The organism is Streptomyces lienomycini, from assembly GCF_027947595.1.
Classification (GTDB): domain Bacteria; phylum Actinomycetota; class Actinomycetes; order Streptomycetales; family Streptomycetaceae; genus Streptomyces; species Streptomyces lienomycini.
The window spans coordinates 2,623,041-2,853,726 of sequence record NZ_CP116257.1 but is presented as its reverse complement, the minus strand read 5'-3'; the positions used below and the strand labels follow the sequence as shown (position 1 = coordinate 2,853,726).

Genomic DNA, 230,686 nt, shown 5'->3' with positions numbered 1-230,686 from the left:
CTGGAGTGGACACTTGCGTAGCTCTCTCGGGGGACAGCTCGTGCGACGACAACGTACGGCGACGATCCCGGCGTAGAGGCTCCGGCCTCGTCCGGGGAACTGCCTCGCGTTCAACCGGGCCGCCGGGATGGACGGAACAGGGTCCGGCCCCCTTGGCGCCCCCTGCTGTCGGAGGCGGCTCCGGACGCTCAGCCCCGTTCGCCGTTTCCATGGCCTCCTGAGCCTCGCCCCACCGGGCCGGGCGACTCGGTGAGGTACTGAGCCCCTGCGACCTCACCACCGTCGCGGACAGGTAGCGACGCACAACCTCCTGCGCCCACTGCCTGCGGATGGACGCGCCCACGCCCATCCCGTCAAGGCCCTCATCTGTCCTTGGACATGTCCGTGCCTTCCGGGGCACGGTAACAACGTGAGTTCACGTCCACGGAGATGATCTGCTTCAGGTTCCCTGATCGGTTCTTCGCCCACTCGATCGTCGCCGTGTGATGACTCTTCTCGTTGACCGCGACGATCTCCGGGTTGCGGGCGGCCGAATCCGTGTGGCCGTCCCTGGTGATCTTCCATCCATGCTTGGGAAGCTCCCGCCTGATGTTCTCCATCGCCTGCTGGAAGGAGCCGTCCTTCACGTCGTACACGGACCACGGATGATGAATCAGGTAGTACTTCTTGAAGTCGGGATCAACGGCTTCGCAAATGCCGGCTGCAGCGCTGGCCTCTGTGGTCTTGCCTGTCACGCCCATCCAGTCCAGTATCCGACTCGAGATGTCGTTCACCTGGTTCTTCGAAGTCTGAATCTCCTGCACCTTCGGAGTGTAGCCGAGCTTCTCTTCGCTGCTCTTGTTTCCCACAGACCCACAACCCGTCAATACTAGAGAGATGGCCACGGTCGCGGAAACCCCCAGCATCGACCGGCCTCTTTGCTTCGCAGTCACCACATCAACGTTCAACGGTTACACCCTGATAGTCACCTACGATTACACGAGCCTGATTCTTCAGGGCTTCGGACGGATTCCCCGAACCGTCCACGTCCCAGTACGCCCCGTGATTGCCACCGTCCGTTTTCATGACCGTCGACCCGAAACTGTCGTCGGTAGGAATGGTGGCGTTGTCCCCAAGCCCGACGAGTCTGCCACCGATCGTCACGAAGTCGTCGTCTCCGGATCCGTCCATGGCCCACATGTGGCCCTTTCTGATTCCGAGATCGCCTGCGTGATCCGCCTGCATTCCCGGACTCCCTGCCACGACAACGTCATCGGCGGCCAGCGGTCCGTCGAGAAGGCCTCCCGACTTGGCCGCGTCCCCGATCACGGTCGACCCGTAACTGTGACCGATCACCGTTGAATGTCCGAAATTGTTGGGCCCGGACTCGGCCTGGTGCGCCATGCGATTTCCATACAGGAATTCACGCAGCGTGGGACCACCTTTCTCCGCATACGAGTCGCTTATGGCTTCCGGGATGGCGTCGCCCTTGTCACCAGGGTATGCGGACCGTGGGGCGTCGTAGTCGAACCAGGTGATCGTCGAGATGTTCTGCCCCGGGGCTTGTGCCGTGCTGGCCGCCCAGAGTCGCTCGCCACGGACGATGTCCTTGTCGATACCGCCCAGATGGGTGCCCGTGCCAGGGACGTAGACGGCGGTGTGGTCGGCGGTGTCCGGGTTGCCGTTGGCCAGGATCACCTTGCCGTCTCCCTTGCCGACGGGGTCGAACCCGAGCAGGTAGGCCTCAGGCGTTCCGTCCACGCCGGTCCGGTCGAAGCGGTTCTCGATCGCCTTCATTCCGTCGACTGAACTCTGCAGATCGTTCTTGCGGCCCTCGTACTTGTCCCTCCATGCCAGCCACTCGTCGGAGTGCACCTTCATGGGCCCGTTGATGGTGTTGATCGTCGTGTACTTCTTCTCCGGCTCCGGTGGGATGGAGTCGAGTTCCATCTGGTACTTGGCATGCGACTCGGCGAGCACCGTGCGGTTGGCGTCGTCGCGCGTCACGGCGGGAAGCCCGTCGAGCGCCCCGACGACTTCGGGGTGGAGCGAGAGGTACGCCGCGCGCTCCTCCGGGCTGAGGTCCTTCCACCACAGGGCGTTGTCCTCGGCGTCGCCCTCCTTCGGCGGAGGCTTGATGCTGTCGAGGTAGCTGTCGGCGGCCTGGGCGACGCCCTTCGTGTCCGCCTTCACGTCCGTCCAGTCCCGGTCGGAGACGGTGAGGTCGTCGTCGGCCTTCAGGGCCCGAATCTTCGGCTCCCACTTGTTGTCCGCCTCGGTTGCCTCCTGCAGAGCGGCAGCAATCCGGTCCGCGATGGCCAGCGCCTCGCCGTGGTACGGGTTGGGATCGAAGTTGGCCGACTGACGGCCCACCGCCTGGGCCGTCGGATCGGTGGCACCGCTGACTGAACCTCCCGTGTGCGGTTCCTTGGCACCGGCGGCCGGCGGTGCCGCCGGGTAGGACACGCTGCCGTCGGGGTTGACCGTGAACCCCCGTGCCTCCGCGTCGTCCAGCGCGGACAGGAGCTTCTTCCGTGCGGAGTCCATATCGTGGGCGAAGCCGTTGAGGGCCGTGCTGACCAGGGCGCACTCGGTCTGGGTGTAGTGGAAGTTGGCTGCGAGCTTCCCGAGTTCCCCTATGGCCGCTTCCAGGGCCTCGCCCTGCAGTGCCTTGTTCATCCCGGAGACGATGACCCGTTCTATCTCCTCCTTGGCGGCGTCGGCCATGTCCCCGGTCGCACGGTAGCCGTCGGCGGCCTGCTCGAATTCCGACGGCTTGAGGTTCTTGAGTGTGGTGACGTCCATGGCCGCCGTCACCGCCCCGCGTTCTTGCCACCGACGGCGGTCGTGTCGGCGTACTTGAGGTCGATGTTGCCCAGCGCGGCCCGGACGCCCTCGTCGGTCAACAGCAGGTCGTGCCCGACCTGTTCGAGGACTTCCTTCAGGTCGCCGCACCGCCCCTTCACGGACTTCACGTAGCGGGCCCAGGAACGGTAGACCTCCTGCTGTGCACCTGCGGTCACACAGCCGGCGTCGCCACCCAGCCCTTTCTGCCCGTCGGACAGCTTGGTCAGTGCGGTGTCGATCTCGTCACGCAGACCACCGACTCCCCCGCCGGCCTTGTTCCACGCGGTCCTGCTCGTCTTGAGACCGCCCGTCACACTGCTGGTACTGCTCCCGCCGGGATCGGCGACTTGATTGATCTGCGTATGCACCGAACCGCCATGCTCGGCAGCTTCAGCTTTGAGCTGTTCCCACTCGTCCCAAGCCATGCTCGTTCTCTCCCCGTGCCCTGATCCCCTGTCGAGGGACCCTTCGGTCCCCTCCATGAGCGTCGGCAACATTACTGGCTCACATGCCATGAGCCAGTGGCTCTGCGCTGCTTCCTCGCACACGCGTCCCGCGTACGAGGAAATGAGTCACCGGGGGACGGCCGCCAGGGCGACGGGCTTCACGAGCAGTGTCGCGAAAGCCACGAGGTGGTCCGGGCAGCCGGACATGCGCAGGGGTGAGCGTGCGGTGCACGCGTCTCAGGGTGAGCGGAGCCAGGCCAGTCTCTCCTCGGCGGTTCGCAGGCGGGGGTGTCCGGGGCCGTGCAGTCGCTGGTAGTCGCGTACGCAGCGGTCGAGCAGTTCGGCGGCCTCCTCGTGGTGGCCCGCGTCGATCAGCACGTTGGCGAGGTTGTCCCGGGTGACGACCGTGATCGGGTGACCGTCCCCATGGAGTGCGACGCGCCCGCCGAGGATCGCGCGCAGGATGGGTACGGCGTCCGCGTAGCGCCCCTGGGCGTGCAGGACGGCCGCGAGGTTGTTGCGGGCGGTGAACGTGGACTCGTGGTCCGGCCCCGACGTAGCCTCGGTCGAGCGTACGACGGCACGGATCTGCTCTTCCGCCTCGGCGTGGCGGTCGAGTCGGACCAGGACGGCGCCGAGGTTGCTCCGGGCGGCGATCGTCTTCTCGTGGTCGGGTCCGTAGCGGTGGTCCAGTTGGGGCACGAGGGTGCGCAAGGCACGCTCGGCCTCCGCGTGGCGGCCGCACTTGATCAGGGACCCCGCATGGGTGTTGGTGGCGGACAGGACGTCGGGGTGGTCGCGGCCGAGGTGCCGGATCCGGCGTTCCAGTACGTCCCGCAGCAGCGGCTCCGCTTCGGGCGCGCGACCGAGGTCCTCCAGGACCGCGGCGAGCCCGCAGGCGCTGCGCAGCGCGTCCGGGTGGTCGCGGCCGAGCGTCTCGGCCTGGGCCCCGAAGGTGTCACGCCACGCTGTTTCGGCCAGGCGCAGCTGGCCCGTGGTGTGGAGGGCGCCGGCCAACTCGGCCGAGATGCTCAGGGTGTCCTCGTGGCGGTCGCCGAGCGTGGTCCACCGGGTGCGCGCCACATGCTGGTAGAGCTCGATCGCCTCCTCGCCCCGTCCGGGGATCGTCACGAGGACCTGGGCGAGTTCACGGATGGCGGTGAGGGCGTCCGGGTGGTCGGCACCCAGGGTGTCGATGGCGGACCGGGCACGCATGGTGTGGAGTTCTTCGGCGGAGATCTCCACACGGGCGATCTCCCGCTCCGGTCGGCCCTCGGTCACCTCCGTGACGGTGAGGTGTCCGCCGACCGGCCGTCGCCCGATTCCGGGCCCTCTTGCCTGCTCCTGCTCGTTCGGGCCCGGCGGCGGCTGTACGCCGGTGCCCTCGTCGTCCGACTCGGCTCGTCGCCGCCACCATCGGGTCATCGTGACCGCCTCCTCGTTACTGCGGACTTCTCGTTACTACCGGACTCCTCGTTAGTGCCTGTCTCTTCGTCAGTGCCGGTCTCCTCGTTGCTGCCGGTGCCGTCAGGCGCCCGCGTGCACGTGTGCCGCCCACAGACTGGGGCTGGCCGCGAAGGTGGTACGGCATCGCAGGATCGCCTGATGCAGCGCGTGGGCCGTCCTCGTGTCGTCCAGCCCCGGTGCACCGTCGGCTCCTTCGGTGCGTAGCTCCCCGTAGAGGAGGCGGGTGACGCGGACGGCCACCGCGTCGTGCACCGGCCAGAGCGTTCCGACGGCGTGGGCATAGCCCGCGAGTTGGAAGGCGGAGGTGATGTGGATGGACTCGTCGGCCAGTTCTCCGCCGCCCCGCGCCGTCTCGCACGCGGACATCACCGCGAGGCGGGCCGCCGGCAGTTCCAGGTGGGAGATGGCCCGGACCGTCAGCGGACGGGTCGCGTGGTCGTGTACCAGGAGCCGACCGTTCGAGGGGTCGGCGGGCTCGCTGACCCCGTGGCAGGCGAAGTGGACGCAGGGGTGGCGGGGCAGGGCGTCCATCACCTGTTGGAAGGTGGCGTGCTCCTCGTACAGCACGTGGGTGGGCAGGAGGCCGCGGAGTACCTCCACCTCGCGCCGCGCGCCACCGAGGGGCCGGGCACCGGGTGTTTCGGGGAGCGCCACGGCGAGCAGTGGGCCGTGCGGGCGGGGGGCGGCGGCCCGGGTGCGGGCGTACCGGAGAGCTCCGACGGTCGGTGTGTAGGAGGAGACCACGCGGTCCAGTACCGTCCGTGGTTCCGGCGCGACCGCCGACGGAGTGGGTTCGGGGCCGTCGTCCGGTGCTGCCCCGGGTGCCGCGTCCGGGGCCTCCTCGTGGTGCCCGGCGGCGTGCAGCGGCAGCGAGGCCAGTGCGCCTCCCGGTGACCACCACAACCGGGACGGCCCGCCGCCCGGCGCGGCTCCGCGCATCCCGAGCCGATCGAGCACGGGCCCGGTGACGTGGTCCCAGGTCCAGGCCAGTACCTCGCTGACGGTCTGCTGGGCCGCCCGGTCGCGGGCGGGGTCGGCCGCGTCGGCGAGCGCCCGCTCCAACCGGTCCGCCTGTTGGCCGACGGCCTGAGGGGTGGCGTACGGCAGGGGGACGAGGAGGACTTCGCCGTCCCGCAGCACCAGCGCGTCACTGCGGAACTCGCTGCAGTAGGCCAGTACCACCGGTCCCTGGTCGGCGCAGGCGAGCAGCGCCCGCAGGTCCGGCACGCCGAGGAAGTCGGAGAAGCCGGGCCGGGCGCGGATCTCGGCGACCAGGTGCTCCAGTTCGGCCGCGAGGCTGTGCCGCAGGTCGGTGGTGTCGGCCGGCAGCCGGCCCTGGGCGGTGTCCGCGGCGTCGGTGGCCTCGAGCGCGTCCAGCCGTTCCCGCAGGCCGGCGAAGCGGTGGGCGAGGGCGGGGTGGGCGGCGCGCAGCCGTCCGAGCCCGTCGCGGGTGGCCATGGCCCGGCCCAGCAGGACACCCCGGCCCTGTTCGAGCAGGAGCACCGCGTGCTCCTGCCTCCCGGCGTTGACCGCGCACGCGGCGGCTTCGGCGGCCAGGCCGCGGACCCGGGACAGACCGCGTTCCTGGTCGCTGCGGACCAGGCGGCCCGAGGCGGCGAACGGCAGGAGTTCCAGTGCCAGTTCGTACCCCGGCAGCGCCTCGTCCCAGCGGTGGCCGTCCGCGGCGGCGGCGCCCCATTCCCAGGCCGCGAGGACCCGCTCGTAGGCGGGCAGGGAACTGGTTTTGGCGGCCTGCCGGTAGGCGTCCTCGGCGGCACGGAGCACCCCTGGGTCACCGTCCCGGTGGTGCAGGGCGCGCAGTGCGTCGCCGTACCACTTCAGGTAGCTGCCCTGGGTCGAGGTGTGCTCGATGACGGCCCACACCGCGCGGCCCAGTTCGCTGACCGCTTGCTCCAACTGGCCGGGTTCGCCGGTGGTGTGGTGCTTGGTGAGTCGGGCGGAGCCGAGGTTGGAGAGGGTCAGCGCGAGCATCGGATCGCCGTAGGGGACCTGTTGGACGGCTTGTTCCAGCAGGTCGACGGCCTCGTCGAGGTCTGCCACGTCGGCGGTGGAACCGAAGCGGGCGCGCAGGGCGTTGGCGAGGCCGTTCAGCCGGTCGGCGCGGGGCTGTCCGGTCGCGGGTGTCAGAGCGAGCGCCTGCCGGGCCACGTCGATCGCCTCGTCGATCGCCGTGGTGTCACCGGTCACGGTGTGCCAGCTCTGCAGGACCACTCCCAGGTTGGCGAGCCGGGCTGCTTGGTGGGGTGGCTGGTCCTGTGCCGCGTGGAGCGCCTCCCTGGCCAGTCGGGAGGCCTCTCGCAGGGAGGCCAGATCGTCGGTCTGGAGGGCGCGCTCGCGCAGGGTGACGGCGAGGTTGGCGAGGGTCCCGGCGTACGAGTCCGTGCCGCGCTTCTCCTCGGCGACGGCTGTGCGCAGGGTGGTGACGGCTTCGTCCAGCAGCACCGCGTCCCCGGTGCGCTGCGCCAGCCTGTGCAGCGTGTTGCCGAGGCTGTTCAGTCTCCTGGCGTGTTCCGGGGTGCCGGGGCGGAACAGCGGCAGGACCGCGCGCAGTACGGCTGCGGACTCCTCGAGCAACGCCTGCGCGTCGGTGGCCTCGCCGGCCAGGCGCAGCGCGGCACCGAGACCGGCGAGCAGTTCGGCGCGGTCCGGGTGGCTGGGCGGGCACTCGGCCAGGGCCATGCGGTGGATCCGCAGCATCTCCGAGCGGTGAGCCTCCTCCGGGACGTGCTCGTGCCACTCTCGCAGGGCCTGGGTGAGATTGCGCAGGACGAGCAGGCGGGCGGACTCGCCCCTGGGAAAGGCTTCCGCTACGGAACGCCACAGGTCGAGCGCCTCGCGCAGGGCGCCGAGATCCCCGTCGAACTGGTATGCGCCGTGGCGCATGCCGGCCAGGTTGCTCAGGTAGCCGGGGCGCTCGTCCGATTCGTCCGGGAGTACGTGGAGCGCGCGCCGTTGGACGTCCGTCGCGCGCAGGAGATCCGTGGGGAGGGGCGCGGCGGGGCTCCCGGGCCGAGGCCCCGTGGCTTGGGGTCCCGTGGCCTGAGGTCCCGTGGCCTGAGGTCCCGTGGCCTGAGGTCCCGGGGCTTGGAGTCCCGGGGCTCGGGGCCCCATGGCTTCGAGTCCGGGTTCCGCGGGGGCGGTTCCCAGGCCGACGGCGATCCGGTGCCGTTCGTGCAGCGCCTCCGCGAGTGCGCCGAACGACTGCGCCGCGGTCTCGGCCTTCTGGGGCAGGCGGGATGCCCGGTCGAACGTCTCCACCGCTCGGTCGAGGTCGTCGGGCCGCCCGAACAGCGCGAACCGCTGCCGGTACGCGAGTCCCAGAAGCCGTACGTCCTGTGGTTGAACCGGTTCGCGCGCCGCCCGTCCCCGGCCCAGGTCGACCAGGGCGTCCACGTCGTCCGGACGGCGCAGCAGTTGATAGCGCAGTTGGAGGGCCACCATGAGGTTGGTGGCCCGGGCGCCGGTCCGCGCGGTGTCCGGCGCCGCGGAGGCGGACAACTGCTGGTAGAGAGCGATCGCCTGGTCGAGGGCTTGGCGGTCGCCTGTTTGGAGATGGCGGGACAGCAGTGCGTCCGCGTGCGCTTCCTCGTCCGGTCCGTCCGCCGCTCGAGCGCGACTCGCGTTGATCACGCGCACCCCCGGTGTCACACGGCCGGACCGAGGTCTCTCGGCGCTGCGCGGCCCCTCCTCACGATAGCGAACGGGCCGACGGAGCAACGGCGTACAGCGAACCGCGCCGCCCGGGGGAGGCGGGCTGCGGAACCTCGGCATACACCTGACGACGCCGACGACGTCCGACAGCCGATTCCCGCCAGCCAACAGCCAACAGCTCCCAGCCCCCAGCCTCCAGCCCTCAGCCCTCAGCCCTCAGCCGACGTACAATCGCGGCCGACCGACATCCGGCGTCCGAGGGGGACCGGTGGGGATCGAGACCGACGGACGAAGTGGGCCCGGGCCGCGAGGCGGACACGCCCGGCTGGGGGAACTCTGCCGACGGCTGACGGACGCGCCGGGATCGCTGGTGCTCGGTGAGCGAGGGCTGCGGCTCGTCGAGTCCATCACCGCGGAACTGCGTGCCGGTCGGGCGGCCGAGGAACTCGACGACATCTTCGACGAGTTGGAGGAGGAGTTGCTCGCGGCCGGGCACAGCGCCGGCCTGGGTTCCTACCGCACCACCCCACCGCCGGGCACGCCCGCCTACCAACGGCTCCCGGTCTCCGGGCCGGTACACCCGGCGCTGCACGTACTGGCCTGCCCGCGGGGGCACTGCGGGCGCGTGGAGGCGCCCGGCGACGACGCCCCGCACCCCGACTGCCGGGTCTTCGGCCAGCCGCTGCGTACGGTCCCCCTCCGGTGACCAGCGCGTTCCTCAGCGCGCTGGGCGGCCGTATCGCCGAACGATGGCTCGCCGCGCTGGCCCTGCCCGGGCTGCTCTTCCTCACCGCCGCCACCGCGGCCACGCTGCTCGGCCACGAGCACTGGTCCGACCTCGAGCGGCTGCGGGACTGGGTCGACACGCTGTCCGACTCCCCCGCGGCCCGCAGCGCCGGCACCGTCGTCCTGGTGGCGCTGGGGGTGCTGGCCGGTGCCGCGGCGACCGGCGCGGCCGCCCAGGCCTTGGGCACGGGTGTGGAACTTCTCTGGTGTGCGGAGCCGCACGGGCCTGTACTGCGGTATCTCGCCGACCGTCGCTCGCGCCGCTGGCGCGTGGCGGATGCGGCCTTCCGCACCGCGTTGGTGGCGGCGGGTCGGGCCCGCATCGAGGGAGCGGCCGAGGCCGACCGGCTGGCCGACGTCGCCGAGCGGCGCTACGCGGACCGTGCCCGCATCGCCTCGGCGCCGCCCCGCCACCCCTTCAGGATGGGCGACCGTCTCTCCGGACCCGCACAACGGCTGTGGCAGGCCTACCGGTTGGACCTGACGGCCGCCTGGCCGCACCTGTGGCTCCTGGCCGCCGACGGCACCCGTGCCGAACTGCAGGCCGCCCGACTCAGGTTGACCGCGTCGGCACGTCTGTGCGCCTGGGGTCTGGGATATCTGGTACTGGCGGTGTGGTGGTGGCCCGCGGCACTGGCCGGGGGCGTCGCCGTCACCTCGGGAGTACTCCGCGGCCGCGCGGCCGCGGATGCCTTCGCCGAACTCACCGAGGCCCTGGCCGACCTGCACGTACGTGACCTGGCCGCCGCACTGAACGTCGAGTACGAGGGGAGGGACGACCGAGTGCTCGGCGAACGTCTCACACGGCTGCTGCGCAAGGAGTCGGGGGACCCGTAGGAGCGGTCGTGGCGCCGTGGGCGTGCCGAGCGGCGCACTGTGCCCCAGCCCGGCGAGGAGAACGACAAGGTGTGTCGCTCTGCTCCCCCGCCGACGTCCCCTCCAGGGGGATTTGACCGGCGAACGCCTGACGCACCGTCGCTTCGAGCGTCATGATGTGGCGCTGGTGTCACACGCCGCGGCCGTCGGAGGGCATATGGGAGTCAGCAGCGCACGGCGCGAAGCCGCCACAGCCGCGCGAACTCCCGGCCAGCGGCCGGTCACTGGGGGAACGCTCATCACCCTGGGACGGACACTGCGGGCTCTCGGGTTCGCCCTGGGCGCCGGTGGAGGGGGAGGACTGGGGAGCAACTTCTTCTCCGATCCCAGTCCCCAGGTCGCGGGGATCCACTGGTCCGTGCGCGTGCTGATCATCGTGGTCGTCGTCTCCATCGGCTGGCTCCTGTTCGACGTCGGGCGGAAACTCCTCGTACGCGGACAGCGGCACCGGGTCAGCACCATCACGTCCTTCGACCATCTGAAGGGCGAGCGGTACCTGCTCTACCTACGGCCGTTCGCCCTTGACCAGCCGATGGCGAGAGCCCCCTCGGGGACGCCCGGCTGGGGATCCCGGTCGCCGTTCGACGTGCCGGGTCTCACCGCGGAGCAGTTCCTGCTCGGCCAGTTCTCGGAGCACGGGCGGGTCGTGGCGGTCGGACGGCCCGGCGAGCAACTGCCGCTGCTCGGCGCCCAGCGGGGATATCTCCCGCTCCAGGGGTGGGAGTACACGGTGAGTGAACTGATCCAGGGGGCCCACGTCGTCCTCATGTCCGTCGCACAGGGCCCGGGCACCGCATGGGAGTTCACCGAGGTGCTTCGCACCACCACCCCCGAGCGACTGATCCTCGTGATCAGCTGCGACGAGCGGGAGTACAACGCGTTCCGCACAGCGGTGGCCGGGTTGTACGAGGCGAGGAAGAAACGGGAGGGCGGCAGTCCGTGGGCTCCTCTGCCCGTTCTGCCCGACTGTCCGGTGGTACCTCGTGCCACCGGACGAGAGTGGGACGCGCCTCTCAGAGCCTTCGTCACCTTCGACCAGGAGTGGCACCCGACCCTGTTCCCCTTCGTCGTCACCGTGCCGCGACTGCGTCACTACCGCACGGTCCGGAAGCTGGTGGGCCAACAGATGGCACCGGCATTGAGCCCGCTCCGTGCCTTGCCCCGGAGGACGGCGGCGGGCACGGTCCCTCCGCCCCTGCCGGCCGACTCGCAGTCCTCCGCCGCCCCCTCGACTCCCGCTCCCTCTCCACGTCCACATCCGAACGAGCCGCTGATCGGCAGTGTCCTCGTCCATCACCAGGCCGCCACCCGGCGGAGACGCGGATTCCCGTGGCGCAAGCCGATGTGAAGTGCTCTGGTGCGGCGTACCGGACCTGTGATCCCGGGCTGCGTATCGCAGGCGTCTTCCCCTGGTCCGCACGCAATCCGAACGAGAGTGCCGAGGGGTCGCTTTACGGCCATCGTTGACGCATGTGTCATACTCAGCGCCGCTCGTAGCACTATCGGACCGGGGGGCCGCAGCCGCATGCACGCCGTATCTCTGCAAGCCCCTTACCTGGATACGGCCGCGGATCAGCTCTGCTTCTCCCTGGACCTGACCGAACGGCCCGCGCTTGCCGAACGTGAGGTGTCCGTGGGAGGGCTCGCCGTGCGTCTGAGGCTGCTCGGCGCGTCCCATCAGGTCTTCGCGGGTCCGGTGCGGGAGACCGTGGCGTGCCTGCCGGAGGCGGTCAGGGGACTGCCGGCGACGCACACCCGGTGGTTGGCGGGGTGGACGTACGACTTCAGCGCGGCCACGGAATGCCTCGGGCCCGAGGAGTTCAGCGCCCGGGTCGCGGACGCCCTGAGCCGCGCCAACGAGGCGGAGCACAGCCTGTGCGGGGTCTTCCCCGGGTCTCCGGAAGCGGTGACGGCGGTGGTCGTCGAGGCGTGCGGCAAGCGGTCCGGCGCGGGGCTGGCCTGGCGAACCTGGCACAGCTATCCGCAGGACGGGCACATCGTATCGACGTACAGCCGGCTGGAGGCTCGATGAACAGCACCCGACTCTTTCGCGGGGCGGTGGCGGCCGCGCTGGTCACGGTCCTGCTCTCCGCCTGCTCCAGCGACGGCGAGGACGGCGTCCCGCGCAGCTGGATCGGCAAGACGTACTCGGCCGGCGGGAGCGGGTGGCTCGACAAGAACAGTTCGCCGGCCAAGGTCGCCGACGCGATCGACCACCACCGCGACGCCCTCGACCGGGCGTCCGGCGGCGGCATGGAGTTCCTGCGCTACGGCGACGACATGGTGACCGTCTCGCCGTACCAACGGGGCAGCACGATCGAGATCGAGGACTACCGCAACGGCTACCGCCGGCATCAGCAGCACCTCACCTACTGGCCCAACCCGAGCAGCTTCCGCGGCGGCGGCCCCGGTTCCGGCAAGTGACGCCCGGCGTCCCCCGACCCCGACGACGACGCCCTCCACAGACGCCCTCCAGAAAGGCAACGCAGTGACCGAGATCTTCGAGTCGGCCGGGCAGGCCCTGCTCTACGGGGTCGTGGGCCTCGCCGTGATGGCCGTCGGCTTCGTCGCCCTCGACCTCGTCACCCCCGGCAAGCTCTTCCACGTGGTGTGGCGGGACCGCAACCGCGGCGCGGCCGTGCTCCTCGGCAGCCAGTCCGTCGCGGTCGGCCTGGTCATCATGTCGGCCATCCGGGCCAGCGAGTCCGAAGAGGGCCTGGGATACGGCCTGTTCAGCACGCTGCTCTACGGGCTGGCCGGGGTGCTGGTGATGACGCTGGTCGGCATCGTCATCGGCATGCTGACGCCCGGCCAGATGGGCGCGGTGGCCCTCGACGACGGCGACGACCGCCGCCCGCACCCCGCCGCCTGGGTCCAGGCCGGCATGTACCTGGGCACCGCCGTCATGGTCGGCGCGGCCCTCTCCTAGAACCACCCCGAGGACCACCCCGAGGACCACCCCATGAGCTCCACCCTGGACGACCGCGCCACCGCGACGCCCCCGCGCCCTCCGGCCGACCGCCACACCCGGGGGGCGCGGTTCCTGCTGCTGCTCGCCGTCTTCCTCTGCGCCGCCTGCGGCCTCGTCTACGAGCTGGCCCTGACCGCCCTGGGCAGCTACCTCATCGGCAACTCGGTGCTCCAGACCTCCGTGGTCATCTCCGTGATGGTCTTCGCGATGGGCGTGGGATCACTGGCCGCCAAACCGCTGCGCAGCCGTCCCATCGTGGCCTTCGCCGTGGTGGAGGGGGTGCTCGCGCTGGTCGGCGGCCTGTCCGTCCTGATGCTGTACGCGGCCTTCGCCTGGCTCCAGCTCTACATGCCCGCGATGATCGTGGTGTCCCTGGTGGTGGGCCTGCTCATCGGCGCCGAGATCCCGCTGCTGATGACGCTGCTCCAGCGCATCCGCAAGCAGGAGGCGAGCAGCGCCGTCGCCGACATGTTCGCCGTCGACTACATCGGCGCCCTCGTCGGCGGCCTGTGCTTCCCGCTGTTCCTGCTGCCGACGTTCGGCCAGTTGAAGGGCGCGCTGGTGGTCGGCGTGGTCAACGCGGTCGCCGGAGTCATCGTCGTGGTGTTCATCTTCCGCCGCCAGACCGGCCGACTGGTCAAGGCCGGACTGCTGGCCGGCGTCACCGTGGTGCTCGCCGCGCTCGGTACGACGTACGTGCTGGCGGACGACCTGGAGGTGACCGCGCGGCAGCACATGTACGCGGACCCGATCATCCACTCCGAGACCACGCAGTACCAGGACATCGTGGTCACCCGCTCCACCGCCTTCACCGGGGAACCCGACGTACGGCTCTTCCTCAACGGCGACCTCCAGTTCAGCTCGGTCGACGAGTACCGCTACCACGAGTCGCTGGTCCACCCCGCGTTGTCCGGCCGCCGCTCCAACGTGCTGATCCTGGGCGGCGGTGACGGGCTCGCGCTGCGCGAGGTGCTGCGCTACGACGACGTCCGCCATGCCACCCTGGTCGAACTGGACCCGGCGATGACCCGGTTGGCGCGGACCTACGAGCCGCTGCGGAAGCTCAATCACGGTTCGCTGGACGATCCGCGGGCCAAGGTCGTCAACGCGGACGCCTTCACCTGGCTGCGCGCGGCCCGGCAGCGGTACGACGCGGTGATCATCGACTTCCCCGACCCGGACTCGGCGTCGCTGGCGAAGCTGTACTCGGTGGAGTTCTACCATCTGCTCGGCCGGGTGCTGGCGCCGCACGGCCAGGTCATGGTGCAGAGCGGGTCGCCGTTCTTCGCCCCCAAGACCTACTGGTCGATCGCGAAGACCATCGAGACCGCCGGGTACGCGACGACGGAGTTCCAGGTCGACGTGCCGAGCTTCGGCAACTGGGGTTTCGTCCTCGCCACCCCCGGCACCGAGGCCCCGCCGCTGCGGCTCGCCCCGGACCGGCCGAAGCTCCGCTACCTGGACGCGGCGGTGCTGAAGGCGGCCACCGTGTTCCCCGTCGACCGCCGCCGCACCGACGTACGGCCGAGCACCCTGATGGATCCCGCGGTGCTCGAGTACGTGCAGGACGAGTGGCGCGACTACTGAGTCAGGACGGGGTGCCCGCCGCAAGGGGCAGTGACCTTCCGTGATCTCCCGCGGCGGTCCCCCAGGCGGCCCGCTGCTCCTGGGTCAGCCCGTGGCATCGCCGCAGTCGCGCAGGACGTTCAGAGCCCTGTCGAAGGCCGAGTCCGCGTCCCTCTTCTGGTCGGACTCCTCCGCTTCACGCCTCGCCATGAACAAGTGTCTTGCCCAGCAGTTCCACCAGTTGACGCAGCTCGTCGTGCGACAGCCGGGCGAAGGGGGTCAGCGCGAGGGTCGCCTCGATGACGGCCGACCGGACCCGGCGTCCCTCCTCCGTCAGGGCCACGACGCGTGAGCGGCGGTCGGCGGGGTCGGGTGAGCGTTCGACGAGGCCCCGGTCGGTGAGTTGGTTCATGACGAAGCTGAGGTTGGGCGCGTTGCAGTACAGGCGGCCGGCCAGTGCCTTCATCGAGGGCGGCGCCTGGGCCGGGTCGATGGCCCAGAGGGCCTGAGCGGTCACGTGGGTCAGGCCGTGTTCCGCCAGGACGGCCTCGATCCGGTCGCTGGTCCGCATGAACAGCTCGTGGTTCGCCGCCACCGCCGCCTCGAGGGTGCTTCGCGTCATGGACTCATCCTACGCCTGTTTACTTCGAGGCTCGAAGTGTATGTTGGCATCAATTCCTTCGAGCCTCGAAGTATCTGCGGGCCCTTCCCTGCCCGCATCCAGTCGGACAGAAAGCACTCACCCATGCACGACTACACGGACACCACCGCCCTGGTCACCGGCGCGTCGAAGGGTCTCGGCGAGGCCTACGCACGCGAACTGGCCCGCCGGGGAGCACATGTGATCCTGGTCGCCCGTTCGGCCGACGCACTCCACGCCCTTGCCGGAGAGATCCGGACGAAGCACTCCGTACGCGTCGACGTGATCGCCGCGGACCTCGCGGACCGCCGGTCGCCGCAGAGGATCGTCGACGCCGTCGACGGCCTCGGCCTGGACGTGGATCTTCTGGTCAACAACGCCGGGATGGGCTCCGTGGGGCCCTTCCTCGGCCGTCCCCTCGAGCCCAATCTCCAGTCCGTCGACCTGAACGTCACCGCGTTGGTCGGCCTGGTCCACCTCCTGGGCGCCCGCATGGTCGAGCGCGGTCGCGGCGGCATCGTCAACATCGGCTCCACCGCCGCCTTCCAGCCCATGCCGTACCAGTCGAGCTACGCCGCCACCAAGGCGTTCGTGCTCTCCTTCACCGAGGCGCTCGCGGAGGAGGTCCGCGGCACCGGCGTACGCGTGATCGCGGCGCACCCTGGAGCCACCGCCACGGGATTCTTCGACCGGACGACCGCGTCCATGGACCCGAAGTTCACGGATGCCCCCGCCGACGTGGCCGCCAGGACGCTCGACGACTACGCCCGCGGCCGGTCCGTCTCCTTTCCCGGGCGAGTGTCCCAGCGCGCCGGGGTCTGGGCCTCGCGGGTGCTCCCCCGCACCACGGTCACGCGTCTCACGGGCGCCCTCAACCGCCGGCTCGGCCTCCACGACGTCAGCGATCTCGACCCCGCCACCGCCCGTGGGCAGTGAGGGCCGAGGGCGGGTGGTTCACCTGGGCGGGCGGGGTGGGGAGCCGGCGCGAGCGGGCGGCACCGCGGGGCTGCTCCCCGCCGACGCCTCGTCGCCGCGCCGGTTGGCGCGGTCCACCTCGGCCATGTGCGCCTCCGCCCACTCACGGAGCGCGGCCAGTGGTTCCTCCAGGGACCGGCCGAGCGGGGTGAGCCGGTAGTGGACGCGGGGCGGGACGGTCGCCTCGACCCGGCGGGCGACGAGGCCGTCGCGGGTGAGGCCCTGCAGCGTGGCCGACAGCATCTTCTGCGAGATGCCGGTCATCCTGCGCTGCAGTTCCGCGAACCGCACCTCCTCCGGGGACGCCTCCGCCAGCACCTTGACGGCCATGGACGTCCACTTGGTGCCGATCCGGTCGAGCAGGCGGCGGGTGGGGCACCCCGGGTCGAACAGGTCTCCCCGGGCGCTGTTCGGGGAGCGTGATGTCGAGGAGGGGGTCACCTGCGGCTCACCACCTGTCGCAAAAGTGCGGTCTTGGACCGCCCACCCTAGTTACCTATCGTTCTGTTGTCACCATTGGTAACTGACTCACTGCCCCTCTGCCTCACTGCTGCCACCGACCCGAGGGATTCCTGTGCTCGTGCCCGCCGCCTCGCCCCACCCCTCCGATTCCCGCCCGTCAGACGTCGAGCTCCGGCGCGTCGCGGTGAACGGCGTCGAACTCAACGTGGCCCTCCAGGGCGAGGGCCCCGCTGTGCTCCTGCTGCACGGCTTTCCGCACACCTGGCACCTGTGGACCCGTGTCATGGGCCCCCTCGCCGAACGTCATCGAGTGATCGCGCCGGACATGCGAGGGGCGGGGGCCAGTACGCGCGCGGCGGACGGATACGACGCCGGCACGCTCGCGTGCGACGCCGAAGCGCTGCTGGGCGCCCTCGGAGTGGGCTCGGCGGCCGTCGTGGGCATCGACGCCGGTACCCCACCGGCGTTCCTTCTCGCCATGCGTCGCCCCGACCTCGTGGGACGACTCGTGGTCATGGAGTCACTGCTGGGCGGGCTGCCGGGGGCCGAGGAGTTCCTCGCGCAGGGGGCGCCCTGGTGGTTCGGCTTCCACGGGGTGCCCGGTCTCGCGGAAACCGTGCTGACCGGGCACGAGGCCCAGTACGTCGACTGGTTCCTGGGCACCGGTTCCCTCGGGGAGGGCGTGGACCCCGCCGTCCGGGACGCCTTCGTACGGGCGTACACCGGGACCGATGCCCTGCGCTGCGCGTTCTCGTACTACCGGGCGCTGCCCACGAGCAGTGAGCAGATCGCGGAGTCCGTCGCCGGGGGCCGGTTGACCGTCCCCACCATGGCCGTCGGCGCCCATCCGGTGGGCCGGGCCCTCGAACGGCAGCTGCGGCCGGTCGCCGATCACCTCGTCGGGCACGTGATCGAGGACTGCGGGCACATCATCCCGCTGCATCGTCCCGAAGGGCTGCTCGGCCTTCTCGAACCCTTCCTCGGGAACCGCCGGCCGGCCCACCGATGATTTCCGGGCCGCCCGGCGGTCGTTACGGAGGAGACGCATGAGAGAGCGATGAGACGGATGAGAGAACCAGGAGTCCGCCATGTCCGTACGACGACCTACCGCGAAGCAGCCCTCGACCGAACTCGACGCCCGCTACAGCTCCGCACTCCAACCTCGTCCGGGCACCGCGGACGTCACCGCCACCGACTGGGACGAGGCCCGGCGGCGTCTGGAGGCCGCCGAGATCTTCTGGGTGGCCACGGTGCGGCCCGGTGGCGGACCGCACGTCACACCGGTGATCGCGGCGTGGCACGACGGGGTGCTGTACTTCTCCACCGGTCCCGGTGAGCAGAAGGCCCGGAACCTGGCGCACGATGCGCGCTGCGCGCTGATCACGGGCGGGAACTCGCTCACCGAGGGGTTCGACCTCGTGGTCGAGGGCGAGGCGGAACCGGTCGCCGATCCGGCGGTGCTGGAGGAGGTGGTCGCGGCCTACGAGAGGAAGTACGGGGCGCACATCACGTCGGCCGAAGGCACCTTCCACGGCATCGGGGACGCCATGCGGCGCGGAGACGCGGTGCTGTTCGCGGTGGCCCCCGTCACCGCGTACGGGTTCGGCCGGGACGAGGGGGTCTACAGCCATACGCGGTGGGGGTTCTGAGCCACCGGGCGTGCAGGGTTGAGGATCAGCCGCCGTCGATGCCCAACGCGCCCAGCAGCATCGGCAGCGACGCGTGCAACTCCCTTTCCCAGTACGCCCAGCCGTGGGTCCCCGGACCGTAGAAGTTGGTCGTCAGGTGCCTCGCGCCCACCCGGTTCAGCTCGGCCGCGAGCGCGTGGTTCTGGCGGTTGAAGTCGGCCTCCAGGGCGCTGGTGGCACCTGGCTGGTCCAGGGGGCCGGTGGTGCCGTCGCCGCAGGAGAGGTAGACCGGGATGGACCTCAGCCGCTTGGCGAGGTGGAAGGGGTCGTGGGCCTGCCAGATCCGGCGTTGGGCCGTCGGGTCGCCCCAGACGCGGAGCGGATCGTCGCCCTGGCCGGCGAAGAAGCCCATGATGCGGTCGATCGACTCGTCGTTCAGGAGCGGGTGGGCGGATCCGGAGTACGCCGCCGTCGCCCTGAACATGCCCGGGTGCCGGGCGGCGTAGAGGAGGGCTCCCTGGCCGCCCATCGAAAGGCCGGCGACCACACGGTCCGAGCCCGCGCCCCAGTCGCGTTCCAGGAGCCGGCGCAGCTCCTTCGTGTGGAAGGTCTCCCACGCCGGGTCGCCGCCCTGCCCGTGGTTCCACCAGTCGCTGTACCAGCCGTTCCAGCCCGCCTCGGGCATGACGACGAGGACGTCGCGCAGGCTGGCGGTGTCCGCCACGTCCGTCATGCTCGTCCAGGACGTGTAGTCGCCGCAGCAGCCGTGCAGCAGCCAGAGGGTGGGCCAGTGCTGTCGGCGGTGCCGGTCGTGCGGGTTCCAGCCGTCGGGGGTGAGGAGGCGGACGTTGACCGTGCGGCCGCCCAGGGCGGTCGACCGCACGGACAGGTCGACCTGCCGGTCCGCGACCCGGGTGACGTCGACGACTTCCGCGCCGGGGCGTGCGGCCGCGTCCGGCTTCCCCGCGGCCAGCGCCCCGGGCGCGGTCGGCGCCAGGACGGCCAGCAGTACGGCGAGGATCAGGAGGACCCTGGCCCGCGCGGGGCTCAGGACGGTGTGGGGCACGTTCGCGAACACGGCGGCTCCCTGGGTGGGTTGCTGGCTCTCGCGCGGTGGTGCGGGTGCGTACTCAGTTGGTCGGCGATCGGCGTTCGGCGTTCGGCGTTCGGCGTTCGGCGCATGGCACGGGCGGGTCAGATCACATCAGGTCAGGTCAGGTCAGGTCAGGTCAGGTCAGGTCAGGTCAGGGTCCGTGTCGGCGCGGCAGGATCAACAGCGCGTCGCCGACGGGGCGTTCGCCCGTGGCGTCCGAAGGGGTGTTGAGTACGGAACCGTCGGCCACCATGGTCGTCGAGCCGCCGCCGTCCAGGTTGACCGCGTCGCGCAGGCCCAGTGACTTCGCCACCCGGGCGCTCTCGGTGATGCTGAGTCCGAGGGAGCCGGTGTCGCGTCCGTCGGCGGTGACCAGGACGGTGCGGCCCGCGCCGTCGACTCCGGCCAGGGTGCGCGGGTTGCGCTTGTGGACCCAGCCGTAGTACCAGCTCGGATCGTCGGGGCGCACCATGCCGTCGGTGGCGGGGGTGACGTGGATCCGACCGTCGCGGAGCAGTTCGGGGCCCGCGTTCACGATGTCCGTGCGGAAGGAGGGGGAGATCCTCCGGCCGCGTTCGTCCAGCAGGGTCGTGCTCGGACGCAGTCGCTCGCCCACCCGGGCCAGGGCGGTCAGGTCGGCGACGCGTTCACCGGTCGCCTGGACGGAGCTGCCGCCCGCGGGGAGCGTTCCGCCTCGTGGCGAGCGCAGTTGGACGACCCGGTCGTCGGCGTCGAGCACGGCTTCCAGTCCGTCGCCCCCGGGTGTGTGTCCGCCGTACTCCGGGGTGAAGGCGACCAACTCGTCGGGGTTGGTGCAGGTCACGTCGTGCAGGGGCAGCGAGGTCGGGGTGTCGCCGGCGCTGCCGCCGCAGTTCCTGATCAGGCCCGGTACGCGGTTGATGCCGTTCAGGCGGAGGGCCGAGGCCCGGCTGGTGATCCGGCCCTGCCAGGTGAGGCGGGTGATCTCCGTGCGGCGGGCGTTGTCGTGGAGGACGAGGGCGGGGCGTCCGGCCACCGGTTCGCTCAGCAGGCGTCCGTCGTACACGCCCACTCCGGCCGGGTCTCCCGGCGCGCCCGCCCTGGGGTCCAGGACGAAGAACCCCGCGTTGACCGCGGCGGTCGCGGCGGCCGAGGCCGAGAGTTCACTGGTCGTCTCGCGGTTCTCCAGGTCCGGGCCGTACGAGGCGTCCAGGGTGCCGCGGAATCGGCGCGGGTCGACGGTGAGCACGTCGACGTGCCAGGGACCGCGGTCCGTGGCCTCGCCGTCCCAGCCCGTGTAGACGGCCGATCCCGCGTGACCGGCCGCTCTCAGGCGGGTGCGTTCGGCCGTCGCGGTGGACTGCGAGTCGAACGTGCCGACGCGGACCCTCCAGCCGAGGGTGCCGCCCGTGTAGTCGGCCGTCCGGGGCGTCCTCACCTCCTCGGCCCGGGCGTCGAAGCCGTCCTGCCGCAGATCGGCGACCAGTTCGTCGGCGCTCGGCCGGTCCTTGAGGGCCGTGGGCGGTGCGTCGGGGTCCGGGGAGGTGTCGCCGCCGGGGATGGAGACCTCGACGGTCCAGTGGAGAGCGGGGTCGTCGGCGTTCCCGCGCACGATGCGGGTGAGGGTGACACCGGGCTGCAGGGTGGTCGTGGTGCGCCGCTCGGGGAGGTCGGCGGGGCCCAGCGGGAGCACCTGCCGGGTGGACGCCGGGTACCCGCGAGGATGCGGGGACGCCTCGGCGGCCGGTGGAAGTGCGGCCGACGTGGTGAGGACGCCGAGCACGGCACCCGTGGCACACAGTCTCTTCTTCATCTGTCCCGCCTCGCGCCGACCACGGACTCCACGGACACCGACCGACCCATGCTGCGCACAAGTATCGGCCGGTTCCGGCTCACGTCAAGGCGGCGTGGCAGGCGTCGGCGGCCCGTCCGGCCCTCGCTCCCGACCGGCTCAGGGGATCCGTGCGACGCCCACGTAGAAGCCGCTGCGTTCCCGTGCCGGCGCGGGCTCCTGCTGGTACCAGTCCGTGGCGAACACCAGGCCGGGCGGGGCGAGTTCCAGTCCCGCGAAGAAGGGCTCGACCTCGCTCCTGGTGCGCATCCGCAGGGGGATCGCGCCCTTGCGGTACGCGGCCTCGGTCTCCTGTTTCAGCTCCGGGTGCTGGTCGGCGGTGCCGTGCGACAGGAGCAGGTGGCTGCCGGAGGGGAGCGCCGCCACCAGGGTGCGCACGACGGCGTAGGGGTCCTCGTCGTCGGGCAGGAAGTGCAGGAGTGCGATGAGGGAGAGGGCGATCGGCCGGTCGAAGTCCAGTACCTCGGCGGCGCGGGTGAGGATCGTCGCGGGCTGCCGTACGTCGGCGTGGAGGAAGGCGGTGACGCCCTCCGGGCTGCTGGTCAGCAGTGCTTCCGCGTGCCGGAGGACGATGGGGTCGTTGTCCGCGTAGACGACGCGGGCCTCCGGCCGGACCTTCTGCACGATCTGGTGCAGGTTGGGTTCCGTGGGGATGCCGGTGCCTATGTCGAGGAACTGGTCGACGCCGCTCTGCGCCAGCCAGGCCGCCGCGCGGTGCATGAACGCCCGGTTCCGGGCCGCGTTGCCCCGGGCCTCCTCGGGAAGCGTCTCGCCGACCTTCTGGTCCACGGGGTAGTTGTCCTTGCCGCCCAGCAGCCAGTCGTAGACGCGTGCGGGGTGCGGCTTGCTCGTGTCGATGCGGGGCTGGGGCATACCGGCGGTCACAGGACACTCCTCCGTACACGGAACGGCATCGGCAGGTCGTCAGCCTATCCGGATCGGGCCCGGGTCACGGGGGTGCCGACGGGGCCGGTCGACGGGCTCGGCCCCGCCGCGCCGAGGTGCCGTGCCAAGATGACGTTCCGACAGTCGCCCGTCACGGTTTTCCCTGCGTGGCACCCGAGTTGAGGACGGAGTCAGGCTGCATGACCTCCCCGAGCGGTGACGACAACGCCGCCCACCCCGACTGGATCGACACCGGCAAGCCCCATCCTGCCCGGATGTACGACTACTTCCTCGGTGGGAAGGACAACTACGAGGTCGATCAGCGGGCCGCCGAGCAGTTCATGAAGGCGGCGCCCGAGGTGCGGGAGGGGGTACTCGCCAACCGGCGCTTCATGCACCGGGCGGTGCGGCACGTGGTGGCCGAGGGCGGCGTCCGCCAGATACTCGACGTGGGGACGGGCCTGCCCACCGAGCCCAACGTGCACCAGATCGCACGGTCGCTGGCCCCCGGCACCCGTGTCGCCTATGTCGACAACGACCCCGTCGTCGGTGCTCATTCGAGGGCCCTCGCGGACGATCCGGGCACGGCCGTCGTCCTGGCCGACCTGCGCGATCCGCGGGCGATCCTCGACCATCCCGAGGTGCGCGAGGTCATCGACTTCGACCAGCCGGTGGCCCTGCTGCTGGTGGCGGTCGTGCACTTCGTCACCGAAGCGGAGGATCCCGCGGGCATCGTCGCCACGCTGCGCGACGCGCTGCCGGCCGGTTCCTACCTCGTGCTGTCGCACGCGACGGGTGACGTCCACGAGGACCGGCGTGCGGACGCGGCGGCCGTCTACGACAACGCTTCGGCGTCCCTGAGTCTGCGGTCGCACGCGGCGGTCCTCGACCTGTTCGGCGACTTCGCGATGGTCGAACCGGGGCTGGTCCGGGTCACCGACTGGCGTGCCGACGAGGCGCCGCGCCCCGACGCCCCGCCGATCGGTATCTACGGCGGAGTGGCGAGGAAGGGCGCCTGAGGACACACGCGGACCGTGGTGGGCGCGGACTCCCGCGTCCGCGCCCACCGCGGGTTCTCAGGCGGCCCTGCGCTCCCTCCCCCGCGCCCGGCCGATGATGTCCGCGTAGTGGTGCCCGCTGCCCTTGACGGTGCGTGCCTGCGTCTCGTAGTCGACGTGGACCAGGCCGAAGCGCTTGTCGTAGCCGTACGCCCACTCGAAGTTGTCCAGCAGCGACCAGGCGAAGTAGCCGGCCAGCGGGGCCCCCCTGCGGGCGGCGGAGGCGCAGGCGGCGAGGTGGGCCGTCAGGTACTCCTGGCGCTCGGGGTCGTCGATGGTGCCGTCCGGGCGGATCACGTCGGGGAAGGAGGAGCCGTTCTCGGTGACGTACAGCTTGCGCGGCCCGTACTCGTCGGTGAGGCGCAGCAGCAGGTCCTCGATGCCACCCGCGTCGATCTCCCAGTCCATGCCGGTGCGCGGGACGCCGGCGCGGCGGACGGCGCGGACGTACGGGGCGGGCTCCGCGGGGTCGGCGGCGACGGTCTGGGGGAAGTAGTAGTTCAGGCCCAGCCAGTCCAGTGGGGCGCCGATGAGCTTCATGTCCCCCGGCTGTTCCGGGAGTTCGACGCCGTAGACCTCGCGCATGTCCTGGGGGAAGCCGCGGCCGTGGATCGGGTCCAGCCACCAGCGGTTGGTGTGGCCGTCCATGCGGCGGGCGGCGGCCAGGTCCTCCTCGCGGTCGGTGGCCGCGTGGATGGTGGAGAGGTTGTTGACGATGCCGACCTGGGCGTTCGGGGCCGCCGCGCGGATGGCCCGCATCGCCAGGCCGTGGCCCAGGAGCAGGTGGTAGGAGGCGCGGACGGCGGCCGTCAGGTCGGTCCAGCCGGGGGCCATCTTGCCCTCCAGGTGGCCGATCCAGGCGGAGCACAGGGGCTCGTTGAGGGTGGCCCAGTGCTGGACGCGGTCGCCGAGGCGTTCGGCGACGACGGAGGCGTATGCCGCGAAGTGTTCGGCGGTGGCGCGCTCGGGCCAGCCGCCGCGGTCCTGGAGCACCTGGGGCAGGTCCCAGTGGTAGAGGGTGACGGACGGGGTGATGCCGGCCGCCAGCAGGTCGTCGACGAGCCGGTCGTAGAAGGCGAGGCCCTTCGCGTTGACGGGTCCGTCGCCGCCGGGCAGGACGCGCGGCCAGGCGACCGAGAGGCGGTAGGCGTTGGTGCCCAGTCTCCGCATCAGCTCGATGTCCTCGCCGGTGCGGTGGTAGTGGTCGCAGGCGACGTCGCCGTGGTCGTTGTTGTCGATCTTCCCGGGGGTGTGCGAGAAGGTGTCCCAGATCGACGGCGAACGTCCGTCCTCCGCCACGGCTCCCTCGATCTGGTACGCCGATGTGGCCGTGCCCCACAGGAAGTCGTCCGGGAGTGCGGCGAAGTCGATGGTCACGAAGGTCCTTTCGGGTTGGGGGTGATCGTGCCGGGGTGCGTCGGTCACTTGACGGCTCCGGCCGTGAGGCCCGCCACCAGGTAGCGCTGCAGCAGCAGGAAGCCCGCCACCACGGGGACGCTCACGACGAGCGAGGCGGCCATGATCTGGTTCCAGTACACGTCGTTCTGCGTGGAGTAGCCCTGGAGTCCGACGGCCAGCGTACGGGTGGCGTCGTTGGTCATGACGGAGGCGAACAGGACCTCGCCCCAGGCGGTCATGAAGGCGTAGACGGCGACCGCGACGATGCCGGGGACGGCCGCGGGCACGACGACCTTGAAGAGGGCGCGCAGCGGTCCGCAGCCGTCCACGAGCGCCGCCTCGTCCAGGTCGCGGGGCACCGAGTCGAAGTACCCGATCAGCATCCAGATGGAGAAGGGCAGGGAGAAGGTCAGGTACGTGAGGATGAGGCCGCCGCGGGAGCCGAACAGGGCGATGCCGGTGGTGTTGCCGATGTTCACGTAGATCAGGAACAGGGGCAGCAGGAAGAGGATGCCCGGGAACATCTGCGTGGACAGGACGGTCACCGAGAAGACGCGCTTGCCGCGGAACTCGTAGCGGCTGACGGCGTAGGCGGCGAAGACGGCGATCACGACGGAGCAGACGGTCGCGGCGCCCGCCACGATGAGCGAGTTGAGGAAGTACTTCGCCAGCGGGACCGTCGACCAGATGTCGATGTACGGACGGATGGTGAGGTTGCTCGGCAGCCAGTGGAACTGGCTGGAGACGTCCTCGAGCGGCTTCAGCGAACTGGACACCATGACGTACACCGGCAGCAGCACGAATCCGGTGAGCAGGGTGAGGAAGACGCGGCGGGTCCAGGTGAAGGAGCGCGGCGCCGCCATCGGGGACCTAGACATCGGCCGTCCGCCTTTCCTCGTGCTTCCGCGGCGCCCGCGGGGTCCTGGTGACCCGGGAGGTCAGGAACAGGTACACGCCCGTCACCAGCAGCAGGAAGAGCAGCAGCAGGACCGACATCGCGGAGCCGGTGCCGAAGTTCCAGGTGACGAACGACGACTGGTAGATGTGGATGGAGATCAGGTCGGCGGCCTCCGGAGCGGCCTTGCCGAACAGGACGAACGGCGTGTTGAAGTCGTTGAACGTCCACAGGAACAGCACCAGGACGAGGACCTGGTTGACGGGGCGCAGCGACGGCAGGGTGATGCGGCGGATCTGCTGCCAGACGCCGGCGCCGTCGAGGGCTGCGGCCTCGTACAGCTCCTTGGGGATGTTCTGCAGCCCGGCCATGACGATGAGGAAGGCGAACGGCCAGCCCTTCCAGACGGACACCACGAGCAGGGCGACGAAGCTGTTGTCTCCGATCAGCCAGAAGGAGGGCTTGTCGGTGAGGCCGAGCTGGTCGTGCAGGACGTGGTTCACCAGGCCGTTGTCGTGCTGGAACATGAAGGCCCAGGTGATGACGGCCGCGTAGACGGGCAGCGCGTACGGCACCAGGAAGAGCGCGCGGAGCAGGCCGCGGCCGCGGAAGGCGTCCTGCATGCAGATCGCGGCGGCGGTGCCGATGAACCAGCACAGGCCGACGGAGAGGACGGTGAACGCGCAGGTGACGAGGAAGGAGTGGAGCAGCGCCTCGCCGACGGGGGCGTCGAAGTCCACGGACATGGTGAAGTTGTCGAGGCCGGTCCACGGAGCGGTGGTCCAGTCGCGGATGTAGAACTGGGTGAGTTCCTTGAAGCTCATCGCGATGCCGATGACCATCGGCACCAGGTGGACGAGGAGTTCGAGCAGCAGGGCCGGCAGGAGCAGCAGGTAGGGCAGGCCGATGCGGCGGATCCGCCCGGGACGGCGGCGGGGCCCGCGCGCCGTCCCGGGGGAGCTCTTGCCGACCGTCCGCTCGCCGGGCTGCGCCGAGGCGGTGGTGGTGGTCATGGCTGGGTCCGTGTCCGTGTCGGAGTCGGTGGGGCTGGGACGGGAGTCAAGGCGCTCACTTGTTGGGCATCTGCTGCTGTGCCTTGGCGAGCTTCTCCTTGACGGACTCGGTGGTCACCTCGTGTCCGTTGGCGGCGTCGGCGAAGAGTTCCTTGACGGCGGTGCCGACCGCGGTCTCGAACTGCGACTCGTCGGCCACCTGGGGCAGCGGGGCGGCGCTGGTGGCGAGGGTCTCGCGCAGGACGGCGGTGGCCTGGGTGTTGAACGCCGGGTCGGTCTGGGCGGCCTTGACCGGCGGGATGGAGCCGTACGCCTTGTTGAGGATCTTCTGCTCGGCGTCGCCGGTCATGAAGTTCACGAACTCGGTGGCGCCGTCGATGTTGTCGGTGTTCTTGAAGACGGCCATGTTGATGCCGGCGACCATGGAGTTGGTGGCGGTGCCCGCGCCGGGGGTGCCGGACGGGACGGGGGCGGGGGCAACGCCCCACTCGTCGTCCTCCATGCCCATGGTCTTGAAGGTGGCGGAGGCGGTCTGCCACAGCACCATGGCCGTCTTGCCCTTGGCGAAGTCGCTGAGGGACTGGTTCTGCGCGTACTCGGCGTTGCCGGGCGCGATGACCTTGTCCTGGGCCATCAGGTCGACGTACTGCTTGACGGCGGCGACGGCGCCCTCGGAGGTGAAGTCGGGCTTGCCGTCGGCGGTGAAGAAGTCGGCGCCGTGCTGCTTGGCGAGGACGAAGACCTGGTGGATGTTGTTGGACAGGTTGGAGCCCTCGGCGCCCAGGCCCCACTTGCCGCCCTTGGAGATCTTCTTGCCGGTCTCGACGAGTTCGTCCCAGGTGGCCGGGGGCCTGGTGATGCCGGCGTCGGCGAACATCTGCTTGTTGTAGTAGAGCGCGTAGGCCATCGAGTACAGCGGGACGGCGGCCGGGTCCTGGCCCTTGACGCCGGTCGAGCCGAGCGCGGAGTCGACGAAGCGGTCCCTGCCGCCGATCTTCTCGAAGTTCTTCGCGTCCCAGGGCAGCAGGGCGCCGGTGGCCTGGAGCGAGGCGCTCCAGGTGTTGCCGATGTTGAGGACGTCGGGGCCCTGGCCGGAGGTGGTGGCCGTGAGGATCCGGTTCAGCAGGTCGGACCAGGGCACGACCTCCAGCTTGACCTTGATGCCGGTCTCCTTCTCGAACTTGTCGAGTTCGGGCTGGAGGACCTTCTTGTCCACCTCGACGCTGGCGCCCTGGTTGGACGCCCAGTAGGTGAGTTCCTTCGGCGAGTCGTTTGATCCGCCGCCCGAGGAGGAGCCCCCTCCGCAGGCCGTGGCGGCGAGTGCGAGAGACATGGTGACGGCGCCTACGGCCGCGGCTCGGATGCTGCGCATGGCTCCTGGGTTCCTTCCGGGAGTCGGTCGGGAAGTCCCGACGGCGGCTTCGGCTGCTTCCCGTCCGAAGCCCCTCATGGCTTAATTTAGGACGTGAGTTAAACCCCGAGAGAAAGACTCGTCAAGGTCTCGCGCAGGTTCTGCGGTCGCGGGAGGACGGGAGAGGAAGGGTCCTGATGGCGAGGCACGGCGGGCGAACGGTCCGTGACCTGCGGCGGGAGAGCCGCGGCGCCGTTCTGCAACGGTTGTATTTCGACGGGCCGATGAGCAGGCTCGCACTGGGCTCGGCGGCGGGTCTGAGTTCGGGTTCCGTCAGCAACGTGGTCGCCGAGTTGCTCGCCGACGGACTGGTGGAGGAGGCGGGCAGCCTCGGCACGGACGGCGGCCGGCCGCGCACCCTCGTCCGCGTCGCGGCGGCCCGGGGCCGCCTCGTCGGGGTGGACGTCGGCGAGACCCGCGTACGCGTCGAGCTGTTCGACCTGTCGATGTCCGAACTGGCCCGGACCGAGCGTGTGTTGCCCGGTCACGGGTCGCGCTCGTACGACGTCGGGGTCGTCGCCGGGCACATCCTCGACGGCGTCGCGGAGGTGCTCGCCGCCGACGGCCCCGCACCGGGCCCCGGTGAGCTGCTGGGCGTCGGCATCGGTGTCCCCGGCATCGTCGAGCGCACCGCCGACGGCGCCCTGGTGCACGGCCAGACCATCGGCTGGGACGCGGTACCGCTGGAGGCGCTGCTGCGCGGCTCGGGTCGACTGCCCCCGCACGTACCGCTGTTCATCGAGAACGGCGCCAGGACGCTGGGGCAGGCCGAGATGTGGTTCGGCGGCGGACGCGGCGCGCACAACGCCGTGGTGGTGCTCTTCGGCTCCGGGGTCGGCGCGTGCGTCGTCACCGACGAGGTGGAGCAGGGGCGTGCGGTGGAGTGGGGGCACCTGACGGTACGGGTGCGGGGGCGCCGCTGCCGTTGCGGAGCGCGGGGGTGCCTGGAGGCGTACGCCGGTGCGGAGGCGCTGCTCGCGCGGTGGCGGGAGGCGGGCGGGGAGCCGCCGCCCGGCGCCGACGAGGAGGCCGCGCTGACCGCCATGCTGTCCGCCGCCCGACCCGGCGACGGGGGCGCACCGGACCCGGTGGCGGCCCAGGTGCTCGCGGAGACCGCCGAGTACCTGGGCGCGGGCCTGGCCGACCTGGTCAACCTCTTCCAGCCCGAGCGGGTCCTGGTGGGCGGCTGGGCCGGGCTCCAACTCGGCCCGGCGTTCCTGGCGTCGGTGCGGGCCCACACGCTGGCCCACGCCCTGCGCCACCCGGCCGGACGGGTGGGCATCGCGCTGGGCCGCCTCGGCTCCGACGCGGTGACGGTGGGCGCCGCGATCCTGCCCCTGGCGGCGTTCTTCGCCCGCGGCGGTCAGCGCGTGCCGGTCGACTCGCCCGCGCCGGTGCCCGCGTGGCGGGCGGCACTCGGGGGGAGGCTGGCGGGGCAGCGGGGCGGGGAGTGAGGGCGTGCGCGCGGCGCGTGCGGCGGCAGGTGCGTGGACTAGGCTGAGCCGAGCGGGAGGGGTGAGAGCGACAGGGAGAACGACGAGATGGCAGGCCGAAGGCGTTGGTCGACCGAGCAGATCCTGGACGCGGCGGCGGAGCTGCTGCTGACGGGCGACGCCGAGACGTTCAGCGTGCGCAGGCTCGCCGCCGCGCTGGGGACCGACTCCTCCAGCCTCTACCGGCACTTCCGCAACAAGACCGAGCTGCTGCGCGCGGTCGCCGACCGCATCCTGCTGTCCGCCATGGACGGCTACCGGCCCGAGGGCGACTGGAAGCAGCGCCTCACGGCGGTTGCCCTGCGCCTGCGCGAGGCCTTCGGGCAGCAGCCCCAGCTCGCCGCGGTCTGGGGGCGCCACGGTTCGGGAGGCGACGGTTCCCGGCTGATGATGGAAGAAGTGCTGCAGGCCCTGCGCGCTTCGGGACTGCCCGACGACGAGGTCCCGGCGCGCTACCACCGGCTGGTGATCCTGATCGCCTCGCTGATCACCGCCGAGGGCGGGTTCGGCGCCGTCGGCGCACAGGAGCACGAGCAGGGCATGGAGCAGTTCCGGGTCGCGGTGCTGGGCGCCGACCCCGAGCGCTTCCCCGCGCTGGCCCACTTCGCCCGGGAGATCCGCCCGCTCGGTGCGGACCGCCGCGCCGCCTTCGACGAGATCCTCGCCGTCCACCTCGCGCACATCGAGGCCGCGCTCCCCTGACGCGCGTACCAGCCGCTACGTCGAGTCCCGCACCACGAGTTCCGGGTCGAAGACCGCCGACGCGGGTTCGGTGCGCGTGCCCGTGATGTGTTCGTCGAGGAGGCGTGCCATCGTCGCCGCCATCTCCTCCACCGGCTGCCGGACGGTGGTGAGCCGGGGACGGCAGGTGACGGCCACGCTGGAGTCGTCGAAGCCGACGACCGCGACGTCCTGCGGCACCCGGCGGCCGTGGTCGCGCAGCACCTGGACCGCGCCCTGGGCCATCAGGTCGTTGGCGGTGAAGACGCCGTCGGTGTCGGGGTGTTCGGCGAGCAGCGACGTCATGGCGGCCATGCCGCTGTCCACCGTGAAGCCGCCCTCGGCCACCGGTACGTAGGGGTGCCCGTGCCGGGCCAGCGTGTCGCGGAAGCCGGCCAGGCGCTCCTGGCTGGCCGCGACCGCGAGCGGACCCGCGACGGTGGCCATCCGCCGGCAGCCCCGCTCCAGCAGGTGTTCGGCCGCGAGCCGGCCGCCGGCACGGTGGTCCAGGTCGACGTGGCTGAGCGGCACCGGACGGCCCGGCCGGGCGAACAGCACCGCCGGCAGCCCCGCCCCGGCGAGCAGCGCGGGCAGCGGGTCGTCGGGGTGGGTGGACACCACGAGCGCACCGTCCGCCCCGCCCTGTCTGAGGTAGGCCACGACCTCCTGCCGGGCTTCGGGCGTCTCGGCGAACATCAGCACCGGGTGCATTCCGCGCGGCCGCAGATGCCCGACCACGCCGCCGACGACACGGCCGAAGAAGGGGTCGGCGAACACCCGTGTCGCGAAGGCGTTCTGCTCCGAGTCCGAGGCGTCGCCCGCCCCCGAGACGACCAGGGCCACGGTCGTGGTGCGCCGGGTGACCAGTTGCCTGGCGGCCTGGTTGGGTGCGTACCCGGTCCGTTCGATGGCCCGGCGGACCAGGTCCTGGATGGCCGGGTCCACGTTGCGGACGCCGTTGACCACCCGCGAGACGGTGGCCCGGGAGACGCCGGCCTCCCGGGCCACGTCCTCCAGGGTCGGGGCCTGTCTGCTCATGCCCGCACCCTAACCGGCGGGGTCCGGCACGTGGTAGAGCGCTCTCCTCGCCCTCACGCGCCCCTACGCGGACGACGCGTCGACCACCTCCAGGTCCGCGACCAGCGGCACCTCCCCCGCGGACCGCCCGGCCAGCGCCCGCCAGTGCCCGGCCTCCGTGCGCCAGGCGTGCTCCTCCACCGACCAGTGCCGCAGGGCCCGCGCGGGGACCCTCACCGTCGCCGTCACCGTCTCCCCCGGGTCCGCCCGCACGGCCGCGTACCCGGCGAGCCAGCGCGTGGGCCGGTCGAGCGCCGACGCGGGCCGGGCCAGGTACACCTGCACGACCTCCCGTCCCCTCCGCGCGCCCGTGTTGCGCACCCGTACCCGCACGGTGAGGTCGTCGCCCGCCCGGGTCCACGGCGGCACGGTCAGTTCCTCGTAGGCCCAGGTGGTGTAGCCGAGCCCGTGGCCGAACCAGTAGGCGGGCGTGCGCTGGTGGCGCAGCCAGCCCCGGTAGCCGATGTGCAGGCCCTCGGCGTAGTCGAGGCGGCCACCGTCCGGGCGGGTGCGGGTGACCGGGGCGTCGGCGAGGGCGGCCGGCCAGGTGGTGGGCAGCCGCCCGCCGGGCTCGGCGCGGCCGAGGAGTACGTCGGCGATTCCCCCTCCGCCCTCCTGTCCGGGGAACCAGGCCAGCAGCACCGCGCCCGTCTCCTCGCGCCAGGGCAGTTCCACCGGGCCGCCGCTGTTGACGACGGCGACGGTGCGCGGGTTGGCGGCCGTGACGGCGCGGACGAGCGCGTCCTGGGTGGCACCGAGCGCGAGGCCCGTACGGTCGTGGCCCTCCGACTCCCCGTGCTCGGTGGTGCCGACGACCACGATCGCCGCGTCCGCGGCACGCGCCGCGCGGGCGGCCTCGGCCAGCGACGCGGTGACGTCCGGGGCGGGCGGTGCGGCGACGACGACGGTCGCCCGGCCGGTGCCGGGTGCCAACTCTCGGCGGGCCACCAGCAGGACGTCCCTGCCTTCGGCGAGGTCGGCGGTGGCGCACCGCGCGGGCGGGTTGACGTGCACCACCGCCGGATCGTCGGTGGACGGTGCGAACTCGCCCTCCAGCAGGGTGCGTCCGTCCAGGGTCAGGCTCATCCGGCCGAAGCCGGCCACGCCCAGCGTCCAGTGGCCCGCGGTACGGGGGCGCAGCCGGGCGCCGATCTCGACGGTGTGCGCCCCCGGCACCAGGCGGGGTTCCAGCTGACGTCCGCCGCGCCGCCGTTCGGCGTACAGTTCGCGGCCGTCCGCGTCGAGCATCCGCAGCAGGACGCCGGGCCGTCCGGAGCGCGGGTCGGTGCAGTCGTCCGGGTCCAGCGGAGGTGCCGGGCCGTCCGGCCGGGGGCCCGGCACGTGGACGACGTGGGCCCGGCCGCGCAGGGCGTCCCGGATGCCGTCCAGGAGGGACACCTCGTCCTGGGGGAAGACGCCCGCGCTGCCGCCGCCCTGGGTGCGGGTCCGCGCGGCGTGCGCGCCGATCACGGCGACCGTCCCGAGGCGCTCGGGGTCGAGCGGCAGTAGGTCCCTGTTGGCCAGCAGGACGGCCCCGGCGGCGACCGCGCGGCGGGCCAGGGCCCGGACACCTGCCGGAGACGCGACCGCGGAGGTCTCCACCGGAGCCGCAATCGCGGAGGTCTCCGGGGAGCCGGAGCCGCGCGGCTGCCCGTCGGCGCCGGCGCCGGGGCCGCAGGGCGTCCCGCCCCTCGCCGCTCGTCCGGCGCGGGCGCGGTGGTGGACGCCGTGGGTGCCGTGGGCGCGGTGGACGCCGCGGGCGCGGTGGGCGCGGTGGACGCCGCGGGCGCGGTGGGCGCGGTGGGCGCGGTGGGCGGCGCGGGCGCCGTCAGCACCGTGGGCGCGGTGGACGCCGTGGGCCCGGTGGGCGGCCGCGGCGACGGAAGTGGCGGAGGCGGCGGGGGCTCCGGCGGCGAGTCACGCCCGCCCAGCGCGTCCAGCCACGCCGCGAGCCTCAGCAACCGCCGTGCCTTGTCGTCGACGGCCGCCGCGGGTGCGCCGCCGTCGGCCGCCGCCCGGGCCAGCGCCTCGCCCCAGGGGCCGTCGGGTCCCGGCATGGCCAGGTCGAGACCGGCGAGGGCGGCGCCGACCGTCGCGCGCACCGCGCCCCAGTCGGAGACGACGACGCCGTCGAATCCCCACTCGCTCTTCAACGGGTCGGTGAGCAGGGTGCTCGCGGTCATGGTGGCGCCGTTGACGGCGTTGTACCCCGCCATGACGAGCCGCACCCCCGCGGCCACCGCCGCCTCGAAGGGCGCGAGGTAGACCTCCCGCAGTGCCCGCTCCCCCACCCGCACGTCGACGGTGAGCCGGTCGGTCTCGGAGTCGTTGGCCACGTAGTGCTTGGCGGTCGCGGCCACCCCGTGCGCCTGGACCCCGCGGATGAACGCGGCGCCGATCCGGCCGGTCAGTTCGGGGTCCTCGGAGAAGCACTCGAAGTGCCGGCCGCCCAGCGGGCTGCGGTGCAGGTTGAGGGTCGGGGCGAGCAGGACGTCCACGTCCTTGCCCCGGGCCTCGGCGGCGAGCAGGCCGCCGAGGTCTTCGACCAGTGCTTCGTCCCAGGTGGCGGCGAGCGCCGAGGCCGAGGGAAGCAGGACCGAGGTGTTCCGTTCGTCCCAGGTCTCGCCCCGTACGCCCGCCGGGCCGTCCGACATCACCAACCCCCTCAGCCCGACGGCGGGTTCCGCCTTCGTGCGCCAGGTCGTGGCGCCGCTGAGCAGCAGCGCGCGGGCGCGTGGTGTCAGTTTGCCGAGCAGCCGTTCGAGCTCTGCGTCACTCGTCCCCACCCGGGTCTCTCCCTTCCTGCTCGCCCGTCGGACGTCAGCCGTAGATGCCGAACTCGTACAGCGAGTAGCCGTAACCCGTGCCGCGTGCGGTGCCGTTGACGCGGACGTAGCGGCCGGTGCCGGACACGTCGAGGGTGTCGACGCCGCCGTTGCCGTCCGTCACCGTGGACACGGTCCGCCAGTTCTGGCCGTCGTCGGAGGTCTGGACGGTGTACGCCTTGGCGTAGGAAGCCTCCCAGTACAACTGGACGTGCCGGAAGGTGGTGCGGGTGCCGAGGTCGACGCGGAGCCACTGCGGGTCGTTCCAGTCGCTGGCCCACCGTGTGTTCGGGTTGCCGTCCACGGCGTTGGCGGCGGTGCAGGGGCAGTCGCCGTAACTCGGCTGGAAGGAGGAGGCGGTGACCGGCCTGCCCAGGGCCACGTTGGTGCCGTCGACCGCGGGTGGCACGACCCGCGCCGAGAGGCTCTCGACGCCGACGTTGCCCCTGCCGTCGGTGGCCTTGACGTACAGCTTCCAGACGCCGGGCCGGTCGGGGGCGGTGACCTCGAGGCGTCCGCCGCCGAGGTCGGTGACGGGCAGCGGGGTGAGTTGCTTGCTCTGGTCGATGTAGTTGCTGTTCGCGAGCACCTCGTACGCGATCGGGTCGCCGTCGGGGTCGGTGGCGCGGGTGGTGAGGACCAGGTCCTTGCCGGCCTGCACCTTGCCCGCGTCGCCCTCGACGTCGAAGGCGGAGACGACGGGCGGGGTGTTGTCCCGCGAGGTGTCGCCGCCGTAGGCCCGCTTCACGGCGTAGTACGACAACCGCTTCTGTCCGGCGGGCAGCAGGTTGAACCAGATGCCGCCGAAGTCGTACTCGGTGCCGTAGTGGAACAGGGTCGCGCCCAGGGCGACCCCTCGGTGCCCGGTGACGCAGTTCCAGGCGTCGGTGTACCCCTGCGCCTTGGCCTGGTCGCCGGGTTCCTCCGGTACGCCGTTGGCGTCGTCCGGCACCTCCCACTCGCCGGCCGGGCCGGACTCGGTGACGATGTACGGCTTGGTGTAGCCGCCCTGCTCCCAGGCGGAGCGCACGTCGCAGACGGCGTCGTAGGAGTTGACGGCGTACAGGTCCAGGTCGGGGGCGTTCCTCTTGTAGTACGGCCAGGCGCCGACCCAGGCGTCGGTGGAGGTGACCGGGTGGTTCGGGTCGACGGCGTGGATCTTCTTGGTGACGTCGTTGACGAAGGTGGTGTACGCGTCGCGCTGGCGCTCCAGCTCGTCACCGCTGTAGCAGTTCTGGAGGCCGAGCACCGACTCGTTGCCGACGTTCCACATCAGGACGCCGGGGTGGTCCCTGTACTCCTGGACCCAGCGCGGGAACTCGGCCAGCATCTGGTCCTTGTACGCGGTGTCGGTCAGGTAGTCGACGCAGCCGCCGCTGCCCGGTCCGCCACCGGGCTGGAGCCAGAATCCGGCGATGACCTTGACTCCGTGTGCGGCGGCGGAGTCGAGGAGCGGGCGGCTGCTCGCGTCGGTGCCCCAGGTGCGGATGGTGTTGACGCCCATGGACGCCAGGTCGGGCATGTAGCGGTCGGCGTCGGCGGGTGACGGGCCCCAGGTGAGGCCCTTGACCGTGTACGGGCTGCCGTCGACGGTCAGTTGCCAGTCGCCCTGGCTTCCGGTGACCTTCACGACGCTGCCGGCGGCGTGCGCCTGTGCCGCGGGGAGGGCGGTGAGGGCGCCGACGGTGAGCAGGCCGGCGGTCAGGGGGGCGGTGAGTCTGCGGGTGGGGCTGAGTCTGCGGGTGGGCGTGCGGGGTCGGCTCATGGGGGTGCGTCTCCGGTCTGCCGCTCGTGCGGGGAGGGGGCCCGGCCGTGGCGGGGCGTGGACGGCCGGGCCGGTTCGGTGGGATGGGGCGCGGGTGGGTGGGGAGTCGGGGGAAGTGGCGCGGTGGGGTCAGGGCAGTTCGTAGTGCTCGTTCAGTGCCGCTCCGGCCTCCGGGTGGGTCTGGTCGTAGCCGCGCGCGTCGCACTGCAGTCCGCCGACGATGCAGTGGCCGACCATGGCGTCGAGGGTGGGCGCGTCCCAGGCGTTGAAGAAGTCGTAGTGGAACGAGTAGCTCGCGCCACTGGCCAGCCGCACCTGGGAGAGATCGCCGTTGACCGGGAAGGCCATCTTGAACTCGATCATCGGCAGGGCGACCGGGTGGTCGGCCGGGCAGATGTTGTTGTTGGTCCCCGGGTTGACCACCGGATACGCCATGTGGCTCTTGTGGTCCGGCGTGTCCAGGTTCCTGCCGTCCCAGCAACTGGGGGCCTGGAAGCGGATGTTGACCTGGACGTCCTGGCGTTCGGGGCAGTCTGCCGGGAAGTCGACGTTGAAGAAGCTGTCGCCGCACTCCCAGCCCTCGACGAAGCCCGGGTGGTCGCGGAAGTCCTGGGCGCTCTGCATGGGGCTTGCGACGACGTAGCGCAGCCCCTTCGGGAAGGGCCGCACGCTGGTGTAGTCGGTGACGCCGGCCTTGTAGTAGATGGTCTGGGGGCCCACGGGAAGCACCGGACGGTCGCCGTCGTACATGGTCGGCATCCAGTACCCGGACCGGTCGCCGGGCGCGAGGCAGGTGGTGGCCCCGGCGTCGAGCGAGGCCGTGGTGCTGTTCGCGTCGGTCGTCGTGTTGCCCATGAACGTGTGGTCGTGCGACTTGCCGGGCTGCTGCGGGAAGACGATCGGGTCGTCGGGCGCCGTGTGACTGACCGCGCAGTTGGCCTGGAACTCGTGGAAGTAGCGGTGGGGCGGTTCCGCGGTCGACGGGGTGACACCGGTGACCGGCGGGTTCGCGGGGATGTAGCCGTCGCCGTCCGGGTCTTCGGGCGAAGCGGCGTTCGAGACGGCCATGGTGTGCCCCACTCGGGCCGCCTGCACGGCGTGCGCGGGATGCGCGGCACCGGCCGAGGAAGCGGGCGCCGGGGTGTCCGCGCCGGCGGCGACCGTGCCGATGCCGACCGAGGCCAGCAGTAACGCGCTCGCGACGAGGGTGCCGGACAGAACTTTCGATCTCCGTGACATGGAGACCTCCTGGAAAGGGGTCGGGGGGACATTCTCGGAGAGCGCTCTCCCGAGTCGGAGTGTTGGGGCCCGGCGGGAAGGTGTCAAGGGATTCGACAGAAGGAACGGCGGGCCGATCAACCTGCCCCGCGCCCCCACTTGTTGAACACAGCGCACCCGAAGCGGTCGCAACTCTTGACGTGTCCGTGCCGACAGATGAAGCATGCACATCCAGAGAGCGCTCCCCCCACCCCCACATCGTTCACTTTCCGAACAAGGAGAGCTGCCCCCCATGCCCTCTTCCCCCACGCCCTCCTCCGCCTCCGAGCCTGCCGGAGTACGGCGCCGCAGCCTGCTCGGTGCGGCCGCCGCGGCACCCGTGCTGGCGTCGCTGGCCGGCGCCACGTCCGCGTCCGCGGCCGTTGCTTCCGGCTCCGGCTCCGGCTCCGGTTCGGCCGACTCCCCCCACGGCCCGCGTGCCCTGCCCGGCGGCGGCGACCTGGGTCCGAGTGTCATCGTCTTCGACCCGTCCACGGCGAACATCCAGGGCCGACTGGACGAGATCTTCAAGCAGCAGGAGTCGGCCCAGTTCGGCACCGGCCGCTACGCGCTGCTGTTCAAGCCCGGCACGTACAGCGGCCTCAACGCCCAACTCGGCTTCTACACCTCGATCGCGGGCCTCGGCCTGTCCCCCGACGACACCACCATCAACGGCGACGTCACGGTCGACGCCGGATGGTTCGACGGCAACGCCACGCAGAACTTCTGGCGTTCGGCGGAGAACCTCGCCCTGGTCCCGGTCAGCGGCACCAACCGCTGGGCGGTCTCCCAGGCGGCGCCCTTCCGGCGCATGCACGTGCGCGGCGGCCTCAACCTCGCCCCCGACGGCTACGGTTGGGCCAGCGGCGGCTACATCGCCGACAGCAGGATCGACGGCGAGGTCGGCCCGTACTCGCAGCAGCAGTGGTACACCCGGGACAGTTCGGTCGGCGGCTGGCTCAACGCCGTGTGGAACATGGTCTTCTCCGGCGTGGAGGGAGCGCCCGCGCAGAGTTTCCCCGAGCCGCCGTACACCACGCTGGAGACGACGCCCGTCTCCCGGGAGAAGCCGTTCCTGTACGTCGACGGCGACGAGTACCGGGTGTTCCTGCCGGAGAAGCGCACCGACGCCCGCGGCGTCTCCTGGGGCAACGGCACCCCGCGCGGCACCTCGCTGCCACTCTCCCAGTTCTACGTGGCCGGGCCAGGGGACTCTGCGGCCACCCTCAACCAGGCCCTGGAAGAGGGCCTGCACCTGCTGCTGACACCCGGGATCTACCACCTGGACCGCACGCTCGACGTGAACCGCGCGGGCACGGTCGTCCTGGGTCTCGGCTACGCCACGCTCATCCCCGACGACGGCGTGACCGCTCTGAGGGTCGCGGACGTGGACGGCGTACGCCTGGCCGGGTTCCTGGTCGACGCGGGCCCGGTCAACTCGGCGACGCTGCTGGAGGTCGGGCCGGAGGGCGCGTCCGCGGACCACTCGGCCAATCCGACCACGGTCCAGGACGTGTTCGTCCGGATCGGCGGGGCGGGCCCCGGCAGGGCGACGACCAGCCTGGTCGTCAACAGTCGGCACACCGTGGTCGACCACACCTGGGTGTGGCGTGCCGACCACGGTGACGGCGTCGGCTGGGAGACCAACCGGGCCGACTACGGCGTGGTCGTGAACGGCGACGACGTGCTGATCACCGGCCTGTTCGTGGAGCACTTCAACAAGTACGACGTGCAGTGGAACGGTGAGCGCGGCCGCACGGTCTTCTTCCAGAACGAGAAGGCGTACGACGCCCCCGACCAGGCGGCCGTCCAGAACGGCTCGGTCAAGGGGTACGCGGCCTACAAGGTCGGGGACGGCGTCACCGAGCACGAGGGCTGGGGTCTGGGCAGCTACTGCTACTACAACGTGAACCCGTCCATCGTGCAGCACCACGGCTTCGCGGCGCCGAACCGGCCCGGCGTGCGCTTCCACGGGCTGCTCGTGGTGTCGCTGGGCGGCCAGGGGCAGTACGAGTGCGTCATCAACGACACGGGGTCGCCCACGTCGGGGACGGACACGGTGCCGTCGAAGGTGGTGCAGTACCCCTGAGCCGTGCTGCCCCGGGCGCCCCTGAGCGGGGGTGCCCGGGGCAGGCGGGGGCGGCCGTCTCCCGCGGCGCTCGCAGGTCTCAGCGGCGGCAGGTCATCCGGCGTCGCCCGGGGTCGCGTTCGGCATGCCCGGTGACTGGGCGATCTCTCGTTCGGCGGCTTCGATCAGGGCCAGTGCGGCCTCGGCCGCGGCCTCGGGGTCGCGGGCCTCGACGGCCCGGACGATGGCGCGGTGCCCCGGCAACGAGGCTTCCACCGCTCCCGGGGTCTGCGTGCTGATGAGAAAGCTGTGCTCCAGGGCGATCTCGACGGCCCGGCCGAGTGAGCCTATGAGACGGTTGCCGCTGGCGGCGAGCAGGGCCCGGTGGAAGGCGAGGTCGGCCTCGACGTAGCCACTGCGGCCGGGTGCCGCCGCCGCGGCCTCCATGGCGGCCAGCGACTCGTGCAGGACTCGCAGGTCGTCGGCTCCGGCCCGGTGGGCGGCGAGCCGGGCCGCCTTCGGCTCGACGATCAGGCGCAGTTCGCCCGTGTCGCGCAGCAGGGACGCGGCGTCCCCGTCCTGCTTCCAGCGCAGGACGTCCCGGTCGAGATGGTTCCAGTGCTCCGGAGGCAGCACCCGGGTGCCGGTGCGCGGTCGTACGCGCAGCATCCCCTTGGCCATCAGTGCCTTGACCGCTTCTCGCACCACCCCGCGGCTGACGCCGAGTTCGGCCGCGAGCGCGTCCTCGACGGGCAGCGGGTCCCCCGGGTTCCAGACGCCGCCCACGACGCGCCGCCCCAGCTCGTCGACCACACGCTGGTGCGTGGTGGGGAAGTGTTCCACGATCTCTGCCCGCCCCCTGGACGCCATTCATCGAATCATTTAATGATTGTGGCACAGGGTACGGCCCGCGGACCTTCACCCGAGAACGCCCCTTCGTGAGACGCACGACGCCACAGCCGACGGGAGTGACCGCATGACCGACGGGCAGAGGACGAGCCGACGCAGCCAGGCATGGTTCGGCGCACAGGGCCGCAGCGGGATGATCTACCGCTCCTGGATGCGCAACCAGGGGTTCGGGCACGAGGTGTTCGACGGGCGCCCCGTCATCGGCATCGCGACCAGTGCCTCCGAACTCGCCCCGTGCAACGCCCATCTGACCCACGTCGCCGAAGCCGTCAAACGCGGCGTGTGGCAGGCGGGCGGGCTGCCGCTGCAGTTCCCCACCATGGCCACCGGCGAGACCCTGATGCGCCCCACCGCCATGCTGTACCGCAATTTGATGGCGATGGAGGTCGAGGAGCTGATCCGGGCCAACCCGCTCGACGGGGTCGTGCTGCTGTCCGGCTGTGACAAGACGACCCCCGCCATGCTCATGGGCGCCGCCAGCGTCGACCTGCCCGCCGTGATGGTCACCGGCGGGCCGATGCTCAACGGCAAGTACCGGGGTCAGGACGTGGGGTCCGGCACCCACGTGTGGAAGTTCGAGGAGGATCTCAAGGCCGGACGGATGACGGAGGAGGAATGCTTCTTCGCGGAAGGCTGCATGGCCCGCTCGAACGGGCACTGCATGACGATGGGGACCGCCTCGACGATGGCCTGCGTGGCGGAGGCGCTCGGCATGCAGCTGCCCGGTTCCGCGGCCTGGCCCGCGGTCGACTCCCGCCGGATGGAGACCGCGCAGGCGGCCGGGCGACGCATCGTGGAAATGGTGGAGGAGGAGCTGCGCCCCTCGCGGATCCTGACCCGGGAGGCCTTCGAGAACGCCGTCCGGGTCAACGCGGCCGTCGGAGGCTCCACGAACGCCGTCATCCACCTCACCGCCCTCGCCGGGCGCGTCGGCGTCGAGTTGAGCCTGTCGGACTTCGACGACCTGGTCCGCGCGGTGCCGACGCTGGTCAACCTGATGCCCAGCGGCAAGTACCTCATGGAGGACTTCTGCTACGCGGGCGGCCTGCCGGCCGTCCTGGCCGAGCTGCTCAGGGGCGAGTTGCTGCACGGCGACCAGATCACGGTCACCGGACGCACCGTCGCCGACAACACCGAGCACGCCGAACGCGTCGGCTCCGACGTCATCACCCCTCTCGACGCCCCCTTCCAGCCGGCCGGCACCGGCATCGCCGTGCTCCGCGGCAACCTGTGCCCCGACGGGGCCGTGATCAAGCAGTCCGCCGCGTCGCCCCACCTGCTCACCCACCGCGGCCCCGCGCGCGTCTTCGACTCCCCGGAGGCCTACCACGAGGTCGTCGACGACCCGGAGCTCGACGTCGACGAGAACACCGTCGTCATCATCCGCAACGCCGGTCCCAAGGGGTACCCCGGTATGCCCGAGGTCTCCAACGTCCCGCTCCCCGCGAAGCTGCTGAAGGCCGGCGTCAAGGACCTGGTGCGTGTCTGCGACGGCCGGATGAGCGGCACGGGCTACGGGACGGTGGTCCTGCACGTGGCGCCGGAGGCCGCCGTCGGCGGACCCCTCGCCCTGGTGCGCGACGGCGACCCCGTCGTCCTCGACGTTCCGAACCGCACCCTGCACCTGGACGTGGACGACGCCGAGCTCGGTCGGCGCCGGCAGCTGTGGAGGGCAGCCGCCGAGCAGTACGCCGGCGGCTACACCTGGCTCTACACGCAGCACGTGGAACAGGCCGACCGGGGAGCCGACTTCGGTTTCCTGCGCGGACGCCGTGGACACGGCGTCCCCCGCGACTCCCACTGAGGCCGGCCCCGGGAACCGTACTCCCCGAACCCAGGAGAGCATCGATCGTGGAATCGGCAGCAGTACACCCTCGTCCGGTCCTCACCGGCTCCTGCGTCCTGCCGGAGGACGCGGACCGCGCGGCCCTCGTGGCACGCGTCCACGCCCCGGAATGGGACGGGCCGTGTGTGGCCGCGGTGCGCGGAGAGCGTGTCGTCGACCTGACGGCCGTCGTTCCCACCGTCTCCGACCTCCTGGAACGCGACGACGCGGCGGCCGTCGTCCGCGAGGCCGACGGAGGACGCGTCTGGCACCTGGACGAACTGCTCGAAGCACCCCACGGCCGTCGTGACGTTCCCCATCTGCTCGCGCCCGTCGACCTTCAGGTGATCAAGGCCGCCGGTGTGACCTTCGCCGGGAGCCTGCTGGAACGCGTCATCGAGGAGCGCACGGGCGGCGATCCGTCGCAGGCCGCCCGGGTACGGGCCCGTGTCGAGCGGGCGGTGGGCGGCGCGCTCGACGGTGTCCGTCCCGGATCGCCCGAGGCGGACCGGGTGAAGGAACTGCTCGTCGCCGAGGGTCTGTGGTCGCCGTACCTGGAGGTCGGCATCGGGCCGGACCCGGAGGTGTTCACCAAGGCGCCGGTCCTGTCCGCGGTCGGCATCGGCGCCGACATCGGAGTGCTCGGCGCCTCGGTGTGGAACAACCCCGAGCCCGAGGTCGTCCTCGTCGTGGACTCGCGCGGCCGCGTACGCGGCGCGACGCTCGGCAACGACGTCAATCTCCGTGACGTCGAGGGACGCAGCGCGCTGCTGCTGGCCCGTGCCAAGGACAACAACGCCTCGTGCGCCATCGGCCCGTTCATCCGCCTGTTCGACGACGGCTTCGACCTCGACACCGTCCGCGGGCTCGACGTCGGCCTGCGGGTCGACGGCCCGGAGGGCTACGCACTGCACGGCAGCAGCTCCATGCGCGAGATCAGCCGCGACGTCACGGACCTGGTGGCCGCCACGCACGGTCCGCACCACCAGTACCCCGACGGCTTCGTGCTGTTCACCGGGACGCTGTTCGCCCCCACCGAGGACCGGACGGCACCGGGGTCGGGTTTCACCCACGAGCACGGCGACGTCGTACGCATCTCCAGCCCGCGACTCGGCACCCTGGTCAACACCGTCGTCACCAGCGAGCAGGCCGCGCCGTGGACGTTCGGCATACGTGCGCTGACGCGCAGTCTCGCCCGGCGCGGCGTGCTGTGAGCCACCGGGGCGTCAGGCGGCTCCCGGCGGGCGGCCCGGCTCCCGGCCGAACATCGACCGCAGGCGTCGCGTGTGGTCCGGGTACCGTGGGGACCCGGTCAGCGTGACCCCGGCGACGAGGCGGTGATCCGCGCTGGAGGCGGCCAACCGCAGTTCCAGCGCTCCCGGTTCGACCACGCGCCGGCCGTCGCGTCCGGTGAAGGAAGCGAGGTCGGCCGGGACCGTGGCACGCAGACGTACGGCCTCGCCCGGCTCCAGGTCGACCCGGGCATGGCCGACGAGACGCTGCACCGGCTGGACGACGGAGGCGACGGGGTCGTGCAGATACAGCTGCACGACCTCGGTTCCGGACCGTTCGCCCGTGTTGCGGACGGTGAAGGCGAGACGGAACTCGCCGTCCGTCGGCGCCTCCTGCACGTCGACCCTCAGGTCCGTCCAGTCGAAGCGTGTATAGGACAGGCCGTGGCCGAAGGCGAACGCGGGCGTCGGGTCGACGTTCGACACTGCTCCGGCGTGGGCGAGCCGCGCGCCGAGGTAGGTGGTCGGCTGCGAACCCGGCCCGCTCGGCACGCTGACCGGAAGCCTCCCGGAGGGATTGACGCGGCCACTGAGCACACCGGCGATCGCGTGCGTGCCCTCCTCCCCCGGGAAGAAGGACTGCACGATCGCGGCGCCCTCCCCCACGGCACGCCCGAGTGCGTACGGCCGCCCAGCGAGCAGCACGGTGACCACGGGGGTCTGCTGGTCGAGCAGGGCGTCGAGCAGCTGTTGCTGCGCCCCCGGCAGTGCCAGCGTCTCGGCGTCGCACCCCTCCCCGCTGGTGCCCCTCCCGAAGAGCCCGGCGCGGTCCCCGAGCACCACGACGGCGATGTCGGCCTCGCGTGCCACGCATGCGGCCTCCGGGATGCCGGTGAGCTCCCCGTCGTCGATCCCGGTGCCCCGGGAGAACGTGATCTCGGCCTCGGGGAACTCTGCGGCGAGGGTGTCGTGCAGCGTCGGCAACTCGATGCCGTGCGGGGTCCCGGGGTGGCGGACGCCGATGTGCTGGGGGAAGGAGTAGCAGCCGAGTACGGCGGTGGGCTCGTCGGCGTTGGGACCGAGCAGGGCGATGCGGCGAGGCCGGTCCAGCGGCAGGGTGCCGTCATTGCTCAGCAGCACCACCGCCTCCTGAGCGATCGTGCGGGCCAGTTGCCGGTTCTCCGGCCCGTCCAGGTCGATCCGGCCCCTCAGGGCTTCCGGATGGTCGAGATCCGCCCCCTCCAGTGCGGCCGGCACCGGGTTCCAGTCCGGATCGAGCATACCGAGCCGCGCCTTCTGCGTGAGTGTCCGGCAAAGGGCGCGGTCCACCAGTGCCTCCGGGACGCGCCCGTCCGCGACGGCCTCGGCCAGGGGAGCGCCGTATGTCTTGACGTTGGGCAGCTCGACGTCGACGCCCGCCCCCAGCGCCAGTCCGGCCGCGCCGGCCCAGTCGGCCGCCACCCCGTGCAGGGTCCTGAGGAAGGCGATGGCGAAGTAGTCGGCGACGACGGTGCCGTCGAAGCCCCAGGTGTCGCGCAGCAGCCCGGTGAGCAGGTCCTCGTCGGCCGCGGAGGGGATGCCGTCGGTGTCCGTGTACGCGTTCATCACCGACCGGGCGCCGCCTTCGCGTATCGCCATCTCGAACGGGGGCAGCAGGACGTCCGCCCGCTCGCGGGGCCCCACGGAGCAGGGAGCGAGGTTGCGGCCGGCGCGTGAGGCCGAGTAGCCGGCGAAGTGCTTGAGGGTGGCGACGATCCCGGCCGACTCCAGCCCGCGCACGTAGGCCGTTCCGACGGTGCCGACGAGGTACGGGTCCTCCCCGATGGTCTCCTCGACCCGGCCCCAGCGGGCGTCCCGCACCACGTCCAGGACGGGAGCGAGTCCCTGGTGGACGCCGACGGCGCGCATGTCGCGTCCGATGGCGGCGGCCATGCGCTCGACCAGGTCCGGGTCGAACGTGGCGCCCCAGGACAGCGGGACCGGGTAGGCGGTCGCGCCCCAGGCGGAGAAGCCGGCCAGGCACTCGTCGTGGGCGAGCGCGGGAATGCCGAAGCGGTTCCCGGAGGCGATCCGGGTCTGCGTGCGGGCCAGGGAGAGCGCCCCCAGCGCCGGGTCGACCGGGACCGTCCCGAAGGGCCGGGTCAGCTGGCCCAGCCCGGTGGGCACAAGCGCGTCGAGATCCACGGCCTCCTCCATGTCGTGCTGGTGCGGGGCCACTTCGTCCCCTTCGTCGGAGGCGCCCACCCAGACTCCGTAAAGCTGGGCGGTCTTCTCACCGAGCGTCATCGCGGCGACGAGCGCGTCGACGCGCGCGGTGACGGAGGCGGTGGTGTCGTTCCAGAGCGGGGCGGTGGTGGTGTTCTCGTTCTCTTCGGCCACGTTGGCGTTCACTTTCCTCCCACGTCGGCGTCGGTCAGCGACTGAATCCGGCGGTCAGACCGCTCAGCAACTGGCGGCGGCCGAAGGCGTACAGGATCAGGACGGGCAGGGTGGTGAGGACGACGGCGGCCAGGACGGCGGGGACGTTGACCCCGTACTGGCCCTGGAACGTCCACAGCGCGAGCGGCAGGGTCCGGCGCTGCGGGCTCTGGGTGAGCACCAGTGGCAGCAGGAATCCGTTCCAGATGGTCAGTGCGTTGAAGATGGTCACGGTGAGGATGGCCGGTCGGGTGAGCGGTGCCGCCAGCCGCCACATCGTCGTCCATTCGGTAGCGCCGTCGACCCGCATCGAGTCGAACAGTTCGTTGGGCACGTCCCGGACGAAGTTGGCCAGCACCAGCACCGACAGCGGGATGGCGAAGGCGATGGACGGCAGGATCAACGCCAGCAGGCTGTCGTACAGCTGGAGCTTGATGATGATCAGGTAGACGGGGATCACGGTCGCCTGCAGCGGGATGGCGAGGCCCATGAGGAACAGGCCGTTCATCGCGCGCAGTACCCGCATGCGCCGGCCTCGGACGATCGCGTAGGCCGCCATGAAGGAGATCACGACCGCCGGCACCACGGCGCCGACCGTAACCACGACGCTGTTCGCGAAGTAGCGGAGGAAGTCGGACTCGATGACCAGCCGGTAGTTGTCCAGCGTCGGGTCGGCCGGAGGCACCAGCGGGTTCTCGGCGTAGTAGCGGCTCTGGGCCTTGAGGCTGGTGATGAGGGTCCAGTACAGAGGCACGGCGACGACGAGCAGCCAGAGCCATCCCGCCAGACCGCCGGCCCAGTTGCGCCGGCCGGTCACCCGGGACGAGCGCTGTGGCCGGTCGCGGCCGGCGGCCTCGGGCGGCCGTCGTGCCTCGGACAGTGTGGTGGTCACCTCAGACTCCCTCGAGTTGGCTCGCGCCGGCGTCCCGGCCGCCGAGCCGGCGCAGCAGCAGCGCGAGGGCCAGACCCACCAGGACCAGGATGACCGCGATGACGCTGGCCGGTCCCATCAGACTGGCCTGGAATCCCCGCTTGTACATGTCCAGTGCGAGCACCCGGGTGGCGTCCCCGGGACCGCCCTCGGTCAGCACGAAGATGAGATCGAAGAAGGTCAGCGACCCCACCACCATCAGCGTGGACGAGGTGATGACGGTGTACTTCAGCTGGGGCAGGGTGATGCTGAAGAACTGCCGGACGCGTCCGGCCCCGTCCAGCTGTGCCGCCTCGTAGAGTGACGTGGGAATCTGCTGGACGCCACCTTGGTAGATCAGGGTGTGGAACGGGACGAACTGCCAGGAGACGACGAAGACGACGACACCGAACGCGAGCCCCGGCCGCCCCAGCCAGTCCTGGACCAGCAGCGGCAGGTTCAGTCCCGCCCCGAGCCCGAAGTTGGGGTCCAGCAGCGCCTTGTACGCGATCGCGATGGCGGCGGAGCTGAGCATCAAGGGGATGAAGTAGACCACGCCCAGCACCGCGCGGTACCGCTGGCGGCCCGCCAGGAACGTGCCGAGCAGAATGCTCAGCGGTGTCTGAACGGCCCAGGACACGGCCATCACCAGGAACGTCACCCACAGGGCGTGCGGCAGCCCGGGGTCGGCGAGCACCGCGCGCCAACTGTCCAGCCCCGAGCCGTGGATGGTGCCGATGCCGTCCCAGGTGGTGAAGCTCAGCGCGAAGACACCGACGAGCGGAACCACCGCGAAGCCGACGTAGACCACCAGCGCCGGCGTCGCCAGCCACGGCAGGATGCTGCGCGGTGGGCGACCGGGCGAGTGGGCCGTGTGCGGGCTCATGTGCCGATGACCGCGTTGAGGTTGGCGGCGAACTGCTGCGGCGAGACGGACAGCTGGAACAACTTGGCGACGTTGTCCAGCAGCGTCTCGGCGGCCGTCGGGCTGAGGGCCTGGTCCCAGGACTGCACGAACGTCTTGGCCTTGCTGGCGATGCCGTAGTTGAGCTGGAGGAAGTCGGCGCTCTTGGAGGCGGCCAGGAGCTTCTCCGTGCCGACCCGGACCGGAACGGACCCGTTGTCGATCCACGCCTTCACCTCGGCGTCCTGGAGGACACCGGTCGCGAAGAACTCCTTGGCGATCTTCTTCTCCTCCTCGGTGGCCTTGGCGGAGAGGGAGAGGTACTGGGCGGGGTTGCCGACCGCGTTGCTCGGATCGCCCTTGCCGCCGTCGACGGGCGGGAAGTTCATGTAGCCGAGGCCGCCGCTGGAGACGAAGTCGCCGCCGTCGGCCTGCTGGATGCCGTACGACCACGCGCCGTGCAGCATCATGGCGGCCTTGTCGGTGTAGAGCAGCGCCTGGTCCGCGTTGGAGTCCGCGGTGATGGACGAGAAGCCCTTGATGAACCCGTCGGCCTCGACCAGCTCCTGCACCCTGGTCAGCGCGGTGATGGCGTCCGGGTGCGACCAGGCGTCCTTCTGGCCGTCGATGACGGCCTGGAACACCTCTGGACCGCCGATGCGGTCGAACAGGAACTCCAGCCACATCATGTTCGTCCACCGGGACTGCCCACCGAGGGAGAACGGCGCTATGCCCTTCGCGTTGAACCGGGGCACCAGCGCCATGATGTCTTCCCAGGACTCCGGCGGCTCCGCGCCGACCTTCTCGAAGACCCTCTTGTTGTAGTAGAGGACGATCGGCTGCACGGCGTCGCACGGCACCGCGTAGATCTTGCCGTCCACGGTCGCCGCGCCGAAGGACGACGGGAACCGCGCCTTCTTGACCTCGGGATGCTGGTCGAACCACGAGGTGAGGTCGTCGACCTGGCCGGCTTCCGCGTAGGTGCGCAGCGTCCCGCCGCCCCAGCCCCAGATGACGGTGGGCGCCTGCCCCGCGCCGATGGCCGTCTTGATCTTGGTCTTGTAGGCGTCGTTCTGGAACGTGGTGTCCTTGATCCGGCCGTCCGGGTGGGCCTTGTTGAAGGCGTCCACCGCACCGGCTCGGACGCCTTCCTGCGGCTGGCCGTTCAGGTACCAGTACGTGGCTCCGCCACCGCTCTTGCCGGGTCCGGACGAGCCACAGGCCGCCAGCGCCGCGGAGACCGGCACACCGGCGGCCATGCCTAGGAGAGTACGTCGGGAGAGCGCCATGTCTTTTCTCCGCACCCGAGAGCCGTCGGCTTCTCGTGACTCGTGGTGAAAGGTTTTCGAAATCGCCTTCTCCGAGCTCTGGTCATGCAAGTTAGGGAGCAGACTGACCGGGTGTCAAGGCATGTGCGGGAGCGTTCTTCTGCTTCGGAAACCGTTGCCACTACTGGGGTTTGACGGCCGGAAGGCAGTCCCGACAGCTCCGAAACAGTTTCGAAAGGCATGGCTGCGGGGCAGAGAAGATGAGGTGACACGAGTCGCGTTGCCGTACTGTTGACCGGTTCCACCCGCGTTGCCGGCCCGAGCGGCGACTCACCACACGGTGGACGTACCCGTGGGAGGGAACCGATGCGACCGGACGCGAGGCGCACCACGTTGGCGGACATCGCACGAGCGGCCGGGGTGTCCGTGGCGACGGTGTCCAAGGTGGTCAACGACCGTGGTGACGTGGCTCCGCAGACCCGCACTCGGGTGCAGGAACTGCTGCACCAGCACCACTACCTCGCCCCCGTTTTCCGGCACACGGAGGCGGTGGAAAGCCCCACCATCGAGGTGCAGTTCAGGGGTGGACTGAAGTCGTACGTGGCCGAGACCCTGGAAGGGATCATCGATTCGGCCTCCGAGTCCGGGGCCTCGGTGGTGATCAGCAAGGCATCCGGTGCCCCGCACTGGGCCCGGGACCTGGTCTCGGCCGGGCGTCGTGCCGTCATCGCGGTCACCAGCGTGTACACCACGGCGCACCTGAACGAACTGGCCCGGTCCGGGCTGCCGCTGGTGGTACTGGACCCGTTGCACCTGCCGGACAGCCGGATCCACAGTGTCGGGGCCACCAACTTCGCGGGCGGCCTGGCCGCGACCCAGCACCTGCTCTCCCTCGGCCACCGCCGAGTCGCCTATCTCGGCGGACCCGCCATGGCCGTGTGCAACCAGGCACGCCTGCACGGCTACCGCGCCGCCATGGAGGCGGGCGGCCTCCCCGTACCCGATGCCTACACCCGGCCGGGAGAGTTCACCTACGAGACCGGACTGCTCGGAGCCGCGGCGCTGCTGGACCTGGACGAGCCACCCACCGCGGTCTTCGCGGGCAACGACGAGATCGCCGTCGGTGCCGTCGAGGCCGCCCGTGCCCGAGGCCTGCGCGTCCCGGAGGACCTGAGTGTGGTCGGCTTCGACGACACGAGCCTCGCCCAGATGGCGTCGCCGCCCCTCACCACCGTCCGCCAGCCCTTGCGCGAAATGGGCGGTGCCGCCCTGCGCACCGCCCTCCGGCTCGCCAACGGTGAGCGGGTCGATTCCCACCACATCGAGCTCGCCACCGAACTCGTGGTACGCGCCTCCACGGCGCCGCCCCGCGCGGTGTCTCCGGAGCGCGGGTAGCCGGAGAGGAAGGGGCCGGGTCTCGAAGACCGACGCCACACGGGAGTGCACGGTTCGGCACCCTCATGCCCGGGGCGTGAGGGTGCCGCGCCTCGCCTACCGCGTGGTCGTGACGGTCGTCACGGCCGGCGCCGGTGCGTAGCCGGTGGGCCGGGCGGTGAAGGTGCCGCGGCCCTGGGTGCGGCTGCGCAGCCGGGTCGCGTAGCCGAACAGCTCGGCCAGCGGCACGGTGGCGGTGACCACCGCCGCGCCGCCGCGCGTGCCGGAGCCGGTGACCCGGCCGCGGCGCGCGGCGAGGTCACCGAGCACGCCGCCGACCGCGTCCTCGGGCACGGTGACCGTGACCTCCACGACCGGTTCCAGCAGGACCATCTCCGAGGCGCGCAGGGCGTCACGGAGACCGAACCGGCCGGCGGTGCGGAAGGCCGTGTCCGAGGAGTCCTTCACATGGGTCCGGCCGTCGGTGAGCGTGACCCTCAGGCCGGTCACCGGGTGCCCGCCGAGCGGACCCTCGGCGAGGGCGTCCCGGCAGCCCGCCTCGACGGCCCGGACGTACTCCTGCGGCACGCGTCCACCGACGACCGTCGAACGGAACACGAACCCTCCCGTTCCTTCCGTGCTGTCGTCGTCCTCCTGCCACGGCTCGACGTCGAGCACGATGTGCGCGAACTGCCCGGCGCCGCCGTCCTGTTTGACGTGCCGGTGGACGAAGCCAGTCACACCCGCGCCGACCGTCTCGCGGTGGGCCACGCCGGGACGGCCGACGGCGACGTCGAGTCCGTGCTCGCGCCGGACGCGCTCCATCGCGACCTCCAGATGCAGTTCGCCCATGCCCGACAGCACGGTCTGCCCGGTCTCCGGGTCGGTCCGCACGGCCAGTGAGGGGTCCTCCTCGGTCAGCCGGGCGAGCGCGGCGGCCAGCCGTTCGGTGTCGGTGGAGCGCCGGGCCTCCACGGCCACGTGCACGACCGGTTCGGCCACGCCGGGCGGTTCCAGGAGCAGCGGAGCACCCGGTGCGCACAGGGTCGAGCCGGCGCGGGCCGACTTCAGTCCGACGACGGCGACGATGTCCCCGGCGACCGCGCGTTCCAGCGGGTCGTGCCGGTCGGCCCGTACCCGCAGGATGCGGCCGATGCGCTCGGTGCGGCGCGTTCCCGCGTCCCACACGGTGTCTCCCTTCTCGATCGTGCCCGAGTAGACCCGCACGTACGTCAGCCGTCCGGTCGGGGTGGCGTTCACCTTGAACGCCAGTGCCGCCATCGGTGCCGCCGGGTCGGCGGGCCGTTCCTGCTCCGTGCCGTCGTGCGTGCCGCGCACCGGCGGTACGTCGAGCGGCGAGGGCAGGTACGTCACCACGGCGTCGAGCAGCGGTTCGACACCGCGGTTGCGGTAGGCCGAGCCGCACAGCACGACCACGCCGTCCCCGGTGCGCGTCAGGTCGCGCAGGGCGGTGGCGAGGGTGGCCGCGGTGAGCGTCTCCCGGTCGCAGAACTCCTCCAGCGCGGCCGGGTGCCGTTCCGCCACCGCCTCCTCCAGCAGCCGGCGCCTGTGTGCCGCCTCCTCGCGCAGGGCGTCGGGCACCGGCCCCTCCTCGGCCGCGTCCGCGCCGGCGGCCCAGACGAGGGAGCACATGCGCACCAGGTCGACGACGCCGGTGAAGCCCTCCTCCGTGCCGATGGGCAGCTGCACGGCCAGCGGCACGGGGTGCAGCCGTTCGCGGATGGAGGCGACGGCGGTGTCGAGGTCGGCGCCCGCCCGGTCCATCTTGTTGACGAACGCGATCCTGGGCACACCGTGCCGGTCGGCCTGCCGCCACACCGACTCGCTCTGCGGCTCCACTCCCGCCACCGCGTCGAACACGGCGACCGCGCCGTCGAGTACGCGCAGCGAGCGCTCGACCTCGTCGGCGAAGTCGACGTGCCCCGGGGTGTCGATGAGGTTGATCCGGTGACCGTCCCACGAGCAGGAGACCGCCGCGGCGAAGATGGTGATGCCGCGGTCGCGTTCCTGCGGGTCGAAGTCGGTGACGGTGGTGCCGTCGTGGACCTCGCCGCGCTTGTGGGTGGTGCCGGTGGCGAAGAGGATCCGCTCGGTGACGGTGGTCTTGCCGGCGTCGACGTGGGCGAGGATGCCCAGGTTGCGGACTCCGGCGAGCGGGTCGGTGCGGGTGTTGACGTGGGTGCGCACGGCCTGTGGCCTTTCGCTGCTCGGTCGAGCTCATCTGTGAACAGGGCGGCGCGATTCCCGTGACCGGACGTGCGGGGACAGGGCCAGGGGCCCCACGAGGGCGGGGCGGGAGTGGCGTCGTGTCAGATGCCGGTCGCGGGCATCCGGTGCCGGCCGCGCAGCGGACACCGGACGGCCGAAGACACCAGGATCACCTCGTACCGGGACGGGGGAACGACGGCGGCGGTGCGGATACGCACGGTCCTGCTCCCCTCACTCGATCCGATCTCGGTGTGGTGAGTGTAGGGAGGCCGGGTCCGGCGCCGCACCGGGTTTTTCGTCCGGGAACGCGAAATGCCGGCCGGGATCTCTCCCGACCGGCATCATGCTCTGCCTGTCTTGTGTCCGAGGGGGGACTTGAACCCCCACGCCCGATAAAGGGCACTAGCACCTCAAGCTAGCGCGTCTGCCATTCCGCCACCCGGACCAGGTGTCTGTCGCCGTGCGGGGGGTGTTCCCCGCGGCGACATGGACAACCATACCAAGGTTTCGCGGCGCCTTTCACCTGCGTTTCTTTCCCCTGGGCGGCGGTCCGGGACCGCCGGCTCCGCTGCACCCGGGGTCGCACCATGGGTGACCGGACGGTCACCCAGTGCCCGCTTCCGCGTCGTCGGCCGTGGGCGCCGCTCGTGCCGCCGGAGCGGCGCGCGCCGCTGCTGGGCCACCGCGAGCTGCCGCGGCAGACCGTCGAGCGGAACGCGCCTCCTCCGGCGGACCGGGCCTTCGCCCTGCTGCCGGACCGGCGGGGCGTCGGCTGACCGGCGGCCCGGAGGGTCCCGCCGCCCCCGCCCGTTATGGCATGAGGTGGTGGTCCGGGAAGTTCCCCGGCAGCCGCTCCCCCGCCGGGCCGCGTGTGACGGCGCGCACCAGCAGTTCACCGCCCACGAAGGCACCGCGCCAGGATCCGCCGTGCCCGCCGAACAGCTCGTCGCGGTCACCGCGGGACCGCGGGACGCCGTGGCCGACCTTGAACGCGCGGATCTGCGGCGCGAGCCTGTCGTACGTCGCCGGGTCGTCCGTGGACAGCGTGGCCACCAGCGCGCCGTTGGAGGCGTTCATCGCGGCGAGCAGCTCCGCCTCGGTGTCGACCAGGACGACGGTGTCCACCGGTCCGAACGGCTCCGCGTGGTGCAGCGGTGAGGACCGGGGCGGGTTCAGCAGCGTGACGGGCTGTACGTAGGCGGAGGTGTCCTGGCCGGGCAGGAACCGGGCGTCGGCCGCGCTGCCGCGGTGCAGCGGGACGGCGCCCCGGTCGACGGCTTCGGCGACCTGGTCGTGCAGCTCCTTGGCCTTGGCGGCGTTGATCACCGGTCCGAAGTCCAGCGCCGGGTACGGGTCGTCCGGTGCCGCGACGGCGAGCGGGTGACCGACGCGCAGGGTGCGGACCGCCGGGAGGTACGCCGCGAGGAACGCGTCGAACAGCTGCCGCTGGACGACGAAGCGCGGGTAGGCGGTGCAGCGCTGCTTGCCGTAGTCGAAGAGCTTCGGGACCGTCTGCGTGAGCGTGTCCCAGCCCGTGAAGTTCCAGATGCCCCAGGTGTTGAGTCCTTCCTGTTCGAGGATGTGCCGCTTGCCGAGGTCGGCGACGGCGGTGGCGACTGCCGCGCCCGTGTCCCGGCCGCCGACGAAGGAGACGCAACCGATCTCGGGTGCCCGCACCAGCGCCTGGGACAGCTCGCCTCCGCTGCCGCTGACGAGGGTGACGGGAAGCCCCTCGCGGGCGGCGAGCGCGCAGGCCAGGGTCAGGCAGGCGACGCCGCCGTCGGTCGGGGTCTTGGCGATGACCGCGTTGCCCGCCAGTACTTGGACCAGCAATGCGTGAACGAGCACGCTCATCGGGTAGTTCCAGCTCGCGATGTTGGAGACCGGGCCGTCCAGCGGGGCCCGGCCGTCGGTCATCGCGTCGATGCCGTCCACGTACCAGCGGACACCGTCGACGGCCCGGTCGACGTCGGCCTGCGCCGACCGCCAGGGCTTGCCGATCTCCCAGACCAGCAGCAGCGCGAGCAGTTCGCGGTGCTGGGCGAGGGCGTCGAGGGTGGCGGCGACGCGGGCGCGGCGTTCGGGCAGGGGGACGTGGCGCCAGGCGCGGTGCTGGTCGAGGGAGGCGCGGACGGCGCGGTGGGCCGTCGTCGCGTCCAGTCGGGGTGGTCCGGTGATCGGGGTGCCGTCGACCGGGCTGGCGGCCGGCAGGACCCGGCCGTCCGCCCGCCAGCCCGCGTCCCAGAGGTTGAGGACGCGGTCCTCGCGGAACGCCTCGGGGGCGACGGTGCGGCAACGCTGCCAGCAGGCGGTCCAGGAGGTGCCGGACTTCAGGGTGAGCGGCCCGGTGTCCGGAGCGCCGACGGCCGTCATGCGCGGGCTCCGTCGCGGGCCGCGCCGTCCTGTGCGGCACCTGCCCTTGGGCCGAGTGCCTCGAGTACCTGTCGCGCCGTCTCGGTCGGCGTACTCCCGACCCGTACGCCGGCCGCCTCCAGCGCCTCCTTCTTGGCCCGCGCCGTGCCCGACGAGCCGGAGACGATCGCCCCGGCGTGGCCCATGGTCCGGCCCTCGGGCGCGGTGAACCCGGCGATGTAGCCGACGACGGGCTTGGTGACGTGCTCGCGGATGTAGGCCGCCGCGCGCTCTTCCGCGTCGCCGCCGATCTCGCCGATGAGCACGATCAGCTCGGTGTCGGGATCGTCCTCGAAGGCGGCGAGGCAGTCGATGTGGCTGGTGCCGACGACCGGGTCGCCGCCGATGCCGACACAGGTGGAGAAGCCGATGTCGCGCAGTTCGTACATGAGTTGGTAGGTGAGCGTGCCCGACTTGGAGACCAGGCCGATGCGGCCGGGCTTGGTGATGTTGGGCGGGATGATGCCCGCGTTGGACTGGCCGGGGCTGATCAGGCCGGGGCAGTTGGGTCCGACGACGCGGGTGCCCTTGGCCCGGGCGTGGGCGGTGAGGGCGACGGAGTCGTGGACCGGGATGCCCTCGGTGATGACGACCGCGAGGCCGATACCGGCGTCGGCGGCCTCGACGACCGCGGCCTTGGCGAAGGCGGGCGGTACGAAGACGACCGTGACGTCGGCGCCCGTGCGTTCGATGCCCTCGCGGACCGATCCGAAGACCGGGACGGTGCGGTGGTCGAAGTCCACGGTGCGGCCGGCCTTGCGCGGGTTGACGCCGCCGACGACGTCGGTGCCCGCGGCCAGCATGCGGCGGGTGTGCTTCATGCCCTCGGATCCGGTCATGCCCTGGACGAGGACCTTGCTCTCCTTGGTGAGGTAGATCGCCATGTCGTCCTGTCTCCTTATCCGGCTTGTCCGGCGGTGGCCGCCGCGGTGGCGAGCCGGGCGGCACGGCGGGCGGCGCCGTCCATGGTGGTGGCCTGTTCGACGAGGGGGTGCGCGCGGGCGTCGAGCAGGGCGCGGCCCCGGGCGGCGTTGTTGCCGTCGAGGCGTACGACGAGCGGTTTGGTGAGCCGGACCTCGTCGAGGGCGCGGACGATGCCGTCGGCGACCGCGTCGCAGGCGGTGATGCCGCCGAAGACGTTGACGAGGACGGACCTCACGTCGGGGTCGGAGAGCACGACGGACAGCCCGTCGGCCATGACCCGGGCGGAGGCGCCCCCGCCGATGTCGAGGAAGTTGGCGGGGCGGGCACCGCAGCCGGCGACCACGTCGAGTGTCGACATGACCAGCCCGGCGCCGTTGCCGATGACGCCGACCGCGCCGTCCAGCTTGACGTAGTTGAGGCCCTTGGCGCCGGCCCGCGCCTCCAGCGGGTCGGCGGACATCGACTGCTCGTCTCCCCAGCGGGACTGGCGGAAGCGGGCGTTGTCGTCGAGGGTGACCTTGCCGTCGAGGGCCACGATCCTGCCGTCAACGGTCCTGACCAGCGGGTTCACCTCGACGAGGAGGGCGTCCTCGCGGACCAGCACCTTCCACAGCCGCACCAGGGTGTCGACGGTCTGCGGGGGCAGTCCCGCGGCGTCGGCGATGCGTACCGCGGTGGCCGTGTGCACGCCCACGGCGGGGTCGACGGGAATCCGGGCGACGGCTTCGGGGCGCTGGGCGGCGACCTCCTCGATGTCCATGCCCCCTTCCGCGGAGGCGATCGCGAGGAAGCGGCCGGCCGCGCGGTCGAGGACGTAGGAGACGTAGAACTCCCGCTCGATGTCGCAGGGTTCGGCCAGCATGACGGTGCCGACCGTGTGCCCCTTGATGTCCATGCCGAGGATGTGCCGCGCCGCCTCCTCGGCCTCGGCGGGGTCCGCGGCGAGCCGCACTCCGCCCGCCTTGCCCCGCCCGCCGGTCTTGACCTGCGCCTTCACGACGGCGCGTCCGCCGAGCGCGCGGGCGATGTCGCGGGCCCGTGCGGGCGAGTCGGTGACCTCGGCCCTCGGCACCACGATGCCGTGTTCTTCGAAGAGTTCCCTTGCCTGGTGTTCGTACAGGTCCATTTCGGCTCCTGACTGAAAGTGCCGCACGCCCCCTGGACACCACCCACCGGATGCGGGATAACAAGCTTCATACAGTATTCGTCGACTGTATGCAATGTACCGCGAGAGCGACCCAACCCCTCGTGAAGGGACAGGACTTCGTCATGCCCGACGACACCCAGGACGTCATTTCCGGCGGTCACCTCGTCGCCAAGGCACTCAAGGCCGAGGGGGTCGACCGCATCTACACACTGTGCGGCGGCCACATCATCGACATCTACGACGGCTGCGTCGACGAGGGCATCGAGGTCGTCGACGTACGCCACGAGCAGGTCGCCGCGCACGCCGCCGACGGCTACGCCCGCATCACCGGCAAACCCGGCTGCGCGGTGGTCACCGCGGGTCCGGGGACCACCGACGCCGTCACCGGGGTCGCCAACGCCTTCCGCGCCGAGTCGCCCATGCTGCTGATAGGCGGCCAGGGCGCCCACACCCAGCACAAGATGGGTTCGCTCCAGGACCTGCCGCACGTCGACATGATGACGCCGATCACCAAGTTCGCGGCGAGCGTGCCCGACACGGCGCGGGCGGCGGACATGGTGTCGATGGCGTTCCGCGAGTGCTACCACGGCGCCCCCGGGCCGTCCTTCCTGGAGATCCCGCGTGACGTCCTGGACGCCAAGGTGCCGGCGGAGAAGGCACGGGTGCCGCAGGCCGGGGCCTACCGTGCCTCCACCCGGTCGGCCGGTGACCCGGAGGCGGTCGAGAAGCTCGCCGACCTGCTGGTGCACGCCGAGAAGCCTGCCATCCTGCTCGGCAGCCAGGTGTGGACGACCCGGGCGACCGAGGCCGCCGTCGAACTGGTGCGCACGCTCAACGTACCGGCGTACATGAACGGCGCCGGCCGCGGCACCCTGCCGCCGGGCGACCCGCACCACTTCCAGCTCTCGCGGCGCTACGCCTTCTCCAACGCCGACGTGATCGTCATCGTCGGCACGCCCTTCGACTTCCGCATGGGCTACGGCAAGCGGCTCTCCCCCGAGGCGACCGTCGTGCAGATCGACCTCGACTACCGCACCGTCGGCAAGAACCGCGACATCGACCTCGGCATCGTCGGCGACGCGGGGCTGGTGCTGAAGTCGGTGACCGAGGCCGCGTCCGGTCGGCTCAACGGGGGCGCGTCGAAGCGCAAGGAGTGGCTGGACGAACTGCGCGCGGCCGAGCAGACGGCGCTGGACAAGCGGCTGCCGCAGCTCCGGTCGGACGCCTCGCCCATCCACCCGTACCGGCTGGTCAGCGAGATCAACGACTTCCTCACCGAGGACTCGGTCTACATCGGCGACGGCGGCGACATCGTCACCTTCTCCGGTCAGGTCGTGCAGCCCAAGTCACCGGGCCACTGGATGGACCCGGGACCGCTCGGCACGCTCGGCGTCGGCGTCCCCTTCGTGCTGGCCGCCAAGCAGGCACGCCCCGACAAGGAGGTCGTCGCCCTCTTCGGCGACGGCGCCTTCTCGCTCACCGGCTGGGACTTCGAGACCCTCGTCCGTTACGACCTCCCCTTCGTCGGCATCGTCGGCAACAACTCCTCGATGAACCAGATCCGCTACGGCCAGGCCGCCAAGTACGGCAAGGAGCGCGAGCGGGTCGGCAACACGCTCGGCGACGTCCCCTACGACCGGTTCGCCCGGATGCTGGGCGGCCACGGCGAGGAGGTCCGCGACCCCGCCGACATCGGCCCGGCACTGCGCCGGGCCCGCGAGTCCGGCAAGCCGTCCCTGATCAACGTCTGGGTGGACCCGGACGCGTACGCCCCCGGAACCATGAACCAGACGATGTACAAGTGAGGTGAAGGCCCATGACAGCGAAGGCTCTTGAGGGCGTCCGCGTCCTGGACATGACCCATGTGCAGTCCGGGCCGTCGGCGACCCAGTTGCTCGCCTGGCTCGGCGCGGACGTCGTGAAGCTGGAGGCGCCGAGCGGTGACATCACGCGGGGGCAGCTGCGCGATCTGCCGGACGTCGACTCCCTCTACTTCACGATGCTCAACTGCAACAAGCGGAGCATCACCCTCAACACCAAGACCGAACGCGGCAAGGAGATCCTCACCGAGCTGATCCGGCGCTCGGACGTCATGGTCGAGAACTTCGGGCCGGGCGCGGTCGACCGGATGGGGTTCACCTGGGACCGCGTCAAGGAGATCAATCCACGGATCGTCTATGCCTCCGTCAAGGGGTTCGGCGAGGGCCCGTACACCGCTTTCAAGGCGTACGAGGTCGTCGCGCAGGCCATGGGCGGATCGATGTCCACCACCGGATTCGAGGACGGGCCGCCGCTGGCGACGGGGGCCCAGATCGGGGACTCGGGCACGGGCGTCCACGTCGTGGCGGGCATCCTCGCCGCCCTCTACCAGCGGGAGCACACCGGACGTGGTCAGCGGGTGAACGTGGCCATGCAGCACGCGGTGCTCAACCTCTGCCGGGTGAAGCTGCGCGACCAGCAGCGCCTGACCCATGGTCCACTCGCCGAATATCCCAACGAGGACTTCGGCGACGAGGTTCCCCGGTCCGGCAACGCGTCCGGCGGCGGGCAGCCCGGGTGGGCGGTCAAGTGCGCCCCGGGCGGCCCCAACGACTACGTGTACGTCATCGTCCAGCCGGTCGGCTGGCAGCCACTGTGCGAGCTGATCGGCCGGCCCGAGCTGGCCGACGACCCCGAGTGGGCGACCCCGCGGGCGCGGCTGCCGAAGCTGGGCAAGATGTTCCAGCTGATCGAGGAGTGGTCGTCGACCCTGCCCAAGTGGGAGGTGCTGGAGCGGCTGAACGCCCACAACATCCCGTGCGGGCCGATCCTGTCCACGAAGGAGATCATCGAGGACGACTCGCTGGTCGCCAACGAGATGGTCGTCACCGTCCCCCATCCCGAGCGGGGCGAGTTCGTGACCGTCGGCAGCCCGCTGAAGCTCTCCGACTCCCCCGTGAAGGTGACCAGCTCACCCCTGCTGGGCGAGCACAACGAAGAGGTCTACGTCGGCGAGCTGGGGCTCGGTGACGAGGAACTGCGGCTGCTCAAGTCGAGCGGGGTGATCTGACGTGATGGCCGAGGACCGCCGGACGCGGGTGCGCGAGCTCCTGGACGCCGTACGGGGCGAGGGGCGTACCGCGCTCACCGCGCCCGAGGGCAAGGTGCTCGCCGACGCCTACGGGATCGCCGTACCGGGCGAGGAGCTGGCGCGGGACGTCGACGAGGCGGTCGCGTGTGCGGCGCGGTTCGGCGGACCGGTGGTGATGAAGATCGTGTCGCCGGACATCCTGCACAAGACCGACGCCGGCGGGGTGGTCGTCGGCGTGGACGGCGCGGCGGACGTGCGGGCGGCGTTCTGCCGGATCGTCGACAACGCGCGCGCGTACGACGCCTCCGCCCGGATCGAGGGCGTGCAGGTCCAGGAGCTGCTGCCGCAGGGGCAGGAGGTCATCGTCGGGGCGGTCACCGATCCGACGTTCGGGAAGGTGGTGGCGTTCGGGCTCGGCGGGGTGCTGGTCGAGGTCCTCAAGGACGTCACCTTCCGGCTGGCGCCCGTGGACGCCGACGAGGCGCTGTCGATGCTGGACTCGATCCGGGCGGCCGAGGTGCTGCGCGGGGTGCGGGGGCAGGCCGGGGTGGACCGGTGGGCGGTGGCGGAGCAGATCCGCCGGGTCTCCGAGCTGGTCGCCGACTTCCCGGAGATCGCCGAGGTGGACCTCAACCCGGTGATCGCCACGCCCGAGGGCGCGGTCGCCGCCGACATCCGGGTGATCCTGGCGACCGGCACGCCGAAGGAACGGCGCCGGTACACGCGCGAGGAGATCCTCACCTCGATGCGCCGCCTGATGCAGCCCACTTCGGTCGCGGTGATCGGCGCGTCGGGCGAGCCGGGGAAGATCGGCAACTCGGTGATGCGCAACCTCGTCGACGGCGGTTTCGCGGGTGAGATCCACCCGGTGAACCCCAGGGCCGATGACATCTTGGGCCGCAAGGCGTACAAGAGTGTCACCGACGTTCCCGGTGAGGTGGATGTGGCGGTCTTCGCGATCCCCGCGCGGTTCGTGGCGGCGGCCCTGGAGGAGGTGGGACGCAAACGGATCCCCAACGCCGTGCTCATCCCCTCCGGCTTCGCCGAGACCGGTGAGCAGGCGCTCCAGGACGAGGTCGTGGCGGTCGCCGAGCGGCACGGCATCCGGCTGCTCGGCCCGAACATCTACGGCTACTACTCGACCTGGCAGGACCTGTGCGCCACGTTCTGCACGCCGTACGACGTGAAGGGCGGAGTCGCGCTGACCTCTCAGTCGGGCGGTATCGGGATGGCGATCCTGGGCTTCGCGCGGACCACGAAGACCGGCGTGTCGGCGATCGTGGGCCTGGGCAACAAGTCGGACCTGGACGAGGACGACCTGCTGACCTGGTTCGGCGAGGACCCGCGCACCGAGTGCATCGCGATGCACCTGGAGGACCTCAAGGACGGCCGGGCCTTCGTCGAGGCCGCGCGGGCGACCGTGCCGAAGAAGCCGGTCGTGGTGCTCAAGGCGGGCCGTACGGCGGCGGGTGCGAAGGCCGCCGGATCGCACACCGGGGCGCTCGCCGGGGACGACGCCGTGTACGACGACATCCTGCGGCAGGCCGGCGTCATCCGGGCGCCGGGGCTGAACGAGATGCTGGAGTACGCGCGCGCGTTGCCGGTGCTTCCCGCTCCCCGGGGCGACAACGTGGTCATCATCACGGGGGCCGGCGGCAGCGGGGTGCTGCTCTCCGACGCGGTGACGGACAACGGGCTGTCGCTGATGGAGATACCGCCGGACCTGGACACGGCGTTCCGCGCCTTCATCCCGCCCTTCGGGGCGGCGGGCAACCCGGTGGACATCACGGGGGGCGAGCCGCCGTCGACGTACGAGGCGACGATCCGGCTCGGCATGGAGGACCCGCGCATCCACGCGCTCGTCCTCGGCTACTGGCACACCATCGTCACGCCTCCCATGGTGTTCGCCGAACTCACCGCGCGCGTGGTGGCCGAGTTCCGCGCGCGCGGGATCGAGAAGCCGGTGGTGGCCTCTCTCGCGGGCGACGTGGAGGTGGAGGAGGCGTGCCAGTACCTCTTCGAGCGCGGGGTCGTGGCGTACCCGTACACGACCGAGAAGCCGGTGGCCGTCCTGGGCGCCAAGTACCGGTGGGCGCGGGCCGCATCGAAGCTGGGGGCCGAAGGCCCCTCCGTCAGGCGGCGGCGGGAGACGGGCGGGACGTCGGGGGGCGGTTCATGACGTGAGACGGCGAGGGGCCGGCCGACGGGTGCGCGTCGGCCGGCCCCGGGGTCCCGCGCGCGCACGAAAGGCATTGGACAGGGGGCGCTGGCCAGAACTTTCGACGCAAGGGGTGCGATTGACATGACAACCACCGATGTCACACGGGTCGCCGGCTACCGGGAGGTGACCGACCGGAACGGACGCGTCTATCGCGTGGGCGAGTCCGACATCGACATCATGGGGCGCAAGCGCAAGTGGATGGTGATCCTGCCCTGGATCGGCATGATGGGCATCTCCTCCGCCGAGTACGCGTTCGCGTCCGCCGAGGACACGTTGCACGAGGCGCACAACTGGTCCAGCGGCAGCATCTACTGGATGATGACCGCCTGGGTGTTCTGCCAGGCCGCGGTCGCCTTTCCGGCGGGTCGGCTGCGTGAGAACGGCAAACTGCCGGCGCGCTGGGCGATGATGCTGGGTGCGGCCGGCACGCTGCTCGGCTATCTCTCGCTGGCGTTCGCGCCGCACGTCGCCTTCGCCTTCATCGGCTTCGGTGTGTTCAGCGGCATGGGCGCGGGCATGGTGTACGCGACCTGCGTCAACATGGTCGGCAAGTGGTATCCGGAGCGCAGGGGCGGCAAGACGGGATTCGTCAACGGTGGCTTCGCCTACGGTTCGGTGCCGTTCGTCTTCATCTTCCACGGCTACATGGACGGCTCGAACTTCCGTTGGGTGCTGGTCTCGGCGGGTGTCTTCCTCGCCGCGATGGTGGCCTTCGCCGGCTTCTACTTCCGTGACCCGCCGAAGAACTGGTGGCCGGCCGCCGTCGATCCGCTGAACCCGCCGAACGACCCGCGGGCCCGGCGTTCGCTGGCGAAGAACCCCCCGGCCGTCAAGCAGTACTCCCCGCTGGAGGCCTGGCGGACCGGCCGGGTGGCGCTGATGTGGTTCTGCCTCGCCTGTACGTCCGGCGTGAACATCTTCGGTATCGCCTTCCAGGTCGACATCGGCGAGGACGCGGGCTTCGCGGCCGGGATCGTGGCCACCGCGATGTCGCTGAAGGCGATCGTCAACGGCACCGGTCGCGGCGTCATCGGCTGGCTCTCCGACCTGTACGGCCGCAAGCAGTGCCTGCTCTACGTGTGCGCGATCCTGGGCCTCGCCCAGTTCGGCATCATCCTGGCGGCCGAGACCAAGAACCTGCCGCTGTTCCTGGTCTTCTCCGCGATATCCGGTTTCGGCGGCGGCGCCATCTTCCCGATGTTCGCGGCGCTGACGGCGGACTACTTCGGCGAGAACAACAACGCCACCAACTACGGGATGGTCTACAGCTCCAAGCTCGTCTCCGGTCTGGGCGCGGGCATGGGCTCCGTGGTGGTCGGTGCCTGGGGCTACAACGGCGCCTACACGCTGGCGGGATGCATCTCGATCTTCGCCGGGTTCGTGGCGCTGTCCCTGCGGCCGCCGGGGCGTTCGAAGGACAAGCGCGTCACGCCCAATCCCCGGCCGCTCGGCGAGGGGTGAGGTGAGGGGCGACCTGACGAAGCCTGCTTCGCACGGACCGGGCGGTCCCTCCCTCAGTACGCGGAAGGGACCGCCCGGTCCGTGTCGTGGTGCCTCGGATCAGTGGCGACGCTTGCGCAGGGCCGCCAGGTTGTCGTAGCTGATCTTGGCCTCCCGCAGGGACTGGGAGGGGTCGGTGGCGCTCGGTGAGTTGTCGTCCTCGATCATCGGGTTGTGGTAGTTGCGCTGCCCGACCCTGGAGAAGAAGGTCGTGTAGTCGATGACGCCGGTCCCGAAGGGCACCATGTCGTAGCCCTGGCCGTTGGTGGTGCTGACGACGCCGTCCTTGGCGTGGAACAGCGGGTAGCGCCGGTTGTGGCGGACGACCAGGCCCGCCGGGTCGAAGACGTTCTTCCTGGTGGAGCCGTCGTGGGCGGTGTACTCGCGGAACTTGTACTGGGCGACGTGCGCCCAGAAGATGTCCATCTCCAGCCACACGACTCTCGGGTCGGTGACCTTGAGGAAGTACTCGAGCTTCCGGATGCCCGAACTGCGGGTGGGCCGGCCCTGGCCGTCCAGCGGGCCGCCGTCGAGCAGGAAGCCGTAGGCGCTGTCGTGGTTGTGGGTGTAGAGCTTGATGCCCTCCCGGTGGGCGATCGCTCCGAGGGCGTTCCACTTGTCGGCGGCGACGTCCCAGTCGGCACGGTACGAGCTGCCGGTGGGGTCGCCGCCGGTGCCCATGTGGTCCATGCCGAGGATGTTGGCGATCTCCAGGTGCTTCTTGAAGGTGTCCTTGTCCGCCGTGGTCAGCGGCCAGGAGGACGGGATGAAGCCGTGGTTGCCCTGGGCGCGCAGACCGTAGTCGTCGAGCCAGGAGCGCAGCAGCCGGGCGCCCTTGACGGACTCCAGGCTCGCGCCGCCCGGCGCGTTGGCGTGCTGGTTGTACCCGGCGAACTCCACCTGGCGGTAGCCGTGCCGGGCCAGCTGCTTGAACACCTCGCGGAAGCCGGAGGGCAGGTCGGAGGCGAGGGGGTCGCGGGCCGTGGCGTCCCGGACGGTGTAGAGGATGATGCCGCGCTTGTCGGCGGGGACGAGGATCTGCCCGTGGCCGTGGCCGTGTCCATGGCCGTGGTCGTGGTCGTCGTCTCTGCCCCGGCCGTGGGCGAGGGCCGGGGAGGCGCCGAACACGGGGGCCGCGACGGCTCCGGCCGCCACGGCGGTGCAGGTGCTGAGGAAGCGGCGCCGGCCTACGCCCAGGCTGCGGCGCAGGCTCTCGTCCGGGCCGTCGGCGGCCGGGGCGGTGCCGGCGTCGGTGCGGGAGGGGTCGGTGAACGGGGTCACGGATGCCTGCCTTCAGGGTCGTGGCCTGCGCCGATGCGGCTCGGGCGGGCCGTTGTCAGTGCCGTGTGCTTCACTCTCAGTAGTCGGATGGAGGCGGGTGCACCGGGTGGTGCGTCAGCCGAGTCCGGCCAGCCGGAGCAGGAGTTGTTTCACGTCGGTGGCCGCGACGCGGTCTCCGACAGCGCGGGGGGTGGAGCAGATGAGGAGCGGACCGTCGTCGTCGCTCGCGGGGAGGCGGCCGTGGCTGCCTCGAATAGGTGAGGCGTCCAGGGGCACGACCGCCATGCGGTAGCGCATGCCGAGTTTCTTGCGGGCCAGGGCGCCGGCCGCCTTGACCTTGACGTAGGGGTCGAGTGGATCCATGAACAGCTCGACCGGGTCGTAGCCGGGTTTGCGGTGGATCTCGACGAGCTGCGCGAAGTCGGGCGCGCGGTCGTCGTCGAGCCAGTAGTAGTACGTGAACCAGGCGTCCGGCTCCGCCACGGCGACGAGTTCGCCGGCGCGCGGATGGTCGAGGTGCTGGGCCTTCTTGCCCTCGTCGTCGAGGAGTTGCTCGATGCCGGGCAGTCCGTCCAGGGCGGCGCGGGTCGCGTCGAGGTCCTCGGGGCGGCGGACGTACACGTGGGCGATCTGGTGGTCGGCGACGGCGAAGGCGCGGGAGGCCATCGGGTCGAGGTATTCCATGCCGTCCTGGGTGTGCACCTCGAGGAGCCCGGCGCGGCGCAGGGCGCGGTTGATGTCCACGGGCCGGCTGACGGGGGTGATGCCGTACTCGGAGAGCGCGACGACGGTGCGGCCCTCGGTGCGGGCGTCGTCGAGCAGCGGTGCCAGCGCCGCGTCCAGGTCGGCGGCGGCCTTCAGGGAGCGCGGGTCGTCGGGGCCGAAGCGCTGCAGGTCGTAGTCGAGGTGAGGGAGGTAGCAGAGGGTCAGGTCGGGATGGCGGGTGGCCATGATGTGCCGGGTGGCGTCGATGATCCACTGGCTGGAGACCAGGTCCGCGCCGGGTCCCCAGAAGTGGAAGAGGGGGAAGGTGCCGAGCTTGTCGGTGAGTTCGTCGTGCAGGGCCGGGGGCCGGGTGTAGCAGTCGGGTTCCTTGCGGCCGTCGGCGTAGTAGACGGGACGGGGGGTGACGGTGATGTCGGTGTCGGCGCCCATGGCGTACCACCAGCAGATGTTGGCGACGGTGTAGCCGGGGTGGGCGCGGCGGGCGGCGTCCCAGAGTCTGTCGCCGGAGACGAGGCCGTTGTGCTGGCGCCACAGCAGGACGTCGCCGAGTTCCCGGAAGTACCAGCCGTTGCCGACGATGCCGTGCTCGGACGGTGTGGTGCCGGTGAGGAAGGTGGACTGGGCGGCGCAGGTGACGGCGGGCAGGACGGTGCCGAGCGGTGCGCGGGAGCCGGACTGGCCGAGCTGCTTGAGGTGGGGCATGTGGTCGAGGAGACGGGGGGTGAGGCCGACGACGTCCAGGACGAGGAGGGGGGTCGGTCCGTCGGAGGAGGTGGGTCGGGTCATGGCAGTTCCTTCAGGCCGAGGTCCGTCAACAGGTCGCGGGCGAGGGTCAGCTCGGCGGCGATGCCGTCGGTGAGCTGGGCGCGGGCGCGGGGCCGCAGCTCGGGCGGGAGGGCCTGCCAGGTGTAGGTCTCGACCTCCAGGTGGTGGGTGAGGGGGTGCGGCCCGCCGACGAGCCGGGTCAGCGCGGCCTTGAGCACGGGGAGGGTGGAGGTGAGGGGCGCGGCGGGGGCCGCGTGGAGGGGGACGTGGAAGTGGGAGCGCCACGGCGCGGTGCGGGGCAGGGGGCCGCCGTCCGTGAGTGCCTCGTCGAGGTCGTCGGTGCCGTGGAGGCCGCCGGAGGGGGTGGTGGTGCGGGTCTGGTGCAGGAAGCGCGGTTCGGCGAACGCGGCGAGGGCTTCGCGGACGGCGGGGTCTGCGGGGTGTTCGGCGTGCAGTGCGGCGGACAGCTGGGACTTGACGACGGGTACGCGGGCGGCGGTGAGGGCGTCCAGGGCGGTGTGCGGGTCTTCGAAGGAGGTGGCGAGGTGGCAGGTGTCGACGCAGATGCCGATGCGTTCGTGGCCGATCGCGGTCAGGGGGGCGATGGCGTCGTGGGTGGTCTCGACGACGCAGCCGGGTTCGGGTTCCAGGCCGATGCGGATGGAGCGGCCGGTCAGTTCCTGGAGCGCGTCGAGGCGTTCGGCGAGCGTGGCGAGGGCGGCGCGGGCCTTGTCGGCGCGGGTGTCGTCGTAGGCGGTGCGCCAGGCGAGCGGCAGGGTGGAGATGGTGCCGTCCGTGACGTCGTCGGGCAGGAGTCCGGCGAGCAGTCGGGCCAGGGAGGTGGTGTGGTCGAGGCGTTCGGGGTCGGCCCAGTCCGGTTTGTAGACGCGGTGCTTGACCTCCTCGGCGCCGAAGCCCTCGTACGGGAAGCCGTTGAGGGTGACGACTTCCAGGCCGCGCCGGTCGAGTTCGGTGCGCAGGGCGCGCAGGGCGGCGGGGTCGGTGACCAGGGCGTGGGCGGCGTCGCGGGCGAGCCACAGTCCGATGCCGAGACGGTCGCGGCCCAGGCGCCGGCGGACCGGCTCGCAGTGGTCGCGGAGCTGGGCGAGGACGCCGTCGAGGGTCTCGGCGGGGTGGACGTTGGTGCAGTAGGCGAGGTGGACGGTGGAGCCGTCGGGGTGCCGGAAGCGCATGGCTCACTCCCCGCCGCGCAGGATGGAGTTGCCCTCGTGGGTGGCGTCGCCCGAGGCCACGTCGAGTTCCAGGCGTCCGCTGAGTCCGTAGAAGGCGACGGGGTTGCGCCACAGCACCCGGTCCACGTCGTCCTCGCCGAAGCCCTCGGCGAGCATCAGGTCGCCGACCTTGCGGGTCTTGAGCGGGTCGCTCCTGCCCCAGTCGGCTGCGGAGTTCACCAGGACCTGTTCCGGGCCGTACTCGCGCAGGAGGGCGACCATCCGGGTCTCGTCCATCTTGGTGTCCGGATAGACGGAGAAGCCGAGCCAGGCGCCGCTGTCCTTGGCCTCCTTGACGGTGGTCTCGTTGAGGTGGTCGACGAGTACCCGGTCCGTGGGCAGGGCGGACTCGCGGACCGCGTCCAGGGTGCGGCGCAGGCCGGCGAGCTTGTCGCGGTGCGGGGTGTGCACGAGGGCGGGCAGGCCGTGGTCGGCGGCCAGTTGGAGCTGGGTGGCCAGTGCGGTGTCCTCGGCGGGTGTCATCGAGTCGTAGCCGATCTCACCGACGGCGACCACCCGGTCCTTGACGAGGTAGCGGGGCAGTTCGTCGAGGACGGGCAGGCAGCGGGGGTCGTTCGCCTCCTTGGGGTTGAGGGCGATGGTGCAGTGGTGGGCGATGCCGTACTGGGCGGCGCGGAAGGGTTCCCAGCCGAGGAGGGCGTCGAAGTAGTCGCGGAAGGAGTCGGGAGAGGTGCGGGGCTGGCCGAGCCAGAAGGAGGGTTCGACGACGGCGCGGACACCGGCGGCGTGCATGGCCTCGTAGTCGTCGGTGGTCCGGGAGGTCATGTGGATGTGGGGGTCGAAGATGCGCATCAGGACTCCTTGCCGTGGGGGTCGGCCGTGCCGGGCGCGGGGCGTCCGGACTCGGTCAGGGCCAGGACGCGGTGCAGGTCTTCGGGGACGGTGCGGTCCGCGGCGGTGCGTTCGGCGGCGTAGTCGGCGAGCATCCGGGCGAGTTCGTCGTCGTCGTGGGCGCGGCGGGCGAGGTCCGCCACGCTGTCGACGGGGACGCCGGTGAACAGGCACTTGAGTACGGCGTGCCGCCACTGGTGCGGGTCGAGGTGCCGGGCGGCGTACGGGCCGAGGGCGGCGGCGACGAGCCGGGTGTCGTTGGTGCGCAGCGCGTCCTCGACGAGTGGGAGGGCGTCCGGGCCCGGCACGAGGTGGGGCAGGGCGTGCAGGACGGCGCGGCGTTCGTCGGCGGTGCCCTGGGTGTAGACCCGGGTGAGGGCGTCCGTGTCGGCGCGGGCGGCGTGCAGGACGAGGACGCGGGCGGCGTCGGCGTGGGCGGGCCCGCAGCGGCGGCCGGCCTCGGCGAGGCGCAGTTCCCACACCGAGATGGGGCCGTGGGTGCCGGGGTGGGCGGTGGCCTCGTCCAGGGCCTGGTCCAGCCAGGCGCGGGCGGCTCCGCCGAGCCGGGCGGAGAGGGCGGCGCGCAGGTCGGCGGGCGGGGTGTGGGCGGGGGTGGTGCCCTGGAGGTCCTGCCCGCCGCCGGGGGTGCCGTCCGCGTCCTGGGTGTCGGGGGTGACGTGGGTGGCGTGTGGCTGCGTCATGGGGGTGGCTCCCTTCAGTGGGTGGCGGAGGGCGGGCCCGAGCGGTTGGTGCGGGGTGGCGGCGCCGGTGCGGCGCGGCGCAGGAACGGGAGGGAGTGTGCGGCGAAGTGGGGGCCCGCGTGGGAGTGGCGGGGCAGTTCGACGACGGTCAGGCCCTGGTAGCCGGTGGCGGCGAGGGCCTCGAGGACGGGCGGGAAGTCGATCTCGCCGTCACCGAAGGGGAGGTGCTCGTGGACACCGCGGCGCATGTCCTCGATCTGCACGTGGCGCAGCCAGGGGCCGGCGGCGCGCACGCAGTCGGCGGGAGGGAGGGGTTCGAGGCACTGGCAGTGGCCGATGTCCAGGGTGAGACCGAGGGCGTCGGGGTCTCCGAGGGTGCGGCGCAGGGTGTGGAAGTCGGCGAGCGTGGCGAGGAGGTGGCCCGGTTCGGGCTCCACCGCGAGGGGGACGCCCGCGGTGGCGGCGGCGTCCAGGGCCGGGGCGAGGGACTCGGCCAGCCGCTTCCATGCCGTGTCCTCGTCCGTTCCGGCCGGGGTGATGCCGCTGAAGCAGTGCACGGCGTGGGCCCCGAGGTCGGCGGCGACGTCGACGGCACGGACGAGGAGGTCCGCGCGGCGGGCGCGGTCCGCCGGGTCCGGGTCGAGCAGGGAGGGGCCGTGCTTGCGGCGCGGGTCGAGGACGTAGCGGGCGCCCGTCTCCACGGTGACGCCCAGGCCGAGGGCGTCCAGTCGTCGCGCCACCCGCCGGGTGCGGGCGGCGAGGTCGTCGGCCAGGGGGTCGAGGTGCATGTGGTCGAGGGTCAGGCCGACGCCGTCGTATCCCAGGTCGGCGAGGAGGGCGAGGGCGTCGTCGAGGCGGAGGTCGGTGAGCCCGTTGGTCCCGTAGCCGAAGCGGAGCGGGTGGGGGGCGGGGCCGTCCCCGGGTTCGTTCGGGTGCTGGTTCGGGTGCTGGTTCGGGCCCTGATTCGAGTGCTGGTTCGGGTGCTGGTTCGGGCCCGGGTTCGGGTGCTGGCTCATGTGATGCTCACCCTCCGCATGGCGGCCCTCCGCGCGAACAGCCGGCCAGCCGGGGCGAGGGCCGCGACCAGGAGGGAGGTGGCGCTCGCGCCGGAGCGGGCGGCGAGTGCCGCCTGGAGCGGGATCGTGGCCCGGATGCCGCCGCCCACGGCGCGTTGGGTGAGTGGGGGCGACGGGTTGAGGGCGGCATGGAAGTAGGGGCGGGCCGCCGTGGCGGCGTAGGCGGCGCCCAGCGCGACCGTGAGGGCCTCGGCGGCGGGTGACGGGGCCGCAGTGGAGCCCGGCAGGCCGGGGGCGGCTGCTGCCCGCCGGCCTGCCGGGAGTCGGGCGGGGCGGTGCGTGACCAGGCGGGCCAGCACCCCGGTCGTCGCGAGGGCCGCCAGCGGGGCCAGGACCGCACCGCCGGTGGTCTCGCGGCGGGAGACGGCCGTGACCGCGAGGGTGTGGCCGCCGAGCAGGGCGGCTGAGGGCAGCGCGGCCCGGGTGCCTCCGCCCGTGGCGGCCGCGCCCAGGAGCAGGTCGAGTCCGCGGGCGGCGGCCATGGCCGCGGGACCGGCCGGTGTGTGCTTCAGGGCGAGGTCGTAGGCCCAGACGGTGGCCGCCAGGGGCGCGGCGACGGCGAGGGCCGGTCGTCCCGCGCCGGCGGCCATCGCCAGTCCGGCGCCGGTGAGGACGCCGGCCGCGGTGAGCGCGGCGGCAGGGCGGATGCGGCCGGACGGGAGGGGGCGGTGGGGTCGCTCGGCGGCGTCCTCGGCGCGGTCCGCCCAGTCGTTGAGGGCCATCCCTGCCTCGTACAGGCACAGGGAGGAGCCGATGGCGAGCAGGGTGCGGGGGCCGGGGCGGACACCGGCCGCCGCCGCCCCGGCCAGGGCGTCGCCGGGGACGGTGAACAGGGCCGGCAGGCGCAGTAGTTCGGCCCAGGCGCCGGCGCGGGAGGCGAGGCCGCCGTGGGGGCGGGGCCCGGCGCCTTCGGGAGGCGGGCCCGCGTTCTCGGCGGAGGCCGGGCACCGCGCGGCCGTCGTGCCGGTCGTGCCGGTCTCCGCGGGCGTGTCCGGGGCCGTGGCGGCGGCGCGGTTCATCGTCGCGCCCCGTGCTCGTGGATGTCGTCGCTCTGCCGATCGGCCGTGGCGTCACCGGTGTCGCCCCCGGGTGCCCAGGCCGCGCGCTCGGCGACATCGTTGCCCTCGCCGTGCCCCGCGGTTGCCACGTCGGCCGTCACGACGCCCTGAGCGGCGGCGTCGGCTCCGTCGGCCCGGGTCTCTCCCCCGAGCCGTCCGGCGAAGCGTTTCAGCTCGGCGTACTGCTCGGCCAGGGACGACGGCCCGTCCCCCACCGGGTCCTTGAAGAAGAAGCCCAGTTCACCCAGCGGCCCGGACAGCCCCTTCTGCCGGGCGCGGGCGACCAGCCGGGCCAGGTCCAGCACGAGCGGGGCGGCGAGGGACGAGTCGCAGCCCTGCCAGGTGGTCTGGAGGAACATGCGCGCGCCGAGGAAGCCGTCGAACGCGATGTGGTCCCAGGCGGTCTTCCAGTCGCCGAGCGCGGGGACGTCGTCGATGTGGACCTCGCCCTCGACGGGCGCACCGAGGGTGTCGGCGAGGACGCGTTCCTTGCCGGCGTTCTTGGCGGCGGCCGCCGCCGGGTCGGCCAGCGCGGCACCGTCGCCGCCGCCCAGCAGGTTCGTGCCCGACCAGGCGCGCACGGCCAGCGCCCGCTGTGCGAACATCGGGCCCAGCACCGAACGCAGCAGGGTCTGACCGGTCTTGCCGTCGCGGCCCGCGTACGGCAGGCCGCTCGCGGCGGCCGGTGCGGCCAGTGCCGGATGGTGCAGGCCGGTCGACGGGGTGAAGTTGACGTACGGGCAGCCGGCCCGCAGCGCGGCGGCCGCGTACAGGGAGCTGGCGGGGAGGGTGCGTCCGGTGGGGGCGGGCTCGGTGGAGGCCACGTTCACCACCACCGTACGGTCGGCTCCGCAGCGTCGGGCGAAGTCGGTGATGTCCGCGGCGAACGCGGCGATCAGTTCCTCCTCGTCCCGGGTGTCGCCGGGCAGCGGGCCGCCGGGGCGGATCTCGCGGTCGGCCGCGGCCAGTTCGGCGTGTACGGCCGAGGGGAGTCCGTGTGGCAGCACGCCGCCCGCGGCCAGTGCCTCCGCCCGCTTGGGCAGGGGGCAGTCCACGGTGTCGTGGCCGCCGAAGACGAGGGACGAGAGGGCGGGCAGCCCCGCGCCGGCGAAGTCGGGGGCCTCGGTGACCATGCCGGTCGGGGGATGCAGCCCCGCGGTCACGGCGGCGCAGCCCGCCACCACCGTGGTGGCGACGGAACCGCGGGCTCCGATCAGCCAGACACCGGTACGGGAGCCGTGGGAGGAAGCAGAGGGGGACGCGGACATGGGCAGCCTCCTTGTCGAGCGCGTCGGGCACACACGAGCGGTGGTACGGCCGGGGGGGGTGTTCCGTCGGGGTGACGGCGGGCGGAGGTCCGGCGTCCTCCGCCCGCCGCCGTTCCGGTTGCCCCGGAGGGGCGGGGCGCTCTAGGAGGGCAGTTCCTTGAGCTGGATGTCGCGGAAGGAGACCTGGTCGTCGGCGCCGTGGTTCTGCAGGCCGATGTAGCCGTCGGTCAGGCTCCGCTCGGGGTCCTTGTTGGTGAAGTCGTTGATCTTGACTCCGTTGAGGAACACCTGGAGGCGTTCGCCCTGGACCTTGATCTCGTAGGAGTTCCACTGGCCGGGCGGCCGCAGAACCTGGTCACGGGCCTTGATGTTCGCCGCCTTGAAGGTGTAGATCGCACCGGTGGTGCGGTCCACGGCGTCCGTGGCGTCGATCTGGATCTCGTAGCCCTTGTTCACGGCGGACCAGGGGTCGTCGGAGGCCGGGAAGCCCACGAAGACACCGGAGTTGTCGTCGCCCCGCATCTTCCAGTCGAGCTTGAGGGAGTACGACTTCAGCTCCTTGGCCTGGTACCAGAGCAGGCCCATGCCGCCCTCGGACTGCAGGACGCCGTCCTTGACGTTGAACTTGCCGGGGCCGGCCTGCTTCCAGCCGTCCAGGGTCTGGCCGTTGAAGATGTCCCGGTAGCCCTTGCCGGGCTTGCAGTTGGCCTTGACCTGGCCGGTGGCGTACTGCATGCCGCCGAGCAGGTGGCCGCGGAAGGCCTCGTCCGCGTAGGACTCCTTGGTGTGGCCGAGGCCGGTGTAGAAGGAGCGGCCGCCGCCGTAGTTCTGGCACCAGGCGATCGGGTGGTCGCCCTTCATGTTCCCGCCCTCGTAGGTCGTCTCGTCGAGGGTGGCGAGGACCTTGGCCTGCTCGCGCGGGTTGGTGCGGTAGTTGTACAGCTCGTCGGTGCGCTCCCAGGTGTCGTCGAGGTGCGCGGTGGCCGGGTGGTCGTGGTCCTCGACGCGGACGGTGGCCTTCTGGATGGCCGGGTGCGAGTCGAAGTAGGCGCCGACGAGGCCGCCGTAGAACTCCCAGTCGTACTCGGTGTCGGCGGCGGCGTGGATGCCCATGTAGCCGCCGCCGTTCTTGACGTAGTTCTCGAACGCCTTCTGCTGATCGGCGTTGAGTACGTCACCGGTGGTGGACAGGAAGGCGACCGCGTCGTACTTGGCGAGGTTGGCCGTGGTGAACTGTCCGGCCTCCTCGGTCGCGGTGACCGAGATGCCGGCCGGGGTGCCCAGCTCCTTCAGGGCGGCGATGCCGGCCGGGATGGAGTCGTGGCGGAAGCCGGCGGTCTTGGAGAAGACCAGGACCTTCTTGCCGGCGTTGAACGGCTCCTTGGAGAACTCGAAGTCGTCCACGTCGAACAGCGCGCCCTCGCCGCCCTTGAAGACCAGGTAGACGTCGGTGGTCTTCTTGGGCAGGGACCGCAGCGGCACGTCGACGTTCTGGAAGGTCTCCCAGCTGCCGGTGGGCGGGATGTACGCCGAGCCGTGCAGCTTGCCGGTGGGCGAGCCGGTGCGCACCTCGATGTAGCCGCCGGCGCCGCCGGAGGAGGCGCGTACGGTCAGCTTCTTCTGCCCGTCGAACTTGTAGGGGCTGAAGGAGATCCAGTCGCCGTCGTTGATGTCGCCGACGGTCTTGCCGCCGTTGGCACCGGTCTTGTCGATGGGCGACACGCCCTGCTGGGTGGTGAAGTGCTCGGCCTGGCGGTGCGGCGGCTGGATGACGGTGCGGGCGGTGCCGGTCAGGGCCTCCTGGCCGTTGGCCCCGCCGTCGGTGTAGCTGGCGCCGACGACGCCGTAGATGTTGGCGTTGGGGTCGTGGCCGCCGTCACCGGGCGGCGGGTTGAGGGTGCCCTCGCAGCCCATCTCGCTGGTCAGCTCGTGGGCGTGGGAGTCGTGGCCGAGGCTGTAGGCGACCTTGACCCTGGAGCAGTCGATCGTCTCCTCGGGGTCGGTGACCTTCACCTTGAACGGGATGGGCTGGCCCATCGGGAGCAGGGTGCCGTTGCCGGGGGTCTCGATGACCACCGTGGGCTCGGTGTTGCCGACCACGATCCGGACGCTGGCGTTGCCGGTGTTGCCCTCGGGGTCCTTGGCGGTGAAGGTCGCGGTGTAGGTGCCGACCTTCTTGTACTTGTGGGTGGGGTTCAGCCCCTCGCCCTTGGTGCCGTCGCCGAAGTCCCAGGCGTAGGTGAGGTCCGGGGAGTCGGCGTCCTTGGCGGTGGCGGTGAAGGCGACCTTCAGGCCGGCCGCGCCGGAGGTCTTGTTGGCGCTCACCTCGGCGATCGGGGAGAAGCCGTCCGCGGCGTTCTCGATCCGGTAGAGACCGGAGTCCTTGTCGCCCTGGAACCAGGACAGGCCGTAGTCCAGGACGTAGAGCGCGCCGTCGGGGCCGAACTCCATGTCCATGATCTGGGTGCCGGTCCACGGGAAGTCGTTGATCTTCGCGACCGCGCCGTCCTCGGTCTGCTCGATCCGCTTGATCCACCGGCGGCCGAACTCACCGGCGAAGAAGTCCCCGTCGTACTCCTCGGGGAACTTCACGCTGGACTCGAGCTCCGGGTCGTAGCGGTAGACCGGGCCGCCCATCGGGGACTCGGAGCCGCTGCCGAACTCCGGCACGGAGTCGTCGTCGTAGGGGATCCACGCGGCCTGCGCGGGCGGCAGGTCGGTGAGGCCGGTGTTGTGCGGCGAGGTGTTCTTCGGGGCGGCGCAGTCGAAGGTCTCGCCGGAGGTCTTGGTGGCGAAGTCGTAGTCGACGTAGGGGTCGTTGTCGCCGGTGCAGAAGGGCCAGCCGAAGTTGGCGGCCTTGGTGACCTTGGCGAACTCGACCTGTCCGGCCGGACCGCGCTTCGGGTCGGCGGCGCCCGCGTCGGGGCCGTAGTCGCCGACGTAGACCGTGCCGGTCTTCTTGTCGACGCTGATCCGGAACGGGTTGCGGAAGCCCATCGCGTAGATCTCGGGGCGGGTCTTCTCGGTGCCGGGTTCGAAGAGGTTGCCCTCCGGGACGGTGTACGAGCCGTCCTCGGCGACCTTGATGCGCAGGATCTTGCCGCGCAGGTCGTTGGTGTTGCCGGCGCTGCGGCGGGCGTCGAAGGCCGGGTTGCGGTCCGGGCGCTCGTCGATCGGCGTGTAGCCGTCGGAGGCGAACGGGTTGGAGTCGTCGCCGGTGGAGAGGTAGAGGTTGCCCTCGGCGTCGAAGGCGATGTCGCCGCCGACGTGGCAGCAGGTGCCGCGGGAGGCCGCGACGTCCAGGACCTTCTTCTCGCTGGCCATGTCCAGCGTGCCGTTGCCGTTCAGGACGAAGCGGGAGAGGCGGTTGACGCCGTCGAACTTCTTGAAGTCCTCGGCGGTGCCGTTCTCCGGGGCGTCGCCCGCGGGGGTGTCGAGCGGCGGCGCGTAGTAGAGGTAGATCGCCCGGTTGTTCTCGAAGTCCGGGTCGATGCCGACGCCCTGCAGGCCCTCCTCGTCGTGGTTGTAGACGGGGATCTTGCCGACGACCTTGGTGACGCCGCCCTGGTCGGTCAGGCGCAGTGTGCCGTCGCGGGCGGTGTGCAGGACGCTGCGGTCCGGGAGTACCGCGAGCGACATCGGCTCGCCCATCTCGGGCTCGCCCTTGGCGAGCGGAACCTGCTGGAACTGTCCGTCGGCGACGGCTGCCGTGTCGTCGTGTTCCGGGTGGCCGGGGTGCGCGCCCGCGACGGTCGCCGGGGTGCCCACGGCCAGCAGCAGGCCGGTGAACAGGGCGAGGGTGGTGCGGAGCCTGGGGCGCCTGGTGGTGCTGGTGGCTTTGAGTCTGGTTCTGTGCACGAAGTCCCTCCGGGAACGGGGGTGGGCCGTACTGGGATGGGTGCGGAGACGTGCGATGCGGGCGCCGGGGTGCGCCGTCACCCCGGAGGTGCGAGTGTCCTGAACACTTCAGGGACGGTAACCGCGTTCTTCCGGGCTGGACACCCCTTGGACCGCGACCGGTTGAACTTTTTCCCAACTCAGGACAAAGCAGGATTCGGGCAGCCCGGACCGGGCACCGGCGTCTCGGCCGGTCCCCGGTCCTGACCTGCGGTCGGGGCTGCGGTCAGCTGTTGAAGGCCGCGTCGAAGGACGCGCTGGGCGGTTCGAAGTCGAAGGCTTTCAGCCGGGCGAGGGCTTCGGGTGCGCCCTGCAGCCGGTCCATGCCGGCGTCCTCCCACTCGACGGAGACGGGGCCCTGGTAGTCGATGGAGCGCAGCATGCGGAAGACGTCCTCCCAGGGGACGTCGCCGTGCCCGGCCGACACGAAGTCCCAGCCGCGCCGCGGGTCGCCCCAGGGCAGATGGGAGCCGAGCCGTCCGTTGCGGCCGTCGAGGCGCTTGCGGGCCTCCTTGCAGTCGACGTGGTAGACGCGGTCGCGGAAGTCCCACAGGAAGCCGACGGGGTCGAGGTCCTGCCACACGAAGTGGGAGGGGTCGAAGTTGAGGCCGAAGGCCGGCCGGTGGCCGACCGCCTCCAGGGCGCGCTGCGTGGTCCAGTAGTCGTAGGCGATCTCGCTGGGGTGCACCTCGTGCGCGAAGCGGACGCCCTCGGCGTCGAAGACGTCCAGGATCGGGTTCCAGCGGTCCGCGAAGTCCTGGTAACCGCGCTCGATCATGGAGTCCGGGACCGGCGGGAACATGGCGACCAGGTGCCAGATGGCGGAGCCGGTGAAGCCGATGACGGTGTCGACGCCGAGGAGGGCGGCGGCGCGGGCGGTGTCCTTGATCTCGGCGGCGGCGCGCTGCCGTACGCCCTCCGCCTCGCCGTCGCCCCAGATGCGGGCGGGGAGGATCGCCTCGTGGCGCTCGTCGATGATGGCGTCGCAGACGGCCTGGCCGACCAGGTGGTTGGAGACGGCCCAGCACTTGAGGCCGTACTTGTCGAGCAGTTGGTGACGGGAGTCCACGTAGGACGGGTCGGCGAGGGCCTTGTCGACTTCGAAGTGGTCGCCCCAGCAGGCGAGTTCCAGGCCGTCGTAGCCGAAGTCCCGGGCGAGGCGGCAGACCTCCTCGAGCGGCAGGTCCGCCCACTGTCCGGTGAAGAGCGTGAAGTTGCGTGGCATGGCGCTGCCGGCCTCCTCAGGGGGTGATCGGGGTGTAGACGGAGTTCTTCTCGGCGCTCTCCTCGACGGCCGCGAGCACGCGCTGCACCTGCAGCCCGTCGGCGAAGGAGGGTTCGGGGCCGCGGCCCTCGGCGACGGCGTGGACGAGGTCGCGCGCCTGGTGCACGAAGGTGTGCTCGTAGCCGAGTCCGTGGCCGGGCGGCCACCAGGCTTCCAGGTAGGGGTGTTCGGGTTCGGTGACGAGGATGCGGCGGAAGCCGGCGTGCTCCCCCGGTTCCGTCCCGTCGTGGTACTCCAGCTCGTTGAGCCGCTCCAGGTCGAAGGCGAGCGAGCCGCGCTCCCCGTTGAGTTCGATGCGCAGGGCGTTCTTGCGGCCGGTGGCGTACCGGGTGGCCTCGAAGGAGACCAGCGCGCCGGAGGTGAGGCGGCCGGTGAACACGGCGGCGTCGTCGACGGTGACCTGCCCCGTCACCCCGTCCGCCGAGCCCGCGGACAGACCCCGGGGGGCTCCGGCGGGCAGCGGGCGTTCCCGTACGAAGGTCTCGGTGAGGGCGGAGACGCCCGCGATCCGCTCCCCCGACAGGTACTGCGCGAGGTCGACGATGTGGGCGCCCAGGTCGCCGAGCGCGCCCGACCCCGCCAGCTCCTTGCGCAGCCGCCAGGTGAGTGGGGCCTTCGGGTCCACCAGCCAGTCCTGGAGGTACGTCACCCGCAGGTGTCGCAGCCGGCCGACGCGGCCCTCGGCGACCATCCGCCGGGCCAGCGCGGTGGCCGGTACCCGGCGGTAGTTGAAGCCGACCATCGCGAGCTGGCCGCGTGCTCCCGCCGCCTCGGCGGCACTGGTCATCGCCCGCGCCTCCTCGACGGTGTTGGCCAGCGGTTTCTCGCACAGGACGTGTTTTCCGGCGGCGAGCGCGGCCAGGGCGATCTCGGCGTGGCTGTCGCCGGGGGTGCAGACGTCGACGAGGTCGATGTCGTCCCGTTCGACCAGGGTCCGCCAGTCGGTCTCGGTGCTCTGCCAGCCGTGCCGGTCGGCCGCGAGGCGCACGGCGTCGGCGTCCCGTCCGCAGATCGCGGCCAGCACCGGGTTCAGCGGCAGGTCGAAGACCCGGCCGGCGGTGCGCCAGCCCTGGGAGTGGGCGGCACCCATGAAGGCGTAGCCGACCATGCCGACCCGCAGGGGCGGTCTGGACGCGGACGCCCCCGTAGGCCCGGTCCCGGCCCCGCTGTCGGTGCCGGCCGCCTCCTCGGCGTCGGCCCCCTCGGGCTGCTGCGGCTGTCCCATGCGGATGTCCTCCTCGTCGTGGTGGCGCGGTGGGGGTGGGCCCCGCCCCGGCCCGGCTGGTCAGGCCGGGTCCGGGGCGGCGGCCGTCACTTGAAGCCGGTGGACATGTACTGGTCGACGTTGTCCTTGTCGACGACGGCCGAGTAGCAGGTGACCGTCGAGGGGATCTCGAACTCGGCGAGACCGCCGATGCCCTTGCCCTGGCCGAGGGCGCGGGCCAGGTCGATCGCGGAGGCGGCCATGGTCGGCGGGTAGAGCACCGACGCCTTCAGTACGCCGCTGTCCGCCTTGATGGCCTGGAAGGCGGAGAGCGCGCCCGCGCCGCCGACCATCAGGAAGTCGTCGCGCCCGGCCTGCTCGATGGCGCGCAGGGCGCCCACGCCCTGGTCGTCGTCGTGGTTCCACATGGCGTCGAAGTCCGACTGGGCCTGGAGCAGCTGGGACATCTTCGCCTGACCGGACTCGACCGTGAACTCGGCGGCCTGGCGTGCCACCTTCTTGATGTTCGGGTAGTTCTTCAGGCCGTCGTCGAAGCCCTGGGTGCGCTGCTGGGTCAGTTCGAGGTTGTCGATGCCGGCCAGTTCGATGACCTTGGCGTCCGGCTTGTCCTTGAGCTTCTCGCCGATGTAGTGGGCGGCGTTGAGACCCATGCCGTAGTTGTCGCCGCCGACCCAGCAGCGGTAGGCCTGGGGGCTGTTGAAGATCCGGTCGAGGTTGATGACCGGGATGCCCGCCCGCATCGCCTTCAGGCCGACCTGGGTGAGGGCCTTGCCGTCGGCCGGCAGGATGACCAGGACGTCGACCTTCTTGTTGATGAGGGTCTCGATCTGGCCGATCTGCTGCGCGGTGTCGTTGGAGCCCTCGGTGATCTCCATGGTGATCTCGGAGTACTTCTCGGCGCGCTTCTTGGCCTGGTCGTTGACGGCGTTGAGCCAGCCGTGGTCGGCCTGCGGGCCGGCGTAGCCGATGGTGACCGGCTTGCCCGGCTTGTCGTCGGCGGCCGGCTGCGTGTCCGCGGCGGCCTTGTCGTCGCCGCCGTCGGGGTCGTTGCTGGTGCACCCCGTGAGGACGGCACCGGCGGACACGGCGGCGGCTCCGAAGAGCAGCCCTCTGCGACTCGTGAGCTTCGTCATGACGGTGAACCCTTTCCTCAGTGCGTGCTTGCGGTACGGCGCTGGACCAGCACGGCGGCGACGATGATCGCGCCCTTGGCGATCTGCTGCACGTCGGTCTGCAGGTTGTTCAGGGCGAAGATGTTGGTGATCGTGGTGAAGATCAGGACGCCGAGCACGGAGCCGAGGATGTGGCCCCGGCCGCCGGTCAGCAGCGTTCCGCCGATGATGGCGGCGGCGATGGCGTCGAGTTCGTAGAGGTTGCCGTTGGTGTTCTGGCCGGAGCCCGCGAGGGACACCAGCAGGAAGGCGGCGATGCCGCAGCACAGCCCGGACAGCAGGTAGAGGTAGAGCCGCTGGCGGCGGACGTCGATGCCGGCCAGCCGGGCGGCCTCGGCGTTGCCGCCGACGGCGACGGTGCGGCGGCCGAAGGTGGTCCGGTTCAGGACCAGCCAGCCGACGACGGTGACGGCGGCGAAGACCAGGACCAGCGGCGGGATGCCGAGTACGTACGAGTCGCGTTCGGCGAGGTCGAGGACGCCGGGGACGGTGACGACCTGGGTGCGGCCGTCGGTGATCTGCAGCGCGAGTCCGCGTGCCGAGGCCAGCATGGCGAGGGTGGCGATGAAGGGGACCATGCCGCCGAAGGAGATGAGCAGGCCGTTGACCAGTCCGCAGCCCAGTCCCACGACGATCGCGGTGAAGAGGATGCCGACGAACCCGTACTCCTGGGTGGCGACCGTGGTCGCCCACACCGAGGCGAGGGCGACGATGGCGCCGACGGACAGGTCGATGCCGCCGGAGACGATGACGAAGGTCACGCCGACGGTGACGACGCCGATCACGGACGCCTGGGTGAGCACCAGTTGCAGGTTGCGGGTGTCGAGGAACGCGTCGGGCTGGGTGATGCCGCCGATGAGGACCAGTGCGGCGAGCACGCCGAGCAGGGTGAGGGTGCGGACGTCGGCGCGGCCCAACTGGACCCGCCAGGCGGGCGGACCGTCCACGGGGGCCGCCTTGCCGGTACCGTCCCGCGGCGGGGAGACGTGCTGCGTCATGACGCCGGGCTTCCTTCCATCACGAGGTCGAGTACGCGGTGTTCGTCGAGTTCGCGGGCGGGGGCCTCGTGCACGACGCGGCCCTCGCGCAGCACCAGTACGCGGTCGGCGAGGCCCAGCACCTCGGGCACCTCGCTGGAGACCAGCAGCACGGCGAGGCCCTCGTCGGCGAGGCGCCGGATGACGGCGTACAACTCGGCGCGGGCGCCGACGTCGACACCGCGGGTGGGTTCGTCGAGCAGCAGGACCCGGCAGCCGCGCAGCAGCCAGCGGGCGAGTACCGCCTTCTGCTGGTTGCCGCCGGACAGGGTGCGCACGGGCACGGCGGGGTTGTCGGGCCGCAGCGACAGCTCGCGGGTGGCCTTGCGGGCCGCGCCCAGTTCGGCGCCGCGGTCGATCCAGCCGCCGTGCGCGAAACGGGACATGGCGGAGACGGACACGTTGCGGGTGACGGACTCCAGCATCAGCAGGGCCTGGGCCTTGCGTTCCTCGGGGGCGAGCCCGAGCCCGGCGCGGACTGCGGCGCGCACACTGCCCGGCCGCAGCGTCCGTCCGTCGACGACGACCTGGCCGGTGCTGGGTTTCCGGGCGCCGTAGACCGTCTCCAGGATCTCGGAGCGGCCGGAGCCGACGAGTCCCGCGAGGCCGACGATCTCTCCGGGGCGCACCTCCAGGTCGAGGGGGGCGAACTCCCCTTCCCGGGACAGGCCCTTGACGCTCAGCACGGGTTCGCCCGCCGGCCGCCGCGTGGGCCGCTCGGGGAAGACGTACTCGACGTTGCGTCCCGTCATCAGCGCCACGACCTCGCGGGTCGGTGTCGACTCGGCGGGCAGTCCGCCGGCCACGGCGCGGCCGTCCTTGAGGACGGTGACCCGGTCGCCGATGCGGCGGATCTCCTCCAGGCGGTGCGAGATGTAGACGACGGCGACACCGTCGGCGGTGAGGTCGGCGACGATGCGGAAGAGGTTGTCGACCTCGTCCGGGTCGAGGGCGGCGGACGGTTCGTCCATCACGATGAGCCGTACGTCGTGCGAGAGCGCCCTCGCCATGGAGACGATCTGCTGCTGCGCCGCCGACAGGTCCCCGACCAGCCGTCCCGGGTCGACCTCGGGATGCCCGAGTCGCCCCAGCAGCGCGGCCGTCGACGCCTTGGCCGTCCTTGCCCGTACGACGAAGCCGGCGGCGGTCGGCTCATGGCCGAGGTGGACGTTCTCGGCGACGGAGAGGTGCTCGACCAGGTCGAGTTCCTGGTAGATGGTGGCGATCCCCAGGCGCATGGCCGCGATGGGCGAGCGCAGGGTGACGTCCTCGCCGCGCCAGCGGATGGTGCCGGTGTCGGGCTGGTGGGCGCCGGCCAGCACCTTGATGAGGGTGGACTTCCCGGCGCCGTTCTGGCCGAGGAGGCAGTGCACCTCGCCGGCCTGGACGTCGAGGTCGACGCCGTCGAGGGCCCGGACGCCGGGGAACGACTTGGTGATGCCGGACATGCTGAGCAGCGGTGGTTCTGGTGCCATGTGAGGTCCCCTCGGCGGGCGTGCGGGCCGGTGTCAGGGCAGAGCAGAGCAGGGCGTGGCGGAGCAGGGTGACGTGGGTCGGGGCGTGGTGACGTGTGTCGGGGCACAGCGGGGTAGAGCGCCGTGCCGGGCGGGGTGCGAAGTCCGAACGGTGCCTACGCGGGCGAGAACAGGTGGTCGCTGATCAGCCGGGCCGCGCCGATGACTCCGGCGGTGGGGCCCAGCTCCCCCAGGACGATGGGCAGGTTGCCGGTCGCCAGGGGCAGCGACTGGCGGTAGACCTGGGTGCGGATCGCGGCGAGCAGGTTGTGGCCGAGGCCGGTCACCCCGCCGCCGATCACCACCAGGCCGGGGTTGAAGAAGCTGACCAGGCCGGCGATGACCTGGCCGGTACTGCGGCCGCCCTCCCTGATCAGGTCCAGTGCGGTGGCGTCGCCCGCGGCGGCCGCGGCGGCGACGTCGGCGGCGCTGAGGACGCCGTTCGCCTCCAACCGGTTCGCGAGTTCGGCCGAACCGCCCTGTTCGGCGGCCTCCGTGGCGTCGCGGGCCAGTGCCGCGCCGCTGAAGTGGGCCTCCAGGCAGCCCCGGTTGCCGCAGGCGCACTGGCGTCCGTCGGGCACGGCCTGGATGTGCCCGATGTCGCCGGCGCTGCCCGTGGTGCCCCGGTAGACGTCACCGCCGACGACGATGCCGCAGCCGATGCCGGTACCGATCTTGACGACGAGGAAGTCGTGCTGGGTGCGGGCGACGCCCGCGTGCTGCTCTCCCAGCGCCATCAGGTTCACGTCGTTGTCGACCATGACGGGGCAGCCGAGTTCCTGGCTGAGCGCCTCCCGTACGGGGAAGCCGTCCCAGCCGGGCATGATCGGTGGAGCCACCGGCACACCCTCGGGGAAGCGGACCGGCCCCGGGACGCCGATGCCGGCGCCGTCGAAGCCCTCCGCGAGCCCTGAGACCCGCAGTTTCGCGGCCATGGACAACACCTGCTCGAAGACCGCGACCGGGCCCTCGCGCACGTCCATGGGCTGGTTGATGTGCCCGAGGATCTCCAGCTCGGCGTTGGTGACGGCGACGTCGACCGAGGTCGCGCCGATGTCGACGCCGAGGAAGCGCAGTTCGGGGTTGAGGCGGACGTTGTGGCTGCGGCGCCCGCCGCGCGAGGCGGCGAGTCCGTCGGCCACGACGAGACCGGTCTCCAGCAGCCGGTCCACCTCGACGGCCAGTTTCGACCGGGAGAGATCGACCTGATCGCCCAGTTGGGCGCGGGAGTTGGGCCCTCCGTCGCGCAACAGCTGGAGCAGTCGCGCTTGGTGGGCGTTCGCGGGTCGTGCGGTCATGCGTCTCACGAGCCCCTCCCCGCCTCAATCGGCTGTGAGTGTGCCGGTTTCCCGGCCTCGTCCAGTGGCTTGCTTTCGGAGGGAACGTAGCAGTGGGCGCCGGGTGTGGGAAGAAGTCACGCACGAATTGCTGCGAACTTTCTCCACTGAGTGGACAAAGAAGAGCGTGCCATCGGCACACGAGCCTCCTGGTCGCGGACGCCAGAAGGCCGCCCGGCATCACGCCGGGCGGCCACCGAGCAGGCGCTGAACAGGCTCTGACCTCAGGATTCTCCGCGCTCGTGGTACGAACGCCGGGTGTGCTCCGTGTGCTCGCGCATCAGCCGGGTCGCCGCCTGCTCGTCCCGGCCGGTGATGGCGGCGATCAGCCCCCGGTGCTCGATCCAGGACTGCCGGCCGCGCTGCCGGGCGACCGGGGTGTAGTACCAGCGGACCCGGCGGTCGACCTGTGCGGCCAGTTCGGCGAGGACGGCGTTGCCCGCCAGCTCCATGACCTTGCCGTGGAAGCGGGCGTTGCAGGCGACGGCGGCGTCCACGTCCTCGGCGGCGACGGCCCGCTCCCCCTCCTCGCACAGCTCCTCCAGGGCGGCGACGCCGACACTGGACGCGTTGGCCGCGGCGAGCCGCGCCGCCTCGGCCTCCAGGAGCGTACGGACCGTCAGGAGCTGGTCGGCCTCCTCCTCCGTCGGCTCGTGCACGAACGCGCCCTGCGCGGGGCGCAGATCGACCCAGCCCTCGGTGTTGAGCCGCTGCAGCGCCTCGCGCACCGGCTGCCTCGACACCCCGAGGTGACCGGCGAGTTCGCTCTCGACGAGGTGCTGGCCGGGCTGGAGAGCCCGGGTGGTGATGAGTTCGAGCAGCGCCTCGTAGACCCGGTCCCGCAGCGGGCCGGGCCGCTCCAGCTTGGGCACCGCGCCCTGCGGCAGTCCTGCGGACAACATCGGTCCCCCCTCGACGGCCGGAACACAATCGGTACCCGGAAGTATCGATTGTCTTTCGTCTACAGTCTACGGCGCGCTCCACGCCCGGAACCGGGCGTGTAGGGCACGTCACATCGGGGGCGCCGGGGCGTCAGGGGCAGCGGACGACCTGTCCGGCGTAGGAGAGGTTGCCGCCGAAGCCGAAGAGCAGCACGGGGTCCCCGGCGGTGATCTCGCCCCGCTCGACCAGCTTGGACAGGGCGAGCGGGATGCTCGCCGCGGAGGTGTTGCCGGACTCGACGACGTCGCGGGCGACGACGGCGTTGACGGCGCCGATCTTCGCTGCGAGGGGTTCGATGATGCGCAGGTTGGCCTGGTGCAGGACGACCGCGGCGAGGTCGGCCGGCTCCAGACCCGAGCGCTCGCAGGCCCGGCGCGCGATGGCGGGCAGCCGGGTGGTCGCCCAGCGGTAGACGCTCTGGCCTTCCTGGGCGAACCTCGGCGGTGTCCCCTCGATGCGGACCGCGTTGCCCATCTCCGGCACCGATCCCCACAGCACGGGGCCGATCCCCGCCTGCTCCCCGGGCGCGGCGGCCTCCACCACGGCGGCCCCCGCCCCGTCGCCGACCAGCACGCAGGTGGTGCGGTCGGTCCAGTCGGTGACCTCGGACATCTTGTCCGCGCCGATGACCAGCGCCCGGCTCGCGGAACCGGCCTGTACGGCGTGGTCGGCGGTGGCCAGCGCGTGGGTGAACCCCGCGCACACGACGTTGACGTCCAGCGCGGCGGGGCCCGGGATGCCGAGGCGGGCCGCGACACGGGCCGCGGTGTTCGGGGAGCGGTCGATCGCGGTGGAGGTGGCGACCACGACCAGGTCCACGTCGGCGGGGGTCAGCCCGGCAGCGGCGAGTGCCTTCGCGGCGGCGTGGCCGGCCAGCTCGTCGACCGGCTCGTCGGGTCCGGCGATCCGGCGCGACCGAATGCCCACCCGGCTCCTGATCCACTCGTCGCTGGTGTCGACCATGCCCGCCAGGTCCTCGTTGGTGAGGATCCCGGCGGGCTGGTAGTGGCCGACGGCGGTGATGCGGGAGCCTTGGTGCATGGGTGGAGTCCTCGCTGCCTCGGGTACGGGATCCACCAGTGTGATCAGTGACCGACGGGTACGACGGCAGGTGATACGACAGGAAACGGGCGCCTGGGTTGTCGGCTTCGGTCAGCATCCTCCGCCGCCCTCGGCCGTCCCCGCTTCCCCGTCCCCGCCGTCGCGGGCGGCGTCACCCGGTGAAGAGCTGGGTCGCCTTCCTGACGAGTTCGTACAGCCCGTAGGCGAGCGGTGCGCCCACCCAGAGCCAGGTGAAGGCGATCAGCGGCCGCCGGTCGGGCAGGTCGGGCGCGTCAGGCGGACTCTGGCTGCTGTCGGACGACATCGTTGCCCTCCTTCTCCGTCGGGGTCGCGGGTTCGTGGTGCCGGGCGTGGACGGGGCGGACGAGTTCATTGGCGACGAAGCCGACGACCAGCAGCCCGATCATGATGAGGAAGGACGTGCCGTACAGGTCCGAGCCGTGCCGACCGGCCTCCTCCTGGTGATCGGCGATCCAGTTCACGATCAGCGGCCCGAGGACACCGGCCAGCGACCAGGCGGTGAGCAGCCGGCCGTGGATCGCGCCGACCTGGTAGGTGCCGAAGAGGTCCTTCAGGTAGGCGGGGGCGGTGGAGAAGCCGCCGCCGTAGAAGGAGAGCACGACCAGGGCGCAGAGGACGAAGAGCGGCTTGGAGGAGTCGCCGAACAGCGCGATCAGGGTGTACATGAGGGCGCCGACACCGAGGTAGACGCGGTAGATGTTCTTGCGGCCGATCAGGTCCGAGGTGGAGGACCAGCCGATCCGCCCCGCCATGTTGGCCGCCGACAGCAGGGCCACGAAGCCTGCCGCGGCGGTCGCCGACACGGGGGTGGGGGTGTCGGCGAAGAAGTCCGTGATCATCGGCGCGGCCTTCTCCAGGATGCCGATGCCGGCCGTGACGTTCATACAGAGCACGATCCACAGCAGCCAGAACTGCGGGGTGCGCATCGCCGAGCGCGCCGAGACCTGGACCCCTTCGAGCGGGGCGGGCCGGCCGTCCGCCCCCTCCTTCGGCCGCGGCACCCGTACCAGCAGCACGCCGAGCAGCATGAAGACGGCGTACGTCAGTCCGTGGACGAGGAAGGCGAGGGCGATCCCGGAGCTGTCGGTGCCGAAGGACTTCAGCATCTGGGCGGACCAGGGCGAGGCGATGAGGGCGCCGCCGCCGAAGCCCATGATGGCGATGCCGGTGGCCATGCCCGGCCGGTCCGGGAACCACTTGATCAGCGTCGAGACGGGCGAGATGTAGCCGATACCGAGGCCGATCCCGCCGACGAAGCCGTAGCCGAGGACGATCAGCCAGTACTGCTCCGCCGCCGCACCGAGCGCGGAGAGCAGGAAGCCCGAGGAGAAGCAGACGAGGGCGACGGTCATCGCCCAGCGCGGCCCGCGCCGTTCCACGAGCGTGCCGCCGAACGCGGCCGAGAGGCCGAGCATGACGATGCCGAGCTGGAAGGGCAGCGCGCTCTGCGTGCCGCTGAGGCCGAGCGCGGACTCCAGGGGCGGTTTGAACACGGACCACGCGTAGGCCTGGCCGATGGAGAGGTGGACCGAGAGAGCGGCCGGGGGGACGAGCCAGCGGCTCCAGCCCGGGGGTGCGACGGGGGGACTCATGGGTCCCCAACCGTAGGCATCGGGCAAGCGCTTGAGAAGACTGTTGAGCGGACAACTACAGACCACCACTACTGCTGCACAAAGCCTTGCCGCCCTAACCTCCATACTGTAGACAATATTTCGTCGACATCATTGGGTGGCGTCGGCAGATTTCCCGAAGTCTTCCGGTTCCTCGGTATCCCTCGACCGAACGGAGCTCCCCCGCCATGAAAGTCGCAGTCCTCGGCGCCGGGGCGATCGGCGCCTACGTCGGCGCCGCGCTCCACCGTGCGGGCGCCGACGTGCATCTCATCGCCCGTGGACCGCACCTGGCGGCCATGAGGCAGTACGGGGTAAGGGTGCGCAGCCCGCGCGGCGACTTCACCGCGCACCCGCGCGCCACCGACGACCCGGCCGACGTCGGCCCGGTCGACTACGTGTTCCTGGGCCTGAAGGCCACCTCGTACGCGGCGTGCGGGCCGCTGATCGAGCCGCTGCTGCACGACTCGACGGCGATCGTGGCCGCCCAGAACGGCATTCCGTGGTGGTACTTCCACCGGCACGGCGGCCCCTACGACGGACGCCGGCTGGAGAGCGTGGACCCGGCCGGGACGGTCAGTGCGGTGCTCGCGCCGGAACGGGCCGTCGGCTGCGTGGTGTACGCGGCCACCGAACTCGAACAGCCCGGCGTCGTACGGCATGTCGAAGGCACCCGGTTCTCGGTCGGTGAGCCGGGCCGGGACGTCTCGGCACGGTGTCTGGCGTTCAGCGAGGCGATGCGGGCGGGCGGCCTCAAGTGCCCGGTCGAGCCGGACCTGCGGGGCGACATCTGGCTGAAGCTGCTGGGCAACATCTCCTTCAACCCGATCAGCGCCCTGGCCCGCGCCACCATGCGGCAGATGTGTCTGCACGGCGGCACCCGCGAGGTCATCGAGACCATGATGACCGAGACGCTGACGGTCGCCCGGGCCCTCGGCTGCGAGGTCGACGTCTCCATCGAACGCCGCCTCGCGGGCGCCGAACGGGTCGGCGACCACCGCACCTCCACGCTCCAGGATTTGGAGCGCGGCAAGCCGCTCGAACTCGACGTCCTGCTCGCGGCCGTCGTCGAGCTGGCGGAGATCACCGGGGTCCAGGTGCCCACCCTGCGCACCGTGCACGCCCTGTCGGACCTGCTCGCGCTGAGGAGCGCCGCATGAGGAAACGCGACCGAACCCCCAAGACCTACACCCGCCTCACCCACCCCCTGGTCCGGGACTCCCGCGACGAGCCGTTCCGCCGGGCGACGTGGGAGGAGGCCCTGGACCGCACGGCCCGGGGCCTGGCCGCGGCGCGCGGCGCGTTCGGGATGTTCTCCTGTGCGCGGGCGACCAACGAGATGAACTACGTCGCGCAGAAGTTCGCCCGGGTGGTCATGGGCACCCACAACGTCGACTCCTGCAACCGCACCTGTCACGCACCGAGCGTCGCGGGCCTGTCGGCCGCCTTCGGCTCGGGCGGCGGCACCTCCTCCTACGAGGAGATCGAGCACACCGACGTCATCGTGATGTGGGGCTCCAACGCGCGCTTCGCGCACCCCATCTTCTTCCAGCACGTGCTGAAGGGCATCCGGGGCGGCGCCCGCATGTACGCCGTCGACCCGCGCCGCACCTCCACCGCCGAGTGGGCGGAGAGCTGGCTCGGCCCGAACGTCGGCACGGACATCCCGCTGGCGCACGCGGTCGGCCGGGAGATCATCCACGCGGGCCTGGCCAACGAGGCGTTCATCGCCCGCGCGACGACGGGCTACGACGCCTACAAGGCCCTGGTCGAACCCTGGACGCTCTCCCTGGCCGAGAAGGTGACCGGCGTACCGGCCGCCGCCATCCGCGAGTTGGCCCACGCCTACGCCCGCGCCGAGCGCGCCCAGCTGTGCTGGACCCTCGGCATCACCGAGCACCACAACGGCACGGACAACGTGCGCGCCCTGATCAACCTCTCCCTGCTCACCGGCCACGTCGGCCGCTACGGCTCCGGGCTGCAACCCCTGCGCGGCCAGAACAACGTGCAGGGCGGGGGCGACATGGGCGCCATCCCCAATCGCCTCCCCGGCTTCCAGGACGTCCTCGACCCGGAGGTCCGCCGGAAGTTCGAGACGGCCTGGGACACGGTGGTCGAGCCGCGCCACGGCCTCACCCTGACGGAGATGTTCGAGGCGATGGACACCGGGGAGCTGCGCGCCGTCTACTGCGTCGGCGAGAACCCGGCCCAGTCCGAGGCGGACGCCGAGCAGGCGATACGCCGCCTGCGGGCCCTGGACTTCCTCGTCGTCCAGGACATCTTCCTGACCAGGACCGCCGAACTGGCCGACGTGGTCCTCCCGGCGACCGCCGGCTGGGCGGAGACGGACGGCACCACGACCAACAGCGAGCGGCGCGTGCAGCGGGTCCGCAAGGCGGTGAGCCCGCCGGGCGAGGCCCGGGAGGACATCGACATCCTCTGCGACCTCGCGGCCCGCCTCGGGCACGACTGGAAGTACCCGGACGCGGAGGCGGTCTGGAACGAACTGCGCTCCCTCTCCCCCGACCACCACGGCATGACGTACGCCCGCCTGGAACAGCACCAGGGCATCCAGTGGCCGTGCCCGAGCACGGAGGAGCTGGAACCGACCTACCTCCACGGCAGGTTGTGGGCCCGGGACCCGGACCGCCGCGGCCGCCTCGCCCCCTTCGGCATCGTCCGGCACGACCCGCCCGTGGACCTCACCGACGAGCACTACCCGATCCGGCTGACCACGGGACGGCGCCTGGACTCCTACAACACGGGGGTTCAGAGCGGCGGTTACGCCTCTCCGCTGCGTCGCGGCGAGGCCGTCGAGCTGTGCCCGGAGGACGCCGAACGCTACGGGGTGGCGGTCGGCGAGGAGGTCCGGGTCACCTCCCGGCGCGGTTCGCTTCTCGCGCCCGTGTGGGTCGACACGGCCCTGCGCCCCGGGCTCGCCTTCATGAGCTTCCACTTCCCCGACGAGGTGGACACCAACCAGCTGACCATCGAGGCCAACTGCCCGATCGCCGGGACGGCGGAGTTCAAGGCCTCGGCGATCCGGATCGAGAAGGTGAGCACCGGTGGACCTGCGCTTCGGTGACGGCAAGCCCACGGACGAGGAACGCGCCGCCGTGGACGCCCTGCTCGGCCCGCCCGAGTCCTCCTGGGAGGGCGCCGACCGCTCCGACGCCGACCTCAGGTGGGCACGCGGCGGCCGGGAGGCCCGGAACCGCCGCGACCAGCTCCTGCCGGCCCTGCACGCGCTCAACGACCGCGTCGGCTGGATCAGCGAGGGCGCCCTGGACTACGTGTGCCGACGCCTGACCGTCCCCCCTGCCGAGGCATACGGGGTGGCCACCTTCTACGCCATGTTCTCGGTCCGCCCCCGCCCGGCGACCGTCCTGCACGTCTGCACGGACCTGGCGTGCACCGCGGCGGGGGCGAGTGAACTGTGCGCGGCGGTGGAGGCACGCCTGGGCCCGGAGAGCGGCGTGAAGGTCGAGCGATCTCCCTGCCTGGGCCTGTGCGAACGGGCGCCGGCAGCGTTGGTGATCCGGGCAGGTGCTCCAGCTGACGCCGCGCAGGGGGCCGTTACAGCCCGTCCGGCGTTTGAGGACGAGGCCGTCCAGGCCGACAGCGAGGGGCCGGGAGCGGCAGCCCCCGGGGTCGGGACAGGGAAGGGGCGGCGGGGGCGAAACACCCTCCACGCGACGGCCGTATGCGCCCCCGCGACCCCGGACACGGCAGTCCACACCGCCACCGGCCCCGAATCGGCCCCCGCCGAACCCGCCTCCGCCCTGGCGGTCCCCCAGACCGGCGCCCCCGACCTCACCCTCCTCAAACGCGTCGGCACCGTGGACCCCACCTCCCTCGACGACTACCGCGCCCACGGCGGCTACACCGCCCTCCGCCGCGCCTTCGCCCTCGGCCCCGCCGCCGTCATCCGCGAGGTCACCGACGCCGGCCTGGTCGGCCGCGGCGGCGCCGCCTTCCCCACCGGCCGCAAGTGGCAGGCGACGGCCGCCCAGCCCGACCACCCGCACTACCTCGTCTGCAACGCCGACGAATCCGAACCGGGCACCTTCAAGGACCGCGTCCTCATGGAGGGCGACCCGTACGCCCTCGTCGAGGCCATGACGATCGCCGCGTACGCGACCGGCGCCCACCGGGGCTACCTCTACCTCCGCGGCGAGTACCCCCGCGCCACCGCCCGCCTCACCCACGCCATCGAGCAGGCCCGCACCCGCGGCCTCCTCGGCGACGACGTCCTCGGCCAGGGCTACGCCTTCGACATCGAGATCCGGCGCGGCGCGGGCGCGTACATCTGCGGCGAGGAGACGGCCCTGTTCAACTCCATCGAGGGCCGCCGCGGCGAGCCCCGCTCCAAGCCGCCGTTCCCGGTCGAGAAGGGCCTGTTCGGCAAGCCGACGGTGGAGAACAACGTCGAGACGCTGGTCAACGTCCTGCCCATCCTGACGAGGGGAGCCGAGGCGTACGCCGCGATCGGCACCCCGGCGTCCACCGGCCCGAAGCTGTTCTGCGTGTCCGGCAGCGTCGCCCGCCCCGGCGTCTACGAGCTCCCCTTCGGCGCCACACTCGGCGAGCTGCTCACCCTCGCCGGGGTCCGCGACGGCCTCCGCGCGGTCCTGCTCGGCGGCGCCGCCGGCGGCTTCGTCCGCCCCGACGAACTGGACATCCCGCTCACCTTCGAAGGCACCCGCGAGGCGGGCACGACGCTCGGCTCCGGCGTCGTCATGGCCTTCGACGACACGGTCCCGCTCCCCCGCCTGCTCCTGCGCATCGCGGAGTTCTTCCGCGACGAGTCGTGCGGCCAGTGCGTGCCCTGCCGGGTCGGGACCGTACGCCAGGAGGAGGCGCTGCACCGGCTCGTCGACCGCACCGGCGCCGACGCCGACGGCGACATCACCCTCCTGCGCGAGGTCGGCCGCGCGATGCGGGACGCCTCGATCTGCGGTCTGGGGCAGACCGCGTGGAACGCCGTGGAATCCGCCATCGACCGTCTGGGGGCGTACGAATGACCGCGATACCGCTCGGAGTGCCGCGCCGCCTGGTGGAGTTCACCCTCGACGGGCAGGAGGCCCGGGTCCCCGAGGGGTCCACGATCCTCGACGCCTGCCGGGCGGTCGGCACGGACGTGCCGACCCTGTGCGAGGGCGACACGCTCACCCCGAAAAACGCCTGCCGGGTCTGCGTGGTGGACGTCGAGGGCGCCAGGACCCTGGCACCCGCCTGTTCGCGCACGGCGGAGCCGGGCATGGTGGTGCGCACCGACACCGAGCGCGCCCGGCACAGTCGCAAGGTGGTCCTCGAACTCCTCGCCTCCTCGGTCGACCTCTCGACGACCCCCTCGGTCGCGCGGTGGCTCAAGGAGTACGAGGCGAAGCCGGACCGCTTCGGCCCGGACGCGGCCCGCGTCGACGAGGAACCGCGCGTCGACAACGACCTCTACGTGCGGGACTACGGCAAGTGCGTCCTCTGCTACAAGTGCGTGGACGCCTGCGGCGAGCAGTGGCAGAACAGCTTCGCGATCTCCGTCTCCGGCCGCGGCTTCGACGCCCGGATCTCGGTCGAGCACGACGGCCCGCTCACCGACTCGGCGTGCGTCTACTGCGGCAACTGCATCGAGGTGTGCCCCACGGGCGCCCTGTCCTTCAAGTCCGAGTACGACATGCGGGCGGCCGGGACGTGGGACGAGGCGCGGCAGACCGAGACGACTACCGTGTGCGCGTACTGCGGAGTGGGCTGCAACCTCACGCTCCACGTGCAGGACAATGAGATCGTGAAGGTCACCTCACCGCACGACAACCCGGTGACCCACGGCAACCTGTGCATCAAGGGCCGCTTCGGCTACCAGCACGTACAGAACCGGGACTGACCGGCACACCGACCGGCGCAAGGGGCACGAACATGGGACGAGTCACGGAACGACGCAAGGTCATCCGCATCAGGGACGGGGCGGTCTCCACCCGGCCGGACACGCTCGTCGCCGAGGAACCGCTGGAGATCCGGCTCAACGGCAAGCCCCTCGCCATCACCATGCGCACCCCCGGCGACGACTTCGCGCTGGCGGCGGGCTTCCTGGTGAGCGAGGGGGTGCTGGCCGAGCAGGGCGACCTGCGGAACATCGTGTACTGCGCGGGTGCGACGGCCGACGGCTCCAACACCTACAACGTGGTCGACGTGAAGACCGCCCCCGGTGTGCGGGTCCCCGACATCACGCTGGAGCGGAACGTCTACACCACCTCCTCCTGCGGCCTGTGCGGCAAGGCGAGCCTGGACGCGGTGCGCACGACGGCCCGCTGGCCCATCGCCGACACACCCCCGCTCCGCGTCACCCCGGAACTCCTCGCGGACCTTCCCGACCGGCTGCGCGCCTCCCAGCGGGTCTTCGACCGGACGGGCGGGCTGCACGCGGCGGCGCTGTTCACCGAGGACGGCGAGCTGGTGGACGTACGCGAGGACGTGGGCCGGCACAACGCGGTCGACAAGCTGGTCGGGCGTGCCTTGCAGAACGGGGACCTGCCCCTGTCCCGGTCCGTGCTGCTGGTGTCGGGCCGGGCCTCCTTCGAGCTGGCGCAGAAGGCCGTGATGGCCGGTATCCCGGTACTGGCCGCGGTGTCGGCGCCGTCCTCACTCGCCGTGGACCTTGCGGCCGAGACGGGGCTGACGCTGGTGGGCTTCCTGCGGGGCAGCTCCATGAACGTGTACGCGGGTGAGGACCGCGTCGCCCTGCGGGCCGCGGCCGTCCAGGGCTGACTCCCCTCTCCCCGCGGCACGGCGGCGGGGTCCCGGCCGGCGGGGAGCGCCCCCTGCGCCGCGGGGCCCCGCCTCGAACCGCGGACGGCCGTGCGGGCGTCGGCCGCGCACGGCCGGCCGGCCCGTCCGGCGGCACTCACCGGCCCCGCCGGGCCGGTTCAGCCGGAGCCGCTCCCGGCCCCCGCGCCGGTACCGGCGATGGTGCGGACACGGGCGCCCGGCGCCTCGGCGGGGACCGCCTCCGGGTCGTGCGACCGGCGTTTGGCGATGACCGCGCACACCATCAGCTGCATCTGGTGGAAGAGCATCAGCGGCAGCACGGCCAGCGAGGCCTGGGCGCCGAACAGGACGCTCGCCATGGGCAGCCCGGCGGCCAGCGACTTCTTGGACCCGGCGAACTGGATCGCGATCCGGTCCTCCCGCCCGAAGCCCAGCCCCTTCGCCCCGTACCAGGTCAGGACCAGCATCACGGCCAGCAGTACCGCCTCGACGGCCAGCAGCCCGGCGAGGCGCACCGGGCTCACCTGGTGCCAGATGCCCTGGACCATGCCCTCGCTGAACGCGGTGTAGACGACCAGCAGGATCGAGCCGCGGTCCACCAGCCCGAGCACCTTCTTGTGCCGGGCGACGAACCCCCCGATCCACCGGCGCAGCGCCTGCCCGGCCACGAACGGCACCAGGAGTTGCAGCACGATCTCCACCACCGAGTCGGCGGAGAACCCGCCCCCGTCGCCCCCGAGCAGGGCGGCGGCGAGCAGGGGTGTGACGACGATGCCGACCAGCGAGGAGAAGGACCCGGCGCAGATGGCGGCGGGCACGTTGCCGCGGGCCATGGAGGTGAAGGCGATGGACGACTGGATCGTCGACGGGACCAGGGTGAGGAAGAGCAGGCCCTGGTAAAGGGGGTCGGTCAGGAACACCGGGACCAGACCCCGCGACGCCAGGCCGAGCAGCGGGAAGACGACGAAGGTGCAGGCCAGCACGGTGACGTGGAGCCGCCAGTGCCGTACGCCGTCCATCGCCTCGCGGGTGGAGAGCCGGGCGCCGTAGAGGAAGAAGAGGAACGCGATCGCGCCGGTGGAGGCGCCGGAGGCGACGTCCGCGCCCGTGCCCCGGGCCGGCAGCAGCGCGGCGAGGCCCACCGTGCCGAGCAGCAGCAGGATGTACGGGTCGATCGGCATCCGACGCGGCGGGCGTAGGCGTTTCACGGTGCTCCACTTGCTCGGTACTCGCTCGGTGATCGCTCGGTACTCGCTCACCCGACGGGGCCACGGGTCCCCGCTCCATCGTGCTCTCCCGTCCCGTGATCGGGAATCCGGTATACCGCTCTGACTGTCATCACGATCGCCGATCACCGCTAGGCTGGAGGGATGTACGAGCCGTCCCACCTGCGCACGTTCCTGTCGGTGGCCCAGACGCTGAGCTTCACGCAGGCCGCCCGGCGGCTGGGGCTGCGCCAGTCGACGGTGAGCCAGCACGTGCGGCGCCTCGAGGACGCCGCCGGGCGGCAGCTGTTCAGCCGCGACACGCACTCCGTGGAGCTGACGGAGGACGGGGAGGCGATGCTCGGCTTCGCACGCCGGATCCTGGAGGTGCACGAGCAGGCGACCGCCTTCTTCACGGGCACCCGGCTGCGCGGGCGGCTGCGGTTCGGGGCGTCCGAGGACTTCGTGCTGACCCGGCTGCCGGAGATCCTGGAGGGCTTCCGGCACGACCACCCCGAGGTCGACCTGGAGCTGACGGTGGAGCTGTCGGGCACGCTGCACGAGCAACTGGCGGCCGGGAAGCTGGACCTGGTGCTGGCCAAGCGGCGGCCCGAGGACCCGCGGGGCGAGCCGGTGTGGAGCGACCGGCTGGTGTGGATCGGCGCGGAGCGGCTGCGCCTCGAACCGGACCGCCCGGTGCCGCTCATCGTCTACCCGCCGCCGGGCATCACCCGCGCCCTCGCCCTGGACGCCCTGCGACGGGAGGGCCGCGAATGGCGCCTCGCGTGCACCAGCGGCAGCCTGAACGGTCTGATCGCGGCCGCCCGCGCGGGCCTGGGCGTGATGGCGCACTCGCGTGGCCTGATCCCGCCCGGCCTCGTACGGGTGCCGGACCGGGCCGGGCTTCCCGAGCTGGGCCGTGTCGACTTCGTCCTGGTGCACGGCCGGCGCCGTCCCTCGGCGCAGGAAGCCGCGGACGCGCTGGCGGCGGCGGTCCTGGCGGGCGGCGACCGGCTGCACCGGCCTCGACGGACCGGCCTCGGATAGGCGGGCCGCTCGGCCCGGCGCGACCGGGACGGGAAGTGGAGGGATTCGCTCCGGCGGCTTCGTACCGGCGGTAACCGCGCCGTACAGATTCGGTGGAGATTACGCCACCGAATCTCGCTCAACCCTCGGGAAACTGTCCGACCCTTCCCCATGTGAGCGCATTTCCTCTCGCTGACCAGCGCGAACATGAGCCCTGTTCGATTTTGACGCCCCTCCCGCCCCCGCGTCGGGTGGGGTAGCTTTCGGCGCTGTGCGGGGAGGCCATCGGAAGCGGGGAGCGGGGTTTGCGCGAGTTCACCAGTCCTCCGTCGACGTCGGCACCACCGGTGGGCGGTCTGGCCGACGTCGTCTTCCAGTACGCCGAGGAGGATCCGCGGCACATCGCGCTCGGCCGCAAGGACGACGCCGGGCAGTGGCGGGACGTCACCGCGGGCGCCTTCCGCGACGAGGTGCTGGCCCTCGCCAAGGGACTGCTGGCCCAGGGCATCCGCTTCGGCGACCGGGTCGCCATCATGTCCCGCACCCGCTACGAGTGGACCCTCTTCGACTTCGCCCTGTGGACGATCGGCGCCCAGGTGGTGCCGGTCTACCCGACCTCCTCGGCCGAGCAGTGCATGTGGATGCTGTACGACGCCGAGGTGACCGCGGCGGTCGTGGAGCACGAGGACCACGCGATGACCATCGCCACGGTCATCGACCGGCTGCCCCACCTGCGCGGGCTGTGGCAGCTCGACTCCGGCGCCGTCCAGGAGCTGTACGACGCGGGCGCGCACCTCGACGACGAGGTGGTCCACCGGCACCGCAGGGCCGTCACGCCGGAGTCGGTCGCCACCGTCATCTACACCTCGGGCACCACCGGCCGCCCCAAGGGCTGCGTCATCTCGCACGGCAACTTCATGTGGGAGGCGGACACCGTCATCGAGCGCTGGGAGCCGGTGTTCCACTCCAAGCGGGGCGACGAGGCGGCGACCCTGCTGTTCCTGCCGCTCGCCCACGTCTTCGGACGGATGGTGGAGGTCGCGGCGATCCGCGGCCGGGTCCGCTTCGGCCACCAGCCGCAGCTGAACGCCGCGGCTTTGCTGCCGGACCTGGCGGCCTTCCGGCCGACCTTCATCCTGGCCGTGCCGTACATCTTCGAGAAGGTGTTCAACGCGGCCCGGCGCAAGGCCGAGAAGGAGGGGAAGGCCGGTCCCTTCGAGAAGGCCGTCGAGGTGGCCGTGAAGTACGCGGACGCGGTGGAGGCCAGGGCCTGGGGCACCGGGCCCGGCCCGTCGGCGGCGCTGCGGATGCAGCACCAGCTCTTCGACAAGCTCGTCTACGCCAAGGTGCGGGCCGCGATGGGCGGACGCATCCGCAACGCCATGTCGGGCGGCTCGGCGATGGACCGGCGGCTCGGGCTGTTCTTCGCGGGCGCGGGCGTGCAGATCTACGAGGGCTACGGCCTGACCGAGTCCACGGCGGCCGCCACCGCCAACCCGCCCGAGCGCACCCGCTACGGCACCGTCGGGCAGCCCGTCCCCGGCATCACCGTGCACATCGCGGACGACGGCGAGATCTGGCTGAACGGCGACAACGTCTTCGAGGGCTACCTGAACAACCCGAAGGCCACCGACGAGACCCTGCACGACGGCTGGCTGGCCACCGGCGACCTGGGCTCACTGGACGAGGACGGGTACCTGACCATCACCGGCCGCAAGAAGGAGATCCTGGTGACCTCGGGCGGCAAGAGCGTCTCGCCCGGTCTCCTGGAGGAGCGGGTACGCGACCATCCGCTGGTCAACCAGTGCATCGTGGTCGGCAACGACCGGCCCTACGTCGCCGCCCTGATCACCCTCGACCAGGAGGCGGTCGAGCACTGGCTGACGATGCGCAACAAGCCGCGGATGTCCCCGGCCGACCTGGTGCACGACGCCGATCTGGAGACCGAGGTGCGCCGCGCGGTCGTGGCGGCCAACACGCTCGTGTCGCAGGCCGAGTCCATCCGCACCTTCCGCATCCTGGCCCAGCCGTTCACCGAGGAGCACGGGCTGCTGACGCCTTCGCTGAAGCTGAAGCGCAAGGCCATCGAGAACGCCTACGGCACCGAGGTCGAGGCCCTCTACACCGCGTGAGTCCGAGGGTCAGGAATGCGTCGGGGCTCGCGATCGTTGACGATGGGAGTACCACCTGACCACAAACGAAGGATCAAGAGCTCGTGAGCAGCAAGGTCCCCCCGATCACCCTGAACAACGGCGTCGAGATGCCCCAGCTGGGCTTCGGCGTCTGGCAGGTGCCGGACGCCGAGGCCGAGACGGCCGTCGCCCGGGCGCTGGAGGCCGGGTACCGCAGCATCGACACAGCGGCGATCTACGGCAACGAGGAGGGCACCGGCAGGGCGATCGCCGCCTCGGGGCTGGCCCGTGAGGACCTCTTCGTCACCACCAAGCTCTGGAACAGCGACCAGGGGTACGACTCCACGCTCCGCGCCTTCGACACCTCGCTGGCGAAGCTCGGCCTGGACCACGTCGACCTCTACCTGATCCACTGGCCCGTGCCGGCCCGGGACAAGTACGTCGACACCTACAAGGCCCTCGAGAAGCTCCTCGCCGACGGCCGGGTCCGGGCCGTCGGCGTGTCCAACTTCCTGCCGGAGCACCTGGAGCGGCTGATCGCCGAGACGTCGGTGATCCCGGCCGTCAACCAGATCGAGCTGCACCCCCACCTCCAGCAGCACGCCGCCCGCGAGGTGCACGCGGAGCAGGGCATCGCCACCGAGGCCTGGTCCCCGCTCGGCTCCGGCAAGGGCATCCTGGACATCCCGGCGATCGTGGCGATCGCGCAGAAGCACGGCCGCACCCCGGCCCAGGTCGTGCTGCGCTGGCACCTCCAGCTGGGCAACGTGGTGATCCCGAAGTCGGTGACGCCGTCCCGGATCGAGGAGAACATCGACGTGTTCGGTTTCGCCCTGGACACCGAGGACCTCGCGGCGATCAGCGCGCTCAACGAGGACCGGCGGCTGGGTTCGCACCCGGCGGAGGTCAACTCGTAGGCGGTCCCGCAGCGCCGAAGGGGCCCGGCCGCACTCGGCCGGGCCCCTTCTCCCGTCTCGTCTCCCGTCTCAGTTGGGCTGCCCCAGCGGCCGTACGACCACGGTGTTGACGTCGACCCCGGCGGGCTGGGTCATGGCCCAGACCACCGAGTCGGCGATCTGGTCGGCGGTGAGCAGGTCACCCGGCGGCAGGCCGCCGGTGGTGTCCCAGAACGGGGTCTCCACCCGGCCGGGCGCGATCAGGGTCACGCCCACTCCCCACTGGGTCACCTCCCGCCGGGTGTTCTCGGCGAGGCCGGTCACCGCCCACTTCGTGGCGCCGTAGATGTTGCCCGGCGTGTTCACGAACCCGGCGACGCTGCCGACCAGCACGATCCGCCCGCGCGTCGCCCTGAGCGCGTCGATGGACGCCCTGATCAGCAGGGCCGGGCCCAGCACGTTGGTCAGCACCATCTCGGTCCAGCCCGCCGGGTCGCCCTCGGCGACCGAGTCGTGGGTGGCGAAGCCGGCGTTGGCGACGACCGTGTCGAGGCGGCCGAACTCCTTGAGCGTGGCCTCGACCGCGGCGCTCACCTGGGTGTGCTCGGCGGCGCTGCCCCGGATCGTCAGCAGGCCCTCGGGGTCGCCGAGTTCCGCGCTGAACGCCCGCAGTCTCGCCTCCCCGCGCCCCGTGACGGCCACCCGCTGTCCCGCGTCCAGCAGCCGCCGGGCGACAGCGGCTCCGATGCCGCTGCCGCCGCCGGTGATGAGCGTGACCGGTGCGTCGGTCATGGTTCCCCCCGTGTGTGTTCCCGCTTCTTCGTCGTACGGATTCGTACGGATGGCGGGGAGTCCATCACTTGGAGCGCTCTCGAAGTCAAGTGCTCACGCGGGACCGTCAGACGGGCCGTACCGCCGTGTAGACGGTGTGCGCCACCAGGACGAACACGTCCTGGCGCCTGTGCACGCCCGCCTCGTCCGCCGGATCGAGCAGCCGGTCCAGGGTGGCGAGGTCGTCCGCGTCGAGACCCTCCCCGATCCGCTCGCGCAGCCGCGACAGCGACGTGGTGACGTAGTCACGGGCCGCGTCGGAGACGGGCGCGGGCAGGTCGAGCAGGAAGCTGCGGGTACCGGTGTGCTTCAGCCCGGCGGCGGTCAGCATCGCCGGCCAGTCCTCGGTCTCGGCCACGGAGTCCGGCAGGTCCGCGCGCATCCCGGCGAACACGTCCTCCTCGACGGCGCGGAGCCTGGCCTGGAGCCCGGGGCGCCCGATGCCGATGTCGCGGGGCAGGAACCGGGCGGGCAGCCCGCCCTCCAGGATCGCCAGCGTGCCGCCGGGCGCGAGGTACCCGCCGAGGGCGGCTAGGGCCGCGCGCTGGTCGGGAAGGTGGTGCAGGCTCTGGCTGGCCCAGATGAGGTCGGCGGGGTAGTCCAGCTCGGCCAGCGCGTCGGGCAGGTCGCCGGCGAGGGTGCCGAAGCGGTCGCCGAATCCGAGCCGCTCGGCGCGGGCGCGGGCCCGCTCGAGAAGTGGCGGGGCGCCGTCGGCGGCGACGACGCGGGCGCCGGCAAAGGTGTCGGGGAACAGGCTGGAGACGACGCCGGGTCCGCTGCCGACGTCGACGATCAGGCCGGGATCGCCCACTTCCCGGGCCAGCCAGTCCAGGGCCTGCCGGTACAGGGGCGTGTACAGCTCGGCCTGCGCCTCCAGGTGCGGGGCCATCTCGGCCCAGTCGATGTCGCCGTGGTCGTGCGCCTGTCCGTGGTGGTGCCCATGGCCGTGCTCGTGGGCGGGTCCGTGTGTCTCGTGGTGGTGGTCGTGCGCCATGCCGGTCAGCCTCCCGTTCGCGGTGCCGCCAGGGTGCGACGACTCACCGCCGCGGTGCAACCGATGTTGCCGCTTCCGCAAATCGGGGGAGGCCACCGGGGCCCGGCCCGCACGGACCGGACCCCGAAGACTCACCCGCGCGTCGCGCCGCGCGGGAACCCGCTCACGACAGGGGCGGGTAGGCGTTCTTCATGAGCTCCTGGAACTGCGCGGAGAACCAGGCCCCGGAGATCGGGGCGTCGGGCAGGGCGCCCGACATGCTGTTGCCGTTGCGCTCGTTGCCCGTGTAGGTGGGGTCGCACATCCGGTCGAAGCCCTTGCCGTCCGGGTTGTCGATCAGCTTGCTGGAGCCGTCGGACTCGCCCGGGGGCTTCATCCACACGTACGCGTCGATCCCGGCGGCGGGGCTGGCCTGCGGACGCTCGCCGAGGCCCGCGCCGGACTGGTTGCACCAGTTGCCGAGGTGGATGCGGCGGTCGTAGCGCCCGCCGTCCACGTAGGTGTTCACGTCGGTCGACGCACCCGGTCCGCTGGGCCGGTCGGCGCCGCCCCAGCCGTTGCGGGAGGTGTCGATCAGCATGCCCAGGTTCGAGTCGAAGCCGATCGAGACCAGCTTGTCGCGCATGGCCTGGGCGTAGGACAGCTCGTCGGTGTACTGGTTCCAGTCGACCCAGTCGGACTGGCGCACGGAGGTCCCGTTCACCGAGTCCGTGATCGTGAAGTTCTCCTCCTTCAGGGCGCTGTAGTTGGCGGTGTTGACGATGAAGCCGTGCACGTCGTCGAGGGTCGCGCCCTCGGTGGTGGCGGCGGTCTTGAAGATCTCGGCCGAGGGGCCGAAGTTGGTGTCCCAGCCGAGCCAGCCGTGGTGGCCGGCGTCGACGTAGTTGTAGACGTTGCCGACGCCGCCGAGCTTGTTCAGGGCGTAGCCGACGCCCTTCTGGTAGTTGCCGTTGGCCTTCATCACGTCGCAGTTCTCCGTGACGGTCGGCCGCCCGGAGACGTTGGTGATCAGGTTGGGCAGCGAGTCGATCTCGACCGTGGTGACGATCCGGAGGTCCGCGTACTTCGCGTCGGAGAGGATCTCGGCGATCGGGTCGATGTACTCGGTCTTGTACCGGTCGATCTCGGTCGGGCCCAGTTCACCGTTGGAGGCGAGGGCGGAGCAGTCGCGTCCCGGCAGGTTGTAGATGACCAGCTGGACCACCATCTCGCCGGAGCCCTTCTGCTCCAGCGCGGCGTCCAGGTGGTCGCGCAGGCCCATGCCGCCGTTCGCGCCCTCGATGGCGGCGATCCGGTCGAGCCACACACCGGTCGGCTCGTCGGCGATGCGGTCGCCGCCCGGTTCGGCGGCGGCGTTGGCGGACCACTCGGGGTTCACGTAGACCTGGGCGCCGTCATAGGGGTTGTCCACCCGGTCGCCCGGGCCGGTGGGGTCGGTCGGCGGGTCGGTCGGATCGGTGGGCGGGTCCGTCGGGTCGGTCCCGCCGTCGACGTTGCAGGTCACGCCGTTGAGGGTGAAGGTGGCCGGGACCGCGTTGCTGCCGCTGTAGGTGCCCTGGAAGCCGAAGCTCGCCGAACCGCCCGTGGACAGGGTGCCGTTGTAGGACTCGTTGGCCGCGGTGACGGCGGCACCGCTCTGGGTGACCTTCGCGTTCCAGCCGTTGGTGACCTTCTGGCTGCCGGCGTACGTCCATCCCAGCGACCAGCTGGAGGTGGCGGCGCCGTTGTTGGTGACGGTGACGGCAGCGGTGAATCCGCTTCCCCAGTCGTTCTGCACCTTGTAGTCGACGGTGCAGGCGGCGGCCGCGGCTCCGGCGCTCGCGGAATGAGCGGCCAGTGCCGTGCCGGAGGCGCCGGCGACCAGGGTCAGGGCGGCGAGCATCGCGGTTCTGGTACGGGTCATGAGTGCGGGTTCCTTCTTTCGTGGGGGTGCTGTCGTCCCGGGCCGCGCGTGAGTCGACGCGGCCCGCTGCCGATCGGCATGGGGGTGCCGTCGTGATCGGAGGTCAGGAACGGCCCGCGGACACGGTGGTGTCGTCCACGGGGTGTACAGGCCGGCGGGCCGGCCGGGGAGGGGACGGACGTACCGCGGCTGGAGCCGCGGCTAAAAGTCCTGAACACGGAACGTGGAGCGGGGGGTGTCGCATGAGCGACTCCTTGCAGTTCAAGCGCGTCGTGACGAACGCGTCGACTGATGGAACCGCTCCCACTGGTGCAGCGAAGGTAGCGCCAAGTGACGGCAAAGAACAGAGGAGTAACCGACTTTCTCCCCGCCGCACCCGTCGAATCTTTTCGACTCTTCACACATCTTGACCGCACTGGGCACCCTCCTCACTATGGGAGCGCTCCCACTGGTTCAAGGCTTGTTGCTCCTCCCCCCGCACCCTCCCCGAGCCGCAAGGAGGAACCAGCACCATGCACTCCGGACACAGACGCAGACGCAGACGCCGCACCGCGCGGCGGCTGTGGACCGCCGCGCTGGCGGCGCTCGCCCTCCCCCTCACGATGCTGGGCACCGGCTCGACCCCCGCCCAGGCGGCCGCACTCCGGTGCAGCGTGGACTACAAGACCAACGACTGGGGCTCCGGCTTCACCGCGGAGCTGACGCTGACCAACCGGGGTTCCGACGCCATCGACGGCTGGACCCTCACGTACTCCTACGCCGGCGGACAGAAGCTGACCAACGGCTGGAACGGCGCGTGGTCGCAGTCCGGCCGGAACGTCACCGTGAAGAACGCCTCCTACAACGCGCGGATCGCCGCCGGGGCCGCCGTCTCCACCGGCGGCCAGTTCACGTACAGCGGCAGCAACGCCGCACCGACCGACTTCGCGGTCAACGGCACCTCCTGCACGGGTGCGCACCAGCCGCCGATCACCGTGCTGACCAGCCCGGAGGCGGGCGCGGTGTACTCGCAGGGCGAGGCGGTGCCGCTGGCGGCCTCGGCGGCCGCCGCCGACGGGGCCACGATCAGCAGGGTGGAGTTCTACGACGACACCACCCTGCTGGGCACCGACACCAGTTCGCCCTACACGTACTCCGCCCCTGGCTTGACCGTGGGCAGTCATTCGCTGGTGGCGAAGGCCTACGACAGCATGGGTGCCTCCGCGGACTCCACGCCGGTCGGCATCACGGTCGCCTCGGGACCGACCGTGGTCGCCTCACCCGGTCAACTGGGCGTCCAGCAGGGTGAGTCGGGGACGTACGAGGTCAAGCTGTCGAAGCAGCCCACCGCGGACGTCACCGTCACGACCTCCCGCGCGAGCGGCAACACCGGCCTGACGCTCACCGGCGGCGCGAGCCTCACCTTCACCCCGTCGAACTGGGACACCGCCCAGCGGGTGACCGTCTCCGCGGACGCCGCCGGCAGCGGCTCGGCGGTCTTCGAGTCGACGGCCCCGGGCCACGGCAAGGCGGCGGTCACCGTGACGCAGTTGGCGGCGGCGAAGGACTACGACGCCCGCTTCCTGGAGCTGTACGGCAAGATCACCGACCCGGCGAACGGCTACTTCTCGCCCGAGGGCATCCCGTACCACTCGGTCGAGACGCTCATCGTCGAGGCGCCCGACCACGGGCACGAGACCACGTCGGAGGCGTACAGCTACCTGCTGTGGCTCCAGGCCATGTACGGCAAGGTCACCGGCGACTGGGCGAAGTTCAACAACGCCTGGGAGATCATGGAGACGTACATGATCCCCACCCACGCCGACCAGCCGACCAACGCGTCCTACAACGCCTCGAAGCCGGCGACCTACGCGCCCGAGCTGGACACGCCGAACGAGTATCCGGCGCCGCTGGACGGCACCGTGTCGGTGGGGTCGGACCCGATCGCCGGTGAGCTGAAGTCGGCGTACGGCACGGACGACGTGTACGGCATGCACTGGCTCCAGGACGTCGACAACACCTACGGCTACGGCAACTCGCCCGGCAAGTGCGAGGCGGGTCCCTCGGACACCGGCCCGTCCTACATCAACACCTTCCAGCGCGGCGCGCAGGAGTCGGTGTGGGAGACGGTGCCGCAGCCGACCTGCGACGCCTTCAAGTACGGCGGGAAGAACGGCTACCTGGACCTGTTCACCGGTGACGCCTCCTACGCGAAGCAGTGGAAGTTCACCAACGCCCCGGACGCCGACGCGCGCGCCGTGCAGGCCGCGTACTGGGCGGACATCTGGGCCGGGGAGCAGGGCAAGGGCGCCGAGATCTCCGCGACCCTGGACAAGGCCGCGAAGATGGGCGACTACCTGCGCTACGCCATGTTCGACAAGTACTTCAAGAAGGTCGGCGACTGCGTCGGGCCGTCGGCCTGCCCGGCCGGCACCGGCAAGGACTCCTCGCACTACCTGCTGTCCTGGTACTACGCCTGGGGCGGCGCGGTCGACACCTCGGCGGGCTGGGCCTGGCGTATCGGCTCCAGCCACACCCACGGCGGCTACCAGAACCCGCTGGCCGCGTACGCGCTGAGCACCGACCCCGACCTGAAGCCGAAGTCGGCGACGGGCCAGTCCGACTGGGCCAAGTCCCTGGACCGGCAGGTGGAGTTCTACCGCTGGCTGCAGTCCGACGAGGGCGCCATCGCGGGCGGCGCCACCAACAGCTGGGCGGGCCGGTACGCGACGCCGCCGGCCGGGACGCCGACCTTCTACGGCATGTACTACGACGAGAAGCCGGTGTACCACGACCCGCCGTCCAACCAGTGGTTCGGCTTCCAGGCCTGGTCCATGGAGCGGGTCGCCGAGTACTACCAGCAGAGCGGCGACGCGGACGCGAAGGCGGTCCTGGACAAGTGGGTCGACTGGGCCCTGTCGGAGACGACGGTCAACCCGGACGGCACCTTCCTGATGCCGTCGACGCTCCAGTGGTCGGGACAGCCCGACACCTGGAACGCCTCGTCCCCGGGTGACAACGGCGGCCTGCACGTCACGGTCGCGGACTACACCAACGACGTCGGTGTGGCGGCGGCGTACGCCAAGACCCTGACGTACTACGCCGACCGCTCGGGCGACACGGCGGCGGCCTCGACCGCCAAGGCGCTGCTCGACGGAATGTGGGAGAACGACCAGGACGCGCTCGGCATCGCCGTCCCGGAGACCCGCGCCGACTACAACCGCTTCGACGACGGCATCTACGTCCCGAGCGGCTGGAGCGGCACCATGCCGAACGGCGACACCGTCGACGCGTCGTCGACCTTCGCCTCGATCCGCTCCTTCTACCAGGACGACCCGGCCTGGTCGAAGATCGAGAGCTACCTCCGGGGCGGTGCCGCGCCCACGTTCACGTACCACCGGTTCTGGGCCCAGGCGGACATAGCCCTCGCCATGGGTTCGTACGCGGAGCTACTGGAATAGCCCCCGCGAAGCGCTCCGCGGGTTGGGCGGTTCGATTTCGGCTGCGGGCCGTGTGTGGCTGGTCGCGCAGTCCCCCGCGCCCCTTTCAGGGGCGCTGGGGGCACCGCTTCTTCCTCGGTGCGCTTGACGGCTCCGTGTGCACGGTCTTGTCACCGGACGACGAGACCACCTGACCGGGCGGCCCCGACCACGCCGGGGCCGCCCGGTCCTCGCATGTGTTCTGTTCCTGACGGAAGGACGGTCCCCCACCGTGCGAAGAACCCGGATCCTCACCGTGCTGCTGGCCCTCGCGGCCGGTCTTCTGGCGGGCGGCCCGCCCGCGGCGCTGGCCGCCGATCCAGCGCCGCGGGCGGCCGCCTCCGCCGACAGCTACACCTGGAAGAACGCCCGTATCGACGGCGGCGGCTTCGTCCCCGGCATCGTCTTCAACCGGTCCGAGAAGGACCTGGCCTACGCCCGCACCGACATCGGCGGCGCCTACCGCTGGCAGGAGGCGTCCCACACCTGGACGCCGCTCCTCGACCACGTCGGCTGGGACGACTGGGGCCACACGGGCGTGGTGAGCGTCGCCTCCGACTCCGTCGACCCCGCCCGGGTGTACGCGGCGGTCGGCACGTACACCAACGACTGGGACCCGGCCGACGGCGCGGTGCTGCGCTCCGCCGACCGGGGCGCGACCTGGGAGAAGACGGACCTGCCGTTCAAGCTCGGCGGCAACATGCCGGGCCGCGGCATGGGCGAGCGCCTGGCCGTCGATCCCCACGACAACGACGTGCTGTACCTGGGGGCGCCCAGCGGCCACGGCCTGTGGCGGTCCACCGACGCGGGCGTCACCTGGTCCGAGGTGACGGCCTTCCCGAACCCGGGGAACTACGCGCAGGACCCGGGCGACACGTCCGGCTACGCCTCCGACAACCAGGGCATCACCTGGGTCACCTTCGACGAGTCCACGGGCGGCGACGCGGGCACGGCCACCGGGACGGTCTACGTCGGGGTCGCCGACAAGGAGAACGCGGTCTACCGCTCGACGGACGCGGGCGCGACCTGGGAGCGGCTCGCCGGGCAGCCCACCGGCTACCTGGCCCACAAGGGCGTGCTGGACGCGGAGAACGGCTACCTGTACCTCGCCTACAGCGACACGGGCGGCCCGTACGACGGCGGCAAGGGCCGGCTGTACCGGTACGCGACGGCGACCGGCACGTGGACGGACATCAGCCCGGCCGCGGAGGCGGACACCTACTACGGGTTCAGCGGCCTGACCGTCGACCGGCAGCACCCGGGGACGGTGATGGCGACCGCGTACAGCTCGTGGTGGCCGGACACCCAGATCTTCCGCTCGACGGACAGCGGCGCGACCTGGACCCAGGCGTGGAGCTACACCTCGTACCCGAACCGGGAGAACCGCTACACGATGGACGTGTCCTCGTCCCCGTGGCTCACCTGGGGCGCGAACCCGACGCCGCCCGAGCAGACCCCGAAGCTGGGCTGGATGACGGAGGCGCTGGAGATCGACCCGTTCGACTCGGACCGGATGATGTACGGCACGGGCGCCACGATCTACGGCACCGAGGACCTGACGAACTGGGACGACGAGGGCGGCATGTTCGCCATCGAGCCCATGGTGCGCGGCCTGGAGGAGACGGCGGTCAACGACCTGGCCTCGCCCCCGTCGGGTGCCCCGCTACTGAGCGCGCTCGGTGACATCGGCGGCTTCCGGCACACCAGCCTGACCGAGGTCCCGTCGATGATGTACACCTCGCCGAACTTCACCTCCACGACGAGCCTGGACTTCGCGGAGAAGAAGCCGGACGTCGTCGTCCGGGCGGGCGACCTCGACTCCGGCCCGCACGTCGCGTTCTCCACGGACAACGGCGCCAACTGGTTCGCCGGCACCGACCCGGCCGGGGTCAGCGGCGGCGGCACGGTCGCGGCGGGCGCGGACGGCGGCCGCTTCGTGTGGAGCCCGGAGGGCGCGGGCGTCCAGTACACGACGGGCTTCGGCACGTCCTGGCAGGCGTCGTCGGGCATCCCGGCGGGCGCGGTCGTCGAGTCGGACCGGGTGAACCCGGCGACCTTCTACGGCTTCAAGTCCGGGACCTTCTACGTCAGCACGGACGGCGGCGCGACCTTCACCGCCTCGGCGGCGACCGGGCTGCCCGCCGGTGACGGCGTCCGCTTCAAGGCGCTGCCGGGCGGGGAGGGCGACGTCTGGCTGGCCGGCGGGGCGGCGGACGGCCCGTACGGACTGTGGCACTCGACGGACGGCGGCGCGGCCTTCACCAAGCTGGCGAACGTCGACGCGGCGGACACCGTCGGCTTCGGCAGGGCGGCCCCGGACGCCGCCTACCAGACCCTCTTCACCAGCGCGGAGATCGGCGGCGTCCGCGGCATCTTCCGCTCCACCGACGCGGGCGCGACCTGGACCCGCGTCAACGACGACGCCCACCAGTGGGGCTGGACCGGCGCCGCCATCACCGGCGACCCGCGGGTCTACGGCCGGGTGTACGTGGCGACCAACGGCCGGGGCGTCGTCTACGGCGACACCTCGGACACCGGAGGGGGCGACGACGACGGCACCGATCCGGGCCCCGGCCCGACGCCGACCGGCGCCTGCGAGGTGGCGTACAGGGTCACGAACCAGTGGCCGGGCGGCTTCCAGGCGGACGTACGGCTCACCAACACCGGCACGTCGGCCTGGAGCGGCTGGTCCCTCGACTGGACGTTTCCCGGGGAGCAGAGGGTGACCCGGATGTGGAACGCCGAGCACACCCGGTCCGGCACGACGGTGACGGCCGGGGACGCCGGCTGGAACGCCCGCGTGGCACCAGGTGCCTCGGTGAGCTTCGGGTTCACGGGGAACTGGTCGGGGGCGAACGCGGAGCCCGCGTCGTTCCGGCTGGGCGACCGGGTCTGCGGTCGGGCGTGACCGTCCGGGAGGGGGCGTGCCGGTGACGCCTCCTCCCGTCTGCGTGACCCGTGTGCCCGCTTCACGCCCTTGTGGCCCTGCCGCTCTTCTTCGACCGTTGGGTGAGTGGGAATGGTGGCGTACAGGGGGCGCGGCATGGGACGAACGTGGGAGGGACCGGCGGGACGGCTGCTGCTCGGGCTGGCGGTGCTGCTGCACCGGACGGTCACGGACAGGGCCGCCAAGAGAAGACTCGAGCACTGGCGCAACGCCGCTCTGCGCGCCGCGCACCGCAGGGGCGTACCGGTGCCGGTGCTCGCCTCCCGGACGCGGCTGACGCAGAAGTGGGTCAAGACGGTGGTCACCGGCGGGAAACCCCCGCCGGTGGACGAGGCCGCGTGAGGATCAGGGCGTGTACACCGACGGCCGCGGCGCCGTCGGCATGCCGCTTCCGAGGAAGAAGCTCGGGTGCGGGGGCTGGTTGTAGGCGGTGTTCTGCCAGGCCAGGGCGGTGCGGTACTGGGTGTCGTGGAGGAGGGTCGTGATGCGGGTGTCCGTGTCGTACGGGGTGGAGTAGACGCGCAGGGCCGTGTTGTCCGAGGTGCGCCAGACGACCTCCTCGCGCCAGTCGCCGAGGATGTCCCCGGCGAGGACCGGGGTGGCCTTGGTGCCGTTGTTGGAGGCGACGCCGGAGCCGGTGAGCAGGCGGGTGTCGCCGGAGGGGCCGTACTTGTCGACGCGGGTGCCGTCGAGGAGTTCGCGGACGGTGTCGCCGTCCCACCAGGACAGGAAGTTGGTGCTGGAGGGCTTGCGGCTGTTCACGACGGTGCCCTTGGGGTCGCGGATGCCGCTCTCGGCGGACGACCAGGACTCGGCGCCCGCGCTGCCCGACCAGATGTCCCCGGAGACGCCGCGGCCGTTGTCGCCGCTCGCGCCGGTGGACCACAGGATCTGGCCCGTGCGCGCGTCGGCCATGTACGACGAGGGCTTGGATCCGTCCTCGTCGACCTTGAACTCCTCCAGGCCCGCGCGGGACGGGTCGAGGTCGCCGACGTGCAGGGCGTCGCCGTGGCCGTTTCTCGTGGTCCACAAGGCGTAGCCGTTGTCGTCGACGGCCATCGCGCCGTACACGATCTCGTCCCTGCCGTCGCCGTCGACGTCGGCGACGGACAGCTGGTGGTTGCCCTGGCCGTCGTATCCCTTGCCGCTGTTGGTGGAGGAGTTGGTGTCGAAGGTCCAGCGGCGGGTGAACCGCCCGTCGCGCCAGTCCCAGGCCGCGATCACCGTGCGCGTGTAGTAGCCGCGCGCCATGATCACGGAGGGGCGGGAGCCGTCCAGGTACGCCGTGCCGGCGAGGAAGCGGTCGACGCGGTTGCCGTAGGAGTCGCCCCAGGAGGAGACCGAGCCGCGGGCGGGGACGTAGTCGACGGTGCCCATGGCCCTGCCGGTCGTGCCGTTGAACATGGTGAGGTACTCGGGGCCGGAGAGCACGTAGCCGGAGGAGTTGCGGTGGTCGGCCGAGGAGTTGCCGACGACCCCGCCGGTGCCGTCCTTGGTGCCGTCGGCGGTCTTCATGGCGACCTCGGCCGTGCCGTCGCCGTCGTAGTCGTACACCTGGAACTGGGTGTAGTGGGCGCCGGAGCGGATGTTGCGGCCCAGGTCGACGCGCCACAGGCGGGTGCCGTCGAGCTTGACGCCGTCGACGATCGTGTTGCCGGTGTAGCCGGACTGGGAGTTGTCCTTGGCGTTGGTCGGCTGCCACTTGAGGACGAGGTCGAGAGCGCCGTCGCCGTCGAGGTCGCCGACGGAGGCGTCGTTGGCCTCGTAGGTGTAGGAGACGCCGTCGGGGGTGGTGCCGCCGGCCGGCGGGCTGATCGGGACGTCCTTGTAGCCGGCGCGGAACTGGATCGCGTGGACGGAGTCGGCCTGTTCCGTGCCGTTCACGACCGCGCGGACGGTGTAGTCGGCGTGCGAGGGGGCGCCTGCGTGGAAGTAGGTGGTGGAGCCGGTGATCGGGGCGGAGTTGACCTTCGTGCCGGCCCGGTAGACGTTGAACGCGACGTTGTCCGGGTCGGTGCCCAGCCAGCGCCAGCCGACGAGGTTGCCGTCGCCGGTGTGGACGCTGACGACACCGCGGTCGAGGGCCTCGACCTGGCGTGCCGTGGCGGCCTGGGCGGTGTCGGGGGCCAGCGTCGTCAGGCCGGCACCGAGGAGCCCGGCGGCGAGGACGGCGGCCAGGGCGAGCGGGCGTCTGCGGCGGGGGCGGGTGTGGGGGTCGGTGCGGGGGTGCCTCACGGGACGAACCTCCTGGAGGACGGATGGGTTCCGTCCCTCAGTCGCCGCCCGGGGCGGGCGGGTTGCCGCCCCGGGTCTACGACTTCGCGAACGCCGTGAGCGTGAAGACGGGGTCGGGCCGGGGCCGGTCCTGGTCCGGCAGGGCCGCAAGCCGCACGGCGAACTCCTCCGCGAGCGGCTCGCCCGGCGGCAGCGTGACGAACCAGCCGCGCCGCAGGTCCGCGACCGTCCGGCGGGGGCTGCGCCCCTGGCCGTGACCGGTGAACCGGGCCCGGCCGGCGAGGGTGAGACCGTGTTCGCGGGCGTACGCCTCGACGAGGTGGGCGGCGTCGTGGGCGGTGCTGGGCGGCCGCGCGGCGAGCACGGCGTCGATGTCGCTGCCCACGTTGTGCGAGGCGCCCTTGCCGACCGTGGTCACGTACACCCCGCCGGGCCGCAGCACGCGGGCGCACTCGCCGACGATCGCGCGCACGTTCCCCGCGCCGCCCGCGAGGTGCAGCAGCCACACGCTGGTGACGGCGTCGAACCGGCCGTCCGCGAAGGGCAGTCGGCGGCTGTCGGCGAGCACGACCGCTCCGGGCAGCCGGGCGGCGGCGCGGCGGACCATGGCGGGGGCGAGGTCGGCGCCGGTCACCCGGACGCCGTCCCGTCCGGCGGCCAGGCGCCGGGTGACGATGCCGGTGCCGCAGGCCACGTCGAGCAGCCGGCGGGCCTGCCGGGGCACCAGGCTCAGCACGGCCTCCGCGGCTGCCGCGGCCCGGGGCTCGCCGCCGCGGGAGTCGTCGTACCGTTCCGCTTCCTTGTCGTAGTCGAGCACACCGTCAGTGTGCCCCGTGACCGGCGGCCAGGTCCTCCACCCTGCGGGCGAGCTCGATGTCCTTCTCGGTGACGGCGCCGCCCGCGCTGTGGGTGTGTACGGCGAGGGCGACCGTGTTGTAGCCGAGGGTCAGGTCGGAGTGGTGGTCGAGCTCCTCCTGGACCTGGGCGATGTGCACGACCATCGCGGTGGCCGCGAAGTGCGAGCCGAGCCGGTAGGAGCGGGTGAGGCGGCCCTCGTCGAGGGACCAGCCGGGCAGCCCGGCCAGCCGTTCCCCGAGCTCCTGCGGCGACAGCGGTTCGACGGGCATGTGCTGCGCTCCTCTGCTGACGGTTCCCGACCGGCGGGGTTCGCTTCAGCCTGCCACAGCGCGGCCGCTCCGGCGCGGCCCGGCGTCGACTACCGTTCCGCGTATGACCGCACTCGTGTCCGGTACGTCCCCCGCCACCGACCGCGGGGTGGGCCCGCTGCTGCGGGCCTGGCGGGAGCGGCGGCGGGTCAGCCAGCTCGAGCTGGCGCTGCGCGCCGACTCCTCCGCCCGCCACATCAGCTTCGTCGAGACGGGCCGCTCCCGGCCGAGCGAGGAGATGGTGCTGCGCCTGGCCGAGCACCTGGACGTGCCGGTGCGCGAGCGCAACGCACTCCTGCTCGCGGCCGGTTACGCCCCGCACTACCCCGAGACCCCGCTGGACGACCCCGCGCTGGGCGCGGTGCGCGAGGGCATGGAGCGGCTGATCCGGGGCTACGAGCCGTATCCGGCGCTGGTCGTCGACGGGACCTACCGGGTGCTGGCGGCCAACCGGGGGATCACCATGCTGATGGAGGGCGTCGCGGAGCACCTGCTGGAACCTCCGCTGAACGCGATCAGGCTGACCCTGCACCCGGAGGGCCTGGCGCCGCGCATCCGCAACCTGAGCGAGTGGCGCGGGCACCTGCTGGAGCAGATGGGACGGCAGATCGCCCTGTACCGCTCGCAGCCGCTGCGGGAGCTGTACGACGAGGTGGCGGCGTATCCGGTGCCCGAGACCGCGCCGGGCGGTGAGCCGGCCGGGCCGGTGCCGTACTTCGCGCTGCCGATGCGGATCGAGCACCAGGGCCGCACCCTGTCGTTCGTCTCGTCGATCTCCACCTTCAACACGCCGATGGACGTGACGGTCGCCGAGCTGGCCATCGAGACGCTGCTCCCGGCCGACCCGGCGACGGTCAAGCACCTTCACACGCTGCTGTCCTGATGGGCCCTCAGGGCCCTGTACTGGAGCAGCGCGAACCCGGTGACGACGACGGCCTGGAGCACCGTCCACACCGCTCCGGCCGTGGTGGGCGCGAGAAGGACGAGGGCGACCAGGCTGACGGCCGCCCAGGTCAGGTTGGCCTCGACGACGGCCCTGACGGCGAGCGGCGGGGGCCCGGGGCGCGCGGCGAGCAGGCCCACGCACCCGGCGTACACCGCGAGGAAGGCCCCGAGGCCGAGGAGCAGCCCGGGGCCGGCGCCGAGGTAGCGGCCCAGCGGGCCGGAGAGTGCGAGGTAGGCGAGCGCGTTGGCGCCGGTCACCGCCGCGTCGAGGGCGAGGAAGCGGCGGAGCATCAGGCGCGGCTCGGCCGTACGGGCGAGTGCGGCGAGCTGGTGTGCGGACATGACGGGTCACCCTCCGTCGGGTCGGGGACGCTGCGGGGAGCCGGGTTCCGGGCCGGAGTGCGCCGGCCCGGAACCCGGTGGCTCCACGATCCCGCCCGGCACGGACGCGGTCGATTACCCGCCAGGTAATGCGTTTGATCCACGAACACCCCTGTGAGACTGACAGAGGAACATGACAGACTGCGGTGTGACTTGGGCGCGTTGGGGAGGCGTGGCGTGAGTGAGCGACGGGCCGCGCCCACGGTGGGCCAGGTGGTTCTCGGCAGGCGGATCCAGGAACTGCGCGAGGCCGCGGGCCTCAAACGCGAGGAGGCCGCCAAGGTGCTCCGGGTGGCCCCGGCGACCGTGCGGCGCATGGAGATGGCCGAGGTCGCGCTGAAGATCCCGTACGTCCAGATACTGCTGACGGCGTACGGGGTCGCGGCGGACGAGGTCTCGGCGTTCGTCGCGCTCGCCGAGGAGGCGAACCAGCCCGGTTGGTGGCAGCGTTACCACGACGTGCTGCCGGACTGGTTCAGCATGTACGTGAGCCTGGAGGGCGCGGCGCGGATCGTCCGTTCCTACGAGCCGCACTTCGTGCCGGGCCTGCTGCAGACCGAGGACTACGCGCGCGCGGTCCTGGACGCCGGGACGATCGGCAACGCGGGCGCGGAGGCGGTGGAGCGGCACGTGTCCCTGCGCATGGAGCGGCAGCGGCTGCTGGAGCGCCCGGGCCGGCCCCACCTGTGGGTGGTGATGGACGAGACGGTGCTGCGGCGCCCGGTGAGCATCCACGGCCGGGTGATGCGCGAGCAGTTGGACAAGCTGCTGGAGTTCGCGGCCCAGGACCGGGTGACGCTCCAGGTCGCGGAGTTCGAGGACGGGCCGCACCCCGGGACGTACGCGCCGTTCACCCTGTTCCGGTTCGCGGAGCCGGAGCTGCCCGACATGGTCTTCACCGAGTACCTGACGGGTGCCCTGTACCTGGATTCCCGGGCCGAGGTCTCCGCGCATCTGGAGGTCCTGGACCACATGACGGCGCGCGCCGCCTCGACCCAGCGCACGGAGAAGATCCTGCGCGAGTACCGGGAGAACTACTGACCGTCCGACCACCGGACGAAGCGACCGACGGACGAGTGACGACCCGCCACCGAGACCCGAGGAGAAGACACCGCATGACCGGATCCGACCCCGCGCCCGCCCCCATCGACACCAGCCGGCCGCACCCCGCCCGGGTGTACGACTGGTGGCTGGGCGGCAAGGACAACTACCCGGTGGACGAGGAGCTGGCCCGCAAGATACTCGCGGCGGACGGCACGGCGGTGCGCGGGGCGCGCGCGAACCGCCGGTTCATGCACCGGGCGGTGCGTACCCTCGCCGAGGCCGGGATCCGGCAGTTCCTGGACATCGGCACCGGCATCCCCACCGAGCCGAACCTGCACCAGGTGGCCCAGGCGGTGGCCCCCGAGGCGCGGATCGTCTACGCGGACAACGACCCGATCGTCCTCCGGCACGCCGAGGCGCTGCTGCACGGCTCGGCGGAGGGCGCCACCGAGTACGTCCACGCGGACGTCCGGGATCCGGACCTGATCCTGCGGCTGGCGGGCGAGTCCCTGGACTTCGACCGGCCGGTCGCCCTGTCCCTGGTGGCCCTGACGCACTACCTCGGCGACGCGGCCGACGGCGACGACGTGCACGGCCTGCTCAAGCGGTACGCGGACGCGCTCGCCCCGGGCAGCTACCTGGTCCTCTCGCAGGTCACGCCCGACCTCAACCCGGAGGCGGTGGGCCGGGCCGCGGGACTCTTCGCCCGCGGCGGCACCCCGTTCTACCCGCGTTCCCTGACCGAGTTCGCGCGCTTCTTCGACGGCCTGGAGCTGCTGGGCCCCGGCATCATCCCGGTCACGGGCTGGCGGCCGGACCCCGAGGACGTGGCGGCCCAGACCGAGGGCATCGTGCCGGTGTACGCGGGGGTGGCGCGCAAGCCCTGAGCGGTCCGGCCCGGCCGACGCGCCCTGACCCGTACGGGCGCCGCGAACGGGTGCGCTCCCCCGCCCGGCCCTAGGTTCGTGAACCAGGGCCCGGCGAGCACCAGGGCCTGGTGAGCAAGGGAGCGCACGTGACCGACACGCGGACACCGCCCACCGAACCGGGCGCGGCGCTGCTGCGCGCGGGACGGTTCTTCCGGCCGGGCACCGCCGCACCCGACCTGCACAGCATCGGGCTCGTCGGCGGCCGGGAGGCGGACGCCTTCTACCGGGACCGCTGGAGCCACGACAAGGTCGTGACGTCCACGCACGGAGTGAACTGCACCGGTTCGTGCCGTTGGAACGTGTTCGTCAAGGACGGCATCATCACCTGGGAGACCCAGGCCACGGACTACCCGTCGGTCGGCCCGGACCGCCCCGAGTACGAGCCGCGCGGCTGCCCCCGGGGTGCGGCGTTCTCCTGGTACACCTACTCCCCCACCCGGGTGCGGTACCCGTACGTGCGCGGCGTGCTGCTGACGATGTACCGCGAGGCGAAGGCCCGGCTGAAGGACCCGGTGCTGGCCTGGGCCGACATCCAGGGCGACCCGGAGCGCCGCACGCGCTACCAGCGGGCGCGCGGCAAGGGCGGCCTGGTGCGGGCGACCTGGGACGAGGCGGTCGAGATGATCGCCGCCGCCCACGTGCACACCATCCGCACCCACGGCCCCGACCGCATCGCGGGCTTCTCCCCCATCCCCGCGATGTCGATGGTGTCGCACGCGGCGGGCGCCCGGTTCCACTCGCTGATCGGCGCCCCGATGCTGTCGTTCTACGACTGGTACGCCGACCTGCCGGTGGCGTCCCCGCAGGTCTTCGGCGACCAGACGGACGTGCCGGAGTCGGGCGACTGGTGGGACGCGGCGTACCTGATCATGTGGGGCACGAACGTGCCGGTGACCCGCACGCCGGACGCGCACTGGATGGCGGAGGCCCGCTACCGGGGGCAGAAGGTGGTCGTGGTCTCGCCCGACTACGCGGACAACACCAAGTTCGCCGACCAGTGGCTGCATCCGCACCCCGGGACGGACGCCGCGCTGGCGATGGCGATGGGGCACGTGGTGCTCAGGGAGTTCTTCGTCGACCGCGGGACCCCGTTCTTCGACGACTACGTGCGCCGCTTCACCGACCTGCCGTTCCTGGTGACGCTGGCCGAGCGGGACGGGGCGCACGTCCCGGACAAGTTCCTGCGCGCCGCCGACCTGGGGCAGGGCGGCGACGACGCCCGCTGGAAGACGGTCGTGCTGGACGAGGCGACGGGCCGCGCGGTCGTCCCGAACGGCTCGCTGGGCTTCCGCTGGAACGAGGCCGACCGGGGGAAGTGGAACCTGGACCTCGGTGACGTACGCCCCCGGCTCAGCCTGCACGGCCACGAGATGGCGTCCGGGGTGGAAGTGCTGCTGCCCCGCTTCGACACCGAGGGCGGCACGCACGGGCAGGGGCGCGGTGACGTCCTGCGCCGGGGTGTTCCGGCGACCCGGCTCGGCGGGGCGACCGGGCCGCTGGTGACGACGGTGTTCGACCTGCTGCTCGCCCAGTACGGTGTGGCCCGGCCGGACCTGCCGGGCCACTGGCCCGCGTCGTACGAGGACGCGGACGCACCGGGCACGCCCGCCTGGCAGGAGACGCACACCTCGGTGCCCGCGGCGGCCTGTGTGCGGATCGCCCGGGAGTTCGCGCGGACGGCGGAGCGGTCCAAGGGCCGCTGCATGATCCTGATGGGCGCGGGCACCAACCACTGGTTCCACTCCGAGACGATCTACCGGGGCTTCCTCGCCCTGCTCCAGCTCACCGGCTGCCAGGGCCGCAACGGCGGCGGCTGGGCGCACTACGTGGGCCAGGAGAAGTGCCGTCCGGTGACCGGCTGGGCGTCGCTGGCCGCCGCCTCCGACTGGTCGCGCCCGCCGCGCCAGGCGATCGGCACCGGGTACTGGTACCTGCACACCGACCAGTGGCGCTACGACCGCTTCCGCGCCGACGTCCTCGCCTCCCCGCTGGGCGAGGGCCGGCTCGCGGGGATGGCGGGCGCGGACTGCCTCGCGCTGTCGGCGCGCACGGGCTGGATGCCCTCGTACCCGACCTTCGACCGCAACCCGCTGGAGCTGGGCGAGTCCTTCGGCGACCCGGTGGCGAACGCGGTGGCCGAACTGCAGGCGGGAACCCTCAAGTTCGCGGGCGAGGACCCGGACGCGCCGGAGAACTGGCCGCGGATCGTGACGCTGTGGCGGGCCAACCTGCTCGGCTCGTCCGGCAAGGGCGCCGAGTACTTCACCAAGCACCTGCTGGGCACCCAGTCCTCGCTGCGGGCCGAGGAGGCGGCGCCCGGCGAGCGGCCCCGGGACGTGGTCTGGCACGAGGAGGCGCCCGAGGGGAAGCTCGACCTGCTGCTGTCGCTGGACTTCCGGCACACCTCGTCGACCCTGCTGTCGGACGTGGTGCTGCCCGCGGCGACCTGGTACGAGAAGCACGACCTGTCCAGCACGGACATGCACCCCTACGTGCACGCCTTCTCCCCGGCGGTGGACCCGCCGTGGCAGGCGCGCACCGACTTCGACACGTTCAAGGTGCTCGCGGAGAAGCTGAGCGAGCTGGCCGAGGACCACCTCGGGGTGCGCAAGGACCTGGTGGCGGCCCCGCTCCAGCACGACACACCGGGCGAGATCGCCCAGCCCGGCGGTGTCGTACGGGACTGGCGGCGCGGGGAGTGCGATCCGGAGCCCGGGAAGTCCATGCCGAACCTCGTGGTCGTGGAGCGCGACTACACGGCGATCGGTGCGAAGTTCGCCGCGCTGGGCCCGCTGGTGGAGGCCAAGGGGCTGCCCGCCAAGGGCATCACGCTGAAGCCGGACGAGGAGGTGGCGCGGCTGCGGGACCTGAACGGCACGGTGCGCGGCGGTCCGGCCGACGGACGCCCGGCGCTGGACACGGCGGTGAAGGCGGCCAACACCATCCTGTCGCTGTCCGGCACGACCAACGGGCGGCTGGCCACCCAGGGCTTCCACACGCTGGAGGCGAAGACCGGGCAGCAGATGGCCCACCTCGCCGCCGAGCAGGAGGGCAGGCGGGTCACCTACGCCGACACCCAGGCGGCGCCCGTGCCGGTGATCACCTCGCCGGAGTGGTCGGGCAGCGAGGCGGGCGGGCGCCGCTACACGGCGTTCACGCTCAACACCGAGCACCTCAAGCCTTGGCACACCCTCACCGGCCGGCAGCACTTCTTCCTGGACCACGACTGGATGCACGAGCTGGGCGAGGCGCTGCCGGTGTACCGGCCGCCACTGGACATGCACCGGCTGTTCGGTGAGCCACAGCTCGGTCCCGACGGCCACCGCGAGGTGACGGTCCGCTACCTCACCCCGCACAACAAGTGGTCCATCCACTCCGAGTACCAGGACAACCTGTTCATGCTGGCGCTGTCCCGGGGCGGGCAGACCATCTGGATGGCGCCCGCGGACGCGGACGCCATCGGGGTCTCCGACGACGACTGGATCGAGGCGGTCAACCGCAACGGCGTGGTCGTGGCCCGCGCGATCGTCTCGCACCGGATGCCGGCCGGCACGGTCTACATGCACCACGCCCAGGAACGCACGGTCAACGTGCCGCTCACGGAGACGACGGGGAAGCGCGGCGGTGTCCACAACTCGCTCACCCGTCTGCTCCTCAAGCCGACCCATCTCATCGGCGGCTACGCCCAGTTGTCATGGGCGTTCAACTACCTGGGCCCGACGGGCAACCAGCGCGACGAGGTGACGGTCATCCGGCGCCGCTCCCAGGAGGTCGAGTACTGATGCGCCCGATGGCCCAGGTCGCGATGGTCATGAACCTCGACAAGTGCATCGGTTGCCACACCTGTTCGGTCACCTGCAAGCAGGCGTGGACCAACCGGCGGGGCATGGAGTACGTCTGGTTCAACAACGTCGAGACACGCCCCGGACAGGGCTACCCGCGCCGCTACGAGGACCAGGAGAAGTGGCGGGGCGGCTGGGAGCTGAACCGGCGGGGCGCGCTGAAACTCAAGGCGGGCGGCCGGTTCAAGAAGCTCGCCGGGATCTTCTCCAACCCGCGGCTCCCCGAGATCAAGGACTACTACGAGCCCTGGACGTACGACTACAAGAACCTGACCGACGCCCCGCTCGGCACGGACTACCCCGTCGCGCGGCCCGTCTCGCAGCTCGACGGCAAGCCCATGAAGATCGGCTGGTCCTCGAACTGGGACGACAGCCTGGGCGGCGCCCCCGCCTACGGCGACCTCGACCCGATGGTGGAGCGGACCCGGCAACAGGCGTCGGAGAAGGTCAGGTTCGCGTACGAAGAGACGTTCATGTTCTACCTGCCGCGCATCTGCGAGCACTGCCTCAATCCGTCGTGCGTGGCGTCCTGCCCGTCCGGGGCGATGTACAAGCGCGTCGAGGACGGCATCGTCCTGGTCGACCAGGACCGCTGCCGGGGCTGGCGGATGTGCGTGACCGGATGCCCGTACAAGAAGGTGTACTTCAACCACCGCACCGGCAAGGCCGAGAAGTGCACCTTCTGCTACCCGCGCATCGAGGTCGGCCAGCCCACGGTCTGCTCCGAGACCTGCGTGGGCCGGCTCAGGTACCTGGGCGTGGTCCTCTACGACGCCGACAAGGTGACCGAGGCCGCCGAGACACCGGACGAACACGATCTGTACGAGGCGCAGTTGGGTCTCTTCCTGGATCCGGAGGACCCCGGGGTGCGGCGGGCCGCCGAGGAGGCGGGGATCCCGTTCGACTGGATCGAGGCGGCCCGCCGCTCCCCCGTGCACGCGCTGGTCAGCAAGTACAAGGTGGCGCTGCCGCTGCACCCGGAGTACCGCACGATGCCGATGGTCTGGTACATCCCGCCGCTGTCCCCGGTCGTGGACGCGCTGACGGAGACCGGGCACGACGGTGAGGACGCGGACAACCTGTTCGGCGCGATCGACACGCTGCGCATCCCGCTGGAGTACCTGGCCGAGCTGTTCACGGCCGGGGACACGGGGCCGGTGCGGGCGTCGCTGGAGAAGCTGGCGGCGATGCGCGCCCACATGCGGTCGGTCAACCTCGGCGAGGACCCCGACCCGGCCGTCTGCGCGGGCGTCGGCATGCGGCCCGAGGAGATCCAGGAGATGTACCGGCTGCTGGCGATCGCCAAGTACGAGGAGCGGTACGTGATCCCGACGGCGGCCGTCGGGGACGCGCACCGGCTGGAGGCGTCGGCGCTGCCGGACACGTGCAGCCTCGACACCGACGGCGGTCCGGGCATGGGCGGCGACGGGCCGTTCGGCCAGGACTCGGGACGCAGGCGGCTGCCGCTGGTGCCGGTGGAGAACTTCCACATCCTGCGCCGGCGGCAGACCGCGGACGACGAGAGGGAGGTCTGATCCGATGCCCGGCTTCGAAGTGCTGTACCAGGCGGCGGCGCTCTGTCTGACGTATCCCGACGACGACTTCCGCGCCCGGTTGCCCCTGCTGCGCGAGGCGGCGCCGCAACTGCGCGGTTTCACCGACCACGCGGCGGCGACCGGGCAGGGCGAACTCCAGGCGCACTACGTGGAGGTCTTCGACTTCAAGAACCGGCACAGCCTGTACCTGAGCTGGTGGACCGACGGCGACACCCGCAACCGGGGGATGTCCCTGGTCCGGTTCAAGGAGCTGTACCGCGCGCACGGCCTGGAGTTCACCGGCGAGGAGCTGCCGGACTTCCTGCCGGCGGTCCTGGAGTTCGTCTCCCGCACCGGGGACATGGGGATGCTCACCGAGCACCGCGACGCCCTGGACCAGCTGCGCGCCCGGCTCACCGCCTTCGGCACGCCCTACGCGTGCGTCCTGGACGCGGTGTGCGCCACCCTGCCGCCCGCACCCACCGGAGCCCGCCGATGAACGTCTTCCTGTGGGGCGTCCTGCCCTACGCCGCCTTCGCACTGCTGATCGCGGGCCTGGTCTGGCGGCACCGCTACGACCGCTTCGGCTGGACGACGCGCTCCTCGCAGGTCTACGAGTCGAAGCTCCTGAACATCGCGTCGCCGGTCTTCCACTACGGCATCCTGTTCGTGCTCGCCGGCCATCTGATCGGTCTGTTCGTCCCGGCGTCCTGGACGCAGTCGATCGGCATCAGCGAGCACGCCTACCACCTGTTCTCGCTGTACGGCGGCACCGTCTCCGGGGTCCTCGCGGTCGCGGGGATCGGGATGCTGGTCTACCGGCGCCGCACCAAGGCACCGGTCTTCCGTGCCACCACGGCCAACGACAAGTTCATGTACGTCTTCCTGCTCGGCGCCCTGCTCCTCGGCATGATCGCCAAGCTGTCCGACACCTCGGGCAACGGCTACGACTACCGCAGCACCATCGCGCCCTGGTCGCGCAGCCTGTTCACGCTGAACCCGAAGACGGAGCTGATGGCGGGCGTCCCGGTGCTGTACCACATGCACGCGGTGGTCGGGATGGTGCTGATCGCCCTGGTGCCCTACACGCGGCTGGTGCACATGTTCAGCGCGCCCCTGCAGTACCTGACCCGGCCCTACGTGGTCTACCGGTCGCGCGACCCCAGACAGCTGGGGCCGCGCCCGGACCGGCGGGGCTGGGAGCGCGCGGGCTCCTAGCGTCCTGTCCGACTGTCCGACTGTCCGACTGTCCGACTGTCCGACTGTCCGACTGTCCGACTAGGCCAGCTTGGCCGACAGGGTGATGGTCGTGCCGGTCAGGGCCTGACTGACCGGGCAGTTCTTCTTGGCGTCCTCGGCGGCGGCGACGAACGCGTCGTTGTCCAGGCCGGGGACGGTGCCCTCCACGGTGAGGTGGATGCCCGTGATGCCCTCGCCGGGCTGGAAGGTGACGTCGGCGGAGGTGGTGAGCTTGGTGGGCGGGGTGCCGGCGCCGGCCAGGCCGTTCGACAGCGCCATGGAGAAGCAGCTGGAGTGGGCGGCGGCGATCAGCTCCTCGGGGCTGGTCTTCCCGTTGGCCTTCTCGGCGCGCGACGGCCACGACACCGGCTGCTCGCCGATGCCGGACGAGTCGAAGGTGACGACACCGTTGCCCTCGAGCAGGTTGCCTTCCCAGACGGTGTGTGCGGAGCGCGTGGTTGCCACGGCGGGTCCTCTCGAATTCGCTTGCTGTACTGGGGCGGTGGTTGCCCGTGTGTGCGGGTTCCCGCCCCCATCCGATCACACTCCGGCTCAGCTCACCCGGAAGACCTGCCCTCGGGCCGTGAACGGCAGCCGCGCGCCCTGCGGAATCAGGTAGGCGTGCTCGCGCCGCACCCGCAGGACGTCGCACCAGCCGTCGGTGATGACGAGGACCGGCGCGGTGGACGGGAAGTCGTCCGCGCGCAGCAGCAGGTCGACGCCGGGCTGCAGGACGGTGCCGCCCCGGCCGTGCACCCGCACCCGGCCGGCGATGTCCGTCACGGGCAGGTACCCGGCGTCGTGCGGTGCGGCGTCGCAGAACACGACGCGGGCGGCGGGGACGTCGCGGGCCCCGGCGTAGGAGGCGATGGCGCCGAGCGCCTTGCCGAGCAGGGTGCGGTCCATGGAGCCGGAGGTGTCCAGGACGACGCCGAAGGTACAGCGTGCGATCTCCTCGGGCGGGAAGTACCGTCCGGCGCGCGGGATGTCGGGGGTGGCGGCCTGGCGCCGCGAGGGCCGCGCGTAGGAGCGTACGGGCTCGGGGCGGGGCACGAACTCGTCGAACCAGCGGGCGAGCCGGGCGTCCCAGGGCAGCGGCGGATGGCTGAGCGCGCGGATCTCCTCGACCAGGCCGCCGGGCAGGAACCCGCGCCCCTGCCGCTGGTGCAGATCGAAGCCCTGGGCCAGGCCCCGGCGGTAGAAGCCGTCGAGGTCGACGTAGTCGCGGGGCGAACCGAGCGGGGCGCCGAGCACGTCGCCGACGCCCTTGCCGCGCGGGGTGGACAGGCGGCGCAGGCGGCGCAGGTCGTCGGCGATGCGGTCGTAGACCTCCTCGGCGGAGAGCCCGGCCAACTCCGGGTCGTGCAGCAGACCCTCGGGCATGGTGCCGACCTGCATCTCGACGAGCCAGCCGTTGATGACGTAGTCGCAGGCCACGTTGAACAGGTACGGGTCGCGGGTGCCGCAGCGGTCGCCGTGGCGCAGGGCCGCGTGCAGCATCTCGTGGGCCAGGACGAACCGCCATTCCTCGTCGTCGTACTGGCGCAGCGGGTTGACGTAGATCTCCCCCGCCTCGGCGTTGACTGCGGCCACGGAGATGCCGTGGGCGCGGGCGAGTTCGGCGTCGGCGACGAGGGTGATGCCGGAGGCGATGCCGCCGAGGAGGGGATAGGAGGAGACGAACCAGCTCAGGGCCTGCTGCCAGGGGTGCCGGCGGGGCGCCTCGCCGTCCATGGAGTCTCGGCGTCCGCCCGCCATGTCCAGCGCGGTGGAGACGGTCCGGGTCAGCGCGCTCGCGAACGTCGTCTGCCAGTCCGGGACCTGCCCCAGCCAGCCGTTCCACGGCACGAGGAGCTGGTCGGTGCCGTGGCCCGCGGTGCCGCAGTGCTCGTACACGGCCGGTACGCCGTCCCGGCGCCAGCGCGCGGCGAGCCGCTCCTCGTCGCCGTCGGGGTAGGAGGCGGGAAGGTCGTCCGGGGCGCGTCCGACACGGAAGCCGAGCAGGAAGCGGTTGACGACGGCGCAGCGTGCGGCCAGGTCGGCGCGGTCCGGCTGGGTGCGTTCGCCGGTGGCCGCGGGGACGTGGCCGAAACCGAGGTGGAGGGCCGCGTGGGCGAGGGCCCAGGCCCACAGGGCGGGCTCGGTGAGCCGGTCCGGGTGGGCGTGCGCGACGCCGTCGGAGTCGACCCGGACCAGCCCGCCCCGGGGCGCGACGGGGCACTTCTCCCGGCGGCAGACGGTGAACCGGACGGCGCCCAGCGCGGGGTCGGCGCGGACCAGCCGCAGCCCCTCCTCGAAGGCCTCCGCCGCCAGGTCCCGCTTCTTCTTCCCCTTGGCCGGGGAGCGGCTCATCGGCGGGCCTCCACCAGCCGGGGCATGTCCCGGGCGGCCTCGACGAGGAACCAGGCGGGCAGCACCGGGTTGCCGTCGGCGTCGGAGGCGATGACGCTCTGAGCGACCTCCACGGAGATCTCCGCGAGCTGCACGAGCAGCGACTTGGCGCGGTAGGCGGTCTGGCGGCCGTTCGCCGACATGTGCTCCTTGCTCGCGGGGAGTTCCTTGACCAGGCGGCCGCGGAAGGACTCCGCGAGGTAGTAGAGCAGGTCGCGGTCCTGGAGGCGGTGGGGCCAGCGGGCCTCGCCCTTGAGGATCGCCTCGATGCCGAACCGGCTGCGGACGATCTTGACGTAGCCGCGGAAGGCGGTCGCGTGGGCGGGGGTGAGCGTGCCGTGTGCGAGGACCTTCAGGGTCTCCTCGTCGAGGTCCTGGCCGAAGGAGTGCAGGGCGTCGGAGAGCATGTGCCAGGAGCGCGGCGTGGAGAACGGTTCCTCGGTCTTGGGCGGCTTGGACCACAGGTGGTCGGGGCGGTCGGTGAGGTGGTCGGTGATCCAGGGGTGGATGCCGTTCTCGGCGGCCCAGACCAGCCAGTCCTTCGCTGAGGCGTCCAGGTGGACGTGGGTGAGGCGGTTGACCAGCGCGGAGGCGATGGGGCGGGCCAGCGCGTTGTCGGTGGCGCGGTTTCCGGCGCCGATGACGATGGAGCCCTTGGGCAGCTCGTAGGTGCCGATGCGGCGGTCGAGGATGAGCGAGTAGAACGCCTTCTGCACGTCCGGGGTGGCCGCGTTCAGCTCGTCCAGGAAGAGGCAGTACGGCTCGTCGCGGGCGATGGACTCCGGCGGGCAGAACACCGACCGGCCGTCCCGGATCTGCGGGACGCCGATCAGGTCCTCCGGCGCCAGCTGCGTGCCGAGCAGGCTCACGCACTCCAGGCCCAGCGAGTCGGCGAAGTTCCTCACCAGGGAGGACTTGCCGATGCCGGGTGCGCCCCACAGGAACACCGGCCGCACGGTGGCGAGGCCGAGCAGCAGTTCCGGGAGGCGGGCGGGAGTGACGGTGACGGCTGCCTGCACGCAGGGGCTCCTTGGCGGGAACGGGTCGGGAGGTGACCGGCCCAGTGTGCGGGCCCCCGGTGTCCCCGCGCAGCCGAATTACGGGCCGGCGGGCCCCTCCGCGCGCCGCCTGCGGGCCGCCATCACCGCGTACACGAGCACGCCCGCGAAGAGGAACAGCACGCCCTGGTAGACCGCCGCGTACCCGGCGCCCGCTACCAGCCACAGGGAGAAGGCCGCCGCGACCGCCGCGATCACGCCGTCGCGGGCCAGGCGGGCCCGGTCGACCTTCTCGCCCTGTCCGGAGACCAGGTGGAAGAGCTGGGCGGCGGTGGCCAGCAGGTAGGGCACGGTGGCGGTGAAGGTGGTGACGAGGACCAGGACCTCGAAGACCTTCGCCGAGCCGGACGTGTAGTTGTAGACGGTGAGCAGGGAGGCGAGGACGACGGTGACGCCGACGCCGACGGTGGGGACACCGCGCCGCTTGCGGGCGAACGCGGCCGGGAAGAGGCCGTCCTTGGCCGCCGCGTAGGGCGTCTGGGCGCTGAGCAGGGTCCAGCCGTTGAGGCAGCCGGTCATCGACACCAGGGCGGCCAGCGCGACGGCCCAGCCGCCCCAGGCGCCGCCGAACATGGCGTTCACGGCGTCCGAGAAGGGCGCGGCCGAGGCGATCAGGCGGTCGTGGGCGACGGTGCCGAAGACGGAGAGGGTGCCCAGCAGGTAGACGAGGGCGGCGCCCGCGGTGCCGATGACCGTGGCGCGGCCGACGGTGCGGCGGGGGTCCTTGACCTCGCCGGCGCTGACGGCGGCGGACTCCACGCCGAGGTAGGAGAAGAGCAGGATCGCGGCGGCGGCGGAGACCGCGCCGATGCCGCTGGAGCCGCTCGCGTTGAACGGGCCGAGGTTGTCCGCGTCGAAGAAGAACAGCCCGCCGACGGCGACGAGCAGCAGCGGTGCGAACTTCAGCACGGTGGACACCAGCTGGACCGCGCCCACGTAGCGGCTGCCCGCGAAGTTGGCGAGCGCGGGCAGCCACTGGATGACGAGGGCCGCGAGGCAGGCGGTCCAGCGGTGGTCGTTCACCGGGATCAGGACGTCGAGGTAGCCGACGGCGGCGACGGCGAGCGCCGCGTTGGACACCCAGGTGGTGATCCAGTACGCCCAGGCGGCGAGGAACCCGGCGAAGTCGCCGAAGGCCTCACGGGCGTAGACGTAGGGGCCGCCGGTGCGGGGGTCGCGGGCGGCGAGGCGGCCGAAGACCAGGGCGAGGGCGATCGCGCCGACGGTCAGGACGCCGAAGGCGAGGAGGCTGATGGTGCCGAAGGGCGCGACGGAGGCCGGGAGCAGGAAGATGCCGCCGCCGATGATGTTGCCCATGACCAGGGCGGTGGCGACGGGGAGCCCGAAGCGGCGGGCGTGCCGGGTGGTGTCGGGTGCGGGCGCCGCAGGTGTCTCCTGCGGGTCCGGAGCCGGTGGGGGGACGGTCCCGGTGACGTGCATGGGGTGGTGCGCCTCTCATGGAACGGGGCCCGGGATCGCCGGACCCGCCCATGGTCGGACACTGTCCGGCCTTGTTCCAAATCAGGCGCTTTTGTCCTGTACGAGCCCGTCGGCGACGGGAAATGGTGCGCCCTCGACGACGTTCGGCCGTGATTCCTCCGCGCCCACGGGGACCTGCGGGCCGTTCGACTCGCGCAGCCAGTGGCGCAGCACCCGGTGGACCTGTTCCGCGCCGACGATCTCCTCGCCCTGACCGGCCGGCGCGGACAGCACGACCGGCGACAGCAGGAAGGCGCGCGACTGGGCGCCGCCGAGTCCGCCGTGGGAGCCGATCTGCTCCTCGAAGGCGAGGACCTCGCCGTCGGCCGGGTCGTGGAAGGAGTTGACCATGATGTCGGCGGTGTGCGGGAAGGAGTGCGTTCGGCGTACGGCGTCGGCGGCGCCGGGCCCGAAGGGGGCGAGGGGGCCGGGGTTCTCGTCGAGCTTCTCCAGGGGAACCTCGGTGCCGTGCGCGCCGAGCACGACGCCGCCGTGCTCCTCGCTGCGCACCAGCAGGAAGCCGATGCCGGGGTGGTTGGCGAGGGTCGGCAGCAGGGCGGGGTGGCGGGCGTCGATCTCCTCCCGGGTCATCCGGTGCGGCACGTCCGGGAAGGAGACCAGGCCCAGGTTGCCGGAGGCCAGCACGATCGGCTCGGAGCGGCGCCCGGAGGGGGTGTCGGCGGGGCGCTGCTGTCCGGCGCCCTCCTCGACGGGGCGGTGCAGCGCGGCCCGTACGGTGTTGCGCGCCTCGGCGCCGCTGCGGGTGCGCCGGGCGCTGCGCGGCACGGGCAGTCCGCAGCCGGCCCGCACCAGGTCGCCGAGGTTCAGCCCGTAGCGGGCGCGGAAGGTCTCGCCGGGACTCTGCCCGTGGTCGGACAGGACGACGATCCGGTACGTGCGGGGGGCGTGGTCGGCGACGTTCTCGATCAGGGCGAGGGCCCGGTCGAGGCGCCCGAGGACCTTCGCGGCATCCCGGCCGCCCGGCCCGGAGTGGTGCGCCACCTCGTCGTACGCCACCAGGTCGGCGTAGACGGCGGTGCGTCCGGCGAGCATGTCGCCCATCACCGCGGCGACGACGACATCGCGTTCGACGACGGTCGCGAAGGCGCGGACGAGGGGGTAGAGGCCACCCCGGGAGACACGCGGGCGGACCTTGTGGACGCGGGCGCGGGTGGACTGGCCGATCTCGCGGCACACCTCGGCGACGAAGGACATCGCGGTGCGCACGGCGTTGGCCGGGTCGGAGAAGTAGGCGAAGTAGCCGGCCCGGGAGCGGGTCTCCCGGCTGCGGCGGCGGGCGGCTATGGACAGCACGAGGGCCTGTTCGTCGGCGCCGCCGCCGAACAGGTTGCCGCGGCTGGCGCCGTCGAGGCTGAGCAGCCCGCCGTCGCCGGTGCGCCGGACCGCGCGGTACTGGAGTTCGGCGGCGCTGGTCGGGCGGTTGCAGACCATGACCTCGCCGCTGTCCTTCTCGTACCAGCGGAACGCGGGGATGTCGTGGTTGCTGCCGTGCAGGATGCCGAGCTGGCTGGCGCCGGTCTGGCTGGACCAGTCGGTGCGCCACAGGTCGAGCCGGTGGGTGGCGGAGGCCCCGTCGCGGCCGAGCCAGCGGGCGACGGTGGGCATGGTGCCGTTGTCGACGGCCTCCTTCAGGACGTCGTGGCCGACGCCGTCGAGCTGGAGGAAGACGGTGCCGGGCCCGGCCGGGCAGGGCGGCCCCGATCTGCGCCGGCGGTCGGCGAGGCGGTAGAGGCGGCGCCGGTAGGCGTCGTCGTCGCGCACGGCCAGGGCACCGCCGGTGGCGGAGGCGACGGCGGACATGACGGCGGCCACCACGACCGCCGTCTCGGGGGCGACACCGCCGCGCCCGGCCGGGTTCACGTCGATCGCGAGGAGCAGCAGCCCGCCGTTGAGGAAGAAGACCAGCAGGCCGAGGACGAGGGCCGGCACCAAAAGCAGCATGCGCACCAGGAGCGGCCACACCAGGGCGGAGAGCAGGCCGAAGGCTCCTGCGCCGATCGCGGCGGTCATGGCGATGTCGGTCGCGCTGTCGCCGTCGGGCGACTGCAGCCGGAAGTCCGGCAGGATGCCGGCGAGTACGAGCATGGTGAGGGTCGACACGGCCCACACCGCGACACTCCGCCCGATCTGACTGGCGACCCGGCGCCAACGGCCTCCGCTCACGTCCCGCACACCTCACGTCCCCGGCCCGTCGTCCGTGCGGGCCCTCCCCACCCTGCCACAACGCTCCGGGGTGCCCGTTTGTCCCCCGGGGTCCGGTTCACACCCCGCGCGGGCGGTCAGCGGCCGTCGTATCCGGCGGTGGGCATCGACAGTCTGCGGTGCACGCAGGCCTTCATCCGGGCGTCGTAGGAGGGTTCCGCGTGGCCGACGGTCTCGACGCGGACGCCGCGCCGCGCGCACTCCGCGGTGAATTCCGCCACGGACGACAGCGCGCTCTCCAGCACCCGGCGGCTGGGCGCGACGAACAGGTCGCCCGCGCGCACGCCGTCCCACAGGGCTCCGTGGTCGTGCCGCAGGCCGCGCACCAGCAGCTCCCTGGCGACGACGTAGCCCTGCTCCGCGGCCCAGCGGGCGCACATGGCGTACTGGCTGCGGGAGTCGACCAGGAAGGGGTCGTCGTCCAGTTGTTCCAGCGGTGTCAGACTCGCGATCGCCGTCACTCGCACCGGCCCCATGGTGTCCCCCCTCACCTCCCGTCACCTCCCGTTTTCGCCGCCGACCCTACTCCTGGACGTAGGCTTCGGGGAGTCGCGCGAAGGAGGCAAAGGAGTGCCGGTGGAGCTCACGTGGTGGGGTCACGCCACCTGCACGGTCGAGGACTCGGACATCCGGGTGCTCACCGACCCCTTGTTCGTACGCCGGCTCGCCCACCTGCGCCGCAGGCGGGGCGCGGTGCCGCCGCCGGACGCGTGGCGGGCGGACGTGGCGCTGGTGTCCCATCTGCACGCCGACCATCTGCATGTGCCGTCGCTCGCGCGGCTCGCGCCGGGCACGCGCCTCCTCGTGCCCCGGGGCGCACGACGGGCGGTGCCGGGGTTGCGCCGGCTCGGGCACCTGGAGGTGACCGAGGTGTCCGCCGGTGATGTCACGGACGTCGGTGACCTGCGCGTACGCGCGGTGCCGGCGCGGCACGACGGGCGGCGGCTGCCGGTCGGACGGCATCGCGTCCCCGCGCTCGGCTTCGTCGTCGAGGGGGAGGCGCGGACGTACTTCGCCGGGGACACGGGCCTGTTCGACGGCATGGAGAAGGAGGTCGGGCCGGTCGACGCGGCCCTGCTGCCGGTGGGCGGCTGGGGCCCCTACCTGGGCGCGGAGCACCTGGACGCGGGGCGTGCGGCCGAGGCGCTCGCCCGGCTGGCGCCGCGCACGGCGGTGCCGGTGCACTACGGCACGTACTGGCCGATCGGGATGGACTCCGTGCGCCCCCACGAGTTCCACACGCCGGGCGAGGAGTTCGTGCGCCTGTCGGCACTGCGCGCGCCGGGCGTGGCGGTACACCGGCTGGGGCACGGCGAGAGTGTGCGGGTGGAGGTCGCGCGGTGAGTTGGCTGGGGGCCGCGGCGGTGAACATTCCGACGGAGCCGACGCAGCAGGCGTTCGGCTATCCGTCGCTGTTCCTGCTCGTCCTCATCGGGGCGCTGGTGCCGGTGGTGCCGACGGGCGCGCTGGTGAGTTCGGCGGCCGTGGTGGCGATGCACCAGACGGTGCCGTTCGCCATGCTGACGGTGTTCGTGACGGCGTCGCTGGCCGCGTTCTGCGGGGACATGGCGCTGTACTGGCTCGGCCGGCGCGGGGTCGGTTCGAAGAACGGCTCGCGCTGGCTGGAGGCGATCCGGTCGCGGGCGCCGGAGGACCGGCTGGAGCAGGCGCAGGAGAAGCTCGCCGAGCACGACGTCGCGGTCCTGGTGCTCTCCCGTCTGGTGCCTGCCGGGCGGATACCGGTGATGCTGGCCTGCCTGCTGGCCCAGTGGCCGCTGCGCCGGTTCGCCCGGGGCAACCTGCCGGCCTGCCTGGCCTGGGCGGTGACGTACCAGCTGATCGGAATTCTCAGCGGCGCGCTGTTCGACAGACCGTGGGAGGGGGTGGCCGCGGCCATCGCGCTCACCGTCCTGGTCAGCGTGGCGCCGGGCGTGTGGCGGCGGTTCCGGGGCCCGGCCAAGGCGTAGGGCTGCGGCGGGCGCGGGGCGCGGCTAGTCCAGGACCCGGGAGCCGCCGACCGGCAGGTCCCAGAGGTGTTCGCGGGGCAGGCCCGCCCGTTGCCAGGCGGCGCGTACGCGGGTCAGCGGCTCCAGTACCGGTTCGGCCGACAGGACGAACGTGCCCCAGTGCATCGGCGCCATGCGGCGCGCGCCGACGTCCTGGGCGGCTCGCACCGCCTCCTCCGGGTCGCAGTGCACGTCGCTGAGCCACCAGCGCGGGTCGTAGGCGCCGATGGGGAGGAGGGCGAGGTCGATGCCGGGGTAGCGGCGGCCGATACGGGCGAACCAGTGGCCGTACCCGGTGTCGCCGGCGAAGTAGACGCGCCTGCCGTCGGGGGCGGTGAGCACCCAGCCGCCCCACAGCGTGCGGCATGTGTCGGTGAGGCTGCGCTTGGACCAGTGGTGGGCCGGTACGAAGTCGAGGCGGGTGCCGTTCACCTCGCTCGCCTCCCACCAGTCCAGCTCGGTGACGCGCGTGAAGCGGCGCCGGTGGAACCAGTGGCCGAGTCCGGCGGGCACGAAGACGGGGGTGTCGCGCGGCAGCCTGCGCAGCGTGGGGGCGTCCAGGTGGTCGTAGTGGTTGTGGCTGATGACGACGGCGTCGACGCGGGGCAGGGCGCTCCAGGCGACGCCGACGGGGGTGACGCGGGCCGGGGTGCCGAGGATGCGGCGGGACCAGACCGGGTCGGTGAGCACGGTGAGGCCGCCGATCCGCACCACCCAGCTGGCGTGTCCGGCCCAGGTGACGGCGACGGTGCGCGCGTCGCCCCGGGGCAGCGGGGCGGGGGCGTAGGGCAGCCGGGGAATGTCGGCGAGGCCGGCGGGGCCGGGTCTGACCGCCCCCTCGCGGGCGAATCTGGCGAAGGCCTTCAGCCCCGGAAGGGGCGCCGTCAGCCGGTCGTGGAAGGTTCGCGGCCAGACCCGGCGCTCGGCCGGCGGCCGGGGTGCGGCGAGCGGCGGGTACGAGGAGGCGGCGGCGGGCGGAGAGGGAGCGGACGCGGTGCCCGCCGAGGCTTCGGTGTCCTCGGTGTCCGCTGCTTCTCCGGTGCCTCCGGTGCCTCCGGTGGCTCCCTCGGCTTCCGTGTGGCCGGTGTCTCCGGTGGGGGCGGCGGAGGTGGGGGTGCTCGTGGTCGACCGGGGCTGCTGCGTCATCGAGGGGGCTCCCTTCGCCGAGCGTCGCGGAGATCGTCGAAGACCGACTTCAGACCGGTCAACGCGCGTCGCACGTGTGGCAGTTCCAACGGGTCGGGGGACGTGAGGCACTCGGCCCGCTGGTCGTCGGTGCCGGCGCCGAGCAGCGGGCCGGTGGCGAGCCGGACCCGCAGGGCCGGCAGGTCGTCGCCGAAGCGGTGTCCGCCGGGGGCGGGCATGCCGAGTCGGGCGGTGAGGAAGTCCTCCAGTTCCTGGGCGTCGCCGACGCCCTGCGCGCCGAGCGCGTCGCGCAGCGGGCCGAGGTCGGCGTACAGGTGGCGGCCGGCCTGCGGTGGCCGGGCGGTGGCTCCCGCGGTGACGACGGCCGTGTGCACGGCGGCGGCCACGCGCGCGTGCAGGTCTACAGCGGCCGTCCGGCGTGCGGTGACCGGCTCGGGTTCGCCGAGCGCGTATCCGGCCGCGGCGGCGACGGGGGCGGCGATGCGGGCTCCGAGCGCGGTGAGCACGTCGAGCACGCGCGCGTGCAGGCCGTCTCCGGCGGCGGACGCGGGGAAACGGGCCACGGCGGCGGGCCAGGCCGAGGGCAGCAGCGCGCCGGCCAGGTCGGTGACGACGGTGACTCGCTCGGGCAGCATCTCGGCGGGGCTGAGGATCACGGTGGCGTGCGGGTCGTGCAGGGTGTCGCGCCAGGTCTCGTCGCTGACCAGGTGCAGCCCCTCGCCGGCGGCCGCCTCGACGGTCTCGTGCAGCAGTTCGGGCGGGGCGACGGTGCCGGTGGGGTCGTCGGCGACGGAGAGCACGAGCAGCCGGGGGTCGCCGCCCTCGGCTCGGACCCGGCGGACGGTCTCCAGGAGGGCGTACGAGTCGGGCACCCCGCCCGACTCGGCGGGTGTCGGGACGTGGAAGACGGGTCTGCCCAGCAGGCGCGCGTACGGTGCCCACCAGGCGGCGCAGGGGCGGGGCACCAGGACGTCGCCGCCGAGCGCGGCGGTCAGCGCGAGCAGAAGGGCGCCCGCACCGGGGGCGGCGGCCAGGTGGCCGGGCTCGGTGGTCAGGCCGCGGCGGTCCCAGTAGCCGCTCGCCGCGTCCAGGAGAGCGGCGGCGCCCCCGGCCGGTTCACCTCGGGCACGGCCCGCGGCGGCGGCGAGTACGGCCGACAGTTCGGGCAGCACCGGCAGCCCGTCGTCGGAGAAGTGGGGTCCGTACCGGACGGGGCCGTGCCCGACGGGCCTCTGTCCGACAGGGTCTTCGGTCCCGGTGGCAGAGCCGTCGTGGCCGGTGCCGGGGTCCTCGTGGCCGGTGGCGGGGTCCTCGGGGTCCGTGCGCCGCATGCGTACCTCCGCGCGGTCCGTGGTGCCTGTCCGTGCCGTGCCGTGCCCTGTCGCTTTCGGGCCGGGTGCCCGCTCGCCGGCCGTTGATCCCCGTACCCACCGAGGGACTCGTCCCCCACCGTGGTCCCCGTACCCACCGTGTCCTCGCGCCATGGCTCCGGCTTCCGTTGCGCGCGTCACACGTGGGCCCGCGACCGTGCCGCCGGTCAGTGCTCGCCGCCCTCCCCGCGCAGGCGGAGCCGCAGTCGGTGCGCGGCCGCGCCGCAGGCGCCCGCGATCAGGACAGCACCGGCGACCAGGGCGGGAACCGAGTCGCTGAAGGTCCCGCCCGTACCGGCCCGTACCCCGTGCTCCGCCGTGGCACCGCCGCACGACCGGCCCTGCGCGGACGGCTCGGCGCGCGGGGCGGTGGACCCAGGGCACGGGGGCTCGGTGGTGGCGCAGGGCGTGCCGTGCGTCGAGGTCCCCGCGCGCGGGGCGGCGGATTCCCGGCACGCCGGCTCGGCGGCACCGGCGCCGCTCTCCCCCGGCACCGTCATGGTCGCGCTCCACGGGTCGCCCTCGCCTCCGGAGGCGTCCGGGCAGGCGCCGTCGACGGTCCAGTCGTCCGCAGCACCTTCCGGAGCCTCGCTCAGGCCCTCGTCCGCGCCCACCGGGCCCTCGTTCGGGCTCTCCGTGTCCGCCGCGTCGTCTGCGGACCGTTCGGCCCGGAAGTCCTCGGCGGCGGCTATGCGCGCGGTGCCGCGGTAGGCCGTCCCGGACGCCGTTCCGGCGTCGGCCGCCACCTTGCGCAGCGCGACGGTGCCTTCGTCGAAGGCCGGTGAGGTGGCTTCGAGGGTGTCCGGCGCGGTCCCGCCAGTCGGGCCGCAGGAGACCGAGACGGTGACGGTGCCGCCGGGGGCGACGTCCGCCGGGCTGACCTGCGCGCTGGCCCGCCCGGTGGCCGGTGGGAGGGCCTCCTCGGCGGAGGGCGGGGGCAGGACTCCCGCGTCGTCGCCGGGCGGCGGGGGTACGGCTGCCGCGTCGTCGCCGGGCCGCGGGAGTACGGCTCCCGGGTCGTCGCCGGGAGGCGGGGCGACGGGATTCCCGGCGTCGCCGGGAGGCGGGGGGACGGGATTCCCGGCATCGGCGGGCGGCGGGGGGACGCCCGGGTCGGCCGCACCTGATCCCGCGAAGACACCGAGGGCGGCACTGGCCAGAACGGCGACGGACACGGCGCGGGCGGTGCGGCGCATGGGGCGGGCTCCTTCGAGCGACGGCGGCGGGGGCACGGCACTCGCGCCCCCGCCGCCATCACAGCCCGCCCGGCACGGGCACGCGCGTCACCGTGCGCCGTTCGCGCGAACGGACCGCCCGAGCGGGTGAGGCCGAGGTTTCGGGACACCCGCCGCCGGCTGTCCTCTCCGCCGCGCCCCACGCGCCGCGGTGCCCGCCGCCGGTTCCGGCACGGACCCCGTCACGCCTCCTGGTCGGGGTCCCGCAGTACCTGCTCCCGTACCCGGTCGCAGCAGCGGGAGATCAGGCGGGAGACGTGCATCTGCGAGATGCCGAGCTGTTCGGCGATGCGGCTCTGGGTCATGTCGTCGAAGAAGCGCATGTAGAGGATGGCGCGCTCGCGCGGGGGCAGTGCGGCCAGCCTGTCCTTGACGGCCTCGCGGTCGACGACCGTGTCGAGAGCCGGGTCGGGGGCACCGAGCGCGTCACCGAGCGAGTAGCCGTCCTCGCTGCCGGGGAGTTCGGCGTCCAGGGACAGGGCGGTGAAGCTCTCCAGTGCCTCCAGCCCGACCCGGACGTCCTCCTCGCTGAGGTCGGCGCGCTCCGCGATCTCGGTGACGGTGGGCCTGCGGCCGGGGGTGGTCTGGGACAGGTCCTGGCCGGCGAAGCGCACGCGGTTGCGCAGTTCCTGGACCCGGCGCGGCACGTGCAGGGTCCACATGTGGTCGCGGAAGTGGCGCTTGATCTCGCCGGTGATGGTCGGCACGGCGTAGCTCTCGAAGGCGTTGCCGCGCTCGGGGTCGTAGCGGTCGACGGCCTTGACGAGGCCGAGTGCGGCGACCTGGCGCAGGTCCTCGTAGCTCTCGCCGCGGCTGCGGAACCGTCCCGCGAGCCGTTCGGCCATGGGCAGCCAGGCCTCGACGACCCGGTCGCGGACCGCGTCCCGCTCGGGACCGTCGGGAAGGGTGGCGAGTCGGCGGAACGCGTCGGTGGTGTCGGGGGCGTCGTCGTGCGGGTGCTTCACACTGGCGTGGATCGGCATGGTGCGTCGCAACTCCCTCGGAGCGCGGGGCCTGGCCGTCGCGCCGGACGGGGATCCGGTCGGCGCGACCCGCACGGGGGCGGCCGGAGGTTCGCAAAACCACCGGCGCGCGGGGCGGGCTGCACCGGTACGACGACACGACCCTGGGGTCGGGCGGTCACCGTGGGAGGACGTCCGGCCCCGGACGGACGCATCCGTGGCGGCGTCGCGCCGCTCCCACGGACGTGCCTCCTGTCCGAAGCACTGAACTTGCACCTGCCCCCTGTTGCCCACGGCAAACACCCGAATGCCCGCTCTTTGGCTCAGCCCTTGCGCGGCTGGTTGAAGCGCAGCATGTTCCCGGCCGGGTCGCGGAAGGCGCAGTCGCGGACGCCGTAGGGCTGGTCGACCGGTTCCTGGAGGACCTCGGCGCCCGCGGCACGGATGTGCTCGAAGGTGCTGTCGACGTCGTCGGTGGTGAGGATGACGCCGCGCAGCAGGCCCTTGGCCAGCAGTTCGGCCATGGCCTCCTTGTCGGTGGCTGAGGCGTTGGGGTCGGCGAGCGGGGGTTCGAGGACGATGTCCACGTCGGGCTGCGCCGGGGATCCGACGGTCACCCAGCGCATTCCCTCGAAGCCGACGTCGTTGCGGACCTCCATGCCGAGTACGTCCCGGTAGAAGGCGATCGCCTTGTCGTGGTCGTCGACGGCGATGAAGCACTGCGAGAGGTTGATGTCCATGTGCGTCACGCTACGGGCGGCGGCGCGGGCCGCGCTTCTCCGTTCCTGACCGACTCGCCGTTCCTCACCGGTCGGGTGCAGACCTTGGCGACGCAGGCCGGGATGGCGGCGCCGTCGGCGTGGTCGCGCTCGCGGTAGGCGCTCGGGCTCTCACCGACCAGTTCGGTGAAGCGCGAGCTGAACGACCCCAGCGAGGTACAGCCGACCGCGAAGCAGACCTCGGTGACGCTCATGTCGCCGCGCCGCAGCAGGGCCTTGGCGCGCTCGATGCGGCGCGTCATCAGGTAGCTGTACGGGGTCTCCCCGTAGGCGGCGCGGAAGCTGCGGGAGAAGTGGCCCGCCGACATGAGGGCGACGCGGGCCAGCGCCGGCACGTCGAGCGGTTCGGCGTACTCGCGGTCCATCAGGTCGCGGGCCCGGCGCAGCCGGGCCAGGTCCTCCAGGGTCGTCACACGACCACGATCCCACAGCGCCGGCCTGCGCCGGTACCGGCGCCGTGGAATCGGGGCGTGCTCAGGCGCCGACGTACGCCGCGAGGTGTTCGCCGGTGAGGGTGGAGCGGTCGGCGACGAGGTCGGCGGGGGTGCCTTCGAAGACGATCCGGCCGCCGTCGTGGCCGGCGCCGGGGCCGAGGTCGACGATCCAGTCGGCGTGCGCCATGACGGCCTGGTGGTGCTCGATGACGATGACCGACTTGCCGGCGTCGACCAGGCGGTCGAGCAGGCCGAGCAGTTGCTGGACGTCGGCGAGGTGCAGGCCGGTGGTCGGCTCGTCGAGGACGTACACGCCGCCCTTGCCGCCCATGTGCGTGGCCAGCTTGAGCCGCTGCCGTTCGCCTCCGGAGAGGGTGGTGAGGGGCTGGCCCAGGGTCAGGTAGCCGAGCCCGACGTCGGCGAGCCGGTCGAGGATCTTGTGTGCGGCGGGCAGACGCGCCTCGCCTTCGCCGAAGAACTCCCCGGCCCGGTCCACCGACATCGCGAGGACCTCGCTGATGTCCCGGCCGCCGAACCGGTACTCCAGCACCGAGGGCTGGAACCGCTTGCCCTCGCAGTCCTCGCAGGGAGCGGCGACGCCGGCCATCATCGCCAGGTCGGTGTAGATGACACCGGCGCCGTTGCAGGCGGGGCAGGCGCCCTCGGAGTTGGCGCTGAACAGGGCGGGCTTCACGCCGTTGGCCTTGGCGAAGGCCTTGCGGATCGGGTCGAGCAGTCCGGTGTACGTCGCCGGGTTGCTGCGGCGCGATCCCTTGATGGGGCTCTGGTCGACCGACACGACGTCCGCGCCGGCCGGGACGGAGCCGTGGATCAGCGAACTCTTGCCGGAGCCGGCGACCCCGGTGACCACGCAGAGCACGCCGAGCGGGATGTCGACGTCGACGTCCTGGAGGTTGTGCGTCCCCGCGCCGCGGATCTCCAGGGCGCCGGTGGCCTCACGCACCGTCCCCTTGAGCGAGGCCCGGTCGTCGAGGTGGCGGCCGGTGACGGTGTCGGCGGACCGCAGTTCCTCGACCGTGCCCTCGAAGCAGACGGTGCCGCCCGCGGTGCCGGCGCCGGGTCCGAGGTCGACGACGTGGTCGGCGACGGCGATCGTCTCCGGCTTGTGCTCGACGACGAGGACCGTGTTGCCCTTGTCCCGCAGCCGCAGCAGCAGGTCGTTCATGCGCTGGATGTCGTGGGGGTGCAGTCCGATGGTGGGCTCGTCGAAGACGTACGTGGTGTCGGTGAGCGAGGAGCCGAGGTGGCGGATCATCTTGACGCGCTGTGCCTCACCGCCGGACAGGGTGCCCGCCGGCCGGTCGAGCGAGAGGTAGCCGAGGCCGATCTCCACGAAGGAGTCGAGGGTGTCCCGCAACGCCGTGAGCAGCGGCGCCACCGAGGGTTCGTCGAGGTCGCGGGCCCATTCCGCCAGGTCCCGGATCTCCATGGCGCAGGCGTCGGCGATGGAGATCTTGCCGATCCTGGACGACCGGGCGCCCTCGCTCAGCCGGGTGCCCTCGCACTCGGGGCAGGTGGTGAAGGTGACCGCGCGCTCCACGAAGGCCCTGATGTGCGGCTGCATCGCCTCCTTGTCCTTGGACAGGAACGACTTCTGGATCTTCGGGATGAGACCTTCGTAGGTGAGGTTGACGCCGTTGACCTTCACCTTGACCGGGTCGCCGTACAGGAAGTCCCGGAGTTCCTTCTCGGTGTACTCGCGGATCGGCTTGTCCGGGTCGACGAAGCCGGACTGGGCGTAGACCTGCACGGTCCACTGGCTGTCCGACTTCCAGCCGGGGATGGTGAACGCGCCCTCGGCGAGCGACCTGGAGTCGTCGTAGAGCTGGGTGAGGTCGATGTCGGAGACGGTGCCGCGGCCCTCGCAGCGGGTGCACATGCCGCCGGTGCGCTGGAAGGTCGCCTTCACCGCCTTCTTGTTGCCGCGCTCCACGGTGATCGCGCCGCTGGCCCGGACCGAGGCGGTGTTGAAGGAGTACGCGCTGGGCGGGCCGATGTGCGGCTCGCCGAGGCGGCTGAAGAGGATGCGCAGCATCGCGTTGGCGTCGGTGGCGGTGCCGACGGTGGAGCGGGGGTCGGCGCCCATCCGCTGCTGGTCCACGATGATCGCGGTCGTCAGGCCGTCCAGGACGTCGACCTCGGGCCGCGCGAGGGTGGGCATGAAGCCCTGCACGAAGGCGCTGTAGGTCTCGTTGATCATCCGCTGCGACTCGGCGGCGATCGTGTTGAACACCAGCGAGCTCTTGCCCGAGCCGGAGACTCCGGTGAAGACCGTCAGACGGCGTTTGGGGATCTCGATACTGACGTCCTTGAGGTTGTTCTCGCGGGCGCCGTGCACGCGGATCCGGTCGTGGCCGTCGGCGGCGTGCGGCTCGGGCGCCTGCGTGCCCGTCCTCTTGGCGCTGCTCATCGTGTCTCCATCTGTCGGGGGCTCGGTGAAGGTGACGCCCTCAGTGCCTCGGTGGTCACACGCTAGAGGGGGCGCGACCGCCCGCGCTTCTCGATTACTGATCTGTGTTCTGTTCCGTCTTCGACCACCTTTGGGACCGGACCGGGCGCATACCGCCCCCCGGGAAATCGGAACGGACGCGTCCGGGGGAATCCGTGTCGGCCCGCGGTGTCCGGGTACGCGGTCGACACCCTGAAGAGCTGGAGGGAGACATGCAGCGAGGCAGCGACCGGATGAGCGTCCACCGCGACGACGAGATGAAGCACGAACTGCAGGGTCTGCTCAGGTCCGGGCACCCCACCCGCAGCGAGGAGTGGAACGACCCGGAACCGGCCGCCGAGGACGACCCGGACGTCACCTACGGACCGGTGACACCGGGCCGCGGGCCGACGTACCTGGAGGCCCTGCGGCTGGAACTGGCCCGGAACCTGACCCGGGGCAGCTTCCCCGCGGGACCGCGGGAACTGACCCGCACGCTGCGCCGCGGCCACGCGCCGGACGCCCTCGTCGAGGGCCTGGACCGGCTGCCGCACAAGGCGCGCTACGACAACGTCCAGGAACTGGCGGTGGCCCTGACCGAGAACGGCCCGCCGGGTCCTTCCGGACCGCGGGGCGCGTAGGCGCCGGGAGGCGGAAGCCCCGACCCCGCGGACGTGGTGACACCGACGCGCGAGCACGCCGTACGCCTGCTTGCCCGGTCCAAGTGGCCAGTCCACATGTGGCCGGTCACCGTGTGGCCGCACCACACGTGCCGGTCACCGTGTGGCCGGACCACACGTGGTCGAACGACACGTGGTCGAACGACACGTGGTCGAACGACACAACACGGCCGTAGGGCGCCTGCGGCCGCACGACACCCACGCCGAGCGGCGACACCGGCCGGCGTGCCGGGAAGAGAAGGGAGTCCCCATCGCATGCGTATCGCATTTCTCACCGCGCCCGAGGGCGTGGAACAGGTGGAGCTGACCGAGCCGTGGCAGGCGGCGAAGGACGCGGGGCACGAACCCGTGCTGGTCTCCACGCAGTCCGGCGAGATCCAGGGTTTCAACCACCTCGACAAGGCGGACACGTTCCCGGTCGACGAGGTGGTGGGCGACACGTCCGCGGACTCGTTCGGCGGTCTGGTCCTGCCCGGCGGCGTGGCCAACCCGGACTTCCTGCGGACCGACGCGAAGGCCGTGGCGTTCGTCAGGGACTTCTTCGAACAGGGCCGTCCGGTGGCCGCCATCTGCCACGCGCCGTGGACGCTCGTCGAGGCGGACGTGGTCCGGGGCCGGACCATGACCTCGTGGCCCAGTCTGCGGACGGACCTGCGCAACGCGGGGGCCACCTGGGTGGACGAGCAGGTGAAGGTCTGCGACCACGGCTCCAACGTGCTGGTCACCAGCCGCAAGCCGGACGACCTCAAGGCGTTCTGCGAGACCTACCTCGCGGAGTTCGCCAAGGCCGTCGGCTGAGTCACGGGCCAGCGCGGCGACGGGCCACCGGTGGCCCGTCGCCGCGCTCAGCCGCCACCCGGGGCGGGCGGGGCGAGCCGGTCCTCAGCCGCGTTCGCGGGCGCCCTCGCGGGTGCGGCCCGCGGCGACCGGGCGCCGGGGATTGCGGCGCAGCCACTCGCCCTCCAGCCGGGCCATGCGGTCGTTGTGGGCCCGCAGCGCGTCGTTGGACCCGTACAGCAGGGTGTCGTGGCGCGTGCGGTGGATGGTCTCCAGCTCTTTCATCAGCTGCTGGTCGTCCAGGCGGCCCGGGTCCACTCCGGTCCCGCCACCGCCGTCCCGCGTGTCGTGTTCGTTCATGCGTCCCGGGTACCCGCCCCGCAGCACTACCACCCCCGAGCGGCACCCGGGAGGGCAGCCACATGGATCTCGCGTTTCTGCACCCCCTCTACGAACACCAGGGACCCTGGGCCTCCGTCTACGTCGACCTCTCCCGGCACACGGAGGACACGGCCCACGAGCGTGAGCTGACGGCCGCCGCGGTGGCCCGGGAGCTGGCGGAGCAGGGCGCGGACGACGCCACCTGCCGGGCGGTGCGGGAGGCCGTCGACGGGCTGCGCCACGCCACCGACCCGCACGGGCGGGCCCTGTTCGCGTGTGCCGGGCAGGTGGTTCTCGACCCGCCGCTGGCCCGGCCCCCGTACGGCGGGACCACCGCCGACTGGGCGCCGCTGCCGCATGTCGCGCCGCTCCTCGACCTGGTCGGCGAGGACCCGGTGTGCGTGGTGGCGTACATCGACCGCAAGGGCGCCGACTTCGAGCTGCGCAGCGCGCTGGGCAGCTCGAACGCGGGCGGTGTGACCGGCCGGCAGTGGCCGGTGCACCGCACGAGCAGCGTGGACTGGTCGGAGCGCCACTTCCAGCTGCGCGTGGAGAACACGTGGGAGCACAACGCGGCGGAGATCGCCGACGCACTCGCCGTGTGCCAGGAGGAGACCGGCGCCGACCTGCTGATCCTGGTGGGGGACGACCGGGAGCGGCGGTCCGTGCACGAGCGGCTGCCGAGCCGTCTCCAGGAGCGGATCGCCGAGGCCTCGCGCGGCGCGGGCAGCAGGCTGCTGGACGACGAGGTGGAGCGGCTGCGCGACGACCACGTCCGCTCGCGCGCGCGGGAGGACCTGGACCGGTTCCTGGCCGCCCGCTCGCGGGACGACGAGGGCCGGGCCGGCGCGGCGGAGGGCGTGCCCGCGCTGGTCGAGGCCGCCCGGGAGCACCGCATCGACGAACTGCTGGTCATCCCGGACGCCCCCGACACGCACCGCGAGGTGTGGATCGGGGAGGACGCCGACCAGCTGGCGGTGCGCCGTACGGAGCTGAAGACCCTCGGCGAGCAGAACTCCTGGTCGGCCCGGGCGGACGACGCTCTGCTGCGCTCGGCGGTGATGACCGGTGCCCCGGCGATCTCGGTGACGCCGGCGCTGCCGTCGGAGGCCGCGGAGAAGGCACCGGTGGGCGGCCTGGGGGCGCTGCTGCGCTGGAAGTGACCCGGCGGCGGTCGCCCCGGCTCCGGGCGCCCCGGGACGTCAGCGCGCCCGCTCCACCCGCCGCTCGTCCCAGACCGGCTCCGCCGTCTCGCGCACGCGCCCGTCGCTGCCGAAGACCAGGTACCGGTCGAAGGAGCGAGCGAACCAGCGGTCGTGGGTGACCGCGAGCACGGTGCCCTCGAAGCCCTCCAGGCCCTCCTGGAGGGCTTCGGCCGATTCCAGGTCGAGGTTGTCGGTGGGCTCGTCGAGGAGGAGCGCGGTGACGCCCTGGAGTTCGAGCAGCAGGATCTGGAAGCGGGCCTGCTGGCCGCCGGAGAGCCGGTCGAAGGACTGCTCGGCCTGCTGGGTCAGCTCGTAGCGGCGCAGCCGGGACATGGCGGCGCCGCGGTCCTGGGCGTGCTCGGTCCACAGGATGTCCAGGAGGGCGCGGCCGAGCAGCTCGGGGTGGGCGTGGGTCTGCGCGAAGTGGCCGGGGACCACGCGTGCCCCGAGTTTCCAGTTCCCGGTGTGCGCCACGTCGTCGCCGGCCAGCAGCCGCAGGAAGTGCGACTTGCCGGAGCCGTTGGAGCCGAGGACCGCGACCCGTTCGCCGTAGAAGACCTCCAGGTCGAAGGGTTTCATCAGGCCGGTCAGTTCCAGCTGCTCGCAGGTGACGGCTCGGACGCCGGTGCGGCCGCCCTTCAGACGCATCCTGATGTCCTGCTCGCGCGGCGGCTCGGGCGGCGGTCCGGCCTCCTCGAACTTGCGCAGCCTGGTCTGGGCGGCGGCGTAACGGGACGCCATCTCGTGGCTGACCGCGGCCGCCTGACGCAGCGTCAGGACCAGTTTCTTGAGCTGGGCGTGCTTCTCGTCCCAGCGGCGGCGCAGTTCCTCGAAACGGGCGAAGCGTTCCCGGCGGGCCTCGTGGAAGGTGGCGAAGCCGCCGCCGTGCATCCAGGTGTCGGCGCCCGCGGGTCCCGGCTCGACGGAGACGATCTTCTGCGCGGCGCGGGCGAGCAGTTCGCGGTCGTGGGAGACGAAGAGCACGGTCTTGCGGGTCTCGGCGAGCCGCTCCTCGAGCCAGCGCTTGCCGGGCACGTCGAGGTAGTTGTCCGGCTCGTCGAGCAGCAGCACCTCGTCGGTGCCGCGCAGCAGGGCTTCCAGGACGAGGCGTTTCTGCTCGCCGCCGGAGAGCGTGCTCACCTGCCGCCACTGGGCCTTCTCGTACGGCGTCCCGAGCGCGGCGGTGGTGCAGATGTCCCACAGGGTCTCGGCCTCGTACCCGCGCGCCTCGGCCCAGTCGGCGAGTGCCTGCGCGTACGCCAGCTGGGCAGCCTCGTCGTCCACCGCCATGATCGCGTGCTCGGCGGTGTCGACGGCCCGCGCGGCCTCGCGGATACGGGGCTGCGCGACGGACACCAGCAGATCGCGCACGGTCGTCTCGTCCCGTACGGAGCCGACGAACTGGCGCATGACGCCGAGGCCGCCGGTGACGGTGACGGAGCCGCCGTGCGGCTTCAGCTCGCCGGCCAGCAGGCGCAGCAGGGTGGTCTTGCCCGCGCCGTTGGGTCCGACGAGGGCCACGACGGCCCCCTCCCCCACCCGGAAGGAGACGTCGCCGAGGAGCGCCCTCCCGTCGGGAAGGTAGTACTCCAGGTGCGCGGCTTCGAGGTGACCCATGGACCGGATTCTGCGGCTCCGGACGCGCTTCGGGCAAACCGTTTTCGGCCGCGCGACGGGGACGCGCGGCACGTGGGGCACGCCACCGGCAGGAAACGCCGTCCGCAGGGTAGGCGGGAGCCATGAGTCCCGACGTAGACCTCACCGCCACGACGCCCGGCCCGCATCCCCTCCGCGACGGCTTCCTGCGGCTGGACCAGCGGCTGTTCGAGGCCGTCGCCGCCCGTACCTGGCCCGGCGCGGACCCTCTGCTGCCCCGGTTGAGCCGCAGCGCCAACCACGGGCTGCTGTGGTTCGCGGCGGGCGCCGCCCTGGCCGCGTCCCGTACCCCGAGGGCCCGGCGTGCCGCCGCGCGTGGGCTCGCCTCGCTGGGTCTGGCCTCACTGACGATCAACACGCTCGGCAAGCGCTCGGTGCGCCGGCCGCGGCCGGTGCTCGACCCGGTGCCGCTGGTGCGTCAGCTGAAGCGGCAGCCGATCACGACGTCCTTCCCGTCCGGGCACGCCGCGTCGGCCGCCGCGTTCGCGACCGGTGTCGCGCTGGAGTCCCCGGCGTGGGGTGCGGCGGTGGCGCCGGTGGCCGCCGCGGTCGTCCTGTCGCGGGTGTACACCGGCGTCCACTTCCCGAGCGACGTACTGGCCGGTGCGGCCCTGGGCGCGGGCGCCGCCTTCGCCGTACGGGGCATGGTGCCGACGCGGGCCCAGCACACCCCGCCGGCCCGGCCGCGGGCCGAGGTGCCCGCGCTGCCCGGCGGCGAGGGTCTCGTCATGGTCGCCAACATCGGCTCGGGCACCTCGGACCGGGTGCGGGCGCTGTGCGACGCGCTGCCGGACGCGGAGGTCGTGGAGTGCGAACCGGGAGACGTCGGGGCCGAGCTGGAGAAGGCGGCCGGACACGCCCGGGTGCTCGGCGTGTGCGGCGGCGACGGCACCGTGAACGCCGCGGCCGAGATCGCGCTCCGCCACGGGCTGCCCCTCGCGGTCCTGCCCGGCGGCACACTCAACCACTTCGCCTACGACCTGGGCGTGGAGGACGTACGCGATCTGTGCGGGGCGCTGGAGCGGGGCGAGGGGGTGCGGGTGGACGTGGGCCGGTTCGCCTCCGGCGGGCGGCGCGGCGTCTTCCTGAACACCTTCAGCCTCGGGGTGTACCCGGAGCTGGTGAACGAACGGGAGCGCTGGTCGCCCCGGATCGGCGGCTGGCCGGCCGGGGTGCTGGCGGCCGTACGGGTGCTGCGTGCCGACCGGCACCCGCTGGAGGCGGAGGTGCGCGGCCGCCGGCGCCCGCTGTGGATGCTGTTCGCGGGCAACGGCACATACCACCGCCGGGGTCTCGCCTCCGGCCGCCGGCTCGATCTCGCGGACGGACAGCTGGACGTGCGGGTGGTGCACGGGGGCCGCCGTCCGGCCCTGCGGCTGCTGTCCGCGGCCCTGGCGGGACCGTTGACGCGCTCTCCCGCGCACGCGGCGGTGCAGGTGCCGCGGCTGCGCCTGTCGGGGGTGGCACCGGGCACGCTGATGGCGTTCGACGGCGAGCTGACCGAGACGGAGGGCGACCTGACGCTGGAGAAGCTGCCCGAGGCACTCACCGTGTACCGGCCGCTGCCCGGTGGCGGCCTGCTCTCCTGACACCCCCGAAGCTCCCGGCTCTCCCGAAGCTCCCCAGATCTCCCGGCTCCCCAACTCTCCCGACGCCTGTCCACCTGGCCGACCGACCGACTGACGAGCCGTCAGTCCATATCGCGAAACGCACATCTCACCATGCGAGTGGCGGGCGTACCGTGATCCCACTGTCGGGAGAGGGGATCCACCATGCCGAAGCCGCATGAGACCGCCGTCTACACGCACGGGCACCACGAGTCGGTGCTTCGCTCGCACACCTGGCGCACCGCCGGGAACTCCGCCGCCTACCTGCTCGGATCCCTGCGGCCCCACATGCGCATCCTGGACATCGGCTGCGGGCCGGGCACCATCACCGCGGATCTTGCGGAACTGGTTCCGGACGGCCATGTCACCGGCGTGGACCGGTCGCCGGAGATCGTGGAGCGGGCCCGGACCACGGCCGCCGGGCGGGGACTCGGCAACACCGACTTCGCGGTGGCGGACGTGCACGCGCTGGACTATCCGGACGACACGTTCTGTGTGGTCCACGCCCATCAGGTGCTCCAGCACGTGGGCGATCCGGTTCGGGCGCTGCGTGAGATGAAGCGGGTCGCGCGGCCGAACGGGATCATCGCCGTCCGCGACTCCGACTACGGCGCCATGACCTGGTATCCGGCGTCCCCGGGCATGGACGGCTGGCTGGACCTGTACCGCCGGGTGGCCCGCGCCAACGGCGGCGAGCCGGACGCCGGGCGCCGCCTGAAGGCCTGGGCGCTCGAGGCGGGGTTCACCGACATCACGGCCACCTCGGCCACCTGGACGTTCACCACACCGGAAGAGCGGGAGTGGTGGAGCGGCCTGTGGGCGGACCGCACCCTGGCGTCGGCGTACGCCGAACGGGCCACCGAAGGCGGTCACGCGACGACGGAGGAACTGCGGGCGGTGTCGGCGGCGTGGCGCGCGTGGGGAAAGCGGCAGGAAAGCTGGTTCAGCGTTCTGCACGGGGAGATCCTGTGCCGAAAGGAAGCGTGAGCGGCGCCTGTCCGGTGCGTTTCGGGAAACCAGTACGACAGGAGGTTCAACACTATGGTTCCGCTTCTGCTCGTACTGCTTCTCGCGATCGTCCTTTTCGGTATCGGATTCGCGGTGAAGGTTCTCTGGTGGATCGCTCTGGCGGTCCTGGTCCTGTGGCTGCTGGGCTTCCTGGCCCGCGGGACGAAGACCGGTGGCGGCAGGGGCCGCTGGTACCGATGGTGAGCGACTCGACGACGCACTACAGGTGACGCACAACAGATGACGAGGCTGCTGCCCCGGGAGTGATCACTCCCGGGGCAGCAGCGGTCCGAGCGGCCCGAGGTCCAGGTTCAGGTCCTCGGGCCGCAGTCCGTAGCGGTCGCGAAGTTCGGTCATGCGGTCGTCGAGGAGCATCAGGGTGAGCCCGATCCGCTCCTCCTGGTCCTCGCTCAGGTCGCCCTCGTCGACGCGGCGCAGCGCCTGGCGTTCCATGAGCTGGCGGAGCAGTTCCACGACCGTCAGCACCAGTTTGATCAGGTCGCGCTCGACCGTGTCGGGTTCCAGGTCGAGGCGTTTGCGGGGCTCGGGATGGTCGCTCATGTCAGTCCCCGAACGGCGACGGGACGTTGCGGTTGACCGAGCTGATCAGCGCGTTCAGGTCGATGCGCACCAGGTCGACGTCCGCGATGCGCAGCGTGACGTCGCCGGTGATGACGACCCCGCCGGCCAGCAGTCGGTCGAGCAGGTCCACGAGGGCGATCTCACGGCGTTCCACGACGGTCATGACGCGTCCCCTTCGCGCGTTTCCGCCCCGTCGGCCCCGTCGGCGCGCTCGTCGCCGGCGAAGGAATACGCCGCCCAGGGACCCGTGAGTTCCACCCGAATTCCGGGGGCGTCGTCTTTCGTCCGGTCCACCCTTTCGACGAATTCCTCGGAGGCGTCGCGGCGCACCAGATAAGCGGCGTTGAGGACGTTCCGCCCCGCGGCACCGGAAAGGCGGGGATTCTGCGGCGCGTGCAGCCGTGCGTCGTCGGCCCGCTCGGACAGGGTCCGGTGCAGGCCCGTGGCGAACTCCTCGGCCCTGGTCCACAGGTCCTCGTTGGCCCGGGACTGCCGGCGGCGCTGCCGCAGGTAGTCCCGGCCGGAGGCGGGCTTCGGCGCGGGCTGCGCCGGGGCGGCGGCCTGCTCGGGCTCCGCCTCGACGAACACCTTCACACCCCACTCCACGCGCCCGTCCAGCCTTTCGAGGGTGCGCCGGAAGGCCGTCTCGCGCTCCTCCAGCATGACGCGTACGCCGCTGTCGTCCCGGAAGACGGTGGCCAGTCGGAGCGGCAGCGGGGTGGTGACGGCGGTGAGCGCGTCGACGACCTGCTGGTGGGCGCGGGCGGTGCCGGTCAGCCAGTCCAGGTCCTCCAGATGGGCGCGCAGGGCCTCCTCGCCGAAGTCGGCCTCGGGGACATGGCTGACGACGGCCACCAGGTCGCCGTGCGGCAGCAGCCGCGGCGGATCGCCCGCCACCCCCGTGAGCTGGGTCTGGAGGGCCGCGTCGAAGGGGCGGCAGACGGCGTAGACGTAGCGCAGTCCGGTCACGGCGCCTCCTCCCTCGGTACGCGGCCCGGGTCCAGCTCGCGCAGGCGTTCCCGCAGGGCGGCGTTCTCCCTGGTCAGTTCGTCGTGCCGGGCACGCGAGGACAGCGCGGGGTCGCTCTCCCACCAGTCGATGCCCATCTCCTTGGCCTTGTCGACGGAGGCGACGACGAGTCGCAGCTTGATGGTCAGCAACTCGATGTCGAGCAGGTTGATCTTGATGTCGCCCGCGATCACGACCCCCTTGTCGAGCACCCGCTCCAGGATGTCGGCGAGGTTGGCGCTCTGTCCCTGGCCGTAGGGATCGGGCAGGCGGCTGGGGGTGGTCATCGACGGCTCCCGCCCTCGGCGTCCTCGTACTCCTCACGGGACGCGTACTCGTCCTCCCCCGCTTCCTTGTCCTCCTCGTACGCGTCGTCCTCCGGTTCCTCCTCGTAGGGCTCCTCGGACCCGTCCTCCGGCTCTTCCTCGTCCTCGTATTCGCCCTCGGGCTCCTCTTCGTACTCGCCCTCGGGCTCCTCCTCGTACTCGGTGTCCGCCCCGTCCTCGGGCTCCTGATCCCCGTCCTGTCCCTGCTCCTGCTCCTGGTCCCGCTCCTGCTGCTCTTCCTCCTCCGCCACCGCGTCCTCGTGGCTGCGGACGACCTCGCCGTCGCGGATCTCGCCGCGCCAGCCGTCGTCGGCCTCGCCCTTGAACGTGATGTGACGGACGTAGTTCTTCAGGTCGAGCCGGGCCCGGCGGCCCTGGGCACGCCAGATGTTGCCCGTCTTCTCGAACAGGCCCTTGGGGTAGTACTCGATGACCAGGACGACGCGGGTCAGGTTGTCGGCGAGCTTGTGGAAGCTGACGACACCCTTGGTGGAGCCCTTGGCGCCCTCCGACGTCCAGGAGATCCGGTCGTCGGGCACCTGCTCGGTGGTCGTCGCCTTCCAGCTGCGGTTGGACCAGAACACCTTCAGCTGCCAGTCGGAGGACGTGTCGTCGGCGCGGTTCGCGCTCTTGACGCCCTTGGCGAAGGTGCTGAAGTCCTGGTACTGCGTCCACTGGTCGTAGGCGGTGCGCAGCGGCACGCCGACGTCGACGTACTCGATGATGACGGTCGGCTTCTGACCGCCGCCGCCCTTCTTCCTGCCCTTGCCGCCGGTGAGGTTCTTGAAGGCGCCGACCACGTTGTCCTTCACCTTGCCGGCGCCGACCTCGAAGGCGGCCCGCATCGGGCTCTTGCCCTCGGCGAGCTTGCGTCCGCCGTCGAGGGCGAGCTTGGCGAAGCCGGGGCTGTTGCCCTCGGCGATGTCGTTGAGCTTGCCCGTGGTCTCGCCGAGCTTGGTGCCGACGCCCGTCAGCAGCCGGGTGGCCTGCGCGGCGAGGTAGTCCTGCACCTCGCCCTTGAGGCGGTCGGCCGCCTCGCTCTGCGCCACGTCGGCCAGCGGGTTCTTCTTCGCGGCCTTGCCCGCCGCGGAGGCCGCGGACCCTGCGGTGTCGCTCATCGTTCACCACCGCCCTTCGACTGCCGGGTTCCGGCACCGCGGGCGGCACTCCTGGCCCCCGCGGTCTTCTTGCCCGCCGCCTTCTTGACGGGCTGGGCGCGCTTCGCCGCCGCCTTCTTCGCGGGCGCCTTGGCCGCGGCCTTCTTCGCGGGCGCCTTCCTGGCCGCCTTGCGCGCCTCGGGCGGGGCCTTCTTCGCGGTCCGCTCACGCCGTGGCTCGCGCCGCCGCTCGGGCTCGTCGGTCTCCTCCTCGGGCTCCTCCTCCGCCCGCGGCGCCGCCTGCCCGTCCTGCTCCTCCTGCTCCTCCTGGCCGTCCTGCTCGTCCTCGTACTCCGCGTCCTGCTCCGAGTCCTCCGAGTCCTCGGAGTCGCGGGAGTCGTCGGATCCGACGCCGGTGGCCTTGGACGCCACGCCGGAGAGCTGGTCACGCACCTCGGCGGTGCGTCCGTGCAGCCGGTCGGCGAGCGCGTCGATCTGCCGCTCGACCATGGCGCCGGATGCCGCCTTGCCCACCCCGCGCAGGTCGGTGCGCAGCTGGTCCCCGATCTCCTTGAACTGCGGGTTGTTCTGCAGTTGGCCGGAGACCAGTTCCGCTATGCCCTTCGGGGTCAGGTTCATCTTCTTGCCGGCCACCATGGTGCCGACGGCGACCGCGAGCTTCAGTTTCTTGGTACGTCCCAGCAGATATCCGGCCCCTACCGCGAGGCCCAGTCCCACTCGATTCATCGTGCCGTCCCGTCGCCCAATCCCGCGCTCGTGCGCGTAGCGATCTCCAGCCGGTCCAGAAGTTCGTCCTCCTGTCGGTCGAACTCCTCCTCGGTGATGTCGCCGGCCTCCAACTGCTCTTCCAGACGGGCGAGTTCGGCCCGGACCGTGGCGGGGTCGTAGTAGATCCGCTCGGCCTCCTCAAGCACCTGTCTGATGGCCCAGGCGCCGCCGCGCGCCGGAGCGAGCGGCAGCAGCAGGACCTCCGAGATCAGTCCCATGTCGTCACCCCGCTCCGGCGTCCGCGCCGCCGGCCGCCGTGCCCGCGGGCTCGGCGGGGCCCGGCTCCACGAAGCTGTACGGCGGCAGCGGACCGTTCACCCTGATCTCCAGGTGCGGCATCCGGGTCCGGGCCTGCTCGACCGCGGCCAGGAACTCGTCCGCCGATTCCCGGTTGACCAGGAACGACACATTGGCCAGCCAGCCGGTGGACTCGGGGCCCACGCTCACGGAGTCCGCGGACGGTTCCAGGGCGCGCTCCAGCGTGGTGGCGTCCTCGGCCTCCTTGTCCTTGACCGCGGCCGCGACCATCTCGCCGAGCTGGATCTTGGTCTCGTAACTGCCGCCTCCAGCCTTCCGGTTGGACTCGGCGAGGGCGCGGATCTCCGGGTTCTGGGCCATCACGTGGTGCAGTACGGCGTCTTCGACGTGGTTGGCCTTGATGTTGTACTCGACCCGGCCGTCCAGCGCTCCGAGGCGTTCCTCGTAGTGCTCGGCACGCTCGGCGAGCACCCCGGTGACCGCCTGGTCGTCCGGAGCGACGCTGCCGAAGCGCATGGGCAGCACGCAGCCGTTCGCGCCGATCTCGCTCAGCACGTTCTGGTGGGCGAGCAGCTCCCTGCGCTTGGGGCGCAGCCCTTCGGGGGCGTCGCTGACGACGGCCGCCAGGTCGCCCTCCTTGAGGATCCGCACCCCGCGCGGCGGGTCGCCGACTCCGCCCGTTCCCTCGGGGAGCGAGGGATGCGTGGCGGCGGTGATGCCGTAGACGTACGTACTCACTCCTGCTCCTCCTTCCGGCGCGAGGGCGCGGCCTTGCGGGCGCGCGGACGCGATGAGGTCTCGCGCTCGGAGCCGCCCTCACCACGGGCCTGCTGGAACGCGTCGGAGATGGTCTCGGCGGCGCCGGACAGCGCCCCCTTGGACTTGCCGCGGGCGCCGGACTCGGTCATCTCGCCGACCAGGTCGGGCAGGCCCGGGTCCTTGCGCGGCCCGGCCTCCAGGTCGAGCCGGTTGCATGCCTCGGCGAAGCGCAGATAGGTGTCCACGCTGGCCACGACGACACGGACGTCGATCTTCAGGATCTCGATGCCGACCAGGGAGACGCGCACGAATGCGTCGATGACGAGCCCCCTGTCCAGAACAAGCTCAAGCACGTCGTAGAGGCCGCTGCTGCCGCCTCCACCGCCGGTCTGTTGTGCCGGTACGACAGTCATGCCGGTTGTGCCTCCATCTTGTGTGGGGGTGCTTTGTGTGGGGGTGCTTGTGTGTGGGTGCTGCGTATGGGTGTCTGTGTGCGGTGCGAGTGCGTTCGGTTTCGCGGCGGGCGACTAGCGGCCGCGCGCGTCGGACCGACCTCGCTCGTAGCGCCGGACGCGCCGGTAGCCCGTGAGCTGCCCCTCGGAGTCGAGCTCCACCTGGTAGCTCGCCATCAGGCTCATGGTGTCGGGCACCCGCTCGAGTTCGAGGACCTCGACCTCCAGTGCCCATCCCTCCTCCGTCTGCTCGAAGGACGACACGGACTCGGCGGTCATACCGGTCAGCTCCGCGAGCTGGGCGCGCGCCTCACGGAGAACCTCCATAGGCTTGGGTCGGCGCGACTTCTGTGGTGTGTGTGACTCGCGAGACTCCTGTGAACTCTGTTGCGCGTCTTGCGATTCGGGCGTCTTCTTCGTGTTGGACATGGCCACCTCGTCACTCGGGTGGCCGCATGTGTGTTCGTCAAACCTCGTTCAGCCGTGCAGGGCGTTCAGCCGCCGCCGCGCGGGGCCCAGAGCCCTGGCGCGGTTCATGACCCCGGACCAGGGGCGGGTGCGTGCCTGCTCCACGGCGTCCGCGACGGTCCAGCGCCGGGCGTGCAGGGCTGGATCGTCCAGTTGGTCCCAGGAGAGGGGGGTGGCCACGGGCGCTCCCGGCCGGGCGCGGACGGTGAAGGGGGCGACCGCCGTCTGCGCGTAGGCGTTGCGCTGGATGTCGAGGTAGAGCCGGTCGCCGCGGTCCTTCTTGCGAGCGGCGGTGGTGAGTCGGTCGGGGTGGGCCGCGGCCAGGACGTCGGCGACGGCTCGCGCGAACTCCCGTACGTCGTCGAAGCCTTGGCGTCCGTCCAGCGGCACGACGACGTGCAGTCCCCGCGACCCGGTGGTCATCGGGGCCGAGGGCAGCCGCAGCTCGTCGAGCAGTTCGCCCAGCAGCCGGGCCGCCGTGCGGACGGTCTCGAAGTCGTCACCGGCCGGGTCGAGGTCGAAGACCATGCGGTCCGGCCGGTCCACGTGCCCCGCCCGGGACAGCCAGCGGTGCAGGGTGAGGGCGGCCTGGTCGGCGAGGTGGACGAGGGTGGCCGAGTCGTCGCAGACCGTGTGGCAGACGGTGCCGCCCTCCTTGCCGACCTCGACGCGGTGGACCCACTCCGGGTAGTGCTCGGGGGTGTTCTTCTGCATGAACCGGGGTCCGTCGATCCCGTCCGGGTACCGCTCCAGCATCAGTGGGCGGCCCCGCAGGTGCGGCAGCATGAACGGGGCGACGGCGCGGTGGTAGTCGACGAGGTCGCCCTTGGTGTACTCCTTCGCGCCGTCGCCGCCGGGGAACAGCACCTTGTCCAGCCGGTGGACCTCCACCGTGTGCCGGCCGGCCCGCACGGTCCGCGAACCGGCACCGCCACTGCCACTGCCACTGCCACCGCTCACGGAATGATCGCCTGCTCCACGAGCATCCGGGCGGCCGCCTCGATGGACTCGGCGTCGATCCCCGCGGCGTGCAGCTCCTGCGCCGGGGTCGCGGAGCCCGGCATCGTCGTGACCGCGAGCCGCACCAGCCGGGGCACGGGCCGTCCGTCCGTGAACGCGTCCAGGACGGCGTCGCCGATGCCGCCCTCCTGGCGGTGGTCCTCCACGGTCACCAGGCAGCCGGTGTCCTCGGCGGCGGCGCGCAGGGTGGCCCGGTCGACGGGCTTGACGGAGTACAGGTCGATCACCCGGACCGGGATGCCGTCCCGTCCGAGGGCGTCGGCCGCGGCGAGCGCCTCGTGCAGGGTGACGCCGGCCGCGACGACGGTGAGCCGGTCGGCGTCGGAGGAGCGCAGCACCTTGCTGCCGCCGACGGGGAACTCCTCGTCGGGCCCGTAGATCACCCTGCTCTCGCCGCGCGAGGTGCGCAGGTAGCGGATGCCCTCCAGGCCGGCCATCTCGGCGACGAGGCGCGCGGCCTGGTTGGCGTCGCACGGGTACAACACGGTCGAGCCGTGGATGGCCCGCATCATCGCGAGGTCCTCCAGGCCCATCTGGCTGGGCCCGTCCTGGCCGATGGCCACGCCCGCGTGGGAGCCGACGAGGTTGATGCCGGCGCCGCTGATCGAGGCCATGCGCACGAAGTCGTAGGCGCGGGTCAGGAAGGCGGCGAAGGTGGTGGCGAACGGCACCCAGCCGCGTGCCGCCATGCCCACCGCGGCGGCGACCATCTGCTGCTCGGCGATGTAGCACTCGAAGTAGCGCTCGGGATGTTCCTTGGCGAAGAACTCGGCCCGCGTGGAGTCGCCGACCTCGCCGTCGAGGGCGACGACGTCGCCGCGCGCGGTGCCGAGTGCGGCCAGCGCCTCTCCGAACGCGTTGCGGGTGGCGATCTCGTCGCCCTTGTCGTAGCGGGGCAGCTCGGTCCGTCCGGTGCCCGTGGAGTGCGGTGCCCGGGCGTCCTCGGGCGCGTGCACCCGCACCTCGATGTCACGGGGGCCGCCGAGTTCGGCGACGGCCTCCTCTGCCTCCGGCAGCGGCTTGCCGTGCTGTCCCTCGCGGTCCTCCACGGCCTGCACGCCCTTGCCCTTGAGGGTGCGGGCGATGATCGCGGTGGGCTGGCCCTTGGTGGACAGGGCCTCGCCGTAGGCGCGGTCGATGGCGTCGACGTCGTGGCCGTCGACCTCGATGGTGTGCCACTCGAAGGCGCGGAACCGGCGCGCGTACGCGTCGAGGTCGTGGCCGTGCCGGGTGGGGCCGCGCTGGCCGAGCCGGTTGACGTCGACGATCACGGTGAGGTTGTCGAGGTGCTCGTGCCCGGCGTGCTCGGCGGCCTCCCACACCGATCCCTCGGCCATCTCGCTGTCGCCGCACAGCACCCACACGCGGTAGTCGGTGTGGTCCAGCCGCTTGCCGGACAGCGCGATGCCGACGCCCACGGGGAGCCCCTGGCCAAGCGAACCGGTGGCCGTCTCGACCCAGGGGAGCCGCTGGGGCGTGGGGTGCCCCTCCAGGCGGCTGCCCTGCTTGCGGAAGGTGAGCAGTTCCTCGTCGTCGATGGCGCCGGCCGCCTTGAAGGCGGAGTAGAGCAGGGGTGAGGCGTGCCCCTTGGACAGTACGAAGCGGTCGTTGCCGGGGTGGGCGGGGCGCGCGAAGTCGTAGCGGAGGTGGTTGGCCAGCAGTACGGCCATCAGGTCCGCGGCGGACATCGACGACGTCGGGTGCCCGGAGCCGGCTGCGGCGGACGCCCGTACGCTGTCGACGCGCAGTTGCTGTCCGAGGTCGACGAGTTCACCGGTGTTCATGAGTCTCCTTCCGCGGCACGTCCGTCGGTACGCCTGACGGGGCCGGGGGCGATGTCGGGTCCGGGGGGCGGCTGGTGCGCCGGGGGACCGGGGTCGGCGGGCGGGCCCGCGGAGCGGCTCGGTCCGGACGGGGCGGTGGACCGTTGACCGGCGGAGCCCGCCCCGGAGGCCCGGGATGCCTTGCCCGGCTTGCCCGAGGCTCCCCGGCCGGGACGTGGTCCGGCGGCTTCGACGGCGCGGCGGGGCTTGCCGGACGCGCGGGGCGAGCCGGACTGCCCCCGCTTCACACGCTCACCGTGCGGCTGGTTCCTGGCCGGTTCACCACCGGGCTGGTTCTTGGCAGGCTCACCGCCCGGCTGGTTCTTGGCAGGCTCACCACCGGGCTGATTCTTGGCGGGCTCGCCACCGGGATGGTTCTTGGCAGGCTCACCGCCCGGGTGGTTCTTGGCGGGCGGTGAGCCCCCGTTGGTCTTCGCGGGCTCACCGCCCGAGTGAGTCTTGCCCGACTCACCACCCGCCTTGGTCTGGGCGGGCCGACCGCCTCGCTGGTTCTTCGCCGCCCCACCGCCCGGCTCGCCGCTGGCCTGTTCGGTGTCCGGTGCGGTGTCTCCCGCGGTGTCCCGCCCGGCGTCGCTTCCGGCGTCGCCCCCGGTGTCCGTCCGGGCCCGCCCCGGGTGCCCGGGCACCCGCGCGACCTCGGGCGACGACGACTCCAGCGGCACGGACCAGGACCGTACGAGTCCGAGCTGGACCGCCTGGCGCGGCAGCACCGCGTCGAGCAGCCAGTCGGCGGCCACCCGGACGCGGTTGCCCGGCATCGCGGCGAGGTGGTAGCCGCGGGTGACCGCACCCGCCGCCGGACCGGACATCGGCAGACCGAGCGGGTTGGCGGCGGCCTTGGCGCCGCCGAGGTCCACGACGAACCCCATGTCACGGTGGCGGTAGGCCCGCCGCCGCCCGATCCCGAGCGACGCGGCGACGTTCTGGGCGCAGACCTTCCCGTGCCGCCAGGCGTGCTGCGCGGTCATGGGCGTGTACTGGCCCGGCCGGGTCAGGTCGGGCACCGCGGCCACGTCGCCGCAGGCGAACAGCTCGGGCCGCCCCGGCACCTGGAGGTGGGGATCGACCAGCAGCCGACCACGTTCCATGGGCAGCCCGAGGGACTCCACCAGCGGGTCGGGCCGCACCCCCACGCACCACACCAGGGTGCGGGTGTCGACGGTCGACCCGTCGGTCAGGACCACCCCGTCGTGCGTGGCCTCCTTCACGGAGGTGCCCATCCGCACGTCGACGCCCCGCTGCCGCAGCACCCGCTCGGCGGTGCGTGAGAGCCGTTCGTCCATCTCGGGCATCACCCGGGGCGCCACGTCGAGCAGCATCCAGCGGGGCCGCATCCCGGTGCGCATCGGGTGTTTGCGGACCTGCCCGTCGGTGTACATCGCGCCGTGCGCGGCGACCTCGGTGCCGGTGTATCCGGCGCCCACCACGACGAACGTGCACCGCGCGGCGCACTCGGCCCGGTCGTCGGCCGCCGCGGCCAGCTCCACCTGCCGGGTGACGTGGTCGCGCAGGTAGAGCGCCTCCGGCATCCCGCGGAAGCCGTGGGCGTGCTCGGCGACGCCGGGGATGGGCAGCAGCTTGTTGACGCTGCCCGCGGCGAGCACCAGCCGGTCGAAGGGCAGCGTGCCCTCCTCGCCCTCCGGGCCGGTGTAGTGCACGGTGTGCCCGTCCAGGTCGATGCCGTCGGCCTCGCCGAGCACCAGCCGTACGTGCGGCAGCGTGCCCGACAGGGACACGCTGACCCGGCGCGGTTCCAGGATTCCGGCGGCGACCTGGGGCAGCAGCGGCAGGTAGAGGAAGTAGTCGGTCGGGTTGAGCAGGGTGATGTCGGCCTGGTGCCGGGTGAGCCGGGACAGGGTGCGGGCCGTCCGGTACCCGGCGAAGCCGGCACCGACGATCACGATGCGGGGTCGGCTCACGGTTCGCCTCCGGGCTGTCGCGTACCTCGTGAGCCTTCCGCGTCCCCTTGGCCGCGGCACCCAAACGTCCACCGGGAGACCGCGGACGTCCGCCGCGACGCCACCGCGCCGCCGGTTTCCGGCCCCCCGCCCGGGTACCCGGCCCAGGACCCACCCGCTCCCCTGTCCGGAGGCACCCCCTCATGCCCGAGTACGGCTATTTCCTCTCGTGCGAGCAGTACGGTCCCGCGGAACTGATCGAGCAGGCGCGAATGGCCGAACAGGCCGGATTCCAGGCACTGTGGATCTCCGACCACTACCACCCCTGGAACGGCGAACAGGGCCAGAGCCCGTTCGTCTGGTCGGTCATCGGCGCCCTGTCCGACGCCGTCTCGCTGCCCGTCGAGACGGCGGTGACCTGCCCCACCGTGCGCATCCACCCGGCGGTGGTGGCGCAGGCCGCGGCGACCAGCGCGGTGATGACGAACGGCCGGTTCCGGCTGGGCGTCGGCACCGGCGAGGCGCTCAACGAGCACATCTTCGGCGACGCCTGGCCCGCCGCGCACGTGCGCCTGGAGATGCTGGAGGAGGCCATCCTCGTCATCCGCAGGCTGCTCGGCGGCGAGGAGGTCAACCACCACGGCGCCCACTACACGGTGGAGAACGCCCGCCTCTACACGGTGCCCGACGAGCCCGTCCCGATCGACATCTCCGGCTTCGGCCCGGCGGCCACGAAGCTCGCGGCGCGGGTGGGAGACGGCTACATCACGATGATGCCGGACGCCTCGATGGTCGAGCAGTACCGCAAGGGCGGGGGCGGCGGGAAACTGGTCAGCGGGGGGACCAAGGTCTGCTACGACACCGACAAGGACGCCGCCGTACGCACCGTGCACCGGTTGTGGGCCAACGAACAGCTGCCCGGCGAGCTGGGCCAGGTGCTGCCCTCGCCCAAGCACTTCGAGCAGGCGCAGACGCTGGTCACCGAGGACATGGTCCGCGACAACCGGGTGTGCGGCGCCGACGTGGACGAACACGTCGCGGAGCTGAAGCAGTTCGCCGACGCGGGCTTCGACCGCGTCTACGTCAACCAGATCGGCCCCGACCTGCGCGGCTTCTTCGACCTCTACCGCACCCAGGTGCTGCCGCAGCTCCAGCAGAGCGCCTGACGCACGCGACGCGCAGGGGTGCGCCCGCACGGATGTCCGTGCGGGCGCACCCTGCCCACGTGCTCGCGGCCGGTCAGCCGCGCCCGCGCCTGCTCTCGGGGTCGATGTCGTCCTGGCGCGGCGCCGCCGCCCGGTGCCGCCCGGCGCGGGCGTGCCCGCGCCCGGGGCGCCGGTCGCACCGCCCACGCCGCCGGGCGCGACCGGCGGCATCGGCGGGTACGGCACGCCGAGCCCGCCCGGCGGAGCGGTGGGCGCGTCGCCGCCGACGACGTGCTCGTGCCCGGTGCCATGTGCGGAGCCCGGCCCGGAGGTGTGCGGCCGGGCGGCACCGCGCAGCAGGTAGGCCGCGACGCCGAGGAGGACGGCCGTGATCAGCGCGGCGGCCCAGGCCGGGAGTACGAGGGCGAGCGCGAGGCCCACCGTGAGCGCGACGGCGGCGCCCGCGTACAGGGCGGCGGTGCCGGACGCGGCGTACAGCGTGGCCTTGCGGCGCTGCCTGCGGGTCTGTTCACGCAGTTCGTCGCGCACGGTCTCGCGTGCCACCTGCGCCAGTTCGTCGACCAGTTGCCTGTCCAGGTGTTCCAAGTGATCCATGCGTTCCATGCGTTGCGGGTACCCGCGGGCACCGCTTCCATGGCCGGACCGCCGCACGCCGTCGCGGCTCCCAACTAGGCTCGTCCGTATGGACATTCTGGGAGCCACACTGCGTATCTACGTCGACGACCTGGACAAGGCGATCCCCTTCTACGAGGGCCTGGCCGGCGGCGAGGCCCTGCGTTTCGAACGCGGCGGCGTCCATGTCGCCGCCATCGGCTGCTTCTTGCTGATGAGCGGGCCCGAGTCCCAGCTCGAGGTGTTGCGCAAGGTGACCGCGACGATCGCCGTGTCGGACGTGGAGGAGACCCGTGGGCTCCTCGCCTCGCTGGGCGCGGACATCATCGCGGGGCCGGTCGCGACGCCCGTCGGCCGCAATCTGATCGCCCGGCACCCGGACGGGGCGATCTACGAGTACGTGGACCGGCGGTCGGCGTAGCCCCCGGGCCGGGCGGCGGGCTCACCCTCCGTCCGGCCGCATCCGGAAGTCGTGGCGGGCCGGGAGCGGTGCGTCGTCGAGCCGCGCCCACAGGAGGCCGATACTCTCGGCGCCCTCCCTCAGGTCGGCGACCTCGAATCCCTCGTCGAAGACGGCCCGCGCCTCCTCGCGCCGGCCCTCCGCGGCCAGCAGCTCCGCCTCGGTCAGCCGGAACCGGCCGCGGGCCCGGGTCGCGGGCTCCAGCCGTTCCCACACGGCACGGGCGTCCGCGGTGCGCCCGACCGCGAGCAGCGCGCCGATCGCCTCCCGGCCGAGCGCGGCGGCGACGGCCGTCCACCGCCCCTCCCGGCCCGGGTCGTCCGACCCGCCCGACGCGGCCGGTCGGCGTGCGCACAGGTCGTCGAAGGCCTGCGCGTACTGGTCGGCGGCGCGCTCGTGGTGGCCGCCCTCCTGGTCGGCGACGGCGAGGCAGCGCAGCAGCGGCCAGCGGTCCGCGGCGGTCTTGAGGCCGCGCTCCCAGCTGCGCACGGCCTGGGCGCGGTCGTCGCCGTGCCACTGGGCGACACCGAGGTGGTACTCGGCCAGGGGTGTGGCGGCCGTGGTCTCCAGCATGTCCCGCCAGGGCCGGGCGACCAGTGTCCCGCCGGGAGGCTCGTGGTGCTGCGGCTCGGGCAGCGAGCCGGCGCTCAGCAGGTGCCGCCACGGCCGCTGTTCCTCGCCGAGGGTGTCCTCGTCGAAGGGTGTGCCGGGCAGTTTCCAGCCGGCCCGCAGCACTTCGAGGGCGCCCCAACCGGAGCCGGTGGCCAGGCGCTCGCCGGGCTCGGCGTCGGCGTACGGCCGCCAGGCGGCGTGGGCGGCGTCGACGGCGGCCCGCGGCAGGGCGGCTTCCAGCCGGTCCTCGGCCCCGCGCAGCACGGTGTGCCAGTCGCCTTCGCCGGGCGCGTCGAGCGGCCCGTACGCCTCCAGCCAGGAGACCTCGCTCTCGGCCTCCAGCCTGACGTGTTCGAGCTGGGTGCGGACGAGCCCGGCCTGGATCTCGCAGTAGCCGCCGGTGCCGGGCTCGGTGAGCCACTCCTGCCAGCGGCGTCCGCCGGGTCCGGTGCCCCACACGAACAGCTTGCGGCCGCGCAGCGCGTCGGTCGAGGTCTGCACCAGCCCGTGTCCGTGTGGGTCGAGGGCGGCGATCCAGCGGCGCCGGTCGTCCGGCACCTCGTAGAAGTAGTCGGCGGCGTAGGTGCTGTTCCGCGGGTACGTCCGGTCGACGCCGTCCCACTGCGGCACCGGCACCCGCCGCAGGCGGCGCTCGTAGCCGAAGTGCCAGGCCTCGTCGGCGGGGGCGAGGACGCGGCGGTCCTCGGGGACGGCGATGTTGGACCACCAGTAGGTGGGCACCGGGCGTTCGTGCGGGTTGCGGATCCGGGCGCCGACGTAGAGGAAGTCCGAGCCGTCCGGCAGCCACAGGTCGACCTGGAAGGGCAGGTCGCGCAGCCGTTCCCACTCCCACAGGCGCAGCATCTCCCCGCCGTCGGGGGCGGGGACGCGGGCGGCGTGCAGGGGTGAGCAGGAGAGGGTGGTGTGGCCGGTGGCGCCGATGTTCCATTCGATGCCGCCGGAGAACCAGGCGCCGTTGAGGGCGAAGTTGGCGGGCTGGAGCACGGGGTTGGCGTAGAGGAGCTCGCGGCCGGTCGGCTTGTGGTGGAGGGAGGCGATGCGGCCGCCGAGACCGGGCAGGACGGTGGCCCGCAACCGGTCGTTCTCGATGACGAGCGCGTCCAGCTCGCGGGGTGTGCGCCCGCGGTCGTAGCCGTCCCGGACCTGGGCGGGCAGCAGGCTGCTCAGGGGCTCGTAGCCGACCTGGCGGGCCATGTCGCGCGGCAGGTCCGCCCGGTCCCGGTCGTCGATGCGGTGGGCCTCGTCCAGGGGGCGCAGCGGCGGCAGCGGGTTGTCCGGTCCCAGTGGCGCGGCGGGCAGGGTCAGTACCTCACGTCGGATCGTCGTCACGGTTCCCCATGGAAGCCGCTCCCCGGCGTGGTGAACAGGGGCTCCGCCCCTCGGACCGGGGCGACGTGGCTCACGTTTAATTCCCTGGGGCGCGGTGCCGGTGGGGACGTAGGGTCGGCCGGTCGGCGCGCGCACGAAGGCGAGGGCCGGGACGACGGAGGGGAGCGGCACGTGGGTGAGCAGCATGTGAGCGAGCGGCACGTGGGTGAGCAGCATGCGAGTGGGCAGCACACCTACCGGGTGATCGTCCGGGGCACCTGGGAGGGGTTGACCGAGGGGGCGCGTGCCCGGCTGCTCGGTGAGGCGGGCGAGCACGGGATGGCGAGCATGCGGTTCACCGAGGACGGTTCGCTGTCGTACGAGCCGTCGCCCCTGAAGCACTTCTCGATGCGGTACGTGGTGGTGTCGGACGCGGCGGACGGCGAGGAGATGGCCGGCGCGATCGCGGAGGACCGGGCGGAGAGGGCGCTGCGCGCGCTCGGTTACGGGTTCCGCGATCTCAGGTCGACGGTGACGGACCTGGACACGATGAAGATCAACCGGAGGTCACGGACTCGGCGGTGATCGCCCAGCGCTGGTGGTCGCGCCAGGCGCCGTCGATGTGGAGCATCCGCGGTGAGAAGCCCTCCAGGCGGAAGCCGCAGGCGCGGGCCAGCGCGATCGAGGCGGCGTTGCCCGGCTGGACGTTGATCTCCAGCCGGTGCAGGCGCATCGGCCCGAACGCGTACCGCACCACGAGGCCGAGTCCCTCGCGCATCAGCCCGCGCCCCGCCGCGTGCGCGAAGGCGCCGTAGCCGAGGGCGCCGCTGAGGAAGCCGCCCTCGACGATGTTGTTGATGTTCACGAACCCGGCGATGGCGCCGCCGAAAGCGCCCCCGGCCGTCCCGTCCGCGTCCTTCTCGCACACCAGGAACCCGGCCTTGGTGCGGTCCTCGATCAGCCGGGCGGCGTAGGCCTCGTACGCCTGGGCGCTGTCCGGCGGGAAGAGCCAGGGGTGGTGCAGGTCCTTGCTCTGCCGGGCCCGGGCGGTGAACTCGGCGGCGTCCTCGTGGGTGAAGTGCCGGATGCCCACGCGCGGGCCCTCGGCGAGGTGGCGGGGCGGGGTGTGCGGCATGGGGCCAGCCTACGTCGGGTCAGCGCAGCGCGGGCCGGTCCAGGGTCAAGGTGCCCGCGTCCGCGTCGAGTTCCGCGGGCACGCCGAACGGCACGGTCAGCGCCCCCTCGCAGTGCCCGAACCCGAACTCCTCGGCGACCGGCACGCCGAGGCCGCCGAGCCGGTCGGCCAGCAGGGGCCGCAACCGCTCGTAGGGCCCGCAGCCCTGCCAGGAGCCGAGCAGCACACCGCCGACCCCGTCGAGCCAGCCGGCGCGCAGCAACTGGGTGAGGTAGCGGTCGACGCGGTACGTCTCCTCCCCCACGTCCTCCAGGCACAGCAGTCCGCCGCGCGCGGAGGGCCGGGCGTGCGGGGCGCCCAGTTCGGCGGCGAGCAGGGCGAGGCAGCCGCCGAGGGTGACGCCCCGGGCCCGGCCGGGCACCAGCGGCGTGCCGCCGGAGGCGATCACGCGGACCGTCTCCGGGGCGAACAGGGTGGCCTTCAGGTGATCCTGCGCCCGCGCGTTCTTGACGAAGTCGATCCCGGCCGCCATCGGCCCGTGCAGGGTGACCAGGCCGAGGCGGGTGGCGAACGCCTCGTGCAGCGCGGTGATGTCGCTGAAGCCGACGAAGACCTTCGGACCGGCCGCGCGCATCGCCTCCCAGTCGAGCAGGTCGGCCATGCGCTGGACGCCGTACCCGCCGCGGGCGCACAGCACCGCGTCCACGGACGGGTCGCACCAGGCGGCCTGGAGGTCGGCGGCCCGGTCGGTGTCGGTGCCCGCGAGGTAGTCGAAGGTGCCGTGCCGGTCCAGGACGTGCGGTGCCACGACCGGGTCGAGGTCCCAGCCGCGCAGCACGTCCAGGCCCGCCTGGAGCCGCTCCTCGGGCACGGGTCCGCTGGGCGCGACGACGGCCACCCGGGCGCCCGGGGCGAGCCGGGCCGGCCGGACCGGCTCGCCCGCCCGGCTCATCGGGTCAGCTCCAGGGCGGGGACGCCGGGCGGGGTGAGTCCGAAGACCTGCGCGTAGAGGGAGAGTTCGGCCTCCAGGGCGCGCACCATGGTCTCCGCCCGGCGGAATCCGTGCCCCTCGCCCTCGAAGGTGAGGTAGGCGTGCGGCACCCCGCGGCCCGCCATCCGCTCCAGGAACCGCTCGCACTGCACGGGCGGGCAGATCACGTCGTCCAGCCCCTGGAGCAGCAGGAACGGGGCGGTGACGCGGTCGGCGTGCTCGGCGGGCGACCGCTCGGTGTAGCGGTCCGGGACCTCGGCGTACGGGCCGATCAGGCTCTCCAGGTACCGCGACTCGAAGTCGTGGGTCTCCCCCGTGCCCCAGCCGGTCAGGTCGAGGATGGGGTAGCTGATCGTGCCGCAGGCGTAGACGTCGGTGGCGGCCAGCGACGCCGCGGAGGTCCAGCCGCCCGCGCTGCCGCCGCGCACCGCGAGCCGGTCCCGGTCGGCGGTGCCCTCGTCGGCGAGGGCGAGGGCGACGGCCGCGCAGTCCTCGACGTCGACGACGCCCCACTGCTCGCGCAGCCGGTTGCGGTACTCCCGGCCGTAGCCGCTGGAGCCGCCGTAGTTGACCTCGGCGACGCCGATGCCGCGCGAGGTGAAGTAGGCGATCTCCAGGTCGAGGACGAGCGGGGAACGGCTGGTGGGCCCGCCGTGCGCCCAGATGACGTACGGCGGCAGTTCGCCCTCGGGGGCGCGGCAGCCGGGGTGGTGCGGCGGGTAGAGGTGGGCGTGGATGTCGCGTCCGCCCGGGCCGGTGAAGGTGCGGATCTCCGGCTTCGGGTAGTACGCCGGGTCCGTGGCGTCCTCGTGCGGGGCGCCGATGACGCGGGCGCGGCCGATGGGGGTTTCCCCGCGCGAGTCGGTTCGAGCGTCGGGGAGGGTGGCCAGCTCGACGACCTCGTAGCCGCGGTGCGGGCCGGCGCCGACGCCGACGACCCGCTCCCCGTGGGCGGCGAGGGCGGGCGCGAACTCGGTCCAGGGTCCGGCCGCGTCGACGACCTCACCGGTCTGAGGGTCGAGTAGGCCGAGGACGGCGGCGCCCCGGCCGTGCAGGACGGCGATCAGGCCGCTGTCCAGGGGTGCGAACCAGCGCTGCCCCAGTTTCCACAGCGGCCCGCCGAACTCCTCCTCGCGGGCGCACAGGGGCTGCCCGTCACGGTAGAGGTTCCACCAGCCGGTGCGGTCGGAGGCGTACAGCAGGGTGCCGTCGGGGGCCCAGTCGACCTGGGCGATCGACTCCTCGGGCCCGCCGGCGACGGTCCGGGCCTCCCGGAACGTGCCTTCGGGTCCGACCTCGGCGACGAGCAGCTCGGTGCCGTCCCAGGGCATGCGCGGGTGGTCCCAGGCGAGCCAGGCGGCGCGGCGCCCGTCGGGCGAGAGGCGGGGGCCGGTGACGAACCGGTGCCGCTCACCGGTGAGTTCGCGGACGGCGCCCCGGTCGTCGGCCGCGGAGCCGTCCAGCGGCACCGCCACCGGCACCCGGCGCACGTCGGTGGGGCCCTCGCCGGTGAACTCCTCCAGGACGCACCACACCTCGCCGCGTTCGGGCCGCGGGTCCGGTTCGATCCAGCGCAGGCCGCCGCCCACCGTGGACAGCGGGGTCAGCGGACGCGGTTCGCCGCCGCCCGGGGTGAAGGCGTAGAGGCGCTGGTCGGCGAAGTCCACGAAGACCACGAGCGGGCCGCTGTCGGTGGTGGCCGCGCCCCAGGGGCGGCCGCCGTACTCGATGACGCGGCTGCGCACGTTCCACGGCACGGGCAGCACCGGTTCCTCGGTGCCGTCGGCGTGCCGCCGCACGAGTGTGCGCCGTCCGCCCTCGGTGGGCCGGGGCGCGGTCCACCACACCTCGTCGCCGACGAAGCCGACATCGTCGGGCCGTCCGTCGTGCGCGGCGGCGAGGGCCGCGTCGACGGGCGAGGGCCACGATCCGTACGAAAGAGTCCGCACTGACTCCTCCACTCCCACTTCTCCTCCAGCTCCTTGTTCGGGCGGTGTCTCGGCTTCAGGCCGTGCGCAGGAATCGGTCCAGGACGCGGACTCCGAAGTGCAGCGCCTCGACGGGAACGCGTTCGTCCACGCCGTGGAAGAGGGCCTGGTAGTCGAAGCCCTCGGGCAGCTTCAGCGGCGCGAAGCCGTAGCCGGTGATGCCCAGCCGGGAGAACTGCTTGGCGTCGGTGCCGCCGGACATGCAGTACGGCACGACGTGCCCCTCGGGGGCGAACTCCTCGACCGCCGCGCGCATCCGGGCGTACGTCGGCGAGTCCACCGGCGCCTGGAGGGCCACCTCCCGGTGGGCGTACTCCCAGTCGACGTCCGGGCCGGTGAGCCGGTCGAGGGTGTCGCGGAACTCGTCCTCGCCGCCGGGCAGGAACCGCCCGTCGACGTGGGCGACGGCCTCCCCGGGGATGACGTTGACCTTGTACCCGGCGTCCAGCATGGTCGGGTTGGCGCTGTTGCGGACGGTGGCCTCGACCAGCTTGGCGGCGGGGCCGAGCTTGTCCAGCAGCGTGTCGGCGTCGTCCAGGTCGGCCTCGATCCCGTAGACGGCGGCGATCTCGGTCAGGGAGGCGCGCACGGTCGGGGTCAGGCGCAGCGGCCACTCGTGGGCGCCGATGCGGGTGACGGCGGCGGCGAGGCGGGTGATCGCGTTCTCCCGGTTCACCTTCGAACCGTGCCCGGCACGCCCGCGCGCGGTGAGCTTCAGCCAGCCCGTGCCGCGCTCGCCGGCGGCGATGGGGTAGAACTGCCGTCCGCTCCCGTCGTGGAAGGTGAACGCCCCGGACTCGCTGACGCCCTCGGTGCAGCCCTCGAACAGGGCGGCGTGCCGGTCGGCGAGGAAGCCGGAGCCGTCCTCGGCGCTGGCCTCCTCGTCCGCGGTGAACGCGATCACCACGTCGCGCCGGGGTCGTACTCCCCGTCGGGCCCAGTCGCGCGCGACGGCGAGGATCATCGCGTCCATGTTCTTCATGTCGACCGCGCCGCGCCCCCAGACGACGCCGTCGCGGATCTCCCCGGAGAACGGGTGCACGCTCCAGTCGTCGGCCTCGGCGGGTACGACGTCCAGGTGGCCGTGGACGAGCAGCGCGTCGGCGGACGGGTCGGTGCCCTCGATGCGGGCCACGACGTTGGTGCGGCCCTCGGTCCGTTCGAGGAGTGTGGGCTCGATCCCGGCCTCGGCGAGCCGCGCGGCGGCGTACTCGGCGGCCGGGCGTTCCCGGCAGTCGCCGCCGCCGCGGTTGGTGGTGTCGATCCGGATCAGCTCGGAGGTGAACCGGACCACCTCGTCCAGCGCCCGCGCGCCCGTCTCCGCGGCCGCGTCCGTGTGCTCAGCCATACTGCTCCTCCACCGCCGCCGAGACGATCGTGGTGACCGCCTTGAACGTGCGGACGGCCTCGTACATCGTGTCGTGGGTGTAGGCCACCTTCCGCTCCCCGACCTGCGCCACGCCGGGCACGACGGTCGCGGCCGCCGCCAGGTGCTCGGCGTCGAACTCCATGGCGACGGTGAACGGCCCACCGCTCACCGGCTCGTGGCGCACCGCGAGCGCGGTGGCCTCCTTGGCGGCGGCCCGGATGTCGGCAGCGGTCCTGGCGGGCGTACGGCAGACGGCCGCGTACCGCGACACGTGGTCCTTGACCGCGACCTTCCGCGCCTCGGGCGCGTACCCGAGCGCGTCCTCGCAGGCCACGTCGTCCCCGGTGACCAGCACCACCGGCACCCCGTACTCGGCGACCACGTGGGCGTTGAGCAGTCCCTCGCTGGCCCGTACGTCGTTCAGCCAGACGCCGGTCAGCTGGTTGGCGAGGTAGGTGTGGGCGAGGACGCCCTCCATGCCGGCGCCCGCGTGGTAGCCGATGAACGCGATGCCGTCCACGTCACCGTGCTGGACGCCCTCCACCATGGAGAGCGGCTTGTGCCGCCCGGTGAGCATCTGCGTCCGCTCGTCGAGCCGCTCCAGGAGCAGGTTGCGCATGCTCCAGTGCGCCTCGTTGACCAGTACCTCGTCGGCGCCGCCGTCGAGGAACCCCAGCACGGCCGCGTTCACGTCCGAGGTGAACATCGAACGGCACCGCTCCCACTGCGGTGTCCCGGGCAGGACGTCGGCCGGCCAGGTGACACCGGTGGCGCCCTCCATGTCGGCACTGATGAGGATCTTCATGCGGATGACGCTACATGCCGCCGAATATGCTGGCCAGGGGCCACACGACAGTCAAAGGTCCACACCACTGACCGGGCTCCGGGCCGCCCGTCCGGCGGGTGGCCGGCGGGGCCGGGAACAGCCGGGCCGATCCGCGCCGTTGGACCCGGCGGAGAGACCCGGGGGCGCCGCGCACCCGAAACGATCATCACGTCCGCAGGAGGACTGCTTCATGACTGACCGGCCCTTGACACTCATGGCCGTGCACGCCCACCCCGACGACGAGGCCACCAGCACCGGTGGAATCCTCGCGCGGTACGCGGCGGAGGGAATCCGCACGGTTCTCGTGACGTGTACCGACGGCGGTTGCGGTGACGGACCGGGGGGTGTCAAGCCGGGCGACCCGGGGCACGATCCGGCGGCCGTCGCCTCGATGCGCCGTCGGGAACTCGACGCGAGCTGTGCCGCCCTCAAGATCAGCGATCTGGAGACCCTGGACTACGCCGACTCCGGGATGATGGGCTGGCCGAGCAACGACGCCCCCGGGTCCTTCTGGCGGACCCCCGTGGCGGAGGGCGCCGCCCGGCTCGCGGAGCTCATGCTGCACTACCGCCCCGATGTGGTCGTCACCTATGACGAGAACGGCTTCTACGGTCACCCCGACCACATCCAGGCCCACCGCGTCACGATGGCGGCGCTGGAGACCACCGGGCTGACGCCGAAGGTGTACTGGACGACCATGCCCCACTCGGCGATGCGGCGCTTCGGGGAGATCATGAGCGAGTTCCAGGAGGACATGCCGGAGCCGGATCCCGCCGAGGCCGCCGCGCTGGCCGAGATCGGTCTCCCGGACGACGAGATCACCACCTGGGTGGACGCCACCGCGTTCAGCGGCCAGAAGTTCGACTCGCTGGCCGCACACGCCAGTCAGGGCGAGAACATCTTCTTCCTCAAGATGGGCAAGGAGAGGTTCGGCGAGTTGATGGGCGTGGAGACGTTCCTCCGTGTCCGGGACACCACCGGCGCGGCCGTACCGGAGAACGACCTGTTCGCCGGCCTGCGCTGATCCGGCCCGGGGCTCAGCCGCTCGGCCGCGTCGACCCCGCCCCCGCCACCACCCACGTGGACGGCAGCTCTATCCGGGTGCCGTCCGCCGTGTACTCCGTGGTGATCAGCGGGAGTTCCCCGCTCGCCAGGACGGTGAGACCGGCGGCGCGCAGGTGCTCCGGTATCGCCTCGTCGGGGACCGCCGCCGGAGTGAGGCCGTGGCGGAGGACGGGGGCGAGTTTGGCGGGCGGGCCGGCGGGGCCCCGGGCCAGGTCCGTCAGCACGGCCTTGGCCGTCGGGGAGGGCTCCACCAGGAAGGCGCGACCGTGGGCGCCGAGGAGCACGGCGAGCGCGTCGGCCAGTGGCTGCCGGTCGTCGGGCTCGCACTGGTGCAGGACGCCCCGTACGTAGACGTTGGCGTCGCCCAGCTCCGCGTGCAGTGCCTCCGCCTCGGCCCGGTCGGCGGCGTCCAGTCGCCGGTACGCGGCCGACCCGCCCGGATCGGCGCGGCGGGCGTGGTCGAGTGCGGCGCCGGACAGGTCGGCGCCCACCACGTGCGGGAAGCGTTCGGCGAGGTAGCGGGTCTGGGTGCCGTTGCCGCAGCCGAGGTCGATCAGTGGCAGCGCGGGGTGGGTCAGGTGCGGCTCGAAGTCGGCGAGGTGGCGGCCCGCGGTCAGCACCGGTTCGGCGTCCCAGAACACCGCCCCCCGGTCCTCGGGTGCCTCGCTCCAGAAGCCCTCCCAGGCTCCCCGGTACCGACTCGTCACGCTCATGCCCGTGCCTCCCCAGGTGCGACGCCGTACGGACCCGTCGACCACGACGGGCCCGTACGGTGTATCGCGCCCCGCGCACGGCCACAAGCGCCCGGCGCGTTCCTTCACGACTCGTGCGAAGTGCGCGCCCCCCGTGAGTGCGGCCCTCCCCAGGGGAGCCGGCGGTCAGCGGCGGGGAAGCGTCAGTTCGAACCAGACCGTCTTGCCGGTGCTGGTGCGGCTCGCGCCCCATTCGCGGGCGAGGGTGCTGACGACGCGCAGGCCGCGTCCGGTCTCGTCCTCCGGGCCCGCGCTCTTCAGGTTCGGCAGGTCGTGGTCGTCGTCGTCCACCTCGCACAGCAGCGTGTCGGCGCGCACCAGGCGCAGTGCGACGGGGCGGGCGCGGGAGTGCCGTACGGCGTTGGTGACCAGTTCGCTGACCAGCAGTGCGGCGGGGTCGGCCAGCTTGGGCAGCCCCCAGTCGTGGAGTTGCTCGCGGACCGCCGCGCGGGCTCGGCCGACCTCGGCCGGGTCGCGGGCGAGGCGCCACTCGGCGACCGCGTCGGGTCCGATCCCGGTCAGCCGGGCCATGAGCAGGGCGACGTCGTCCTTGCGTCCGCCGCGGGTGCCCAGGGCGCGGATGATGGTGTCGCAGGCGTCGTCCATGGACGCGGCCGGGTGGGCGGCGGACTCGCAGAGGGTGGCGAGGCCGACGCCGATGTCCTCGCCGCGCATGGGTGCCCCCGTCGGCAGGTCGATCAGCTCGCTGGCGCCGTCCTCGGCCCGGACCAGGACGGGTGGGATGTGCCCGGCGTTGGCGAGGTGCAGTTCGCCGGCGATCGGGTCGTAGACGGCGTACAGGCAGGTCGCGAGGTGGGTGTCGCCGAGCCGCTGGGCGAGGTCGTCGAGGTTGCGCAGGAGCTGGGCGGGCGGCAGGTCGAGGCCGGCCATGGTCTGGACGGCGGTGCGCAGTTGCCCCATCATCGCGGCGGAGCCCAGCCCGTGGCCCATGACGTCGCCGACGACGAGGGCGGTGCGGGCGCCGGGCAGTTTGACCGCGTCGAACCAGTCGCCGCCGACCCGGCCGAGCAGCGTGCCCGGCAGGTAGCGGGTGGCGATGTCGCAGCCGGCCATGCGCGCGGGGATGTGCGGGAGCATGCTGTCCTGGAGCGTCTCGGCGACGTTCTCCTGGTGGGTGTACATGCGCGCGTTGTCCAGCACGAGGCCCGCGCGGGCGGCGAGTTCGGCACCGGTGACCCGGTCCATGTCGTTGAAGACGGGCCGCTCGGGGTGCCGGAGCAGGATCATGAAGCCGAGGACGACCTGGCGTGCCTTCAGCGGCACCAGCAGCATCGAGCGGCCCGTGATGAGCGGGCGGATGTCCCGCTTCTCGAACTGGGAGGCGATGGCGTGGCCCATCTCCTCGGTGATGCGGGGCACCAGGACCGGCTCGCCGCTGGTCATGCACTGGAAGAACGGGGTGTGCGCGGGGAACGGCATGGCCTCGCCGACCGGTACGACGTCGTCCCAGCGGCCGGGTTCGTCGGTGTGCTCCAGGGCGACCCGGTGCCACATCGTCGTCGTGTCGGGCACTCCGTCGGGGAAGCCCTCCCCGGCGACGACCTGCTCGCGCAGATAGGTCCCGGCGACGTCGGTGAAGCGCGGGACGACGGCCCGGCTGACCTCGACGATGGTCCGCGAGAGGTCCAGCGAGGTGCCGATCGCGCCGCTGACCTCGTTGAGGAACTCCAGGCGCTCGCGGACGGCCGCGTACTCCAGGTCCTCGGCCTCGTCCCGCAGTTCGTCCGGCACCGGCTCGCCGGCCGCCAGAGCACGCGCGGCCCGCTCACGGCGTGCCCGGCGCTCGACCCGCCGGGGCACGCCCCAGTCGGGGGTGACGGGCACCCGGTCGTGCCGGCTGAACTCGAGGACGGGGTAGCCCAGTTCGAGGACCTGGGCGACGATGCGGGCGCTCTCGCCGACGCTCGTGCTGGGCAGGATCTCGGGGAGGCGGCGAGCGAGTTCTCCGGCGCCGGGGAAGTCGGTGTGCAGGGCGAAGCCGGGTGCGATCCGCTCGACGACGGCCGCCCCGGCGCTCCCGTCGGCGTCGTCCCGCGGCAGTCCGTCGGCATGGTCCCGTCGCAGCCCGTCCGCGTCGGCGGCCAGCACGAGCAGCCGCTCGCGGCCGGGTCCCACGAGGGGGTACGCCCACCAGAGCACGTCGATGCGGTCGTCGGCCCGCACGGTGAGCCGGGCGCGTCCGGCCGCCGGGTAGGACAGCCGTCCGTCGAGGGAGGACTCCAGGCCGGGCCCCAGGCCGTCGTGGGCCGCGTACGAGCCGTACGCCGTGTCCTCGTCGCCTGTCCCGTTCCCGGTCCCGTCCTCGGGGAGCACGGCCGAGACGGGCAGCAGGTCGGCCGCGGGCCGGCCGATGGCCTCTTCCTTGGGCAGCGCGAACAGCCGTCGCGCGCCACGGCTCCAGTGGGACACCAGTCCGTCGCGGTCCACCACGACGACGGCCAGCGGCACACGGCCCGCCACGGGGCCAGCCGGCACGGGGTCGGCCGGCACGGCGTCAGGTCCGGCCGGGTGGCCGGGAGGTGCGTCCCGCTCGGTGCCATGGTCCATGGCGTCAGGCCCTCTCTGCCCACGGCTCCGCAAGATCTGTGTCGCCGTCACCACCGTACGGCGGTGCCCGGTGACCATGTGCGGCAACGGGGGAATTGGTGGCGCGCGAACACACCGGCGCGCGCCCGCGCGCCGGTGTCCGGGTCTCAGTCCTCGTGGCCGAGCTGGAGGTCGCGTTCCGTGCGGCCGCCGCCGGCCACCTGGAGCACGGTCGCCACGGGCGGGTATCCCGCCGCGATGACGGTGTACTCGCCGGACGACAGGTCGACGAACCGGAACGTGCCGTCCGGGCCGGTGGTCAGGGTGTCCACGACGTTGCCCGCCGCGTCCAGCAGCGTCACGCGCGCGTCCTCGACGATCCGCCCGCCACTGGCCCGTACGGTGCCGCGCAGCACGGCGCCGCCGGCCAGTTCGACGTCCTGGCGGGTCTCCCGGGCGGCCTGGACGCTGACGGGCAGCGCGGCCGGGCGGAAGGCGGGGGCGCTGGCGGCGAGGGTGTACTCGCCGGCCACCAGCTCCGTGATGACGTAGCCGCCCTCACGGCCGCTGCGGGTGGTGGAGACGACTTCGCCGTGGACGTTGGTGAGGGTGACGATCGCGTCGCGCACGGGGCTGCCGTCGGCGGTCATAACGCTGCCGGCCAGGCGTCCGGCGCCGCCGAGGACCACGTCCAGTTCCACCGGGCGTTCGCCGACGGTCACGGAGACCGCCTGCGGCTGGTGGCCGCCGGCCGCGGCGATCAGGACGTACGCCCCGGATCCGGGCGTGGCGAGGGCGTACCGTCCGTCGTCGCCGCTGGCGCCCCGGCCGATCTGCTGTCCGCCGACGTCGATGAGGGTGAGCGCCGCGCGGGGGACGACGGTGCCGTCGGGGTGCTGCACCGTGCCGCAGACGGGGATGCCACCGGCGTAGGGCGACCGGGCCGGCGGGACCTGGGCGCCGTTGGCGGGCGCGGACGGTGCCGGCTGGGGGTGCTGGGTGTGCTGTGCGGTCTCCGGCTCGGTGACGGGGGCGTTGTGGGACACCAGGGGTTTCTCCTTGAGGAAGAGGGCGATGAGGAGCCCGAGGACGAGCACCGGCACCAGGTAGAGGAAGATCCGCGGCATGGCGTCGGCGTACGCCCCGATGTAGGCGTCGCGCAGCGCCGGGGGCAGGGAGTGGACGAGCTGTGGGGTGATGGCCTCGGCGTCGGGGAGCCCGGCGCCCGCGTCGGCGGGGATCCGGTCGGCGAGGGCGTCGGTGAGCCGGCCGGCGAAGAGGGTGCCGAAGATCGCCGCGCCGACACTGCCGCCGATCTGCCGGAAGTAGTTGTTGGCGCTGGTGGCGGTGCCCAGGTCGGCGGGGCGCACGGAGTTCTGCACGGCGAGGACGAGGACCGGCATCACCATGCCGATGCCGGCGCCGAGGACGGCCATCCAGATGCTGTACTGCAGTCGGGGCGTGTCGGTGTCGAGGTGGGAGAGCAGCCACATGCCGACGACGGACAGCGCGCTGCCGAGGATCGGATGGACCCGGTAGTGGCCGGTGCGGCTGATGAGCTGGCCGGAGATGATCGAGGCGACGACGATGCCGCCCATCATCGGCAGCATCAGCAGTCCGGACTCGGTGGCGCTGGCACCGTCGACCATCTGCAGGAAGGTCGGCAGGTAGCTGGCGGCGCCGAACAGGGCGACGCCGATGACCAGGCCGACCAGGGCGGTGATGTTGAAGACGGAGTCCCGGAACAGCCGCAGCGGGATCAGCGGTTCGGGCGCGAAGCGTTCGGCGACCAGGAAGAGCAGGGTGGCCCCGACCGCTCCGGCGGCCAGCCCGAGGATCGTCCTCGAGCCCCACGCGTACTCGGTGCCGCCCCAGCTGGTGAGCAGCACCAGGCAGGTGGAGGCGGCGGCGAGCAGCAGGGCGCCGAGGATGTCGAGGCGCGGCTTGACCCGCGGCCTGGGCAGCTTGAGGACGACGGCGACGACGGCCATGGTGACCAGGCCGAAGGGCACGTTGATGTAGAAGCACCAGCGCCAGGAGAGGTGGTCGGTGAAGTAGCCGCCCAGCAGGGGGCCCGCGACGGAGGCGAGGCCGAAGGCGGCGCCGATCAGGCCCATGAAGCGGCCGCGCTCGCGGGGCGGCACGATGTCCGCGATGATCGCCTGCACGCCGATCATCAGGCCGCCCGCGCCGACGCCCTGCACGGCGCGGAAGGCGATCAGCTGGTCCATGGTCTGCGCGCGTCCGGCGAGCGCGGAGCCGACGACGAAGACCAGGATCGCGAACTGGAAGACGCCCTTGCGGCCGAAGAGGTCGCCGAGCTTGCCGTAGATCGGCAGGCCGACGGTGGAGGTGAGCAGGTAGGCGGTGATCGCCCAGGACATCTTGTCCAGCCCGTGCAGCTCGCCGACGATCTTCGGCAGCGCCGTGGCGACGATCATCTGCTCCAGCGCCGCGAGCAGCAGCGCGAGCATCAGTCCGACGAAGACCAGCCGCACCCGGCGCGGGCTCAGCCCGGTGTTCGGCTCCGGCTCGGGAGCGGGGGGTTGGGGTGGCGCCTGGGGTGCGGCGACCGGTTCGTCCCGCACCGGGTCCTGCACCAGAGTGATCCCGCCCACGTACCGCTCCCCTCGTCACACCTGCTCACATTTGCCGCCTGAGGCGACAACTGCGAACAAGTGCGACGAGTTACGGAAGTACGGCGGGTTCGTGCGGAGATCACTCGAACCGGTGAGGCGGCCAACGGCCGCCCCGGGCCCGTCCTTTGGCTACTTCTCGACCTCGGCGGCGAGCTTGCCGAGCATGGCGTCGTAGATGCGCGCGAGGCCCTTGGGCGCGAAGGTCTTCTCGAAGAAGCCGCCGACGCCGCCGGCGCCCTGCCAGGTGGTGACCACGACGACCCGGGACTTGCCCTCGCCCGCCGGGGTGACCCGCCAGGTGGTGACCATGGAGGAGTTGCGGTCCTTCTCGACCAGCTCGCCGTCGGCCGGCTCGGTGACCTCCAGCAGGCAGTCGCGGACGCGCTTGCTCGTGGCCTGGAGCTTCCAGTGCACGAGGGTGCCCTCGCCGTCGCCGCCCTCGCGGACCTCGTACTCGCTGAAGTGCTCGGGCAGCAGCTTCTCGCGGGTGCCGCTGTAGTCGGCGAGGGTGTCGAACACCGTCTCCGCGTCCGCTGCGACGATCCGCTCCGTCGTCGCCTCGACCTGCGCCATCGGGTTCCTCCAGGGCCTGGTTCTCGGGTTCGGGGCAAGCCAACCACCCCACCGCCCGGCCACCAAATCGGGGGGCGTGAAGCGGCCCCGCACGACTCACGGGCACGATCAAGGGAACAAGTGTTCTATTGTGTCGGACAGTGCTACCGAGGAGGCCGCAATGCGCTGGGAGAACCTCACGGACTCCGACCACGCCCGGGCCGCGGACACCGCGCTGTTCGGCGCGGACGCCGTCACCACCCGCACCTTCGACACGCCCGAGTTCAGAGGCATCACCTTCCACGAGGTGCGGGCCCGCTCGATCCTGAACCGGGTGCCGGGGGCCTCGCGCATGCCGTTCGAGTGGACGGTGAACCCCTACCGGGGCTGCACGCACGCGTGCGTCTACTGTTTCGCCCGCAAGACGCACAGCTACCTGGACCTCGACACGGGGCTCGGCTTCGACTCCCAGATCGTCGTCAAGGTGAACGCGCCCGAGCTGCTGCGCCGCCAGCTCGCCTCGCGCCGCTGGCAGGGCGAGCACGTGGCGATGGGCACCAACGTCGACTGCTACCAGCGCGCGGAGGGCCGCTACCGGCTGATGCCGGGCATCATCGAGGCCCTCACCGAGCGGGCGAACCCCTTCTCGATCCTGACCAAGGGCACGCTGATCCTGCGCGACCTGGACCTGCTGACGCGGGCGGCGCGGGTGACGGACGTGGGGATCTCGGTCTCGGTCGGCTTCACCGACGCCGAGCTGTGGCGCACCGTGGAGCCGGGCACCCCGGCACCGGAGCGCCGGCTGGAGGTCGTGCGGACCCTGGCCGGGCGCGGCATCGGCTGCGGGGTGCTGATGGCTCCGGTCATCCCCTTCCTCGGCGACGAACCGGCCCAGCTGAGGGCCACCGTGCGCGCCGTCGCCGCCGCCGGTGCCACGTCGGTCACGCCGCTGGTGCTGCACCTGCGCCCGGGCGCCCGCGAGTGGTTCATGGCCTGGCTCGGCCGGCACCACCCGCACCTGGTCCGCCGCTACGAGCGGCTGTACGCGGACGGCGCGTACGCCCCGAAGTGGTATCAGCGCCGGATCACCCGCCAGGTGCACGATCTGGCCCGGGAGTACGGCATCGGGCCCACGCGCGCGGGGATGCCCCGCCGGATCGCGGAGCCGGAGCACGCTCGGCCGGCGGCACCCGCGGCCACCGAGCCGGTGCAGCTCTCGCTCATCTGAGAGCCTCCGGGTTCCGGACTCGTCCGACGAAGCCGGCCTCGCGCCGACGGAAGGGATTCTCCCCGTGACCTACGGCTGCATCGCCTCGATGAAGGCCCGGCCCGGCCTCCGCGACGAGGTCGTCTCCCTCCTGCTGGGCGCCGCCGACGGGCTCCGGCAGGCCGGATGCGATCTCTACCTCGTGGGCCTGTCCGAGGACGACGAGACGACGATCTGGGTGACCGAGGTGTGGCGGACCCGGGAACAGCACGACGCCTCGCTGGAACTGCCCGAGGCGAAGGCCGCCATCGGCAGGGCCGTGCCGATGCTCACCGGGGAGTTCACGCGGCAGGACATGGCGGTCGCGGGCGGGCTCGGGCTCTGACGGCCGGTGAACCCGCCGAGGGCGGCGGCCCCGGAGCATTGGAGGGCATCTTCCGGCCCAATTGGGTCACGTATGGACTGCTCGCGTTCTCTTCGAGGCGCTCCCCGGGACGATCCGGCGAGGACCGCGACCCGCGCGGACCGCAGCCGCTCCGTCCTGGGAGTCCTGGGAGAACGCCATGAGACAACGCGCAGCCGTGCTGTGCGGCGCCGCCGTCATCGCCGCCGGGGCCGTCACGGCCGTGCCCGCCGAGGCGGGCGCACCGCGGCCTCCGCACCTCGGGCCCGCCGCACTCGCGGCGCCCGCGACGGGCCCGCACTGGAAGACGTGCGCCTCGGACGACTATCCGACCCTCCAGTGCGCGTCCCTGAAGGTGCCGCTGGACCACGCGCGCCCGCGCGGGGAGCAGATCACGCTGGCGCTGTCCCGCGTCCCGCACACCGCCGAGACGTACCAGGGGCCCCTGCTGGTCAACCCGGGCGGCCCCGGCGGCAGCGGTCTGACGCTCGCCGGGTTCGTGGCGTCGTCGCTGCCCGCGAAGGTGGCGGCCCAGTACGACGTCATCGGCTTCGATCCGCGCGGCGTGGGCAGGAGCAGCCCCGCGCTGGACTGCCTGCCGGGGCACTTCGACCCCGTGCGGCCCGACTCGCTGCCGGACACCCCCGGTGTCGAGCGGGCCAATCTCGCGCGCGCGAAGTCCTTCGCCGACGCGTGCGGCGAGAAGTACGCGGACGTGCTGCCGCACATCGGCACGGTCGCCGCGGCGCGGGACATGGACGCGATCCGCGCGGCGCTCGGCGCGGAGAAGCTCAACTACTTCGGCTACTCGTACGGCACCTACCTGGGCGCCGTCTACGCCAGGCTCTACCCGGACCGCGTACGGCGGCTGGTCCTGGACTCGGTCGTCGGCCCGGACGACGTCTGGTACGACGCCAACCTCCGCCAGGACCTCGCCTTCAACGACCGCCACCGCGCGTTCCTGGCCTGGATCGCCGAGCACGACGCGGCGTACGGGCTGGGCACCGACCCGGAGCGGGTGGAGGCCGCCTGGTACGCCATGCGGGCGGCGCTGGCCGAGCGTCCGGCGGGAGGGAAGGTGGGCGCCTCCGAGCTGGAGGACACCTACCTGCCCGGCGGGTACTACAACGGCTACTGGCCGTACCTGGCCGAGGCGTTCGCCGCGTACGCCGACGACGGGGACACGGGCCCGCTCGTCGAGGCGTACGAGAACTTCGGGGCGCCGGACGCCTCCGGGGACAACGGGTACAGCGTCTACACCGCGGTGGAGTGCCGCGACGCGAGCTGGCCGCGCGACTGGGACGAGTGGCGCGACGACAGCTGGGACCTGTACGGGAAGGCACCCTTCATGGTGTGGAACAACGCCTGGTACAACGCCCCGTGCGCGTTCTGGCCCACTCCCTCCCGGCAGCCCGTGGACGTCGCCAACGGCGAGCTCCCCCCGGTCCTGCTGTTCCAGGCGACCGGCGACGCGGCCACGCCGTACGAGGGCGGCGTCACCGCGCACCGGTCGTTGCGGGGCTCCAGCCTCGTCGTCGAGGAGGGCGGCGGCAATCACGGCATCACGCTGAGCGGCAACGCCTGCCTGGACGAGTACCTGGCCGCCTACCTGACGGACGGCACGGTGCCGCGCGGCGAGGGCGGCGAGGCGGACGCGGTGTGTCCGGCGCTGCCGGATCCGAAGCCGCTGGAGTCCAAGGCCGCTTCCACGTCCTCGCGCGGTTCGACCCTGCACGGGCTGCTCGGCTTCCGGGGCTGATCCTGCCGTCCGGCACACCCGTCGGGGGCGTTGCCGGTGCCATGGTCCACGATGGACGCATGAGTGAGCTGACCAGGATCCCCGCCCCCGAGGGCGTCGCGCCCGCAGCGCAGTACACCCATGTCGTCCTCGGCACCGGGCGGTTCGTGGCCGTCTCGGGGCAGCTCGCCCTGGACGCGGACGGCGGGGTCGTCGGCGAGGGCGACCCCGCGGCCCAGGCCCGCCAGGTGTTCGAGAACCTGCGCCGGTGCCTGGCCTCGGCCGGCGCGACCTTCGACGACGTGGTGAAGCTGACCTTCTTCGTCACGGACATGGCCCACATGGGCGCGATCCGCGCGGCCCGCGCCGCGCACATACCCGACGACCGGCTGCCCGCCGCCTCGGCGGTGCAGGTGGGCGCGCTGGTGCGGCCGGAGTTCCTCATGGAGATCGAGGCGTTCGCGGTCGTGGCCCCGTGAGCGGTCCCGGGGCGCGCGTGCGGGTGCGGGAGATGACGCTCGCGGACTGCGACCGCGTGTCCCTGATCCGCGTCCGCGGCTGGCAGACCGCGTACCGGGGGCTGATGCCGCAGTCCCACCTCGACGCGATGGACCCGGCCGCCGACGCCGGGCGGCGCCGCACCCTGTTCGCCCGGGCCCCGGAGGGCACGGCGAACCTGGTCGCCGAGGACGAGGCCGGCGAGGTCGTCGGCTGGGCCTGCCACGGCCCGTATCGTGACGGTGAACTGCGTACCGCCGACGCCGAGTTGTACGCGCTCTACGTCGACGCCGAACGGTTCGGCGCGGGCGTCGGGCGGGCCCTGCTGGAGGAGTCGGCACGCCGGTGCGAGAGCGCCGGGCACGCGCGCATGCTCCTGTGGGTGCTCAAGGGCAACGCCCGCGCCCGCCGCTTCTACGAGCGGGCGGGATTTCGCCCCGACGGCGCCGAGGAACCCTTCGAGGTGGAGGGCGTCGCGGTGCCCGAGGTGCGCTACGTCCGGGCACTGCACGACTGACGGCCGGTCACCGCTCCGGCGCCGGCAGCCCGCCCCTCACCGCTGCCCGGGGATGCGCGCCAGGGCCCGCACCGCCGCCTCGGCCAGCGCCGGGTGGGCGAGGGCGTCGTGGAGCACCGGCCCGGCGCGGTCGTCGCCGAGGGTGCCGAGGCCCTCGACGCAGGCGAGCGCGACGCGCCGGTACGGGTCGTGCGGGCGCAGCCGCCGCTCCAGCGTGGTGATCAGCGCGGGCACCGACTCGGGGGCCCGCAGCTCCACCAGCAGCCGCACCGGGTGCAGGGCGTAGGCGACCCGCAGTTCGTTGGTGGCGAGGGCCGCGGCGGCGCGGGCGGTGCGCGGGTCGCCGAGCCGGGCCAGGGCGTGGGCGGCCGAGGCGCAGCGCGGCGGGTCCCGGTGGTTGAGCAGCAGCACGAGGGACTCGAAGGCCCGCCGGTCCCCCGCGGTCCCCAGCCGGAAGGCGGCCAGTTCCCGGGCCCAGAGCGGGTGTCCCGGCTCGGTGAGCACCCCGGCCAGCTCGTCGTGGTCCCCGCTCACCACGAGACGGTCGTAGGCCGCCAGGGCGCCCGGGGCACCCGACGCCGCCGACTCGGCCCGTAAACGCTCCGTGAGCGTTCGCAACTCTTCGTCCATGACATCGAGGTTAGGGGCGTCACACCGGGTCTGGGACCTACATCACGAACACCGGGGGCTGGCGCGCTCGTTACCCGCGAGTTAATCTCAGACGAGCGGGTCACCCACTCGCAGCAACTCCACGGTGGTCTGGTGACGCAACCACCGGGAGCGCAGTCGGTCCGGTACCTCGGGTACCGCATCAGGACTCGGCCTCGGGACAGGGCCGGTCACAGGCCGCCGGACGGGCGTGTGCACGCCCTCCGCGACGGCACCGGGCGTGTGCGCGCATCGGCCCGGCAACACCCGCACTCCCTCTCCTCCCTTCCTCACGCACCCGACGCGTCGCACGGCGTGTCCGGGCGTGCTCCTGTCGTCACCTCATTCCTGGAGTCCCGCGATGGCCGCTCCCCTGTCCGACACCCCTCTGTCCCCGCTCCGGACCATCGCCGTGGTCGGCCTCGGCACCATGGGCACCGGCATCGCCGAGGTCCTCGCCGGGGCCGGCCGCGATGTCGTCGGCATCGACATCAGCGAGGCGCAGGCCGTCAAGGCCGTCGCCGCGCTGGAGTCCTCCACCGCCCGTGCCGTCGAGCGCGGGCGGCTGACCGGGCAGGAGCGCGCCGCCGCCCTCGCCCGGGTCCGCACCTCCACCGACCTGCGGGCGGCGGGCGACGCCGACCTGGTGATCGAGGTGGTTCCGGAGTCGTACGAGAGCAAGCAGCGGGTCTTCCGTGAGCTGGACGCGATCGTGCGTCCGGAGGCGATCCTGGCGACCGGGACCAACGCGCTGTCGGTGACACGGCTGGCCGCGGAATCGTCCCGCCCGGAGCGGGTGCTCGGCCTGCACTTCTTCAATCCGGCCCCGGCGATGAAGCTGGTCGAGGTCGTCTCCTCGGTGCTGACCGCGCCCGCCGCCGTCACGGCCGTCACCGATCTCGCCCTCGACCTCGGCAAGGAGCCGGTGGCGGTCGGGGACCGGCCCGGGTTCGTGGCGGACGGCCTGCTGTTCGGTTATCTCAACCAGGCCGCGGCGATGTACGAGGCGAACTACGCCTCCCGCGAGGACATCGACGCGGCGATGCGGCTCGGCTGCGGACTGCCGATGGGTCCGCTGGCCCTCCTCGACCTGGTGGGCGTGGACACCGCGCGCACGGTCCTGGAGGCCATGTACACCGCCTCCCGGGACCGGCTGCACGCCCCCGCGCCGATCCTGCGGCAGCTCAGCGAGGCGGGCCTGACGGGGCGCAAGGCGGGGCGGGGTTTCTACACCTACGAGGCGCCCGGCAGCGCGGTCGTGGTGCCGGACGCGCTGACCCCGCGCGAGGACGGCACCCCGGTCGCCGGGCGGCCGGTCCGCGCGGTGGGGGTCGCCGGTTCGGGCACGATGGCGTCCGGCATCGCGGAGGTGTTCGCCAAGGCCGGGTACGAGGTGGTGCTGGCCGCCCGCAGCCCCCAGAAGGCGCAGACGGCGAAGGCCCGCGTCGGGAAGTCCCTGGCCCGGTCGGTCGACAAGGGGCGGATGACCGCCGAGGCGGCCGCGCGGACCCTGGAGCTGATCACGCCGTCGGGCACGTACGACGACTTCGCCGACGTCGACCTGGCCGTGGAGGCCGTCGCCGAGGACCTGGAGGTGAAGCGGCAGTTGTTCGCCGCGCTGGACAAGGTCTGCAAGCCCGGTGCGGTGCTGGCCACCACCACGTCCTCGCTGCCGGTCGTCGCCTGCGCCCGCGCCACCTCGCGCCCGCAGGACGTGATCGGCATGCACTTCTTCAACCCGGCCCCGGCGATGAAGCTGGTCGAGGTGGTCCGCACGGTGCTGACCGCCGACGACGTGCACGCCACCGTCCACGAGGTCTGCGCCAAGGTGCGCAAGCATGCCGTGGACTGCGGCGACCGGGCCGGTTTCATCGTGAACGCGCTGCTGTTCCCGTACCTCAACAACGCGGTCAAGATGGTGCAGGAGCACTACGCGACGCTCGACGACATCGACGCGGCGATGAAGCTGGGCGGCGGGTACCCGATGGGCCCCTTCGAGCTGCTCGACGTGGTCGGGCTCGATGTGTCGCTCGCCATCGAGAAGGTCCTGCACCGCGAGTTCCGCGACCCCGGGCTGGCCCCCGCACCGCTCCTCGAGCACCTGGTGGCCGCGGGCTGCCTCGGCCGCAAGACGGGCCGCGGTTTCCGCGAGCATGCCCGCCGCTGAAGGGCTGGGCGACTGGTTCCGGTCCGAGGAGGACTGGGGCGGGCTGCTGGGTCCGGCCGGGTCTCCCCCGCCCCGTGCGGGCGGGGGAATCCCCGGTCACGCGCATGATGGCGCACACATGCAGTACGTTCGGGTCATGCCCCAGCCCGCCAGGTCCTCACGTACACCAGCCACGCCCGACGCGCCGGAGAGCGCGGCCGGCAGCCGGGCCGCCGCACAGCGGCTCAAAATGCGCCGGGAACTGGCGGCGGCGGCGATGGAGCTGTTCGCGACCAAGGGGTACGAGGCGACCACCGTCGACGAGATCGCGGCCCAGGCCGGAGTCGCCCGGCGCACCTTCTTCCGCCACTTCCGCTCCAAGGAGGAGGCGATCTTCCCGGACCACGACGACACCCTGGTGCGCGCCGAGGCGGTGCTCAACGCGGCGCCCGCGCACGAGCATCCGCTCGACACCGTGTGCCGCGGCATCAAGGAGGTCATGAAGATGTACGCGGCCCGGCCGGAGATCTCGGTCGCCCGCTACAAGCTGACGCGCGAGGTTCCCACCCTGCGCGAGGCGGAGATCGCGTCGGTGGCCCGTTACGAGCGCCTGTTCACCCGCTACCTGCTCGGCCACTTCGACGAGCACGCGCACGACGACGACGCCAACGACGACCCGCTGCTGGCGGAGGTCGCCGCGTCCGCCGTGGTCACCGCGCACAACCACGTGCTGCGGCGCTGGCTGCGGGCCGACGGGCAGGGTGACGTGGAGGCGCAGCTCGACCACGCCTTCGCGATCGTGCGGAAGACCTTCGGCACGGGCATCGGGGCCGGGCGCAGCACCGCCTCCACCGCGCCGCCGGCCCCCTCCACGGCCTCCGTGCGGGGCGAGGTGCTCGTGACGGTGGCGCGTACCGACGCGCCGCTGCACGAGGTCATGCGCACCATCGAGCAGGCACTCAAGGAGCGCTGACCGCCCAACCTCGCACCGTTCCGCTCTGTGACGACGGCCACCCACCGGGTGGCCGTTTTCGCATGTCGGCGCCCGTTTTTCACCGTCTCCGAGAGATGATTCGATCGATCATCGCTCATCTGTCGCGTAAAGATTTCATCTGAGAACAGTTTCTGGCACTCAGTGCCTTGCGGGGTGACACGCGGTGTCATACGTTGAAGGTGTTCGGGCTGTCCCCGCACCTCATCCCCTGCGCGCCCGAACGCCTGCGTCACAGGCACCCACCCTCACCTCAGCAGCACCGACGCACCCCTCAGCGCCCCTCCCTCAGGGCGCTCACCGCCGGAGGCAACACCGTGACCGTGAAGGACATCCTGGACGCGATCCAGTCGCCCGACTCCACCAAGGCCGACATCGCCGCGCTGCCGCTCCCCGAGTCGTACCGCGCGATCACCGTGCACAAGGACGAGACCGAGATGTTCGCGGGCCTCGAGACCCGCGACAAGGACCCCCGCAAGTCGACCCACCTGGACGAGGTGCCGGTGCCCGAGCTGGGCCCCGGCGAGGCACTGGTGGCCGTCATGGCCTCCTCGGTCAACTACAACTCGGTGTGGACCTCGATCTTCGAGCCGATGTCCACCTTCGGGTTCCTGGAGCGCTACGGCCGGGTCAGCGAGCTGACCAAGCGCCACGACCTGCCGTACCACGTCATCGGCTCCGACCTCGCGGGCGTCGTCCTGCGCACCGGCCCCGGCGTCAACGCCTGGCAGGCGGGCGACGAGGTCGTCGCGCACTGCCTCTCCGTCGAGCTGGAGTCGTCCGACGGCCACAACGACACGATGCTCGACCCCGAGCAGCGCATCTGGGGCTTCGAGACCAACTTCGGCGGCCTCGCGGAGATCGCGCTGGTCAAGTCGAACCAGCTGATGCCCAAGGCGGAGCATCTGAGCTGGGAGGAGGCCGCCGCTCCCGGTCTGGTCAACTCCACCGCGTACCGCCAGCTGGTCTCCCGCAACGGCGCCGGCATGAAGCAGGGCGACAACGTGCTCATCTGGGGCGCCAGCGGCGGACTCGGCTCCTACGCCACCCAGTTCGCCCTCGCAGGCGGCGCCAACCCGATCTGCGTGGTCTCCAGCGAGCAGAAGGCGGACATCTGCCGCTCGATGGGCGCCGACGCGATCATCGACCGCAACGCCGAGGGCTACAAGTTCTGGAAGGACGAGCACACCCAGGACCCCAAGGAGTGGAAGCGCTTCGGCAAGCGCATCCGCGAACTCACCGGCGGCGAGGACATCGACATCGTCTTCGAGCACCCCGGCCGCGAGACCTTCGGCGCCTCCGTCTTCGTCACCCGCAAGGGCGGCACCATCACCACCTGCGCCTCGACCTCGGGCTACATGCACGAGTACGACAACCGCTACCTGTGGATGTCCCTGAAGCGCATCATCGGCTCCCACTTCGCCAACTACCGCGAGGCCTGGGAGGCCAACCGCCTCATCGCCAAGGGCAGGATCCACCCCACGCTCTCCAAGGTGTACTCCCTGGAGGACACCGGCCAGGCCGCCTACGACGTCCACCGCAACCTGCACCAGGGCAAGGTCGGCGTGCTCTGCCTGGCGCCCGAGGAGGGCCTCGGCGTGCGCGACCACGAGAAGCGCGCCCAGCACCTCGACGCCATCAACCGCTTCCGGAACATCTGAGGACGGCGGAGGCCACCCATGACTGAGCGTCAGAAGGACCGGCCGTGGCTCATGCGCACCTACGCCGGTCACTCCACGGCCGAGGCGTCCAACGAGCTGTACCGGCGCAACCTCGCCAAGGGCCAGACGGGTCTGTCGGTCGCCTTCGACCTGCCGACCCAGACCGGCTACGACTCCGACCACGTCCTCGCCCGCGGCGAGGTGGGCCGGGTCGGCGTGCCGGTCGCGCACCTCGGTGACATGCGCCGGCTGTTCCAGGACATCCCGCTGGAGCAGATGAACACCTCGATGACCATCAACGCCACGGCCATGTGGCTGCTGGCGCTCTACCAGGTCGTCGCGGAGGAGCAGGGCGCGGACGTCACCAGGCTCCAGGGCACGACCCAGAACGACATCGTCAAGGAGTACCTGTCCCGGGGGACGCACGTCTTCCCGCCGGGGCCCTCGCTCCGCCTGACGACCGACATGATCGCGTACACGGTCTCCCACCTGCCCAGGTGGAACCCGATCAACATCTGCAGCTACCACCTCCAGGAGGCGGGCGCCACGCCGGTGCAGGAGATCGCGTACGCGATGTCCACCGCGATCGCCGTCCTCGACGCGGTGCGGGACGGCGGGCAGGTGCCGCAGGAGCGCATGGGCGACGTGGTCGGCCGCATCTCCTTCTTCGTGAACGCGGGCGTCCGCTTCGTCGAGGAGATGTGCAAGATGCGCGCCTTCGGCCGCATCTGGGACCGCGTCACCCGCGAGCGCTACGGCATCGAGAACCCCAAGCACCGCCGCTTCCGCTACGGCGTCCAGGTCAACTCCCTCGGCCTGACCGAGGCGCAGCCGGAGAACAACGTCCAGCGGATCGTCCTGGAGATGCTGGCCGTCACCCTCTCCAAGGACGCACGCGCGCGTGCCGTGCAGTTGCCGGCCTGGAACGAGGCGCTGGGCCTGCCCCGCCCCTGGGACCAGCAGTGGTCGCTGCGCATCCAGCAGGTGCTGGCGCACGAGAGCGACCTGCTGGAGTACGAGGACCTCTTCGAGGGCTCGAAGGTGGTCGAGGCGAAGGTCGACGAGCTGGTCGAGGCGGCTTTCGCGGAGATCGAGCGCATCCAGGAGATGGGCGGCGCGATGGCCGCCGTGGAGTCCGGCTACCTCAAGTCGCAACTGGTCGCCTCGCACGCCGAGCGCCGGGCCCGGATCGAGTCCGGCGAGGAGAAGATCATCGGTGTCAACGCCTTCGAGGGCACCGAGCCGAACCCGCTGACCGCCGACCTGGACACCGCGATCCAGACGGTCGACCCGGCGGTGGAGGCCCGCGTCGTCGCCTCGCTTCGGAACTGGCGGGACACGCGGTACCAGCCGCCCTTCAACCACCCGCGCCCCTGCAAGGCGCTGGAGAAGCTGAAGGAGGCGGCGCGCGGCACCGGCAACCTCATGGAGGCCACCCTGGAGTGCGCCCGGGCCGGCGCCACGACCGGCGAGTGGGCGGGGGCGCTGCGCGAGGTGTTCGGCGAGTTCCGGGCCCCGACCGGGGTGTCCTCGGCGCCGGTCGCGGTCACCGCGGAGGAGGGCTCGGCCCTGGCGGAGGTGCGCCGCAAGGTGGAGCTGACGGCCAAGGAGATGGAGGTCGGCAAGCTCCGCTTCCTGGTCGGCAAGCCCGGCCTGGACGGCCACTCCAACGGCGCCGAGCAGATCGCCGTGCGGGCCCGCGACGCCGGGTTCGAGGTGGTCTACCAGGGCATCCGGCTCACTCCGGAGCAGATCGTGGACGCCGCCCTCGCGGAGGACGTGCACGCGGTGGGCCTGTCCATCCTGTCCGGCTCGCACGCGCAACTGGTGCCGGACGTGCTCGAACGGCTCCGTGTGGCCGGTGCCACAGACATCCCGGTGATCGCCGGTGGCATCATCCCGAACGGTGACGCCGAGGAACTGCGGGCCGCGGGAGTGGCCGCGGTCTTCACCCCGAAGGACTTCGACATCACCGGCATCATCGGCCGGATCGTCGACGAGATCCGGTACGCGAACAAGCTCGACCCCCTGGAGGTCCCCGCATGACCACGGTCAACCGTCTCCGCCCCCGGCGTTCCTGCCTGGCGGTACCGGGCTCGAACCCGCGCTTCCTGGAGAAGGCCCAGGGCCTCCCGGCGGACCAGGTCTTCCTGGACCTGGAGGACGCCTGCGCGCCGCTCGCCAAGCCCGAGGCGCGGCACACCATCGTCAAGTTCCTCAACGAGGGCGACTGGACCGGCAAGACCCGTGTCGTGCGCGTCAACGACTGGACGACCGAGTGGACGTACCGGGACGTCGTGACGGTGGTGGAGGGCGCCGGCCCGAACCTGGACTGCATCATGCTGCCGAAGGTCCAGGACGCCCAGCAGGTCGTCGCCCTCGACCTCCTGCTCACCCAGATCGAGAAGACGATGGGCTTCGAGGTCGGCCGCATCGGCATCGAGGCGCAGATCGAGAACGCGCGGGGCCTGAACAACGTCAACGAGATCGCCCAGGCCAGCCCGCGCGTGGAGACCATCATCTTCGGCCCGGCCGACTTCATGGCGTCCATCAACATGAAGTCCCTCGTCGTGGGCGAGCAGCCGCCCGGCTACCCCGCCGACGCCTACCACTTCATCCTGATGAAGATCCTGATGGCGGCCCGCGCCAACAACCTCCAGGCGATCGACGGCCCCTACCTGCAGATCCGCAACGTGGACGGCTACCGCGAGGTCGCACAGCGCGCCGCCGCCCTCGGCTTCGACGGCAAGTGGGTGCTGCACCCGGGCCAGGTCGAGGCGTCCAACGAGATCTTCTCGCCCTCCCAGGAGGACTACGACCACGCCGAGCTGATCCTGGACGCGTACGACTACTACACGTCCGAGGCGGGCGGCAAGAAGGGCTCCGCGATGCTCGGCGACGAGATGATCGACGAGGCCAGCCGCAAGATGGCGCTGGTCGTCTCCGGCAAGGGGCGTGCGGCCGGGATGCGGCGCACGTCGAAGTTCGAGATCCCGGAGGGCTGAGCGCCATGCAGTTCGGACGCACCTACGAGGAGTTCGAGGTCGGGGCGACCTACAAGCACTGGCCCGGGAAGACGGTCACGGAGTACGACGACCACCTCTTCTGCCTCCTCACCATGAACCACCACCCGCTCCACATGGACGCCAACTACGCCGAGAAGACGACGGACTTCGGCAAGAACGTGGTGGTCGGCAACTACGTCTACTCGCTCCTGCTCGGCATGTCCGTCCCGGACGTGTCCGGAAAGGCGATCGCCAACCTGGAGATCGAGTCGCTCAGGCACGTGGCGCCGACCTTCCACGGCGACACGGTCTACGGCCAGACGACCGTGCTCGACAAGTGGCCGTCCAAGTCGAAGAACGACCGCGGCATCGTGCACGTGGAGACCAAGGGCTACAAGCAGGACGGCACGCTCGTGTGCGTCTTCCGCCGCAAGGTGATGGTGCCGACCGAGACGTACACCAAGGAGCGCGGCGGCGAGCAGCCCGGCCGGCCCGAGCTGAAGGAACAGGGGAAGTAGAGATGAGCCGTCTCGCCCAGACCCACGGCCTCACGGACGTCCAGCGGGAGATTCTCTCCACCGTCCGGGACTTCGTGGACAAGGAGATCATCCCGGTCGCCACCGAGCTGGAGCACCGGGACGAGTACCCGCAGGACATCGTGGACGGGCTGAAGGAACTCGGCCTGTTCGGCCTGATGATTCCCGAGGAGTACGGGGGCCTGGGCGAGTCGCTCCTGACCTACGCCCTGTGCGTGGAGGAGATCGCCCGCGGCTGGATGTCGGTGTCCGGCATCATCAACACGCACTTCATCGTGGCGTACATGCTCAAGCAGCACGGCACGCAGGAGCAGAAGGACCACTTCCTGCCCCGCATGGCCGCGGGCGACATCCGGGGCGCCTTCTCGATGTCCGAGCCGGCGCTGGGCTCCGACGTCTCGGCGATCTCCTCGAAGGCGGTGAAGGACGGCGAGGAGTACGTCCTGAACGGCCAGAAGATGTGGCTGACGAACGGCGGTACGTCGTCGCTGGTGGCCGTCCTGGTGAAGAGTGACGAGGGTCACCCCGAGGGCACCGCCCCGCACAGGTCGATGACGACCTTCCTGGTGGAGAAGGAGCCCGGCTTCGGCGAGGTCCGCCCGGGTCTGACCGTCCCCGGGAAGATCGACAAGATGGGCTACAAGGGCGTCGACACCACCGAGCTCATCATGGACGGCCTGCGCATTCCGGCCAATCGGGTCCTCGGCGGCGTCACCGGCCGAGGTTTTTACCAAATGATGGACGGCGTCGAGGTGGGACGCGTCAATGTGGCGGCCCGTGGCTGCGGCGTCGCTCAGCGTGCCTTCGAACTCGGCGTCCGGTACGCCCAGCAGCGTCACACTTTCGGCAAGCAGATCGCCCAGCACCAGGCCATCCAGTTCAAGCTCGCGGAGATGGCTACCAAGGTGGAGGCGGCGCATGCCATGATGGTGAACGCTGCACGCAAAAAGGATTCGGGCGAACGAAACGACCTGGAAGCGGGGATGGCCAAGTACCTCGCCTCCGAGTACTGCAAGGAGGTCGTGGAGGACGCCTTCCGGATCCACGGCGGGTACGGCTTCTCCAAGGAGTACGAGATCGAGCGCCTCTACCGCGAGGCGCCGATGCTGCTCATCGGTGAAGGCACCGCCGAGATCCAGAAAATGATCATCGGCCGCCGACTGCTCGAAGAGTATCGATTCCAGGGTTAGATGTCCGGATACGGGGTGTTTTCTTGGAGAAGAAGGTCACACCCCGTAGGCACTGTTCGGCCGCCGACTCGGCTTCCTGGCTTACCCAGTTGCGGCGCGGAGCCGCTACGATCGCCGGAAAGCCGCCGTCCCCCGTCATAGCGCGGCATCATCCGCTACGAAGGTCATCCATGCCCCACAGCCAAACCTCTGCACCTCGCGACAGCCTCGCCGGCGTACGCCTCGCGCGCGGAGCCTCGCCGTGGCTTCTGCCGACCGTCGCCACCGCAGCCGTCAGCCTTCTGCGTGCCCGTCGCTCCGGTGCCGCCAAGGCCGTCGCCGTCCCCGCCACCGCCCTCGCGGCGGGGATGCTGTGGTTCTTCCGCGACCCCGAGCGCGAGATCACCCGGGGCCGGGTCATCTCGCCCGCCGACGGTGTGGTGCAGAGCATCATGCCGTGGAAGGACGGCCGCACCCGCGTCGCGATCTTCATGAGCCCGCTCAACGTCCACGTCAACCGTGCCCCGCTGTCCGGCACCGTGACGTCGGTCGAGCACGTGCCGGGCGGCTTCGTTCCCGCTTTCAACAAGGAGAGCGAGAACAACGAGCGCGTCGTGTGGCACTTCGACACCGAGCTCGGCGACATCGAGATGATCCAGATCGCCGGCGCGGTGGCCCGCCGCATCGTCCCGTACGTGCCGCAGGGCACCAAGGTCGAGCAGGGCGAGCGGGTCGGTCTGATCCGCTTCGGCTCCCGCGTCGACCTGTACCTGCCGGAGGGTGTGGAGGTCGACGTCGAGGTGGGTCAGAAGACGGTGGCTGGGGTGACTCGAATTGACCGTGATTGATCCACAGACCCAGGCCGGATGGGTGCCGGAGGCCGACGAGGTGGACGACGACGAGGAGATGCCGCTCTCGCTCCGCCTGTCGATAGCGGACACGCTCACGCTCGGCAACGCGACGTGCGGCTTCATGGCGGTGTACTTCACCACCACCGGAATCCTCATCCCGCACCTCATGGGCAGCGACGAGTCGGGCATGGCCCGGCACAGCGCGGCCACCGCGGTCATCCTGATGCTGTGCGCGGCGATCTTCGACCTGTTCGACGGTCTGGTCGCCCGCAAGCTGCGCAGCTCTCCGATGGGCGCGGAGCTGGACAACCTCTCCGACCTGATCAGCTTCGGCCTCGCACCCGCGTACTTCGTCCTCGTCTACGGCATGGTCGCGGACGACGCCTACCAGCGGGTGGCGGCGGTGGGGGCGATCGTGGTGCTGCTGGCGGTGGTGCTGCGGCTCGCGCGGTTCTCCTGCGTCACCGTGAAGGACGGCACCTTCCAGGGCATGCCGTCGCCGTTCGGGGCGCTGACGGTGGTGTCGATCGTGCTCCTGGAGCTGCCCTTCGTGGCGACGCTGCTGGCGATCCTCGGCACCGCCTGGCTGATGGTGAGCCGGGTCGAGTACCCGAAGCCGCGGGGGCGGCTGGCGGTGGCGATGCTGTCGTGGATCGTCCTGTCGATGGGGCTGCTGGCCGGCTGGGCGTTCGACGCGCCGAGCGGGCAGCTGCTGCTCCAGACGGGGTGTGCGCTGCAGTTGGTGATGGGGGCGGTGATTCCGCTGTTCGCCACCGCGCGCAGGGTGAACAACTTCCGTGACAATCGGCGGGAGGCGCGGGCCGCGCAGCTTCCGTGACGTGTGAACGTCGGTGGGGCCCCGGACCCGGGTCGGGTCCGGGGCCCTTCTGTTTGTGCGTGCCCGGCGTCGGTGTGGGCCTGGCTGGGGGCTCCGCCCCCAGACCCCCGGGGGTCGGGAACGGGAAGGGGCGGCGGGGGCGAGACTCCCCTACGCGACGAAGTCCCGCGCGATGGACTCCGCCACCCGCTCCAGGATCGGCCCCGCGTCCGCGATGCACTTCGCGACGTCCGGCTCGACATCCGTCAGCGGATACGCCCGCCGGATCCCGGCCCGCCCCAGCGCCTCCGCCGGCAGCGCGAGGCGCCCGCACACCGCGACGACCTCCTTGCCCGCCGCCCGCGCCGCCGCCGCGACACCCGCCGGGGCCTTCCCGTGCAGGGTCTGCTCGTCCAGCGAGCCCTCCCCCGTGATCACCAGGTCCGCCCGCTCCAGCGCCGGCGCGAAGCCCAGCACGTCGAGCATCACCTCGATGCCGGGCCGGAACCTCGCCCCCAGCAGCATCGCGCCGAACCCGATGCCGCCCGCGGCGCCCGCGCCCGGGGACGCGGCGTAGTCGGCGGCCCGCGCGCCCACGCCCTCCGTGCCCTGAAGCACCTTCGCGAAGTGGGCCAGCGCGGCGTCCAGGGCCGTCACGTCCTCCGGAGAGGCACCCTTCTGCGGGCCGTAGACCGCGGGGGCGCCCTTGGGTCCGGTCAGGGGATTGTCGACGTCACTGGCGAGCACCAGCTCCACGCCCGACAGCCGGGGGTCCAGACCGGACAGGTCGGCCGAGGCGACCCCCGAGAGGCCGCCCCCGCCCGGCGCGACGGGCTCACCGTCGCCGCCCAGGAACCGCGCGCCCAGCGCGGCCAGCATCCCGGCGCCACCGTCCGTGGTGGCGCTGCCGCCGACCCCGAAGACGATCGTCCGCGCCCCCGCGTCCAGCGCCGCCCGCAGCAGCTCGCCCGAGCCGTACGTCGACGCGGCCAGCGGCGCCAGTACCCCGGCGGGCAGCCGTTGCAGACCGCTGGCCTCGGCCATCTCCACCACCGCGGTGCCCTCGCGCAGCGCGTACGCCGCCGTCACCTCGTCGCCGAGGGGTCCGGCGACCCGTACCTCCCGGCGTTCGAACCCGGCCGCGACCGCGGCGGCCACCGTACCGTCGCCGCCGTCGGCCACGGGCAGCGCCTCCACCCGGACGTCCGGCACGACACGGCGCAGCCCGGCCGTGACACGCTTGGCGACCTCGACGGCCGTCAGCGAGCCCTTGAACTTGTCCGCGGCGACGAGGACCCGACGGGCCCCGTCCACAGCAGCGTCAGCCACCTTGATCTCCCCTTGCTCTCCGAGCCTTGCGCACGTCAAGGCAGTCGCGCCGCTGCGACCCTAACCGGAGGACTGCCGCGCCGTCATGCCCCTGCCCACACCGTGGAACCGGGGAGTCACTCGGCCAGGAAGGCCAGCAGGGCGTCGGTCACCTCCTGGGCGTGGGTCCACAGCAGGCCGTGCGGGGCACCGTCGAGGACGACGCACTCGGCCTGCGGGAGCGCCTCGTGGAACCGCTCCCCCGTGGTCTCGGGGAAACACAGCCCCCCTTTGAGTTGTGTGCCACTTAGTTGACCACAACTCAATTGCTTTCACCCGTGTTTCGCTCCCGCGCCCGGCCCCCGGCTCGTTAGGCTTCCGGGATGACCACTGCTGACTACGCCACCTACATCGCCGGCCTCCCCCGCGTGCTCGCCGGTGCCGCCGCGGTCTTCCGGGACGCCGACGGCCGGGTGCTGCTCGTCGAGCCCAACTACCGTGAGGGATGGGCGTTGCCGGGCGGGACGATCGAGTCCGACGACGGGGAGACCCCGCGCCAGGGCGCCTGGCGGGAGACGGTCGAGGAGATCGGCCTCGACCTGCGGATCGGCCGGCTGCTCGCGGTGGACTGGGTGAGCGGGGTGGGCCGGCCGCCGATCGTGGCGTACCTGTACGACGGCGGGGTCCTGTCCGAGGACGACCTCAAGGCGATCCGGTTGCAGGAGGAGGAGCTGCTGTCCTGGCGGCTGGTGCCGCGCGAGGACCTGGGCGACCATCTGCTCGGCACGCTGCACGGCCGGGTGCTGGCCGCGCTGGACGTCCTGGCGGACGGCTCCGGGACGGCCGAGTTGGAGAACGGCGTCCGGGTAGACCGATAGCCGTTCGCCGACCGCTCACCGGCGCCCCACCCTCGACCGCGTGATCGGCAAGCCCCTCGTCGCCGTCCTCAGCGGTGCCGGCGTCTCGACCAACCTGGCTGGGCAGTACAGCTAGAACAGGGCTTCCGGTCCCGCTTCCCCTCGTTCGAAGTCCAGCAGCCGCTGCTTGCGCTCCAGGCCGCCGCCGTAGCCGGTGAGGCCGCCGCTCGCGCCGATGACGCGGTGGCAGGGGACGATGATGCCGATCGGGTTGCGGCCGTTGGCGAGGCCCACGGCGCGGGAGGCGGCCGGGTTGCCGAGGGCGTCGGCGAGTTCGCCGTAGGTGCGGGTCTCGCCGTACGGGATCTTCTGGAGCTGTGCCCAGACCGTGCGCTGGAACGGTGTGCCGTTCAGCCGCAGGCCGAGGGTGAAGTCCTTCAGTTCGCCGGTGAAGTAGGCCTCCAGCTGCTCCTCGGTCTCGGCGAAGGGGCGTTCGTCGCGTGCGCCGAAGGTCTCCTCCGCCGGGCGGTGGCGCTGGTCGGTCATGTAGAGGCCGCACAGGGCGCCGTCCTCGGCGACGAGGGTGAGTGCGCCGTAGGGGCTGTCGATCACGGTGTGCTGTTTCACGGGTTTCGCTCCGGCTCCTCGAACGGATTCGAACGGGCTCGTACAGGCTCATACGGGCAGGAAGTTGATCGGGTGGTCGTCGGTCGCCCACAGGTACTGGACGGCGTACGCCCGCCAGGGCCGCCAGGTCGACGCGCGGGCGGTGAGCGCGGCGGGGGTGGAGGGCAGGCCCAGTTCTCCGGCGGCGCGGCGGATGCCCAGGTCGGTGGGGAGGAAGGCGTCGGGGTCGCCGAGGGCGCGCATGGCGATGACGTCGGCGGTCCAGGGGCCGAAGCCGGGGAGGGCGAGGAGCCGGGCGCGGGTCTCGGCCCAGTCGCACTCGACGCCCAGGGTGAGCGAGCCGTCGGCCAGGCGGGAGACCAGGGTGGTGAGGGTCGTACGGCGGGTCCTGGGCATCGCCAGGGTCTCCGGGTCCACCGCCGCGAGCGCGTCGGTCGACGGGAAGAGGTGGGTCAGGCCGCCCTCGGGGTCGTCCACCGGTTCGCCGTGCGCGGTGACCAGGCGGGCGGCGTGGGTGCGGGCGGCCGCGGTGGAGACCTGCTGGCCGAGCACGGCCCGCACGGCGAACTCCGCCTCGTCCACCGTGCGGGGCACCCGTCGGCCGGGGGCCTTGTCGACGAGCGGTGCGAGCAGCGGGTCGGCGCGCAGCTGGCCGTCGACCGCCACCGGGTCGGCGTCCAGGTCGAGCAGCCGTCGGCAACGGCTGATGGCGACGGTCAGGTCGCGCGGGTCGGTGAGGGTGAGGCGGCAGGCGACGTGGTCGGGATGCGGGGTGAGGGCCACGATGCCGTGACCGTACGGCAGGCGCAGGGTGCGCCGGTACGCGCCGCCCCTCCACTCCTCCACGCCGGGCACGGCGGTGGCGGCGAGGTGGCCGAAGAGGTTGTCGGGGTTGAGCGGGGCCCGGAACGGGAGGCGCAGGCAGAGGGTGCCGGGGGTGCCGCCGGCCGTGGGGGCGTCCGGGGCGGGGCGGCTCCGGGGGGCGCGGGTGCGCAGTTCGCCCGGGGAGAGCGCGTAGACCTCGCGGACGGTCTCGTTGAAGGTGCGGATGGAGGAGAAACCGGCCGCGAAGGCGATGTCCGCCATGGGCAGCGGGGTGGTCTCGATGAGCAGCCGGGCGGTCTGGGCGCGCTGGGCGCGGGCGAGGGCGAGGGGGCCCGCACCCAGTTCGGCCAGGAGCTGGCGTTCGACCTGCCGGGTGCTGTAGCCGAGGCGGGAGGCCAGGCCGGGTACGCCCTCGCGGTCCACGACGCCGTCGGCGATCAGGCGCATGGCGCGGGCCGTGAGGTCGGCTCGCCGGTTCCACTCGGGCGAGCCGGGGCTGGTGTCCGGGCGGCAGCGTTTGCACGCCCGGAACCCGGCCTGCTGGCAGGCCGCGGCGCTCGGGAAGAAGGTCATGTTCCCGGGCTTGGGCGGTACCACCGGGCAGCTGGGCCGGCAGTAGATCCCGGTCGTCAGGACGGCTGTGAAGAACCAGCCGTCGAACCTCGCGTCCTTCGAGCGAACGGCCCGCACGCAGCGTTCGGTGTCGGTGTGCATTCCCGTCTGCATGGGTCCAGGATGGCCCGCGGAACGGGTGGGGGCTGGCGGGAATCCGACATGGACGTCACGCTTCCTGGCCTCTCGTGTGCCGGTCCGGCCTACTCGGTCGCCGTGCGCCGCCGGGAGGCCGACATGGCGTCACGGACGTCGGTGAGGGGGCGCAGCCGGTAGGTGTAGGCGTAGTCCCGGGCGGCGAAGAGCTTGAACTCCTCGTGGGTGTGCGCGCCCCAGCTGTTGTCGCCGCCGACACCCATCTGGCGGTGGTTGAGGCGCAGGACGACCTCGTCCCTCGGGGTGAGCTGGTAGTCGTGCCGTACGCCGGTCGACAGGTCCTCCGGGGTGAAGTGCGAGGCGTTGGCCTCCAGCAGGGGTTCGCCGCAGGCGAGCAGGCCGACGCCGTGGCGGTCGGTGAGGGCGATCCAGCGGACGTCGGTCTTGTTGCCGTTCTCCTGGGGGCGGATGTACGGGGTCCACTGGTCGGCGACGGTCCCGGAGTACAGGCCGACGTCCGTGCCGTCGTTGCGGTCCCAGTGGTTCTCCTCGGGGCCGCGGCCGTACCAGTGGACGCGGTCCAGGCGGCCCGGCAGGAACAGCATCGTGCCGACCTCGGGGATGTAGGGCAGGCTCGCGGCGCCCGGGTGCAGGGTGTTGTCGACCTTGATCTCGCCGTTGCCGAACACCGTGTACGTGGTGGTGTACGCCGACTCGGTCGTGGTCGGCAGGGTGCCGGTGACCCTGACCTCGACGGCGCGGCCGCCGAGGGCGCGTACGGCGACGTCGGTGACCTTCCGGCGGGCGCCCGCGTCGCGCCAGGTCTGGTTGCGGGTGTGCTGACCGTTGCCCTTGTCGTTGTCGGTGGGCGCGCGCCAGAAGTTGGGCACGGGCCCGGAGGTGATGAGGGGGGTTCCCTTCGCCTCGTAGGAGGTGAGGGTGCCGGTGGTCTTGTCGACCGTGACCGAGAAGCCCTTGCCGCTCACCCGGACGTCCTTCGCACCGTCCTGGTGGCGCAGGACGGGGACGCTCTCCAGGCGTGCGGGGGCCGGGGCGGCGGAGCCGGTCTCGACGGGCAGTTGCTGCCGGGCCACCTCGAAGCCCGCCTTCGCCCAGGGCGTGGACTCCTTGGTGGTGAAGGCGAGTTGGAGGAAGTACTCGGTGCCGGGGGCCGGGTCGTCCGGCAGCCTGACGGGGACGGTGATGTTCTTGTCCGACCTCGGGGACACGTCCAGTTGTTCCCGGGTCAGCTTCCCGTGCCGTACGACCTCGCCGTCGGCGACGAGTTCCCAGCGGCCGTCGAACTCGCGCAGCGAGGTGAACAGGTACTCGTTGGTGAGGGTGACGTCACCGGGTCCGCCGCCGGGGGTGCGGGCGGCGTTGATCGCCTGGTAGACGCGTTTGACCTCGGCGGCCTTGCCGGTGTGGCCGCGGTCGGCGGTGATGATGCCGTCCGCGACGAAGGCGCCGTCGTTGGGGTTGTCGCCCCAGTCGCCGCCGTAGGCGAGGAACGTCCTGTCCCGGGGCCGCTTCTTCTCGCTCTTCACGGTGGCCGCGTCGAACCAGAACCGGACGCCGTCGTCACCGGGTCCGCGGCCGTCGGAGGCGAGTTCGGCGGCGTCGAGGGCGCGGGCGTAGACGCGGGCGTGGCGGATGGTGCCGCTGAACTCGCGTACCTGGTTGTCGGCGTCGGTGGCGAGCGCGAGGGGCGCGGTGTTGCTGCTGGGGCGCCGGTCGGTGGTGCGGGTGGCCCGCTCGACGCCGTCGACGTGGAGGGTCAGGGTCCCGGCGTCGGCGTCGAAGACGCCCGCGAGGTGGTGCTCGCTGCCGGTCCAGTCGTCCGGCAGCTGCCAGTTCGCGGTGATCCACTGGCCGGCGGAGTGGATGAAGAACTCCAGTGTCCGGCCGTTCTGCTTGAGCGCGTACTGGGTGTCGCCCTTGGCGAGGATCGGCTGGTGGTACCCCGTCACGTGCGGGGTGATCCAGGCTTCCAGGGTCAGGGAGCCGGTGAGGTCGAGACTGTCGTCGCGCTCGAAGACCGTGATGCCGGACAGGCCCTTGTCGCGGTCGAGGGTGCCGCGGGTGGCGAGGATCTCGCCGCGCAGCCCGGCCGGTCCCGCCTCGGTGAGCAGGGTGCGGGCGGGGACGGGGGTGTGGAGGGACTGGTCGACGAAGTCCCAGATCCAGCCGCCCTGGAGCACGTCGTGGGCGCGCACCAGGTCCCAGTACTTCTTGAAGTTGCCGGTGGAGTTGCCCATCGAGTGGGCGTACTCGATCATCACGTACGGCCGGGTGTCGGACGTGTCCTTCGCCCGCTGCTCGACGCGCTGCGGGCTGTCGTACATCTCCGAGCGGATGTCGCTGATGCCGGGGCGGTCGTCGCCCTCGTACTGGATGACGCGGGTGGTGTCGTAGGAGCGGATCCAGTCGTGCATGGCGTTGAAGGTGGAGCCGCCGCCCGCCTCGTTGCCGAGCGACCAGATGACGACCGAGGCGTGGTTCTTGTCGCGGTGGACCATGTTCTGGGCGCGGGCCACGCAGGCGGCGGTCCAGTCGGGGTGGTCGCCGGGGTACTCGTCGCGGATGCCGTGGGTCTCGAGGTTGGTCTCGTCGACGAGGTAGAGGCCGTACTCGTCGGCCAGTTCCAGCCACTGCGGGTTGTTCGGGTAGTGCGAGGTGCGGACGCTGTTCATGTTCATCCGCTTGATGATCCTGATGTCCTCGACCATGTCCTCGCGGGTGAGGGCGGTGCCGCGGGACGGGTGCATCTCGTGGCGGTTGGTGCCGCGGAAGGAGACCGGCTCGCCGTTGATCCGCATCAGCCCGTCCTTGAGCGCGAACTCGCGGAAGCCGACCCGGTGCGAGAGGGTCTCCGTCACCTTGCCCGCCGGGTTCCGCAGGCGCAGCACGGCCGTGTAGAGGTTCGGGTGCTCGGCCGACCAGAGCCGGGGCCCGGGCACGGCCCTGGCGGCCCGGACGGTGACGTCCTGCCCGGCGCCGGCCGCGCCGACCTCGACGGGCTGCTGGAGGGGCCGGGACCAGACGGCGTGGCCGCGCGCGTCGTACAGCTGGGTCTCGACGGTGTAGCGCCCGGTGCCGCCCTCGCCGTACGCCCGCACGCTCGCGGTGACGGCCAGTTCGGCGCCGGTGTAGGTGTCGTCGAGGTGGGTGTCGAGCTTGAAGTCGCGCAGGTGCACGGCCGGGGTGGAGTAGAGGTGGACCGAGCGGAAGATGCCGCTCAGCCGGATCATGTCCTGGTCCTCCAGCCAGTCGCCGTCGGAGTAGCGGTAGACCTCGACGGCGATCTGGTTGGTGCCCGGCTTGAGGTGGTCGGTGACGTCGTACTCGGAGGGTGTGTAGGAGTCCTCGTCGTAGCCGACCAGTTCGCCGTTGATCCAGACGTAGTGCGCGGACTTGACGCCCTCGAAGTGCAGGAAGGTGCGGCGGCCCTTCCAGTCGCGGGGCACGGTGAAGGTGCGCCGGTACTGGCCGACCGGGTTGTAGCGGGTCGGCGCGGCGGGCGGCTGCGGGTCCTCGCCGAGGCCGTTGGGGCCCATGTACGGGTAGGTGATGTTCAGGTAGATGGGGTGGTCGTGGCCGTGCAGCTGCCACACGGAGGGGACGGGGATGGTCTCCCAGTCCGTGTCGTCCACGTCGGTGCGGTGGAAGTCGGCGTCCCGGACCTCGGGGCGTTCGGCGTAGGCGAACTTCCAGGTACCGTCGAGGCTCAGCCGGTAGGGCGAGCGGGTACGGTCGCCGGCGAGGGCCTGCTTGTCGTCCGCGTACGGCATGAGCGTGGTGTGCGGCGGTTCGGTGCCGAGCCGGAAGACCCCGAAGTCGTTCCACTCCGGTGCTTCGCCGGCGGCCTGGCGCCGCCCCGCCGCGGTGACGGGCGACGGTGAGAGGGTGAGCGCGACCAGGACGGCGGCCCCGCCCTCCAGGAGGCGGCGGCGGCTGACGACCGGGCGGGGCGGGCGGGCCGGTGATTCGGCGGGGGACGCGGGCGAAAGCGGCATGACCGTGGCCTTCCGTGGACTTCGGGGGCGGCTCGACGCACGATGCCGCGAGAGCAGTTGGCGTTGGGGCGGTACTCAACTGCCGATGCCGCGGCGACTACTGAGTCAGGGGTCACCCTAGGACCCGAACACAACCGAATCAATTATCCCGTCGGACTTTGTTCGTTCCTGGTGAGAAGGGAGGGGTTCGGTGCGACGGGTCATCCGGCCCGGCCCGTTGGGGCAGCCAGGAGTGCCCGAAGGGCCCCTGACGAGGGCTCGGCGCCCACGTAACGTCTCCCTGTGAGCCTGTGGACTTCCCTGGAGCCCGTGTCCGCGACCGTGGACCCCGGCAGCAGTACGCGCGTACGGCTGCGGGTACGCAATACCGGTGACGTGGTGGACGAGTACCGGTTCGAGCCGGTCGGGGACACGGCGCCCTGGACGACGGTCGAACCGCAGACCCTGCGGCTGTATCCGGGCACGACCGGCACGGTGGAGCTGACGTTCGCCCCGCCGAGGACGCCGGACGCGGTGGCCGGCCCCAACCCGTACGCGGTGCGGATCACGCCGACGGAGCATCCGGACGCGGTGACGGTGCCGGAGGGCAACCTCACCATCACGCCGTTCACCGAGGTGCGGGCCGAGCTGGTCCCGCCGACGGTGAAGGGCAGGTTCCGGGGGCGTCCGAAGCTGGCGGTGGACAACCTCGGCAACACGAAGGTGACCGCGTCGGTCGCGGGCAGCGACACCGGCGACCACCTGTCGTACGAGATCCGGCCGTCGAACGTGCAGATCGAGCCCGGCCGCGCGGCGTTCGTGGAGACGACGCTGAAGCCGAAGCGGGTCATCTGGTTCGGGGCGAAGGAGGAGCGGCCGTACACGCTGGCCGTGCGCCGCTCCGGCGTCGACCCGACCGACGTGGAGGGGACGTACGTCCAGCGGGGGTTCCTGCCGCGCTGGCTCGCCACGTTCTTCGGGATCTTCGTCGCCCTCGCCATCGCGTTCGTGATGATCTGGATCGCCTACAAGCCCCAGGTCCGCACCAGCGCCACCGAGCAGACGCAGCAGGCGGGCGCCGCGCTCGCGCCCAGCCCCAGCGCGAGCCCGGAACTCCTGCCCAGCACCGCCGAGTCCGCGCCCGCCGAGCAGCCGCAGGCGCAGCGGCCCGAGGCCACGCAGGAGCCGAAGGACGACGGCGGCGAACAGGCACCGGCTCCCGAGAAGCCCGAGAAGGAGACGTCGGGCGGAGGCGGAGGCGGAGGCGGAGGCGAGGAGAAGCCGAAGGCCGAGACGCCCGAGGAGCCCGTCGCGCCCGGCACGACCATCTACGGTCACGCCTCGAACCGCTGCATCGAGGTGGCGGGTCACAAGTGGAGGGACGGTGCGCCGCTGCAGATCGCGGACTGCACCGGCAAGAACTGGCAGAAGTGGGACTTCCGTCCCGACGGCACGATCCGTTCGCTGGGCCTGTGCATGGACGCCACCTGGGGCGGCACGGCCAACGGCACGGTCGTCCAGGTCGCCGTGTGCAGCGGCAACCCGGCCCAGCAGTTCATCCTGGCCGGCCCCCGTGACCTGGTGAACGTGCAGGCCAACAAGTGCGTGGACGTCGTCGACGAGAAGACGGGCAACGGTGCCAGGCTCCAGCTCTGGGAGTGCAGCGGCCGCGACAACCAGAAGTGGAGCACCCGCTGACGCACCCGAGGCGGGTCAGTGCTCCGCCGGGGGTACCAAGGAGGCCCACTCGACGGTGCGGTCGCACCAGCGGTCGAGGAGCGGACGGTCGTGGCCGACGGCCAGCAGGCCCGCGCCACTGGCGGCCCGGTAGTCCTCGACGACCCGCACCAGGGCGGCCGTGGTCGACGCGTCGAGCATCGCCGTCATCTCGTCGCACACCAGCCAGCGCGGGCGAAGTACCAGGGCGCGGGCCAGGCAGGCGCGCTGCAACTGGCCGTCGCTGACCTCGTGCGGGCGCCTGGTCAGCAGGTCGGCGGTCAGGCCCACGGTCGCGGACAGGTCGGCGACCCGGTCGGCGGCGCCGTCCCGTCGGCCGGTGGCACGCAGCGGCTCGGCGATCAGGTCGGCCAGCGTCAGCCGGGGGTCCGCGGAGAGACGTGCCTGCTGGAAGACGACGCCGAAGGCGGTGCGCCGGGCGCGGGGGGCCCGGTGCCGCCAGTGACGCACGGGTGCGCCGTCGACGACCAGGGTGCCGGCGTCGGGTGGGTGCAGCAGGGCCGCGACGCGGGCGAGGGTGGACTTGCCGCAGCCGCTGGGGCCGAGCAGCCCGACCGCCTGCCCCGGCTCCACCGACAGGGAGACGTCCCGGAACACGGGCGCCTTCCCGTCGTATCCGGCGGTGACGGTACGCAGTTCAAGCACGGTCGGCGGCCTCCGTGAGCGCGGCGTGCGGATGGTGGCAGGCCACCGCGTGGCGCAGCGGGGGCAGGTCGGCGCAGGCGTCGGTGGCCCGCCCGCAGCGGGCGGCGAAGGCGCAGCCGTCGGGGAGGGCGCCGAGTTCGGGCGGCAGGCCGGGTATGGGGACGAAGGCGCGGTCGGGCAGCGCGTCGAGCAGGCCCCGGCTGTAGGGGTGGCGCGGGCCGGGGGTGCCGAAGAAGGCGGCGACGTCGGCGAGTTCGACGATGCGGCCGGCGTACATCACGGCGATCCGGTCGGCGATGCGCTCGGCGGCGGCCAGGTCGTGGGTGATCATCAGCAGGGCGCGGTCCTCGTCGTCGCGCCGGGCGCCCGGGCCGTCCGCCCGGTCGACATGGCGTCGTAGTTCGTCGACGGTGCGGTCCACCAGGTCCCGGTCGAGCCCGGTGGTCGGCTCGTCGGCGAGCAGCAGGGGGGGCGTCCCCCACGAGGGCGAGGGCGGTGGCGGCGCGCTGGGCGAGGCCGCCGGAGAGTTCGTGCGGGTGGTGGTCGAGGTGGTCCGGGGGGAACGCGGCGCGCTCGGCGGCGGCCTCCGCGGCCCGGCGCAGGGCGGTGCGGCCGCCGCGGACCGCGGTGAGCCGCGCGACCGTCTCCTCCAGTTGTGAGCGGACGGTGCGGACGGGCGTGAGGTGGGCGGCCGGGCTCTGCGGGACGAGGCCGATCAGCCGGCCGCGTACGGTGCGGGCGAAGGTCCGCTCGTCGGCGGCGAGGAGGTCGAGGTCGCCGAGGAGTGCGCGTCCGGCGGTCCGCGCGTTGCCGGGCAGCAGCCCCAGCAGGGCGGAGGCGAGGACCGACTTGCCGCAGCCGCTCTCGCCGATCAGGGCCAGGCACTCGCCGGCCGCCACGTCGAAGTGCGCGTCGGTGACGGCGGCGACACGGCGCCCGCCCGGCATGAGGAAGCGCACCGACAGGCCGCGTACCGACAGCACGGGGGCTCGCCCGGTCACAGCATCAGCTCCGATCGGCGGCGCGGGTTGATCCGCTCCCGCCAGGCGCCCGCGAGACCGGCGACGGCGAGGGTGGGCACGATGATGAACAGGCCGGGGAAGAGGGTCGGCCACCACTGCCCGGCCAGCAGTGAGCCCCGCGCCTCCTGGACCAGGTTGCCGAGGCTCGCGGTGTGGGTGGGCAGGCCGAGGCCGAGGAAGGACAGCGCCGACTCGTGCCACATGGCGTGCGGCACCATCAGTACGGCGGCCAGCGCGGCCTGGGGCAGCACGCCCGGCAGCAGATGCCGTACGGCGACCCGCCACCGGGAGGCGCCCCCGGAGACGGCGGCGTCGACGTAGGGGCGGGAGCGCAGGGACAGCACCTCGGCGCGGACGATGCGCGCGGTGGACAGCCAGTGGGTGACGGTGACGGAGGCCACCACGGGCCAGACGCCGGGCCGGAACATCGCGACGACGAAGATGCCCAGCAGCAGGTGGGGCACGGCGGAGAGGGTGTCGACGACCCGCATGGCGGCGCGGTCGACCCAGCCGCCGAGCGCTCCGGCGGTGGCGCCCACGGCGGTGCCGACGACCGTCGCCGTCAGGGCCGCCGCCACCCCGACGAGCAGGGAGACCCGCAGGCCGTACACGCAGCGCAGGAGCAGGTCGCGGCCGACGTCGTCGGTGCCGAACGGGTGCTGGAGGCTGGGCGGCCGCAGCTTGGCGGCCAGATCGACGGCCTGCTGGTCGAGTCGCACCAGCGGCGGCACGAGCAGCACGGCGAGCACGGTCAGGGCCAGCAGCACGGCCAAGGTGCGCAGGCGCAGGGTGCGGGTGGAGCGGCGGTCGCCGCCGCGGGAGCGCCGGACCGGCCCGGTCGGCCGTGTCTTCTCGGCAGCGGTGTCAGCCATGGACTTCACATCTCACTGTGCTTCACCCTCGGGTCGAAGAGTCCGTAGAGCAGGTCGGCGAACAGGTTGCCGACGAGTACGGCGGCGGTGGCGAGGACGGTCAGGGCGGCGAGGAGCGGGAAGTCGACGGCGGTGGCCGCCTCGACGGTGGCGGCGGCGATGCCCGGCCAGCTGAAGACGGTCTCCACCAGCAGGGCGCCGGTGATGAGTTCGGGGACGCGGGAGCCGATCAGGGTGAGCACCGGCAGCAGTCCCGAGCGCAGGGCGTGTCCGATCAGGACGGTGCCCTCCCCCAGCCCGCGGGCCCGCGCGCCGCGCACCGGGTCCTCCGCCAGGGCGTCGCCGACGCCCTGGCGCACGTAGAGGACGAACCAGGGCAGTTGGGAGACGGCGAGCACGCCGGCGGGCAGCACGAGGTGGCTCGCGACCTGGCCCGCGGTGACCTGTTCGCTGGCGGTGTCGGTCAGGCCGCCGGCCGGCAGGACGTCCCACTGGAGGGCGAACAGCCACACGGCGAGCAGCGCGGTCCAGAACACCGGAGCCGCTTCCAGGATGTACGCGAGGGAGGTGACCGCCCGGTCGAGCGGCGAGCCGGGGCGGCGGGCGGCCAGGACGCCGAGGAGCGTGCCGAGCGTGACGGCGAGGGCGAAGGCGACGGCGCACAGCAGCGCGGACCAGACGAGGCGTTCGCCGATCACCTGGGTCACCGGCTGCCGCAGCACGCCGGAGTGGCCGAGGTCTCCGGTGAGGGCGGAGGTCAGCCAGTCCCACCAGCGGGTGACGAAGGACTGGTCCACACCGAGGTTCTCCCGCAGCCGGTCCAGGGTCTCCTGGTCGGCGCCGAGCGCGGCGGTGCCGGCGTAGGCCTTGACGGGGTCGAAGGGGGAGGCGGCGGCGATGGCGAACACGCCGAAGGTGACGACGAGGACGACGGGGACGGCGAACAGGGCCCGCCGCCCCGCCAGCCGCGCCATCGGGCCCCAGGGCAGCCGTCGGGCGGTGCGGATCACTTCTTGGGCTGCCAGTCCTCGATGTTCCACCAGGGCCCGCTGGCGAAGCCGTGCTCGTGCGGCTCCAGTTGGGTGGTGAGAGCGTCCCAGCGGTCGGCGAGGACATAGAGGTGGTCGATGTGGGTGAGGAAGGTGTACCCGGGATCCTCGACGAGGGCCTGCTGGATCCGGTCGTAGGCGGCCGCCCGCTCGCTCGGGTCCTGGCCGCGGCGTCCGGTGTCGAGGGCCTCGTCCACGGCCGGGTTGGCGTAGTGGGCCATGTTGTTGAAGCCGTCGCCGGCGAGCGAGGAGTGCAGCAGGGTGTAGAGGCCGAAGTCGGGGTCGCCGACGCTGCCGAGGCCCGCGAGGACCGCGTCGGTGCTCAGCCGCGGTTCGATGACTTCCCAGGTGGCGCCCTCGACCTTCACCTCGATGCCGGCCTTCTTGGCGTCGGAGGCGTAGGCGAGCGCGTGGTCCTGGCGGACCTTGTCGCCGGACGGGTAGTACAGGGTGAAGGAGGCGCGCTGTCCGTCCTTGGCGCGGACGCCGCCGGAGCCGGGCTTCCAGCCGGCCCCGTCCAGGATGCGCTTGGCCCCGGCGAGGTCGTGCGGGCGCTCGATGCCGCGCCGGTACCAGGGGTCGTCGACGGGCAGCGGCCCGTACGCCGGCCTGCCCGCGCCGTCGAGGATCTTGTCGACCATGGCCTGCCGGTCCACGGCGGCGTCCAGGGCCCGGCGGATCGCGCGGTCGCCGGTGACCTTGCCGCCGGTGGGCAGGGTGACGGCCCGGAAGTCGTAGGACCTGGCCCGATACGTGCGTCTGCCGTCGTCCTTCTCGAAGGTGGCGGCCAGGTTGGGCGGCAGGACGGCGCCGTCGAGGTCACCTGAGCGCAGCCGGGTGGCGCGTACGTTGTCGTCGGCGATGACGGCCATGGTGAACGACTTCACCGCGGGCCTGTCGCCCCAGTAGTGCGGGTTGGCCTTGAAGCCGAGCTTCTCGCCCTTGCTCCAGTGGGTGAGCACATACGGTCCGGTGCCGACGGGCTCGGTGTTGAACTCTCCGGTGTTGGGGTCCTGCCGGCCCGCGACGTGTTCGGGGACGATGGGCAGGACGGTGCGGTCGGCGAAGGGCGCGTACGGGTACTTGAGGGTGAAGACGACGGTGTCGTCCCCGTCGGCGCGGACGTTCTGGACGGCGTCGAGTTCGCTGCGGGCGGTGTTGTTGGTCTTCTCGTCGAGGACGGTGCGGTAGGTGTAGACGACGTCCGCGGACGTCAGCGGTTCCCCGTCGCTGAACTTCACGCCGTCGCGCAGGGTGTAGGTGTACGTCCGGCCGCCGTCGGCGATCTCGGGCAGTGCGGTGGCGAGCGCGGGCTCGAGCTTCAGGTCGGTGTCGCGGGCGAGCAGCCCGTCGAAGATCTTGGAGTTGCCGTCCTTGCCGTAGCCGAGGAGCGGGCTGAGCGTGTCCGGCTCGGAGCCCACTCCGATCACGACGGATTCGGCCGCCTCGCCCCCGTCGTCCGTGCCGCCGTCCCCGGGCGCGGAGCAGGCGGAGACGCCGGCGACGAACGCCGCCGCGGCGGCGGCACTCCGTAGCGGACGGGTCCGATGGATCCGACGGGCTGTCATGTCTCCCCCACGCTTGTTGTCGATGCGAGGTTATTGCACATCAGTTGCAGTAGTGCGTCAAGCTGGTGTTCGGTCAGACGTCGGACCAGGTCGGGGAGCATGCGTCGGCGAAATCCGGATGCCCCGGCCGGTGCCGGTGGGGTAGCGTGCGGCTCATGTCGAGTCCTGTGTCGGACAAGGTGGGGGCTTTCGGTCACGCCGTCAGCCCCCTGAACCACTGAGCCCGTAACCCCTGTCGTCGTACCGCGTCCGAGCGGTCCGACAGGCGTACCCTCCCGGGGCGGCGGCGGTGACGAGATGCCCCTCGTACCCCCTCTCGCCCCGGAGCCGACTCGATGCTGCCCCTCCCCCTCTACCTGCTCGCCCTGGCGGTCTTCGCCATGGGCACCTCCGAGTTCATGCTGGCCGGCCTGGTGCCGGACATCGCCGCGGATCTCGACGTCACCGTCGCGACGGCGGGCACGCTCACCTCGGCCTTCGCCGTCGGCATGGTCGTCGGGGCCCCGCTCATGGCGGCGCTCGCCCGTCACCGTCCCGGCCGGTCCAGCCTGCTGGGCTGCGTCCTGGTCTTCCTGACCGCCCACGCGGCGGGCGCCGTCGTCTCCGACTTCGCCCTCCTGTTCGCGACCCGGGTGGTCGCGGCCCTGGCCAACGCCGGTTTCCTCGCCGTGGCCCTGACGACGGCGGCCGCGCTCGTCCCGGCTGACCGCAAGGGCCGCGCGCTCTCCGTCCTGCTCGCGGGCACCACGGTCGCCACCGTCGCCGGTGTCCCCGGCGGCGCGCTGCTCGGCACGGCGCTCGACTGGCGGGCCACGTTCTGGGCGGTCGCCGCCCTCTGCGTGCCGGCGGCCCTCGGCATCCTCACCGGTGTCCCCGCGCGCCCCGCACGGCTGGACGCGACCGACGCTCCTGCGCTGCGCACGGAACTGGCCCGCCTCCGCGATCCGCGACTGCTGCGGGTCATGCTGCTCGGCGCCCTGGTCAACGCGGCGACCTTCGCGAGCTTCACCTTCCTCGCGCCCGTCGTCACCGGCACCGCCGCGCTGGACGAGTTGTGGATCTCCGTCGCCCTGGTCCTCTTCGGCGCCGGGTCCTTCGCCGGCGTCACCGTCGCGGGCCGGCTGTCCGACCGGCGCCCCGGGGCGGTCCTCGCGGTCACCGGCCCGCTGCTGCTCCTCGGCTGGCCGTCCCTGGCCCTCCTGGCCCACAGCCCCGTCGCGCTCCTCACCCTGGTGTTCACGCAGGGCGCGCTGTCCTTCGCCGTGGGCGCCACCCTGATCACCCGGGTCCTCTACGCGGCGTCGGGCGCCCCCACCATGGCCGGTTCCTACGCGACCGCGGCCCTCAACACCGGCGCCGCCGCGGGCCCCCTGCTCGCCGCGACGACCCTCGGCACGGCGGCCGGTGAGCTGGGTCCGCTGTGGGTGAGCGGGGGCCTGGTGGCCGTGGCGCTGGCCGTCGCGGGGTGGGGGCGGTGGACGGTGGTCCAGGCACCGGAGACCGGGACCCGCCCGCTGCGGTGAGGCGTGTGCCGCGCCGCGGTCAGCCCACCCGCTGCGCGAACGCCGCGTACGCCCGGTCGTCGAAGAGGACGAAGCGGGCCTCCGTGACCGAGGTGTCGGTGGTCCGCACGGTCTCCACGGCGATGCGGGCCGCGTCGTCCAGCGGCCAGTGGTAGACGCCGGTGGAGATCGCCGGGAAGGCGACCGTGCGGGCGCCCAGCTCGTCGGCGACGCGGAGGGATGCGCGGTAGCAGGAGGCGAGGAGGTCGGAGCGGTCCTCGGTGGTGCTGTGCACCGGGCCGACCGTGTGGATCACCCAGCGTGCGTCCAGGTCGCCCGCGGTGGTGGCGACGGCTCGGCCGGTGGGGAGGCCCTTGCCGAGGTGCCCCGCGCGCAGTTCGCGGCAGGCCGCGAGGATGGCGGGGCCGCCGCGCCGGTGGATGGCCCCGTCGACGCCGCCTCCGCCGAGGAGGGAGGAGTTGGCCGCGTTGACGATCGCGTCGACGCTCTCACGGGTGATGTCGCCCTGGACGAGGGTGAGGGTGGGCATGGACGGTCCTCGTTCGGCTCGGTATGGCTCGGTCGGGGGTGGGGTGGGTCGGGTCAGTCCGGGTCGGGGCCAGGTCCGGTTCGGTTGAAGCCCGGTCCGGGCCGGGTCTGGTTCGGGGTCGGTCCGGTTCGAGGTCGGAACCGGTTCGAGGCCACGTCCGGTCCGAGGCCACGTCCGGTCCGGGGCCAGGTTCGCGTCGGGGCCAGGTTCGCGTCGGGGACAGATCCGGTACGGGGTCGGGTCGCGTCCGGAGTGGGGTCTGGTCCGGTTCGCGGTCGGGCCCGGTTCGCGGTCGGGCCCGGGTCGGAGCCGGTTCACGGTCCGGACCCGGGCGGGGGCAGGTCCGGCTCGGGGGCAGGTCCGGTTCGGGGGGTCAGGTCTGGCGGAGTCTGCGCCAGACGGCCTTCGCCGCGTTGTGGCCCGACATGCCGTGGACACCGGGGCCCGGCGGCGTGGCCGACGAGCAGATGAAGACGGCCGGGTGCGGCGTCGAGTACGGGAAGAGGGACAGCTTGGGGCGCAGCAGGAGTTGGAGGCCGGACACCGCGCCGGAGGCGATGTCGCCGCCGACGTAGTTGGCGTTGCGGGCGGCGAGTTCGGGCGGGCCCGCGGTGGCGCGGGCGAGGACGCGGTCGCGGAAGCCGGGCGCGAAGCGCTCCAGTTGGCGTTCGACGGCGTCCGTGAGGTCGCCGGTCCAGCCGTTGGGGACGTGGCCGTAGGCCCAGAAGACGTGCCGGCCGGCCGGGGCCCGGGTGGGGTCGGCGACGCCGGGCTGCACGGTGATGAGGAACGGCCGCTCGGGCGCGCGGTCGGTGCCGGAGGCGGCGTCCAGGGCGGCGCCGATCTCCGCGCTGTCGGCGCCGATCTGTACGGTGCCCGCGCTGCGGGGCTCCTCGGCCGTCCACGGGACGGGGCCGTCCAGCGCGTAGTCGATCTTGAAGACGCCGGGGCCGTAGCGGTAGTTCGCGTAGTGGTTGCCGAGGCCCGCGATGCGGGCCAGGGCGGTGGGCGAGGTGTCGAAGACGTACGCCCGGGCGGGCGGCAGGTCGTCGAGGCGTTTGACCTCGTAGTCGGTGTGGACCGTGCCGCCGAGGTCCTTCAGGTAGGCGGTGAGGGCGTCGGAGATGGACTGGGAGCCGCCGCGGGCCACGGGCCAGCCGCGGGCGTGCGCGGCGAGGGCGAAGACCAGGCCTATGGCGCCGGTGGCGAGGCCGCCGAGCGGGGCCATGACGTGCGCGACGAGCCCGGCGAAGAGGGTCTTGGCCCGGTCGTCGCGGAAGCGGCGCATCAGCCACGTCGACGGGGGCAGCCCGACCAGTCCGAAACGGGCGAGGGTGACCGGGTCGCGGGGCAGCGCGGTCAGCGGCAGGGACATGAAGTCGCGGGCCAGCGTGTCCCACCTGGGCAGGAAACGCTCGACGAGTCTGCGGTACGCCCCCGCGTCGCGCGCTCCGAAGGAGGCGGCCGTCTCGCCGACCGACCGGGACAGCACCGCGGCCGAGCCGTCGAGGAAGGGGTGCGCCATGGGCAGCGCGGGGTGCAGCCACTGAAGGCCGTACCGCTCCAGGGGGAGGTCGCGGAAGGCCGGGGAATTGATGCCGAGCGGGTGCGCGGCCGAGCACGGGTCGTGCCGGAAGCCCGGCAGGGTCAGCTCCTCCGTGCGCGCGCCGCCGCCCACGGTGCCCCGCGCCTCGAACACGGCGACCGAGAAGCCGCGGCGGGCCAGCTCCACGGCAGCGGTCAGCCCGTTCGGCCCCGCACCCACTACGACCGCATCGAGCATCGACGGCACCTTCGGACCCCTTCGTCAGCCGATGGCCACTCGGGATCAGGATAGGCCCGGGGTCCGACAGCGCGCCGTCGCGGGGCGCACCCGCCGGCCCCCGGGGAGATCAGGCCTCGCCCGACAGCAGTGCCACCACTCGGCGGGCCGTGGCGGCGTCGCGGGCGGCGGTGAAGGGCAGGTCGTTGCCCCCCGTGATGCGGAAGGGCTCGCCCGAGCGGGTCAGGTGGGTGCCGCCCGCCTCCTCGACCAGCAGAATCCCCGCCGCGTGGTCCCACGCCGCTTCCCAGGAGAAGGCGGTGGCGTCGGACTCGCCCAGGGCGACCGCGAGGTACTCCAGGCCGGCCGAGCCGCAGGGGCGGGGGGCCAGGCCCGGGGTGCGCAGGGCCAGCAGGTCGCGCTTCTGCTCGTCGGTCGTGTAGTCCGGGTGGGAGGTGGCGATCCGCAGGTCGCGGCCGGGCTCGGGCGGTCCGGCGTACAGCCGCCCACCGTCCAGGAAGGCGCCCCGGCCCCGCACGGCCGTGGCGAGCCGGTCGTCGGCGGGGGCGTAGGTCCAGGAGGCGTGGACGACGCCGTGGTGGGCGAGCGCGACCAGGGTGCAGAAGCCCGATTCACCGCGCACGAACTGCCGTGTCCCGTCGACCGGGTCGACGATCCACACCGGTGCCTCGCCGCGTATCGCCTCGTACGACGCGGGGTTCGCGTGCACGGCCTCCTCGCCGACCACCACCGAGCCCGGCAGCAGGCCGGGCAGGACCTCGGTGAGGTACAGCTCGGCCTTGCGGTCGGCGTCCGTCACCAGGTCGTGCGGGCCGGCCTTCTGGTCGACCTCGTGGGCGGCGAGCCGGCGCCAACGCGGCATGATCTCCTGCGCGGCCGCCTTGCGGACGGCCTCCTCCACGTCGTCGGTGTGCCGGGCGAGAAACTCGTCGATGGTTTCGTTGGTCTCGATCATGACTCCATGAGAGCACGCGCCACTGACAATCCCCACCCGGGTGGTGTACTCCGGGCGGAATCGCCACGAACATCCGGTGCACGGGCGTGCGGGCCGGTCAGCGGCCCACCGCGTACCCCTGCATGCCGCGCGGGTTCGCCGCCGCCGACAGCACCCCGGTCGCCGGGTCCCGCGCGACGGCGCACAGCCGGCCCTCCGACCACGCCTCTCCCACGGTCACGTCGTGTCCGCGGCGCCGCAGCTCCTCGACGACCTCGCCCGGCATGCGGGACTCGACGGTGACGCTTCCCGCCCGCATGCCGCGCGGGAAGAAGGAACCGGGGAAGCTGTCGTTGTGCCAGTTCGGGGCGTCGATCGCGCCCTGGAGGTCGAGACCGCCGCGCACCCGCGCGCGCAGCGCGACCGCCAGGAAGAAGTGCGTCTGCCACTGGTCCTGCTGGTCGCCGCCGGGGGTGCCGAAGGCCATGACCGGCACCCCGTCGCGCAGGGCGACGGACGGGGTGAGCGTGGTGCGCGGGCGGCGGCCCGGCGTGAGCGAGTTAAGCAGGCCCTCCTCCAGCCAGGCCATCTGGAGGCGGGTGCCGAGCGGGAAGCCCAGTTCGGGCACGACCGGGTTGGACTGGAGCCAGCCGCCGCTGGGCGTGGCCGAGACCATGTTGCCCCAGCGGTCCACGATGTCGAGGTGGCAGGTGTCGCCTCGGGTGCCCCCGTCGGCGGTGACGTCCGGCTCGCCCGGGACCGGGGACGTCGGGCTCTTGGCGACCGTCGGCTCGCCCACCCCCAGGGCGTCGAGGCCCTCGCCCTCCACGGCCGCGACGAGCGCGTGCGCGCTGAGCCGCGGGGTGCGCCCGCCCGGGGCGCCGGGCCGCAGTTCGAAGGACGCCTTGTCACCGACGCGTTGCCGCCGCTCCGCGTTGTACCCGGGCGACAGCAGGTCGTCGAGCGGCACCCGGTCCGCGCCGTCCGCGTCGCCGTACCAGGCCTCCCGGTCGGCCATGGCGAGCTTGCAGCCCTCCACCAGCAGGTGGACGTAGTCGGCGGAGCCGTAGGCGGGCAGTTCGGGCGGGAGCAGCGCCAACTGCTGCAGCAGGACGGGCCCCTGGCTCCACGGGCCCGCCTTGCACAGGGTCCAGCCGTTCCAGTCGTACGTCGCCGGGGCCTCGTAGTGGGCGGACCAGTCGGCCAGGTCGGCGGCGGTCAGGGTGCCGGTGTGGCGTTCACCGCTGGTGTCCATGGTGGGCCGCCCGGCCTGCCGTACGAGGGCCTCGGCGACGAATCCCGCGCGCCAGACCTCCCGCGCCGCGTCGATCCGCGCCTCCCGGTCGCCCGCGCCGGCGGCCTCGGCGAGCAGCCGCTTCCAGGTCGCGGCGAGGGCGGGGTTGCGAAACAGCTCGCCGGGGCGGGGCGGTCGGCCGCCCGGCAGGTAGACGTCGGCGGAGGACTTCCACTCCGTCTCGAACAGTTCCCGGACGGTCTCGACGGTCTCCGTGAAGCGCTCCACGGGCGGGTGCCCGTGCTCGGCGTAGCCGATGGCGTACTTCAGCACGTCGGCCAGGGACTTGGTGCCGTGGTCGCGCAGCAGGAGCAGCCAGGCGTCGACGGCTCCGGGGACGGCGGCGGCGAGCGGTCCGGTACCGGGAACCAGGCCGAGTCCGAGCCCCTTGTAGTGCGCGACCGTCGCCCCGGCCGGCGCCACGCCCTGCCCGCAGAGCACCCGCACCTCTCCGTCCGCCGGCGCGAGCAGGATCGGGGCCTCTCCGGCGGGCCCGTTGAGGTGCGGCTCGACGACGTGCAGCACGAAGGCCCCGGCCACGGCGGCGTCGTAGGCGTTGCCCCCGTCCTCCAGCACGGCCATGGCCGACTGCGAGGCCAGCCAGTGGGTGGAGGCCACCATGCCGAAGGTGCCCTGGAGGGTGGGGCGGGTGGTGAACATACGGGCTCTCACCTCGCTGTTTACGCGCGTCGGACGGTCGCATCTCCACTCAGGATCGGGCCTGGGGGAGAATCTGGGGAGTTTGGGCCGGAACTCTCCTCCGCCCGCTCCCCCAGCAGGCTATCGATTGCCCTGCGCCCCTTCTTCCCCGCCTCCGGCATGAAGTGCGCGTAGTGATCGAGCGTGATGGTCGGCGATGAATGCCCCAACCACTTGGCGAGGGTGACGACCGACTCTCCTGCCTCCAGCACGAGGGATGCGTACGTGTGCCTCAACACATGGAACCCGTCCTTCGGCGCCGCTTGCCACTGCCAAGGTTTCGCCCCCTTGACACGCGGAGGGATGACACCTGCCCTGGCCAGGGCAGGCTTCCAGATCTCGGTGTTCCACGTGTTGGCTGCGATCGCGTTCCCGTACTTCGTTGTCAGTACGAGGCCGAACTTCTTCCGCTCCCTGTCCGATTCAGGACCGCCCCAGGGAAGCTCGACCTTGTCACCGGGGTATGCCCTGGCATGCTTCACCAACTCGTCGGCCACGGAACGTGGCATGTCCGCAACGCGGGTTTTGCCACCCTTTGGAAGGGTAAAGTACTTCCGGCCATTGACTATTTGCACCTGACGTCGGACGTGGAGGACTCCGCGCGCGTGGTCCACGTCCTCCATGCTCAGGCCAAACACTTCCCCCTGACGCAGACCGCACCCAAGCCCAAGAATTACCGCTATACGGTGCCTCTGGCTGATCTCATCACGCACGCTCCGTGCCAGCGCCTCAGGCCACGCCTCACGACGCTCATCAGGCAGTTTCGGCCATCGGACCGACTTGGACCTCATCGGGTTCCGAGCAAGACGCTTGTCATCAACCGCTGTCTCCAGGACGCTCGACAGCGTCGAGAGGATGCTGCGGGCGTACTGCGGCGAGCACGAGGATTCGAGCCTGACTATGTAGGCACGAAGCTCGGCCGCAGACACCTCGTTCAGCGATACATCGCCCAGGTGTGGTATCACGTGTAGCCGAATCCGCTCATCGATGCCCTTGCGCGTCTTGGCCTCACCACGCACACCCGGCATCCAGTACCGCTCGACGTACTCAGCGACGGTTAGGGAGCCGTCCCGTGGATCGACGAACTCGCCGCGCTCCTGGTCGGTACTTGATCGCCGGAGCCACGCCTTGGCGTCCTCCAAGGTGTCAAAGGATCGGTCTCGGACTCCGGGTATGCCAGCGGCCTTGTATCGCTTGCCCTTGCCGTAGCGGGCGGTTCGCTCTCGTTTCCCGGTGACCGGGTCCTTCTTCTTCTTGATCCAGCGGTCTTCGATGTAGCCGGCCAGGGGAATCTCCTTTTCGACGGGGGTACAAACGGTGCTCAATGACGGACGGAACGTCAGGCGCTGGGGCGGATGCGTTGCTGTGGATCTGCGCTCAGCGGGTTCAGGGCCAAGTTGGAGCGGGAGTCGGCCTGCTCCTGTTCGCGGACCCAGGCATCGAGGGCTTCCACTCGGTACATGACGCGACCGCGGGGGCCCATGCGGAAGCTCGGCGGTCCCTGACGGCGGTGGCGCCAGACGTAGAGGGTGTGGTGTGAGAGGCCGAGGTATTCAGCGGCGTCTTGCACGGTCAGGAAGGCCGTACGTACTGCTACGGAGGAAGTCGTGGGGGCAGGCGGTATCGCCGATCGGTGCATGGCAGGGTTTCCTTGCTGGGAGAGCGAGGAGCGACAGAGGCATGGCAGCATCACCTCGCGCGGAGTGCGCCAGGACGGCCACCTGTCGGCGGCGCACGCTGCCTACGGCAAGACGCCGCAGCAGAACTGCCCCGCGCCTCCTCTTGCCATCGCGAAGCTGCCCGCGTCCGCCACGACTCCACCGCCAAGCGCAGTCGAAAGGCGAACGTCTCAATGGTCGCGGCAATCGCCGGTTTGGCTAACCGGCGATCGTCGGCTATGTTGCCCGACCGTCACGCGCCCGATGTCTGCTTGACCTTCCTGCCGACAGGGGAAGTACGTACGAGCTAAGGGCTGCGGGCGCGCTGCCCGAGGCGGCCGTAAGCCGGTCCAGATTCACCGTGCCGCGGCGCTCAGGGATCTTGGGGGCCCGGGCCACCGGGTTGTTGCACCCGGATGGCGTGGCACGTGCGCATTGACGACACGATCGTCGCGGTAGCTCGCTACAGGAGATCCTCACCGAAACGTCCGGCCGCGCAGACGGAAACACAGAGCCCCGTGGAGACCGCAGGGTAGTCACCGGCCGTTTGGCCGCGCCCAGTCGTTCAGCCACCGAGGGCGAAGTGAAGCGAGTAGATGAGATTAACAGAAGCAGACGGACGAGCCTCCCAAGGTGAGTTGCGCTAGCTGGCCAACCCTCGCGACGCCCACCCCAACCGGTTTAGGGGGAAGTGAGCGCTGAGGAGCGGTGGCACCATCTGGCCTGGATTTCCACGGGACGTTGTACGTTGACATGCCCTCGCACAGCTATCCAGTCTTTCTGCGGCATTTCTTGTCTGCCGTCGGCGAATACGTCACTTTGGCAATTCGGAAGCATCGCGACACCGAGTCAGATTGACGGATCAGGCATTGCATCTAAACTGGGTAAAGCCACCTATAAGACGAGTTGCACTCGTGAGTCACTGGTAGTGGGCTACATGATCCCCTTCCATCGCCACGGCGGCACCCCGGCCCGGCCGCGCAAGCAGTCAATGCGGTATTGCGCCTCGCGTCGCCATTCAGGGCGGCTGGCTGCATGCTGCGCGGCGTACGTCACCATACGCAACTCGCGTGCGCCAGCCAGGATTTCATACCCTTCCCACTTCGTAACGTCAACGCCGTAGGTCTCGCAGAATGCTGCGTATTCCTCGGCAGATACTGCGCCGGTAGTGGTGAGCTTCACTGCGGTCGACACGAGATCCCACTCCGGGGGACCGAACGAAGAGCGCTCGAAGTCGAGCAACATCGGGCCGGCCTCCGTACGCGCCACGTTGCCGACCCATGCATCCCCGTGGATTACACACTCCGGCCGACCCTTGGGCCTCGAAGCCCATTGCTGCTTGAGATCTTTAAGCCGGCCCTTCAGCCACAACCGGTCATCGGCAGAAGTCGTACTCGCTGCGTCGATGCGCTCAACGAGCCGGACGAACGGGTCCAGCTCACCCAGTGGCAGGTCTGGTATCGGCAGGGCGTGCAGTTGCTTGAGGAGCACGACGACGTCGGTGATGGTCCCGATTTCGTGTGGCGGCAGCTCTTGCCAGAACGTCACAGGGTGCCCGCTGGCTATTACCGGCTGCCGCAGGCCAAGGGCGCGTACGGCGGGCACGCCCTGGGTGGCCAGCCAGCGGGCGACCTGAACCTCGCGTGTTGCGGCGGCGGACTGGCCAGGGCGGGCGATACGCACCACCGTGCCCCCGGGCAGACGCCAAATGGCGTTCTCGGCGATCCGTATCGGTTGGGCGTTGGTCGCGTCGAGGCCGGCGGCGAGGCACGCCTCCTTAAGTACGGCTTGGGTGGGCGTGGGCGAAGTAGTCACGCCTGCACCGTAGCTGCGATGCGCTCGCGCAGGTCGCTGGCCTCGGGGAGGCTCCGGTGTCGGCCTGCGAACCGGGCGAGTTCCCGCAGGTCCTCGGCGGCCCGGCAGGAAGTCAGCTTGCCGACGTCATCCAGCGCTCGGTGGCCGAGTACGACCGCGTGCCGCGGATCATCGCCTTTGGCCATGACCAGGGAAGCGAGTTTTGTCTCGGAGATGGCGCGCGAGCGGGCGAAGGCGTTGCCGTGTCCTTTGACCGCGATCTCGAAGCGGCGGGCCGCCTGCCCGGGGTCGTGGTCCGCGTGGACCGCGAGGTCGAACAGCGCGTGGGCGGTGTCGCCGTGGTGCTGGGCGTAGTCGTAGTAGGCCATCCACGGCGGATCCTGTACCGGGTCCGAGTGTTCGAACGCGGCGTCGGCCTCTCCGACCGCGCGCAGGGTGTTGGCTACGTCGTGCATCTTGCCGAAGGCACGGGCGCGTGCCGTGTGCAGCATGGCACGCTCGGTCGCGGTGAGTCGGTCGGAGCGCACCAACCCCTTCTCTGCGTGGGTTAGGCCAGTATCCGGATCTCCGATCCAGATTTCCTGCCGGGCCATGAACGAGTACGTCTTGGCGCGCAGATGCCACTCACCGGCTTCTTCCGCGCACTCAGCGGCTAGCCGGAAGCTGACTCGGGCATCGTCGTGAGCGTACGCGTCGAACTGCGAGGCGCCGACGACAATCCCTAACCGAGCCACAGAGGCCAGGAGTTCAGGCCGCAGGGGCTCGGGGCAGGGCACCGGCAGCAGGAAGGCTCCCCACATGATGGCGCCGCGGGCGAGTTCACGCACCGCGCCGCCGCCTCCGTACTCGTTGTCCTGGCGATGGATGACATCGGCCAGCGACTTCACCTGCCTGATCTCGCGGGGGCGGATCTGAGTCGGGATCTCCCGGGGGGCTGCTGGGGTCACGAGGTGGACGAGGTCTATGGGGGCGATGGCGGCAAGGCCGCTCGTGGCGAGGAAGGCGCGACGGTCCACAGAGGCAGGGCTCCCGCTTGGAGGTGTTGTACTACCTCTGCCCAGGATGCGGCCTTCATGGACCTGAACCGGCACCTCCGCCCTGCGAGGGGGTGCACTTTCCGTTTCAGGACGGGCTTTTTCCGTTTGCCCGAACACCATCCCCCACGCCCGGGTGAGGACTCCCCCCGTCTGCAGGACCTCGTCCAAGCGCTCAGCCAAGTCTTTCGAACAGGTAGCAGTCCCCTTCTCGATCTTCTCAATGAGTGAACCGCTGACCTGCACATTCGTGCCCAACTCGGCGTGCGTGAGAGGGCCGCGCTTCTTACGCCAGGTCCGCAGTTCATGGCCGAACCAGTCACGCGGGGACGCGTCCGGAGTCAATTGCTTCTCGGGTCTTGGCATGGGCTGTTCCTCGCTCGCGAAACGGAAGATCGAGGTTTCCGTATCAAGATCTACACGCGGTTCTGTCGGCCTGGCTCAATGGTTGCTCACGGCCGCCGCCCCAGTACACACCGCATCCGGCGCCGGTTGGAGAGATTTCGTCGAACGAGGGACTCCCCGTGAAGGCAGACCTGATGGAGGCTCAACAGCCCCTTACGGACGGCACAAGCGCTGCGGTCCGGACGCGTTCCGGAGCATGCGAAATCGACGTCACTCTGACTGCCGCTGCCGTCTCGGGCATGCGTGGCCTCGTCAGTGCGTGCCTCCGTCTGTGGGGCCTGACCGAACTCGACTGGAGGGTCACTCTCACTGCGTCCGAGCTACTGACGAACGCCTTCCAGCACGCCCGCAAGGAGGATGAGTCCTCGGTTCCAGTGAAGGTCGTCCTCACCCGGACCCCCGACGGAGTCTTCCTGTGCGTCAGTGACCCGCACCCCTGGCCCCCAGCCCCCGTCCCGGCAGGCGACGACGACGAGGGCGGTCGCGGGTCTGTACGGTAACCGGTGTAACTCCCGAGCAAGAAGCGGAAGTTGATGACTGACGTGATGCGTGAGACCGGTACCGAGAGTGGCGTCGGCGAGCTGGCGGCCGCCGTGGATGACGAGCTGATCGGTCAGCTGGTGACCCGAGCTCAGGCCGACGGGTTGAAGCTGACCGGTGAGGGCGGCCTGCTGCAGCAGCTGACCAAGCGGGTGCTGGAGTCGGCGCTGGAAGGTGAGCTGACTGATCACCTGGGTCATGAGCACGGTGAGCGGGCCGAGGGCGGGCGGGAGAACTACCGCAACGGCCACCGGTCCAAGACTGTGGCCACCGAGGTCGGCCCGGTCGGGATCTCCGTCCCGCGGGACCGGGCGGGGTCCTTCGAGCCGATGCTGGTCAAGAAGCGACAGCGGCGTCTGGGTGGGATCGACGAGATGGTGCTGTCACTGTCGGCAAAGGGTCTCACGCACGGTGAGATCTCCGCGCACCTGGCCCAGGTGTACGGGACCGAGGTGTCGAAGTCGACCATCTCCACGATCACCGACAGTGTGGTCGCGGGCATGGTGGAATGGCAGAACCGGCCGCTGGACGCGGTGTATCCGGTCGTCTTCATCGACTGTGTGCACGTCAAGGTCAGGGATGGGCAGGTTGCCAATCGCCCGGTCTACATGGCATTGGCCGTGACCGCCGAGGGGACCCGGGACATCCTGGGGCTATGGGTTGGCGATGGCGGCGAGGGAGCCAAATACTGGCTCCAGGTCCTCACCGAGATCAAGAACCGGGGCGTGCGCGACGTCCTGATGCTTGTCTGCGATGGGCTGACCGGACTCCCCGACGCGGTGAACACCGTCTGGCCTGCGACGATCGTGCAGACCTGCGTGGTTCACCTGCTTCGTAACAGCTTCAAATACGCGGGCCGGCAGGACTGGGAGAAGATCGCTAAGGCTCTCCGGCCGGTCTACACCGCGCCCACGGAGGATGCCGCCACGGAAAGGTTCCTGGAGTTCTCGGAGGAATGGGGTGCGAAGTACCCGGCCATCGTCCGGCTGTGGGAGCGGGCCTGGGCGGAGTTCGTGCCCTTCCTTCAGTTCGACGTCGAGATCCGCCGGATCGTGTGCACGACCAACGCGATCGAGTCCGTGAACGCCCGAATCCGCAAGGCCGTCCGTGCTCGCGGACACTTCCCCACGGAACAGGCCGCCCTGAAGTGCGTCTACCTCGCAGTAATGAGCCTGGACCCGACCGGGACCGGAGCGAAGCGTTGGACCAGGCGATGGAAGCCGGCTCTCCAGGCTTTCGACATCACCTTCGACGGCCGTCTCACCGCGGCCCAACTGTAACTACCACCCCACGAGTTACACCACTCGCTGTACAGACCCCATCCTGGCCGACCATGATTGGCCCGGCCATCGCCTCGTCGGCCCCGACGGCGCCCGCGCCGCCTGGAGCATCGCCCTGCACAGCGACGACAATTACGCCCTTCAACGCGCCGCCACCACCCTGCTCGGACGCGCTGTCCAGGCTGGCGACGCACTCGTCCAGCACTGGGCTCACCTGCACGATCGCGCCCTCGTCACCAGTGGAAGCGCCCAGGAGTACGGCACCCAGTTCCTGCTGAGCACCGATGGGATCGAGCTGTGCCCGCTGCGCGCCCCTGGGTCCGTCGACGCACGCAGAGCCACCGTGGGTCTGCCGCCCCTTGCCGTCGCTCTCAATGCGGTGTGCCGCCGCTACACACCGGACAGCTCCGCCGACGAAACCCCGACCGTCCTCCTCGCGGGGGCCGCGTGAACCAGCAGAACCCCGGGTTCTCCGTCCGCCAGCCCACCTGCCGCAAATCTGCTCTGGGAAAGGTTCCTTGACCGATGAAGCTCACCACCGCCGTCCTCGCCGCCGGTGCTGCCGTCTCCCTCACCACCGCCGTGGTCGGAGCCACCCGGCTCAGGCAAGACGCACGGCACCAGGCCGAGCGTAACGAGGTGTTCCTCACCGGCAACCAGCTCGACTGGCTGGCCCAGGTGTCCACCAGCCCCGACCTCGCCAAGCTCTCGGCTCCCGAGGACCTGGACGTCGAGGAGTACATGCAGCTGCTCGCGGCCAACCGGCTCATCTGCATGCTCAGCGTCCGCGACCGCCTCGGCTTCATCCGTACCGGACACCTGCCATGGCACGCCGCGAAGCTGATGGAGAGCGATGCCTGCCAGCGTTATTGGAAGCGGTTCGGCGGCCTCCGTGCCGAGGAGGCCGAGGGCGATGAGCAGGCCGAGCACTTCACCCGGGTGCTGGACCAGGCCGCCAAGAATCGCCCGCAGGCGCAGCGCCCAGCTGCCTGACGGCGTATCTCGGTCCCGTCACCCTTCTTCGGGCTCCGTGTCCGTCCCCAATTCTTCAGCCGGACAGCAGTTCTCGTGTCTGGCGAGGTAGCCGAGGAGGCCCGAGCGGCGCAGGGCACACCACTGCCGTCTATCGGACAGAGCCAGCCGTACAGCAACACACCGAATCGAAGAGTTCCACCACATCGACCAGGAGGGTTCCCGTGACTCCCAGGGTGACCGACCAGCGCGTGAGGACCGTCTCGGCCTCTGCCGCGCAGGACCCGTTCGACCTCGACATCAGCGTCATCGAATCGGGTGGCACGGTCGGGGCGGGTATCGCCTCCGACGGCGGCTGCGGCTCGACCTGCGGTGGCAACGCCTGCATCTCCAGCGGCTCCTGACCGCACCAGACCACCGGCACGACGCCCATGTCGCGCCGGCGCCGCCAACGCGGCACGTCCCCTCGCGGCTCAATCGGAGCCGCGCACGGCAACGGAGGAATCAGCACATGCAGAACGACGAATTCGACCTCGACATCAGCGTCCTGGAGTCCGACGACGGCTCCGCCACGCTGATCAACCTCACCGACGACGGCTGCGGCAGCACCTGCTCCAGCCCGTGCGCCACCAACGTGGCCTGATCATTTTCCACCGCACGACGAGTAGGGAGAAACCTGCATGAACGCGAACACGATCAAGGGCCAGGCGCAGTCCCCGGCCGCCACGGCGGAGGGTGATGCGTTCGACCTGGACATCAGCGTCCTGGAGTCCGGCGACGGCTCCGCCACGGTGATCAACCTGACGGACGACGGCTGCAAGCCGAGCTGCCAGGGGTCCTGCGCCACCAACGTGGCCTGACGCCGAGCGCGCCAATCTGCCAGCCCGTGCGGCCTTGTGCCGCGCGGGCTGGCACCCCAACGCGCCACAACCAGGGAGGGTGCATGGATTCCCGGAAGGACGGCCCGCTGTACCGGTGCGCGGACGCTGCGCTGGTGCGCGCCGCCCATTACTCGAAGGTGCCGCTTCCCGCGTGGCCGGACCTCGCCGACGACGCCCCGGATGGTGAGGTGCGGTGGCAGACGTGGCTGCGCGACGTCTGGTCGCTGTCCGAGGCCGCCGAAGCCATCGAGCAGGGCAGTCCTCTGCTCGCGCAGCAGGTTCAGGCCCTGTGCTCGGTGGCCAGCCCCGAGACCCGTCAGTTGCGCCGCGCAGTGGTGTCGGTCATGCGGTACCTGCTGCGTATGACGGGCCGAGCGACCCCGAATGGGCTGTTCGCCGGCGTCGCGCCCGCCTCATTCGGGGAACGGCCAGGATGGTCCTGGGGCGAGTGGCACCAACCCGTCATCCGCGCCGATGGCGACTGGATCGCGGACCTGATCGCCCGCCTGGAAGCACACCCTGAAGTCCTGCGGCACCTGCATGTGATGGCCAACAACACCGTTTTCGTACGGGGCGATCGCCTGATCGTGCCCTACCCGCCCCGCTCACGCCGCACCGAAGGCAGCCCGGCGGCCGAAGTGTCCGTCCGGTACACCAACGCCGTACGTATCGCCGTCGATGCCGCCGCCTCGCCCGTCCCCGTCCATACCCTCGTGGAACTGATGAGGACCGAGTACCCCGACGTTCCCGCTGACCGGGTGGAAGGGCTCGTCAGCAGCCTGGTCGAGCGCGGTGTGCTCATCAGCAGCCTGCACGCGCCCTCTGCCGCCCTCGATGCCCTGGACCACCTGGTCGAGCAGGCCAAGGCCGCCGGCGCGCCGTCAGCTGCGGACCTCGTGGCCGACCTGCGGGCAGTCCGCGACGCCATCGCCCAGCACAACCAGGTTTTGGCTCCGGCGGACGGACAGCGCCTGCGTACTGCCTTACGTCAGAAGATGACCGCCTTGAGCACCGTCAAGGCCCAGCCGCTCACGCTGGACCTGCGCATGGACTGCTCTCTCACTCTGCCCCCACAGGTTGCCCGCGAGGCTGAGAAGGCGGCCACGGTGCTGGCCCGGCTGAGTGCGTACCCCTTTGGCACTCCGGCGTGGAAGGACTTCCACAACCGGTTCTTCGAGCGGTACGGCATCAACTCGCTCGTCCCGGTCCGGGACCTGGTGGACCCGGACGTCGGCCTCGGCTTCCCGGCCGGATACCGCGACGCGGAACCTGAGCAGCGCGAGGCCCTGACCACCCGCGAACAGCGGTTGCTTTCCCTCGCCCAGGCGGCTGTCCTCGATGGCCGCGACGAAATCAGCCTGGACGAGGACCTGATCCGCACACTGACAGTCGGAGACCGAGACGCCCCGCAGGTACCGGCCCACACGGAGCTGCGCTTCCAAATCCGCGCCACATCACAAGAGGCCCTAGAAAAGGGAGACTTCGTCCTCCACGGCATCGCCCCCTCCCGCGGGATCGGCACCACGATCGGCCGCAGCCTGGGCTTGCTCACACCAGAAGATCAGGCTCGCGCCGCCGCCATGCTGGAGAAGCTACCGGTCAACGCGCCCGGCTCGGTGCCCACGCAGGTCTCCTTCACTCCACTCGACCGGGGCGACACCAACGTCACCCGCGTCGCCGAACTCCTGCCGGCCGTCATTAGCCTGGCGGAGCACCGTCCGGTGGACGAGCGCACCGTCACGCTCGACGACCTCGCCGTGGGCTGCGACCGCCGCAGGCTCTACCTCGTCTCCCTCTCGCGCGCGTGCCTGCTGGACCCCATGACCCTGCACGCGCTGGACCTGCGAGGCCACACGCCGCCGCTCGCACGCTTCCTCGCCGAGATCAGCCGCTCCCAGACCGCCGTCCTGAGCATCTTCCCCTGGGCGTCCGCCACCGCCCTGCCGTACCTGCCGCGCGTGCGCTACGGGCGCGCGATCTTCTCGCCGGCGAGGTGGCGACTGGACCGGTCGGAGCTGCCCGACCGCCGCGCCCCCTGGAAGGAGTGGCACAAGGCGGCCGACGAGTGGCGCACACGCCGCCGGGTCCCGGACGAAGTCTCGCTGGCTGAAGAGGACCAGCTCCTGCCGCTGGACCTCTCCGAACGTGCGCACCTCGCGCTGCTGCGCGCCCACCTGGTCACCCACGAATCGGCGCTCTTGACGGAAGCGGAATCCGACGGAGGCTGGTTCGACGGACGGGCCCACGAGGTCATCGCCCCGATGACGGCCGTGCGTCCGCCCCAGTGGCCGACTGTCCCGCCCGTGACCGCCGACCAACTCATCACGCGCGAGCACGGTCATCTTCCGGGCGCCGCCTTCTGGCTGCTGGTCAAGCTGTACGGGCACGTCGACCGGCAGCCCGAGATCCTTGCCGACCATCTTCCCGCGCTGCTCGGCCAGTGGGATGAGCCGCCGACCTGGTGGTACATGCGCTACCGCGACCCTTGCTGGCACCTGCGGTTGCGCATCGCGGTCCCCAGCGAGCAGGACTTGGCCCTCACCGCGCGGCGCGTGAGTTCGTGGGCGAACGGCTTGCGCCGTGCCGGGCTCCTCACCGACATGCAGTTCGCGACCTCTTACCCGGAGACTGGTCGGTGGGGTGCAGGGCCGTTGATGAGTCTGGCCGAGGACGTCTTCGCAGCCGATTCCCGAGCGCTGGCCGTCCAGTTCGCCCAGAGGACCCGTCCGCACCGACAGGTCCTTGCCGCAGCGAACTTCGTGTCCCTCGCTGCCGCCTTCACCGGCGGCACCGCGGCCGGCATGGACTGGCTGATCACCCACGGCCGGATCATCGACCCGCGTCCCTTGGACCGGACCGTGCGTGGTCAGGCGGTACGTCTGGCCGATCCGACCGACGGCTGGGCGGCCCTGCGTGCCGTCCCCGGCGGCGCCGCCGTCGCCAGAGCCTGGAGCGGGCGCGACGCGGCCCTGGCTTGCTACCGGCAGAAGCTGGACGCGTCCGGTGGTGGCATCGACCCGGACCTTGTTCTCGACTCGCTGCTGCACGCCCACCACATCCGCGCCGCCGGCATCGACAAGGACGACGAGCGGATGTGCATACGGCTGGCCCACGCCGCCGCAATGGCCTGGACTCACCGAGGAGATCACCAATGAACGTGCGTGACAGCGCACTGGCCACCGCCGACGTCCTCGCCGAGCGACTCGCCTCACCGCAGGACGTACGGGGGCTGCACCACCGCCAGGGTTGGTGGCCGCAGTCGCTTGCGCACGGCGCGGCCGGTGTCGCGCTGCTGCACATCGAGCGGGCCCGCACCGGCCAGGGGCCGTGGCAGCGCGCCCACGACTGGCTCGCCTGCGCCGCAGCCGAACCCGTCGTCGGCGGCCCGGACAGCCACCTCTACTACGGGGCGCCCGCGCTCGCCTTCGCCCTGCACGCCGCTGCCGACCGCCCCGGACGCTACGCCCGCGCCCTGGACACCCTCGACCGGTACGTCACGAAGGCCATCCGGGACCGGCTCGCCCATGCCCACGCACGCATGGACCGCGGCGAGATGCCCGCGCTGGCCGAGTTCGACGCGATCCGCGGCCTGAGTGGAATGGGCGGGCTCCTGCTGCACCGCGACGTCCACACCGACGTCCTCCGCGAGATCCTGACCTACCTGGTCCGCCTGACCGAGCCGGTCAGGCACGACGGGGAAGTTCTGCCCGGCTGGTGGAGCCACCTCGCCCCCTCCGGCACGATCTCCCCGGACTATCTGGAAGGGCACGCCAACAACGGCGTCGCCCACGGCATCGGCGGCCCCCTCGCCGTGCTCTCCCTTACGGCCCGCCGCGGCGTCACCGTCGACGGCCACCTCGACGCGATCACCCGCATCCTGACCTGGCTCGACCACTGGCAGCAGAACGGCCCCGCCGGACCGTGGTGGCCGTACTGGATCACCCGCGAGCAGCTACGATCCGGCACGACCGGGCCCGGCCCCTCCCGGCCGTCCTGGTGCTACGGCACCGCCGGATTCGCCCGCGCCCAGCAGCTCGCCGCCCTCGCCCTCAAGGACCCGGCGCGCCAACACGCCGCCGAATTCGCCCTCCTGCGCGCCATGACCGACCCCGGCCAACTCGACGCCACCGTGGATGTCTCCCTGTGCCACGGCTTCGCCGGCCTGGCGCACATCACGCAACTCACTGCCACCGACGCCCTCACACCCGGCCTCACCGCATGCCTGCCCCGGCTCCTGGCCCCGATCACCGACACCGCTCCGGGCACCCTGGCGGACTCCCTGATCAACCCTCCCGGCGGCGGCGACATCGGGCTCCTCGAAGGTGCCGCCGGCACCGCACTCGCCCTGCACTCCTTCCACACCGGAACGCCGTCCGCGTCCGGGTGGGACACCTGCTTCCTGACCAACTAGACGACGAGAAGAGGGAACATGACTGCGGACGAATGGCCGCAACGCCTCATCCGGTTCACCGACTGGAGTCACGCGGAGGCCACCGCCGTGGAGTACTTACTCCCGGTATTGATCGCCCAGGAGTCGGAACTGGCCCAGTGGTCCTTCCTGCGGAAGCACCCCTGGTGGCGGTTGCGGTACCGGCCCGCGGGCCCGGACTCGGCAGAGGTCCTCGACGCTGCCCTGGGCGAGCTGGTCGACGCCGGCGTCCTCGCCTCCTGGACGCGAGGCATCTACGAACCGGAAGAAACGGCCTTCGGCGGCCCCGCCGCGATGAAGATCGCGCACACCCTGTTCCACTACGACAGCCGTCATCTGCTGGACGAGGCGGCCCGCCAGCAGACAGTGAGCGGCCCCCAGCTCGGCCGCCGCGAGCTGGCGGTCCTCCTGCTCAGCGTGGCGATGCGAGCGGCGGGCCTCGACTGGTACGAGCAGGGCGACGTTTGGGCGAAGATCACGGCCGAGCGCCCCGGCGACGAGGTCCGCACTCCGCAACGGCACCGGGCCGCCGTCCACCGGTTGATGACCGTCGACGTCAGCACCACCAGCCGCAGCGTCACCCAGGACCGACTCGCGCCGCTGGCCGAGTGGATAGCCACCTTCGAGTGGTTCGGCCAGCAGCTCGCCGACCTCAACCGCCAGGGCCGCCTGGAACGAGGGCTACGGGCCGTAATCGCCCACCACGGCATCTTCCACTTCAACCGCCTGGGCCTTGCCGCCCAGGACCAGCACACCTTGTCAACACTCGCGAAAGAGGTAGTCATGGGAACGAGCGACAACACCGCGTCCACCCAAGCTGAGAGGACACCGGGCGCTACGGTCAACGGGGTGAACAGTGACACCATCGAAGCCCCTTCCGCCGACCGCCTGCGCGCCCAGCTGATCGACCACCTGGTCGAGACCGGGTGCGTGCTCACGCCCCGCGTGGAGGAGGCCATGCGGACCGTGCCCCGTCACCTCTTCGTCCCGAACGCCCCGCTGGAGAAGGCGTACGGGAACGCACCCGTGGACACGAAGTTCGACGGATCGGGCCGCTCCATCAGCTGCGCCTCCCAGCCCGACATCGTCGCCATGATGCTGGAACAGCTCGACGTCCAGCCCGGCCAGAAGATCCTGGAGCTGGGGGCCGGCACCGGCTTCAACGCCGGACTCCTGGGCTACCTCGTCGGCGAGACGGGACACGTCACTACGATCGACGTGGACGAGGACATCGTGGCCGGAGCGCGCGGCGGCCTGGCCGCCGCCGACATCCACAACGTGGAAGTGATCCTCGGAGACGGAGCAGTCGGCCATACCCCCAACGCGCCGTACGACCGCATCGAAGCCACCGTCGGCGCCCACGGCGTCCCGCACGCCTGGCTCGACCAGCTCGCCCCTGGCGGACGGCTCCTCACCCCGCTGCGCCTGCGCGGCAGCGTCTCCCGCTCGATCGCCTTCGAGAACCAGGACGGAGCCTGGCGCAGCGTCGGCAGCCAGATGAACACGTTCATGCCGCTGCGCCGGGGCATCGCCGACGACCCGCGCCTCTTCGTCCCCCTGGACCCCGACCACACCGTCACCCTCGTCACCAACGGAGACCAGAAGGTCGATGCGGACGCCTTGAGCGACATCTTCCGCCAGCCGCGCACCGAGGCGTGGACGGACGTCACCTTCCGCGGCCCGGAGTCGGCGGAATACCTGGAGCTGTGGCTCACCTGCGCCATGCCCAACGGCCTGAGCCGGATGCCCGCCAAGAACAAGGCCATCGAGAAGGGGCTGGTCACCGCGCCCTACCCGTCCTCGACCGCGGTCTTCGAAGGCGGCACCCTCACCTACCTCACCCGGCGCCCGTACGCGAAGAAGGCCCCCGACGGCGCCACCCTGTACGAGTTCGGTGTGATCGGCCACGGCCCCGACGCCGAAGCCCTCGCCTCGGACGTCGCGGACCAGATCCGCACCTGGGACCAGGACTTCCGAGCGCTCGACGTCGGTTTCGAGATCAAGCCGCTCGACTCGGCCCCGCTCGCGCCGAAGCCCGGCCGCTTCGCCTTCGACAACCCGCTGAACCGCATCGTCATCGAATGGCAGTGACATGGACGTCAGCCAGATAGCGAAGCGGTTCCCGCTCGTTGCCCGTCCACGTCCAGCGTGCCCGCCCCTCGCTGAACGGGTCCGCGAGATCACCGACCTCGCAGCCGCCGCCGAGCGCGACGGCAACGTGACCTCCGCGACCGTCGCCCTGAACAAGGCGGCGCTGATCGCGAGCGACTGCAGCATGCCGGACCTGGCGCGCACTCTGTGCTGGCGTCACGCCGAGGCCGTCCTGCGCGCCCAGCCCCTGGGCGCGCAGGAAGCCCGGTACGCCCTGGAACCCCTGGTCAACCTGGCCCGACTGCGCATCCGCGACGGCGACGGGCACGGCGCATACCACCTGCTCGATTCCCTGAACCGAGCAGTCAGATCGAAGACGGAAGCGGTCATCGACGGCCGCACCAAGTCCTTCCAGCACCTCACGACGTCGGCAGCCGACCATGAACAGGTGTGCCAATGGCTGTGGACCGTCCTCCTCGGCGACGGAACCCGTGCCCTCGTCGCAGCAGGCGAATGGGACCGCGCACGGGCGCACAGCAGGCAGCACCGGGGCATAGGCCAGCGCCTCTTCGACGGGCGTCAAGTAGAAGTGCTCGTCCGCTGCCTCGGCGAGCAGCCCAGCGATGCGCTGACGTTCCTGCACGCGAGCCAACTGGTGGAGCCATGGGAGCAATCCGTCGCGGCAGCGCTCACCGTCCTCTGCCACAGGGCAGCCGACGAGCACCCGGTCGAGCCGATCGACAAGATGGTGCAGCACTACTTGGCCCTCGACTCGGACCCCGAACTTGCGGTCTTCCGCTCCCGTGTGGGGCTAGTCGTGCTCGACCTCTCCCCAAAGACCCAACAGGCCGAAGCAATGCGCCGTCTCACTTGCGAAGCGATGGCGCAGGCAGACGGGTACGTCGCACGGGACGTCCTGGCCCACCCTGTGTGCCGCGAAGCGCTGAGCTACGGCGAGCACCGTACGCTTTCCGCCGCCATCGCCTCAGCCGGCCTCGGTCAGGGGCACATCCCCGAACCCCTGGCACAGGCCCTGCTGGGTGCTGCGTCCG

Annotated in this window: 188 protein-coding genes, 1 tRNA gene and 5 pseudogenes (1 of these 194 running past the window's edge); 80 read left to right on the top strand and 114 right to left on the bottom strand. The window is 71.9% G+C overall.

The window, feature by feature from the left end; all coding sequences use genetic code 11:
* Window positions 1-362 precede the first annotated feature (362 nt).
* The 5 genes from BJ961_RS12835 to BJ961_RS12815 all read right to left on the bottom strand — a co-directional run bounded on the left by BJ961_RS12835 (window position 363) and on the right by BJ961_RS12815 (window position 8,390).
* Entirely contained in the window at window positions 363-932 is a 570-nt protein-coding gene (locus tag BJ961_RS12835) for a hypothetical protein (protein WP_271321435.1), read from the bottom strand.
* Window positions 933-936: 4 nt separating this feature from the next.
* A complete protein-coding gene (locus BJ961_RS12830; protein WP_271321434.1) occupies window positions 937-2,784 on the bottom strand; it encodes an alpha/beta hydrolase in 1,848 nt (615 codons plus the stop codon).
* 8 nt (window positions 2,785-2,792) lie between these two features.
* The gene (locus BJ961_RS12825; protein ID WP_271321433.1) at window positions 2,793-3,251 is read right to left on the bottom strand and encodes a hypothetical protein; all 459 of its coding nucleotides are present in this window, start codon (window positions 3,249-3,251) and stop codon (window positions 2,793-2,795) included.
* Between the two features lie 258 nt (window positions 3,252-3,509).
* Window positions 3,510-4,697: a tetratricopeptide repeat protein gene (locus BJ961_RS12820; protein WP_271321432.1), complete on the bottom strand. Its 1,188-nt coding sequence runs from the start codon at window positions 4,695-4,697 to the stop codon at window positions 3,510-3,512.
* Window positions 4,698-4,799: 102 nt separating this feature from the next.
* Complete coding sequence (locus tag BJ961_RS12815) at window positions 4,800-8,390, bottom strand: CHAT domain-containing tetratricopeptide repeat protein (RefSeq protein WP_271321431.1); 3,591 nt, start codon at window positions 8,388-8,390, stop codon at window positions 4,800-4,802.
* A gap of 391 nt (window positions 8,391-8,781) precedes the next feature.
* Between BJ961_RS12815 and BJ961_RS12810 the strand changes: the two genes are divergently transcribed.
* The 7 genes from BJ961_RS12810 (at window position 8,782) to BJ961_RS12780 (ending at window position 14,631) form a co-directional block, all read left to right on the top strand.
* Window positions 8,782-9,117: a hypothetical protein gene (locus BJ961_RS12810; RefSeq protein ID WP_271321430.1), complete on the top strand. Its 336-nt coding sequence runs from the start codon at window positions 8,782-8,784 to the stop codon at window positions 9,115-9,117.
* Window positions 9,114-10,034, top strand: a complete 921-nt coding sequence (locus BJ961_RS12805) for a hypothetical protein (protein ID WP_271321429.1) — start codon at window positions 9,114-9,116, stop codon at window positions 10,032-10,034. Before BJ961_RS12810 ends, BJ961_RS12805 begins: the two co-directional genes overlap by 4 nt.
* A gap of 397 nt (window positions 10,035-10,431) precedes the next feature.
* Window positions 10,432-11,421 carry a hypothetical protein gene (locus BJ961_RS12800; RefSeq protein WP_271321428.1) on the top strand — a complete coding sequence of 330 codons (990 nt, stop codon included), beginning with the start codon at window positions 10,432-10,434 and terminating at the stop codon, window positions 11,419-11,421.
* A gap of 177 nt (window positions 11,422-11,598) precedes the next feature.
* Complete coding sequence (locus BJ961_RS12795; protein ID WP_271321427.1) at window positions 11,599-12,105, top strand: DUF2617 family protein; 507 nt, start codon at window positions 11,599-11,601, stop codon at window positions 12,103-12,105.
* Complete coding sequence (locus tag BJ961_RS12790) at window positions 12,102-12,497, top strand: DUF4247 domain-containing protein (protein WP_271321426.1); 396 nt, start codon at window positions 12,102-12,104, stop codon at window positions 12,495-12,497. Before BJ961_RS12795 ends, BJ961_RS12790 begins: the two co-directional genes overlap by 4 nt.
* A gap of 64 nt (window positions 12,498-12,561) precedes the next feature.
* Window positions 12,562-13,002 carry a DUF350 domain-containing protein gene (locus tag BJ961_RS12785; RefSeq protein WP_271321425.1) on the top strand — a complete coding sequence of 147 codons (441 nt, stop codon included), beginning with the start codon at window positions 12,562-12,564 and terminating at the stop codon, window positions 13,000-13,002.
* 33 nt (window positions 13,003-13,035) lie between these two features.
* A complete protein-coding gene (locus tag BJ961_RS12780) occupies window positions 13,036-14,631 on the top strand; it encodes a polyamine aminopropyltransferase (protein WP_271321424.1) in 1,596 nt (531 codons plus the stop codon).
* A 175-nt stretch (window positions 14,632-14,806) separates the two neighbouring features.
* Here BJ961_RS12780 and BJ961_RS12775 read toward each other — a convergent pair whose 3' ends face one another.
* The gene (locus BJ961_RS12775; protein WP_271321423.1) at window positions 14,807-15,232 is read right to left on the bottom strand and encodes a MarR family winged helix-turn-helix transcriptional regulator; all 426 of its coding nucleotides are present in this window, start codon (window positions 15,230-15,232) and stop codon (window positions 14,807-14,809) included.
* A gap of 123 nt (window positions 15,233-15,355) precedes the next feature.
* Here BJ961_RS12775 and BJ961_RS12770 point away from each other — a divergent pair, with 123 nt between their 5' ends.
* Window positions 15,356-16,186, top strand: a complete 831-nt coding sequence (locus BJ961_RS12770; protein WP_271321422.1) for an SDR family NAD(P)-dependent oxidoreductase — start codon at window positions 15,356-15,358, stop codon at window positions 16,184-16,186.
* 18 nt (window positions 16,187-16,204) lie between these two features.
* Here BJ961_RS12770 and BJ961_RS12765 read toward each other — a convergent pair whose 3' ends face one another.
* A complete protein-coding gene (locus tag BJ961_RS12765) occupies window positions 16,205-16,666 on the bottom strand; it encodes a winged helix-turn-helix transcriptional regulator (protein ID WP_271321421.1) in 462 nt (153 codons plus the stop codon).
* A gap of 139 nt (window positions 16,667-16,805) precedes the next feature.
* Between BJ961_RS12765 and BJ961_RS12760 the strand changes: the two genes are divergently transcribed.
* Window positions 16,806-17,696, top strand: coding sequence for an alpha/beta fold hydrolase (locus BJ961_RS12760; RefSeq protein ID WP_271321420.1), 891 nt, complete (start codon window positions 16,806-16,808; stop codon window positions 17,694-17,696).
* A 79-nt stretch (window positions 17,697-17,775) separates the two neighbouring features.
* Complete coding sequence (locus tag BJ961_RS12755) at window positions 17,776-18,336, top strand: pyridoxamine 5'-phosphate oxidase family protein (protein WP_271321419.1); 561 nt, start codon at window positions 17,776-17,778, stop codon at window positions 18,334-18,336.
* A gap of 25 nt (window positions 18,337-18,361) precedes the next feature.
* Here BJ961_RS12755 and BJ961_RS12750 read toward each other — a convergent pair whose 3' ends face one another.
* From BJ961_RS12750 to BJ961_RS12740, 3 genes are all read right to left on the bottom strand, one after another.
* A complete protein-coding gene (locus tag BJ961_RS12750; RefSeq protein ID WP_271321418.1) occupies window positions 18,362-19,393 on the bottom strand; it encodes an alpha/beta hydrolase in 1,032 nt (343 codons plus the stop codon).
* A 166-nt stretch (window positions 19,394-19,559) separates the two neighbouring features.
* On the bottom strand, window positions 19,560-21,200 hold the full coding sequence (locus BJ961_RS12745; protein WP_271321417.1) for a phosphodiester glycosidase family protein: 1,641 nt from the start codon (window positions 21,198-21,200) through the stop codon (window positions 19,560-19,562).
* Window positions 21,201-21,338: 138 nt separating this feature from the next.
* Complete coding sequence (locus tag BJ961_RS12740; protein WP_271321416.1) at window positions 21,339-22,124, bottom strand: SAM-dependent methyltransferase; 786 nt, start codon at window positions 22,122-22,124, stop codon at window positions 21,339-21,341.
* A 200-nt stretch (window positions 22,125-22,324) separates the two neighbouring features.
* Between BJ961_RS12740 and BJ961_RS12735 the strand changes: the two genes are divergently transcribed.
* Window positions 22,325-23,143: an SAM-dependent methyltransferase gene (locus BJ961_RS12735; RefSeq protein WP_271321415.1), complete on the top strand. Its 819-nt coding sequence runs from the start codon at window positions 22,325-22,327 to the stop codon at window positions 23,141-23,143.
* Between the two features lie 57 nt (window positions 23,144-23,200).
* Here BJ961_RS12735 and BJ961_RS12730 read toward each other — a convergent pair whose 3' ends face one another.
* Genes BJ961_RS12730 through BJ961_RS12715 form a run of 4 tightly spaced genes read right to left on the bottom strand, consistent with a single transcriptional unit; the run spans window position 23,201 to window position 27,860 of the window.
* A complete protein-coding gene (locus BJ961_RS12730; RefSeq protein ID WP_271321414.1) occupies window positions 23,201-24,559 on the bottom strand; it encodes a GH1 family beta-glucosidase in 1,359 nt (452 codons plus the stop codon).
* A 44-nt stretch (window positions 24,560-24,603) separates the two neighbouring features.
* Window positions 24,604-25,443, bottom strand: coding sequence for a carbohydrate ABC transporter permease (locus tag BJ961_RS12725; protein WP_271417027.1), 840 nt, complete (start codon window positions 25,441-25,443; stop codon window positions 24,604-24,606).
* Window positions 25,444-25,450: 7 nt separating this feature from the next.
* The gene (locus BJ961_RS12720) at window positions 25,451-26,488 is read right to left on the bottom strand and encodes a carbohydrate ABC transporter permease (protein ID WP_271321413.1); all 1,038 of its coding nucleotides are present in this window, start codon (window positions 26,486-26,488) and stop codon (window positions 25,451-25,453) included.
* Window positions 26,489-26,543: 55 nt separating this feature from the next.
* The gene (locus tag BJ961_RS12715) at window positions 26,544-27,860 is read right to left on the bottom strand and encodes an extracellular solute-binding protein (RefSeq protein WP_271321412.1); all 1,317 of its coding nucleotides are present in this window, start codon (window positions 27,858-27,860) and stop codon (window positions 26,544-26,546) included.
* 176 nt (window positions 27,861-28,036) lie between these two features.
* On the opposite strand from BJ961_RS12715, the gene BJ961_RS12710 reads away from it, so the two are divergent.
* Window positions 28,037-29,353 (top strand): ROK family transcriptional regulator, encoded by a 1,317-nt coding sequence (locus BJ961_RS12710; RefSeq protein ID WP_271321411.1) that lies wholly within the window; start codon window positions 28,037-28,039, stop codon window positions 29,351-29,353.
* Window positions 29,354-29,440: 87 nt separating this feature from the next.
* Window positions 29,441-30,094 (top strand): TetR/AcrR family transcriptional regulator, encoded by a 654-nt coding sequence (locus BJ961_RS12705; RefSeq protein ID WP_271321410.1) that lies wholly within the window; start codon window positions 29,441-29,443, stop codon window positions 30,092-30,094.
* A gap of 15 nt (window positions 30,095-30,109) precedes the next feature.
* Here the strand turns inward: BJ961_RS12705 and BJ961_RS12700 are convergent, their stop codons facing one another.
* From BJ961_RS12700 to BJ961_RS12680, 5 genes and pseudogenes are all read right to left on the bottom strand, one after another.
* Entirely contained in the window at window positions 30,110-31,150 is a 1,041-nt protein-coding gene (locus BJ961_RS12700) for a LacI family DNA-binding transcriptional regulator (protein ID WP_271321409.1), read from the bottom strand.
* Window positions 31,151-31,213: 63 nt separating this feature from the next.
* Window positions 31,214-32,794, bottom strand: a pseudogene (locus BJ961_RS12695) (glycoside hydrolase family 3 C-terminal domain-containing protein); the annotation flags it as partial.
* Window positions 32,795-33,075: 281 nt separating this feature from the next.
* Window positions 33,076-33,975: pseudogene (locus BJ961_RS12690) on the bottom strand (glycoside hydrolase family 3 protein); the annotation flags it as partial.
* A gap of 34 nt (window positions 33,976-34,009) precedes the next feature.
* A complete protein-coding gene (locus tag BJ961_RS12685; protein WP_271321408.1) occupies window positions 34,010-35,779 on the bottom strand; it encodes a discoidin domain-containing protein in 1,770 nt (589 codons plus the stop codon).
* A 129-nt stretch (window positions 35,780-35,908) separates the two neighbouring features.
* Complete coding sequence (locus BJ961_RS12680) at window positions 35,909-37,018, bottom strand: DUF1996 domain-containing protein (RefSeq protein WP_271321407.1); 1,110 nt, start codon at window positions 37,016-37,018, stop codon at window positions 35,909-35,911.
* A 271-nt stretch (window positions 37,019-37,289) separates the two neighbouring features.
* Here BJ961_RS12680 and BJ961_RS12675 point away from each other — a divergent pair, with 271 nt between their 5' ends.
* Window positions 37,290-39,125, top strand: coding sequence for a coagulation factor 5/8 type domain-containing protein (locus BJ961_RS12675; RefSeq protein WP_271321406.1), 1,836 nt, complete (start codon window positions 37,290-37,292; stop codon window positions 39,123-39,125).
* A 93-nt stretch (window positions 39,126-39,218) separates the two neighbouring features.
* Here the strand turns inward: BJ961_RS12675 and BJ961_RS12670 are convergent, their stop codons facing one another.
* The gene (locus BJ961_RS12670) at window positions 39,219-39,974 is read right to left on the bottom strand and encodes a FadR/GntR family transcriptional regulator (protein WP_271321405.1); all 756 of its coding nucleotides are present in this window, start codon (window positions 39,972-39,974) and stop codon (window positions 39,219-39,221) included.
* 106 nt (window positions 39,975-40,080) lie between these two features.
* Between BJ961_RS12670 and BJ961_RS12665 the strand changes: the two genes are divergently transcribed.
* The gene (locus tag BJ961_RS12665; RefSeq protein ID WP_271321404.1) at window positions 40,081-41,817 is read left to right on the top strand and encodes an IlvD/Edd family dehydratase; all 1,737 of its coding nucleotides are present in this window, start codon (window positions 40,081-40,083) and stop codon (window positions 41,815-41,817) included.
* Between the two features lie 47 nt (window positions 41,818-41,864).
* A complete protein-coding gene (locus BJ961_RS12660; RefSeq protein WP_271321403.1) occupies window positions 41,865-43,052 on the top strand; it encodes a fumarylacetoacetate hydrolase family protein in 1,188 nt (395 codons plus the stop codon).
* Between the two features lie 12 nt (window positions 43,053-43,064).
* On the opposite strand, the gene BJ961_RS12655 is transcribed toward BJ961_RS12660, so the two are convergent.
* The 4 genes from BJ961_RS12655 to BJ961_RS12640 are packed head-to-tail and all read right to left on the bottom strand — an operon-like array spanning window position 43,065 to window position 48,591.
* Complete coding sequence (locus tag BJ961_RS12655; RefSeq protein WP_271321402.1) at window positions 43,065-45,461, bottom strand: beta-xylosidase/alpha-l-arabinosidase; 2,397 nt, start codon at window positions 45,459-45,461, stop codon at window positions 43,065-43,067.
* Between the two features lie 22 nt (window positions 45,462-45,483).
* On the bottom strand, window positions 45,484-46,380 hold the full coding sequence (locus BJ961_RS12650; RefSeq protein ID WP_271321401.1) for a carbohydrate ABC transporter permease: 897 nt from the start codon (window positions 46,378-46,380) through the stop codon (window positions 45,484-45,486).
* Between the two features lies 1 nt (window position 46,381).
* Window positions 46,382-47,284 (bottom strand): carbohydrate ABC transporter permease, encoded by a 903-nt coding sequence (locus BJ961_RS12645; protein WP_271321400.1) that lies wholly within the window; start codon window positions 47,282-47,284, stop codon window positions 46,382-46,384.
* On the bottom strand, window positions 47,281-48,591 hold the full coding sequence (locus BJ961_RS12640) for an extracellular solute-binding protein (RefSeq protein ID WP_271321399.1): 1,311 nt from the start codon (window positions 48,589-48,591) through the stop codon (window positions 47,281-47,283). The genes BJ961_RS12645 and BJ961_RS12640 overlap by 4 nt, the downstream gene beginning before the upstream one ends.
* A 345-nt stretch (window positions 48,592-48,936) precedes the next feature.
* Here BJ961_RS12640 and BJ961_RS12635 point away from each other — a divergent pair, with 345 nt between their 5' ends.
* The gene (locus BJ961_RS12635; protein WP_271321398.1) at window positions 48,937-49,965 is read left to right on the top strand and encodes a LacI family DNA-binding transcriptional regulator; all 1,029 of its coding nucleotides are present in this window, start codon (window positions 48,937-48,939) and stop codon (window positions 49,963-49,965) included.
* Between the two features lie 96 nt (window positions 49,966-50,061).
* On the opposite strand, the gene fusA is transcribed toward BJ961_RS12635, so the two are convergent.
* Both fusA and BJ961_RS12625 read right to left on the bottom strand, forming a co-directional pair.
* On the bottom strand, window positions 50,062-52,152 hold the full coding sequence (gene fusA / locus BJ961_RS12630; RefSeq protein WP_271321397.1) for an elongation factor G: 2,091 nt from the start codon (window positions 52,150-52,152) through the stop codon (window positions 50,062-50,064).
* 381 nt (window positions 52,153-52,533) lie between these two features.
* Window positions 52,534-52,618: transfer RNA gene (locus BJ961_RS12625), tRNA-Leu, on the bottom strand.
* 142 nt (window positions 52,619-52,760) lie between these two features.
* Between BJ961_RS12625 and BJ961_RS12620 the strand changes: the two genes are divergently transcribed.
* The gene (locus BJ961_RS12620; RefSeq protein WP_271417279.1) at window positions 52,761-52,949 is read left to right on the top strand and encodes a hypothetical protein; all 189 of its coding nucleotides are present in this window, start codon (window positions 52,761-52,763) and stop codon (window positions 52,947-52,949) included.
* Window positions 52,950-52,983: 34 nt separating this feature from the next.
* On the opposite strand, the gene BJ961_RS12615 is transcribed toward BJ961_RS12620, so the two are convergent.
* From BJ961_RS12615 to sucC, 3 genes are read right to left on the bottom strand one after another with little or no spacing between them, the layout of a single operon-like run.
* Complete coding sequence (locus tag BJ961_RS12615; RefSeq protein WP_271321396.1) at window positions 52,984-54,546, bottom strand: aldehyde dehydrogenase family protein; 1,563 nt, start codon at window positions 54,544-54,546, stop codon at window positions 52,984-52,986.
* Window positions 54,543-55,469: a succinate--CoA ligase subunit alpha gene (sucD, locus tag BJ961_RS12610; RefSeq protein WP_271321395.1), complete on the bottom strand. Its 927-nt coding sequence runs from the start codon at window positions 55,467-55,469 to the stop codon at window positions 54,543-54,545. Before sucD ends, BJ961_RS12615 begins: the two co-directional genes overlap by 4 nt.
* 14 nt (window positions 55,470-55,483) lie before the next feature.
* Window positions 55,484-56,635 carry an ADP-forming succinate--CoA ligase subunit beta gene (sucC, locus tag BJ961_RS12605; protein ID WP_271321394.1) on the bottom strand — a complete coding sequence of 384 codons (1,152 nt, stop codon included), beginning with the start codon at window positions 56,633-56,635 and terminating at the stop codon, window positions 55,484-55,486.
* Between the two features lie 143 nt (window positions 56,636-56,778).
* Here sucC and BJ961_RS12600 point away from each other — a divergent pair, with 143 nt between their 5' ends.
* The 4 genes from BJ961_RS12600 to BJ961_RS12585 all read left to right on the top strand — a co-directional run bounded on the left by BJ961_RS12600 (window position 56,779) and on the right by BJ961_RS12585 (window position 63,408).
* Window positions 56,779-58,461 carry a thiamine pyrophosphate-binding protein gene (locus BJ961_RS12600; RefSeq protein ID WP_271321393.1) on the top strand — a complete coding sequence of 561 codons (1,683 nt, stop codon included), beginning with the start codon at window positions 56,779-56,781 and terminating at the stop codon, window positions 58,459-58,461.
* Between the two features lie 11 nt (window positions 58,462-58,472).
* Window positions 58,473-59,705, top strand: coding sequence for a formyl-CoA transferase (gene frc, locus BJ961_RS12595; RefSeq protein WP_271321392.1), 1,233 nt, complete (start codon window positions 58,473-58,475; stop codon window positions 59,703-59,705).
* 4 nt (window positions 59,706-59,709) lie between these two features.
* Window positions 59,710-61,905 carry an acetate--CoA ligase family protein gene (locus tag BJ961_RS12590; protein ID WP_271321391.1) on the top strand — a complete coding sequence of 732 codons (2,196 nt, stop codon included), beginning with the start codon at window positions 59,710-59,712 and terminating at the stop codon, window positions 61,903-61,905.
* A gap of 123 nt (window positions 61,906-62,028) precedes the next feature.
* Window positions 62,029-63,408, top strand: coding sequence for an OFA family MFS transporter (locus BJ961_RS12585; RefSeq protein ID WP_271321390.1), 1,380 nt, complete (start codon window positions 62,029-62,031; stop codon window positions 63,406-63,408).
* Between the two features lie 99 nt (window positions 63,409-63,507).
* Here the strand turns inward: BJ961_RS12585 and BJ961_RS12580 are convergent, their stop codons facing one another.
* From BJ961_RS12580 to BJ961_RS12490, 19 genes are all read right to left on the bottom strand, one after another.
* Window positions 63,508-64,728: a sugar phosphate isomerase/epimerase family protein gene (locus tag BJ961_RS12580; RefSeq protein WP_271321389.1), complete on the bottom strand. Its 1,221-nt coding sequence runs from the start codon at window positions 64,726-64,728 to the stop codon at window positions 63,508-63,510.
* A gap of 114 nt (window positions 64,729-64,842) precedes the next feature.
* Window positions 64,843-66,240 carry a nucleotide pyrophosphatase/phosphodiesterase family protein gene (locus BJ961_RS12575; protein ID WP_271321388.1) on the bottom strand — a complete coding sequence of 466 codons (1,398 nt, stop codon included), beginning with the start codon at window positions 66,238-66,240 and terminating at the stop codon, window positions 64,843-64,845.
* Window positions 66,237-67,412 (bottom strand): metabolite traffic protein EboE, encoded by a 1,176-nt coding sequence (eboE, locus tag BJ961_RS12570; protein ID WP_271321387.1) that lies wholly within the window; start codon window positions 67,410-67,412, stop codon window positions 66,237-66,239. Before eboE ends, BJ961_RS12575 begins: the two co-directional genes overlap by 4 nt.
* A gap of 3 nt (window positions 67,413-67,415) precedes the next feature.
* On the bottom strand, window positions 67,416-68,264 hold the full coding sequence (locus tag BJ961_RS12565) for a TatD family hydrolase (RefSeq protein WP_271321386.1): 849 nt from the start codon (window positions 68,262-68,264) through the stop codon (window positions 67,416-67,418).
* Complete coding sequence (locus tag BJ961_RS12560; protein ID WP_271321385.1) at window positions 68,264-69,004, bottom strand: EboA domain-containing protein; 741 nt, start codon at window positions 69,002-69,004, stop codon at window positions 68,264-68,266. The genes BJ961_RS12565 and BJ961_RS12560 overlap by 1 nt, the downstream gene beginning before the upstream one ends.
* A gap of 14 nt (window positions 69,005-69,018) precedes the next feature.
* The gene (locus tag BJ961_RS12555; RefSeq protein ID WP_271321384.1) at window positions 69,019-70,020 is read right to left on the bottom strand and encodes a sugar phosphate isomerase/epimerase family protein; all 1,002 of its coding nucleotides are present in this window, start codon (window positions 70,018-70,020) and stop codon (window positions 69,019-69,021) included.
* Window positions 70,017-71,099 carry an SCO3242 family prenyltransferase gene (locus BJ961_RS12550; protein WP_271321383.1) on the bottom strand — a complete coding sequence of 361 codons (1,083 nt, stop codon included), beginning with the start codon at window positions 71,097-71,099 and terminating at the stop codon, window positions 70,017-70,019. The genes BJ961_RS12555 and BJ961_RS12550 overlap by 4 nt, the downstream gene beginning before the upstream one ends.
* Window positions 71,096-72,406 (bottom strand): inositol-3-phosphate synthase, encoded by a 1,311-nt coding sequence (locus BJ961_RS12545; RefSeq protein WP_271321382.1) that lies wholly within the window; start codon window positions 72,404-72,406, stop codon window positions 71,096-71,098. The genes BJ961_RS12550 and BJ961_RS12545 overlap by 4 nt, the downstream gene beginning before the upstream one ends.
* A 141-nt stretch (window positions 72,407-72,547) precedes the next feature.
* Entirely contained in the window at window positions 72,548-76,264 is a 3,717-nt protein-coding gene (locus tag BJ961_RS12540; RefSeq protein WP_271321381.1) for a ThuA domain-containing protein, read from the bottom strand.
* Between the two features lie 265 nt (window positions 76,265-76,529).
* A complete protein-coding gene (locus tag BJ961_RS12535; protein ID WP_271321380.1) occupies window positions 76,530-77,528 on the bottom strand; it encodes a sugar phosphate isomerase/epimerase family protein in 999 nt (332 codons plus the stop codon).
* A 16-nt stretch (window positions 77,529-77,544) separates the two neighbouring features.
* Window positions 77,545-78,813 (bottom strand): Gfo/Idh/MocA family protein, encoded by a 1,269-nt coding sequence (locus BJ961_RS12530; protein WP_271321379.1) that lies wholly within the window; start codon window positions 78,811-78,813, stop codon window positions 77,545-77,547.
* Window positions 78,814-78,899: 86 nt separating this feature from the next.
* On the bottom strand, window positions 78,900-79,946 hold the full coding sequence (locus BJ961_RS12525) for a substrate-binding domain-containing protein (protein WP_271321378.1): 1,047 nt from the start codon (window positions 79,944-79,946) through the stop codon (window positions 78,900-78,902).
* A gap of 17 nt (window positions 79,947-79,963) precedes the next feature.
* Window positions 79,964-80,983, bottom strand: a complete 1,020-nt coding sequence (locus BJ961_RS12520; RefSeq protein ID WP_271321377.1) for an ABC transporter permease — start codon at window positions 80,981-80,983, stop codon at window positions 79,964-79,966.
* Complete coding sequence (locus tag BJ961_RS12515; protein WP_271321376.1) at window positions 80,980-82,497, bottom strand: sugar ABC transporter ATP-binding protein; 1,518 nt, start codon at window positions 82,495-82,497, stop codon at window positions 80,980-80,982. Before BJ961_RS12515 ends, BJ961_RS12520 begins: the two co-directional genes overlap by 4 nt.
* Before the next feature lie 155 nt (window positions 82,498-82,652).
* The gene (locus BJ961_RS12510) at window positions 82,653-83,834 is read right to left on the bottom strand and encodes an ROK family transcriptional regulator (RefSeq protein ID WP_271321375.1); all 1,182 of its coding nucleotides are present in this window, start codon (window positions 83,832-83,834) and stop codon (window positions 82,653-82,655) included.
* Between the two features lie 263 nt (window positions 83,835-84,097).
* Window positions 84,098-84,775 carry a GntR family transcriptional regulator gene (locus BJ961_RS12505; RefSeq protein ID WP_271321374.1) on the bottom strand — a complete coding sequence of 226 codons (678 nt, stop codon included), beginning with the start codon at window positions 84,773-84,775 and terminating at the stop codon, window positions 84,098-84,100.
* 130 nt (window positions 84,776-84,905) lie between these two features.
* Complete coding sequence (locus tag BJ961_RS12500; protein ID WP_271321373.1) at window positions 84,906-85,856, bottom strand: beta-ketoacyl-ACP synthase III; 951 nt, start codon at window positions 85,854-85,856, stop codon at window positions 84,906-84,908.
* 172 nt (window positions 85,857-86,028) lie between these two features.
* Window positions 86,029-86,181 carry an MFS transporter small subunit gene (locus BJ961_RS12495; protein ID WP_271321372.1) on the bottom strand — a complete coding sequence of 51 codons (153 nt, stop codon included), beginning with the start codon at window positions 86,179-86,181 and terminating at the stop codon, window positions 86,029-86,031.
* A complete protein-coding gene (locus BJ961_RS12490; RefSeq protein ID WP_271321371.1) occupies window positions 86,150-87,490 on the bottom strand; it encodes an OFA family MFS transporter in 1,341 nt (446 codons plus the stop codon). Before BJ961_RS12490 ends, BJ961_RS12495 begins: the two co-directional genes overlap by 32 nt.
* A 206-nt stretch (window positions 87,491-87,696) precedes the next feature.
* Between BJ961_RS12490 and BJ961_RS12485 the strand changes: the two genes are divergently transcribed.
* From BJ961_RS12485 to fdhD, 5 genes are read left to right on the top strand one after another with little or no spacing between them, the layout of a single operon-like run.
* Window positions 87,697-88,668, top strand: a complete 972-nt coding sequence (locus BJ961_RS12485) for a 2-dehydropantoate 2-reductase (RefSeq protein ID WP_271321370.1) — start codon at window positions 87,697-87,699, stop codon at window positions 88,666-88,668.
* Complete coding sequence (locus BJ961_RS12480; protein WP_271321369.1) at window positions 88,665-90,593, top strand: molybdopterin oxidoreductase family protein; 1,929 nt, start codon at window positions 88,665-88,667, stop codon at window positions 90,591-90,593. Before BJ961_RS12485 ends, BJ961_RS12480 begins: the two co-directional genes overlap by 4 nt.
* On the top strand, window positions 90,574-92,532 hold the full coding sequence (locus tag BJ961_RS12475; RefSeq protein WP_271321368.1) for an NAD(P)H-dependent oxidoreductase subunit E: 1,959 nt from the start codon (window positions 90,574-90,576) through the stop codon (window positions 92,530-92,532). The genes BJ961_RS12480 and BJ961_RS12475 overlap by 20 nt, the downstream gene beginning before the upstream one ends.
* Window positions 92,529-93,389 carry a 2Fe-2S iron-sulfur cluster-binding protein gene (locus BJ961_RS12470; RefSeq protein WP_271321367.1) on the top strand — a complete coding sequence of 287 codons (861 nt, stop codon included), beginning with the start codon at window positions 92,529-92,531 and terminating at the stop codon, window positions 93,387-93,389. The genes BJ961_RS12475 and BJ961_RS12470 overlap by 4 nt, the downstream gene beginning before the upstream one ends.
* A 32-nt stretch (window positions 93,390-93,421) precedes the next feature.
* Window positions 93,422-94,270 (top strand): formate dehydrogenase accessory sulfurtransferase FdhD, encoded by an 849-nt coding sequence (fdhD, locus tag BJ961_RS12465; RefSeq protein WP_271321366.1) that lies wholly within the window; start codon window positions 93,422-93,424, stop codon window positions 94,268-94,270.
* Between the two features lie 158 nt (window positions 94,271-94,428).
* Here the strand turns inward: fdhD and BJ961_RS12460 are convergent, their stop codons facing one another.
* On the bottom strand, window positions 94,429-95,451 hold the full coding sequence (locus BJ961_RS12460; protein WP_271417026.1) for a bile acid:sodium symporter family protein: 1,023 nt from the start codon (window positions 95,449-95,451) through the stop codon (window positions 94,429-94,431).
* Window positions 95,452-95,640: 189 nt separating this feature from the next.
* Here BJ961_RS12460 and BJ961_RS12455 point away from each other — a divergent pair, with 189 nt between their 5' ends.
* From BJ961_RS12455 to BJ961_RS12445, 3 genes are all read left to right on the top strand, one after another.
* Window positions 95,641-96,522, top strand: coding sequence for a LysR substrate-binding domain-containing protein (locus BJ961_RS12455; RefSeq protein ID WP_271321365.1), 882 nt, complete (start codon window positions 95,641-95,643; stop codon window positions 96,520-96,522).
* 284 nt (window positions 96,523-96,806) lie between these two features.
* Window positions 96,807-98,633: an AMP-dependent synthetase/ligase gene (locus tag BJ961_RS12450; RefSeq protein ID WP_271321364.1), complete on the top strand. Its 1,827-nt coding sequence runs from the start codon at window positions 96,807-96,809 to the stop codon at window positions 98,631-98,633.
* An 83-nt stretch (window positions 98,634-98,716) separates the two neighbouring features.
* A complete protein-coding gene (locus BJ961_RS12445; protein WP_271321363.1) occupies window positions 98,717-99,550 on the top strand; it encodes an aldo/keto reductase in 834 nt (277 codons plus the stop codon).
* 69 nt (window positions 99,551-99,619) lie between these two features.
* On the opposite strand, the gene BJ961_RS12440 is transcribed toward BJ961_RS12445, so the two are convergent.
* From BJ961_RS12440 to BJ961_RS12430, 3 genes are all read right to left on the bottom strand, one after another.
* A complete protein-coding gene (locus BJ961_RS12440; protein WP_271321362.1) occupies window positions 99,620-100,321 on the bottom strand; it encodes an SDR family oxidoreductase in 702 nt (233 codons plus the stop codon).
* Window positions 100,322-100,427: 106 nt separating this feature from the next.
* Window positions 100,428-101,354 carry a class I SAM-dependent methyltransferase gene (locus tag BJ961_RS12435; RefSeq protein ID WP_271321361.1) on the bottom strand — a complete coding sequence of 309 codons (927 nt, stop codon included), beginning with the start codon at window positions 101,352-101,354 and terminating at the stop codon, window positions 100,428-100,430.
* 163 nt (window positions 101,355-101,517) lie between these two features.
* Entirely contained in the window at window positions 101,518-103,257 is a 1,740-nt protein-coding gene (locus tag BJ961_RS12430; protein WP_271321360.1) for a cellulose 1,4-beta-cellobiosidase, read from the bottom strand.
* Window positions 103,258-103,769: 512 nt separating this feature from the next.
* Here BJ961_RS12430 and BJ961_RS12425 point away from each other — a divergent pair.
* From BJ961_RS12425 to BJ961_RS12415, 3 genes are all read left to right on the top strand, one after another.
* Window positions 103,770-106,697, top strand: coding sequence for a glycoside hydrolase family 48 protein (locus tag BJ961_RS12425; RefSeq protein ID WP_271321359.1), 2,928 nt, complete (start codon window positions 103,770-103,772; stop codon window positions 106,695-106,697).
* A 250-nt stretch (window positions 106,698-106,947) separates the two neighbouring features.
* On the top strand, window positions 106,948-109,623 hold the full coding sequence (locus BJ961_RS12420; protein WP_271321358.1) for a cellulose binding domain-containing protein: 2,676 nt from the start codon (window positions 106,948-106,950) through the stop codon (window positions 109,621-109,623).
* Window positions 109,624-109,758: 135 nt separating this feature from the next.
* On the top strand, window positions 109,759-110,004 hold the full coding sequence (locus BJ961_RS12415) for a hypothetical protein (RefSeq protein WP_271321357.1): 246 nt from the start codon (window positions 109,759-109,761) through the stop codon (window positions 110,002-110,004).
* A 3-nt stretch (window positions 110,005-110,007) separates the two neighbouring features.
* On the opposite strand, the gene BJ961_RS12410 is transcribed toward BJ961_RS12415, so the two are convergent.
* The 3 genes from BJ961_RS12410 to BJ961_RS12400 form a co-directional block, all read right to left on the bottom strand.
* Window positions 110,008-111,897 carry a rhamnogalacturonan lyase gene (locus BJ961_RS12410; RefSeq protein ID WP_271321356.1) on the bottom strand — a complete coding sequence of 630 codons (1,890 nt, stop codon included), beginning with the start codon at window positions 111,895-111,897 and terminating at the stop codon, window positions 110,008-110,010.
* Window positions 111,898-111,973: 76 nt separating this feature from the next.
* On the bottom strand, window positions 111,974-112,714 hold the full coding sequence (locus BJ961_RS12405; RefSeq protein ID WP_271321355.1) for a class I SAM-dependent methyltransferase: 741 nt from the start codon (window positions 112,712-112,714) through the stop codon (window positions 111,974-111,976).
* A 4-nt stretch (window positions 112,715-112,718) separates the two neighbouring features.
* Window positions 112,719-113,024, bottom strand: a complete 306-nt coding sequence (locus tag BJ961_RS12400; RefSeq protein ID WP_271321354.1) for a 4a-hydroxytetrahydrobiopterin dehydratase — start codon at window positions 113,022-113,024, stop codon at window positions 112,719-112,721.
* A 103-nt stretch (window positions 113,025-113,127) separates the two neighbouring features.
* Between BJ961_RS12400 and BJ961_RS12395 the strand changes: the two genes are divergently transcribed.
* Window positions 113,128-113,946 (top strand): helix-turn-helix domain-containing protein, encoded by an 819-nt coding sequence (locus tag BJ961_RS12395; protein WP_271321353.1) that lies wholly within the window; start codon window positions 113,128-113,130, stop codon window positions 113,944-113,946.
* Here the strand turns inward: BJ961_RS12395 and BJ961_RS12390 are convergent.
* Window positions 113,928-114,350, bottom strand: a complete 423-nt coding sequence (locus tag BJ961_RS12390) for a hypothetical protein (protein ID WP_271321352.1) — start codon at window positions 114,348-114,350, stop codon at window positions 113,928-113,930. The genes BJ961_RS12395 and BJ961_RS12390 overlap by 19 nt on opposite strands.
* A 216-nt stretch (window positions 114,351-114,566) precedes the next feature.
* On the opposite strand from BJ961_RS12390, the gene BJ961_RS12385 reads away from it, so the two are divergent.
* From BJ961_RS12385 to narI, 6 genes are all read left to right on the top strand, one after another.
* Window positions 114,567-115,430, top strand: coding sequence for a helix-turn-helix domain-containing protein (locus BJ961_RS12385; protein ID WP_271321351.1), 864 nt, complete (start codon window positions 114,567-114,569; stop codon window positions 115,428-115,430).
* A 74-nt stretch (window positions 115,431-115,504) separates the two neighbouring features.
* A complete protein-coding gene (locus BJ961_RS12380) occupies window positions 115,505-116,320 on the top strand; it encodes an SAM-dependent methyltransferase (protein ID WP_271321350.1) in 816 nt (271 codons plus the stop codon).
* Window positions 116,321-116,448: 128 nt separating this feature from the next.
* Entirely contained in the window at window positions 116,449-120,144 is a 3,696-nt protein-coding gene (locus BJ961_RS12375; protein ID WP_271321349.1) for a nitrate reductase subunit alpha, read from the top strand.
* Window positions 120,144-121,739 carry a nitrate reductase subunit beta gene (narH, locus tag BJ961_RS12370; RefSeq protein ID WP_271321348.1) on the top strand — a complete coding sequence of 532 codons (1,596 nt, stop codon included), beginning with the start codon at window positions 120,144-120,146 and terminating at the stop codon, window positions 121,737-121,739. Before BJ961_RS12375 ends, narH begins: the two co-directional genes overlap by 1 nt.
* Before the next feature lie 4 nt (window positions 121,740-121,743).
* Window positions 121,744-122,238: a nitrate reductase molybdenum cofactor assembly chaperone gene (narJ, locus tag BJ961_RS12365; RefSeq protein WP_271321347.1), complete on the top strand. Its 495-nt coding sequence runs from the start codon at window positions 121,744-121,746 to the stop codon at window positions 122,236-122,238.
* Window positions 122,235-122,957: a respiratory nitrate reductase subunit gamma gene (narI, locus tag BJ961_RS12360; protein ID WP_271321346.1), complete on the top strand. Its 723-nt coding sequence runs from the start codon at window positions 122,235-122,237 to the stop codon at window positions 122,955-122,957. The genes narJ and narI overlap by 4 nt, the downstream gene beginning before the upstream one ends.
* Before the next feature lie 60 nt (window positions 122,958-123,017).
* On the opposite strand, the gene BJ961_RS12355 is transcribed toward narI, so the two are convergent.
* From BJ961_RS12355 to BJ961_RS12330, 6 genes are all read right to left on the bottom strand, one after another.
* Entirely contained in the window at window positions 123,018-123,443 is a 426-nt protein-coding gene (locus tag BJ961_RS12355; protein WP_115745177.1) for an OsmC family protein, read from the bottom strand.
* 87 nt (window positions 123,444-123,530) lie between these two features.
* Window positions 123,531-125,330 (bottom strand): vWA domain-containing protein, encoded by a 1,800-nt coding sequence (locus BJ961_RS12350; protein WP_271321345.1) that lies wholly within the window; start codon window positions 125,328-125,330, stop codon window positions 123,531-123,533.
* Window positions 125,327-126,388, bottom strand: a complete 1,062-nt coding sequence (locus BJ961_RS12345; RefSeq protein ID WP_271321344.1) for an ATP-binding protein — start codon at window positions 126,386-126,388, stop codon at window positions 125,327-125,329. The genes BJ961_RS12350 and BJ961_RS12345 overlap by 4 nt, the downstream gene beginning before the upstream one ends.
* Before the next feature lie 78 nt (window positions 126,389-126,466).
* Window positions 126,467-127,867 (bottom strand): amino acid permease, encoded by a 1,401-nt coding sequence (locus tag BJ961_RS12340; RefSeq protein WP_271321343.1) that lies wholly within the window; start codon window positions 127,865-127,867, stop codon window positions 126,467-126,469.
* Between the two features lie 81 nt (window positions 127,868-127,948).
* Window positions 127,949-130,090, bottom strand: a complete 2,142-nt coding sequence (locus tag BJ961_RS12335; RefSeq protein WP_271321342.1) for a phage holin family protein — start codon at window positions 130,088-130,090, stop codon at window positions 127,949-127,951.
* 116 nt (window positions 130,091-130,206) lie between these two features.
* A complete protein-coding gene (locus BJ961_RS12330) occupies window positions 130,207-130,605 on the bottom strand; it encodes a hypothetical protein (protein WP_271321341.1) in 399 nt (132 codons plus the stop codon).
* A 94-nt stretch (window positions 130,606-130,699) separates the two neighbouring features.
* On the opposite strand from BJ961_RS12330, the gene BJ961_RS12325 reads away from it, so the two are divergent.
* Window positions 130,700-131,473, top strand: coding sequence for an MBL fold metallo-hydrolase (locus BJ961_RS12325; protein ID WP_271321340.1), 774 nt, complete (start codon window positions 130,700-130,702; stop codon window positions 131,471-131,473).
* Window positions 131,470-132,096 (top strand): DedA family protein, encoded by a 627-nt coding sequence (locus BJ961_RS12320; RefSeq protein WP_271321339.1) that lies wholly within the window; start codon window positions 131,470-131,472, stop codon window positions 132,094-132,096. The genes BJ961_RS12325 and BJ961_RS12320 overlap by 4 nt, the downstream gene beginning before the upstream one ends.
* A gap of 24 nt (window positions 132,097-132,120) precedes the next feature.
* Here the strand turns inward: BJ961_RS12320 and BJ961_RS12315 are convergent, their stop codons facing one another.
* The 7 genes from BJ961_RS12315 to BJ961_RS12285 all read right to left on the bottom strand — a co-directional run bounded on the left by BJ961_RS12315 (window position 132,121) and on the right by BJ961_RS12285 (window position 140,492).
* Window positions 132,121-133,281 carry an MBL fold metallo-hydrolase gene (locus tag BJ961_RS12315; RefSeq protein WP_271321338.1) on the bottom strand — a complete coding sequence of 387 codons (1,161 nt, stop codon included), beginning with the start codon at window positions 133,279-133,281 and terminating at the stop codon, window positions 132,121-132,123.
* Window positions 133,278-134,612: an aminotransferase class I/II-fold pyridoxal phosphate-dependent enzyme gene (locus BJ961_RS12310; RefSeq protein ID WP_271321337.1), complete on the bottom strand. Its 1,335-nt coding sequence runs from the start codon at window positions 134,610-134,612 to the stop codon at window positions 133,278-133,280. Before BJ961_RS12310 ends, BJ961_RS12315 begins: the two co-directional genes overlap by 4 nt.
* Window positions 134,613-134,818: 206 nt before the next feature.
* Window positions 134,819-135,847: a hypothetical protein gene (locus BJ961_RS12305; RefSeq protein WP_271321336.1), complete on the bottom strand. Its 1,029-nt coding sequence runs from the start codon at window positions 135,845-135,847 to the stop codon at window positions 134,819-134,821.
* Between the two features lie 221 nt (window positions 135,848-136,068).
* Window positions 136,069-136,869 (bottom strand): RNA polymerase sigma factor SigF, encoded by an 801-nt coding sequence (locus BJ961_RS12300; protein WP_271321335.1) that lies wholly within the window; start codon window positions 136,867-136,869, stop codon window positions 136,069-136,071.
* Window positions 136,870-137,171: 302 nt separating this feature from the next.
* Entirely contained in the window at window positions 137,172-137,588 is a 417-nt protein-coding gene (locus BJ961_RS12295; RefSeq protein WP_271321334.1) for a VOC family protein, read from the bottom strand.
* A 5-nt stretch (window positions 137,589-137,593) separates the two neighbouring features.
* On the bottom strand, window positions 137,594-138,040 hold the full coding sequence (locus BJ961_RS12290) for a helix-turn-helix transcriptional regulator (RefSeq protein WP_271321333.1): 447 nt from the start codon (window positions 138,038-138,040) through the stop codon (window positions 137,594-137,596).
* Window positions 138,041-138,101: 61 nt separating this feature from the next.
* Complete coding sequence (locus BJ961_RS12285) at window positions 138,102-140,492, bottom strand: excinuclease ABC subunit UvrA (protein ID WP_271321332.1); 2,391 nt, start codon at window positions 140,490-140,492, stop codon at window positions 138,102-138,104.
* Between the two features lie 251 nt (window positions 140,493-140,743).
* On the opposite strand from BJ961_RS12285, the gene BJ961_RS12280 reads away from it, so the two are divergent.
* Window positions 140,744-141,151: a DUF2795 domain-containing protein gene (locus BJ961_RS12280; protein WP_271321331.1), complete on the top strand. Its 408-nt coding sequence runs from the start codon at window positions 140,744-140,746 to the stop codon at window positions 141,149-141,151.
* 294 nt (window positions 141,152-141,445) lie between these two features.
* Complete coding sequence (locus tag BJ961_RS12275; RefSeq protein ID WP_271321330.1) at window positions 141,446-141,988, top strand: type 1 glutamine amidotransferase domain-containing protein; 543 nt, start codon at window positions 141,446-141,448, stop codon at window positions 141,986-141,988.
* 84 nt (window positions 141,989-142,072) lie between these two features.
* On the opposite strand, the gene BJ961_RS12270 is transcribed toward BJ961_RS12275, so the two are convergent.
* Window positions 142,073-142,327, bottom strand: a complete 255-nt coding sequence (locus BJ961_RS12270; RefSeq protein ID WP_271321329.1) for a DUF6158 family protein — start codon at window positions 142,325-142,327, stop codon at window positions 142,073-142,075.
* A gap of 62 nt (window positions 142,328-142,389) precedes the next feature.
* On the opposite strand from BJ961_RS12270, the gene BJ961_RS12265 reads away from it, so the two are divergent.
* Window positions 142,390-143,511, top strand: coding sequence for a baeRF2 domain-containing protein (locus BJ961_RS12265; protein ID WP_271321328.1), 1,122 nt, complete (start codon window positions 142,390-142,392; stop codon window positions 143,509-143,511).
* A gap of 39 nt (window positions 143,512-143,550) precedes the next feature.
* Here BJ961_RS12265 and BJ961_RS12260 read toward each other — a convergent pair whose 3' ends face one another.
* Entirely contained in the window at window positions 143,551-145,170 is a 1,620-nt protein-coding gene (locus BJ961_RS12260) for an ABC-F family ATP-binding cassette domain-containing protein (RefSeq protein WP_271321327.1), read from the bottom strand.
* Window positions 145,171-145,292: 122 nt separating this feature from the next.
* Between BJ961_RS12260 and BJ961_RS12255 the strand changes: the two genes are divergently transcribed.
* The 3 genes from BJ961_RS12255 to BJ961_RS12245 all read left to right on the top strand — a co-directional run bounded on the left by BJ961_RS12255 (window position 145,293) and on the right by BJ961_RS12245 (window position 148,028).
* On the top strand, window positions 145,293-146,798 hold the full coding sequence (locus tag BJ961_RS12255; RefSeq protein WP_271321326.1) for a bifunctional phosphatase PAP2/diacylglycerol kinase family protein: 1,506 nt from the start codon (window positions 145,293-145,295) through the stop codon (window positions 146,796-146,798).
* 183 nt (window positions 146,799-146,981) lie between these two features.
* Window positions 146,982-147,803: a methyltransferase domain-containing protein gene (locus BJ961_RS12250; protein ID WP_271321325.1), complete on the top strand. Its 822-nt coding sequence runs from the start codon at window positions 146,982-146,984 to the stop codon at window positions 147,801-147,803.
* 54 nt (window positions 147,804-147,857) lie between these two features.
* Complete coding sequence (locus BJ961_RS12245; protein ID WP_271321324.1) at window positions 147,858-148,028, top strand: hydrophobic protein; 171 nt, start codon at window positions 147,858-147,860, stop codon at window positions 148,026-148,028.
* 63 nt (window positions 148,029-148,091) lie between these two features.
* Here the strand turns inward: BJ961_RS12245 and BJ961_RS12240 are convergent, their stop codons facing one another.
* From BJ961_RS12240 to BJ961_RS12180, 13 genes are all read right to left on the bottom strand, one after another.
* A complete protein-coding gene (locus BJ961_RS12240; RefSeq protein WP_271321323.1) occupies window positions 148,092-148,385 on the bottom strand; it encodes a gas vesicle protein K in 294 nt (97 codons plus the stop codon).
* Between the two features lies 1 nt (window position 148,386).
* On the bottom strand, window positions 148,387-148,569 hold the full coding sequence (locus BJ961_RS12235) for a gas vesicle protein (protein ID WP_003972471.1): 183 nt from the start codon (window positions 148,567-148,569) through the stop codon (window positions 148,387-148,389).
* Window positions 148,566-149,375: a GvpL/GvpF family gas vesicle protein gene (locus BJ961_RS12230; protein WP_271321322.1), complete on the bottom strand. Its 810-nt coding sequence runs from the start codon at window positions 149,373-149,375 to the stop codon at window positions 148,566-148,568. The genes BJ961_RS12235 and BJ961_RS12230 overlap by 4 nt, the downstream gene beginning before the upstream one ends.
* Entirely contained in the window at window positions 149,372-149,701 is a 330-nt protein-coding gene (locus BJ961_RS12225) for a gas vesicle protein (protein ID WP_003972473.1), read from the bottom strand. Before BJ961_RS12225 ends, BJ961_RS12230 begins: the two co-directional genes overlap by 4 nt.
* Window positions 149,698-150,858, bottom strand: a complete 1,161-nt coding sequence (locus BJ961_RS12220; RefSeq protein WP_271321321.1) for an SRPBCC family protein — start codon at window positions 150,856-150,858, stop codon at window positions 149,698-149,700. The genes BJ961_RS12225 and BJ961_RS12220 overlap by 4 nt, the downstream gene beginning before the upstream one ends.
* Complete coding sequence (locus tag BJ961_RS12215; RefSeq protein WP_271321320.1) at window positions 150,855-151,583, bottom strand: DNA primase; 729 nt, start codon at window positions 151,581-151,583, stop codon at window positions 150,855-150,857. The genes BJ961_RS12220 and BJ961_RS12215 overlap by 4 nt, the downstream gene beginning before the upstream one ends.
* Window positions 151,580-151,843, bottom strand: a complete 264-nt coding sequence (locus BJ961_RS12210) for a gas vesicle protein GvpG (RefSeq protein ID WP_271321319.1) — start codon at window positions 151,841-151,843, stop codon at window positions 151,580-151,582. The genes BJ961_RS12215 and BJ961_RS12210 overlap by 4 nt, the downstream gene beginning before the upstream one ends.
* A gap of 4 nt (window positions 151,844-151,847) precedes the next feature.
* Window positions 151,848-152,621, bottom strand: coding sequence for a GvpL/GvpF family gas vesicle protein (locus BJ961_RS12205; protein ID WP_271321318.1), 774 nt, complete (start codon window positions 152,619-152,621; stop codon window positions 151,848-151,850).
* Complete coding sequence (locus BJ961_RS12200) at window positions 152,618-153,055, bottom strand: gas vesicle structural protein GvpA (RefSeq protein WP_271321317.1); 438 nt, start codon at window positions 153,053-153,055, stop codon at window positions 152,618-152,620. Before BJ961_RS12200 ends, BJ961_RS12205 begins: the two co-directional genes overlap by 4 nt.
* Before the next feature lie 114 nt (window positions 153,056-153,169).
* Window positions 153,170-153,523, bottom strand: a complete 354-nt coding sequence (locus BJ961_RS12195; protein ID WP_271321316.1) for a gas vesicle protein GvpO — start codon at window positions 153,521-153,523, stop codon at window positions 153,170-153,172.
* A gap of 48 nt (window positions 153,524-153,571) precedes the next feature.
* The gene (gene ligD / locus BJ961_RS12190) at window positions 153,572-154,474 is read right to left on the bottom strand and encodes a non-homologous end-joining DNA ligase (protein ID WP_271417025.1); all 903 of its coding nucleotides are present in this window, start codon (window positions 154,472-154,474) and stop codon (window positions 153,572-153,574) included.
* A 44-nt stretch (window positions 154,475-154,518) separates the two neighbouring features.
* Complete coding sequence (locus BJ961_RS12185; protein ID WP_271321315.1) at window positions 154,519-156,366, bottom strand: transketolase; 1,848 nt, start codon at window positions 156,364-156,366, stop codon at window positions 154,519-154,521.
* A complete protein-coding gene (locus BJ961_RS12180; protein ID WP_271321314.1) occupies window positions 156,363-158,345 on the bottom strand; it encodes an NAD(P)/FAD-dependent oxidoreductase in 1,983 nt (660 codons plus the stop codon). Before BJ961_RS12180 ends, BJ961_RS12185 begins: the two co-directional genes overlap by 4 nt.
* Before the next feature lie 182 nt (window positions 158,346-158,527).
* Here BJ961_RS12180 and BJ961_RS12175 point away from each other — a divergent pair, with 182 nt between their 5' ends.
* Window positions 158,528-159,490, top strand: coding sequence for an LLM class F420-dependent oxidoreductase (locus BJ961_RS12175; protein ID WP_271321313.1), 963 nt, complete (start codon window positions 158,528-158,530; stop codon window positions 159,488-159,490).
* 73 nt (window positions 159,491-159,563) lie between these two features.
* On the opposite strand, the pseudogene BJ961_RS12170 reads toward BJ961_RS12175, so the two are convergent.
* Window positions 159,564-160,093 (bottom strand): annotated as a pseudogene (locus tag BJ961_RS12170) (phage holin family protein).
* 79 nt (window positions 160,094-160,172) lie between these two features.
* Here BJ961_RS12170 and BJ961_RS12165 point away from each other — a divergent pair.
* Complete coding sequence (locus BJ961_RS12165) at window positions 160,173-160,523, top strand: VOC family protein (RefSeq protein ID WP_271321312.1); 351 nt, start codon at window positions 160,173-160,175, stop codon at window positions 160,521-160,523.
* A 21-nt stretch (window positions 160,524-160,544) separates the two neighbouring features.
* Here the strand turns inward: BJ961_RS12165 and BJ961_RS12160 are convergent, their stop codons facing one another.
* Complete coding sequence (locus BJ961_RS12160; RefSeq protein WP_271321311.1) at window positions 160,545-162,524, bottom strand: DUF5107 domain-containing protein; 1,980 nt, start codon at window positions 162,522-162,524, stop codon at window positions 160,545-160,547.
* A 186-nt stretch (window positions 162,525-162,710) separates the two neighbouring features.
* Between BJ961_RS12160 and BJ961_RS12155 the strand changes: the two genes are divergently transcribed.
* On the top strand, window positions 162,711-163,088 hold the full coding sequence (locus tag BJ961_RS12155) for a DUF6204 family protein (RefSeq protein WP_271417024.1): 378 nt from the start codon (window positions 162,711-162,713) through the stop codon (window positions 163,086-163,088).
* Here the strand turns inward: BJ961_RS12155 and BJ961_RS12150 are convergent.
* Genes BJ961_RS12150 through BJ961_RS12130 form a run of 5 tightly spaced genes read right to left on the bottom strand, consistent with a single transcriptional unit; the run spans window position 163,060 to window position 168,791 of the window.
* Window positions 163,060-163,638: a GNAT family N-acetyltransferase gene (locus BJ961_RS12150; protein WP_271321310.1), complete on the bottom strand. Its 579-nt coding sequence runs from the start codon at window positions 163,636-163,638 to the stop codon at window positions 163,060-163,062. The genes BJ961_RS12155 and BJ961_RS12150 overlap by 29 nt on opposite strands.
* Before the next feature lie 19 nt (window positions 163,639-163,657).
* A complete protein-coding gene (locus BJ961_RS12145; RefSeq protein WP_271321309.1) occupies window positions 163,658-164,590 on the bottom strand; it encodes a S66 peptidase family protein in 933 nt (310 codons plus the stop codon).
* A complete protein-coding gene (locus tag BJ961_RS12140; RefSeq protein WP_271321308.1) occupies window positions 164,587-166,578 on the bottom strand; it encodes a dipeptidyl-peptidase 5 in 1,992 nt (663 codons plus the stop codon). Before BJ961_RS12140 ends, BJ961_RS12145 begins: the two co-directional genes overlap by 4 nt.
* A gap of 55 nt (window positions 166,579-166,633) precedes the next feature.
* Window positions 166,634-167,965, bottom strand: coding sequence for a M20/M25/M40 family metallo-hydrolase (locus BJ961_RS12135; RefSeq protein ID WP_271321307.1), 1,332 nt, complete (start codon window positions 167,963-167,965; stop codon window positions 166,634-166,636).
* Window positions 167,958-168,791 carry a M55 family metallopeptidase gene (locus BJ961_RS12130; protein WP_271321306.1) on the bottom strand — a complete coding sequence of 278 codons (834 nt, stop codon included), beginning with the start codon at window positions 168,789-168,791 and terminating at the stop codon, window positions 167,958-167,960. The genes BJ961_RS12135 and BJ961_RS12130 overlap by 8 nt, the downstream gene beginning before the upstream one ends.
* Before the next feature lie 211 nt (window positions 168,792-169,002).
* On the opposite strand from BJ961_RS12130, the gene BJ961_RS12125 reads away from it, so the two are divergent.
* A complete protein-coding gene (locus BJ961_RS12125; protein WP_271321305.1) occupies window positions 169,003-169,836 on the top strand; it encodes a PIG-L family deacetylase in 834 nt (277 codons plus the stop codon).
* 13 nt (window positions 169,837-169,849) lie between these two features.
* Here the strand turns inward: BJ961_RS12125 and BJ961_RS12120 are convergent, their stop codons facing one another.
* From BJ961_RS12120 to BJ961_RS12105, 4 genes are all read right to left on the bottom strand, one after another.
* Complete coding sequence (locus tag BJ961_RS12120) at window positions 169,850-170,590, bottom strand: class I SAM-dependent methyltransferase (protein WP_271321304.1); 741 nt, start codon at window positions 170,588-170,590, stop codon at window positions 169,850-169,852.
* A 165-nt stretch (window positions 170,591-170,755) separates the two neighbouring features.
* Window positions 170,756-173,197, bottom strand: coding sequence for an ATP-binding SpoIIE family protein phosphatase (locus tag BJ961_RS12115; protein WP_271321303.1), 2,442 nt, complete (start codon window positions 173,195-173,197; stop codon window positions 170,756-170,758).
* Window positions 173,198-173,343: 146 nt separating this feature from the next.
* Window positions 173,344-175,794 (bottom strand): MFS transporter, encoded by a 2,451-nt coding sequence (locus BJ961_RS12110; RefSeq protein ID WP_271321302.1) that lies wholly within the window; start codon window positions 175,792-175,794, stop codon window positions 173,344-173,346.
* A gap of 150 nt (window positions 175,795-175,944) precedes the next feature.
* Window positions 175,945-176,388: an SRPBCC family protein gene (locus tag BJ961_RS12105; RefSeq protein ID WP_271321301.1), complete on the bottom strand. Its 444-nt coding sequence runs from the start codon at window positions 176,386-176,388 to the stop codon at window positions 175,945-175,947.
* 160 nt (window positions 176,389-176,548) lie between these two features.
* On the opposite strand from BJ961_RS12105, the gene BJ961_RS12100 reads away from it, so the two are divergent.
* The 5 genes from BJ961_RS12100 to BJ961_RS12080 all read left to right on the top strand — a co-directional run bounded on the left by BJ961_RS12100 (window position 176,549) and on the right by BJ961_RS12080 (window position 180,730).
* On the top strand, window positions 176,549-177,595 hold the full coding sequence (locus BJ961_RS12100; RefSeq protein WP_271321300.1) for an Rv2578c family radical SAM protein: 1,047 nt from the start codon (window positions 176,549-176,551) through the stop codon (window positions 177,593-177,595).
* 64 nt (window positions 177,596-177,659) lie between these two features.
* Window positions 177,660-177,959 carry a putative quinol monooxygenase gene (locus BJ961_RS12095; RefSeq protein ID WP_271321299.1) on the top strand — a complete coding sequence of 100 codons (300 nt, stop codon included), beginning with the start codon at window positions 177,660-177,662 and terminating at the stop codon, window positions 177,957-177,959.
* Between the two features lie 178 nt (window positions 177,960-178,137).
* Window positions 178,138-179,736: an alpha/beta hydrolase gene (locus tag BJ961_RS12090; protein ID WP_271321298.1), complete on the top strand. Its 1,599-nt coding sequence runs from the start codon at window positions 178,138-178,140 to the stop codon at window positions 179,734-179,736.
* 59 nt (window positions 179,737-179,795) lie between these two features.
* Window positions 179,796-180,194: a RidA family protein gene (locus tag BJ961_RS12085; protein WP_271321297.1), complete on the top strand. Its 399-nt coding sequence runs from the start codon at window positions 179,796-179,798 to the stop codon at window positions 180,192-180,194.
* Window positions 180,191-180,730: a GNAT family N-acetyltransferase gene (locus BJ961_RS12080; protein ID WP_271321296.1), complete on the top strand. Its 540-nt coding sequence runs from the start codon at window positions 180,191-180,193 to the stop codon at window positions 180,728-180,730. The genes BJ961_RS12085 and BJ961_RS12080 overlap by 4 nt, the downstream gene beginning before the upstream one ends.
* A 36-nt stretch (window positions 180,731-180,766) precedes the next feature.
* Here BJ961_RS12080 and BJ961_RS12075 read toward each other — a convergent pair whose 3' ends face one another.
* Complete coding sequence (locus BJ961_RS12075; protein WP_271321295.1) at window positions 180,767-181,360, bottom strand: adenylosuccinate lyase; 594 nt, start codon at window positions 181,358-181,360, stop codon at window positions 180,767-180,769.
* 379 nt (window positions 181,361-181,739) lie between these two features.
* On the opposite strand from BJ961_RS12075, the gene BJ961_RS12070 reads away from it, so the two are divergent.
* The 9 genes from BJ961_RS12070 (at window position 181,740) to pssA (ending at window position 192,575) form a co-directional block, all read left to right on the top strand.
* Entirely contained in the window at window positions 181,740-183,545 is a 1,806-nt protein-coding gene (locus BJ961_RS12070; RefSeq protein WP_271321294.1) for a 3-hydroxyacyl-CoA dehydrogenase family protein, read from the top strand.
* A 136-nt stretch (window positions 183,546-183,681) separates the two neighbouring features.
* The gene (locus BJ961_RS12065) at window positions 183,682-184,497 is read left to right on the top strand and encodes a TetR family transcriptional regulator (protein ID WP_271321293.1); all 816 of its coding nucleotides are present in this window, start codon (window positions 183,682-183,684) and stop codon (window positions 184,495-184,497) included.
* A 341-nt stretch (window positions 184,498-184,838) separates the two neighbouring features.
* A complete protein-coding gene (gene ccrA, locus BJ961_RS12060) occupies window positions 184,839-186,176 on the top strand; it encodes a crotonyl-CoA carboxylase/reductase (protein WP_381161139.1) in 1,338 nt (445 codons plus the stop codon).
* An 18-nt stretch (window positions 186,177-186,194) separates the two neighbouring features.
* Window positions 186,195-188,222: a protein meaA gene (locus BJ961_RS12055; RefSeq protein ID WP_271321291.1), complete on the top strand. Its 2,028-nt coding sequence runs from the start codon at window positions 186,195-186,197 to the stop codon at window positions 188,220-188,222.
* Window positions 188,219-189,181 (top strand): HpcH/HpaI aldolase/citrate lyase family protein, encoded by a 963-nt coding sequence (locus BJ961_RS12050; protein WP_271321290.1) that lies wholly within the window; start codon window positions 188,219-188,221, stop codon window positions 189,179-189,181. The genes BJ961_RS12055 and BJ961_RS12050 overlap by 4 nt, the downstream gene beginning before the upstream one ends.
* A gap of 5 nt (window positions 189,182-189,186) precedes the next feature.
* The gene (locus BJ961_RS12045) at window positions 189,187-189,699 is read left to right on the top strand and encodes a MaoC family dehydratase (RefSeq protein ID WP_271321289.1); all 513 of its coding nucleotides are present in this window, start codon (window positions 189,187-189,189) and stop codon (window positions 189,697-189,699) included.
* Window positions 189,700-189,701: 2 nt separating this feature from the next.
* Complete coding sequence (locus BJ961_RS12040; RefSeq protein WP_271321288.1) at window positions 189,702-190,907, top strand: acyl-CoA dehydrogenase family protein; 1,206 nt, start codon at window positions 189,702-189,704, stop codon at window positions 190,905-190,907.
* A gap of 170 nt (window positions 190,908-191,077) precedes the next feature.
* Complete coding sequence (locus BJ961_RS12035) at window positions 191,078-191,734, top strand: phosphatidylserine decarboxylase (protein WP_007387958.1); 657 nt, start codon at window positions 191,078-191,080, stop codon at window positions 191,732-191,734.
* A gap of 22 nt (window positions 191,735-191,756) precedes the next feature.
* Window positions 191,757-192,575 (top strand): CDP-diacylglycerol--serine O-phosphatidyltransferase, encoded by an 819-nt coding sequence (gene pssA / locus BJ961_RS12030; RefSeq protein WP_271417023.1) that lies wholly within the window; start codon window positions 191,757-191,759, stop codon window positions 192,573-192,575.
* A gap of 150 nt (window positions 192,576-192,725) precedes the next feature.
* Here pssA and BJ961_RS12025 read toward each other — a convergent pair whose 3' ends face one another.
* Both BJ961_RS12025 and BJ961_RS12020 read right to left on the bottom strand, forming a co-directional pair.
* Entirely contained in the window at window positions 192,726-193,868 is a 1,143-nt protein-coding gene (locus BJ961_RS12025; RefSeq protein ID WP_271417022.1) for a glycerate kinase, read from the bottom strand.
* A gap of 131 nt (window positions 193,869-193,999) precedes the next feature.
* A pseudogene (locus tag BJ961_RS12020) lies at window positions 194,000-194,134 on the bottom strand (alpha/beta fold hydrolase); the annotation flags it as partial.
* Window positions 194,135-194,245: 111 nt separating this feature from the next.
* Here BJ961_RS12020 and BJ961_RS12015 point away from each other — a divergent pair.
* Window positions 194,246-194,740, top strand: coding sequence for an NUDIX domain-containing protein (locus BJ961_RS12015; RefSeq protein ID WP_271321287.1), 495 nt, complete (start codon window positions 194,246-194,248; stop codon window positions 194,738-194,740).
* Between the two features lie 111 nt (window positions 194,741-194,851).
* Here the strand turns inward: BJ961_RS12015 and BJ961_RS12010 are convergent, their stop codons facing one another.
* The 3 genes from BJ961_RS12010 to BJ961_RS12000 all read right to left on the bottom strand — a co-directional run bounded on the left by BJ961_RS12010 (window position 194,852) and on the right by BJ961_RS12000 (window position 200,895).
* Complete coding sequence (locus tag BJ961_RS12010; RefSeq protein WP_271321286.1) at window positions 194,852-195,346, bottom strand: methylated-DNA--[protein]-cysteine S-methyltransferase; 495 nt, start codon at window positions 195,344-195,346, stop codon at window positions 194,852-194,854.
* Window positions 195,347-195,394: 48 nt separating this feature from the next.
* Window positions 195,395-196,897 (bottom strand): AlkA N-terminal domain-containing protein, encoded by a 1,503-nt coding sequence (locus BJ961_RS12005; RefSeq protein ID WP_271321285.1) that lies wholly within the window; start codon window positions 196,895-196,897, stop codon window positions 195,395-195,397.
* Between the two features lie 89 nt (window positions 196,898-196,986).
* Window positions 196,987-200,895, bottom strand: coding sequence for a glycoside hydrolase family 2 TIM barrel-domain containing protein (locus BJ961_RS12000; protein ID WP_271321284.1), 3,909 nt, complete (start codon window positions 200,893-200,895; stop codon window positions 196,987-196,989).
* A 282-nt stretch (window positions 200,896-201,177) separates the two neighbouring features.
* On the opposite strand from BJ961_RS12000, the gene BJ961_RS11995 reads away from it, so the two are divergent.
* On the top strand, window positions 201,178-202,572 hold the full coding sequence (locus tag BJ961_RS11995) for a ricin-type beta-trefoil lectin domain protein (protein ID WP_271321283.1): 1,395 nt from the start codon (window positions 201,178-201,180) through the stop codon (window positions 202,570-202,572).
* A 15-nt stretch (window positions 202,573-202,587) separates the two neighbouring features.
* On the opposite strand, the gene BJ961_RS11990 is transcribed toward BJ961_RS11995, so the two are convergent.
* From BJ961_RS11990 to BJ961_RS11970, 5 genes and pseudogenes are all read right to left on the bottom strand, one after another.
* Window positions 202,588-203,256: an ABC transporter ATP-binding protein gene (locus BJ961_RS11990; protein ID WP_271321282.1), complete on the bottom strand. Its 669-nt coding sequence runs from the start codon at window positions 203,254-203,256 to the stop codon at window positions 202,588-202,590.
* Window positions 203,249-204,203: pseudogene (locus tag BJ961_RS11985) on the bottom strand (ABC transporter ATP-binding protein). The gene BJ961_RS11990 and the pseudogene BJ961_RS11985 overlap by 8 nt, the downstream one beginning before the upstream one ends.
* A gap of 50 nt (window positions 204,204-204,253) precedes the next feature.
* The gene (locus BJ961_RS11980) at window positions 204,254-205,150 is read right to left on the bottom strand and encodes an ABC transporter permease (RefSeq protein ID WP_271321281.1); all 897 of its coding nucleotides are present in this window, start codon (window positions 205,148-205,150) and stop codon (window positions 204,254-204,256) included.
* A gap of 5 nt (window positions 205,151-205,155) precedes the next feature.
* On the bottom strand, window positions 205,156-206,124 hold the full coding sequence (locus BJ961_RS11975; protein ID WP_271417021.1) for an ABC transporter permease: 969 nt from the start codon (window positions 206,122-206,124) through the stop codon (window positions 205,156-205,158).
* Window positions 206,125-206,156: 32 nt separating this feature from the next.
* Complete coding sequence (locus tag BJ961_RS11970) at window positions 206,157-207,767, bottom strand: ABC transporter substrate-binding protein (RefSeq protein WP_271321280.1); 1,611 nt, start codon at window positions 207,765-207,767, stop codon at window positions 206,157-206,159.
* A 338-nt stretch (window positions 207,768-208,105) separates the two neighbouring features.
* On the opposite strand from BJ961_RS11970, the gene BJ961_RS11965 reads away from it, so the two are divergent.
* Window positions 208,106-209,290 (top strand): Cmx/CmrA family chloramphenicol efflux MFS transporter, encoded by a 1,185-nt coding sequence (locus tag BJ961_RS11965; RefSeq protein ID WP_271417020.1) that lies wholly within the window; start codon window positions 208,106-208,108, stop codon window positions 209,288-209,290.
* A 19-nt stretch (window positions 209,291-209,309) separates the two neighbouring features.
* Here the strand turns inward: BJ961_RS11965 and BJ961_RS11960 are convergent, their stop codons facing one another.
* From BJ961_RS11960 to BJ961_RS11925, 8 genes are all read right to left on the bottom strand, one after another.
* The gene (locus BJ961_RS11960) at window positions 209,310-209,819 is read right to left on the bottom strand and encodes an O-acetyl-ADP-ribose deacetylase (RefSeq protein ID WP_271321279.1); all 510 of its coding nucleotides are present in this window, start codon (window positions 209,817-209,819) and stop codon (window positions 209,310-209,312) included.
* 373 nt (window positions 209,820-210,192) lie between these two features.
* Window positions 210,193-211,602, bottom strand: a complete 1,410-nt coding sequence (locus tag BJ961_RS11955) for a phytoene desaturase family protein (protein WP_271321278.1) — start codon at window positions 211,600-211,602, stop codon at window positions 210,193-210,195.
* 109 nt (window positions 211,603-211,711) lie between these two features.
* A complete protein-coding gene (locus BJ961_RS11950) occupies window positions 211,712-212,557 on the bottom strand; it encodes an inositol monophosphatase family protein (protein WP_271321277.1) in 846 nt (281 codons plus the stop codon).
* 97 nt (window positions 212,558-212,654) lie between these two features.
* On the bottom strand, window positions 212,655-214,490 hold the full coding sequence (locus tag BJ961_RS11945) for a gamma-glutamyltransferase family protein (RefSeq protein ID WP_271321276.1): 1,836 nt from the start codon (window positions 214,488-214,490) through the stop codon (window positions 212,655-212,657).
* Window positions 214,491-214,510: 20 nt separating this feature from the next.
* Entirely contained in the window at window positions 214,511-215,815 is a 1,305-nt protein-coding gene (locus BJ961_RS11940) for a tyrosine-type recombinase/integrase (protein WP_425584700.1), read from the bottom strand.
* Window positions 215,816-215,868: 53 nt separating this feature from the next.
* Window positions 215,869-216,168, bottom strand: a complete 300-nt coding sequence (locus BJ961_RS11935; protein ID WP_263549179.1) for a helix-turn-helix transcriptional regulator — start codon at window positions 216,166-216,168, stop codon at window positions 215,869-215,871.
* Window positions 216,169-217,120: 952 nt separating this feature from the next.
* Complete coding sequence (locus tag BJ961_RS11930; protein ID WP_271321275.1) at window positions 217,121-218,002, bottom strand: aminoglycoside phosphotransferase family protein; 882 nt, start codon at window positions 218,000-218,002, stop codon at window positions 217,121-217,123.
* Complete coding sequence (locus tag BJ961_RS11925) at window positions 217,999-219,402, bottom strand: helix-turn-helix domain-containing protein (protein WP_271321274.1); 1,404 nt, start codon at window positions 219,400-219,402, stop codon at window positions 217,999-218,001. The genes BJ961_RS11930 and BJ961_RS11925 overlap by 4 nt, the downstream gene beginning before the upstream one ends.
* Before the next feature lie 173 nt (window positions 219,403-219,575).
* On the opposite strand from BJ961_RS11925, the gene BJ961_RS11920 reads away from it, so the two are divergent.
* From BJ961_RS11920 to BJ961_RS11870, 11 genes are all read left to right on the top strand, one after another.
* Entirely contained in the window at window positions 219,576-219,941 is a 366-nt protein-coding gene (locus BJ961_RS11920; RefSeq protein WP_333782103.1) for an ATP-binding protein, read from the top strand.
* Window positions 219,942-219,974: 33 nt separating this feature from the next.
* A complete protein-coding gene (locus BJ961_RS11915) occupies window positions 219,975-221,261 on the top strand; it encodes an IS256 family transposase (RefSeq protein ID WP_271321273.1) in 1,287 nt (428 codons plus the stop codon).
* 40 nt (window positions 221,262-221,301) lie between these two features.
* Window positions 221,302-221,712: a DUF6624 domain-containing protein gene (locus BJ961_RS11910; protein ID WP_333782102.1), complete on the top strand. Its 411-nt coding sequence runs from the start codon at window positions 221,302-221,304 to the stop codon at window positions 221,710-221,712.
* Window positions 221,713-221,786: 74 nt separating this feature from the next.
* Window positions 221,787-222,254: a DUF6082 family protein gene (locus BJ961_RS11905; RefSeq protein ID WP_271321272.1), complete on the top strand. Its 468-nt coding sequence runs from the start codon at window positions 221,787-221,789 to the stop codon at window positions 222,252-222,254.
* A gap of 203 nt (window positions 222,255-222,457) precedes the next feature.
* Window positions 222,458-222,637, top strand: coding sequence for an FxLD family lanthipeptide (locus BJ961_RS11900; protein WP_271321271.1), 180 nt, complete (start codon window positions 222,458-222,460; stop codon window positions 222,635-222,637).
* A gap of 107 nt (window positions 222,638-222,744) precedes the next feature.
* A complete protein-coding gene (locus tag BJ961_RS11895; RefSeq protein WP_011031314.1) occupies window positions 222,745-222,876 on the top strand; it encodes an FxLD family lanthipeptide in 132 nt (43 codons plus the stop codon).
* Between the two features lie 37 nt (window positions 222,877-222,913).
* A complete protein-coding gene (locus BJ961_RS11890; RefSeq protein WP_271321270.1) occupies window positions 222,914-223,093 on the top strand; it encodes an FxLD family lanthipeptide in 180 nt (59 codons plus the stop codon).
* Between the two features lie 83 nt (window positions 223,094-223,176).
* Window positions 223,177-226,269: a lantibiotic dehydratase gene (locus BJ961_RS11885; RefSeq protein ID WP_271321269.1), complete on the top strand. Its 3,093-nt coding sequence runs from the start codon at window positions 223,177-223,179 to the stop codon at window positions 226,267-226,269.
* A complete protein-coding gene (locus BJ961_RS11880) occupies window positions 226,266-227,525 on the top strand; it encodes a lanthionine synthetase C family protein (protein ID WP_271321268.1) in 1,260 nt (419 codons plus the stop codon). The genes BJ961_RS11885 and BJ961_RS11880 overlap by 4 nt, the downstream gene beginning before the upstream one ends.
* An 18-nt stretch (window positions 227,526-227,543) precedes the next feature.
* On the top strand, window positions 227,544-229,634 hold the full coding sequence (gene fxlM, locus BJ961_RS11875) for a methyltransferase, FxLD system (RefSeq protein ID WP_271321267.1): 2,091 nt from the start codon (window positions 227,544-227,546) through the stop codon (window positions 229,632-229,634).
* 1 nt (window position 229,635) lies between these two features.
* Window positions 229,636-230,686, top strand: partial view of a hypothetical protein gene (locus BJ961_RS11870; protein ID WP_271321266.1) — the 5' portion only. It continues 74 nt past the right edge of the window; only the first 1,051 of its 1,125 coding nucleotides appear in the window; its start codon is at window positions 229,636-229,638; the stop codon falls past the right edge of the window.

Excerpts from the sequence above, each read along its gene's own strand:
- BJ961_RS12830 (WP_271321434.1), bottom strand. The coding sequence starts at position 2,784 with ATGGACGTCACCACACTCAAGAACCTCAAGCCGTCGGAATTCGAGCAG.
- BJ961_RS12825 (WP_271321433.1), bottom strand. The coding sequence starts at position 3,251 with ATGGCTTGGGACGAGTGGGAACAGCTCAAAGCTGAAGCTGCCGAGCAT.
- BJ961_RS12820 (WP_271321432.1), bottom strand. The coding sequence starts at position 4,697 with ATGACCCGATGGTGGCGGCGACGAGCCGAGTCGGACGACGAGGGCACC.
- BJ961_RS12795 (WP_271321427.1), top strand. The coding sequence starts at position 11,599 with ATGCACGCCGTATCTCTGCAAGCCCCTTACCTGGATACGGCCGCGGAT.
- BJ961_RS12790 (WP_271321426.1), top strand. The coding sequence starts at position 12,102 with ATGAACAGCACCCGACTCTTTCGCGGGGCGGTGGCGGCCGCGCTGGTC.
- BJ961_RS12780 (WP_271321424.1), top strand. The coding sequence starts at position 13,036 with ATGAGCTCCACCCTGGACGACCGCGCCACCGCGACGCCCCCGCGCCCT.
- BJ961_RS12775 (WP_271321423.1), bottom strand. The coding sequence starts at position 15,232 with ATGACGCGAAGCACCCTCGAGGCGGCGGTGGCGGCGAACCACGAGCTG.
- BJ961_RS12770 (WP_271321422.1), top strand. The coding sequence starts at position 15,356 with ATGCACGACTACACGGACACCACCGCCCTGGTCACCGGCGCGTCGAAG.
- BJ961_RS12755 (WP_271321419.1), top strand. The coding sequence starts at position 17,776 with ATGTCCGTACGACGACCTACCGCGAAGCAGCCCTCGACCGAACTCGAC.
- BJ961_RS12745 (WP_271321417.1), bottom strand. The coding sequence starts at position 21,200 with ATGAAGAAGAGACTGTGTGCCACGGGTGCCGTGCTCGGCGTCCTCACC.
- BJ961_RS12735 (WP_271321415.1), top strand. The coding sequence starts at position 22,325 with ATGACCTCCCCGAGCGGTGACGACAACGCCGCCCACCCCGACTGGATC.
- BJ961_RS12725 (WP_271417027.1), bottom strand. The coding sequence starts at position 25,443 with ATGGCGGCGCCGCGCTCCTTCACCTGGACCCGCCGCGTCTTCCTCACC.
- BJ961_RS12720 (WP_271321413.1), bottom strand. The coding sequence starts at position 26,488 with ATGACCACCACCACCGCCTCGGCGCAGCCCGGCGAGCGGACGGTCGGC.
- BJ961_RS12715 (WP_271321412.1), bottom strand. The coding sequence starts at position 27,860 with ATGCGCAGCATCCGAGCCGCGGCCGTAGGCGCCGTCACCATGTCTCTC.
- BJ961_RS12710 (WP_271321411.1), top strand. The coding sequence starts at position 28,037 with ATGGCGAGGCACGGCGGGCGAACGGTCCGTGACCTGCGGCGGGAGAGC.
- BJ961_RS12705 (WP_271321410.1), top strand. The coding sequence starts at position 29,441 with ATGGCAGGCCGAAGGCGTTGGTCGACCGAGCAGATCCTGGACGCGGCG.
- BJ961_RS12700 (WP_271321409.1), bottom strand. The coding sequence starts at position 31,150 with ATGAGCAGACAGGCCCCGACCCTGGAGGACGTGGCCCGGGAGGCCGGC.
- BJ961_RS12685 (WP_271321408.1), bottom strand. The coding sequence starts at position 35,779 with ATGAGCCGACCCCGCACGCCCACCCGCAGACTCAGCCCCACCCGCAGA.
- BJ961_RS12680 (WP_271321407.1), bottom strand. The coding sequence starts at position 37,018 with ATGTCACGGAGATCGAAAGTTCTGTCCGGCACCCTCGTCGCGAGCGCG.
- BJ961_RS12675 (WP_271321406.1), top strand. The coding sequence starts at position 37,290 with ATGCCCTCTTCCCCCACGCCCTCCTCCGCCTCCGAGCCTGCCGGAGTA.
- BJ961_RS12670 (WP_271321405.1), bottom strand. The coding sequence starts at position 39,974 with ATGGCGTCCAGGGGGCGGGCAGAGATCGTGGAACACTTCCCCACCACG.
- BJ961_RS12665 (WP_271321404.1), top strand. The coding sequence starts at position 40,081 with ATGACCGACGGGCAGAGGACGAGCCGACGCAGCCAGGCATGGTTCGGC.
- BJ961_RS12645 (WP_271321400.1), bottom strand. The coding sequence starts at position 47,284 with ATGAGCCCGCACACGGCCCACTCGCCCGGTCGCCCACCGCGCAGCATC.
- BJ961_RS12640 (WP_271321399.1), bottom strand. The coding sequence starts at position 48,591 with ATGGCGCTCTCCCGACGTACTCTCCTAGGCATGGCCGCCGGTGTGCCG.
- BJ961_RS12635 (WP_271321398.1), top strand. The coding sequence starts at position 48,937 with ATGCGACCGGACGCGAGGCGCACCACGTTGGCGGACATCGCACGAGCG.
- BJ961_RS12620 (WP_271417279.1), top strand. The coding sequence starts at position 52,761 with ATGGGTGACCGGACGGTCACCCAGTGCCCGCTTCCGCGTCGTCGGCCG.
- BJ961_RS12615 (WP_271321396.1), bottom strand. The coding sequence starts at position 54,546 with ATGACGGCCGTCGGCGCTCCGGACACCGGGCCGCTCACCCTGAAGTCC.
- sucD (WP_271321395.1), bottom strand. The coding sequence starts at position 55,469 with ATGGCGATCTACCTCACCAAGGAGAGCAAGGTCCTCGTCCAGGGCATG.
- sucC (WP_271321394.1), bottom strand. The coding sequence starts at position 56,635 with ATGGACCTGTACGAACACCAGGCAAGGGAACTCTTCGAAGAACACGGC.
- BJ961_RS12600 (WP_271321393.1), top strand. The coding sequence starts at position 56,779 with ATGCCCGACGACACCCAGGACGTCATTTCCGGCGGTCACCTCGTCGCC.
- frc (WP_271321392.1), top strand. The coding sequence starts at position 58,473 with ATGACAGCGAAGGCTCTTGAGGGCGTCCGCGTCCTGGACATGACCCAT.
- BJ961_RS12590 (WP_271321391.1), top strand. The coding sequence starts at position 59,710 with ATGGCCGAGGACCGCCGGACGCGGGTGCGCGAGCTCCTGGACGCCGTA.
- BJ961_RS12585 (WP_271321390.1), top strand. The coding sequence starts at position 62,029 with ATGACAACCACCGATGTCACACGGGTCGCCGGCTACCGGGAGGTGACC.
- BJ961_RS12575 (WP_271321388.1), bottom strand. The coding sequence starts at position 66,240 with ATGACCCGACCCACCTCCTCCGACGGACCGACCCCCCTCCTCGTCCTG.
- eboE (WP_271321387.1), bottom strand. The coding sequence starts at position 67,412 with ATGCGCTTCCGGCACCCCGACGGCTCCACCGTCCACCTCGCCTACTGC.
- BJ961_RS12565 (WP_271321386.1), bottom strand. The coding sequence starts at position 68,264 with ATGCGCATCTTCGACCCCCACATCCACATGACCTCCCGGACCACCGAC.
- BJ961_RS12560 (WP_271321385.1), bottom strand. The coding sequence starts at position 69,004 with ATGACGCAGCCACACGCCACCCACGTCACCCCCGACACCCAGGACGCG.
- BJ961_RS12555 (WP_271321384.1), bottom strand. The coding sequence starts at position 70,020 with ATGAGCCAGCACCCGAACCCGGGCCCGAACCAGCACCCGAACCAGCAC.
- BJ961_RS12550 (WP_271321383.1), bottom strand. The coding sequence starts at position 71,099 with ATGAACCGCGCCGCCGCCACGGCCCCGGACACGCCCGCGGAGACCGGC.
- BJ961_RS12545 (WP_271321382.1), bottom strand. The coding sequence starts at position 72,406 with ATGTCCGCGTCCCCCTCTGCTTCCTCCCACGGCTCCCGTACCGGTGTC.
- BJ961_RS12535 (WP_271321380.1), bottom strand. The coding sequence starts at position 77,528 with ATGCCACGCAACTTCACGCTCTTCACCGGACAGTGGGCGGACCTGCCG.
- BJ961_RS12530 (WP_271321379.1), bottom strand. The coding sequence starts at position 78,813 with ATGGGACAGCCGCAGCAGCCCGAGGGGGCCGACGCCGAGGAGGCGGCC.
- BJ961_RS12525 (WP_271321378.1), bottom strand. The coding sequence starts at position 79,946 with ATGACGAAGCTCACGAGTCGCAGAGGGCTGCTCTTCGGAGCCGCCGCC.
- BJ961_RS12520 (WP_271321377.1), bottom strand. The coding sequence starts at position 80,983 with ATGACGCAGCACGTCTCCCCGCCGCGGGACGGTACCGGCAAGGCGGCC.
- BJ961_RS12515 (WP_271321376.1), bottom strand. The coding sequence starts at position 82,497 with ATGGCACCAGAACCACCGCTGCTCAGCATGTCCGGCATCACCAAGTCG.
- BJ961_RS12510 (WP_271321375.1), bottom strand. The coding sequence starts at position 83,834 with ATGACCGCACGACCCGCGAACGCCCACCAAGCGCGACTGCTCCAGCTG.
- BJ961_RS12505 (WP_271321374.1), bottom strand. The coding sequence starts at position 84,775 with ATGTTGTCCGCAGGACTGCCGCAGGGCGCGGTGCCCAAGCTGGAGCGG.
- BJ961_RS12500 (WP_271321373.1), bottom strand. The coding sequence starts at position 85,856 with ATGCACCAAGGCTCCCGCATCACCGCCGTCGGCCACTACCAGCCCGCC.
- BJ961_RS12495 (WP_271321372.1), bottom strand. The coding sequence starts at position 86,181 with ATGTCGTCCGACAGCAGCCAGAGTCCGCCTGACGCGCCCGACCTGCCC.
- BJ961_RS12490 (WP_271321371.1), bottom strand. The coding sequence starts at position 87,490 with ATGAGTCCCCCCGTCGCACCCCCGGGCTGGAGCCGCTGGCTCGTCCCC.
- BJ961_RS12485 (WP_271321370.1), top strand. The coding sequence starts at position 87,697 with ATGAAAGTCGCAGTCCTCGGCGCCGGGGCGATCGGCGCCTACGTCGGC.
- BJ961_RS12480 (WP_271321369.1), top strand. The coding sequence starts at position 88,665 with ATGAGGAAACGCGACCGAACCCCCAAGACCTACACCCGCCTCACCCAC.
- BJ961_RS12470 (WP_271321367.1), top strand. The coding sequence starts at position 92,529 with ATGACCGCGATACCGCTCGGAGTGCCGCGCCGCCTGGTGGAGTTCACC.
- fdhD (WP_271321366.1), top strand. The coding sequence starts at position 93,422 with ATGGGACGAGTCACGGAACGACGCAAGGTCATCCGCATCAGGGACGGG.
- BJ961_RS12460 (WP_271417026.1), bottom strand. The coding sequence starts at position 95,451 with ATGCCGATCGACCCGTACATCCTGCTGCTGCTCGGCACGGTGGGCCTC.
- BJ961_RS12455 (WP_271321365.1), top strand. The coding sequence starts at position 95,641 with ATGTACGAGCCGTCCCACCTGCGCACGTTCCTGTCGGTGGCCCAGACG.
- BJ961_RS12440 (WP_271321362.1), bottom strand. The coding sequence starts at position 100,321 with ATGACCGACGCACCGGTCACGCTCATCACCGGCGGCGGCAGCGGCATC.
- BJ961_RS12435 (WP_271321361.1), bottom strand. The coding sequence starts at position 101,354 with ATGGCGCACGACCACCACCACGAGACACACGGACCCGCCCACGAGCAC.
- BJ961_RS12430 (WP_271321360.1), bottom strand. The coding sequence starts at position 103,257 with ATGACCCGTACCAGAACCGCGATGCTCGCCGCCCTGACCCTGGTCGCC.
- BJ961_RS12425 (WP_271321359.1), top strand. The coding sequence starts at position 103,770 with ATGCACTCCGGACACAGACGCAGACGCAGACGCCGCACCGCGCGGCGG.
- BJ961_RS12415 (WP_271321357.1), top strand. The coding sequence starts at position 109,759 with ATGGGACGAACGTGGGAGGGACCGGCGGGACGGCTGCTGCTCGGGCTG.
- BJ961_RS12400 (WP_271321354.1), bottom strand. The coding sequence starts at position 113,024 with ATGCCCGTCGAACCGCTGTCGCCGCAGGAGCTCGGGGAACGGCTGGCC.
- BJ961_RS12395 (WP_271321353.1), top strand. The coding sequence starts at position 113,128 with ATGACCGCACTCGTGTCCGGTACGTCCCCCGCCACCGACCGCGGGGTG.
- BJ961_RS12390 (WP_271321352.1), bottom strand. The coding sequence starts at position 114,350 with ATGTCCGCACACCAGCTCGCCGCACTCGCCCGTACGGCCGAGCCGCGC.
- BJ961_RS12380 (WP_271321350.1), top strand. The coding sequence starts at position 115,505 with ATGACCGGATCCGACCCCGCGCCCGCCCCCATCGACACCAGCCGGCCG.
- narH (WP_271321348.1), top strand. The coding sequence starts at position 120,144 with ATGCGCCCGATGGCCCAGGTCGCGATGGTCATGAACCTCGACAAGTGC.
- narJ (WP_271321347.1), top strand. The coding sequence starts at position 121,744 with ATGCCCGGCTTCGAAGTGCTGTACCAGGCGGCGGCGCTCTGTCTGACG.
- narI (WP_271321346.1), top strand. The coding sequence starts at position 122,235 with ATGAACGTCTTCCTGTGGGGCGTCCTGCCCTACGCCGCCTTCGCACTG.
- BJ961_RS12350 (WP_271321345.1), bottom strand. The coding sequence starts at position 125,330 with ATGAGCCGCTCCCCGGCCAAGGGGAAGAAGAAGCGGGACCTGGCGGCG.
- BJ961_RS12340 (WP_271321343.1), bottom strand. The coding sequence starts at position 127,867 with ATGCACGTCACCGGGACCGTCCCCCCACCGGCTCCGGACCCGCAGGAG.
- BJ961_RS12330 (WP_271321341.1), bottom strand. The coding sequence starts at position 130,605 with ATGGGGCCGGTGCGAGTGACGGCGATCGCGAGTCTGACACCGCTGGAA.
- BJ961_RS12315 (WP_271321338.1), bottom strand. The coding sequence starts at position 133,281 with ATGACGCAGCAGCCCCGGTCGACCACGAGCACCCCCACCTCCGCCGCC.
- BJ961_RS12310 (WP_271321337.1), bottom strand. The coding sequence starts at position 134,612 with ATGCGGCGCACGGACCCCGAGGACCCCGCCACCGGCCACGAGGACCCC.
- BJ961_RS12305 (WP_271321336.1), bottom strand. The coding sequence starts at position 135,847 with ATGCGCCGCACCGCCCGCGCCGTGTCCGTCGCCGTTCTGGCCAGTGCC.
- BJ961_RS12300 (WP_271321335.1), bottom strand. The coding sequence starts at position 136,869 with ATGCCGATCCACGCCAGTGTGAAGCACCCGCACGACGACGCCCCCGAC.
- BJ961_RS12295 (WP_271321334.1), bottom strand. The coding sequence starts at position 137,588 with ATGGACATCAACCTCTCGCAGTGCTTCATCGCCGTCGACGACCACGAC.
- BJ961_RS12285 (WP_271321332.1), bottom strand. The coding sequence starts at position 140,492 with ATGAGCAGCGCCAAGAGGACGGGCACGCAGGCGCCCGAGCCGCACGCC.
- BJ961_RS12280 (WP_271321331.1), top strand. The coding sequence starts at position 140,744 with ATGCAGCGAGGCAGCGACCGGATGAGCGTCCACCGCGACGACGAGATG.
- BJ961_RS12275 (WP_271321330.1), top strand. The coding sequence starts at position 141,446 with ATGCGTATCGCATTTCTCACCGCGCCCGAGGGCGTGGAACAGGTGGAG.
- BJ961_RS12270 (WP_271321329.1), bottom strand. The coding sequence starts at position 142,327 with ATGAACGAACACGACACGCGGGACGGCGGTGGCGGGACCGGAGTGGAC.
- BJ961_RS12265 (WP_271321328.1), top strand. The coding sequence starts at position 142,390 with ATGGATCTCGCGTTTCTGCACCCCCTCTACGAACACCAGGGACCCTGG.
- BJ961_RS12260 (WP_271321327.1), bottom strand. The coding sequence starts at position 145,170 with ATGGGTCACCTCGAAGCCGCGCACCTGGAGTACTACCTTCCCGACGGG.
- BJ961_RS12255 (WP_271321326.1), top strand. The coding sequence starts at position 145,293 with ATGAGTCCCGACGTAGACCTCACCGCCACGACGCCCGGCCCGCATCCC.
- BJ961_RS12250 (WP_271321325.1), top strand. The coding sequence starts at position 146,982 with ATGCCGAAGCCGCATGAGACCGCCGTCTACACGCACGGGCACCACGAG.
- BJ961_RS12245 (WP_271321324.1), top strand. The coding sequence starts at position 147,858 with ATGGTTCCGCTTCTGCTCGTACTGCTTCTCGCGATCGTCCTTTTCGGT.
- BJ961_RS12240 (WP_271321323.1), bottom strand. The coding sequence starts at position 148,385 with ATGAGCGACCATCCCGAGCCCCGCAAACGCCTCGACCTGGAACCCGAC.
- BJ961_RS12235 (WP_003972471.1), bottom strand. The coding sequence starts at position 148,569 with ATGACCGTCGTGGAACGCCGTGAGATCGCCCTCGTGGACCTGCTCGAC.
- BJ961_RS12225 (WP_003972473.1), bottom strand. The coding sequence starts at position 149,701 with ATGACCACCCCCAGCCGCCTGCCCGATCCCTACGGCCAGGGACAGAGC.
- BJ961_RS12220 (WP_271321321.1), bottom strand. The coding sequence starts at position 150,858 with ATGAGCGACACCGCAGGGTCCGCGGCCTCCGCGGCGGGCAAGGCCGCG.
- BJ961_RS12215 (WP_271321320.1), bottom strand. The coding sequence starts at position 151,583 with ATGAATCGAGTGGGACTGGGCCTCGCGGTAGGGGCCGGATATCTGCTG.
- BJ961_RS12210 (WP_271321319.1), bottom strand. The coding sequence starts at position 151,843 with ATGGGACTGATCTCGGAGGTCCTGCTGCTGCCGCTCGCTCCGGCGCGC.
- BJ961_RS12200 (WP_271321317.1), bottom strand. The coding sequence starts at position 153,055 with ATGACTGTCGTACCGGCACAACAGACCGGCGGTGGAGGCGGCAGCAGC.
- BJ961_RS12195 (WP_271321316.1), bottom strand. The coding sequence starts at position 153,523 with ATGTCCAACACGAAGAAGACGCCCGAATCGCAAGACGCGCAACAGAGT.
- BJ961_RS12185 (WP_271321315.1), bottom strand. The coding sequence starts at position 156,366 with ATGAACACCGGTGAACTCGTCGACCTCGGACAGCAACTGCGCGTCGAC.
- BJ961_RS12175 (WP_271321313.1), top strand. The coding sequence starts at position 158,528 with ATGCCCGAGTACGGCTATTTCCTCTCGTGCGAGCAGTACGGTCCCGCG.
- BJ961_RS12165 (WP_271321312.1), top strand. The coding sequence starts at position 160,173 with ATGGACATTCTGGGAGCCACACTGCGTATCTACGTCGACGACCTGGAC.
- BJ961_RS12150 (WP_271321310.1), bottom strand. The coding sequence starts at position 163,638 with ATGCCGCACACCCCGCCCCGCCACCTCGCCGAGGGCCCGCGCGTGGGC.
- BJ961_RS12145 (WP_271321309.1), bottom strand. The coding sequence starts at position 164,590 with ATGAGCCGGGCGGGCGAGCCGGTCCGGCCGGCCCGGCTCGCCCCGGGC.
- BJ961_RS12135 (WP_271321307.1), bottom strand. The coding sequence starts at position 167,965 with ATGGCTGAGCACACGGACGCGGCCGCGGAGACGGGCGCGCGGGCGCTG.
- BJ961_RS12130 (WP_271321306.1), bottom strand. The coding sequence starts at position 168,791 with ATGAAGATCCTCATCAGTGCCGACATGGAGGGCGCCACCGGTGTCACC.
- BJ961_RS12125 (WP_271321305.1), top strand. The coding sequence starts at position 169,003 with ATGACTGACCGGCCCTTGACACTCATGGCCGTGCACGCCCACCCCGAC.
- BJ961_RS12120 (WP_271321304.1), bottom strand. The coding sequence starts at position 170,590 with ATGAGCGTGACGAGTCGGTACCGGGGAGCCTGGGAGGGCTTCTGGAGC.
- BJ961_RS12115 (WP_271321303.1), bottom strand. The coding sequence starts at position 173,197 with ATGGACCATGGCACCGAGCGGGACGCACCTCCCGGCCACCCGGCCGGA.
- BJ961_RS12105 (WP_271321301.1), bottom strand. The coding sequence starts at position 176,388 with ATGGCGCAGGTCGAGGCGACGACGGAGCGGATCGTCGCAGCGGACGCG.
- BJ961_RS12100 (WP_271321300.1), top strand. The coding sequence starts at position 176,549 with ATGCGCTGGGAGAACCTCACGGACTCCGACCACGCCCGGGCCGCGGAC.
- BJ961_RS12090 (WP_271321298.1), top strand. The coding sequence starts at position 178,138 with ATGAGACAACGCGCAGCCGTGCTGTGCGGCGCCGCCGTCATCGCCGCC.
- BJ961_RS12085 (WP_271321297.1), top strand. The coding sequence starts at position 179,796 with ATGAGTGAGCTGACCAGGATCCCCGCCCCCGAGGGCGTCGCGCCCGCA.
- BJ961_RS12075 (WP_271321295.1), bottom strand. The coding sequence starts at position 181,360 with ATGGACGAAGAGTTGCGAACGCTCACGGAGCGTTTACGGGCCGAGTCG.
- BJ961_RS12070 (WP_271321294.1), top strand. The coding sequence starts at position 181,740 with ATGGCCGCTCCCCTGTCCGACACCCCTCTGTCCCCGCTCCGGACCATC.
- BJ961_RS12065 (WP_271321293.1), top strand. The coding sequence starts at position 183,682 with ATGCCCCAGCCCGCCAGGTCCTCACGTACACCAGCCACGCCCGACGCG.
- BJ961_RS12055 (WP_271321291.1), top strand. The coding sequence starts at position 186,195 with ATGACTGAGCGTCAGAAGGACCGGCCGTGGCTCATGCGCACCTACGCC.
- BJ961_RS12050 (WP_271321290.1), top strand. The coding sequence starts at position 188,219 with ATGACCACGGTCAACCGTCTCCGCCCCCGGCGTTCCTGCCTGGCGGTA.
- BJ961_RS12045 (WP_271321289.1), top strand. The coding sequence starts at position 189,187 with ATGCAGTTCGGACGCACCTACGAGGAGTTCGAGGTCGGGGCGACCTAC.
- BJ961_RS12040 (WP_271321288.1), top strand. The coding sequence starts at position 189,702 with ATGAGCCGTCTCGCCCAGACCCACGGCCTCACGGACGTCCAGCGGGAG.
- BJ961_RS12035 (WP_007387958.1), top strand. The coding sequence starts at position 191,078 with ATGCCCCACAGCCAAACCTCTGCACCTCGCGACAGCCTCGCCGGCGTA.
- BJ961_RS12015 (WP_271321287.1), top strand. The coding sequence starts at position 194,246 with ATGACCACTGCTGACTACGCCACCTACATCGCCGGCCTCCCCCGCGTG.
- BJ961_RS12005 (WP_271321285.1), bottom strand. The coding sequence starts at position 196,897 with ATGCAGACGGGAATGCACACCGACACCGAACGCTGCGTGCGGGCCGTT.
- BJ961_RS12000 (WP_271321284.1), bottom strand. The coding sequence starts at position 200,895 with ATGCCGCTTTCGCCCGCGTCCCCCGCCGAATCACCGGCCCGCCCGCCC.
- BJ961_RS11980 (WP_271321281.1), bottom strand. The coding sequence starts at position 205,150 with ATGGCTGACACCGCTGCCGAGAAGACACGGCCGACCGGGCCGGTCCGG.
- BJ961_RS11975 (WP_271417021.1), bottom strand. The coding sequence starts at position 206,124 with ATGGCGCGGCTGGCGGGGCGGCGGGCCCTGTTCGCCGTCCCCGTCGTC.
- BJ961_RS11970 (WP_271321280.1), bottom strand. The coding sequence starts at position 207,767 with ATGACAGCCCGTCGGATCCATCGGACCCGTCCGCTACGGAGTGCCGCC.
- BJ961_RS11960 (WP_271321279.1), bottom strand. The coding sequence starts at position 209,819 with ATGCCCACCCTCACCCTCGTCCAGGGCGACATCACCCGTGAGAGCGTC.
- BJ961_RS11955 (WP_271321278.1), bottom strand. The coding sequence starts at position 211,602 with ATGCTCGATGCGGTCGTAGTGGGTGCGGGGCCGAACGGGCTGACCGCT.
- BJ961_RS11950 (WP_271321277.1), bottom strand. The coding sequence starts at position 212,557 with ATGATCGAGACCAACGAAACCATCGACGAGTTTCTCGCCCGGCACACC.
- BJ961_RS11945 (WP_271321276.1), bottom strand. The coding sequence starts at position 214,490 with ATGTTCACCACCCGCCCCACCCTCCAGGGCACCTTCGGCATGGTGGCC.
- BJ961_RS11935 (WP_263549179.1), bottom strand. The coding sequence starts at position 216,168 with ATGCACCGATCGGCGATACCGCCTGCCCCCACGACTTCCTCCGTAGCA.
- BJ961_RS11925 (WP_271321274.1), bottom strand. The coding sequence starts at position 219,402 with ATGCCAAGACCCGAGAAGCAATTGACTCCGGACGCGTCCCCGCGTGAC.
- BJ961_RS11920 (WP_333782103.1), top strand. The coding sequence starts at position 219,576 with ATGGAGGCTCAACAGCCCCTTACGGACGGCACAAGCGCTGCGGTCCGG.
- BJ961_RS11915 (WP_271321273.1), top strand. The coding sequence starts at position 219,975 with ATGACTGACGTGATGCGTGAGACCGGTACCGAGAGTGGCGTCGGCGAG.
- BJ961_RS11905 (WP_271321272.1), top strand. The coding sequence starts at position 221,787 with ATGAAGCTCACCACCGCCGTCCTCGCCGCCGGTGCTGCCGTCTCCCTC.
- BJ961_RS11895 (WP_011031314.1), top strand. The coding sequence starts at position 222,745 with ATGCAGAACGACGAATTCGACCTCGACATCAGCGTCCTGGAGTCCGAC.
- BJ961_RS11890 (WP_271321270.1), top strand. The coding sequence starts at position 222,914 with ATGAACGCGAACACGATCAAGGGCCAGGCGCAGTCCCCGGCCGCCACG.
- BJ961_RS11885 (WP_271321269.1), top strand. The coding sequence starts at position 223,177 with ATGGATTCCCGGAAGGACGGCCCGCTGTACCGGTGCGCGGACGCTGCG.
- BJ961_RS11880 (WP_271321268.1), top strand. The coding sequence starts at position 226,266 with ATGAACGTGCGTGACAGCGCACTGGCCACCGCCGACGTCCTCGCCGAG.
- fxlM (WP_271321267.1), top strand. The coding sequence starts at position 227,544 with ATGACTGCGGACGAATGGCCGCAACGCCTCATCCGGTTCACCGACTGG.